We start from the raw sequence: 223,740 nt of genomic DNA on the forward strand, positions 1-223,740 counted from the left end.
TCGAGCGTGAGCCGGGCGACTACGGGCCGGGTGATGAGCCGAGTCTCACTAACGATTCGGCTTCTGGCCTGCCCGGCGATGAGCCGGAGTTCGAGCGTGAGCCGGGCGACTACGGGCCGGGTGATGAGCCGAGTCTCACTAACGATTCGGCTTCTGGCCTGCCCGGCGATGAGCCGGAGTTCGAGCATGAGCCGGGCGACTACGGGCCCGGTGATGAGCCGAGTCTCACCGGCGAATCGGCTTACTATTCACCTCGCGATGAGTCGGATTCGCGGATGAATCGACCTACTCCCCGGCTCGCTGACAAGCCGGGGTTCGCGGATGAACCGGCCTACTATCCACCCGACGACGAATACCCGCCCGACGATTTCGCGGGGGACTTCGAGGTCGGTTCCATCGAATACGCCGATCCCTACGCGGATATCGAGCCCTATTTCGGTTCGGCGCCGGACCCGGTGGAGGAGTATCTGTCCGCCGACGAACCGGCATTCGCCGCGACCGGCTTCGCTCCGCCCCCGCCGGAGGACATGTACCGCCCGCACGACGCCCGCCTTGCGCCGGATCCCGCCGATCCGGAAGGCTGGGCCGCCGACGTCGACGCCTTGCTCGCCGAACACCACGCGGCCGCGGCCGCCGACGAAGAGGTGGAACTACCTGGACAGATCGCGGCGACCGCCCTGGTCGAACTCCGGGCCGACCCGGCGAAGCTCGCCGCCCGCCTGCGTCGTCCGTTGCCCTACCCGCCGAATCCACTGGCCCGCCGGGGTACCGCGTTCCACGCCTGGGTGCAGCGGTGGTTCGGCTCCACCCGCCTGCTCGGTCTGGACGAACTGCCGGGCGCGGCCGACGGCGGCGCGGCCGACGCGGGCCTGGACGCCGAGCTGAGCGCGATGCAGGAGGCGTTCCTGAACTCGCGCTGGGCCGATCGCAGTCCGATCGAAGTCGAGATCCCGTTCGAAACCTCGATCGCGGGCACCGTGATCCGCGGCCGGATGGACGCGGTATTCGCCGAACCCGGCGGCGGCTGGATCGTGGTCGACTGGAAGACCGGCGCCGAGCCGAGCGCGGCCGAGGAACCGGCGGTCGCCATGCAGCTGGCCGTCTACCGCCTGGCCTGGGCGCGGTTGATGGCCGCCCGCGAGGGACGGCCCGAGCACGAGATGCTGCCCCGGATCGGCGCCGCATTCCACTACGTGCGCACCGGCCGCACCATCGCGCCCCCGAACCTGGCCGGTCCGGACGAACTGGCCGAGCTGATCAGGAACGCCGCGCCCGCCGGCTCACCGCCAGCGACTGGGTGACGAGCGGGATCTGCAGCGGCAGCCGCAGCGCCGAGCCGATCTTCACCAGCCGCGGCGCCTTCTCGCTGGCGAGCATGTCCGCGGCGAACTGCACGTTAGCCGGGAACACCGCGATGAACAGCAGCGCCGCCAGCCGTCCGCCGAAGCCGCGGGTGCGCGGGACCGCGAGGGCGGCGGCGACACCGATCTCGGCCGCGCCGGAGGCGTAGGTGTAGTCGCGGGCGCGTCCGGGCAGGAAGCGCGGCACGATCGAATCGAAGGGCTTCGGCCGGACGAAATGCAGCACCCCGGAGCCGAACAGCAGGGCGGCCAGGGCCAGCGCGGGCCGCCGCCCACCGTCGGACACGGACGTCAGCGTATTTTCTGCCATGCAGGCACCCTTACATCTACCCCGCTCCGCGTCGACCCCGGGCCGCTCAGGACGGTCCCCACCCGACGTACTCCGAGCCCCGCAACCGGGCAAGCGTCGTCCGCGCGGATACGGGCCGAAGCGCCCGCGAACACCTACTGCCCGACCGCGAAACCGACTCGCTCGCGTTCGAGCGGCCATCCCCGCCCACGACGCAGCTGCCAGCGGCGATCACTCGGACACGACGCCCGAGGGTGAGCCACTTCTCCGTATCCGACGGCATCGCCTCGACCATCGATTCCGAGGCGAAGCCCAAGAATCTGCCGTAGCGGTCCGGCGCGCTCGGCATGGTCGGCGCTCCCGAGGCGAACAGCGAGTGCCGGTGGGCTCGGGGCAGCCCTACAAGCCCCGGAACCGAGACCTGATGCGACCGGGCCGGCCACGGCCCGAGCGAAAGGGTCGGCTAGGTGACGACCGCGGTTCGTCTCGAGTCCACTCGGTCGCCGCGTACACGGCGGTAACGTGATTCGGCCCACTTGCAGGTCGGTCGCCTGCAGCTGTGCGCACTGATCTCGAGTTCGAATACCAGTGCACCCAGCTCACCTCGACCACGTCTTTCGAGCGAAGCGAGACCGAGCATGCCGCGAACACCCAGCGCCGAAGGCGCTGGAAAAACAAACACAGTAGGCTCCCCGGTGTGCCGGAGGGACAAGGATTACCGGGTATGACCGACACGAGCGACGAAACGACGGGTGTGCCCGGTGTTCGGTGACCGAGCGCGCAGCCTGGGCTTGGCCAGCAGGCCCGATTTCGCCCTGGTCGGACTGCTGCGCATCCCGGAAGTGCAGACCAGCCCGTGGATTTCGCTGACCAGACGGGTGCTGTTCGCGACGGGGCTGCTGTTCCTGGCCGCGCTGGTGGTCTACCTCGGACGCGACGGGTACCACGACAACTCGGGCAACGAACTGTCGTTCCTGGACGCGTTCTATTACGCGACGGTGTCGCTGTCGACCACCGGATACGGCGACATCCACCCGGTGACGCCCGAGGCGCGGCTGGCGAACATCGTCATCATCACCCCACTGCGCATCCTGTTCCTGATCGTCCTGGTCGGAACCACGCTGGGCGTGCTGACCGAACGTTCCCGGCAGGCTTTCAAGATTCAGCGATGGAGGCACACCGTGCGCAATCACACCGTGGTCGTCGGATACGGCACGAAGGGGCGGACCGCGATCGACGCCATGCTCGGCGACGGGGTGCAGCCCGCCGACATCGTCGTTGTCGACACCGACGTGGTCGCCTTGGAGGCGGCCGCGAACGCCGGGCTGGTCACGGTGCACGGCTCGGCGAGCCAGTCCGACGTGCTGCGGCTGGCCGGTGTGCAGCACGCCGACTCGGTGGTGGTCGCCACCAATCGCGACGACACCGCCGTGCTGGTCACCCTCACCGCCCGGGAGCTGAACAAGGCCGCCAAGATCGTGGTTTCGATCCGGGAGGCGGAGAACACCCACTTGGTCCGCCAGTCCGGCGCGAACTCGGTGGTGGTGTCCTCGGAGACGGCGGGCCGGTTGCTCGGCATCGCGACCACCACGCCCACGGTCGTGGAGATGATGGAAGACCTGCTCACCCCGGAGGAGGGCTTCGCCGTCGCCGAACGCGAGGTGGAGCCGTCCGAGATCGGCGGCTCGCCACGGCATCTGAGCGATATCGTCCTCGGCGTGGTGCGCAACGGGGTGCTCTACCGCGTGGGCGAGCCGGAAGTCGACGCGGTCGAGGCGGGCGACAAGCTGTTGTACATCCGTCGAGCGGGCAAGTGACCCCGGCGCGAACCGGCCGCACAGCTTCGGCGATAGTCTCGAACCGTGTCGGCATTTCAGCTCAATAGCGTTCCGTTGCTCTCCCGTTCTGTCGTCGACAGGGCCGAGCACATCCGAGGTGATGCCCAGGCCCTGAAGGAGGGCTGGGCCGAGGCCAGGCTCCTGCGGATCAACCGCCGCGGGCAGGTGCGCCTCGACGAAAGCGCCCTGATCCTGGACCCGGCCGTGGAGTTCTCCGCCGAGCCGAGCCCGGACGCGGTGTTCCTCGGTGTAGAGGAGGGCGTCCATCTGTGGGCGGTGCGTGATCCGGAGCTGGAGGGCGCGCTGACCGACCTGCGCGCGCTGGCCGGCGGCGCCGTCGACGACCGCACCGCCGCGTTGCTCTCGACCGCGATCGCGTTGCTGAACTGGCACGACAAGGCCGGGTTCCACGGCGCGGACGGCACCGTCACCATGTCGGCCAAGGCGGGCTGGTCGCGCGTCACCGAGAGCGGTTACGAGGAGTTCCCGCGCATCGATCCGGCGGTGATCTGCCTGATCCACGACGGCGGGGAGCGGGTGCTGCTCGCCCGCCAGGCCAGCTGGCCGAAGTCGCTGTTCTCGCTGCTGGCCGGGTTCGTCGAGGCGGGCGAGTCGCTGGAGCGCTGCGTGGAGCGCGAGATGCGCGAGGAAGTCGGCCTCGACGTGCGCGAGATCACCTACCTGGGCAGCCAGCCGTGGCCGTTCCCGCGCTCGCTGATGCTCGGGTTCGCCGCGGTGGCCGATCCCACACAGCCGCTGACCTTCACCGATGGTGAGATCGCCGAGGCCGACTGGTTCACCCGCGCACAGGTGCGCGAAACGTTGGCGGTGGGCGACTGGTCGAATCGGGACGGGGGCGCCCGGTTGCTGCTGCCCGGCTCGATCTCCATCGCGCGCACGATCATCGAATCCTGGGCCGCGATCGACTAGCGCGCGCGGGCCGATGCGACCCGCGCGCGGCGGCTGATCAGGACAGACCGGCGAGGACCTGCTTGACCGCCGCCAGCGACGGGTTCGTCGCGGTGGAACCGTCGGCGAACTTCACGGTGGGCACGACGTGGTTGCCCCCGTTCACGCTGCCGACGAATTCGGCCGACGCCGGGTCTTGCTCGATATCGATCTCGACGTAGCCGATGCCCGCCTCGTCCAGCTGCTTCTTGAGCCTGCGGCAGTAGCCGCACCAGGTGGTCGAGTACATCGTCAGGGTGGGGTTCGCGTCAGTCACGGACACTGCAACGCCGGACGTCCGCGCACTGTTCCAACTCGAACCATATCCCGACTTGCGCGGCATTTAGTATGCGCGCATACTAAATCCATGACGATCATCGCCACCGCGCACGCCACCTCCAGTGCGCCGCCGACCGCCTTCTTCGCCCGCTGGGCCGACATGGCCACCTGGCCGGAGTGGAACACCGACACCGAGTGGGTGCGCTTGGACGGACCGTTCGCCGAGGGCGCCACCGGGACGTTGCGGCCGAAAGGCGGCCCGAAGATCCGGTTCGTCGTCGCGCGTCTGACCGATCGCGAGTTCGTCGACGTCTCGAAACTGTTCGGCGCGCGGCTCACCTTCGCCCACGAGGTCGCCGTCGCGGAAAACCGCACCACGGTCACCGTCACGGTCTCGATCGACGGACCGCTGCGCTTGTTGTGGACCAAGATCCTGGGCGCCGACCTGGCGAAATCCGTGCAGCCCGACCTGGACGCACTGGTGGCCGTCGCCGAGGGGGTCCCGGCATGAGTGCTACCGGTTCGAGCGCGAAGTACTGGCTGGCCGTCGTGTCCAGGGAACATGTCCGGCGCGGTGTCGAGCTGGGCATCGCCCAGGCGAACCACGGCAAGCGCGCTGCGGTGGAACGCATGCGGCCGGGCGACGGATTGGTGTACTACTCGCCGCGCGAGGGCATGCGGGCCGGAGCGCCGGTGCGCTCGTTCACCGCGATCGGCACCATCGACGACCACCCGGCCTGGCAGGCCGACCCGCAGGACGGCGGTTGCTTCCGGCCGTGGCGCCGTTCGGTCAGCTACCGAGCCGAAGCGCGGGAGGCGCCGATCGATACGCTGCGTGACGAACTGGACCTCACCAGCGTGCCGAACTGGGGGATGATCCTGCGTCGTGGCCTGATAGAACTCAGCCCGCACGACTACGCGCTGATCGCGCGGGAGATGACCGACGAGTGAGGGAGGCCGATGCACGAGGCGGGGGACGGCGGACTGCGTTCCAGATTTCGCGCGGCAGAGGAAAGTCCCGGACTGTTGCTGTGGCAAGTGACCAACCGCTGGCAGGCGGCACAGCGGGCGGCGCTCGCTCCCTTCGACCTGACCCACGTGCAATTCGTGCTGCTGGCTTCGCTCACCTACCTCGCCGCCGGCCGCGAGGATCCGGTCCGGCAGCGTGACCTGGCGGAATACGCCGCCACCGATCCGATGATGACCTCTCAGGTGTTGCGCGCCCTGGCGCAGAAGGGCCTGATCGAACGCCGCGACCACCCCAGCGACCGCCGGGCGAAGGCCCTGGTCGCCACCGAAGCGGGCGTGGCGCTGGTGAACCGGGCCATCGTCGCGGTGGAGGAATGCGACGCGGAGTTCTTCGCGCCGCTCGGCTCGCAAGACAGCGCCCCCTTCGCTCGTTCCCTGCGGTTGCTGAGCGACCGCTGAACGCCACGCGCCCGGCCGCCCGAAGCGGCGACGAGGCGTACAACGGGCGGTCGCGTGCGGCGCACGGCTACCGCGCCGATGCCGTCTCTTGCCTCAGCGCCGGTCTGCTCGCGAGCGGCTGCTCCCGACCGCGGCCGGTTGTGTGTCGGTGGGCGCTGTCATGATGGATCGCGTGCCCGCTCTCGACCTCGCAGACCTCGATCCCGAGCAGGCCGCCGCCGTGCGAGCACCGCGCGGCCCGGTGTGCGTGCTCGCGGGCGCGGGCACCGGAAAGACCAGGACCATCACCTATCGCATCGCGCATCAGATCGCGCAGGGGCACGTCAAAGCCGATCAGGTGCTCGCGGTGACGTTCACCGCTCGGGCCGCTGGGGAACTGCGGACCCGGCTGCGGGCCCTCGGTCTCGGCGGGGAAGCGACCCAGGTGCAGGCGCGGACGTTCCACGCGGCGGCGTTGCGGCAGCTGAAGTACTTCTGGCCGCAGATCGTCGGTGACGTGCCGTGGCGGCTGATCGATGCGAAGTTCCCGATCGTCGCGCAGGCGGCGCACCAGGCCGGGCTGTCCACGGCCACTGACAGCGTGCGCGACCTGCTGAGCGAAATCGAGTGGGCGAAAGCCTCGCTCATCGCTCCGGAGGATTACACGGCGGCGGTCGCGAAGCAGCGGCGCGAGACGCCCTACGAGGCACTGCGTGTCGCGGACGTCTACGCGGGTTACGAGAAGCTCAAGGCGACGCCGGACGGGCTGCTGCTGGATTTCGACGACCTGCTGCTGCATACGGCCGCAGCGCTGGAGGACTATCCGGCGGTGGCCGACGAATTCCGCGGCCGCTACCGCAGTTTCGTCGTCGACGAGTACCAGGACGTCACCCCGCTGCAACAGCGCGTGCTCGACGCTTGGCTCGGCGACCGCGACGACCTGACCGTCGTCGGCGACGCCAACCAGACCATCTATTCGTTCACCGGCGCCACGCCGAGCTACCTGCTGGACTTCTCCCGGCGCTTCCCCGACGCCACCGTGGTCCGGCTGGAACGCGACTATCGGTCGACTCCGCAGGTGGTGTCGCTGGCCAATCGGGTGATCGGAGCGGCGCGCGGGCGCATCGCGGGTACCAGGCTGCAACTGATCGGCCAGCGCGCCGACGGGCCCGAGCCGGTGTTCGCCGAATACGACGACGCGCCTGCGGAGGCCGCGGCGGTGGCCGAGGCGATCGGCCGGCTCGTCGCGGCGGGCACACCGACCGCCGAGATCGCCGTGCTCTATCGGATCAACGCCCACTCGGAGAGCTACGAGCAGGCGCTCACCGAGCGCGGTATCCCCTACCAGGTGCGCGGCGGCGAGGGCTTCTTCGCGCGCGCCGAGGTCAGGCAGGCCGTGCAGGCACTGCGGCAAGCCGCCGCCCGCGACGACCTGCCCGACCAGGCGCGCAGCGGCAACTCCCTGGTCTCGCTGGTCCGCGCGGTGCTCGCGCCGCTCGGCCTGACCGCCACGGAACCCGCGGGCGCCCAGGCGCGTGAACGTTGGACCTCGCTGGTAGCGCTGGTGCGGCTGACCGAGGAACTCGTCGGCCACGACGACCGGCTCGACCTCACCGGGCTGCTGCGCGAGCTCGCGACTCGCGCCGAGGCCAGGCATCCACCCACGGTGCAGGGCGTCACGCTGGCCTCCCTGCACGCCGCCAAGGGGTTGGAGTGGGACGCCGTGTTCCTCGTCGGGCTGTCGGACGGAACCATGCCGATCGCGCACGTCCTCGCCGACGACGGCTCCGTCGCCGACGAGGCGGCGCTCGAGGAGGAACGGCGGCTGCTCTACGTCGGGGTCACCAGGGCGCGCGAACATCTGCGGCTGTCCTGGGCGCTGGCCAGGAACGAGGGCGGCAGGCGCAGCAGGCGGCGTTCGCGCTTCCTCAACGGTCTCGTGCCGGATGATTCGCCCGCCTCGCGGATCGCGGCACCGCCGTCGGCCCCGAACGGTGTCCGCCCGACCTGCCGGGTCTGCGCGAAACCGCTGATCGGCACCTACGCGACCATGCTCGGCCGCTGCCGCCGTTGCCCGGCCGAGCTGGACGCGGAATTGCTTGCGGCACTGCGGGACTGGCGTGCGGAGAAGGCGGAGGCGCTGCGGGTGCGCGAATTCGTCGTGTTCACCGACACCACGCTCACCGCGATCGCCGAACAACAGCCCGCCGACGACGCCGCGCTGGCCGCGATCGCGGGCATCGGTGCGAAGAAGATCGACCAGTTCGGCGCAGATGTGCTCGCGATCGTGGCGTCCCGGCTTCGATCCACATCACAAAACCGCAGGTAGAAAATAGGTTGTCCCGCTCGACGATCTTGCCTATGGTGGATTTCACGCACCGGGAGGGCATCTCGGCGCGCACAGTTACCGACACACAACGAGTACAGGAGGGAGGCAGAGCAATGGACAACATCATGAACTTCGGCGCCAGTGGCGTTGCGGTCTATGCGCCCATGGCGGCCTCCCGGGGGATCCTCGCCTTGCAGGGGATCGGTCTGTCCGGAATCGGTGCGTTCGGCATGTCCGGCACGCAAGTGAATTGCCTTGCCATGCATGCGTCGAACCGCACCCAGATTCAGGGCAAGCCCAGCGCGGGCTGGCACCCGACGGCTGTCGAGGCAGCAGTCGGTGTCTTCGCGGATGAAGTCGGCTTCGAGCCGGCGGATCCGCGGGCAGCACGCCTCCGCACCGCACACCCAGCGACCGTGAACAGGACTCGACACAGATGTCGACCTAGGTAGGGAACTCCTCCCCGACCTCCTGGCCACGGATCGCAAGACAGCGAAACCGTGGCCAGTATTCTCCGGCCCTTCAGCCGACCGGCACCGGTTTCGCCACAACAAACGAACCGCTGCAAACGAGCTGAAGGAGAACGACGTGTTCACCGCACAGAGTTGGCCGCAGGCCACTACTGACGTGACATGCCGAACCGTGGCGTCGCCTACTCGGACCCAGGAGATCACCAAGGTCCTGCCCTGCCGTGCTGGAGACCCGGACCTCTGGTTCGCCGAGAGCCCGGTCCAGTTGGAGCAGGCCAAGGCGCTGTGCGCGACCTGCCCGATCCGCAAGGGCTGCCTGAGCGCCGCCATGGATCGTGGTGAGCCATGGGGTGTTTGGGGTGGTGAGATCTTCGACCAGGGTGTCGTGATCGCCCGCAAGCGTCCCCGTGGTCGTCCGCGCAAGGTCGCGGTCCCGGCATGAGCCGGGGAGTAACTTCCCTCCCTCCGGTCGATGTGCTCGATTCGGTCGGTCCCGGCACGGGCCGAGCCAACGAACGAGAAAGCAGACCAGCCGCCCACCGTTGTCTGGTGGGCGGCTGGTCTGCTTTGCAGCGCCTGCGGCGCTGCGAACGGCGCTCGTAAGACTCGCACCCGACGGGGCCGGGGGGTGGCGTGAGCTATCGCTTCGACCAAGTTCGAGGGGGTTCTGCTCAGGAGGCGGTGCGTTCCTCGGTGAAGCCGGGCATCCAGGTGCGGACCAATTGCATGAACGGCAGTTCGGCGTCGAGTTGCGCCAGGATGCCGACGGAGCCGCCGAGTACCCGGAAGATCATCACGTACTGCGCCGGAAGTTGCAGTGCGCGTGCGGTTTTCATCTCCGGGCTGGAAATCTCCGAAGCCTTGCCCGCGACCCGCTGCATCCACCTGCGGGTGAAGTGGAACGAGTCGGCCTGGATCGGGTCGGTGAACGGCCGCAGGTAGTCGGCGATCTCCTGGTGGGTGACCACTCGGCCGGGGATCACCCAGCCGTGGTCGTACAGCAGTTCGGTGAGTTCGGCGAAGCGCTCCTCGACCGCGAGGGCCAGCATTCGGCCAAGCACCGGGGGGAAACCGTCCGGCATCGGTGCGCAGGCTCCGAAATCGATCACCGCCAACTTGCCGTCGGGCAGCATCATGAAATTGCCAGGGTGCGGGTCGGCGTGCAGGAGTCCGACCACCTCCGGTGAGGAGAAGTGGAACCGGCCCATCAGCCCCGCGACGCGATTGCGCAGCGCACGGGTGCCCTCCGGATCCTCGGCGCCCTGCTTGATGATCGTGGAGACGGGGACGCCGTCCAGCCATTCGGTGACGATCACCTTCGGCGCGCTCGCCACCACCTTCGGCACCACGATCTCGGCGTGCCCGTCGAAGCCCTTGGCGAATGCGCGCTGGTTGGCGGCTTCGTTGCGGTAGTCCAGCTCCTCTTCGGTGCGCTCGGTGATCTCGGCGAGAATCGGCTTCACGTCCGCGCCGGGGATCACGGAAGCGACCAGACCGGACATGCGAGACAGGGTCTTGAGATCGGCGCGCAGCGCCTCGTCGGCGCCGGGGTACTGCACCTTCACCGCGACGGTGCGCCCATCCGACCACACCGCCCGGTGCACCTGCCCGATGCTGGCCGACGCGGCCGGGGCGTCGTCGAACTCACGGAAGCGGGTCCGCCACTGGGTGCCGAGCTGCTGGTCGAGCACGCGGTGGACGGTCGCGGCCGGCATCGGCGGCGCGGCGGCCTGCAGCTTGGTGAGCGCCTCGCGATAGTGCTCGCCGAACTCCTCGGGGACCGCGGCCTCCATCACGCTGAGCGCCTGCCCGAACTTCATCGCGCCGCCCTTGAGCTCGCCGAGCACCGTGAACAGCTGCTCCGCGGCCTTCTGATTGAGCTGCGCGTTGATCTCCGACTTGTCGCCTCCGGCGAGCTTCTTGCCGAACCCCACGGCCGCCCGCCCGGCTATGCCGAGTGGAATCTTGGCCAACTTGGCGTTGCGGGACGAGCGACGGCGCACGATCTCAGACACGTACCCATCATGGCGGACGGACCGGCCGGTCGGCCACGGCAATCTTGATCACCATCGACTTCAGTGCCCATGACCTGCGGAAACGAGTGCGCACATGCATGCGGGGTACCGGTCCCGTCCGCGCCGACCGAGGGTGTGAATCCGAATTCAGTTCGAGAGTCGCGTTCGGGATGGCGGGGCTCATCCAGGGCAGATCAGCTTCAGCGAGGTATCCGGCCGCCAGTCCAGCGCGGCGAAGGTGATCTTGTCCCGCGCCCGCCACGCCCACGGTGCGGAGTCAGTGACCGACGTCGCCGTCGGTGGGATGGACCGATGCGGTTCGTGCTCGCGGTCGACAGATGAGTTCCTGGGTGGAGGCATCACGGCGGTATTCCGACGCCGTGCGCTGCGGAAAGGTGCACGCACCCGCAGTCGGGATGGCGGTCCCATCGGCGGCGATCGAGGGTGTGGGAGTCCAGGTCCAGTTCCAGCGTCGCGTTCAAGGTGGCGGGGGTTCGTCGGGGCGAGCAGTCGATGATCGTTTCGAGTTCGGCGAGGGCGATTGCCGTGGTGGCGGCGATTCCGGCGGGGGAGGCGTGGCCGATGCGGCCGAGTAGTTGGGCCGCCAGGTGTGGCCAGTCGGTGTCGTTCCGTGCGCGGATCAGGTCCGCGCAGCGCAGGCAGCTGGTGACGCCCGGCAACACCAAGGGACCGATGACGCCCTTGCTGTCGCGGATGCGCAGTGAAAGATGCGGGATCTGGTGCAGCACTAGATCACTCACCAGTCGGGGGTCGGGCATCAGCGTGTCGGCGAGCACCACGAGGTCCACTCCCCAGGACCGCGCCGTCGCCGTACCGGTGGGGTAGTCCCGGGAACGGCTCGGCCGCATACCGAGCGCCCGCAAGCCGGCCGACACCGCGTCCGACAGCGGCCCGAGGCCGTGTACTCGCACTGTTCGCACGTGACCGGCCCGGTCCTCCGGGTGGTCCAGCAGTCCGGCTTCGTCGACCAGCGTGAGCAATGCCACGGCGCGTTCGGCATCGATACCGCATTCTCCGGCGCGCCAGATGATCTGCGGCTTGGTGCGCAGGCCGTCGAGCAGGCGGAGGAAGGTGACGACGGTCTCCGCGTCCATGCCTTCCGGATCGAGCACCACGGCGGTTTCTGGATCGCACCCGAGTTGGACGACGCCGGTCGGGCGGACCAGGACGGTAACCCGCGGACGCAATCGAGGACCACGACACATCGTTGTCATGTCATCAGTATGCGAACCCCGCGGGGTGCGGCCCGTGGCGAAATCCTTGGTTATCCACAGGATTTCGCGTCATCCACAGCCTGGATCAGGAGGCTTCGCCGCCTTCTTTGCCCAGGTCAGGGCCGGTGTTGTCGTCGTCCTTTTGCTCGCGTGCTGCTCGCTCACGAGCCTCGGTTTCGGCCAATTGCGCCAGCGGGTCGTCGAAGACGGTGGCGCCGCCGCCGATGACCGAGTCGATGAAACCTGCGGGGGAGTCCAGGTCGTCGGAATCCGGCAGCAGGTCCGGGTGCGCCCACACGCGGTCGCGGGCGGTCATGCCCGCGTCGCTGGTGAGCCTGCGCCACAGCGCCGCCGCCTCGCGCAGCTTGCGCGGACGCAACTCCAGCCCGACCAGCGTGGCGAAGGTCTGTTCCGCGGGACCGCCGGTGGCGCGCCGCCTGCGCAGCGTCTCCGCCAGCGCGCCCGCGCCGGGCAAGCGGTCGCCCACGGCGTCGGCGACGACCACCTGCACCCAGCCCTCGATGAGCGCCAGCAGCGTTTCCAGCCGTTCCAGCGCCTGCTTCTGCTCGGGCGTGGTCTGCGGCTCGAACGTGCCCTGGGCCAAGATCTCCTCGAGCTTCGACGGATCGGTCAGCGACATCGGGTCGATGTTCTGCGCGGCCTGCTCCATCGCGGAGAAGTCCATCCGGATGCCGCGCGCGTAGTCCTCGACCGCGCCGAGCACCTGCTGACGCAGCCACGGCACGTGCGCGAACAGCCGCTGGTGGGCGGCCTCACGCGCGGCGAGGAACACCAGGATCTCGCTTTCCGGCTGCTCCAGTCCGGCACTGAACTCCGAGATCGCCGCGGGCAGCAGCGCCGCGGTGCCGGTAGGGCCGAGCGGAAGGCCGATGTCGGTGGAGGTCAGTACCTCTTTGGCGAGCTGGCCGAGCGCTTGGCCGAGCTGCGATCCGAAGGCCAGGCCGCCCATCTGGCCAAGCATGCCGACCATCGGCGCGGCGAACTGCCTGGCCTCTTCCGGCAGCGCCGCGGTCCACATGCCCGAAATCTGCTCGGCGACCGGGTCGCACAGCCGCTGCCAGGTGGGCAGGGTCTGCTCGATCCAGTCGTTGGCGGTCCACGCGACCGTCTTGGCGGCGCCCGCGGGCAGGGTGGTCGCGCCGTCGAGCCAGAGTTCGGCGAGGTGCGCGGCGTCGGTCACCGCGCCCGCGGCGCCCGAGCTCACCGGGGCGACGGTCGGGCCGAGCTGCTGGCGGGCCAGCCGCTTGGCGACGTCGTAGTTCACCGGCCCGGCCTGCGCCGAGCCCGGTTGTCCCATGCCGCTGAGCATCTGGCCGAGCGAGGTCAGCATCTGGCCGAGTTGCGCCGGGTCGAACCCGCCCGCGCCGGACCCACCGATACCGAAACCGAACGGGTCGTTCGGGCCGGGACCGCTCGGCTCGTCACCGCGCTTGCGATCGTCGTCGTCGCGGTTCGAGAATCCGAAGGGGAGGTCGTTCATGCTCTTCACGTTACGCGTGTAGCACAGCGTCCCTGTGTTCGCGCGGCGCGAAACCGGAGGCGGCGCGCCCGGGCGAAATGACCGCCTCCGCCCACTCACGCCGCGGGCTGTCATTACTGTGGTCCAGGTGAATCGTCGGATCCTCACCCTGGTGGCCGCACTGATCCCGGTGCTCGTGCTCGGTGTCGTCGGCAGCGTACTGACTGTGCCGTTCGTCGCACTCGGGCCCGGCCCCACCTTCAACACCCTCGGCACGGTGGACGGCAAGGACGTCGTCGATGTGCGGGGCACCGAGATCGATCCGACCACGGGTCATCTCAACATGACCACGGTGTCGGTGCGCGACGGGCTGAGCATCTTCGAGGCGTTCGGCTTCTGGGCCAGCGGCAAGCACGGCCTGGTGCCGCGCTCGGAGGTCTACCCGCCCGGCGTGTCGCGCGAGGAGATCGACAAGTCCAACCAAGAGGACTTCAAGGACTCGGAGGGCAACGCGGAGGTCGCCGCCCTGCACTACCTGAACCTGCCCACGGTCGTGCTGCTGCGCAAGGTGTCCGACGACGGGCCCGCCCACGACGCGCTGCGCGCGGGTGACGAGCTGATCAGCATCAACGGCACGCCGATGACGACACCCAAGGATGTCGTGACCGCGGTCTCGTCCCAGGCGCCCGGCAGCACGCTCACCGTGGTTTTCCGGCGCGACAACGCCGAGCAGACCGCGTCGATCGTGCTCGGCGCCCGCCCCGGCGACCCGGCCAAGGGCTACCTCGGCGTGACGCCGGGCGAGGGCGCCCGGCCGCCGCTCGAGGTCGCGTTCAATCTCGCCGACATCGGAGGCCCCTCGGCGGGTCTGATGTTCAGCCTGGCCCTGATCGACAAGCTCACCCCCGGCGAACTGGACGGCGGCAAGTTCGTCGCGGGCACCGGAACCATCGATCAGGACGGCAAGGTGGGGCCGATCGGCGGCATCCAGTACAAGATGATGGCCGCGCGGGACGCGGGCGCGGAGACCTTCATGGTCCCCGCCGCCAACTGCGACGAGGCCAAACAGCGGACTCCCGACGGCCTGCGGCTGGTGCGCGTCGAGACCCTCACCGGCGCGGTGCAGTCGCTCAACGAGATCAACACCGGCAAGGAACCGGTCGGCTGCGGGTGAGCCGGATCGTTCGGCCGGTCGACAACCCGCGACGGAAGCCGCGCGACTCGCCCGGACCGCGCAGCGGCTGGTGATCCCGACCGAAGAACGCCGCGCGCCCGGCCGTTGAACCGCGATCGGGCCGCGCAGCGCCGCACCGGAGCGTCAGCGCTTCACTCCAGGGTGTGATGCAGCGCTTCGACGAGGTTCGGCGCCAGATTGGGGTAGGTGCGCAGGTCGAGGTCGCCGAAATCGTCCGCGTCGTCCGCGGGGCGCAGCTGCAACAGGCACAGCGACGCGCCGTCGCGCAGCACCGCGGCGAACAACCGGGCCTCCCGGCGCTCCGGGTGCGCCTCGGCGGCGGCGCGCGCGGCCGCGTCGGCGGCATCGTGGTCGGCCAGCAGCGGGGCGAGCGCGTCGTCGAGCGTCGATTCGGCGTCCGGAGGGAGCACCACGATCTCCTGCACCAGCACACAACCGCGGACGGCGGGGGGCCAGCTGGTGGTGGCCAGGAATTCGTCCAGGGCGATCGAGCCGCCGGTGATGTCGTCCGGGAAAGCTTCCTGGGCCACCGGCGTCAGCTCGTCGCCCTCGTCGAGCTGATCCTCCAGTTCCGGCTGCGCCGCGACCAGATCCGCGGTCGGCACCAGGGCGAACATCTGCGGGGGACGGCCCCACCCCTCGGCATCGACGAATTCCGCCACCTCCCGGACGGATCGGGCAAGGACGAGTTCGGCGTGCAGGTCTGGGGTCACGCGAACATCCAATCAAACCGCAGGCGCGGACAGCCGGAAACCCGGGCGATCGGTTCCCGGCGCGGCAAGCGCAACCCTGCCAGCTGCATGGTGTCCGATTTCCGTAGAGTGGGCCGAGACGGTCCGGAAGGACCACCCGCAACATCGGACTGCGGCGCATCGGCCGAGCGTATCGGTGCGAGCGTCGCCGGACCTTGGAGAGTGGCATCGTGGGCATGCGGCCCCCCACCGGCTTACCTTCGCTGTCCCGACGCAGCCGTGTGCTGCTGGTGGCGGCCATCGTCCTAGCGGCGTTACTGCTGCTCGGGCCGCGGTTGACGGACACCTACACGAATTGGCTGTGGTTCGGCGAGGTCGGCTTCCGCAACGTGTATCTCACCGTGCTGCGGACCAGGGTGCTGCTGTTCCTCGTCGTGGCGGCCTTCGTCGGCCTGGTGGTCTGGCTGGCGCTGCTGCTGGCCTACCGCACCAGGCCGGTGTTCGTGCCGGTGGCGGGCCCGAACGATCCGATCGCGCGCTACCGCACCACCGTGATGAGCAGGCTGCGGCTGTTCGGCGTCGGCATCCCGGTGCTGCTGGGCCTGCTGTCGGGTCTGGTGGCGCAGTCGAACTGGGTGACGGTGCAGCTGTTCCTCCACGGCGGATCGTTCGGCGAGAAGGATCCGGAGTTCGGCCTCGACGTCGGCTTCTACGCCTTCGACCTGCCCTTCTACCGGATGGTGCTGAACTGGCTGTTCGTCGCGGTGGTGATCGCGTTCTTCGCCAGCCTGGTCACCCACTACGTCTTCGGCGGCCTGCGGCTGACCGGCCGCGAGGGCACGCTCACCCGCCCCGCGCGCATCCAGCTCGCCGTACTGGCCGGGATCTTCGTCCTGCTCAAGGCGATCGCCTACTGGTTCGACCGCTACGAACTGCTTTCCAGCAGCCGCAAGGAACCCACTTTCACCGGCGGTTCGTACACCGACATCAACGCGGTGCTGCCCGCCAAGCTGATCCTGCTGTCCATCGCGGTGATCTGCGCGCTGGCCTTCTTCGCGGGCATCGTGCTGCGCGATCTGCGGGTGCCCGCGATGGCCGCCGCGCTGCTGGTGCTGTCCTCGATCCTGGTCGGCGCGGTGTGGCCGCTGGTGGTCGAACAGTTCTCGGTGCGGCCGAACGCCGCGGACAAGGAGAGCGAGTACATCGAACGCAACATCGCCGCCACCAGGCAGGCGTTCGGCATCACCGACGACAGGATCGATTACAAGGACTACAAGGGCGAGAGCAGCAAGAGCCCGCTCGAGGTGCCGGTCGACGCCGCGACCGTCGGCAACGCCAGGCTGCTCGACCCGAACATCCTCTCGCCCACCTTCACGCAGCTGCGCCAGCTGAAGAACTTCTACGGCTTCCCGGAGTCGCTGGACATCGACCGCTACAACCTCGACGGTGACGTCCAGGACTACATCGTCGCCGCCAGGGAGCTCTCGCCCGCGGCGCTGAGCGGCAACCAGACCGACTGGATCAACCGCCACACCGTGTACACCCACGGCAACGGCTTCGTCGCCGCCCCGGCCAACCGGGTGAACAAGCCGCCGTCGGACGATCCGAATGCCGCGGGGGGCAGCGGCGACGGCGGTTATCCGATCTTCATGGTCAGCGATCTGTTCACGCCGGCGGACAAGCAGCGGATCAAGGTGGACCAGCCGCGCGTCTACTTCGGCGAGCTGATCTCGCAGGCGAACCCGGACTACGCGATCGTCGGCGCGATGGACGGCCAGCGTCCGCGCGAGTACGACTCCGACACCGCCCAGTACACCTACACCGGCAAGGGCGGCGTGCCGATCGGCAACTGGTTCAACCGCCTGGCCTTCGCGGCCAAATACGCCGAGCGCAACATCCTGTTCTCCTCGGCCATCGGCGACGACTCGAAGATCATCTTCAACCGCAGCCCGCGCGAGCGGGTGCAGAAGGTCGCGCCCTGGCTGACCACCGACGGCAACGCCTACCCCGCGGTTGTCGGCGGACGGATCGTCTGGATCGTGGACGCCTACACCACGCTGGACAACTACCCGTACGCGCAGACCACCTCGCTGGAGGGCGCGCTGGAGGACAGCATCGACAAGAAGACCGGGCGGCTGCTGCCGCGTAAGGCGGTCAGCTACATCCGCAACTCGGTGAAGGCGACGGTCGACGCGTACGACGGCAGCGTCACGCTCTACGAGGTGGACTCCTCGGACCCGGTGCTGAAGGCATGGCGCGGAGTGTTCCCGGGCGCGGTGAAGCCGGAGAGCGAGATCTCGCCGGAACTGCGGGCGCACTTCCGCTACCCGGAGGATCTGTTCAAGGTGCAGCGCGAGATGCTGTCGAAGTATCACGTGGACGATCCCCGAGAATTCTTCACCAACAACGCTTTCTGGTCGGTTCCCGCCGACCCGACCACCGAGGGCGGGACCACCGCCAACCAGCCGCCGTATTACGTGCTGCTGGGCGACCCGAAAACGAACAAGCCGACGTTCAATTTGACCAGTGCGATGACCGGCTACAACCGGCCTTATCTCGCGGCCTATATCTCGGTGCGTTCCGACCCGGACGGCTACGGGAAATTCACGATTCTTCGATTGCCAACGGACACACAGACATTGGGTCCGCAGCAGACGCAGAACCGGATGACGACCTCGCCTGAGGTGTCCCGCGAGAAAACGCTGCTGTCCAATTCGAACAAGATCAAATATGGCAATCTGCTGACCCTGCCGGTCGCGGACGGCGGAATCCTCTATGTGGAGCCGTTCTACAACGAACGCAACACCGGGCCGAACACGGCGACCTTCCCGCAGCTGCTGCGGGTGCTGGTGAGCTATCGCGACGAGGCGGGCAACGTCAAGGTCGGCTACGCCTCGACTTTGGCGGACGCGCTGAACCAAGTGATCCCCGGCGCGGGCGCGCTGGCGACGCCGTTCGGCGGTGACTCGGGCACCAGGCCCAAGCCGGGCACCACTCCGGTCCCCGCCGAGAACGGCAACAACGGGACCAGTAACGCCTCGACACCGCCGCCCGCTTCGGTCCCGCCACCGGCGACGGGATCGTCCGCCGCCAAGGACGCCGCGGCGGCCGAGCTCAACCGCAAGATCGAGAACGTGCGCAACGCCATGCGCAGCGGGAACTTCCAGGACTTCGGCCGTGCGCTGGACGAGCTGGACGCCGCGGTCAAGGCGTATCAGGACGCCGGTCGCTGAGTAGTGCCGCCGGATAGGACCGGCACGAAGAAAGACGCCGCCATCATCGCGATGGCGGCGTCTTTCTTTCGGCGCGGGATGGGTCAGCGACCGAGGGAGTCGATCAGCGCGCTGTTCTGGCTCAAGATCTGCTCGAACTGTCCCTTCAGGCCGTACTGCTCGGCCAGCTCGTCCGCGGCGGACTTGGCCTTCTCGACCGCGGACTGCGCCGCGCTCACGGTGGGCTGGGCGGGCTCGGGCACGGCGGGAAGTTCCTCCGCCGGGGCCAGCGTCTCGGGCTCGGAGGTGCCCTGGCGCAGGTACCGGCCGCACACCGGCCACGCGCCGGGGCCCTGGGTGGCGAGCACGTTCTCCGCCACGCGAATCTGCTCCGCCTTGCTGGCGGTGTGGGCCGAGCCCTTGCCGCCGTTGGCGGCCCAGGTGCTCTGCGAGAACTGCAGGCCACCGTAGTAGCCGTTTCCGGTGTTGATCCCCCAGTTGCCACCGCTCTCGCACTGCGCGACGCCGTCCCAGTCGTGGGTGGCCGCGGAGGCGGAAGCGGTGGAGAATGCGAACGGGACGGCAACAAGAGCGCCGGTGATGGCGGCGAAGCCGATGGCGCGGGTGCTGATCTTCCGGTTCTCAGTCATGGTCGTTTCCCTCCCTGCGCCCGCCGGCACGGCGATCGTGCTTACTGCCGTGTCCCTGTCCCCAGGTCGTCGGGGATCCTCGAGCCGCGGGACAGGGTCACCGGTGTTCGGCGGTTCGAGTTCGAGCCCGTCTCGGATGATCCGGGCCGTGGAGTGACGGTAACGAAGAATTCTCAGCAGATCACATCTTGATAACGCCGGAATTGCATGATTCGAATAACTCGAATATGCGAGTTTTACCAGGTGGGAAACGTCGTCAACACGCTGATTCCATGCGAAGTTATCGCATCGTTATGTGAGTGAGATCACCCTGAAATGGTGAAGTAGGTCACGTTTGAAGTGGGTTTTCGGTGGTGAATCTTGAGGGCGCGGTGTGGAAATGTGCGGCATCGCGATTGCTGCGGGATGGTTCCCGAGTTCGGTGGCGGGCGGATGTTCCTGTCGTGCGGTCTGTTCACCTCGTCGAAACCGCCTCTGAGCTGGCGATTTGCAGACTCTGCGAACCCATGTGTAATGTTGTGTTCACCGACGCGGGGTGGAGCAGCTCGGTAGCTCGCTGGGCTCATAACCCAGAGGTCGCAGGTTCAAATCCTGTCCCCGCTACTAGGGAAACGGCTCCGGAACAATAGTTCCGGGGCCGTTTTCGTCGTTCTGGCAGCACCCCGGCATCGGTGGCGTTACTGCCGAGTGGCGTGTCGGACGCGCGTCTACCGCACGCTGGCGGCGGGCTGCGCCTTCCCGGGGCCGCGTCGTCGGCCGGAGCGGGCGATTCGTTCCGGCACCGCCGTGTCGGCGTTCACGCCGATGAGGCCGAACCGCACCAGCTGGCCGACCATGCCAAGCGGCACACCGTCCGCCAACGGTTCGCGTCCGATGGATCGGCGCAGTTCCTCGTTCGGCAGGGTGCCGGTGGCCACTCCCTTGCCGACCCGCCACACGCCCGGCAGCAGTTCGCGCACCACGTCGGTGCGCATGGCCGAATCGCGACACGTCGGCGCGCTGCGGCGGCCGGCGGGAGTGCCGGTCCTGGTCTCTGGTCGAGCCGCGCGTTCGGGCCGGAGACCGAAGACAGCGAGGGGAGACGGGATCAGACTGGCAGCGACGACGGTGTGAAGGAGGAAGACCTGTGTGTGCGCCACAGCTGATCGATGGTGGGGACTCGTCGGAGGTTTCGGGTGGGGACGTTGTCGGGACCGGTGTGAAACTCATCCGCGAGCGGGGTTTCGGCAGGGTGGTGGATCTGACGCATACGCTGACCCCGGACTTCCCGGTGTGGGAGCTGGTCAGCAAGCGGCCCGAGTTCGGGCGGGTGGCCTGCATGGCCGACAACCAGTACAACGCCGGGCGGCTCGACATCTACGAACATGTGGGCACTCATATCGACGCGCCGCTGCACTTCGACGACGCGGGTCTCTCGGTCGACGCCATCCCGGCGGAGAACCTGGTCGCGCCGCTCGCGGTCATCCGCATCGCGGAGCGCGCCGCCCGCGACGCCACGGCGGCCGTGACGGTGCGCGACATCCGGGACTGGGAGCGCGCGCACGGCCCGCTGCCGCAGGGCGCGGTCGTCGTCATGGAATCCGGCTGGGCGCAGCGGGTGCCGATCCCGGGCGCGTTCCTGAATCACGACGAGCGGACCGACACCTATCGGTGGCCCGGCTTCAGCGCCGAGGCCGCCGACTTCCTGATCCATCAGCGGGAGGTCGTCGGCATCGGCGTGGACTCCACGGGCCTGGACCGGGGGAGCGACCGCGCGATCCCGGTCCATCGGACGTTCCTGCCGTCGGGCCGCTACGGACTCGAGGCGCTCAACGGCCTTCCGGACGTGCCCGACGCCGGCGCGACGCTTGTGGTCGGGGCCTCGAAGCACCGGGGCGGAACCGGCGGTCCCGCTAGGATTTTCGCGCTCTACTGAGCTCCGCTACCACTTGTTCCAATGGACGACATTGTCCAGATCGGTGCGCACGCCCGGGCGGAACGACGTGCCGATCGTGTACGCGACGGGGATGAGCGCGGTCTGCAGCACCGATTCGTACGGGATTCCGAGAACCTGGGCGGCCTCGTATTCGTACTGCAGATGCAGGGTGGTCCAGACGGTGCCGAGGCCGCGCTCCCTGGCCGCCAGCATGAAGCTCCACGTGGCGGGCAGGATCGACCCGTAGCTGTTGGCCATGTCGACGACGCCGGGGTCAGGGCGGCGCACCACGTGCACGCACGGGATCAGCATCACCGGCACCTCGTGCAGATGCTCGTACAGATGCGGGCCCGTGGCGTACATGCGCTGGGTGCGCACCGGATCGTCGCGCCAGTCCACGCCGTCCCGCGGCACGTATTCGGTCGGCATGTTGCGGCCTTTGCGGTACAGATCCGCCAGCGCGGCCCGCTGCTGCGGATCGGTCACCACGACGAAGGCCCACCGCTGCCGGTTCTGCCCGGTGGGCGCCTGGGTGGCGATGGTCAGGCACTCCTCGATGACCTCGCGTTCCACCGGGCGCGTGAAATCCAGCCGTCTGCGGACCGAGCGGGTGGTGGTGAGCACTTCATCGGCCGTCAGGTTGAGCCGCATCACGCCTCTGCTTCCATAGTTCGACGTTTTGACAGATTTCGAATTCATGCTATAGTGACACAAGGTATTTCGAGGTGTCAACGAGGGAACGAACGATGAACGGACTGCTCGACGCCATTCTCGCGGAGGACGCCACCGCAGCGGATTTCGCGAACCTGACTGTGCCGCAGAGTTATCGGGCGATCACCTTGCACCGCGACGAAATCGGCATGTTCGAGGGGCTGCACCCGGCCGAGCGCGATCCGCGCAAGTCGATCCATCTCGACGAGGTCGCGGTCCCCGAGGTCGGCCCGGGCGAGGCGCTGGTGGCGGTCATGGCCTCATCGATCAACTACAACACGGTGTGGAGCGCGATCTTCGAACCGGTCCCCACCTTTGCCTTCCTCCAACGGTACGGGCGTACTTCGGATCTCGCCGCCCGGCACGACCTGCCTTACCACGTCATCGGCTCCGATCTGGCGGGTGTCGTGCTGCGCACGGGCGCCGGGGTCACCGCCTGGCGGCCGGGGGATCGGGTCGTGGCGCACTGCCTGCACGTCGAACTGGAGGGGCCGGACGGGCACAACGACACCATGCTGGATCCGGCCCAGCGCATCTGGGGATACGAGACCAATTTCGGCGGTCTCGCCGAACTCGCGCTGGTGCGCGCCAATCAGCTGATGCCCAAGCCGCGGCATCTGACCTGGGAGGAGGCGGCCTCGCCGGGTTTGGTGAACTCCACCGCGTACCGACAACTGTTGTCGCGCAACGGCGCCGATATGAAAGCGGGCGACAACGTGCTCATCTGGGGCGCGGCAGGCGGCCTCGGTTCCTACGCGACCCAATTGGTTCTGGCCGGCGGCGGCTTCCCGGTCTGCGTGGTGTCCTCGGCCGAGAAGGCCGAGCTGTGCCGGGCGATGGGCGCGCGGGCGGTCATCGACCGGTCGGCGGAGGGGTATCGGTTCTGGCGCGACGGCGTCCAGGACCAAGGCGAATCGAAGAGATTCGGAAAACGGATCCGCGAACTGACCGGCGGCGAGGACGTCGACATCGTCTTCGAACATCCCGGACGGGAAACGTTCGGCACCTCGGTGCTGGTCGCCCGTAAGGGCGGGGTGGTGGTCACGTGCGCGTCGACGAGCGGCTATGTGCACGAATTCGACAACCGCTATCTGTGGATGAATCTCAAGCGCATCATCGGCTCGCATTTCGCGAACTACCGCGAGGCGTGGGAGGCCAACCGGCTCATCGCCAAGGGCTTGATCCACCCCACGGTCTCGAAGACCTATCCCCTCGCCGAGGCCGCCCAAGGGGTCTACGAGGTGCACGACAACCTGCATCAAGGCAAGGTCGCGGTGTTGGGGCTGGCGCCCGCCGAGGGGCTGGGCGTGGAAGATTCGCAGAAACGCGAACAGCACCTGCCCGCGGTCAACCGGTTCCGCGTCCTCGACTCGCTATGAGCCGAGGACGCGGTGCAAGGCGGTGAGAATCCGCCCTACCGGGGCATACAGCCCATGCGACCGGTGTAACTCGTTGGGCACGAAAGAGATCGATGCGGCGTGCGACGGCCACGCCGCGTGCACACCGCCTCCGGAGCCGTCGTGCCCGAACGCGGCCGGATGCGGGCCGAGGTGACCGAGTTCGGTCTGCAGTTGCAGGCCAACGCCGTAACGCATGGGCCGCTTGAACACCGCGTCGAAGCCACCGGACAGCGGTGTGGTGCCCAGGGCCAGCGTGGCCGGTGACAACGGCGTCTCGCCGCTGAGCAACGCCCCGAACAGCCGAGCCATGGAGCGCGCGGTGCCGATCGCGTTGGAGGAGGGGATCTCCACCCGGTGCCAGGCGGGGCGGTTCCACGGAATGTCGTGCTCCGGGAAGATGAGTGGATTCGCCCAGACGGAATCCGCGAGGTTCAACCGCGCCGATCCCGCCGGTGCCGGGGCGCGGCCGCGCCACCCGGGCCCGTAGCGCACCTGCCCGACACGCGGTTCGAGATCCGCGGGCAGTCCCAGCCAGATGTCCAGGCCCAGCGGCACGGCGAATTCCTCGTGGAAGAGCGCGCCCACGGTGCGGCCGTCGACGCGGCGTATCAATTCACCGCACAACCAGCCGAAAGTGATTCCGTGATAGGCGAGTTCGAGCGCCGGGTCGTCCTCTCGAGGTTGCTCGGCCAGCAGCTTCGCGGCCAGGGCGCCGTCCGGCGCGGGATCGCTCGGGAAGGGCGTGCGCACGCCCGGCAGGCGGGCGCGGTGGGAGACGAGTTCGGCGACGGTGACGTCCCCCTTCCCGGCGGCCGCGAACTCCGGCCAATACGCGGCGATCGGCGCGTCGAGCCGCAGCTCCCCCCGTTCGAGCAGTAGCAGCAGGCACACGGCGATCAGTACCTTGCTGCCGGAGAACAGGATCTGCAGCGTGTCGGCTTCCCATGGCCGGTCGCCGTCGTCACGGCTGCCGCCCCACAGGTCGACCACCGCGACGCCGTCGACCGTCGCGGAGAACGCTGCGCCGCCGCGCGTCTCGGCGAGATATTCCGCGAAGGCCTCCGCGACGGTCTCGTACCCCGGCTCCACCCGGCCGCGGACCCTCACGCCCACAGCAGCCCGCCGTTGACCTCAAGGACGTGGCCGTTGACGTAGGAGGAGTCGGCGCTCGCGAGGAAGACCGCCCCCGCCGCGGCCTCGGCGACCCGGCCGACCCGCTTGGCGATCAGGCGGTCCCGGTACAGCTCCCACGCCTTCGGGTTCTGGGCGAGGTCGTCGGCGATGCCGCCGTCCAGAATTCCGGGGGCGAGGCAGTTGACCGTGATGTTCCGCGAGCCCAGTTCCGCGGCGGACACTTTCGTGAACATCTCCACCGCGGCCTTGGACGCGCAGTAGGCGGCCGCCCCCACCGCGACGCGGGTGGCCATGCTCGAGGAGACGTTGATGATCGTCCCCCCGGTCTTCTCCAGATGCGGTATCGCCGACCGAGTCGTGTGGAAGACGCCGTTGACGTTCACCGCCATCGTCGTGGCCCAGTCCGCGGCGGTCGTGCGATGCACGCGGCCGTCGATGCTGACCCCCGCGTTGGCGACGACGATATCGATCCCGCCCAGGGTGTCGGCGGCCCGGCTCATCATCTCTTCGACCGAGTCGGCGTCGGTGACATCCACCGGCAGATAGGTGAATTCGCGCGGCCAGTCCGGGTGGCCCGCCGGATCCGTGCGTCCCGCGCACACGACGTGCGCGCCCTCGGCCGCGAAGGCGTCGGCGATGGCGCGGCCGAGCCCGCGCGTGCCCCCGGTGACGACCGCTCGCTTCCCACTCAGACGATCGTTCACCCGTGGCTCCCACCCGTCCGGTGCCAGCGCAGCACCGCGGCGCCGCCGGTCAGCCCGCCCCCGACGCCGGCGAGCAGGATGTTCTCGCCGTGCGCGATCGGCCGCTCGCGATGCGAGTGGGCCAGCGTCACCGGAACAGACGCGGCCCCGGTGTTGCCGAACCGGTCGACGGTGACCGGGACGCGGTCGGGATCCGCGCCGATCTTGACGGCGAGCTCTTCCACCAGGCGCAGATTCGCCTGATGGAAGACGAAACGATCGATGTCGCCGACGCCGAGATCCGATTCCCGCAGCACGTCGTCGACCAGGGCGGGGAGCGTGTTGAGCGCGTAATCCCGTGCGCCGCGGCCGTTCATCTTGAAATAGTGGTCGCCCTGTTCCAGCGCCCGCGCGTCGATCGGCTGCCGCGAACCGCCCGCGGGAACCTTCACGGTGTCGTGCAGCGCGCCGTGCGCCACCAACTGCTGGGCCAGCAGACCCGAGCCATCGGGCACCGGCCCGACGAGGGCCGCCGCGGCGCCGTCGCCGAAGAGGGCGACGGTTCTGCGGTCGCTCCGGTCCATGATCGTCGAGTACTTGTCGGCCGCGATCACCAGCACCGGCCGCCGCCGCGGATCGTCACGGACCAGTGCCGATGCCAGCCGCAGCGCGTAGAGGAAGCCGGTGCAGACCGCGTTCACGTCGAAGGCCGGAATATCCCGGAATCCCAATATTCCCTGCACGATCGCCGCGGTGGCGGGCAGGGGATGGTCCGGGGTCGAAGTCGCGACGATGATCGCGGACGGATCCGCCTGGTGCCGGTCCAGCAGTCTGCGGGCCGCCGCCACGGCGAGCGTCGAGGTGGGATCGGTGGTGTGGGCGTAACGCCGGGTCCGGATGCCCGTGCGATCGACGATCCATTCCGGTGTGGTGTCCGCCCAGGCGCTGATCGTGTCGTTGGACACCTCGGTGGGCGGGACGTGGTAATCGATGTCCAGAATTCCGACTGTCATGAGGGAACCTCGGTATTCCTGAGGGGTGGACCGCACGGCGTCACAGCCGCACGGCGACGCGGTATTCGCGCAGCCAGGTGTTCAACTGCAGCGCGCGCGGCAGCCACGGCGGTGGGGTGAAGGTGCCGTTGTGCCAGCGATCGCTGTCGGCCAACTCGCGCAGCGCGGTCGTGTTCAGCAGCGCCAGAGCCGGCGACGACGGGTCCGCCAGCATCTCGCGGGTCGCCGCGCGGACCGCCGCGAGATATTCGGGGCTCTGACCGAACGGAAAGCCGCTCTTGGGGCGCTTGGCGACCTGCGGCGGCAGCCACGGCTCGGCGACCGTGCGCAGGATGCCCTTTTCCTGTCCGCCGTGCCGCTTCAGGTCCCAGGGCAGATTCCACAGGTACTCGACGAGCCGATGGTCGCAGAAGGGCAGCCGGACCAGCAGACCGGTGCGCGCGCTCATCCGGTCCTTGCGGTCGAGCAGGAACGGCAGGAAGCGGGTGATCTCGAGGTGGAACACCTCTCGAACGCGTTGTGCCGCCGCGTCCTCGCCGTCCAGCCGCGACACCTCGGCGACCGCCTCGTCGTGCCGCTCGGCTACGGCCGCGTCCAGATCGAGGTGCTCACGCAGTTCCGCCGAGAGCATGCCGTTGCGGTCGGTGTTGCCCGCGCCCCAGGGGAAGCCACCCGTGGGATTCGCGGCCTCGGCCACGAACCACGGATAGCCGCCGAAGATGTCGTCGGCGCCCTCGCCGGACAACACCACGGAGGTGTACTTGCGGACCTCGCGGAACAGCAGGTACAGCGAAACGTCCAGATCGCCGACGCCGGGGATATCGCGGGCGCGCAACGTTTCGGTCATCTCGTCCAGCAGCGCGGGTGCGTCCAGGATCACCTCGGTGTGATCGGTGCCGACGTGGTCGACCACCGCGCGCACGAACGGCGCGTCCCGGCTCGAATGCAGCGCGTCGGGAGTGAAATCGTCGTCGCCACCCGCGAAGTCCACCGAGTACGTGGACAGTTTCGCGCCAGTGGCCGCGGTGACCGAACGCGCGGCGAGCGCGGTGATGACGCTGGAATCCAGCCCGCCCGAGAGCAATCCGGCCGGTGCGGCCGTGCGGGTCTGGCGTCCGATGATGTCGGTCAGCAGCGCGTCGAGCGTGTCCACGGTGGTGGGCAGATCGTCGGGGTGCGGCGCGGATTCCAGTCGCCAGTACCGGGTGTGGTGCAGGCCGTTGTGATCGACTCGCACGGTCCAGCCGGGGCGGACCTCGCGCAGGCCGCGGTACACCGCGTCGCCGGGTCGCCGCATCGCGACGGTGAAGATGTCGATCAGCCCGTGCGCGTCCACCTCGGGTACGAACAGGTCGTTGGCCAGCAGGGCCTTCGGCTCCGAACCGAAGAGCAGCCCGCTCGGGTGCTCGGCGAGATACAGCGGCTCGATACCCAATCGGTCCCGCGCCAAGAACAACTCGGACCGGCGCACATCCCATACCGCGAACGCGAAGGCGCCGTTGAGCCGCCGGACCGCATCGCCGCCCCATTCGAGGTAGGCATGCGCAACGACCTCGGCGTCCTCGTCGGTGTCACCGGCGAAGACGTGGCCGCGCCCGTTCAATTCGGCGCGCAGTTCGCCGGTGTTGTAGATCTCGCCCGACAGCGTGAGCACCGCCAGCGGGCGGCCCGCGTCGGCGACGACCGCCGGTTGCCCGCCGGGCCGCGTGTCGGCCACCGTCGCCGCGCGGTGGCCGAGGGCCACGTGCCGGTCGATCCAGGCCCCGCCGTGGTCGGGTCCGCGGTGGGTGAGGGCATCGGACATGGCGCGAACGGCGGCCTCGTGCTCGCGCAGATCGCGCTGCCGATCCAGCCAGCCGGTGATTCCGGACATCGACAGCCTCCTCAGGAGTTGGGCGATAGTTCCGACAGGGTCTGGCGCACCACCGCGTCGATCGGCGCGGGTAGCCGGGCCCAGTTCTGCTCTTCGTCGAGATCGAGGACGCGCGACAGCTTCCAGCCCAGGTACTGGCCCAGCGACGCGAGCGGCGGCAGCTTCTCCACCGGCCGTACGGTCACCTCGAGGCCGCCGAACAGGGCGCGCAGCCGGTCGGTGAGCACCGCGGTCCACGGACCCGCCGGATCGCCGTCGTAGGTGACCAGGAAGACGATCTGCCGCCCGCGCACCACGACCATGTAGTTGAACACCGTCGCGCCGGGCAGCGGCTCCTCCCAGACCGCCTGTTCGAGGTCGTTCTGACGAATTCCGGTGCGGTCCAGCACGATCAGGTCCTGCGACCGGCCCTGGGTGCGCAGGACGGCGGTGTGCAGACCGCATCCGCACGGCGTGCCGTCGATATCCACCAAGTCGCCGGTGCGGTAGCGCAGCAGCGGGCGAGCGGGCAGGTCGAGAGTGGTGATCACCAGCTCGCCGCGGTCGGATCGGCCGTCCACCCGCCGGATGCCGGTCTCGTCGACCAGCTCGAGCAGGAAACTCTGTGGTTGCAGATGCAGCTGTCCGCGCTCGCAGGTGACGGCGGGGGTGCCGGTCTCCGAAGAGCCGTAGGAGGAGACGAACGACGTCGCTCCGGTCAGCCTCTCGAGGTGACGGCGGAAACTGGGGCCGGTCTGCTCGGCCATCAGCAGCAGGCGGTCGAATTTCGGCGCGGGCAGCTCGGCGCGATGAGCGAATTGCACCATCTCGAGCAGCCGCGACGGCGGCCCGATGAAGACGTTGACTCCCAGCTGATCGATCAGCCGCAGCACCCGGGTGTAGTCGCCGGTGATGTTGTCCACCCAGGGGCGCAGCGACATCACCTGCAGATACTCCAGCGCCTTCTCGAACTGGTAGGCGGCAGGGGCGAAGGGGGCGTTGATCAGGATCAGCGCGATGTCCTTCGGCTGCAGCAGCCGCGCCCACATCTCGCCGATGTTCACGGTGTTGATCAGCAGATCGTCCAGCGCCTTCGGCGCGGCGGCGGGGTCGCCCGTGGTGCCCGAGGATTCGTAGTAGTGCAGGAACTCGTCCAGCGGACGGGTGAAGGCGGACTGCCCGAAGCGGCCGAGTTCCTTCTTGCCCAGGAACGGCAGCGACGGCAGGATCTCGGTCAGCACGCGCTCGGTCGGTATGGGCGCGCCGGTGTCCAGCTCCTCGAGCAGCCCGGCCGGGACCGAATCCTCGTACATCTTCGAACGACCCGCGGCGCGCACGGTCTCCAGCAGTTTCGCCGCGTGCACCCGATCGAGGTCGGCGGTGCCCGCGTATACCGACCGGACCAGCGCGGTGTGCTCGGCCAGCAGTCGCTGATTCTTCGCACGCGTATCGTCGTCGCGTAACAACAGCATCGGTCTCTCCTAGCGATCGGTGGGGAAGAGGGGGTCGGCGACGTCGGCGGCGGCGCGCACCGAGCCGTCGGCGATGAGCCGTTCGACCTGGTGGATGTCGTGGTCCATCCGCCGATCGCGGTCGGTGAACGGCACGTGGTCGCGGATCAGCTCGTGGACGCGGCGGATCGCGGGGGCGGCGCGGTGCACGCCGCGGATCTCCACGGCCTGGGCCAGCGCCAGCAGATGGATCGCGGTGACCTGCCGGGTCAGCTCGATGATGGTGCGGGCGTCGCGGGCCGCGATCGTGCCCATACTGACCTTGTCCTGGTTGTGCGACTCGGTGGAGCGGGAGAACGCCGTCGCCGGGCCGCTGTGCTTGAGCGCCTCCGCGGTGACCGCCGAGGCGGCGATCTGCATGCCCTTGAAGCCGTGGTGCAGCCCGGACTCGTAGTCCTCCGCGTCGCGGGGGGCGATCAGGTTGGGCGTGAGCCCGGCGTTGAACTTCTCGTCCACCACCAGTTCCAGCTGCCGGTCGAGCAGGTCGGCGAGGCTGGCGACGGCGACCTTCAGCGAATCCATCGCCTGTCCGACGTGTCCGGCGTAGAAATTGCCGCCGTGATGCAATTCGCCTGTCTCCCAGGCGAACAGCGGATTGTCGGTCGAGGAGTTGATCTCGGTGTCGATCCAGCGCCCCACCCACTCCAGGCTGTCGCGCAGCACGCCGTTGACGTGCGGCGCGCAGCGCACCGAGTACTTGTCCTGGATGCGGTGTTCGAGGGTGCGGAAGCCCCGGCCCTCCAGCCCCGACCGGCGCACGAGGATCTCCTCGTAGCTGGTGGTGAGGTCGGATCCGTCGAGCAGACCGCGGATCAACTCGGCGCTCGCGCCCTGTCCGGGATGCGGCTTGTTGGCGTGCACGAAGGGATGGAAGTGGGAGCCGTTGCCCAGCAGGGCCTCGCAGGTCATGGCGGTCGCGACGTCGGCGGCGTAGGCCAGCTCGGCGGCATCGGCGACCGCGAGCGCGGCGAAGGCCGAGGTGAAGGCGGTGCCGTTGATCAGTGCCAGGCCCTCCTTCGGCTCCAGCACCACCGGTTCGATGCCCTCGGCGCGCAGCGCCTCCGCGGTGGGGCGCACCTCGCCCCGGTACCGCACCTCGCCCTCCCCGAGCAGCGCTGCGGCGACGTAGCACAGCGGGACCAGATCCCCGCTCGCACCGAGCGATCCGCGCTCGGGGATCAGCGGCAAGATATCGGCGTCGAGGTGCCGCAGCAGGGTCGAGACCACTTCGGGGCGGATCGCGGACGGGCCGCGGGTGAGGCAGTTGGCGCGGATCAGCAGAGTCGCCCGGGTCACGTCCGGCGCCGTCACCGGGCCGACCCCGTTGAGGTGGTAGACGATCAGATTGCGTTGCAGGTCGGCGGCCTTCGCCGGAGAGATCTGGCGGTTGACGCTGTCACCGAACCCGGTGGTGACGCCGTAGATCGGGATCCCGGTGTCGATCAGTTCGCGTTTGAGCAGCACGGATTCGTGCATGGCCGTCAGCGCGGCAGGGGCGATGCCGAGGTTCACCGGTACGGTGCGGCGTGCCACGGCGGCGACCTCGGCCACGCGTAACGCGGTGCCGTCCAGGAATAGTTCGGTGCCGGTCGTCGTCATGCCAGCTCCACCAGCTCGGGTTCGGCAGCGACCCGGCCGCGTCCGAGTGCCTCGCCGATTGCCCGTAAATTCGTTGCCAGTCGCGCGAATTCGGGCAGATCGAGGGACTGGTCGCCGTCGGAGAGCGCCTGGGCGGGGCGCGGGTGCACTTCGACGATCACCCCGTCGGCGCCCGCCGCGAGGGCGGCCGCGGACATCGGCGGCACATAGCGCGTGGCGCCGGTGCCGTGACTCGGATCGACCAGGATCGGCAGGTGCGACAGGTGTTTGACCACCGGAACCGCGTTGAGGTCGAGGGTGTTGCGCGTCGCGCGCTCGAAGGTCCTGATGCCGCGCTCACAGAGAATGACGTGGTCGTTGCCGTGTGCGAGCAGGTACTCCGCGGCATTGAGCCATTCGTGCACGGTCGCCGACAGGCCGCGTTTGAGCAGCACCGGCCTGCCCGTCAGGGCAAGCTCGGTGAGCAGGGTGAAGTTCTGCATGTTGCGCGCCCCGACCTGTAACAGGTCGGCGGCATCGGCGACGCGATCGATGTCGCGCACGTCGAGGATCTCGGTGACGATCGGCAGACCGGTCTCCGCGCGCGCGTCCCGCAGCATCGCCAGTCCGTCCGGGCCCAGACCGTGGAAGCTGTAGGGCGATGTGCGAGGTTTGAACACGCCGACGCGCAACATGTCCGCGCCGGCGGCCCGGACCGCCCGCGCGGTCTCGAGCAGCACCTCCGGCGTCTCGGCCGAGCACGGACCGGCGATGATCACCGGGCGGCCGTCGCCGACCGGCACCGCGCCGACCCGCACGACCGAACCCTCCGGACGGTACTCGCGGGCGGCGAGCGGGAAAGAGCTGCTCTCGGGCAGAACTCGTACCAGATGCTCGCTGCGGGCGAGCTCGGCCTCGAGCAGCGGGCCGGTTTCGGCCCACGTGACGATCAAGAATCCGGTGCGGGTGCGGCGGGTGGTCGCCTTCGCCGGAACCTGGCGGAGCCGGGTGAGGATGTCCTGCAGTTGCGTATCGGTGATGTCGTCGCGCGTCTGCGCCACATACACAGCCATCTAGTGGGCCTCCTGATCGGGCCGGCGGAATGAAAACGGTCGAATGGAGATGAGGTCCAGTCTGTTTCGAAAACAAGTTCCGGTCTTCCGGCTGTGGTCGCTATTGAATTCACGTCCCAGGCCCGGTTCCTATCGATATACGACTGGACCGGGGACTGGTCGCGACCTGGACCGGCGGCGGGGAAGGCATTGCGGTGCAGGGCTTTTACTTACCGGAAATCCGTGCATCACAGGATGCGAAGCAATGTCAATGCTTTGAATCCACCGCGTCGGAAAATATGGGCGGGCGCCATACGCGGGGGTTCACTCCTTGCACCGTATTCTGTGCTACCCCATCCGTCGGAAAGAATGTGTGATGCGAAAATGGAATCTGCCGATGGTCCGGTCGGCGGCTGTGCTCGCGACGCTCGCCGTCGCGTGCACCGCGTGCTCGACCGGCGGATCCGGTCCTGTCCGGGACGCCGGACCGCCCCGGCCCGGCGGCACGCTGACCTATGGTGTGCATCGCGAGGCGACATGTATCGACCCGCATGTCAGCGCAGGCGATATCGTCGGTGAATTGCAGCGAAATGTATTCGACTCGCTGGTCGCACAGAAAACCGACGGCACCTTCGCGCCGTGGCTCGCGACCGCCTGGCAGATCTCCGACGACAGCCGGGAATACACTTTCACGCTGCGCCGCGACGTGCGATTCTTCGACGGTCGGCCGTTCGACGCCGCCGCCGTTCAGGCGAACTTCGAGCATATTGTCTCGCCGAAAACCAAATCTCAGTATGCGGCCAGTTTGCTGGGCCCTTATGCGGGGACGGACGTCCTCGACGAATACACGGTGCGCGTCCGGTTCAAATCGCCGAATGTCCCGTTCCTGCAGGCGGCGAGCACGGCTTATCTCGGCTTCTATTCACCCGCGGTGCTTGCCGAGCATCCCGACGACCTGTGCGCGGGAGGCCGGTTCGCGGTGGGCTCGGGACCGTTCCGCGAGGTCGAGGTCCGCCGCGGGCAGGGCATAGATTTCGTCCGCAACGACGAGTACCGCTGGCCCCCGGCGAACGCGGGGCACACCGGACCGGCCTATCTGGAACGGCTCACCGTGCGCGTCCTGATCGAGGACGCCGTGCGCACCGGATCGCTACGCGGCGGCCAGGTCGACGTCATCTCCGACACTCCGCCGACGGAGATCGCGGATCTGCGCCGCGACGGGGATTTCCAGCTCGTCAACCGGAATTCGCCCGGCGTGCCGTACACCTACTTCTTCAATGTCTCCAAGGAGCCGTTCTCCGATATCCGGGCCCGGCGGGCGGTGGGCGCGGCCGTCGACCTCGACGGCATCGTGAAGAGCGTCTACTTCGGCGAATACCCGCGGGCCTACGCACCGCTCTCGCCCACCACGCCCGGCTACGACCGCGCCGCGGAGGGGCGCGCCGGCTACGACGTCGCCACCGCGAACCGGTTGCTCGACGAACTCGGCTACACCGGGCGCGACGCGCAGGGCTACCGCACCCGCGATGGGCACCGCTTCAGCATAGGGCTGCCCTACGCGTCCAATCTGATTCGCGAGTCCCGGGACGTGGTGGCCCAGGCGGTGCAGCAGGAACTGAAGAAGGTCGGCATCGAATTGCGTTTGGAACCGGTCGATTACGGCACCTACACCAATCTGCTCAAGCGCAACGATTACGAGATGACCGGCGGCAGCTGGGGCCGGTCCGATCCGGACGTGCTGGCCACGCTGTACCAGTCCGATCGCGATGCCCGCAAAGGCGGTTCGAACACCGGTCAGGTGCACGACGCCGGAGTCGACGCACTGCTGGCGCAGGGCCGGGCCGGCACCGATCCGGCGCGGCGCTACGGGTTCTATCAGCAGGCGCAGCAACTGATCCTGGATGAAGCCTATGGGCTGCCGGTCTACGTCTACAACAGCAACTATGCCGCCGCGTCGCGGGTACACGACTTCACCTTGGATGCCAACGGTTGGAGCAAGTTCTACGACACCTGGGTGGAGTCCAAGTGAGACACAGACTCTTTCGAATCATCGCGCACCGGGTGTGGACCGGGGTGCTGGTGCTGCTCGGGGCGCAGACGGTGACGTTCTTCGCCCTGCGGCTGACGCCCGGCGACCCGGTGGACACTTTGCTGGGCGCGCAGACCAGCGCTTCGCCGCAAGTGCGCGCACAGATCGCCGCGGATCTCGGCTTGGACGAGCCGCTGTGGCGGCAGTACCTGCACACGGTGCTGCGGCCGCTGACCGGGAATCTGGGTCACTCCTATCAGCTGAGCGAGGATGTGCGTACCGCGCTGCAGAGCCAGCTGTGGCCCACCGTGCAACTGGCGGCGGGGGCCATCTTGGTGGCCCTGGTGATCGCGGTGCCCGCGGCGCTGTCGACCGCCGGGCGCGGCAGGTTCGTGCGCGCGGCGGTATCCGGTTCGGAACTGCTCGCGGTTTCGCTGCCCGCGTTCTGGATCGGACTGATCCTGTTGACGCTGTTCTCGTTCCAGCTGCACCTGTTCCCGCCCGCGGGCGGTGGCGGCCTGGCGAGTCTCGTGCTGCCGGTACTGTGCCTGGCCATCCCGATGGCGGGTGAGCTGGGGCAGGTGCTGCGCGAGACGCTCGACCGGTCTCTCGAGCAGCCGTTCGTGCTGACCCTGCGGGCGCGCGGGCTGACCGAACCCGCGCTGCGGCTGCGGCATGTGCTGCGCCACGGTTCGCTGTCGACGGTCACCATGACGGGCTGGATGCTCGGCGTCCTGCTCACCGGCGCCATGCTCACCGAAACCCTGTTCGCGCGGCCGGGTATCGGGAAGATGACCGTCTCCGCGGTGATGACCAAGGACTTCTCCGTGGTGAACGCGGTCGTCCTGCTCGCCGCGCTGTTGTTCGTCGTGATCAATCTCGTGGTGGACCTGCTGTATCTGGTCCTGGATCCCCGGCTGCGGAGGTGAGGAAATGACCGTCGTCCCGAACATCAGGACCGTGTCGCCCGTCCGGTTCCGATCGGTGCCGTGGCCGGTATGGCCCGCGGCCGTCGTCCTGCTGTTCATCGTGGTGGCCGCGGTGGCGCCGCATCTGCTCACCGGTGTGGACCCCGCCGTGAACGACTGGCGGGTCGCGCTGTATCCGCCGAGCCCGTCCCATCCGTTCGGCACCGACCGGCTCGGCCGCGACGTGTACTCCCGGACCATCTACGCCGCTCGCACCTCTCTCGGTATCGGCGTCGCCGCGACCGCGATCGCGGTCGCGCTGGGATCGGTCGTGGGTCTGCTGGCCTCGGGGCCGTCGAAGCTGATCGACGCGGTGCTGATGCGGCTGACCGAGATTCTGCTCGCCTTTCCCGGGCTGCTATCGGCGCTCGTGCTGATCGCGGTTTCCGGGCCCGGCGCGCGCAACTCCGCACTGGCGATCGGGCTGGCGGCGACGCCGTACTACGCCCGCCTGGTCCGCTCGCAGGGCCTGGTGGTGCGGATCAGCGGTTACGTGGAGGCGGCGCGCACCCTCGGCCAGAGCCGATGGCGCATCACGGTGCGCCACATCCTGCCCAACGCGCTGGCGCCGCTGCTGGTGCTCGCGCCGCTGGGCGTCGGCACCGGCATCATCGCGGGGGCGGGCCTGAGCTTCCTCGGGCTCGGCGCCGTGCCGCCCACGCCCGAATGGGGTTCGATGCTGGCCGAGTCCCGCAATCTGCTCAGCCGCGCCTGGTGGCTCGGCGTCTTCCCGGGTCTGTTCGTGGTCGCCGCGGTGGTGTCGATCACGGTCCTGGCCCGTTTCTGGCAAGGACTCTCGGAGGGCAGGGTGGCGCGATGACAGCATTGGAAATCACCGATTTGACAGCGGGTTTCGGTCGCACCGAGGTGGTGCACGGGATCTCGTTGACGATCGAGCCCGGGGAATGCGTGGCCTTGGTGGGCGAATCCGGTTCGGGCAAGAGCGTCGCCGCGCGAGCGCTGATCGGGCTGACCCAACGAGACGGCTGGGTGCGGGCGGAGCGGTTGCGGATCGCCGGGCAGGACGGCCGTGGCTGGTCGCAGCGCCGGTGGCGCCGGGTTCGCGGCGCCACGGTCGGTTACGTGGCGCAGAACGCGCTGGGATCCCTGGACCCGCTGCGGCGCATCGATCAGGAACTGCGCGAGGCGCTGCGGATCCACCGCACGGTGGCGGCGGCGGAGGTCACGAACCGTTCGGAGCAGTTGCTCACCCGCGTCGGGATTCCGGACGCGCGCAGCCGCTTGCGGCAGTATCCGCACGAACTCTCCGGTGGGCTGCGGCAACGGGCGCTGATCGCGACCGCGCTGGCAGCCGAGCCGCAGTTCCTGATCGCCGACGAACCCACCACCGCCCTCGACGCCTCGGTGCAGCGCCGGATCCTCGCCCTGCTGCGCGAGATCCGCGACGCGGGCACCGGACTGCTGCTCATCAGCCACGACCTGGCGGCCGTAGCCGAGGTCGCCGATCGGATCGCGCTGATGCGCGACGGCCGCATCGTCGAACAGGGGCCGACAGCCGAGGTGCTCACCAACCCCTCACACGACTACACCCGCCTGCTGCTGGCCGCGGTGCCGTCGGCGCACACCCGCGGCGCACGCCTGTCGCCGGCCGAATTCGATCTGGCGGCACAGCTTCCCGCGCCGCGCACGCCCCGGCCCAAGGGCGCGCTGGCGCGCGTGCTGGACGCTCGCCGCGTGTTCCGCGATCCCGACGGTGCGCCGTTCGCGGCGCTGGACGGGGTCGACCTCTCGGTCGCGCGCGGCCAAGTCGTCGGCGTGGTGGGCGAATCCGGTTCGGGCAAGAGCACTCTCGCGCGGGCGCTGCTCGGCCTGGAAAAGCTGGACGGCGGTACGGTCACCCTTACCCCGGGGGTGCGCCTGCAGGCCATCTTCCAAGATGCGCTGGGCTCGTTCGACCCGCGGTTCACCGTTCGCCGGGTGCTGGACGAGGCGCTGGAGGCGGGAAAGGTCCGGCGCGCCGACCGGCAGGGCCGGGCCCGCCACCTGCTGGCCGCGGTGGGATTACCCGATTCGGTCCTTTCGCGCCGCCCCCTGGACCTGTCCGGCGGTCAGCAGCAGCGTGTCGCCATCGCGCGGGCGCTGGCGCCGGGCCCGGATCTGATCGTCTGCGACGAACCGGTCTCGGCGCTGGACGTCTCGATTCAGGCGCAGATCCTGGACCTGCTCTTGCGGGTGCGCCGCGAACTGGGTGTCGCGCTGATCTTCATCTCGCACGATCTGGGCGTGGTGCACCACCTGAGCGACGAGATCGTGGTGATGCGCGCGGGCCGAGTGGTCGAATCGGGTCCGGCCGACGAGTTGTTCACGACGCCGCGCGAGGAGTACACCCGCGAACTCCTCGCGGCCGTGCCCGTGCTGCCGGATTACACGGGGCCGCGGGCATGAACCGGCGCAGGCCCTACGGTCCCCGGTCCCGCCCCGATCCTGGGCCGCGGGCCGAAGACAGCGACTCGCGGACTCGAAAGACTGGACCTCCAACGACTTCCAGGAGGCATCGTGACGCCCCCGAACCCGCGGCCGTCGCCGCTCTTGCTACCCGTCGTGCTCGCGGCGACGTTCATGTCCGGATTCGACACGAACGTGGTCAACATCGCGCTGCCCGCGATCCGCGGCGAGCTGCACGCGGGACCGGCGGCGCTCGAACTCGTCGTCAGCGGATACATCTTCGCCTATGCCGCCGGTCTGATCACCGGGGGCAGACTCGGCGACCTCTACACCTACCGCAGGCTGTTCCTGATCGGCATGGCAGGCTTCACCGTCGCTTCGATGCTGTGCGGGCTCGCGCAGTCGCCGGTGGAACTGGTCGGCGCCCGGATCCTGCAGGGCCTCACGGCGGCGGCCATGGTCCCGCAGGTGCTGGCCACCATCATGGCAAATTTCGACGCGGGGGACCGGACCCGGGCGCTGGCCTGGTTCGGCGTGACCGCGGGGGCCAGCGGGGTGGTCGGGCAGGTGCTCGGTGGACTGCTCATCTCGGCGGATGTCGCCGGATGGGGTTGGCGCACCGTGTTCTTCCTCAATCTGCCGGTGGGAGCGGTGATGCTGGCCGTCGCCGTGCGGGTGCTTCCCGCGCGCACTCTCGATCGCAGGCCCGGGCTGGATCCGGTGGGCCTGATCGGAATCACGGCCGCCCTGGCGCTCGCGCTGGCGCCGCTGTCGTTCGGGCGCGAACAGGGCTGGCCGCTGTGGACCTGGGTCTGCCTGGTCGCGGCCGTGCCGTGCCTGCTCGCGGTGCTGGCCTACGAGCGCCGCCTGGCGGCCGCGGGCGGCGACCCGCTCATCGACCTCGATTTCTTCCGGCGGCGGTCGACCGTGTTCGGCATCCTGATCAACGTCGCGTTCATGGCAACGTTCACCAGCGGCATCTTCGCGGTGACACTGCTGCTGCAGGAAGGCTTCGGGCTCAGCGCCTTACATGCCGGGCTGGCGTTCGCCGCCCGCGGGGCTCTGGTCGTGCCTGCGCCGATGGTCGGCAGGCGGGTGATCGCCGCGCACGGGCAGGCTCGCGCGATCGTGCTCGGCTGCGGCATCGACATCGTGACACTGATCGCGCTCGGCGTGGCATTGCACGGGTTCGGCGGGCACATCTGGCTCGGCTGGGTCGTCATCGGCAACGCGCTGCTCGGCTTCGGCAATATGCTCATCCTGCCCGCCGCGCTCGGCGTCACGGTGGCGACCGTCGAGCCGCACCAAGCGGGCAGCGCCTCCGGAGTCGTGAACACCACCCAGCAGTTCTCGGGCGCGGTCGGACTCGCCGTGCTCGGGACGCTGTTCTTCGCCGTGGCGGGTAGCGAACCCGGGCGCGGCGAGTACGCCACGGCCGTCGAGGCGGTCCTCTGGGTGCATCTGGTCCTGATCGTGGGCGCCGCCGCGCTCGCGCTGCGGCTGGATCGCGCCAGGACGCCCACTGTGGTGGTGGCACAGCCGGATTCGGCGCAATCGGCGCAGGCCGCGGCCGATCGATGACCGCACGCCGCGCGGTCTGGCTTTTGATCTAGATTTCGATAACAATCGAAGTCATGACCGAGCGAACGACAGCATACATACCCACCGGCTGGGACGGCGTCGTCGATGTGACCGAATCCGATGGCTGGCGCCAGCCTTGGCGGCTGCCGCCGCGCCGGCTGGCCACGGCGTTCTCGCCGGAACTGACCGAACACGCCGTGGTTCCGACCGGGGTGCGCATCGGCGTCGTGACCGACGCGCCCGAACTGTCGTTGAGCCTGCGCTCCACGCCGGTGTGGACGCCGCGCCCGCGCGCCGTGGACGTTTTCGTGAACGGGGAACTGTCGCAAAGCCTTCCGGTCGGCGTCGGCGCCGAGGAACTGATCGCCCGGCTGCCGGGAGAGCGGTCGGAGGTGCAGTTGTGGCTTCCGCATCGCGGCGCGATCACCCAGGTCGGCCCGATCTCGGTCGCCGCATCGGCCACCCTCGAGCCCGCGCCCGCGACCGGCCCGCGCTGGATCACCTACGGCAGCTCGATCACCCAATGCCTGGTCACCGCCTCGCCCAGCGAGACCTGGCCCGCCCGCATCGCGCGGCGCTACGGCTGGCGGCTGCTGAATCTCGGATTCGCCGCGCAGGCCTATCTGGACCCGTTCGTGGCGCGGACGATCGCGAGCAGGCCCGCCGACCTGATCTCGGTCGAACTCGGACCCAACCTGTACATCCGCGGCCCGTTCACCGAACGCTCGCTCGGCGGGCTGGCGGCCGGTTTCCTGGAGACCATCCGCGACGCCCACCCCGACGTGCCGGTGGTCGTCTTCTCCCCGCCGGTGTGGGTGGAGCGAGAACACGAGCCGAATCCGCACGAGCTCACGCTGTCCGGCGTGCGCGAACTCGTGGAGAACGTGGTCCGGGTCCTACAGGGCCTCGGTGACAACAACCTGCATCTTGTTCCCGGCGACGAGCTGTTCGGGGCCGCCGACGCCGGGCTCACGATCGACGGCCTGCACCCCGACGCCGCGGGCGATGCCCTGCTGGCCGAGCGCTTCGGTCCCCGGCTGGCGGCCGTGCTGGCCGGGTCCGCGGTCCAGGTATCCGCCGGAGGACCGGCCGGGAGACCGGCATCCGAACCGGTCCGTTGACCGAAGACGTCCGGTATGCCCTCTTCGGACACTGAACGGGTCTTCTTTCCGCTCGGTCTGCTCAGGAGGGTTCCCGTGACCGAAGCGCCGATAGCGCCCCGATCCACCCGTTTGCACACGCTCACCGGAATGCGGTTCGCCGCGGCACTTCTGGTGTTCTTCACGCATATCTCGCTGGAAGGATTCTTCACCGATCCCGACGCCCAGCATGCCGCGTCGTTTCTGCTGAAACGCGAGGGCTGGACCGGCGTCGGGTTCTTCTTCGTCCTCAGCGGCTTCGTCCTGACCTGGTCCGCGCGGCCGGGCGACACCAAGCGCGCGTTCTGGCGGCGGCGGTTGGTGAAGATCTATCCCAACCACGTCCTCACCTGGGCCATCGCCTTCGGGCTGCTGATCTGGGCAGGCAAGTCGGTCACCGCCGGGGTGGCGATTCCGAACCTGCTGCTGGTGCACACCTGGGTGCCGGTCGTGCAGAACTTCGCCAGCATGAACACCGTCGCCTGGTCGCTGTGCTGCGAGGCGCTGTTCTACCTGCTGTTCCCCTGGCTGCTCGCCGCGGTCGAGCGGATCCGCCCGGAACGGCTGTGGGCGGCGACGATCGGCGTGCTCGCGACCATCGTGCTGCTGCCGTTCTTCGCGCTGTTGCTGCCGGATCAGCCGCGGGTGCCGTTCGCCACCGATGTCCCGGTGTACCAGTTCTGGTTCCTCTACCTCTTCCCGCCGGTGCGCGTGCTGGACTTCCTGCTGGGCATCCTGCTGGCGAAGCTGCTGCTGTCGGGGCGCCGCGCGCCGCTGACGCTCGCCCCGGCCTCGCTGCTGGTCGTCGCGGGGCTCGTGGTCCAGCTCTGGGCGCCGTACATGTGGGCGCTGGTCGCGGTCGGGGTTATCCCGACGGCGCTGCTCATCCTGGCCGCCGCGACCGCCGACGTGCGCGGCACCTTCTCGCCGTGGCGGTGGCGCTTCGTGGTGTGGCTCGGGGACATCTCGTTCGCGTTCTACATGATCCACGAGCTCGTCCTGCACTATCGCCATCAGTTGTTCGGCATCCAGCAGGCCTGGGCGACACCAGCGGCGATCCTGGTCATCCTCGGATTCCTGGTGCTGGACACCCTGATCGCCTGGGGGCTGTACTCCGGCTTCGAGAATGCGATCGTGCGGCGTTGGAGCCGCCCCCGCCGCCGTGTCGCTGCCGCGGTGGTGATCCCCGCACCGGCGGCGAAACCGGCTGCCTCGCAATCGGATACCCCGCGCCCATCGAGCGCCGGGCTGACCGCCGCTCCGGCGGCCGCCGCCACGGAAGGAGCCGAGCTGTGAGGACGTTCGTCCTGACGGCCGCCGCGGTCACCACGGTGGCCGCCGCGACCGCCCTGTGGCCCGCGTCGCCCGCGCGGGCCACTACCACCCATATCGCCTGTGCGGGAACGAGTACGGTGAGCTACTCGCCGGGCATCACCGACACGCCTCGGCCGGTGCGGATCGTCACCGACGCGGTGTTCGGCTCGTGCGTCTCCAGCGATCCGACCATCACCGGAGGCACCACCCACGCGGGCGGGCCCGCGACGATCGGGTGCGGACCTGCCGCCGGGACCGGCACCTCGCGGATCGACTGGAACAACGGACAGCACAGCACCTTCGAGTTCCGGACCGTCTACGTCAACCGGCCCGCCGGGCAGACCCTGATCGTCATCTCCGGCACCGTGACCGACGGTGAATTCCTCGGCGACCAGGTCGACGGCGCGGGCCTGTACCTCACCGCCGATATCGCCGGCTGCGGCTCCGCCGCCGGGGTCACCTCGACCTTCGGCCCGGTCACCCGGACCTTCAGCTCGTAGCCGGGACGAGAGCGGGGGCGTTGTGCAGAATCGAGCTGAGCACTCCCGGGAAGCGGGCCTCGACCTCGTCGTAACGCAATTCGTTGCGACGGTAGCTGCCCTCCTGGATCACCCGCAGCAGACCGGCCATCCGGAGCACCTTGAGATGGTGCGAGAGCGTGGACATGCTCACGGGGACGTCGAATCCGCCGCAGGTGATCGCCTCCTCCTGCCGCAGCCTTGCCACGATCTCCAGCCGCACCGGGTCGGACAGGGCATGCAGCAAGGTGGGCAGGCTCACCGATTCGATGGAGGGATGCTGGAGTGCGCGCACCGGGCCGATTCTACCTTTCGCCGCGACCGCCGAGGCGGCTCACGCCACCGCCTCGGCGGCCTGCTCGTGGACCAGGCCCAGCACGATTGGGAAGACCAGCAGGCAGGAGACGGCGCAGGTGATGCCGAGCCAGACGAAGCTGTGCGTACCCGACAGCACCGCCACCGAGGCGGAGGTACCGACCGTCGACCCGGCGTACAACGCGGAGGAGTTCAGGCCGAGCGCGGTACCGCGCGCCGCCGGCGCCAACTCGCTGACCAGCGTGGTGATCGAGGATGCGCCGATATTGAACGCCAGCACCCACAGCGCCGCGACGATGACCGGCACGACCAGCGCACCGTCGAGGCTGGAGAAGGCGATCAGCGCCACCGCCACCCCCAGGCCCGCGGCCGCGATCACCACACGCTTGCCGAACCGGTCGGTGAGCCGCCCGCCGAGGAAGTTCCCGCAGACGCCAACGGCGCTGATCACCAGCAGCACCAATCCGATCGCCGTGGTGGACAGGTCGAAATTGGTTGTGAAGTAGACGCCGACATTGGCCCACATGCCCTGGTTTCCCGCGGTCCAGAAGAACGTCGACAGCAGCACGAACAACACGGACGGATTACTGAACGCGGCGCGGAACTTGTCCACGTACGCGCGCAGCGGATGCACCGCGGCCTGGGTCGCGGCGACCGGGATGCGCGGCAGGGTCAGCGGCACGACGGCCAATGCCAGCGCGGCCAGCACGGCGATGGCCCAGAAGGACACCCGCCAGCTGAAGGCGTCCGCGGCGAAGGATCCGACGGGCACGCCGATCAGCGACGAGCCGGTGAGCGCGCCCATGATGATGCCGATGGCGCGCCCACGCCGCTCCGGCGCGACGACATCGGCGACCGCGGCGAAGATGCTTGGCACCATCATCGCCGCGCCGAGCCCGGCCAGGCCGCGAAACACCAGCAGCACGGCGAAATTCGAGCCTATGCCGGTCAACGCGGTGCCGATGCTGAAGATCGTGAGCCCGGTGAGGATGACGTTGCGCCGTCCCCACCGGTCCGACACCGGGCCGAACAAGGGCCCGGTCACCGCGTAGACCAGGGCGTAGGTGGTGACGAGCAGTCCCGCCGAATCCACCGAGGCGTGCGTGTCCCTGGTGATGGTCGGCGCCAGCGGCGCGACGATCAGCGCGTCGAGCCCGACGAGGGCCGCGCAGATCGATCCCACGATCAGCAGCCGACGGCTGCCGACATCGGATTCGTCGCGGGCAGCGGTGGTCGAGGAAACCATGAGGCACCTGCCTTGAGTAGTAGTACTAGATTTCGAATATTATCGAAATCATGACCACATGGTGACAGGCGGCATGCCGCTCGTCAACGGAAGAGCCGGTGCCGGTGCGGCTTTCGGGAGATCAGGCCCGCGCGGGGACCGGCGCGGCGGCGCTGCGCACCACCGTGTCGAGCAGGCCGGGGAAGCGGGCGTCGAGATCGGCGGCGCGCAGCGAGACCATGCGGCGCACGCCGTCGACGCGGGTCGCGGTGAGCCCGGCCTCGCGCAGGACCTTCAGGTGATGTGACAGGGTGGACTTCGTCAGGTCGGGGTTCAGTTCGCTGCACGACATCTCGTCGATCCGCGCGGCCAGCTCGCAGACCATCGCCAGCCGGGCCGGATCACTCAGCGCGTGGAAGATGGCGGTGAGTTCCAGGTCGTCGCGAGCCGGCTGGTTCACTACTCGCGCCATGATGGCCGCCTTCCGCTGCGTTCGTGCCCGATCGGGATTTCGATCATAGTCGTTTTCTCGTCCGATACCGGTCCAAGGTCCAGGTCCGCCGACCGGACCGAGGGCTGATGCCTCGTGCGGGATACCGGGCCCGCGGCCGAAGACAGTTCGCCGCGCTCCGAGCAGCATTGGGCGGAACGCTCGCGCAGCAACGGAAGTGGTCGCATGAACAAGCCAGCAGCCGCGGCGGGACGCCGATCGCGACCGGCGCCCCGCTCGCGATCGGCGCTAGTCGACCACCGCGGCGTGCACGAGCTGGCGCAGCCGCGAATACAGCGGCAGCGCCTTGGACGGGAACAGCTGCGGGAACGCCATCGCGGTGATGCGCTTGACCGGATCGACGAAGAAATAGGTACTCGTGGCGGAATACCAGGAGAATTCGCCGGGCGTCGCGATGACCTTGGTGGCGGCCGGATTCTCGGCGGTCAGGAAGCCGAAGCCGAAGCCGAGGCCGTCCAGGGTGGTGAGCGCGGGCAGCACCGGGCGACCGATCGCGCCCAGGTCCGCGCCCCCCGGGAGCTGGTTGGTGGTCATGTATCTCACCGTCTGCGGCGACAGCACGCGGCCGCCGTTCCATGCGCCGTTGTGCAACAGCATTTGCAGGAAGTGATGGAAATCCGCGGCGGAGGTGATCAGGCCCGCGCTGCCGGACAGCCAGCTCGGCCGCTGCGTCGGATCGCCGCCCGCGAGCACGTCGTTGCGCACCGCACGCCCCGTCGCCGGATCGGCCATGTAGATCGCCGCCAGCCGGTCGACCTCCTCGGGCTCGATCCAGAACTTGGTGTCGTGCAGGCCGAGCGGATCCAGCACCCGCTCGGCGAACACGCGGTCGAGCGACTGTCCCGACACCACCTCGAGGAGTCGGCCCAGGACGTCGGTGCTCACCCCGTAATTCCATGCGGTGCCCGGCTCGAACAGCAGCGGCAGCGTGGCCCAGGTGTCCACGGCGGTGGCCAGATCGATGCCGGGCGGAGCGCTCCACTCGAAGCCGCGCTGGACGTACAGCTCGTCCACCGGATGGGAGTGGTGGAAACCGTAGGTGAATCCCGCGGTGTGGGTGAGCAGATGCCAGATGCGGATGGGTTCGCGGGCCGGCTCGGTCTCCAGGTTGCCGCCGCCGAGTCGTTTGTAGACGCGGACGCCGGCGAGCGAGGGGATGTAGTCGCTGACGGGGTCGTTGAGCCCGAACGCGCCCTCCTCGTACAGCGCCATCGCCGCGACCGAGGTGAACGGCTTGGTAAGCGACCACGCCCGGAACAGCGAATCGGTCGCCATCGGCAGTTCGGCCTCGGCGTCGCGATGTCCACCGGTGCCGACGTGCACGACCTTGCCGTCGCGGGCGATGATCCCGACCCAGCCCGCCATGCGGCCCGCGTCGACGAGCCGGTCGAGGTAGTCGTCGAAGCGCCGCAGCCGCGCGGGATCGAACCCGGCCTCGGTCGCATCGATTTCGATTTTGATTTCCGACATGAGGTGATTCCTGCCTTTATCGCGTACCGGGAATCCGGAATGATCCGGCCCGGTACTTGCCAAGCCGACATCGAGAATAGTAGCTTTAGTTCGATAGATGTACAACTATCGAACTTGATTGCGGGCCAACGCATTACAACAGCGCGGTGCCCGGATAGCGCCCCGATGACAATGATGTGGGAGGTTGGTTTCTCATGCCCCGATACGGAATCACGCTGCCGTTGCCGCTGGTTTCGCTGCCCGACCATCGCGTGATCTTGGAGCAATTGGCCGACCTCGGTTACACCGACGCGTGGACCGGCGAGTTCGCCGGCGTGGACGCCTTCACCCCGCTGGTGCTGGCCGCGGCCTGGGGGTCGCCGAGCCTTCGGCTGGGGACGGCGGTGGTGCCGGTCTACACGCGCGGTCCCGCTGTGATCGCCCAAACCGCTTCGGCGCTGGCCGATCTCGCGCCCGGCCGGGTGGTCATCGGCGTCGGCTCCTCGGGCCCGCAGTTGGTCACCGGAATGAACGGTGTCCCCATGGCCGAGCCCTACCGCCGGGTGCGCGACACGGTCCGCTTCCTGCGGCAGGTCTTCACCCACGGCGTCGTGACGGGTCCGTTCGACACCATCGACTTCGAGGGCTTCCAACTGGGCTATCCGGCCGCGGAACCGCCGCGGATCATGGTCGGCGCGCTGCGCACGCGGATGCTGCGGCTCGGCTTCCGCGAGGGGGCCGGATCGATCACGAATTTTCTCGCGGCCGAGGACATTCCGACCGTCGTGCGAGCACTGGGCGAGGACCGGGGCCGCGGTGAACTGGTGGCACGCATCTTCGTGTGCCCGACCGAGGACGTCGAATACGCCCGCGCGGCCGGGCGCCGGATGCTCGCGCACCTGTTCACCCGCCCGTCCTACCGCGCCTTCCACGAATGGCTCGGCCGCGCCGAAGTGGTTGCCCTGGTGAACAAGTACGTCGACAGCGGCGATCCGCTGCGGGCCGCGGCGGCGATCCCGGACCAGGTCGTGGACGGTATTCTCATCCACGGCAATACGGCGCGGTGCCGCGAGCAGATTGAGCGCTACGTCGACGCCGGCGTCGACACGCCGGTCGTAATGCTCCAGTCGTCACCGGAGTTGCTGGCCGGTGGGCCGGCCGCGGTGTGGCGCACGGTGCGCGAGCTGGCCCCGCGATGAGGCGGGCGGCGGTTGTGGGACGATCGTCGAATCCTCGAACAAGATTAATATTCTCGGAGATCATTAATAGCGACGGAATTTTTAGTAGAAGTGCGCACCTGTTGCCGCACACGTGGGCCTGTGTTAGTTTGACAGATATCGATCTTGCCGGTAGCCATCTTTTGATTTCGCGTTATCGGGAAGATCGTCGGATTCTCAACAATCGGGACCCACCTATAACTACAGAAGCTTGCGGGGCGCAGATGAAGTTGTTAGGCGCAAATCACGAGACCGGCGAATTCGGCGAAGATGCCGGACGGAACACGGCGGCGGCTCGAGTAGTGGTGGTCTGCGGGGAGCAGATCATGCGCAGCGGACTGGTTTCTATTCTGCGTGGCATGCCCGACCTCGGCTGGGTCGGGCCTGCGACCAACAGCCAGGCGGCGTTGAACATGGTCGCGGCGGGCAAGGCGGATGTGGTCGTGCTCGACCACTGTGCCAACCCGGGCTGGGACGGGCCCGCGCTGGCCGCCCGGTTCACCGGCATCCGTCCCGACCGCGGTGTCGGTGTGGTGGTGGTGTCGGACGGCACCGACAGCGAACTGCTGCTGCGATATCTGCAGGCCGGCGCCCGTGGCCTGGTCTCACGGCGTTCCAGTGCCGTCGATCTGGTGAACGCGGTGGACAGCGTGATCCGCGGTGAGGCGCTGCTGTCGCCCTCGATCACCCGGCTCGTGCTCGAGGCGACGGTGCCCTATCTGCCCGCGGCCTCGACCCGGTCGGTCACCGCTCTGGACACGTTGACCCAGCGCGAGCTGGAAATCCTGATCCTGGTGGCCGACGGATTGTCCAACAGCGAAATCGCTCAAGTTCTGCACGTCAGCTACAAGACCGTGAAATTCCACGTGTCGAATATCTTGCGCAAGTTATCGGTGCGCACTCGAGCGCAGGCGATCGTCTATCTGCGGCCGAGTGTGGCCATCACCTCACAAGCGGGCTGACGACCGCGGCGCCGAGTTTCCGTCTTGTTGGCGGGGGCCTCGGCTGCTATCGTTTAGTTCGAGAGTTTTGAAACTGTCGAATCGTGTCCGATTCGGTTTCCCTCACCCTCCTTCGGCTCTGGAAGGAAATATCCCGATGACTGAAATCGTCGAAGAAGATCTCGACTCCTATCCCTTTCCGCTCGGCCCACTCGGCGAGCCGCCGGAACGCTTCTCCGAGCTCCGCGCGCAGTGCCCGGTCGTGCGGGTCCGCATGCCCAGTGGCGACACCGCCTGGGCGGTCACTGGATACGACGAAGTCGTTGCGGCGCTGTCGGATTCGCGACTGTCCCGCGCGGCCCTGCGGGAGCCGGGAGCCCCGCGCGTGATCAAGGGCCCCGACTTCGGAGACAATCCCTTCAATCTGCTCAGCCAGGACGGCGCCGACCACCGGCGGCTGCGGCGGCTGATCTCGCCGGCCTTCACACCCAAACGCGCCGAACAGAAGCGGCCGCGGATCCAGGAGATCGCCGACGAACTCGTCGACGCTCTCGAAGCGGGACCGCGTCCGGCCGATCTGCACCACGACTTCGCGGCCCTGCTGCCGATCTGGGTGATCACCGATCTGCTCGGCGCGTCGCGGGAGCGCCGGGCCGACATCCAGCGCTGGACCGATCATCTGGTCAGCATCACCGCCCACACGGCCGACGAGCGGCTGCGGGCCAGGGACGAGTCCGCGGCCTATGTCGTCTCGCTACTGGCCGAGCGCCGCAGCGCGCCCGGCGAGGACCTGCTGTCGGACCTCATCACCGCGCGCGACGACGGGGACCGCCTCTCGGAGCAGGAATTGGTTTGGCTGACAGTGAATCTGCTGGTCGCAGGGCACGACACCACGGTGAGCGCGCTCAGTCGCGCGACGTATCAAATACTGCGGCACCAGGATCAGTGGGCCTCTCTGGTCGCGCACGTCGATGACCGGGAGGTGGTGCGGCACGCGGTGGACGAACTGCTGCGCTACGCGCCGCCCTCGGAGATCGGCTTCCTGCGCATCGCCACCGATGATCTCGAGGTGGGCGGCGTCGCGGTGCGCAAGGGCGAGGGCGTCATCCCGATCATGCATGCCGCGGGGCGCGACACCCGCCACGTTCACGATCCGGACCGGCTCGATCTGTTCCGCGAGGATGTCAAACATGTGGCGTTCGGGCACGGCAGCCACTTCTGCCCGGGTGCGGGCCTGGCACGGCTCGAACTCGAGATCGGGCTGGCGACCCTCGCGCGGCGGCTGCCGGAATTACAGCTGGCCGTGCCGCCGGATGACGTCGAATGGTCCAGTGGACTGCTGACCCTGCGACCGAAGACGCTGCCGGCCCGGTGGTGACCTCGGCGGCCGGCTCCCGGGCCCGCGCCGTCCCGCAATGGCGTTGGCTGACCGTGCTGGCCACCTGCGCCTGTCTCGTCGGGCTGGACGCACTGGTCGTCTCCCCGCTCGCACCGCGGATCACCCACGAGGTGGGCGCGCCGCCGCGGGTGGGCGGGCTGCTGGTCACCGCGTACGCCCTGGCCTATCTGGTGGCGGGTCCGGTCTTCGGGCCGCTGTCGGATCGGTGGGGCCGGACGCGGCTGATGACGCTCGGGCTGGCCGTCTTCGCGGCCGGCACGGCGGCGACCGGATTCGGCACGAATTTCATTGTATTGCTGGGCTTTCGAGTGCTCTCGGGCGTCGGCGCGGCGATGCTGGTGCCCGCGATCCTGGCCCATGTCTCGGGGCAGGTGCAGCCGCGGCGGCGCGGCGCCGCGATCGGCGTGATCGTGGGCGCGATGATGGGCGCGTCGGTGGCCGGCGTGCCCGCGGGTGCGTTCCTCGCCGGCGCGGTGTCGTGGCACTGGACGTTCTGGGGCATCGGCATCGCCGCCGCGGCGCTGCTCGTACCGCTCACGAGGCTGGTGCCAGGTGGTGCGCCCCCGGTGGCGGCCGGTGACGCGCCGATCCGCGCGGCGCTGGGCGATGCGGCGGTGGTGTACACCCTGCTGTGCACGTTCCTGTGGACCGCGGGCCTGCAGGGGATGTTCGCCAATGCCGGGCTCTTCTACGCCGACAACTTCGGATTGTCCACGGGCGCAGTCGGTCTGGCGCTGGCGGGCGGCGGCGCGATGAGCGTCGCCGGGAATGTCTGCGGCGGGCGGCTGGCCGATGCCGTCGGCGGCCGCCGGGTCGTCGCGGTGGCCACGCTGGTGGCGGCCGCCTCGGTCCTCGCGTTCTCGCTGTCCACCGGGTCGCTGGTGGCGGCCGTCGCGGTCCAAGTGGTCTGGGGCGGCGCGGTGGGACTTGGCCAGTCGGCGCTGACGACGCTGGCGGGCACCCTGCGGCCGCAGGCCCGCGGCACGGTGCTGGCGCTGAATTCCTCGCTGCAGTACGGCGGGATGATGGCGGGCACCGCGGCGGCAGCCGCACTGCTGCAGGCCGATTCGCCCTTCTGGGCGGTCGGAGCGCTGTGCTCGGTGTGCAGCGCCCTCGTTTTTCCGGTGGTCACCGTGCTGCTGCCCGTGACCACCGATTCGGACCCCTCGTAAGTCAATTCACTCCGAACAAGGATCGAAATGAAGAAGATACTTGTGTCGACGGCGCTTGCCGTCGCCGCGACCACGACCGCCGTGAATCTCGCCCAGGCGGCTCCCGCAGCGGGCGACGAGGCGGTGAACTACACCGCCGCCACCACCCCGCAGGCGGTCACCGTCACCACCGACGGCGGTTCGCTCACCGCCGACGACGGCGTATTCAAGATCACCGCGGCCGACGGCACGGTGCTCGCTGGCACCGAGTTGTCTTTCCGGGTAGACGATTTCATCTTTCCGATCACCGCGGACATCGCCGGTCACACCGCCACCCTGACGCCGCGATTCGACCTCGGCCACGCCGTCTACCGACCGGTGGCACTGCCTTACGAGGACTCCGCTCCCTGGAAGACCCCGTACGACCGCGAGGTCGCGGCCTGGAGCCGGATGACATCCACCATCGCCGCGGGCGCCACGATCGGCACCCTCGTCGGCGGCCTCACCGGCGGAGCCGTCGGCTGTGTCCTGGGCGGCATCGCGGGCGCGACGGTGGCCTCGGCCGCGATCGTCGGCCTGTTCGGCGCGTTCCTGCCTGCCGCGGCGGTGGGTTGCGTGGGCGGCATTCTCGCCATCGGAGCGCTGGGGACCTTGGTCGGGCAGCTGCTGGTGACCGCGCCCGTAGCGATCCTGGCGGCCTCGCAGTACTTCACCACGATCAACCAGCCGTTCAACCCGGCGCCGACGAAGTAGGAAGACGCCGACGGCTCGCAGCCCACGGGCTGGTTCCGAGGGGCGCTACTGCCGGTGGAATCGCTCCCGGACGGCGTCCATGCGGGCGCGTAATTCGTCCGGGCTGATCACGCCGCGATCCATCAGGGTGTGCGCCGTGACGACGACCGAGCGGGTGCGTACCGGGAAGTCGCGATAGATCGTCTCGCCCAGTGTGTCCTCGGCGTGGCGGCGTTCCAGGTTGTCGAACGCGCCGCGCCACGAGAGGCATTCGCACGTGGCCTGCATGCTGGACTCCCACGGGTCGGGTTTGCCGTCGAGCTCGGGCAGCGAGGTCTCCCGGTGCGACGCGGGGTCCAAGGTCTCCAGCAGGACTTCGTACGGACCGCTCGTCACGGGCGCCCCTCCTTCTCGGCGGCGGCTTCGACTCGGTTCGGTGGCTGCTGTGCGGTCCAGTCGGCCTGGGGCAGCGCCACGCCGATCATCGTGTCCCGGGTGACGATGGCGGCCAGCTGTTCCTCGGTCCAGCCCTCGGTGCCCTCGGGGCGCATCGGCATCACCATGAACCGCGACTTCTGGTTGGAGTCGTGCACGCGGATCTCGACGTCGGGCGGGAAGTGCAAGCCGAATTCGGCGAGCACTTCCCGGGGCCAGCGCACCAGGCGGCGACGGTAGTTGGGCGTGCGATACCAGTCCGGGGACATCCCGAGCACCGGTCGCGGATAGCATGAGCACAGCGTGCACACGATGACGTTGTGCACCTCGGGCGTGTTCTCCAGCACGTAGAAGTAGGTGTAGTCGCTCGGCGTCCCCGATCCGGTCGGATCGCGCCAGTCGATGCCGATCTCCTTGCACGTCTCGGTGCCGTCGGCGAGCAGGCGGGCTTTGAACTCGGGGTCGGTCCACGCCTTGGCGACCAGCTTCGATCCGCCGTGCGGACCCACCGATTCGGCCCACTCCGCGAACCTGCGGTGGTCTTCCTGGGAGAAGAGCCCCTTCTCGATGGCGAGTTCCCGCACCGCCGTCTCGAGCACCTCGAATTCGCTGATCTCCTCGCTGGTCCGGATCGGCGCGTGCGCGTCGTGATCGTGGGTCCGGCTCACTGGGCATCCTCCTCCGCGGGCTCGAGCCAGCGCTCGGAGACCTCCGTCTCCAAGGTGTCGACGTCGAAGCCGGTGTATTTGGGCCATAAATCCTTCTGGCGGAATCGCACGACGTAGAACGGCTCGACGCGACCGTCGTCCCGTCCCCATGCCTCGTCCTCCGGGATGATCCACTCCGGCCGGTACTCGACGACGACACCGATGTGCCCGCGGGTGTAGGCCTGGGTGCGGGTGTGGAACATCGACGTGGCGTCGCGGACGCGCACACGGTCGCCGATCCGGTATCTCCTGCTCATGTGCGCGCCTCCATTCGTGCGCGTACTTCGTCCAGCTTGGCCGACAGTTCGTCGGGGGTGATCAATCCCTTGGCGACCAATGTCTTCGCCGCGACGGTCGCCCAGCGCGCGTAGTAGGGGAGACCGAAGTACAGCGTCGCGCCGAGGTCGTTCTCCGCTCGCCTGCGTTCCTCGGAGTTCCATACGCCGCGCCAGCCGAGGCATTCGCAGGTGACGTACGTGCTCATCTCCCAGGCCTCTTCCTCCTTCTCCCGGTACTCGACCGGAGTGTCCGGCTGGCCGCCCACGTCGTGCAGAACGTGTCGGAGGGCGGCGAACAACGCGTTCGAGATCTCGTAGGGCGAGTCCAGCGGCTCGCGAAAGACCGGTGCGAGGTCCGCGACGCGATGCTGCAACTCGTCGAATCGGTTCGGTGCGCTCATCATGTCTCCGAAGTGACGGATCCGGGGTCCACGGCGGGGCGGTTGCGGCAGGTGTGCTCGCGCACGCCTTCCCTCGTAGGAACTGGAGGGGGAACGAGCGCCATGGAAACTCCAACGGGACGGCCCGCCCAGCAGGCGGGTGCAGTCGGACGACGGGTGTGACCCCAGTCACAATCGCATGGTTCGGATACCGAGCGTACACGTCGAGATCGATTTGCTGAAGGATGCCTGTGGCGCGGCGAAGACGGGCGCGCCCGGCTCGGAGATTTGCGCTGCCGACCCTCTTGACTAGCGGAAAATGTGGAGGAAACTAGTCATTACACCGGAGCACCGGTAGGTGAGCGCACTGTCAGCTGAGACGTCGGTAGGCAGTGAAGACACCGACCCAGGATCCGGCTAGGCCCCCGGCAAGCCAGTCGCAAAACCGGAGACTCAGCGACGACTGAGGATCACGGAAACGACGAGACTACCGGGGACTGATCTGTGTAGGGGGTCTTTCGCCTGGTCTCAGGCTCGCGAACAGGACCGGAGTGTCGGCTGAATCGGCCCACTCCAACGGAATGCTGATGGTTGACTAGCCGTGTGCCGGCTGTCTCGGCCGCACATTCGGCAACCCGTATCAGGAGGCACCCGCAATGCCCACTCATGACGGAAGCTGGCCGCAGGGAACACCGTGCTGGGTCGACTGCCAGGTCGACGACCCGGCGCGCGCCCGCGAATTCTACGGCGCACTCTTCGGCTGGGAGATCCAGGACAGCCCGCCCGAGGCGGGGGGATACCTGATGGCGATGCGCAACGGCCGCGCGGCCGCGGGCATCGGACCCAAGCCGGAAGGCATGCCGATGCCGTCGGTGTGGACCACCTACCTCGCCGCCGACAGCGCCGACGCCATCGCGGAGAAGGTGAACGCCGCGGGCGGTTCGCTGATGATGCAACCGTTCGACGTACTCGATGTCGGCCGCATGGTCGTCGGCGCCGACCCCACCGGCGCGGTCTTCGGGATCTGGGAGGCCAAGGCCCACAGCGGCGCGGGGGTATACAACGAGCACGGCGCCTACTGCTGGAACGAGCTGCACACCAGCGACTACAAGAAGGCCCAGGAGTTCTACGCCGATGTGTTCGGCTGGCAGTACTCCGAAATCGGCGACGGCGAGAATTTCGTCTACTCCACCTTCAGCTTGCCGCAGGGCGGGGACGCCGTCGGCGGCATCAACGACTCGACGAAGATGCCGGGCGACAACCCGTCGTATTGGCTGGCCTGGTTCCAGGTCGGCAACACCGATGACGCGCTCGCCAAGGCGCGCGATCTCGGCGCCACCGTCATGTCCGGACCCGACGACAGTCCCTTCGGCCGCATGGGCCTCGTCCAGGGGCCGCAGGGTGAGGTCTTCGGCCTCATCGACCCGACGACGACAGTCGGGGAGCCGCCGACCGGCGCGTGAGTCGTCCGGCGGCGACAACCGAGCCGCTGCGCTCGGTTGTCGCCGCCGGAGCAATCGTGGTTTCGGCGGGGGTGTCGACGGACTCCGCGGCTCGCGGCGCGGGAGCGTAGGGCCCGGTCGACACGGTTCATGAACGACGCTCGTGCCGAAGGGTGCGACGATTCGTCGAGGTCCAGGCCACGGTCGGTATACCGGGTCAGTCGGAGCGCGCCGATTCCGGTGACACCAGACCGTGCTGATGGGCGTAGACAACGGCGTGGATGCGATCGCGGACACCGAGTTTGGCCAGGATGCGGGAGACGTGGGTCTTCACCGTCTCCTCGCCGACGCCGAGCTGCGCGGCTATCTCGGCATTGCTGCGCGCGTCGGCGAGCAACAGCAGCACCTCCAGTTCGCGGGCGGTGAGCTGATCGACCTCCGGTGGGGTGCGCGGCGGTGCGAGCGTGGTCGCGAAGCGGGAGACCAGACGGCGGGTCATCGACGGATCGATCAGCGCGTCTCCGCGCGCCGCGATCCGGATGGCCGTGACCAGTTCTTCCGGCGGCAGGCTCTTCAGCAGGAACCCGCTGGCGCCCGCCTGCAGTGCGCGATACAGGTTGGCTTCGCTGTCGTAGGTGGTGAGTACCAGGACGTGCGTGCCGCCCGCGGCCACGATCGCGGCGGTGGCGGCGAGCCCGTCCAGTTTCGGCATCCGGACGTCGAGGATCGCGACATCCGGTCGTACCCGGGCGGTCTCGCTGATCGCGGCGCGGCCGTCGCTCACCTCGGCGACGCAATCCAGATCCGGCTGACTGTCGACGACGGCGCGCAGGCCGGAACGGAACACGCTGTGGTCGTCGGCGATCAGGACGCGGATGGGCAGGTTCACGATCCTCCGATCGGCACCGACACCGTGGTGTGCCAGTGCGTGGCGTCGCGGCCGTAGTCCAGGTCGCCGTCGAACAGCTCGGCGCGGCGGCGGATTCCGTTGAGGCCACGCGGTACCGAGGTGTCCGCGGTGACCGGTTCGGGGGCGAGGGGATTGGTCGCGCGCAGCACCACCCGCTTGGGCAGGTACTCCACCTCCAGTCGCGCGTGCGTACCGTCTCCGTGCCGCAGCGCGTTGGTCAGCATCTCCTGCACGATGCGGTACAGCGTGATGTTCAGCGAGTCCGGCAGTTCCACCGCCTCGCCGCGCACGCTTGTCTCGACGTCCAGCCCGGCCGCGCGGACGTGCTCGATCAGCCCGTCGATGTCGGCCAGTCCCGGCTGGCGCTGCCCCTCGTCCTCGTGGCCGTGCAGCAGGTCGAGCTGGCGGCGCAGATCGACCATCGCGGCCCGGCTGCTGGACTCCACCGCGGACAGCGACCGGGCGGCGGCCTCGCTCGCCGTGCCGCCGAGGGCCAGCCGCGCCGCGCCCGCGTGGATGCCGATCGCGCTGACGTGATGCGAGATCACGTCGTGCAGGTCGCGGGCGATGGCGGCCCGCTCATCGGTGACCGCGCGCTCCACGGCCGTCCGGTGCTCCTGCTGCCGCAATCGGGCGCGCTGCTCCAGATCGGCGATGTAGGCGCCGCGCGCCGCCGTGTAGCGGCCGACCAGCCACGGTACGCAGCCCGCGGAGACGGTCGCGGCGAGCAACAGCCGCCAGTCGTGCGCCGCGGCGCTGTCGGTGAACAGGTGCGCTCCCGCGACTCCCGCGCACAGCAGCAGCATGGTGAGCACGGAGGTCGGCCCGGCGAGCCATGCCCCCGCGCGATATCCCGCCACCAGGAACCCGACGTCGGCGAATCGCACCGGGAATCCGTGCCGGTACAGCAGCAGCGCGGCCAGGAGCCGGACGAGCACTTGCACCGCCGCGACCACGCCCGCCGTCCGGGGCGGCGCGGCCAGGGCGAGATCGGCGGCGACGATCGCCGTCACGGCGGCGACCGTCTGCCACGGCGCCACCGCGAACACGCCGCACAGACCGAGCACCACCGCGTCGATTGCGGCGGCCACCACGGCGACCACCACCGACTGGCGAGCCAGCGACCTGCTCACGTCCACCAGTTCGTCACCGCCTCCATTCGGTTCCGGTGCCGAGCCCTGAAGGTGATCCTAATGATCGGGCCCCGTCCGGAGACGCCGCACGGACGACAACTCTGCCCGGGTGCGGACGCGCCCGCGTCCCCCGTGCGGGGGACGTGAAGTCCCTCGTCGGCGCGATGTCTTCCCAGGCCCGAGCCCGTAGCGTCGGGGATCGACGGCAGACGAAGAAGGAGTACCCATGGGCCGTGTGGAGTTCGAGTTGCTGACCTACGCCATCCCAGCATTCGCGGCGCTCATGCTGGTCGAGTGGATCGCCTACCGCCGTGATCCCGACCGATCCGGCAACGGCGGATCGGCCCGCGATACCGCATCCAACGTGACGACGTTCACGCTGGGCAGGCTGGTCAAGCCGCTGATGCAGCATCTGGTGCCGTTCTCGGCGGTCGTCGTCGCCGCGGCGATCACGCCGCTGCACCTGTCGCCGCGATCGTGGTGGGTCTGGGTGCTCGGCTTGATCGTGACGGATCTCTGCTACTACTGGGCGCACCGCGCCGATCACCGGGTCCGGCTGATGTGGACCGCGCACAACGTGCACCACTCCAGCGAGCACTTCAACCTCTCCACCGCGCTGCGCCTCTCCTGGCTGCATCCGATCCCCAACATCCTGCGTGGACTGGCGTGGGTGCCCGCGGCGCTGCTGGGCTTCCCGGCCTGGATGATCTTCCTGTTGCAGGGCATCGGGCTGCTCTACCAGTTCCCGATCCACACCCAGCGGGTCCAGACGCTGCCGCGCCCGATCGAATTCCTGTTCAACACCCCGTCGCACCACCGCGTGCATCACGGGTCGAACAAGCCCTACATCGACAAGAATTACGGTGGCATCCTCATCATCTGGGATCGCATGTTCGGCAGCTTCGCCGCCGAGTCCGAACCGGTCCGCTACGGCCTCACCAAGAACATCGGCACCGACAATCCGCTGAAGGTCAACTACCACGAACTGGCGGCGCTGATCCGCGACGTGCGCGGCGCGAGCACCTGGCGCGGGCGGCTCGGGTACGTCTTCGGCCCGCCCGGCTGGACCGAGCACCCCGCACCACCTGCCTCGATCGAGCCGCCGGTCCGCGCCGAGGAGCACGTCCCAGCCGTGCGACTCGCGTCCTGATCGACTGGTGACGGGTAGCCGGGCGGCACCGGCCGTCCGGCTACCGGCGGCATTGGTGCCGTTCGAAACCGGCGGATGACGTGAGCCCGGATCAGACGGAATCGAGATAGAACCGCAGACTCGTGATGCCGTCGCCATCGGTCGCGAACTCCACGACCGCGACTCCCGGTATCGCGCCGAGCCGCACACTCGCCGTGACGGTGCGTCCGGCGGCGATCACCTTGCTCCAGCGCATGTTGCGCGCTCGATTCGTGAACTCCTCCACCGACACCGGTGTGCCCGCGGGCAGTTCGATGTCGACCCGCTGCCCGAGCAGCTCGCGCACGGCGCTGAGGTCGGTGCTCGCCGCGGCGGCGAAAAGCCTTGTGGTAGCCCGCTTTCCGCGACGGCCCACGCCGCCGAGCGCCCGCAGCATGCCCAGCGCCCCACCGACGCCCTGGTTGACGATCAACTGCGGTCCGAGCTTCAACGCGGCGGCGAGCCCGGGCAGCCCGGTGCGCAACAGCTGCCAGATCATGCCCGCCAACTCCCAGTGCGCGGCCAGGTAGGCGATCTTCCAGACGCCGTCCTGTTCCACCAGCCGATAGCGCAGATGCATCGGGACCGAGACGGTGGCGCCGGTCGACATCGTGGTGACGATGGTCAGGTCGCGCAGCACCGTCGGCGGATGGACCAGGTCGCGGTCGACCCGGAACGCGATGGTGTTCGGCCCGATGAAGGTGTCGTAGAAGCGTTCGATGGCGGCGCGGCCGACGTGCGGGCGCGAGCCCACCGGGTCGTTGACCTCCGCGTCCGGGGCGAACAGGCCGACCCACGCGGACTTGTCGTGCGCGGCGACCGCGAGCGGCGACGCCTCGACGGCCGTCAGCAGCGCTGCGCTCGAGTGATCCAGCGGCATGGCAGAACCTCCGTCGACGTGAGCCGGACTCGACATATGGTAGAACAAGTTCTAGTTTTGGCGTCGCGTTCCGGTGTGTCCGCGCTGGTCGTCTCCGCACGACAAGGGAACTCGATGGACTGATCCACCGGGGGGCTGCGCCGCTCGCGAATCTATCGAGCCAGATGGATTGCATCGGACCAATTTGTCGCGGGTAGTTTCCTGCGGTTTTTCGGGAAGTTTGGCTGAAACGATGCGGAAACGCTGCGTTTGGGCGATTTCGGGCTACAGTCGGGTCATGGGTATCGAGTACGCGAGCGTCATCGATCTACCCCGGTCCGAGGTTTTCGCCTGGCACGCGCGCCCCGGCGCCATGACCCGCCTGGCGCCGCCCTGGCAGCCGGTGTCGCCCCGCGCCGAATCGGACTCGCTCTGCGACGGGCGGGCGGTGCTCGGACTGCCCGGCGGCCTGCGCTGGGTGGCCCGGCACGATCCTCGTGAGTACGACCCGCCGCGCCGATTCGTCGACGCGGTGACCGTCGACGGAATCGGGTCGCTGCCCGCCGGGCTGCTGCCGTGGCGGCACACCCACGATTTCGAGGTCGTCGACGAGACGCGCACCCGGGTGGTGGACCGGGTGGACGCGCCGGTGCCCGCCGCGGTGCTGCGCCCCATGTTCGCCTACCGTCACCGGCAGCTCGCCGACGATCTCGCGGCCCACGCGCGGGCGGCGGAGGCGGGGTTCGTGTCGAAGACCGTCGCGGTGACCGGAGCATCCGGCACGGTCGGTTCGGCACTGGCCGCGTTCCTGTCCGCCGGCGGGCATCGCGTGGTGCGGCTGGTCCGGCATCCACCACGCGCCGCGGACGAAAGACAGTGGGTCACCGCGGATCCCGCGCCGGATCTGCTCGACGGCGTGGACGCGGTGGTGCATCTGGCCGGCGCTTCCATCGCGGGCCGGTTCACCGAGGGACACAAGCGAGCCATCGCCGACAGCCGGATCGGACCGACCCGCGCACTCGCCGAAATGGCGGCCCGGGCGGCGGTGCCGGTGTTCGTGAGCGCTTCCGCGATCGGCTACTACGGCGCCGACCGGGGCGACGAGGCGCTGACCGAGCAGTCGGCGCGCGGTGCGGGCTTTCTCGCCGACGTGGTCGAAGGATGGGAGGCCGCGACGGCGCACGCCGCGGAGGCGGGGGTGCGGGTGGTGCGCGTGCGCACCGGAATCGTGCAGTCCTCGCGCGGCGGCACGCTGCGGCTGTTGCGCCCGTTGTTCACGGCCGGGCTCGGCGGGCGCATCGGTGACGGTCGACAGTGGCTGTCGTGGATCGGGATCGATGACCTGATCGACGTCTACCATCGGGCGCTCTGGGATACCGGGTTGTCGGGTGCGGTCAATGCTGTTGCACCGCAGCCTGTTCGGAACGCGGAGTACACCAAGGTCCTCGCGGGTGTGTTGCATCGGCCCGCATTGTTTCCGGTGCCGGGGTTCGGTCCGGCGCTGCTACTGGGGCGCGAAGGCAACCGGGAAGTGGCTTCGGCCAGTCAGCGTGTCGTGCCCGCGCGACTGACCGAAGCCGGTCACCCGTTCCGTGCCCCGGCGCTGGAACCGGCACTGCGGCACCTGCTCGGCAGGCCCGCGGACTGACCTCGGCGACATCGAGGGAGACGCCTGAGGCGGTTCTGGATCCGGCGGGATGTCGTTCATGGGCGAGTGCGCGTCCGGTCGGTGGCCGCAGTCGACGCGAGGCGTCGCGAGGCGAGGGCTGAATCGTGTTACGGCGCATCGCTGCCGACGGGCGGCGAGAGCTGGGGCGGCGGTGGCGTGTGCTCGATCATCGCCCGTATTCCTACTGTGGCGCTGCGACAGCGATACGCCTCTCGGCCACGCATCAATTTTGCATCGATATTGGGAGCAGAATCGGTGCCTTCAGTCGTCGATCGGATCCCACATGATCTGCGCCGGAGAACGATCCGCGGCGAGTGTTCCGTTCCGGCGTATCTCGACGCCTCAGGCGAGCAGGTCGGCGGCGTCGAGCAGGCTGTCGACACGTTCCACGCCGTCGGGGAGGAAGACCGCCTCCCAGCCGGGGCCGCCGACCAGGACTCTGGCCCCCGCGCCGAGGCACGCGCGCACCGCGGAGGTCAGCGCGGTGGACTCCTGCTGCGACCACAGTAGCACGGCGGCGGGGTCTTCGAACCGGGCCAAGGTGTCGGCGAGCGCGGCGGCGGGCACGTCGGCGCCGAGCATCCGCGCCCCCACGCCGCGTTCGGCGAGGGCCGCGCGCAGCACCTCCAGCGGAAGCGAATGCGTTTCCCCGCTGGTGCAGGCGAGTACCACCGGCGTCGTGCCGACGGGCGCGGACGGCGGGTTCGTCCGGTGCAGCACCGAGATCACGCACCAGGACAGCAAGTGCTCCACATCGATGCAGCCCTCACCGCTGAGCTGACGGTCGACGATGTCGGCGAAAGCCGGTCGGCACAGCAGATCCCAGGTGTCCACCACGCCGAACGCGCGGACATGCGCTTCGATTCGATCGGAGACCGCGGTGGTGTCCAACGCGAAGGCCGCCTCCAGCAACGATTCGCGGCGCCCGAGGGTGGGCGCTGGCCCGCGCACCGCGGCGGCCGCGCCCGCCGGGCTGGCGCCCCCGCGGATCAGGGTCAGCATCCGCTCGAGCATGGCGATGTCGGCCTCGGTGTACAGGCGGTGCTTGCCAGGGCGGTGCTGCGGCGGGCCGATGTCGTAGCGGCGGTTCCAGCTGCGCAGCGTCGCGGTCGGGATACCGAGGCGTTCGGCGACCGCGCGCACCGTGTATCCGGCCGCGTCGGACACGGGGACGGGACCGGCGGGCATCGCACTATTCTGCCCGCCGCCGACGGGATTCGTTCCACCCGGCCGGTCGAGGGGTCCGCGCGGCGGCGCCACGTCATCCTCGAGCTCGGGCCGGGCGGTCGCGCGTGAGCCGACGGGCTGTCGCCGTGAGCCGGGGCGCTGTCCGCGGTGTCATCGGTCCTCCGGGAAGAGCTGGTTGCATCAATTATGCATCGTTCTATGCTAGTGTTGACCGCGTCGCCGATTTCCGAGGAGTTAGCGTGCACCGTCGCAATCTGCTGCGTACGTCCACCCGCCTGCTCGTCGCGGCGGTGTCGGCCCTGTCCGTCACGGCGCTGGCGGCGGGCGGCGCCTCGGGGGAGCCCGGCCAGGTCGCCGGGCCCGCGCCGGTGCCGCGCCTCGAACTGGAGCGATATCTGGGCACGTGGCGTCAACTCGCCGCCATCCCGCAGTACTTCAACCTCGCCTGCGCGCGGGACACGCAAGCGAACTACGCGCTCGATCCGCAGGGCAATATCGCGGTGCGCAACACCTGCACCACGTGGGCGAACACACAGAACGAGATCAACGGCACCGCGGTGGTGAACGATCGGGAGACCGGGGCGCAACTGCACGTCAGCTTCCCCAGCGTGCCGACCCAAGACGCCTTGGACGGGCCGACCAACTACATCGTCACCGCGCTCGGCCCGGACTATTCGTGGGCGGTGGTCACCGACCCGAGCCGGGCGTCCGGATTCGTCCTGGCTCGCGCGGCGTCGCTGGAGGCCGATGCGTGGCAGCAGGTCCGCGCGGCGATCACCGCTGCGGGCCAGAACACCTGCCTGTATCTGACCTCACCGACGACAGGCGGTGAGTCGCGCATCGTACCGCTCTGCGCGGGGTGATCCGGCGTGTTCGGCGCTCGCGAGGGTCGCGTCGCGCGGTATGGCTGAGCCGCCCGATGCCGTCCCGGCGCGGCCCTCATGGGCGCCGAGCACGAACCGCACCGTCCGAAGGAGGCTCGAGAATGACCATTCGCGCCGCATGTCGGGAGCGTGCGCGGTGACCGCCACGATCGCTTTGTTCACCCGCGACCTGCGGGTGCGAGACAATCCGGTGCTGACCGCCGCGCACCGGGAGGGCGCCGAGGTGGTGCCGCTGTTCGTGCTCGACGACGCCATCCTCTCCGGCCGCTTCGCCGCGCCCAACCGAGCCAGGTTCCTCGCCGCCGCCCTCGCCGAGTTGGACGACGAACTGCGCGCCATCGGCGGCGGCCTGGTCGTGCGCCGCGGTGACGTGGCCGCGGAGGTCGATCGCGTGGCGGCGCAGGTGCGCGCCGCGAGCGTGCACGTCGCCGCCGACGTCAGCGGCTACAGCCGCCGGCGGGAACGCGCGCTGCGCGAGCTTCTCTCCCGCCGCGACTGCCTGCTGCACACACATCCCGCCACCGTCACCGCCGCCGATCCGGAGACGCTGTTGCCCGCCACCGGTCGCGACCACTTCGCGGTCTTCACCCCGTATTTCCGGCGCTGGTCCGACGCGCCACAGCGCAAGCCGCTGAACAAGCCGCGCAACCTCACGGTGCCGCGAGTGTCCGGCCTGCCGCTGCCGGACGCGGCCGAGCTGTGCGCGGGCCCGACGTCGCCGCAGCTCACGGTGGGCGGTGAGACGACGGGCCGGAAGATCCTGCGCGACTGGTTGTCCGGGCCGGTGGAACACTACGCGCGCGACAACGACGACCTCGCCGCCGACGCCACCTCACGGCTGTCGCCCTACCTCCATTTCGGCTGCTTGTCGCCGGTGGAACTGGCGCACCGGGTCGACATGTCGACCGAGGGCGGCCACGCGTTCGCCAGGCAGCTGGCTTGGCGCGACTTCTACCACCAGTTGCTGGCCGCCCGCCCGTCCGCGGCCTGGTCGAACTACCGTCCCCGCTCGATCCGCTGGCGCGACGACCAGCAGGCGGTCGACGCCTGGCGGGACGGGCGCACGGGGCACCCGGTCGTGGACGCGGGCATGCGGCAGTTGCGCGCGGAAGGCTGGATGCACAACCGGGCACGCCTGATCACGGCCAGCTTCCTGACCAAGTCGCTGCTGGTCGACTGGCGGGTCGGAGCGGAGCACTTCCTGCGCTGGCTGGTGGACGGCGATCTGGCGAACAACCAGCTCAATTGGCAATGGGTCGCGGGTACGGGGACCGACACCAGGCCCAACCGGGTGCTCAATCCGCTGCGCCAGGCGCAGCGCTACGACCCGGACGGCGCGTACGTCCGGCGCTGGATTCCGGAGCTGGCGCAACTACCCGGTGCGCGCATTCACCGACCGTGGCGGGAAAACGTCGATCCGGCGGACTATCCGGCGCCGATCATCGACGTCGTCGGGATGTAGTGGGGCCGAGTCACCCGGACAGCTCGTTCGGCGGCTGCGCGACGAGCACGGCGTCGGCGACCGACTCGAAGGCTCTGATCACGTTCTCCAGTTCGTCGCCGACATCCCGCATCCCGGCGATCGCCGCCAGATCGTCGATGTCGAAGTACCACCGTGCGAACAAGCGGCGGAACGCGTCGTCGGCGTCGCCCGCGAGCCGCAGGATCTCGGCGCGATAGCGCGCCGCCGCGACCGGATCCCACGGTGCCGCGAACGATCGGGCCGTGTTCCGGCCGCATTCCTCGACGATGCCGATGATCTCGGCGAGTTCGTCCGCGAGCGCCGTCACGCGGTGCCGGTGGGCGAGCTCGGCTGTCGCCGCGAGGTGGACCACGACATCGCGCAAAGCGCGGGTGAGATCGCAGTTCGGCTCGCACGCGATGTCCTCGGCGAGTGCCGAGAGCCGAGCGTGTACCGCGTCGGGAACGACGGGGAGCATGTCGAGCATCGCCGCGGCCCGCCCGACCGTATCCGCCGCCCGCCGAGAACAGTCGTGCGAGTGTCTCCGGGCCAACGGTTGCGACGATGTCACAGGTGCTCCTGACGGTCGATCGAAAGGTTTGGCGCGCGGCGACGTTCCGCCCCGCGGTCGCGACCGGTGCCGCGACACAGATGATTCGAAGAGCGAGGACACGCGGATCAAGCCGCCTCGACCACCTGGGTTCCCGCGCGAGCTTGGCGAATCCCGTTCGCGCGCGTTTGAATTGATGTGTCGAGGATTTGCCATGTCCGAGGAAAGGGGCCTGTCATGGGCACCGTCGAAATCGCGATCACCATCGGCCGCATCGTGGACACCTTGCAGAAGGCGCTGATCCTGCTCATCCTCTGAGCGACTCGTGTTTCCCGGGCCCGCCGACGAAGGTTGCCCGGGAATCACGGAGATTCGCTGGATCGTTCTCCCGGTCGATCAGTCGCCGTGCACCGACCGGTGGAACTCCCATGCGTCGGAGACGATGTCGGCGAGGTCGGGGCGCTGTGGCTTCCAGCCGAGCCGGGTCCCCGCTTTGCCGCTCGCGGCCACGCAGACGGCCGGGTCACCCGGCCTGCGCGGGCCGTAGTGGACCGGGAAGTCGCGTCCGGTGACTTCGCGCACCGTGTCGAGCACCTGCCGGTTGGAGTACCCGCTGCCGTTGCCGAGGTTGTACACCTCGTATTCGCCGGGACGGATGGCCTCCAGCGCCAGCAGGTGCGCGGCGGCCAGATCGGCCACATGCACATAGTCGCGGATGCAGGTGCCGTCCGGCGTCGGGTAGTCGGTGCCGTAGAGGGTGAACGAATCACGTTGTCCCGCAGCGGCTTGCAGCAGGATCGGGATCAGGTGCGACTCCGGCTCGTGCCGCTCGCCCAGGTGCGTGTCACCGGTGACGACGGCGCCGGAGGCGTTGAAGTAGCGCAGCGACGCCGCGCCGAGTTCGCTCGCGCCGCACTCGCCCGCGATCATCAGGTCCACCGTCGCCTTGGTCGCCGCGTACGGGTTGGCCGGACGCACCTCGGCGCTTTCGTCGAAGGGTGTGCTGCCGTCGCCGGTGTACATCGACCCGGTGCTGGAGAAGATCAGGCGCGGGGTGCCCGCGGCGCGAACGGCGCGCAACAGGGCGAGCGAGCCTTCGATGTTGTTCCACCAGTACTTCTCCGGATTCGCGACCGATTCGGCGACCTCGATCTTGGCGGCGAAGTGCAGCACGCCGTCGAAGCCCGCCGCCGGGGTGAGCACATCGGCGACGCGGTGGACCGACAGCTCGTGGAACGTCGCGCGCGGGGGAAGGTTCGCCGGGAAGCCGGTGGACAGGTCGTCGAGAATCACCACTTCATGGCCCGCGTCGACGAGTTGATGCGCGACGACGCCGCCGATGTAGCCGGCGCCGCCGGTGACGAGAAGCTTCACGGATGTCCTCTCCTTGGGGTGGCTGGCGGAAGATCTCAGAGTAGGCCGTGACGAGGGCGCCGACGGCCGGGTCCGGGTTCCGAACCATCATCGCGTCCGAGCCCGGCCGGGGAACGCTGTCGAAGCTGTGAATTCGCTGGAGATATCGATCCGGCTGCCAGCTATTTCCCAGCGCAGTATCGGGCTCCCTCGAGATCCCGGGCCGAGGATCGTTCTCGCGGTCGAAGTCCGGCCGATGGCCCCACGGGCCGATACCAAGGAGAACGAGTATGAAGGCGTTGAAGTCCAAGGTGGCGAAGGCCGCGGCCGTCGGAGGCATCGCTCTGGCGGCGGTCGGCGTCGGCGCGGGCGTCGCGAGCGCGGATCCGGGCCACGACGATCGTGACCACGGCCGCGGCCCGGTTCCCGAGCAGCACCACCAGGACCCGCAGCCGAGCCCGCACGGATTCTGGTTCTTCAACCAGTGGGTCCCGCTGCCCTGAGTCCTTAGACACGCCGCCGATCAGGTCGATTACCTCGCTGGTAATCGACCTGATCGGCATTGTGGGCGAGGCTCGGAGCATGGTGACGAACAGCAGGCGGCGAAACCGCTCCGCACTGGCCGGTGCGCTGCGCGGCTTGGCGCTCGGGCGGGTCGCGCTGGGCTCGGCCGCGCTCGTGGCCCCGCGGACGCTGACCACGGCGCTCGGCGTGCGGCCCACGCCCGAACTCGACTACATGACCCGGATCTTCGGCGCGCGGGCGATCGCGCTCGGCCTCGGGTATCTCACCGCGCCCGCCGAGGAGCTGCCGCGCTGGCAGCGCCTGGCGTTGCTGGTGGACATCCTCGACACGACACACGGCGGGGTGCGCGTCCTGCGCGGCGACGTCCCCCGGCCGACCGCGGTCGCGCTGGTCGCCCTGACCGGCGGGTACATGCTCGTCGGCGCGACCAGGCTGGCCAGGGATCTGCTGTGAATGTCTTTGGCACACTGGTGCGATGGCGACCGTTGTGGCATTCCACGCGCACCCCGACGACGAGACGCTACTGACCGGCGGGACGCTGGCCGGACTGTCCGCCGCCGGGCACCGGACCGTCATCGTGGTGGCCACCGACGGCCATATGGCCGATCTCGACGGCCGCAAGGCGCTGCGGCTCGGTGAGTTGGAGGCGAGCGCCGCCGCCCTCGGCGTGCACCGCGTAGCGCACCTCGGCTACGCCGACAGCGGGCACGGCCCGGTGCTGTACGCCGACCCGCCGGACCGGATGCGATTCGCCCGCGCGGACCCCGAGGACGCGGCGCGTCGGCTGGCCGCGATCCTGCGCGAAGAGAACGCGGAGATCCTGCTCAGCTACGACCGCAACGGAGGGTACGGCCACCGCGACCACATCCGCGTGCACGAAGTGGGCAAACGCGCGGCCGAATTCGCCGGAGTGGCGCGCGTTCTGGACGCCACCCTGCCCCGCGATGGTTACGCACGGCTCGTGCGTGCGCTGACGCGGCTGGGACTTCCTTTCCACTACGACTTATCGGTGCTCGACTCGTTCTACAGTCCGCGTTCGGCGATCACCCACCGGATCGACGTCTCCGCCCAAGCCGCCCGCCGCAAGAGGGCTCTGGCCGCCCACCGGTCGATCATCGAGGGCTCCAGCCGCTTCGCGGCCATCGCGAAGGTGCTACTTCGCATGCCGACGCCGGTGCTCGCCAGGGTGATGCGCTGGGAGTGGTTCGCCGAAGAAGGCGCTACCTCCACCTCGGGAACTCCGCTCGACGACATCTTCCGGCCCGCGTCCCGCTGACGGTGTGCCCTCGGGTGCGCGACCCACCGCGTTGCTTGCGCGATTGCGCCGACGAGATTTCTCGACGCAAGCAGCATTCATTTCGGCGCCGGTCGTGATGCGCGGGCTGTGCCGACTCGATCCGGACGAGCGTCGCCGGGACCGCGCCGAACCCGGGCGCTCCCAGCCGGGGCGTCGATGCCGATAGAGCACGGCCGCTGGTTGCCCGCGCGTCAACGGGAAGCCGACCGGTATTCGAGGGGTGCGTCAGGTGAGCGGTGAGGTTCGGCGCGGAAGCCTCTTTCGCGGCGGCCTACTGCGGTGGCATCCGCTCACCTGTGGAGCGCGTTTCGGCGGGTTCCCGCGGCATCACCACGGTGAAGGTCGCACCGCGTCCCGGTTCGCTGTCGACCGACACGCGTCCGCCATGGGCCGTCACCAGGGCTTGGACGATGGACAGACCAAGGCCGGTGCCGCCGCTGGTGCGAGTGCGTGAGGCGTCCGCGCGGTAGAAGCGTTCGAACACCCGGGCGGCGGCCTCGGGAGAGAGGCCGGGGCCCGCGTCGATCACGTCGACCCGGACACGATCGGGGGCGGCCGTGAGCCGCACCGTGATCGGCGTTTCCCGCGGGGTGTGGGTCAGGGCGTTGCCGAGCAGGTTGCCCAGTACCTGGCGTAGGCGGGCCTCGTCGCCGATGACGTCCATGGTTCCCTCGCCGTCGCCGAGTGCCAGTGTGATCGGGCGATCCGGCGCGTCGGGCGAGGGCTTCTGGCGGGCGGCGATGGCCCTGGCGTTGTGCACGGCGTCGCCGGCGAGGGCGAGCAGATCGACGGGTTTGCGCTCCAGCGGGCGTTTCTCATCCAGTCGCGCCAGCAACAGCAGATCTTCGACCAGCAGACCCATCCGCTCGGCCTCGGCCTCGATCCGGCCGACCACCATCCCCGCGTCGCTGCTGGCGCCCTGACGGTACAGCTCGGCGAAACCGCGGATCGTGGTCAGCGGCGTGCGCAGTTCGTGGCTGGCGTCCGCGACGAAGCGGCGCATCCGCGTCTCCGAGCGGCGGGCCGCTTCCTCCGAGGCCTCGGTGGCGGCCACGCCGTGCTGGATCTGCGCGAGCATCTCGTTCAACGACCGCGCCAGATGGTCGACCTCGGTGTCGACGCCGCGCACCGGGACCCGCCGGTGCAGGTCGCCGCCTGCGATCGCCGCCGCGGTCTGCTCCACCTCGCGCAAGGGCCGCAGGCTGCGCCGGATGACCAGGTAGCCGACGGCGCCAAGGGCCAGCAGTGCCGCCGCCCCCGTGCCGATCTCGAAGAAGATCAGCCGTGAGACCGTCTCCTGGTTGTCGGTGAGCGGCAGGCCGATGGTGGTCGAGCCGTACTGGTTGGTGGTGGTCAGTACACGCCAGCGCACCGAGGAACCGTCCGCGGAACCCACCGTCTGCGGCGTGTGGGCTTTCGCGCCGCTGAGATCCGGGCTGCCCGCGGCGCTGTTGGCGCCCGGTAGGTCCTGATACACCTGCCCGTCGGCGCCGGTACGCAGTTCGAAGAACCGGCGCGGCTGCTCGCCCGCCGACCTCGGCTGCACCGGCAGGGCCGGGAGGTCGGCCGGAATCCATTGCACGCGACCGTCGCTGGTGGTCACTTGGCGCATCGGACGCGGCTCCGCCCACTGCCGTGCCGCGTCGTAGAGCTGCTCGTCGGTGCGCTGGGTGAGCGATCGGCTCAGCGCCGAGGTCACCGCCGCGCCCGACGCGAACAACGCCGCCGCCGTCAACAGCAGCAGCACGATCACCAGCCCTATCCGCAGCGGGACCGCCGATACCCGCCGCGCGAGCTGCTCCCGTACGCTCACGTGCGGCTCACCTGCGGTTCGCGCAGCACGTATCCCACGCCACGCAGCGTGCGCAGCAGCTTCGGTTCGGTGGTGTCGATCTTGCGCCGCAGGTACGACACATACGACTCGACCACGCCCGCGTCGCCGCCGAAGTCGTAGCGCCAGACGTGGTCGAGGATCCTCGGCTTGCTCAGCACCTTGCCCGCGTTGACCATGAAGTACCGCAGCAGGGTGAACTCGGTCGGCGACAGCGACACCGGCGCGCCCGCTTTCCACACCTCGTGGCTGTCGTCGTCGAGCACCAGGTCGCCGACCGCCATCCGGCTGGCGTTCTCCTGGAGAGACTGTATTCCGCTGCGGCGCAAGATGACTCGGAGCCTGGCGATGACCTCCTCCAGGCTGAACGGCTTGGTCACGTAGTCGTCCGCGCCCAGGGTGAGGCCGGTGAGCTTGTCGTCGACGTCGTCGCGCGCGGTCAGGAAGAGCACGGGGGCGTCGACCCCGTCGGCGCGCAGTCGCCGCAGCATCCCGAAACCGTCCATGCCCGGCATCATCACGTCGACGACGAGCGCGTCCGGCCGGAAGGTGCGCACGCGGTCCAGCGCCTCGGTTCCGCTGAGCGCGGTGGCCACCTCGAAGCCCTGGAACCGCAGGCTCACGGCGAGCAGTTCGATGATCATCGGTTCGTCGTCCACGATGAGGACGCGGGCTTCGGGTTCGGTGCCGGTCATGATCCCATGGTTACGCCGCAGGCACGGAGCGACCTGCGAGCAAGCTGGGTATTTCCTGGGAGCCGCGCGGGCGCGGACACGCGAACGGAGTATCGCCGCGCCGTGGGACGCGGCGATACTCCGTCGGCGCGGATCGGAATCGTCAGCTGGTGGGTGCGGTCAGGTCGTAGACCGTGACGTTGCCGACCGTCTTCGCGGTGTAGTGCGCCTTCACCCATTCGGCGATCTCGTCCGCGGCCGACTTCTCGCCCCCGGAGCCGGGCCGCATGCCCTGCCCCTGCGCGATGAACCAGTGCACCTCGCCATCGGCCACGTACTGCTGGAACCGAGCCAACGTCGGCGCGTCGTCGCCGCCGCTGAAGCCGCCGATCGCGATCACCGACGTGCCGGTGCGCAATTCCAGGCTCGACGCGGTGCCGGAGCCGATGCTCGCCGCCGACCACCGGCTGTCGGTGTTCTTCAGCAGGGCGTTCAGCTCGGCGTTGTCGGCGCTGCCGCCCGGTCCACCGCCGCCGGGAGCGCCGCCCGTGGGAGCCCCGTCACCGGTCGGCATGCCGCCGTCGGCCGCCATGTCTCCGGTGGGCAGTTCGCTGCCGGTGGGAGCCGCGTCTCCGGTCGGCCTGCTTGTGCCGGGGGGAGCCGCGCGGCCGGCACCGGACGCTCCGTCGGCGGCCTCGGCGCGGCCGTCGTCCGCTCCCGTGCCCGGACCACCGGCTCCGCCCGCACCGGGCCCGCCCATGGAACCCGCCTGCGCGGGCCCGGAGGTAGGGATGCCGCCGCTGTGCGCGTGGGTGACCGTTTCGACCGCGTAGGCCGTCGACCCGGCGAATCCGGCGAGCAACGCCGTCGCCGCGATCGCGACGGCGATCCGGCGCGACCGGTGCGCGCCGACCAGCAGCGCCACCGCGGCGATCGCCGTCGCGGCCACTACCGTCCAGCGCAGCCACGGCAGCCAGTCCGGCGTGCGGTTCAGCAACACGAAGGCCCAGGCGCCGGTGACCGCCGACAGCAGTGCCGAGGTGATCCTGGCCGCCACGTGCCCGCGCCGTCGCCATAGTTGCGTCACCGCGATCGCCGCGACACCGGCGACGCCCGGCGCCAGGGCCACCGTGTAATACGGGTGGATGATGCCGCTCATGTAGCTGAAGACCAGGCCGGTACCGAGCGACCAACCGCCCCAGAGGATCATCCCCGCCCGCAGCCGATCGGTGCGTGGCGCGCGGCCACTCAGCCAGAGCCCGGCGACCAAGCCGATCAGCGCGACCGGAAGCAGCCACGACACTTCGGTCGCCATGCTGCCGCTGAACAGCCGGGCCGGTCCGGTGTCGCCGCCGAACGCGCCGCCCATGCCCCCGCCACCGCCGGGGCCGCCGGAGCCCCCTCCACTCGGATTGCCGCTGCCGCCGAGCAACCGGCCCATGCCGTTGTAGCCGAGCGCCAGCTCCCACAGGCTGTTGTCGGTCGACCCGCCGATGTACGGGCGCGAATCCGCGGGCCACAGCTCCACCAGCAGCACGTACCAGCCGCCCGCGACCACCATGGCCGCGCACGCGGTGACCAATTTGCCGATGCGGGACCAGAATCCGCCCGCGCCCACGACCAGGAATACCGAACCCAGGGCGGGCAGGACCAGGAACGCCTGCATCATCTTGGTCAGGAACGCGAAACCGATGGCGACACCGGCCAGCGTGAGCCAGCCGGTGCTCGCCGAACGCCAGCGCGGGTCGTGCGAGTCGATCGCCCGCACCGTGCAGTAGGCCGCCGCGATCAACAGCAGGGTCAGCAGCGCGTCCGGGTTGTCGAAGCGGAACATCAACGCGGCGACGGGAGTCGCCGCCAGCGCCGCACCCGCCAGCAGGCCCGCGCCGGGCCCGCTCCACCGCCGCACCGCGGCGTACAGCAGGGCCACCGAGCCGACGCCCATCAACGCTTGCGGCGCCAGCAGCGACCACGAGCCGAATCCGAACAGCCGCCCCGACAGCCCCATCACCCACAGCGCCGCGGGCGGCTTGTCCACCGTGATCGCGTTGCCCGCGTCGTGCGCGCCGAACAGCAGTGCCTTCCAGCTCTGCGTGCCCGCCTGCGCCGCGGCGGCGTAATACTCGTTCGCCCAACCGGATATCGTCAGATTCCACAGATACAGCACCGCGGTCGCGGCGAGCAGCGCGAACAACGCCGGGCGCGCCCATCGCGGTTGGGTCGCGGGCCCGAAGAACACGCGATCCGCCCGGGACCGGCGTGCCGGTGCGCGATGGGCGCCGACGAGTCGCTCGTCGGCCGCAACGCCCGGCGGGACGCTCGTGATCAGCGCCATGATTTCGCCTTCCTTTCGTCGGAACCTCTGCTCGAAGGCTAGGAAGGCAGCCTGCCCGCAAGCTGGGGCAAACCTGGGAGTGCGCTGTGCGGCCGAGCGGCCCTCGTCACTCGCTCGGCGGGATCACACCGTGCTGACCACCTCCTCGTACGCCAGTCGCGGCGAACGCGGGAACCACGCGTTCGGGCCGGGCTTGCCGATATTGACCACGACGAGGCCGGTGTATTCGCCGCCAGGGAAGAAGTCCTCGTCCAGGCCCGCGCCGTCGAAGCCGTTCATCGGGCCCGCCGCCAGACCGGCGGCACGGACGCCGAGGATGAAGTAGCCGATCTGGATCAGGGCGTTGAAGCGCGCGGACTCCGCGCGGTAGTCGGCGTCCGCGAAGTAGTCCTTGGCCTCCGGCGCGTGCGGGAACACCGTGGGCAGGTGCTCGTGGAAATTCAGGTCGGCGGCGAGGATCGCCGACAGCGGCGCGGCGGCCGTCTTCGGCTTGTTGTTGTCGATCATGTGGGTGACCAGCCGGGCCCTGGCCTCGGCGCTGCGCACCAGAACGATCCGCAGCGGTTGCTGATTCATCGAGGTCGGTCCGTATTTGACCAGCTCGTAGATCGCGCGGATCTGCTCGTCGGTGACCGGCTCGTCGGTGAAGGCGTTCGCCGTGCGGGCCTCCCGGAACAGCAGGTCCCCGGCGTCGGCGGCGAGCGTGAGCAAGTCCGGCTGAACGGAGTTCACAGGGTTTCTCCTCGATAGTGGTCGGATCAGTCGTGGACGACGCGCCGCGACCGGGTCAGCAAGGCGCCGTCGGCGCGGACGAGCACGTCGTGCACGACGCAGCTCGGCGCGATCTCCGGCTTGCTGTTCGGGCGGATCTTCACCACCAGGCAGTAGGCGGTGGCCACGATGGTCCCGTCGTCCTGCGGCTGCAGGTTGATCATGTTGAACCAATGCCTGCGCTGCATCGGGTCGGTTTCGAAGCGCTTGTGGAACTCGACCAGGTCGGCGATGATCCCGGCCCTGGTCCGGGCCGGCGGAATGCCCGGTGTGTGCTCGAATTCCGCGTCCTCGGTGAAAGTCGCGGCGTAGCCGGGGATGTCGCGGTTGTCCAGCCGCTGCATCTGTTCGGCGTAGAACTGCTGGACCTCGGCGTACAACTCGGTGCGGCTGGCGACGGTGGTCATGGTTGCTCCTGTGGTCACGGCGGGGCTCGGCTGCACGCCAGCGTGGTCCACGCCGCTAGAGCCTCGGTTGAGCCGACCTCCGTCGTCCGCGGTTGACCGGATCTATAGGACGCGGGTCGACCCTGGTGGTCGAGAAGCCCGGCGAGTTCGGAAGTTCGACCGATGGAGGAGTCATGGCGGAAAATCGGCGCGTCGCGCTGGTCACCGGAGCGACCAGCGGAATGGGCCTGGAGATCACCAAAAGCCTGGCGGCCCAGGGGATCGCGGTGTTCCTCTGCGCTCGCGATCAGCAGCGGGTGACCGACACGGTGAAGAGTCTGCAGGACGACGGTCACGAGGTGGACGGCACCGTCTGCGACGTCGCCGACGCCGCGCAGGTCCGCGAGTACGTCGACGCGGGTGTGCGGCGCTACGGCCCGATCGACATCCTGATCAACAACGCGGGCCGCAGCGGCGGCGGCGTCACCGCGCAGGTGACCGACGAACTGTGGTTCGACGTGATCAACACCAATCTCAACAGCGTGTTCCTGATGACGAAGGCGGTGCTGAACGCGGGCGGCATGCTCGAGCGCGGCAGCGGCCGCATCGTCAACATCGCCTCCACCGGCGGTAAACAGGGCGTGGTGCACGGCGCCCCGTATTCCGCGTCCAAGCACGGCGTGGTCGGCTTCACCAAAGCGCTCGGCCTCGAACTGGCCAAGACCGGGATCACCGTGAACGCCGTGTGCCCCGGATTCGTGGAGACGCCGATGGCCGAGCGGGTGCGGGAGGTGTATTCGGGGCTGTGGGGCGTGGACACCGACGAGGTGCACGCCCGGGTCAGCGCGCGAGTGCCGATCGGCCGCTACGTGCAGCCGTTCGAGGTGGCGGCGATGGTCGACTATCTGATCGGTCCCGGAGCGGGCGCCGTCACCGCGCAGGCGCTGAACGTCTGTGGCGGCCTGGGTAATTACTGACAAGGAGTGACGGCAATGACCGCAGTGGAGGAGAACGTCCCCACCACCGGACACGAGGACTATCTGCGGGTGCTGGAGGCGATCCAGACCGGCGCGTTGCAGCTGCTCGCGGGCTTTCCGCAGCAGCCGAGCGCACTGCGCTTCCAGGTGGGGGAGGTGACCGTCGAGGCCGAGTGGGCGGCTTTGCCCGCCCCGATCGCGGCGGCCGCGGTGGAAGCCGTCGCCGCGCCGGAGGCTCCCGCGCTCGGCGCGGTCGTCCGCGCGCCAAGCGTCGGCGTGTTCTACCGATGCCCTGAGCCGGGCGCGGACCCGTTCGTCGAGGTCGGCGAACGGGTGAGCGCCGGGCAGCAGGTCGGCATCGTCGAGGCGATGAAGTTGATGATCCCGGTGACGGCGCAGGCGGGCGTGATCACCGGGATCCTCAAGGAAGACGGCGAACCGGTTCAATTCGACGAGCCCCTGTTCTCGTATTCGCCGGAATGACGGTGTGTTTCGAGCGGGCGGCCGCGACGCCAGGTGAGCACCCGGCGTTGTGTCCGCCCGCCGACCTGTGCGGTGCCGATGAGCGTCAGCACGTCGCCGTTCAGCGACATCTGCCGCACCTGCTCGGTCCGCGCCCAAGCCGGGTTGGAGCAGACGCTGATCGCGTGCACCACCTCCGTGCCGGTGCGCCGCCAGGTGCCCGCGTACCCCATGAACGGGGTGGCTCCCTTGGCTCCGTCGGTGCGCATCATGCTCACCGACATGTAACCGTGCGCGCCGTAGATCAGCAGGCCGCGTGGTGCGTCGCCGAGCGGTCCCGTGCTGGTGACGTCCTGCTCGTCGAGGTCGTAGTAGGAGACCAGTTCCCAGGTGCCGACAAGATCGGTTGCGTTCATGACACCGACGATGGCGGCCGCCGCTCTAATCACGCTGTAGCCGGTTGCCGGGCGAAGCGGTGACTGGCCCGCACCAGCTGCCAGACGACGTCCAGCTCCTCGCGATCGCGCGGCCCGTACACCATCACCAGCGTCCCGGGCAGGTATCCCCGCCGGGCCATCGGATGAGCCTCCGCCCAACCCAACCGAATCGACTGCGCCACAGTGTCTTTCGGCAGGCACATGTGCAGACTGCCGTCCCCGTGCCCGTGCAGGTGGGCGAATTCGGTGCCCGCGAGATATGCCTCGCCTGGTCCATGGGCGATCGTCGGCCGCAGGTGCAGGGCCCGGGTGTCGGGCAGGGAGACTCCACTGCGGCCGAGCAGAACGCCGTCGAGCGTGGTCATCCGCGACCACAGCTCCTCTTGCAACTCCGGCGGAGCGATCTGGTCGAGTTGCTGGTGCGGATTGTGCGCACGAGTGCGCGGCCGGTCACCGGAGCGCCGTGGCAGATCCAGTCGGCCGTCCACTGTTGTCGTCGTCATGACTGTGCTCCCTTCGATTTCGCGTATTCGCGACCCCTGGAAACACATTACTTTCCAAAGTATAGTAGTAACCAAGGGGAAAGTGACTTACCGGGAGGACGTATGACAACCGCGCCGGTCGACCCTTGTCCGATCACACCCGTCATCGACCTGGTGTTCGGCCGCTGGTCCACCCAGGTGCTCTGGGTGCTCACCCACGACGGCAAGCTGCGCTTCACCGAACTGCAACAGCGCATTCCCGGCCTGACACCCAAGGTCCTCACCCAGCGCCTGCGCCAGCTCGAACGCGACGGCCTGGTCGCGCGCACCTACCACCCCGAGGTCCCGCCGCGCGTCGAATACGAGGCGACCCCACTGGCCAGAACGCTCACCCCGGTGTTCAGCAGCATCGTGACCTGGTCGTCCGAACACCTCGGCGAGGTCCTCGCGGCCCGCGCCGCCTATGACTCGGGAGAGACCCCGGGCTGATCCGCCCTACCGAAGACACGAGTGATCCGTGGTCCAGGGCGGCCGCTGCCACTGCGCCGGCCATCGCGGACGAGCGCCGAGCGCGGTGGCGCTACGGTGCAGGCGCTGGTCGAGCGGCGAGTTCGAGCAGGCATCCGGCCAACTCGCGCGGCATCGTGATCATGCAGTCGTGCCCGGTGGGGAGTACATGGAGGCGGTCGGGAGGCAGATCGGCCGGTGGCAGGGTGCGGGGCATGGCCGCGCGCATCGCCTTGAAGTCCTCGCCGCCTTCGCCGCAGTGGACGTGCGTCACCGGAATCTTCGCCAGTGCGGCGGGATTCGTCAGTGTCATCGGCTGCTGGAAGGTCTTCAACGACTGCGGCGTCTGCATGGACGCCAGCCAGCCGAGATCGGGTTCCTCGGTGACGCCGTAGAGGCCGCCGTCGCCGGTCGGTTCGGTCTGCGGCGGCACCAGCCAGCCGTCGCCGGCGGCGGCCGCCGCGGTGGCGAAGGCATCGACCATGCCCGGCATGATGTCGGCCACCGCTTCGCCGTCGCGCGGCACGAACGTGTCGATGTAGACGAGTTCGGCGATGCGGTCCGGCACGGCGTCGGCCAGCGCGGTGACGACGATGCCGCCGTAGCTGTGACCCACCAGGACGACTTCGGTCGCGTCCTCTGCGGTGACCAGCTCGATCAGGTCCTGAACATGGGTGTCGAGCCCGACATCCGGGGTCAGCAGGTGCGCGCGGTCGCCCAGACCGACCAGCGAGGGGGCCAGCACGCGGTGACCAGCGTCTTCCAGCAGCGGAGTCACCCGCTGCCAGACCCATCCGCCGTGGAAGGCGCCGTGAATGAGCAGGTAGGTCGACACGATCAGTTCTCCCTGAGTTTGGTTAGGGTCGTGACGGTTTCGGTCGCGGTCGGCACCGGCTCCGGGCGGATGCCGAGGCCGATCACCCTGGCCACCAGCCGGGGCAGGCGCGGAAAACGGCGCAGCAGCCGCACCAGCAGCGGCTTGTCGGTCCCGGGCCGTCCCGCACTGGGGTAGAGGTCCGACAGCAAGTGCAATTGCGCGAATTGCACCACGCGCATCGGGAATTCGCGGCGGCGCTGAACGGTGCGCAGCTGCGTCGTGGACGCGGTCGCGCCCGCGGCGAAGATCGGCGCCAGCAGGCGAGCGGTCGCGATGGCATCCTGCACCGCGAGATTGATGCCCACCCCGCCCGCCGGGGACATCGCGTGCGCCGCGTCCCCGATCGCCAGCAGACCGGGACGGTACCAGCGGCGCAGCCGGTCCACCCGGACGTCGAGGGGTTTCACGTCGTCCCAGTCCAGGATCTCCGCCTCCAGACGCGGCGCGAGCACGGGATAGATGCCGGACAGATCCGCACGGAACCGCGCCAGCCCCGCCGCCCGGATCGTCGCGAAGCCGCCCTTCGGAATCATGTACGCGACCTGGAGATAGTCACCGCGATCGATGCAGACGATGAAGAATCCCTTCCCGCTGCGCACGGTGGGCAGGCGCTCGCCCTCCGGCTTGCCGACGCGGAACCAGAGCACGTCCATGGGCGCCGCGCTGGCGGCGACCTCGAGCAGCCCCGATCGGCGCACGATCGAGTGCCGCCCGTCGGCCGCGATCACCAGGTCGGCGCTGACCTCCAGCGGACCGTCAGCGGTCTCGGCGCGTACGCCCGCCACCGCACCGCCGCGCTGGATCAGCTCGGTGACCTCCGCTTCCTGCACCAACCGGAAGCCGGGGTAGCGCCCGCCCGCCTCGGCGAGGAAATTCAGCACATCCCACTGCGGCATGAACGCCACGAACGGGAAGGGCCCGGGCAGCGCGCTGAAGTCGGCGAACACCACCGTACCGGTGGCGGTCGCCATCGGCAGCTGAGGCAGCTCGACGTGCGGCAGCGCGAGGAATTCCTCGGCCAAGCCGAGTTCGTTCATCGCGAGCAGTGTCGAGGTGTGCACGGTGTCGCCCCGGAAATCCCGCAGGAAGTCCGGATGCTTCTCCAGCACCAGCACTTCCACGCCGGAACGCGCCAGCAGCAGACCGGTCATCAGTCCGGCGGGGCCGCCGCCGATCACGCAGACCCGCACGGATTCGGTGCTCACGCCAGGCATGTGGGCACCTGCCCGCCGTTGTAGAGCACCATCTCGTCGAAGATCGCCAACACGTCCAGCGGCTCGCCGAGCTCGCCGCCGGACAGTTCCGCATCGGCGCGATACAGGTTGCCGACCAACCGCTCCTGGTCGACCAGGTCGGCGAACTCACCGTGGTCGGCCTCCAGCGCGATCGCCAGCGGCGTCAGCCCGAGTGCGCGTCCCTCCGCGGCCAGGTCCTGCACCCAGCGCAGATAACGCAGCGTCTGGTCGAAGATCTCAGGTCCGGTGACGGGACCGTGTCCGGCGACGACCGTCTCGGCGCCCAGCGCGGCCAGCCGCCGGATCGCGTTGACGGAACCCCTGACCGACCCCATCAGGCAGAACGGCGCAGCGCCCGCCATCACCAGGTCTCCGGCGAACAGCACGCGCTCCTCGGGCAGCCACGCCACCACGTCGTTGGTGGTGTGCGCGGCGGTGCCGAAGTGAATGAGCTCCACCCGGCGCTCGCCCTGGTGCAAGGTCAGGTGATAGCTGAACGTGATGCTCGGCAACGTGACCCGCACGTCGCCCCATTCGACATCCGGCCACAGCTTCGTCAGCGCCAGGCCGGTCTCGATCATCTCCGGCCGGATCCGGTCGTGGCCGACGACGACGGCGGCCGGGCCGAACAGGTGGTTGCCGAAATTGTGGTCGCCATGGTGATGGGTGTTCACGATGACGCGGGCCGGGCCGGTACCCAGCCCGTCGACGAACTCGACGAGTGCCCGGGTGCGCCCTTCCGTCGCCAGCGTGTCGATCACCACCGCGCCGTCCGGCCCGGTCAGCACGCCGGCGTTGCTGACGCACCAGCCGCCGCGGCTGTGCGTGTAGGCGTGGACGCCGTCGGCGATCTCCTGTACGCGCGGCGTCGCGGTCGTCTCGGTGGCGGTCATGTCGGTGACTTCGTCGTCGCGGCAGAGCGTTCCGCGCAACGCAGCGTGTTGCGACTGTTGGCGGACAGCGCTTCGGTGAGGTACGCGCGGGCGTCGGCGAGATCGGTGTTCGCGCCGAGGATCTCGCGCGCGGCCTCGGGATTGATCGCGACCGTGTGCCGCGCGGTCACCACCGCGCCGTCCGGACCCTCGGCGAATTCCCACGCACCGCTGTGGCCGAACAGGATCGCGGGCGGCACCAACTGTTTGTAATCGATTCGTTCGCCGGGAACACACACCCGGATCGACTTCGTGGTGTGCGGGATACCGCCCGCCGTCACCGTGTCCATCTCCATCAGCTGCACGCCATCGGCATCCTCGGTGAGCTCGATGCGGCCGACGTGCGGCACCTGCTCGGGCCAGCGTTCGCTGTGGTAGACGAAGTCATACGCCTCGGAGGACGAGCATTCCAGCGTCACGGTGTCCTGGAAGGTGTGGATCACCTCGTCCACCGGGTGGCCGAGCTCGGCGACGCGGGCCAGCGCCGCGAGCTCGACCACGCTGTTGCGATCGACCGACGCGGCGACCTGCGCGGCATCGGCCCCGTCCACCACCGCGAAGTGGTGGTCCAAGGTGACCTTCGTCGCGCCGGGACCGATCTCGCGGAACGACCAGCCGCCGCCCATCGACGCGAACGGCGCCTGGCTGCGTTCCTGCTCGAACACGATGCGGCGCTGCTCGGCGTCCAGCACCCGCCGCGACGTCCAGTTCTTCACCGCGCCGCCGACGGTCGCCCACAGCCGGAAGCGCTCCTCGTCCGGCCCCTGGTGCAGGTGGCGCACCAGCACGCTCGGCTCGAAGATCACGGGCCATCTGGTCACGTCGGCGACCAGACCGTAGACGACGTCCGGGGAGGCCTGCACCACCCTGCTGTGGGACATCACTTCGCCGCTCATGCTCTGTCCTCTCCGGCACGGGCGGGGCCCTGCGTGGTCACGCTGCGCTGCCTCCTCCGGGCCTGACCGCTCATGCGGTGTGTGCTTTCGGCATGAGCGGGGCCCTGCGTGGTCACGCTGCGCTGCCTCCTCCGGGCCTGACCGCTCATGCTGCACCGCGCAGTTGGGCGTTCACGATGTCGACCAGCTCTTGCGGCGTCTTGACCTCGACGAGTTCTTCCTCCGGGATCGTCACGCCGAAATCGCGCTGGATCCGCGCCGCGGTCTCGATGAGCGCGAGCGAGTCGTAGCCCAGCTCCTCGAATTCCACGGCGGCGATGTCGCCGCCGAGTTCGGCGAGGTCCTCGCCGCCCGCGCAGTCCACCAGAATGCGGCGTAGTTCGGTGATGGTCATGGTCATGATTCGCTCCTCGGCAGATCTCGATCGGACACGGCGCGCACGACGACCGCGGAGTTGAAACCCCAGCGCCCGCGTGCCAGGACGAGCGCGCCGCCGACGGTGGCGGAGCGCGGGGCGCCGAGAACCAGATCGATCCGGTAGTCCTCGGCGAGCGTGGAGGTGCGGGCGGTCGGCGGGATCACCGAGTCGCGCATGGCCAGCAGCGCGGTGACGACGTCGAGCGGACCCGCACCGGAGAACAGGCGTCCGGTCAGCGGTTTCGACGCGGTGACCGGAACGCCGCCCGGCCCGAACAGCGCCTCGATGGCGGCGGCCTCGTCGCGGTCGCGATCGGGGATGCCGGAGGCGTCGGCGAACACCACGTCGATGCCACCGGGCGTCATCCCGGCGTCGGCCAGCGCGAGTTCGGCGGCGCGGCGCAGGCCCGACGGACGGCCGGAACCGGGCGGCGGGTCGAAGGTCGAGGCGTAGCCGGCGATCTCACCGTGCACTTTGGGCACCCCACGGGCACGCGCGGCGGTGGCGTCCTCCACGACCAGCATCGCGCCGCCTTCACCGGGCACGTAGCCGGCGGCGCGGGCGTCGAACGGCAGATAGGCGCGGTCGGGGTCGGTCGCGGCGCTCACCCCGCCGCTGGACAGATGCGAGGCCCACCCCCACGGGTCCAGCGCCGAGTCGACACCGCCGGTGACCACCAGCGGCGTCCCGCGCCGCACGGTGCGCCGCGCGTGGCCGATCGCGTCCAGTCCGCCCGCCTGCTCGGCGACCAAGGCGCTGCTCGGCCCGCGCATGCCGTGCCGGATGGAGATCTGGCCGGTGTTGACCGCGTAGAACCACGCGAAGGACTCGTACACGCTGACGTGCTCGGAGCCGAGCGACCACAGCTTGTTGAATTCGCGATGGGTGAACTCGAAACCGCCGGAAGCGTTTCCGGTCACCACGCCCATGTCGTAGTCGGTCATCGTCGCCGTGTCGACCTTCGCGTCGTCCAGCGCCCACTGCGCGGCAACCAGCGCCATCCGGGTCGAGACGTCCGTCTGTGGCAGCAGCCTGCTCGGCAGGTGCTCACCGGCGTCGAAATCGGCCACCTGTCCGGCCAGTCGCGCCGACGAACCGCTGGTGTCGAACCGGGTGAGCGGCGCGATCCCCCCGCGCCCGGCCAGCACGGCGTCCCAGAAACGCTCCACGCCCATGCCGTTCGGCGCGAGCACTCCCATTCCGGTCACGAGGATCATGCCGCCACCGCCTCCGCCTTGCGCAGCACCATCGCGCTCTGGAAGCCGCCGAACCCGCTGCCCACCGTGAGCACGGTGTCCATCCGATGGTCGCGGGCGACCAGCGGCACGTAGTCCAGATCGCATTCGGGATCGGGTTCGTGCAGGTTCGCCGTCGGCGGCACCACCTGGTATTCCAGCGCCAGCAGCGAGGCGGCGATCTCGACCGAGCCGATCGCGCCGAGCGAATGCCCGACCATCGACTTGATCGAGCTCATCGGCGTGGCGTAGGCGTGCGCGCCGAGACTGCGCTTCACCGCCGCGGTCTCGTGCCGGTCGTTCTGCCTGGTGCCGGAGCCGTGCGCGTTGATGTAGTGCACACCGGTCGGGTCGATCCTGGATTCGTCGAGCGCGACCCGGATCGCCTCGGCCATCTCGCGGCCGTCGGCCTTGAGGCCCGTCATGTGGTAGGCGTTGCACCTGGTCGCGTACCCGGATATCTCGGCGTAGATGTGCGCGCCACGCTTGCGCGCGCTCTCGTACGCCTCCAGCACGAACATCGCGGCGCCTTCGGCGAGTACGAACCCGTTGCGCGAGTTGTCGAACGGCCGTGAGGCCACCTCCGCCTCGTCGTTGCGCGGGGTGGTCGCCTTGATCGCGTCGAAGCAGGCCACCACGATCGGTGTGATGGGGGTGTCCGACGCGCCCGCAACCATGACGTCGGCGGAGCCCTCGCGGATCAGCTGCACCGCGTGGCCCACCGAGTCCAGTCCCGAGGTGCATCCGTTGGAGACCATCGCCACCGGTCCCTCGGCGCCCACGCTCCAGGCCACTTCGGCGGGCATCACGCTGGGGATCATGTAGTCGAACATGTGCGGAGAGAGATACGTCTCGTCGACCAGCCAGTTCTTCCCGGAGTCCGACAGCACCAGGTATTCGCGCTCCAGGCTGGTGGCCGCGGCGACCGCACTGCCGAGGCTCACGCCGAGCCGGTGCGGATCGACCGTCGCGAGGTCGAGCCCGCTGTCGGCCACCGCCTCCCGCGCGCAGACCACGGCGAACTGCACAGCCCGGTCCATGCGCCGAATCTCCCTGGGGGACAGCCCTTCCAACGCCGCGTCGAAGTCCGCTTCACCGGCCACCTGGGACCGGTACGGCGAGGCGTCGAAGAACGAGATCCGGCGCGTCGCCGTGCGGCCCTCGGACAGCAGCTTCCAGAACTCGTCCTTGCCCGACCCGCCGGGCGCGCGGACGCCGAGCCCGGTGACGACAACGCGGCGGCTCATCGCACACCACCGGATGCATTGGTGTTCATGGCGTTCTCCCTTCGATGGTGCGATCGAGCATCGGGGACGGTCCTCGAACCTCGCTCGAGCGAGCGAGTCGAGTTGTTCTCGAGCGGTGGGGCGCAGGCTGTCGCTGTGATCGCCCGGCCGGCGCCGCCCGGATCGATCACCTGTTCCCGAGCACAGGAGACACGCGTGATGAAGTCAGCACACGGCCAGCACGGCGCCGCGGACTGGGTGCTCTGCCCGGCATGCCTGATCCCGCTGTACGGCAAGCGGTTCGCCCGCGACCTCGGCGTCTGCGGCGAATGCGGCAGGCACACGCCGATCACCGCGCGGCAGCGCATCGAGCAGCTCGCCGACGAGGGACGCTTCGAGCCGCTGCCGATCGCCGCCACCGACGAAGACCCGCTGACCTTCACCGACACCAAGCCCTACCCGGACCGGCTGGCCGCCGCGCGCTCCCGCACCGGCATGCACGACGCGGTGCTGTGCGCGCTGGCCGCGATCGAGGGCAGGCCGGTGGTGATCGCCGCCATGGACTTCCGCTTCCTGGGCGGCAGCCTCGGCACCGCGGTCGGCGAAATGATCACTGTTGCCGCCGAAACAGCTCTGGCCCAACGTGTTCCGCTGATCATTGTCACCGCCTCCGGAGGCGCCCGGATGCAGGAGGGCCCGCTGTCGCTGATGCAGATGGCCAAGACCAGCGCGGCGCTGGAGCAACTGGACCGGGCGGGCATCCTCACCGTCACCCTGATCACCGACCCCACCTACGGCGGCGTCGCGGCTTCCTTCGCCACCCTTTCCGACGTGCTGATCGCCGAACCGGGCGCCCGGCTCGGGTTCGCCGGACGGCGAGTGATCGAGCAGACCATCCGGCAGGAATTGCCGCCGAAGTTCCAGACCGCCGAATTCCTGCTGGAACGCGGGCTCATCGACATGATCGTGCCGCGCGCGGGCCTGCGCCAGGCGCTCGGCGCACTGCTGCGGGCCGCGGGGCCGGTCGATTCCGCCGAGACCTTCGTCCCCGCCGACGCGGGCGTGATCACCGATCCGGCCCGCGTTCCCGCGACCGATCCCTGGACACAAGTGCGCCGGGCGCGGTCTCCGCAGCGGCCGACCGCGCTGGACTACTTCGCACTCGCCTTCGACGAGTTCCGCGAGCTGCGCGGCGACCGGATCTCCGGCGATTGCGCCGCGGTGGTCGGCGGAACGGCGTGGCTCGGCGGGCGGCCGGTCATGGTGATCGGCCACCAGAAAGGACACGACCCCAAGGAGCTGATGGAACGCAACTTCGGCATGCCGACTCCGGCCGGCTATCGCAAAGCGGCTCGTCTGATGCGCCTGGCCGAGAAGCTCGGGCTGCCCGTGGTCACCTTGATCGACACGCCCGGCGCGTATCCGGGCGCGACCGCCGAGGAGCAGGGGCAGGCGATCGTCATCGCGGAGAACATCCGGTTGATGTCCGCGCTGCGGGTGCCGGTGATCAGCGTGGTGATCGGCGAAGGCGGCAGCGGCGGGGCCCTGGCGCTCGGCGTCGCCAACCGGGTGCTGATGTTCGCGAACGGCACGTACTCGGTGATCAGCCCGGAAGGCTGCGCGGCGATCGTGTGGAACGATCCCGCCGCCGCACCGGAGGCCGCGGCCGCGCTGTCGCTGACCGCGCGGGACCTGCTGCGTCTCGGTGTCGTCGACGCGGTGCTGCCCGAGCCGGGCGACGACGTGGGCGCGGCCCCCGTGGCCGCGGCCGAACAGCTGCACCGGGCCCTGACCGCGACCCTCGGCGAACTGTCCGGTCGCAGCGGTGCGGAGCTGGCCGACGAGCGCCGCGCCCGGTTCCGGCGCTTCGGCGCGCGGCGGCAGGTCCTGGTCCGGTCGGTCGCGTAGGAGTGGCGCCATGTTCGAGAAGATCCTGATCGCCAACCGTGGTGAGATCGCGCTGCGCGTCGCGCGCACCTGCCGCGAACTCGGCGTGCGCACCGTCGCGGTGCACTCGGTCGCCGACGCCGAGTCGGCGGTGGTGCGTTTCGCCGACGAGGCGGTGCAGATCGGCCCGTCCGCGGCCAAGCGCAGTTATCTGAACGCCGCGGCGATCCTGGCCGCCGCCGAGCTCACCGGCGCGGACGCGATCCATCCCGGATACGGATTCCTCTCCGAGTCACCGGATTTCGCCGACGCGTGCCGGGCGGCGGGCGTCACGTTGATCGGGCCGCCCGCCGACGTGATGGCCCAGCTCGGCGACAAGCAGTCGGCGCGCACGCTGATGGCGAAGGCGGGACTGCCGCTGCTGCCGGGCAGCCTCGATCCGCTCGAACTCGACGAGGCGCACGCGCTCGCGGATTCGATCGGCTACCCGGTGATCGTCAAGGCGGCCGCGGGCGGAGGCGGGCGCGGCATGCAGGTGGTGCACGAGAGTGCGGCGTTCCCGCGCGCCTATCAGGAGACCAGGGCGACGGCGCGGATGCTGTTCGGCGACAGCCGGGTGTACCTGGAGAAGTACCTCGCCGCCGCCAGACACGTCGAGATCCAGGTGCTGTGCGATACCTACGGCAATGGCGTGCACCTGGGTGAACGCGACTGCTCGGTGCAGCGCAGGCACCAGAAATTGATCGAGGAATCGCCTGCCCCGCTGCTGCCGGACGGTCTGGCCGAGCGAATGGGCGCATCCGCCGTGCACGGTGTGCTCGAGGCAGGGTATACCGGCGCGGGAACCGTGGAATTCCTGGTCGATCGGGACGGCAATTACTATTTCATGGAAGTGAACTGCCGAATTCAGGTCGAACATCCGGTCACCGAAATGGTGACAGGTATAGATCTCATCGCCGAGCAGATTCGAGTCGCGGCGGGGCAACCGCTCGGCATCGATCAGGAAGATATCGTCCTGCGCGGCGCGGCGATCGAATGCCGGATCAATGCCGAAGACCCTGCCGCGGAATTCGCGCCCGCTCCGGGAATCCTGGCGGAATTCACGCCGCCCGGCGGCCCCTTCGTCCGGGTCGACACCCATGCGCACGCCGGATATTCGATACCTCCGCACTATGATTCGTTGCTGGCCAAACTGGTGGTGTGGGCGCCGGACCGGGACCGGGCGCTGGCCCGGATGCGGCGGGCGCTGGCGGAATTCCGGATTTCCGGCGCCCGCGTCGCGACCACCCGGGATTTCCTGTACGAGGTGCTCGACCATCCAGCCATGCGCGCCGCCACGCACACCACCGGGCTGGTGGACGAGCTCCTCGGGCGGGGATGAGCGCGCCGGAGGTTCGCCCGGCCCGCGGCGATCGCGGCCGGGCGTCAGGCGGTCTCGGCGGCGGCGCGGCGCTCGGGGGAGTACCACCCGATCAGATAACCGGCGTGGCGGCTGTTGAGCATCGCGCTCACCGAGTCGTCGGAGGCGGTCAGGATGTCCCGGTGCAACTTCTGCAGCTTCTGGCAGGGGTCGAGCCCCAGTTCGTCCTGCATGGACCGGCTGAACCGCTGGTAGGAGGCCAGGGCGCGAGCGCGCTGGCCCGACCGGCACAGGGCGAACATGTAGTACGCCTGGAGCCGCTCGTGCAGCGGATGCTGCATGGTCAGCCGCGCCAGGTCGGGACAGACCTCACGATGCCTGCCCAGTCGCAATTCCGCCTCCACGCGCAACTCGATGTTGGTCAGCCGCAGGTGATCCAGATGCGAGATCTCGGCGGCGAGCGGGATGCCACCCTCCACGTCCACCAGCGCGGGACCGCTCCACAGCGCTTCCGCGGCGCTGAACAGGTCCACCGCGCGCTCGTCGTCGCCGGTCTTGGCGGCGCATCGGGCGGCGTCGGACATGGACTGATAGTCGCGCAGGTCGAACACACAGTCCCGCACGTCGAAGGAATAGCCTTTGCTGCGCGTGCGCAGATAGCGTTCGGCCACCTCCGCCTGTCCGACTCCGAGTTGCTCCGCCATCTTCTTGCGAATGCCGAGCACATATGTTTGCACGACCGTCACCGCGCTGCGCGGCGGATCGTCGTTCCACAGTTCTTCGATCAGGGCCGTCACCGGGACAACGGTGTCGTGTCGGACCAAAAGTAATGCCAGCAACTGCCGCTGCTTCTGCGCGGTCGGCGTCGCATTGTGATTGTTCAGGGCAAGCGTCAGCGGACCTAGCACGCGAGCGCATACGGGATACTTCACTGGGAACTCTCCTACGGGCGAATTTCCCCCCGACCGACGTGAGATTCTCGATTCCCACCGCACTGTAGGCTTCGTCTACAGTAGCGAGAAATCCGTCTCGGCACCATGAATCCTGAGTAATATCGGAGTTAATTCCGTGCGCGGGCTCCGCGAATTCTCCTCGGCTGCAAGGAGATTGGCCCGTTATTTGCTCTCCCCCGTCAGTTGCGGCGAATTCGTAGGATGTTGTCTTTTCGCGTGCCCGGCGTGCCCTCGGGGCTCGCGTGTTCGCGCTCGACCTCCTCGTCCACTTCCACGTGCCATTCGGCCGGATCCAGCGCGAGACCGGCCCGTACTTCGGCGGTGGTCGGGAAATGCACGTCGGCGGGTGGTTCCAATACCCAGGAGGGCCATTGCGCGTGACCGACGATCAGCAACAGCCCGCCGGGAGCCACCGCATCGGCCGCCCGGCTCAGGATGCGCGTCCGTTCGCCGTCCTTCGCCGCCGGTGAGTGCAGATACTGCGCCGTGACGAGGTCGAAACTTCCCGCGGGGAAGGTGTGGTCCAGATCGTGCCGCTGCCAATCTATTTCGCCGTCGATTCCCTGGCGGGCCGCGTTCGTCCTGGCGCGGGCCAGCGCGGTCTCCGACACGTCGACCGCCGTGACCCGCCAGCCGCGCTCGGCCAGCCAGATCGCGTCGGCGCCCTCGGCGCAGCCCAGGTCCAGTGCGGTGCCAGGGGGGACGGCTTCGAGCTCACGCACCAGCAAGAAGTTCGGCCGTCCGGACCAGATCTGGTCGCGCTCCTGGTAGAAGGCCTCCCAGTACTCGACAGTCGTCGGCGTCGTCCGGTCGGCGTGGTGATGGGGTGTCGCACTCATGCGTCCCACCATCCATCGGGCCGACCGAAACGGCAAATATCGTTGCCGGTTCGGCAACCCGCCCCGCCGGCTGCCCGCCCGGTGTCCCCGGCCGCGACCGCCCGTGGGTCAGTAGTCCTCGAGCGGGTCGCGCAGGATCATGCCCTCGGCCGCGCGCAGGCGCGTGGTCATGGTCGTCAGCAGGTCGACGGAGTCCTCGGACAGGCCGATGGCCGTGTGCAGCAGCCTGCGCAGCCGCGGGCTGGCGAGCCGGTCGGCGAGGGTGTTGTCGTGCTCGGTGGGTTCGGCGTCGAGCTGTCGGTCGAGATTCACGGGAAGGTACTCACAATCGGTCATCGGGCCCCCAGGAAACCATGTCAATGCGACGCTCGTGCCTGGAACGACGCGTTGGCACGGGCGAGATCGTTCCGGGGCGCAGCGTACATCGCGGACGGTCGGTCGCTGGACCGGGTCGAAATGGGTGCATGTGGCCTCCGTGCCGCAGTCGGGTCGGCTCGTCCGTGCCATGGCCGTGCCCGCTCCGGCGCCGAGATCGTGCCCATTGTTCCACTCTCCCTGGACAATTCGGCGCAGCGACCCCGTCTACGCAGGTTGCGGACGTGCTGCGGCACGCAGAAGCGCACGTCGTGCCCGGCAGCGGGTGCGGCCCGGTTCCCAACTCTGGGAAATATCGCCTCGGCGACGCGGCCCCCGGAAAACCGGGAGTTCAGCTCGTTCGCCCATGACACGATGGGGGCGGCCGAAGCAGGTACCGACCGACGAAGGGCCAGTCATGGGCAACCTCGACGACCGGGTGGCGGTGATCACCGGCGGCGCCCGTGGACAGGGGCGCGCGCACGCCTTGGCGCTGGCGAACGCGGGCGCGGACATCGTGGTGTGCGATATCGCCGCACCGGTGCCCGGCCTGCCCTACGAGCTGAGCACCCCCGGCGACCTGGCCGAGACCGCCGCGCTGGTCGAGCGGACCGGCCGCCGCTGTGTCGCCGTCCGAGCCGACGTGCGGAGCCTGGAACAGATGCGGACGGTCGCCGAGCGCGCGCTCGAGGAGTTCGATCGCATCGACATCCTCGTCGCCAATGCGGGCATCGCGTCCAACTCGCCCGTCGCCGAGATGGACGAGCGGTTGTGGCGGGACATGATCGACACCAACCTGACGGGCGTGTTCCACAGCTTCCGCGCGGTCGTCCCGCACATGATCGAGCGCCGCTGGGGTCGCGTGGTGGCCACCTCCTCCATCGTGGCGAAGATGGGCGTGCGCAACGCGGCGCACTACGCCGCGAGCAAATGGGGCGTGCTCGGCTTGGTGAAGTCACTGTCGTTGGAAGTGGCGGAGTACGGCATCACGGTGAACGCGCTGCTGCCCTCCGGCGTGGACACCGACATGATCCAGAATCCGGCGACCTGGCGGCTCATGATGCCGGACAAGGAGAATCCCACCAGGGAGGACTGGATGGCGATCATCGAATCCGGGCCGCCCAACGGTGATCTGATCCAGCCCGCCGAGGTGGCCGAGGCGATGCTGCTGCTGGTCTCCGAGCACGGCCGCCACTTCAACGGCGAAGCCGTCACCATCTCCTGCGGCGGGAGCGCGAGCACCTCATAGCGCATGTCCCGTCACAACGGGCGCGCAACGGCGAGTCGCTCGAAGGCGTGCGCGGCGAAACGGATGCCCACCCGCGAAAAGTAGCGGGTGTCGCGCGACACCCGCTACCGAACGCTCATGAGGCTGAGCATGGCCCAGCAGACCAGCTTGTGCGCGACGTGTCCGTGCCGACATGACCGGCGGCCATGGACTCGGGCGCCGCATCTCGTGCAGCTCGCCGGACACGTCTTTCCTTCCGGGCCGAGAGCCCCCCGGCGAAGCGTCAGTGGCGACGTGACTCGATCGCGTCGCGGGCCGCGTGCGCGGTCTGGGCTCCACGCTCGCGCGCCAGGTGTGCCGCGTGCACACCGCGTTCCTTGGCGGCGTCGGCGAGCTCAGGTCCGCGCTCTTTCGCGATTTCCGCCCATTCGGCGCCGCGCTGCTTCGCCAGATCCGCGAGGTGAACGCTCTGCTCCTTGGCGACCTCCGCCCATTCGGCGCCGCGCTCCTTGGCGATCTCGGCCCATTCCGCGCCGCGCTCTTTCGCGATTTCCGCCCAGTCCGCGCCGCGTTCTTTGGCGATCTCCGCCCAGTCGGCACCGTGTTCTTTGGCGATCTCGGCCCACTCCTGCCCGTGCGTCTTGGCGGTCTCGGCCCAGTCGCTGCTGTGCTCTTTGGCCGATTCCGCCCACCCGGGCCGGTGCCGCTGGGCCGATTCGGCGAGTTCCGCCCCCTTGCTCGCGGCCACCGCGCCCACTGCCCGCGCCTTGTCCGCGGCCTCGTGCGCGTGCTTGCGCAGTGCCGCGCCGGTGGCGGTGTCCGAGGCCGCGCCGAACGGCAACGCCGCGGTCACCGCGGCGGCGGCATCGCGCGCGGCCCTGCGGCCACGCCAACCCAGCGAAGGCTTGCCCTCGGTGTCGGCGGCGGTGATCATCAGTCCGCCGAGCAGCCCGAGATCCTTCAGGAACGCGGTGCGCTTCGCCGACTTGCGGGCGGGATCCTGTTCGTTCCAGAAGTCCTGCTCGGTGACGGCCGCGGGCACGACGGTCGCGGCGAGCACCAAAGCGGCCAGTCGCGGTGCCTTGCCGAGGGCCAGCAGGACGCCGCCGCCCACCTGAGCGAAGGCGTTGACCTGCACGACGGTCGACGGATTCGATGGCAATTTCGCGGCGACCTCTGCGGGCAGCTGCCGTTGCCCCCGTTCCAGCAGTGCGTTCGCGGACTTCACCCGCTCGTCCGGGTGCCGCAGCGTATCGACCCCGTCGACCACGAACACGGTGGCCAGTAGCGGCCGGGCGAGTCGGCGCAACAACATGACAGAACCCCTTCCCTTAGATGGCGTCACAATTCGGATTCCCGCGCGATTCGTGACCAAACAAGCGGGTCCGCCGCCGTGTGAAAGCGGACTCATCCGGGTAACAGCTAATCGAGAGAGATCGATCCAGGGGGTAGAAGGCGCCGCCGCACCGCTCGTTCTCCCGCCCCTGCTCCGCCGGAAGGTATCTGCTGTGAACACCCATACGGCCACAACGGCTTTCGATGCCGTCGTCGCCGAGTTGCCCGCCGCGCCGAAGTGCACGTTCCGCTTCGATTCCGTGCCCTGCCGTCATCGCGCGGAATGGTTCATCCGTAAACGGTCCTGCTGCCATCCGGCGGGTGTGGATTTCCTCTGCGAGACCTGCCATACCCGCATCCACTGGATGCTGGACATGGGCATGGTGTTCGAATGCGCCGGATGCGGAGTGCACTCGGCCAGTTTCGCCGAACTGTGCCCGACCGTGGCTCCGCTCTGAGTGCGGCTCAGCGGCCTCCGGACTGCTCGCGCGCCGGGACGTCGGTCGCGGCCAGGAAGCCGGTGATGATCGAAGCGACCCGCTCCGGAGCCTCCACCATAGGAAGATGACCGCAGTCCGGTAGTTCCACCGCCGTGTGCGGGCGCAGCTTGCGGTTCAGCCGTCCGCCCGCCTTCGCCGACAGGATGCGGTTGCGCCGCCCCCAGATCGTGCAGATCGGCGGGAAACCGGCGGGCGGCTCGAAGGTGTCCAACGCGCGGTAGGACGGGAAATCCTGCACCAAGCCGTGCAGAGCTCGCAGCCTGCCCCGATCGGTCCAGTACGCCCGCACGCGCGGCTCGTGCTGGGTGCGCAGACGCCGGCCGCGGGGGCCGAGCTGATTGCCGACGATCAGCGAGACCACCGGGTCCGGCAGGCTGATCCGGCGGGCCAGCGGCCCCAGCGGCAGCCGCGCGTCCAGCCAGGCCAAGCCCGCCGACTGTCCTGAACTCACGGTGTCCAAGGTGAGCGGATTGATCAGGACGAGCGCGCGCACCCGGTCGGGATGCCCCATGGCGTAGCGCAGCGAGGTGGCGCTGCCGAGACAGTTGCCGATCAGCACCACGTCGGTGACGCGTTGGGCGTCGAGGAACGCCGTGAGCATGTCGACGTAATCGGTGAGGCGGTAGCCGGTCGCGGGCTGGTCGGACTGCCCGTAGCCGGGCAGGTCGAGCGCGAAGACCTCATGCGAGTCCCGCAGTGCCGCGACTTGGTCGTCCCAGATGCGGCGTTGCGTGCCCGCGTTGTGCAGGAACACGACCGGAGACCCGCTGCCCGTGCGGTCGAAGACCACGGACCTGCCCCGATGTTCGAATACGTCCACGCTGACTCCCTACGAACCACCGGCGAGCGAACCGCCGGGTAGCAGCGATTTTACGTGGACGAACCGGACCGAGCGGGCGGTTGGACTATCCGGTGGCGGTCGCCGCGCGCAGGAAACGGCCGGTCCGCCGGGCGCCGAGCTCCGCGGCGGGCGCGCCGCCGCCGAACACCGGCACGCCGCCGACCAAGACCGCGGTGACCGCCTCGTCGTTGCGGTTCACCATGCGCGACAGGTTGTCGAAGGGGGCGATGGGGGATTCGTGGTAGGCGTCCAGCGAATCGTCCAGGCGAGCCGGATCGAGCACGACGACGTCCGCTCGGTCGCCCACCCGCAGATGTCCGGCGTCCAGGCCGTACCAGTCCGCGAGTTCGCCGGTGAGCCGGTGCACCGCCTGTTCCATCGACAGGAACGGACGGCCCGCGTTCGCGGCGTCGCGCACCCGGCGCAGGAAGCGGAGCCCGAAGTTGTAGAACGCCATGTTGCGCAGATGCGCTCCCGCGTCGGAGAAGCCCAATTGCACGCCGGGGTCGGCGGCGAGCCGATCGAGCACTTCGGGTCGGTGGTTGGAGATCGTCGTACGCCAGCGGACCTTGCCGCCGTGTTCCACCACGAGGTCGAGGAACGCGTCCACCGGGTGCGTGCCGCCGCGCTCCGCGCCCACCTCGCCGAAGGTCTTGCCGATCACGCTCGCGTCCGGGCATTCCACGATCCGCGCATCGAAGAAATCACGGTGCCACACCCGTGGACCGAATTTCTTGTCGTAGTCCTTGCGGAAGCGGCGCCGGTACTGCTCGTCGCGCAACAGTTCCCGGCGCTTGTCCACTTGGTCGGCGAGGTGCAGCGCTTCGGCGCCGGAACCGAACTCCTCGAACACCACCAGGTCGATGCCGTCGGCGTAGACCTCGAACGGCACCGGAAGGTGTTGCCAGCGGAAATCGCCGCCCAGCGCGTTGAGCACTCGCGCGATCAGCGGGAAAAGGTACGCGATGCCGGGAATGGCCTTGAGGTCGGCGGCAGAGAGCAGGCTGACCTTCAGCGGCTTGCGGAACAGGCCGAGGCTACCGGCCGCCATCGTCACCAGGCTCTGCGGGCGGGACACGTCGGGTCCGCCCTGTAGTGCCCGCCCGCGCCGGCGCAGGATGGCGTTGAGCCTGCGCCGTTCCCGGGTGGTCGCGTAGGTGGACGGCAGGGTGCGCGATCGGCACACCGCACCGTCGAGTTTGTCGAACAGCAGCTGCTGGGAGGACATGCCGACGAACCCGGCGTCCAGCGCCTCGGTGAGCTTCGCCGCCATCCCCGCCAGTTCGGCGGCACCGGGCCGGACGTCCTTGCGGGTCGCGCGCTCCAGACCCATTTCCGCGGCGCGGATGTCCGAATGCCCGATGAACGCGGCGACATTCGGGCCCAGCGGCAGTTGTTCCAGTGCGGCCGCGTATTCGTGCGCTGAGCGCCAGGTCTTGTGCTCGCCGACCGCGGCGAGGACGTGCTTGCGCGGAATCGCCTCGACCCGTGCGAACAGGTCGCCCGCGTCGGAGGCGTCGACGTGGACGGTCGACAGCGAGCACGAGCCGAGCAGGACCGTGGTGATGCCGTGCCGCAGCGATTCGGTCAGCGCGGGATGCTGGAGCACCTCCACGTCGTAGTGGGTGTGGATGTCGAGCATGCCCGGGATCACCCATTTCCCGGTGGCGTCCACGATGTTCGGACAGTCGGGGTCCTCGATCGGGTCGGCCGAGACGGTCGCGACGCGACCGTCGCGGATGCCGAGGTGCCGGATCGCCGAGGGCGCGCCGGTGCCGTCGAACCACTGGCCGTTCGCGATGATGGTGTCGTACATGGCTTCACACCTCGAGATCGGCGCGTATGACCTTGCCGGTCGCGTTGCGCGGTAGTGCGGTGGTGGTGAGCCGCCAGCGGGCGGGCACCTTGTAGTAGGCGAGCCGCTCGGCGGCGAACGCGCGCAGCTCCTCTTCGCTGGTCGCCGTGACGCTTTCGACCACGACCACGGCGGCGACCTGCTGTCCGAGGTCGGCGTCGGGTACCCCGAGCACCGCGCACTCGCGCACCGCGGGATGCTCCTCGAGGCACTGCTCGATCTCCGTGGGATAGACGTTCTCCCCGCCGCGCAGGATGAGATCCGAACGACGCCCGGACAAGCGCAGCCTGCCGTCCTCCAGCACCCCGATATCGCCCGTGCGCAACCAGCGGTCGGCGGTGATCGCCGCGGCGGTCGCTGCCTCGTTCTGCCAGTAGCCCAGCATCACGTAAGGGCTGCGCACGCAGATCTCGCCTTCGGTGCCGTCGGGGACCACGTTGCCCGCGCTGTCGCGGATCTCCAGCGCGACCCCGACGACCGGACGACCGACGGTGTCCGGGAACGCCGCCAGCTCGGCCGGGCTCGCCAGCGTCGCGGCGGTGCTGCATTCGGTGAGGCCGTAGCTGGTCACCAGCGCGTTGCGGGCGACGGGCAGCTGATCGCGCAGCTTCTCCTGCAACGCGGCCGAGGACGGCGCGGAGTTCAGCGAGAAGGAAGCGAGCGAGGACAGGTCGTAGTCGGACAGGTCGAGTTCGAGCATCCTGGTCGCCATGGTCGGCATGGCGCCCCAGTTGGTGACCCGCTGCGCCTCGATCAGCCGCAGCACCCGGTCGGCGTCGAACGAGCCCTGGTGGATCACCGCCGCGTCACCGGTGACCAGCCGGGGAACCACCAGGTTGTGCAGGCTGGCGATGTGGAACAGCGGCGAGGTGAGCAGGAAGCGCCGCCCGCTCGGCAGTTCGTCCGCCCCGGTGAGCGCGGCGGCCAGCGCGTCGTTGAAGAGGTGATAGTCGGTGACCGCCACCAGGTTTCGGTGCGAGTGCACCGCCCCTTTGGGTCGGCCGCTGGTGCCGCTGGTGTACAGGATCACCGCGGGATCGTCTTCGTCGATCTCGGTGTCGGGCAGGTCGTCGGTGCGGTATTCGGCCAGCAGCGCGGGTATGTCGTGTTCCATGGTGAGCACCGGGACCGGGATATCCAGTTCCGCCACCAGCGCCGCGCGCTTCGCGTCGGCCACGAGGACGGAGGGGCTGGTGTGCTCGACGCCGTAGGCGATCTCGCGCGGCGCCCACCACGCGTTGTAACCCACCGCGATCGCGCCGAGCGCTTGGGCCGCCCAGAAGGTGAGCCCCCACTCGGGCGTGTTCGCGGCGAGAATGCCCACGCGGTCGCCCTTGCCGACGCCGAAGCGGTCGCGCAGGGCCGTGGCCAGTGCCGCGACCGCGGCGGCGTGCTCGGTGAACGACATCCTGCGGTCCGCGGTGACCAGATAGTCCCGGTCGCCGTGCGCGGCCCCGGCGACGAGCACTTCCCGCAGCGAGGACTTGCGATGGCGCACCACCGGCAGCGGCGCGCCGAGCACGTCCTCGACCACCATCTCGAATCGACCGCCGGGTCCGGTGAGCCTGCTCGCGGCCTGTGCCACGAACGTCTGCGGGTCGATTGCTTTTGTCATATCGGATACTTCCTCGTCACTGCGCATGGGTTGATTCGTCACGGCTCTGGGATCAGCACGGCGCGGCCGGTGATCAGCCCGCGCTCCAGCCGGTCGAGGGCCGCGCGGCCGTCGGCCAGCGGATAGCGCTCCACTTCGGCGCGCAGCTTGCCCGCCGCGGCCAACGCCACGGAGTCGATCAGGTCGGATCTGGTGCCGCCGTAGGATTTCCGGACCGTGGCGCCCCACGGCCAGCCCGTGCCGGTGGCGGGCGCCGCCGTGATCTCCGGCGCGCCACCGCCGAGGCCGACCATGCGGTAGGCCCCGTCGGGCGCCACCGATTCCACCGCTAGCCGCGCGGTGGCGTCGACGCCGACGAAGTCGAACACCGCGTCCGCGCCGCGACCTGCGGTCCGGTCGAGGATCTCCTTCGCCGTGTCGTCGCCCGCGAGAAGTCCTTCGGCCGCACCGCACCGCGCGGCGAGTTCGAGCTTGTCGGCGCTCACGTCCACGGCCAGCACCCTGGCCGCCGTGGTCGCGGCGAGGATCTGCACCGCGAGGTGGCCGAGCCCGCCGATCCCGACAACCACCGCCACCGACCCCGGCCCCAACCGATCACGAGCGCCGCGGATGGCGTGGTAGCTCGACAGCGCGGCGTCGGCCAGCGGCGCGGCCTCGGCGAAGTCGAGGTCGCCGATCGGCACGAACGAACTCGCGGGCACCCGGATGTAGTCGGCCATCCCACCGTCCGGCCCGAGTCCGGGGCACGGCGGCATGGCGGTGCGACCTGCGGCGAGGCAGACGTTCTCGTTGCCGCCGACGCACTCCCGGCAGACCCCGCACGACCAGCACAGATACACGATGCCGCGCTCGCCCGCCCGGCGGCCGCCGACCCCGGCGCCGACGGCTTCGATGGTGCCCGCGATCTCGTGGCCGAGGGTCAACGGTTCCTCGCGCATCCGGAAGGGGATGTGCAGCACGTGCAGATCCGAATGGCAGATGCCCGCCGCGCCGACCCGCAGCAGCAGATCGGTGGGACCGATCTCCGGAATCGGTACCTCGCGCAGTTCCAGCACACCGGGCTCGGTGAGCTGCAGTGCCCGCATCATCCGCGCACCGCCGCGAATGTCGCGCGCAGATAGGCATCGCCGCGGTCGGAGCCGATCAGCCCCGGCGCCATCCGGTTCATGGCGTAGGCGAAGGTGGTGCGGTGCTCGAGGTCGTTGACCACCATCGCGCCTCCGTACCCGGCCCACCAGCACACCCGGCCGTCGGGAACCTCCGGGGCGGTCTGCCGCTGCGGCAGACCGTAGCCGATGCCGAATCGCAGCGGCACCGCAAGCGCGAGATCCACGCCGTCGGACTGCTGCTGGAAGATCAGCTCGATCGTCCGCTCCGACAGCAGCCGCCGTCCGGCCAGTTCGCCGCCGCAGGACACCAGCGATTGCACCCGCGCCACCGAACGGGCGTTGCCGTGGCCGTTCACCGCGCCGATCTCGGCTTGCCGCCACCCGGCGCTCGCCGTCTCGGCGATGTCGAGCAGCGGGCTGGTGAGCGTCTTGACCAGCACGCTTTCCTGGTCGAGCGCGGCCATGTCGAATTCCGGCATGGCGGGCGGGATCAAGGTCGCGATCCGCCCGTGGTGCTCGGGCGCGGTGCCGATGTGGAAGTCCGCGCCCAGCGGCCCGGCGAGCTCATCGGCGAAGAACTCGCCCAGCGAGCGTCCGGTGACGCGGCGGATCACCGCGCCGATCAGGTGGCCGTAGGCCAGCGCGTGGTATCCGGAGGCGGTGCCGGGCTCCCACCACGGCGGCTGGCTCGCGAGACGGGCGGCGGAGGCTTCCGCGTCGTAGATATCGGCGAGCTCGATCGGCGGCTGCCACCCGGAGACGCCGGAGGTGTGCGCGAGCAGATGACGAATCTCGATGTCGCCCTTGCCGTTCGCCGCGAATTCCGGCCAGTACCTGGCCACCTTCGCGTGCACGTCCAGTTCGCCGCGCTCGACCAGCAGCAGGGCGCACAGCGCGGTCATGGTCTTGGTGATGGAGAAGACGTTGACCAAGGTGTCCTCGGTCCACGGCTGCGTGCGTTCCCGGTCGCGGTAGCCGCCCCAGAGGTCGACGACCGTTTCGCCGTCGACGGTGACGCAGATCGATGCGCCCAGCTCGTCGCCGGAGGCGAGCCGGGACTCCAGTTCCGTGCGGACCCGTGCGAATCGTTCGGCGCAGAATCCCGAGGTGGCGGTGCCCGTGGTAGTGGTCATCGCCGCCTCACACGTGTTCGGGCGTGCGGCCGGGAACCGGCAGCGCGTTTCCCGCGGCGGTGGCGCGTTTCGCGCCGCGCGCCAGCTCCCGCCGCATGTCCCGCACGTACGGTTCGAATTCGATCTGGATGGTGTGCCGGGGCGAGTCGTAGTAGCGCCCCGACCTGGCCGACTCCGCGGACCGCATGGCCGCCCGCATCTCCTCCGCGGGCGGCAGGTGGTAACGGCCGGTCAGATAGGCGGCGACAAGCTTGCTCTGCTGCTCGGCGAAGTTCACCAGCGTGGGCAGCGGCTGGGCCAGCCCGAGGAAGAACAGGTTGTCGATGCCGGGCTTCACCATCTGCTTGAACAGCGGGAAGCGATTGGCGCTGTCGGGCAGCAGTTCCGGATCGGAGAAGAACGGGAAGGAAATGCGGTAACCGGTGGCGCAGACGATCACGTCCACCTCCTCGGCGCTGCCGTCGGCGAAGCGCACCCGCGAACCTTCCAGCGCGGTGATCGCGGGCTTGAACGTGACGTCGCCGCAGCCCGCGCGGTGCAGGAACTCTTCGCTCGCCGATGGATGCGCCTCGAAGGGCAGGTGGTCGGGCTTGGGCAGGCCGTAGTCCTCCATGTTGCCGCGGAATTTGCGGACGAAACGCTGCTTGAGTTTCAGGCCCAGCTTCGGCGGCATCCACCGTGGCATCGAGCGCTTGTCGCCGACCTTGCCGTTGACGTACTTCGGCAGTACCCAGACCCCGCGCCGGGCGGAGACGTAGAGCTTCGTCGCGATGAACCGCTGCGACAGCTCGGAGGCGATGTCCAGGCCCGAGTTGCCCATGCCGACCACCACGACGCGCTTGCCGCGCATGTCGACCGGGTCGAACGGGTCGTTGTAGGCGTGGCTGTGCAGCAGCGTGCCGTCGAATTCGCCCGGGTAGTCCGGAAGGCGGGGATCCCAGTGGTGCCCGTTGCAGACGATGAGCGCGTCGTAGTCCTTGGTGCTCCCGTCGCTCGTGCTGATCAGCCAGCGGCCGTCCGTCCCGCGCTCGGCCGCGGCCACCCTGGTGTCGAACACGATCCGGTCGCGGATGCCGAAATGGTCTACGTAGTCGCGGAAGTACTGGAACAGTTGCGAATGGTGGGGAAAATCCGGCCACTCGTCGGGCGCGGGATAGTCCTCGAAGGCCAGGCGGAACTTGGACGTGTCGATGTGCAGGCTCTGGTAGCACGCCGACATGCCGTTGGGGTTCTTGAAGTACCAGTTGCCCCCGACTTCGTCGGACGCTTCGTAGCAGTCGAACGGTATGCCGTAATCGTTCAGGCGTTTGGCGGCGGTGATCCCGGAGGGACCCGCCCCGATCACGCAGACGCGGGGGAGTGCGGTTGACGTCATTCACTGTCCTCGTGCTGGAGGCCGTCGTCGGTGACGGCCGAACCGTCCGGTGCGGCTCACGCGCCGGAGTGACGTAGGCAACAAAGTAGCACTCGGTAGACATGGTGTCTAGTGAGTGACGCACTGTCCATCGCTCCCGTTCCCGCGTAGACTCGGGCGGCGTCAACCGCACGTCAGTCCCTCTTTTCACGGATACGAGGTACCTGTTCACCATGCGTACGAACGCGAGCGCGAACCTGCGGGACGAGCAGAAGCAGCAGACCAGGGTCCGGCTGATGGAGGGCGCCAAGGAGCTGTTCGCCACCCGCGGCTACGCGGCGGTGCGGGTGGACGACATCGTCGCCGCCGTCGGTTGCAGCCGCGCCACGTTCTACCTGCACTTCGCGGGGAAACAAGAGATCCTGCGCGCGATCGCCCAGCAGGGCACCCTGTCTACCGTGCTGCACTCCTATCAGGACCTCGACCGGGTGCTGGAGACCGGTTCGCGCGCCGAGTTCGCCCGTTGGATGACCCGCGCCATCGAGTGGTTCCACCAATACAAAGACCTGCTGCCCGCCTGGGACGAGGCGACCGCGCTGGAACCGGAGTTTCGCGAGATCGCCCGCGACGGCATCCTCGCATTGCCCAACGCGATGACCGCCTACCTGGCGGCGTGGCCCGCCGACCGGCGCGACGAGGCGCGGTTGCGCGTGGAATTGCTCGTGGCGCAGCTGGAGCGGTTCTTCACCCGATGGGCGATGCAGGGCACCATCGACGTCTCGGTGGAGCAAGCCGTCGAAGTGCTCACCGACATCTGGTTTCCGGCGCTGCGCGCGCCGACGGACGCGAGTTGAGCGGGCTTGTTCGGCGCAGTCGACCTTCCTGGGCGGGCCAGTCGGTGACGTCGGGTCGGTTGAGGTGCGAGAAGGCCTCCAGCACTGGTTTTCTCGCATAGGACGCCGAAGCGTTGTGGTCTGTGGGGGCTGTCCGCAGGGTGACGGCATGTGTTGCCCACTGTTCGCTGGATGCGTGAACGGTGCCGTCCGCCGCCCCTATTCGACGGTGGCCCGCGAATCTGTCGGCGTCGTGCGGCATCATCTGTGCACGCAGCCAACCACGAAATCGCTCGGAGTTACCCATGTCGTCCCCACGAACCAAGCCGCATCCCTTGTCGGACAGCGAGATTCAACAGATCGCCGCGGACATAGCCGGTGGCAGCCCGCCCATGGTGTGGTTCACCTCCGCCGCGGTCGGCGTGCCGGAGGGGCGCTCGGGCAAGGTGATCGCGCTCGGCGACCCTGCCGACGGTGACTTCCTCCAGGTCCGGCCGACCGGATCGAAGGATGTACTGTCCTTCTCTCCCACCGAGGTGACCTTGACCAAGCCGCCGCGAGGGGCGGCGGGCGCCACCGCCCAGCAGAAGTCGACAACACGGAAGGAATCCCCTGTGACGCAGTCGTCGACCACGACGAGCACCACGACCGAGCCCGCGCGGCCGAGCGCACCCGCGCCCGCGGCCACCCCGAAGCCCGCGGCGGCCGCGGAAGCGAGTCGAGCCGACAGCGCGGCCAAGCAGGCCGCGGCGCCCAAACCGGCCAAAGCGGCCGCCGCCCGCAAGGCCAAGGCGCCCGAGGTCACCGTGACGCTCACCGGCACCGCCGACGGCGAGTGGTCCATCGACGTGGTCAGCGGGAAGAAGCGCACCCTGCGCGGTCTTCCGGTGGCCGGTTCCACGGTGGCGCAGGCGGCGAAGATCCTGCATCCGGAGGTCGCCGAGGTGGTCGCGGGCGTCCTGGACGCGTTGCGCGGGGTGCAGGAGGCCAAGGTGCAGCAGTTACAGGCCGAGCTCGAGGAGGCCAAGCGCCTGCTGAACGAGCTGAGCGACTGAGTCAGACCGCGGGACTGGCGGATCGGGCAGCCGTGCGCCAGATCCGTCGCTCGGTGCCGGGAGGCGTGTGCCGCACGTCGTCGTGGAACGCGTAACCGAGCGAGTACTGCTTCGCGTGGTACATGGCCGCGTCCGCGTCCCGGAGCAGGCCGTGCACGTCGGTGTCCGAGCTGCGTGGACCGACGCACGCCACGCCGACGCTCGCGGTGATCGGTATCTCCCCGGCGCTCAGCCCGAACGGCCGGACGAACGCGCCGAGCAGCCGTTCGGCCAGCACGGCGGCCTCCGGCCGGGCGAGCCGGGCGAGCACGACGAATTCGTCGCCGCCGTAGCGGGTCACCACGTCCTCGTGGCGCGCGACTCGCCGGATCCGGCCGGCCGCCGTCGAGATGAGTTCGTCGCCGACGGCGTGCCCGTAGCTGTCGTTGACCCGCTTGAAGCCGTCGAGGTCGATGAACAGCAGCGAGATCGGTTGCTCGGCCCACTGTTCGCCGCGCTGCCGCAGCGCGCGCAGCAGTGCGGCTCGATTCAGCAATCCGGTGAGTATGTCGTGGTCGGCCTGGTACTGCGCGCGCCGCTCGCTGCGGGCGCTGCGCACGATGGCGCGCTCGCTGCGCACCAGCATGCCGATCAGCAGTAACCCGAACAGCGACGACACCACCACGCGATCGAGCGGGCGCAGGCTCGACCCGACCACCGGCACCAGTGAGGCCACGATCAGCGCGATCGCGATGAGGCTGGCGCGCTGCCTGGAGTGGTGTGGGTGGATGCGCCGTGGCGTGCCGAGCGCGGTCATGGTCGGGTGCAGCGCCGCGGCGCCCACGGTGGCGTAGGCGGCGAGCAGGGGAGCCAGCAGCACTTCACGCCCGAACACGGTCGCGCCCGCGGTCTCCAGGCTGTAGCCCAAGTCGCCGAGCAGCACCGCGACGAGTCCGGCGTGCAGCAACCACAGCGAGGTCTCCGCGCGCGTTGAGGTCGCCATGGAGTGCGCCACCAAGGTCAGCAGCAGCGCGTCGAGTACCGGGTAGGTCGCCGCCAACAGCGCGTCCAGCCCGGTCGCGGTGGATTGCAGGATCGGGGAGATGAGGAAGGTCCAGGAGGCGAGCAGCGCGCCGAGCCCGATCAGGGCCGAGTCCAGGAGCAGGTCGTAGTCGCCGTGCACTTGGCGCGGCCACAACCAGATCAGCGCCGCGAGCCCGACGCCGAGATAACCCAGCAGAGTGAACGCGTCGTCGAGCGGATGGACCGCGTGGTCGCCGATGTCGCGCAGCGTGGTGCCGGTGGCGAACAGCACCGCCGAGCCGGACAGCAGATACCACGGCAACGGGTGCGCGGGCCGGTGCGTGCGCACGCCGACCGCGATCATGGCGAGGGTCGCGCCGACGATGATCGTCATCGTCACGAACGCCGCCACCTGCGAGTCCACCGCCAGATGGACCGCGATCGCGGCCGCGCTTCCCCCCAGAAGTACCGCGTACCAGCCCGATCCGATGCCGCGCGGACGGCTGGTCTGTGGCTGTTCACTTGGTGTCATCAGCCCCCCTTGGTCGCTCCATCCCCGGTGAACCGGGCCGCGTAATAGATCTGTGAATCCTCCACCGCGACTTCGACGTTCGCCTGTTCGTCGAGCACCGCCCTGAGGCTGTCGGCGAACGAGAACCGAGTGTTGTTGTACGAGCAGATGTCCCAACCGACCGCAGCGCGCTCGGCAACCAATATCTGGACAACTGATTTGATCATGGCATGGAACGCCGCCCCTTGGCGGGCACTTGGCGCAACAAGGGTGAAACCCGCGTAGTAGATCGCGTCGCGCGCCGCGTGTTCGGGATAGCGGGCCGCGAAATAGTCCGGGCTGATCCACGGCACGGTCTCCAGATGCCTGGTCAGCGTGGTGACGCCGATCGGCTCGCCGTCGGCGTGCGCCACGTACTTCTGCACGCGGGGATCCACCATCTCCTCCCGGAACTCCTCCGGGTGCAGCACCTGCCGTGCGATGGCCTTCGCGCGCAACGGGCCGAACGCCTCCTCGTACAGGCGATGGAACATCGCGATCCGTTCCTCCGGAACCGCCGCCTCGACGGTCACGGTGATCTCGCTCATCGCGGACCCCACGGAATGGTGTGATACGCGGCGAGGACCAGCGCGCACGCCGGGTCACCGTCGGAGGTGGCGTCCACGGTGCACAACTGGACGGGGCCGAAGCCGTCGTCGCGGTGGCGGGTCATGTCCGCCAGGCTGGCGCGGATCAGGGCGTCGACTTCGTCGCTGGTGTCGGCCTCGTGCTCGACGAACAATCCCGCGCCGGAGCCGTCGTCGCGCAGCGCCCAGCCGATGCCCGCCGCGGCGGTCGCGCCGCGTTCGCAGGCGTGCCGCACCGCGTAGACGCAGTACAGCCGGTCACCCCACGGTATCGGCTTGCGCACCCGGCCGATCCGTTCGACGGTGGCGCGCGGCGGGATGACCGACGACAACCGGATCAGGTTCGCCTCACCCACGCCGAGATCGCGCAGCGCCGCGTCGAACGCCGACATGGCGGTCGGTCCCGCGCCGGTCGCCGCGCCGATCTCGATCGTCAGCGGCGCCGGGAACGTCCGCTCCAGCGGCGGCCGCAGCCGATCCGGGCGAGGCCGCGCGCGTAGGTCGCCGCGTGAGGCGTCGTGAATCATGGTGCCCTCCCGATCCGCCGCGGCCACCAGATTTCGCAGGCCGGACTTGCGTCGAATTCGACTCTGCGGCACGAACGCCGATCCCGCAGCCGACCGGGCCGAAAACGATGTCCGGGCGGCGTGTCTCGTACCCTGGCACCGACCGGGACAGCGAGGAGCGAGTGTGCGGACATGGGTGGCGCCGGGGCGGGTCAACATCATCGGTGAGCACACCGACTACAACGACGGCTACGTCCTGCCGATCGCGTTGCCGCTGGTGGCGCGGTGTACGGCGGCGCCGCACACGGACGGGCTGGTGCGGGTCGGCTCGCGGCAGCGGCCCGGCGAGCCGGTGCTCGTCGCGGTGTCCGACCTCGAAGGCGCGCGGGCGCGGGTGCCTGGTTGGTCGCGCTATCCGCTCGGCGTGGTTGCCGAGTTCACCCGGCGCGGACACCGGATCCCCGGCGTGGATCTCGACCTCGACGGCGCGGTGCCGATCGGTGCGGGCCTGTCGTCCTCGGCGGCGCTGTCCTGCGCGGTGGCCATCGCGCTGCGTGATCTGTTCGCGCCGGGCCTGACCGATCGCACGCTGATCGACATGGCCCGCGCCGCCGAGAACGACTACGTCGGCGCGCCGACCGGCTTGCTCGACCAATCGGCCGCGATGTTGTGCACCGCCGGGCACGCGCTGCTGCTGGACGTGCGGGCATTCGCCGCCGACACCGCCGCGCCGCGCGGCGTCGAGCAGATCCCTTTCGATCTCGGCGCTTTCGGGCTGGAACTCCTTGTCGTCGACACCGGCCAGCCGCACGAACTGGTCGACGGCCGCTACGCCGAGCGCCGCGCGGAATGCGCTGCGGCGGCCGAGGCGCTCGGCGTCGAGACCTTGCGCGACGTGGCGTCGGCGACGGACACCACCCGGATCGCCGACGACGTGCTGCGTCGGCGCGCCCGGCATGTGGTGACGGAGAACGCCAGAGTGGTCGCAGTTGCCGAAAAATTGCGGGAAGGGCTCGACCCGCGTGGGATCGGCCCGATGCTCACCGCCGCACACGTCTCGCTGCGCGACGACTTCGAGGTGTCCACTCCGGCCCTCGACGCGGCGGTCGACGCCGCGCTGGCGGCCGGGTCGCACGGCGCGCGGATGGTCGGCGGCGGATTCGGCGGCAGCGTCATCGCGCTCGTCGACCGGGACCGCACCGCGGCGGTGGCGGAGTCGGTGCGGCAGCGTTTCGCCGACGCGGATCTGCCCGATCCGCGCACTTTCGTGGTGGTCCCCGCCCCTGGAGCCCACCGGGTCGACTGAGCGACCGACCGGATTTGTGCGCGAATGTGCCACGCCGTTGGGCATGATCGCGCACAGTGGTGTCTGCCGACACCATTCGGCGGGCGACGAGGAGGTCGCGCGCGCCGGGCAGGACCAGCACGACGCGGCTCTCGCACGACGAACGACCTCGCTCGCCGCCCCGGTTTCACCGCCAGGAGGAACGCTGTGCCGCTCGTCGATTCGTCCGTTCTCGCCGCCGTGCCCGGCCTGCACTCGGCCGCTTCGCCACCGCACCTCGAAGCCGCCGAGACCCTCCGCCTGGACGCGCAGCCCGTCGACTACGCGCTGGTCGCCCTGTATTTCGTGTTCGTGCTCGGCATCGGCCTTCTGGCCAGGCAACGGGTGTCATCCAGCATCGACTTCTTCTTGTCCGGGCGCTCGCTACCGGCCTGGGTGACCGGCCTTGCGTTCATCTCCGCCAACCTCGGCGCGGTGGAGATCATGGGCATGTCCGCCAACGGCGCGGAGTACGGCTTCCCGACCTTCCACTACTTCTGGATCGGGGCGGTGCCCGCCATGCTGTTCCTCGGCGTGGTGATGATGCCGTTCTACTACGGCTCCAAGGTCCGCAGCGTGCCGGAATTCATGCGCCGCCGCTTCGGCACCGGAGCCCATCTGGTGAACGCGCTGAGTTTCGCCGTCGCGCAGATCCTCATCGCCGGGGTCAACCTGTACCTGCTCGGCTCGATCGTGAACGTGCTGCTGGGCTGGCCGCTGTGGGTCTCGGTGATCGTGGCCGCGGTGATCGTGCTGTCCTACATCACCCTCGGCGGTCTGTCCGCGGCGATCTACAACGAAGTGCTCCAGTTCTTCGTCATCGTCGCCGCGTTGCTGCCGCTCACCCTGGTCGGGTTGCACCGGGTCGGGGGATGGGACGGGCTGCGCGACAAAGTGACCGCCTCGCCGGGCGGCGCGGCGCAGCTGGAATCGTGGCCCGGTAACGCGCTCAGCGGATTCTCCAACGATTTCCTGTCGATCCTCGGCATCGTGTTCGGCCTCGGATTCGTGCTGTCGTTCGGGTACTGGACCACGAACTTCGTCGAGGTACAGCGCGCGATGGCGACGCACTCCATCTCCGCGGCGCGGCGCACGCCGATCATCGGCGCGTATCCGAAGATGTTCATCCCGCTGATCGTGGTGATCCCCGGCATGATCAGCGCGGTGCTGGTGCCGCAGATGGCGGAGTACAAGGCGGCGGTGACGGCGAATCCGGACTTCGAGAGCGACACCACCTACAACCAGGCGCTGCTGTACCTGATGAAGGACGTGCTGCCCAACGGCCTGCTGGGTGTGGGGCTGGCCGGCCTGCTCGCGGCGTTCATGGCGGGCATGGCGGCCAACGTCTCCGCGTTCAACACGGTGTTCAGCTACGACCTGTGGCAGCAGTACGTGCGGCGCGACCGCGCGGACGGCTACTACCTCGGCGTGGGCAGGCTGGCCACGATCGGCGCGACCGTGGCGGCGATCTTCACCGCGTTCATCGCCTCCGGGTTCAGCAACATGATGGACTACCTGCAAACCTTGTTCAGCTTCTTCAACGCGCCGCTGTTCGCCACGTTCATCCTCGGCATGTTCTGGAAACGGATGACGCCGACCGCGGGCTGGACCGGTCTGGTCTGCGGAACAGCCTCCGCCATAGTCGTTTTCATCCTGCACGAGACGAAGGTCTTCGAGCTGTCCGGCCAAGGGGCGAGTTTCGTCGCCGCCGGTGTCGCGTTCGTGGTCGACATCCTCGTCAGTGTCCTGGTCACCCAGGTGACCCAGCCGAAACCGGCGGCGGAACTGATCGGGCTGGTTTACTCGGAGACGCCGAAGGAAGTGCGCACCGACCCGGAGGCCGACACGCTGCCCTGGTACCAGCGCCCGGTCCTGCTGGCAGGCATCGCGCTCGTGCTCGTGATCGCGCTCAACATCTTCGTCGGATAAGGAATCGCCGCAATGTTTTTCGATATCCGTACCATCGTCGGCGGGTTGCTCGGCTGCTACGCGATCGTTCTCGTGGTCACCGGACTGGTGCACGACACCGCCGCCGAGCAGGCCAAGACCGGGGGGGTGAACGTGAACCTGTGGGCCGGGCTCGGCATGGGCGTGGTGGCGGTGGCCTTCGTGGCCTGGGCGCTGCTGCGCCCGGTCCAGGTGCCACCGGAAGCGCGTCCGGCGGACACCGATGAGGAGCGCGACTCCGCCTGACGCGAACGACGCCCCCTGGGAGACCCAGGGGGCGTCGTCATCGCACTGGTCAGACGCCCGGGCTACCGGTTCCGCCGGGCCACGTGCCGGGTGTGCCGGTCCCACCGACACCCGGGCTGCCGGTTCCGCCCGTTCCCGGGGTCCCGGTTCCGCCTGCGCCCGGCATGCCGGTTCCGCCGACGCCGGGCCGGGGAGCCGTGCCGCGTTCGGTCGCGGTGCCGCCGGCGTCCGGACGCGGGATGTCGCCGCGCCACGCGCCGGTCTCGCTGCCCTGATGCTCGATGAAGTGCTTGAAGCGCTCCAGGTCACCGTTCACCCGGTGCTTCAGCACACCGAGCTTGTCGGCGACGTTCTCCACGAACCCTTCCGGGTCGACGTCCATCTGCGTGGTCACCCTGGTGTGGGTGTCGTCGAGCCGATGGAACGTGACGACGCCCGCGTGCTTGGGTCCGCTGTCGGACTTCCAGGCGATGCGTTCGTCGGGATGCTGCTCGGTGATGGTCGCGTCGAACTCCCGCGTCGACGGGCCGACATGGACACGCCAGTGCATATGCCGGTCATCGATCTGCTTTACCGCTTCGACACCCTCCATGAACTGCGGAAACGACTCGAACTGCGTCCACTGGTTGTAGGCGGTGCGAACCGGAACCTCGACGTCCACCGTGGCGGCCATTGTGCTCACTTGCTACCCCTTTCCTCGCCCATCCGCACCGTTCGCGGGCGGGCGTCTCTCGGTTGACAAGCGCTCCCTTGTGGGGCGACTCGGGACATTGGTCGCTTACCCGGGTCGTTGGGGGGCAAACAGAGCGGAATCCTCGTCACACGTGCCGCCCAGCGCCGTCGGACCAGGTCTCCGGCCCGATCAGGCCTTGTTTTCTTCCCGAATCAATTCAGACGAGGACGTCGGCGGCCAATGCGTCCAGCGCGCGTACCGCTGTCGATTACGCCCATGGCGTGAGGGCGGCCGAAGGTGATCTCCGTGCGGCCGCCCCCGCCGGACTCGACACAGGCTCGTGGGCATGCACCTGTTCGCGCAGTCAGCTTGCGTGGGGGTACGCGACCAATACCTTCTTGCCTGTGGAATCGCCATGCTCCGCCGTTCCCGCCACCGGCCCAGTCCGCCCGCCCCGGGCGTCTCCGGAACCGACGTGCCGCACATCCCGAGCGTGAGAACCACCCGGAATGTGCGAGGACGGCAGGCCCGCGTGTGGTCAGGGTTGAGGACGAACAGATGCCGGATGATCGAGTGAAGGAGGGTTCGAATGAAGAAGGTCGAGATCTTCGACATGCCCACCCGCAGTGAGAGGCGCGATCCCGAGGCACTGAAGAAGCGCATTCAGGGCTCCAACGGCGGCCGGGACGATGCCTACGGCGCGTACCAGCTCGCCTGCCTGATGGCTGCCACCGAGGCGGAAGAGGACGGCAGCGACGACGAGGCGTGTCTGAGCCAATTCGAAGACGCGCTCCCCGGCTGGCTGAGCCGCCTCGGCTTGAAACTGGACGTCCATGCGTACGGCGTGTGCCACATGTCGGACAACGCGGGCATCGATCGTGGCGACGCGTCGTCGATCTATTGGACGTTGTCGGGGTTCCGCGACCGCTCCCGAATCTACGAGGCCATCGCCTTCCCGTCCGGCACACCCGCGCCCTCCGGTTCGCTGATGGAGCAATACGACGACTGGTCGCAGAACGCCGCCGCGGTAGCGGAAGAGGAATCCAGCGACTCCGCGCGCTTCTCCGCCTTCGTCGACTCGATGACGGAATACCTGAATTCCTCCGGCAAGAAGTTCCCCGGAACGTCCTTCGGCTACTTCAACAGCGCGGGCAGCGAAATCTACACCCCCAACATGGAAGAAACCGGAATGCTCTGGAGCGTGGCCCCGCTCGGCTCCTTCGACGGCCACATGTACGAATGCGTCACCGCGCTTCCCAAGTAAGTTCAAGATCAACGGCACATGACTGCGGCATTTCGCGAGTAAGCCTCTCCACCATGTGCCGTTGATCTTGAAGGGGGCCAGAATGGTGGGGTGTCGGCGGATTCGTTGGCGGGGAGAGTTCGTTCGCTGTGGGAGGGATTGGCTGCGGAACGCAGCAGGATTCCGTCCGGTCTCGGAGGGTTCGCGGAACAGGTTCAGCGGCAGCAGTTGGGGTCGAGGACGAAGCACAGTGCCGATAGGGCGTCGCGGCGGGCGCGGTGGAAGGTGTTCATGCCGCGACGTTCCGATTCCACCAGCCCGGCTTTACGCAGCTGGCCGAGGTGATGGCTGACCGTCGACTCCGACAATCCGACCGCCGCGGCGAGATCGCCGCCGTTCTCCTCGTCGGAAGTGCTGGTCAACAGCAGTGACAGCAGCTTCACCCGCGCCGGGTCGGCGATCGCTTTGAGCCGCAACGCCACCTCCAGCGCGGCGGCGTCGTCGATCGGTCCTGCCGCGACCGGCGCGCAGCAGACCGGGGCGGACATGTCGATCACGGGCAGCGTCTTGGGCATGCGGTCGACTCTACCCACTTCATTGACATATGTCGAAAAAGTGGCAGACTCGGCATCGAACCGGTTCTTCGATATATGTCACACAAGTGGAGGTAGTCATGTCCCGCATCCAACTCGCCCTCAACGTCGACGACATCGACCGGGCCGTGCGGTTCTACTCGACCCTGTTCGGCACCGAGCCCGCCAAGCGCAAGCCCGGCTACGCCAACTTCGCCGTCACCGAACCACCGCTGAAACTCGTGCTGATCGAGAACCCCGGCCACGGCGGCAGCGTCAACCACCTCGGCGTCGAGGTCGAGACCTCCGGCCAGGTGCACGCCGAGATCGCCCGCCTGTCGGAAGCCGGGTTGTTCACCGAAGAGCAGATCTCCACGACCTGCTGCTTCGCCACGCAGGACAAAGTCTGGGTGACAGCGCCGGACGCCGAACGCTGGGAGGTCTACACCGTGCTGGCCGACAGTGAAACCTTCGGTACGGCACCCGAACTCACCGGTGCGGCCACGCCTTCCGACGCCGAGGCGGTTCAGGCCTGCTGTGGCACGGCCGAGGAGGCCGCCGCCGAAGGTGCGTGCTGCGGCTCGGTCGCCAAGAAGGAGGCAATCGACTCGGGTGCCACCTGCTGCCACTGACCCCGGGCGACGTTAACCCGGTGTTCGCTTGCCTGTGGATTCGATGTACATCAATATCGATCCGTGTCGAAACAGGAGTTACCGCTCGTCGGCGTGACCGCACCATCGTGTGAGGTCACGCCGATGATCCGCCAACCGCTGACCGCCGACGCCGCCATCGAGCTGGCCTGCGTCTTCAAAGCGCTGTCGGACCCGGTCCGTTTGCGGCTGCTGTCGGTGGTCGCCGGCCATGCCGGGCGGGAGGCGTGCGTCTGCGACCTGTCGGAAGGCTTCGACGTCAGCCAGCCGACCATTTCCCATCACTTGAAAGTGTTGCGCGAAGCCGGACTGCTCAGCAGCGAGCGGCGCGGATCGTGGGTGTACTACCGCATCGAACCCGCCGCGCTGCGGCAGTTGTCCCGGCTGCTCGACATCACCGTCTCGGAAGCGGCGCGATGACCGACCTGACCCGGCGGCTACTGGCCGAATTCCTCGGCACCGCCCTGCTCGTCGCCGTCGTCGTCGGCTCCGGCATCGCTGCCCGGCAACTGTCGCCCGACGACATCGGCGTGCAGCTACTGGAGAACTCCACCGCCACCGTTCTCGGACTCGCGGTGCTGATCCTGCTCTTCGGGCCGGTATCGGGCGCGCACTTCAACCCCGTTGTCTCCGTGGTGGACTGGCTACTCGGGCGGCGCCGAGGCACCGGCCTTTCCGGCCGAGACCTCCCTGGCTACATCGCCGCCCAAACGACCGGAGCCGTCTTCGGAGCGATCCTCGCCAACATCATGTTCGATCGATCCGCGCTGCAGATCTCCACCCACCATCGCGTTACCACCGGCCATGTGATCGCGGAAGTCGTCGCCACGGCCGGACTGATCGCCGTCGTCTTCGGCCTGGCCCGCAGCGGGCGAGCGGCCCTGTCGGCGGCAGCGGTCGGCGCATACATCGGAGCGGCGTACTGGTTCACCAGTTCCACCTCGTTCGCCAACCCCGCCGTCACCATCGGCCGCGTCTTCTCCGACACCTTCGCCGGAATCGCCCCCGCGTCCGTGCCGGGCTACCTCGCCGCCCAACTCCTCGGCGCACTCATCGGCATGGCCCTCGTCGCCATCCTCTACCCGGCCACCGCCGCCGCCGACAAGGCCGTCATCCCCCGCGACACCATCGACACTCACTGAAAGGCCGCGATGCCAGCCATACCGAGCGTGCTGTTCGTCTGCGTCCACAACGCCGGACGCTCCCAAATGGCCGCCGCCCTGCTCGCCCACCTCGCTCAGGGCGAAGTCGAGGTCCGCTCCGCAGGCTCGGCCCCCGCCGACGAGATCAACCCTGTCGTCGCCGAAGTCATGAACGAGATCGGCATAGACCTCACCGACCGGAAGCCGAAGATCCTGACGCCCGAAGCTGTCGAAGCCTCCGACGTCGTCATCACCATGGGCTGCGGCGACGCATGCCCCTACTACCCCGGAAAACGCTATCTCGATTGGAAGCTCGACGATCCCGCCGGACAAGACCGCGCCACCGTCCGCGCGATCCGCACCGAGATAGAACGGCACGTCCGCGACCTGCTCGCCGAAATCGGTCTTCGGATAACGGATGAAGCGGGGCCCGGCACCGAGTGACACGCTCTCGATGCCGGGCCGGAGATCACTTCAGCGGAGCCGGCATGGGTGCGTTGATCGTGGAGAAGTACATGATCGCCGCGCCGATGGCGACGGGGGCCGTCACCAGGATCTGGCCCGCGACCGTGCCGAGGGCGCCGACGGCGACGATGCCGCCGAGGCAGCCGACGGCGGCGGCGGGAATGAACGGGCCGAACATGCCGACGATGGTGGCGGCGGCGACGGTCGCTCCGGCGATGCCGCCGAGCACGCAGCCCACCGCCGCGCCGCCGATGCCGCCGACCAGGGTGCCGATGGTGGCGCCCATGGAGATGGTGCTGGTCATCCGGGACCAGGCCGCCTGCTCACGGTCGTACTCCGTCTTCCACGGCGCCTTGTCCTCGAACGGCAGGGCGACCGGCTTGTAGACCGCGTGTGCCAGGTCGAACTGGGGGGTCAGCGTCGCGGTGCGGTCGGAAATCTCCGCAGCGATGGGGAATTCGAACTCGTCGACCAGGAAGGTCAACGGCGTGCCCGCGACGACGGTGCCGTCGGCGGCCTTCACCTTCAGCACCTGGTCCTCGACCACAAGCGAGCCGGAATCGATGCTGATGATGCTGGCGGTCTCGGTGGCGTGGGCGGTGAAACCGACGGCCTCGGCGGCCTCCGTGGATGTGGCCTCGACGGACGCGCTGTCCACCGCAGCGACCTCGGGGGCGGCGGAACTCGTGCCCGCGGCGATGCTCACGGCAGCGGTGGTGAACGCGGCGGCCAGGGCTAGTTTCGTGATCTGCATGGGAAATCCTCGGTTTCGAAGGCATGGCGAAGCGACGGCCATACCCGTGACGTTTCGGTAGGTCGTTGGGGGTGACGGGCCTTCGCCCGCGAATGTGTGGTTAAGCGGCGGCGCGCATCCGTCCGGCGAGGCCGAGCAGCACGTCGATCGCGAGGAAGGCGAGCAGGCTCAACCCGACCAGCGGGACGAACCAGCCGACCACCAGCACGGCGGTCACCAGCGGCACGACCAGCCAGAGCGAGGTCTTGCCCAACGCGCCGCGTCGCGGGGCCCGGCCCAGCACGAACCGCCCCGTATCGCGGGTCGGCCGCCTGCGCCACCACATCAGGTAGCCGCGCACGATCACGGTGATCAGGCCGATCATCGCCGCGAGCAGCAACAACTGATTGAGCAACCCGAACATCAGCCCCATGTGGAACTGGATGCCCCAGTTGGTGAGCTTGGCCATCAGCGGCCAGTCGGCGTACGGCAGACGGTCGGTGACCGCGCCGGTCGCGCCGTCGACGGCCACGGAGTCGACGGTGTAGGTGCCGGGCATCCGGCGTTCCTTCACCGCGAACGCCTTGCCCGGCGCGGCCGGTACGGCGATCTCGGCCGGTTGCGTGATGCCTTCGGCGCGGGCGGTCGCGTAGACCCGATCCAGCTGGGCGATCCGCTCGGCTGGGGCGGCGGGCGTGTGGTCGGCGTGCCCGCCGCCGTGGTGATCGGAACCCGAATCATGGCTCGAGGCAGCGGTTCCGGGCAGCGCGGTGCTGACCGCGGGTGTGGTCCAGCTGAGCTGCTCACGCAGTTCGGTGACGTTCGCACCCGCGTAGGTCGACCAGGTCATGCCGGTCGCCGACAGCAGCAGCGCCAGGGGAAGCACCCACATTCCGACCGCACCGTGCCAGTTCAGGGTGCGGCCTCGCGCGCGCTGCGACCGATCGGCCGCGAACAGCCAGCCCCAGCCGTTGCGGGCCCGTCGGCTGCGCACCCGGCGGACCCAGATGACCAGCCCGGCCAGCGCGACGATCCAGAGCCAGGACGCGGCGAGCTCGCTGTAGAGCCGGCCGGGTTCGCCGAGGTGCAGGTCCCGGTGCAACCGATCGATCCAGGTGCGCATCGGCAGCGCACCCGAGCTGCCGTATACGACGGAATCGCCCACCGGCTGCGCGGTGTACGGGTTCACGAACACCGCCCGCCGCTCGGATTCCCCCAGCGACGGGTCGCTGAACAGCACCCGGGTGGTGTCTTCGGCGCCCCCCGCCGGGGCGACGGCGACGAGCTGGAGATCCGGCCGCGTGGCGACGGCCGCGCCGACTTGCTCCGACAGCGGCTTCGGCGTTCCGGTCGCGGTGACCGTCAGCAGGTCGCGCGACCCGATCGACTCGAGCGTCGGGGATATCGCGTAGAGCGCGCCGGTGACGGCGGCGATGAGGATGAACGGCCCGACGAACACTCCCGCGTAGAAGTGCAGCCGCATGGCCAGCGCGTACAAACTGTTACGCGCGGTGGCCCGGCGTGGGCCGGAGGAATCCGACGGCTCCGATAAGTCGGCGTCGGAAATAGTTTCTGTTGTACTCACGATCATTTCGTTTCTGACGGCGGAACCCGGGTGGGACGCAACCTTTTCTGACGGCCGTGGGCACGCGACCGCCGCGGCGACCGTCCTGCGCGGACAGCCGTCGCGGAATCACCTGCGGACGCGTCCATTCGACGGAAGCGCGATCTCGGCACCGCACGGAAGGAAGGTGTGCGATTCGGTGAACGGCGTCGCGTCGGCACGCTCAGGAGTGGGCACGAGAGTGCGCGGCGACGCTGCGCTGCACGAGGAAAGACCGTGACGATGAGCGATACTCACGCCACGCGTGCACCGGGTGTGGAAAGAATTCAGAGAACGACCGCGAGCGGCGGAGCGCGTGTGCGCAGCGCCTCGGTGGCGAAAACACGCAGGACGACCCGGTCACGATGGGCCGTCCGCAAAGGAGCGCGGTCCGCGACGACGGGCGGGGTGTGCCGCACCGGCAGCACCCGGCGCAGCACCGCGGTGCCGATCCGGTAGGCGGCCTCCGCCCCCCGGATCACGATGGCCGCCGCGAATGCCGCGCACACGTGCGCGGCCAGCATGGCCGAAGTCAGCTGGGCATCACCGTGATGCAGGTGTCCCGAGCTGATCCCCATGGTGAAGTGCCCGAGCAACTGCCCGGCGACCAGCGCCGCGACCAGCCCGGACGACGTCTCGCGCAGCGGGGCCAGGCCCGCGACCAGCGCGCCGATCACGGCGGACGCGGCGGCGAGCAGGGCCAGCGCGGTGGTGTCCGGCAGCATGCCGCCGGAAGCCCAGCCGTGCGCCGCGACGGAAATGGCCCCCGAGATCGCACCGGCCGAGCCACCGCGCACCCGCGCGACGGCGCCGCGACGTCCCGCGGCAGACCGGTCGAACTCGTAACTCACCCGCTGATGATAGCGGACCGGTTGCACGCGTCCGACCGCATCAGCAGGCCCCGAAAATTACTCAGGCCTCCATGGCGGGCGGCAGGCGCAACGCCAGGAAGACCGTGGACGCGCTCCGCTCAGCTCGCGTCGACCTCCATCTCGATGAGCGGCTTGCGCAGCAGCTTGCCGGTCGCGTTGCGGGGCAACTCGTCGAGGAAGACCACCTCGCGCGGCACCTTGTAGCGGGCGAGATTCGCCTTGACGTAGTCCTTGATCTCCTGCGGATCGCGCCTGCAATCGGGACCGGGAACGACGAACGCGCGCAGCCGCTTGCCGAACTCGCGGTCCTCGACGCCGACGACCGCGGCTTCGAAGATGTCGTCGCGACCGGCGATGAGGTTCTCCACCTCGAGCGGGAAGACGTTCTCGCCGCCGGAAACGATCATGTCGTCGTCGCGGCCGTCGATGTAGAGCAGGCCGTCGGCGTCGAAGTGCCCGACATCGCCGCTGGACATCATGCCGTCGACCATCTCCTTGCCGCGACCGTCGGTGTAGCCGGTGAAGGCGAAGCCGTTGTCCACGAAGATGGTTCCGGTCACGTTCGGCTCGGTGATCGGCTTGCGCTTCTCGTCGAGCAGCACGATCCGGATGCCGACCGGAGCCTTGCCTGCGGTGGTCGGCGCCTTGCGCAGGTCCTCGGGCGTCGCGACGGTCATGACGGCGCACTCGGTGGAGCCGTAGAGGTTGTAGAGGCTGTCGCCGAAGTGGTCCAGCGTGCGGGTCACCACGTCCGGCGCGATGGCCGAGCCCGCCGCGAAGATCACCTTGATGCTGCTGACGTCGTACTTCGCCAGCACGTCCGCATCCAGGTCCAGGATGCGTTGCAGCATGGTGGGCACCACGACCAGCGAATCCGCCCGGTACTTCTCGATGTTCGCCAAGGTCTGCTCGGGATTGAAGCGGCGCTGCTGGAAGACCACCCGGTTGCCCAGCGCGAGACCGAGGGTGAACTGGGACAAGCCGGTGCCGTGGAAGATCGGCGCCGCCATGATCATGGTGCCGTTGGCGGGCAGCGGCACCCGGTCGACGAACTGAGCCGAGGCGAACGGGCTGACCCGGTCGCGCGGGGCCCCTTTCGGGGTGCCGGTGGTGCCGCTGGTCAGGATGACGATGCCGCCGGGCTTGGCCGGGGCGGGCAGCGATGCGCCGGACTGCCCGCTGATCAGCGAATCGGCGGTCGGAATCGCCGGGTCGGCGTTGTCCTTCTCGTCCACCCAGGTGAGGATGCGCGGGATCGCGGCGGGGATGGCGCTCATCAGGTCGATGAACTCGCTGTCGTGCAGCACCGCCTTGACGTTCTCGCGCTCGGCGACGTCGGCGAACTGCGGCTTGGCGAACCCGGTGTTCATCAGCACGCCGCGCACGCCGAGCTTGCCGGTGGCCAGCAGGCTCAGCACCATGCCGCGGTGGTCGCGCGCCAGGATCGCCACCACGTCACCGGGATTGATGCCTTTGCTCTGCAAGCCGCGGGCCAAGGCGTTGGACTGTTCGTTGAGACCGCCGAAAGTCAGCTCCCCACGCTCGTCGACGATCGCGACGGCGTGCGGCCTCGTCTGCGCGGCATGCATGACGACACCCGCGAACGGGCCGAACTTCAAGATATTGAACGCCGACCGAGCGGCATGGTCGGGGCGCAGCGGATTGAACAGCCGCCGCTTGACCATCACGTTCACGCCAAGGGCAAGATCGCCCGCCTTGCGGGCGGCGCCGCCCAACGCGGGGAGGGAAAGAGACATCGACGACAACCTTCCGGCGGTATCACCCGGTGATCCTCCGGGTGGTGCGGACCGCAATTTCGATACCCAGTGCTGGTGCTAACACTAGCAAGCTTGTGTAACCGGTTGTGTCATGTATCTCAGCGGACGCTACCCGCTGGTAACGGGCCGGGCGCGGTGGCCCGGCCCGCTGTTCATCAGGCCTTGACCTCGTACTCGACCAGCACGCGGCGCAGCAGTTTGCCGGTGGCGTTCCGCGGCAGGTCATCGAGGAAGACCACCTCGCGCGGCACCTTGTAGCGCGCCAGGTTGTTCTTCACGTACGCCTTGATCTCCTCGCCGTCGGGCGAGGAGCCCGGCTCGGGAACGACGAAGGCGCGCAGGCGCTTGCCGAACTCCGCGTCGTCCACGCCGACCACGGCCACGTCGAAGATGTCGGGCCGTTCCAGCAGCAGGTTCTCCACCTCCTGCGGGAAGACGTTCTCGCCGCCGGACACGATCATGTCGTCGTCGCGGCCGTCCACCATGAGCAGGCCGTTCTCGTCGAAGTGGCCGACGTCGCCGCTGGACATGTAGCCGTCGATGATCTGCTTGTGCCTGCCGTCGGTGTAGCCCTCGAACGGAGCGCCGCTGCGGATGAAGATGCGGCCGGTGGTGTTGATGGCGGTGACGCGCTGGTCGTTGTCGTCGTAGAGCCGAACCTCGCAGGTGATCGGCGCGCGACCGACGGTGCCGGGCGCGAGGGCGAGATCCTCCGGGTTGGCCACCGTAGCCACGGCGCACTCGGTGGAGCCGTAGAGGTTGTAGAGCACCGGACCGAACGCCTCGGTGGCCTTGATCGTCAGTTCCGGCGACAGCGCCGAACCGGCCAGCACGATCGACTTCAGCGAGGACGTGTCGTATTTCGCCCGGATCGCCGGATCGAGCTCGACCATCCGGTGCAGCATCGTCGGCACCGCCACCAGCATGTCGGCCTTGTGCTCGGCGACCAGAGCGAGCGTGGCCTCGGCGTCGAACCGGCGGCGCACCACGACCTTGTTGGCCAGCGCCGCGCCGACCAGCCAGGTGGCCAGTCCGGTGCTGTGGAAGATCGGCGAGACGATCACCTGAGTGCCGCGCTGCGGGAACGGGATGCGGTCGACCATCTGCGCCGTCGACAGCGGAGTGACCTTGGTGCGCGGAGCGCCCTTCGGCAGGCCGGTGGTGCCGCTGGTCAGGATGATGAAGCCACCGGGCTTGCTCGGCGCGGGCAGCGGCTCGGCGGAGTTGGCGGCCACCAGGTCGTCGAGCGTCTGCGCACCCTCGGGGAGTGTGGCGCCCTCGTCGACCCAGGTGATGTAGCGCGGCAAGTCGGCCGGCAACGCGTCGAGCAGGCCGAGGAACTCGCTGTCGTGCAGCACCGCCTTGACCTTCTCGCGGGCGCACACCTCGGCGAACTGCGGCTTCGCGAATCCGGTGTTCATCAACGCGACTCGCACGCCGAGCTTGCCCGCGGCGGCCATGGCGATGATGAGCCCGCGGTGGTCGCGCGCGAGCACGCCGATCACCTGGCCTTCGGAGATGCCCGCCGCTTGCAGGCCGCGCGCGACGGCCGTCGACCGGTCGTCGAGTTCGCGGTAGGTCAGGGCGCCCGCCTCGTCCACGATGCCCGGAGCGTCCGGCGCCACGCGCGCGGAGTGCCGGATCAGCGTGGCCTGCGGGCCGAGGATGCGCGACTCCTTCATCGTCCGCAGTGTCTCCAGCGGCTTCCGGGGATCGGTGACACCCCGGCTGCGCAGCACACCCAGCGCCTTCACGGCCTCCAGCGTGTGGGCCAAATTCATGTCGAACAACCTCCACAAAACCCTCGCGTCGGTCCTCGACCTAGCGAACCGGTACGGCGTGTGACTTGACACCGTAGCAGTGCGGAGTGTGACAGGTCACAACAGAAACGGACAAACCCGTCTCGGTTCGGTCGCGGCCACCGCAGGTGAGAGCGGTCGCCGGTCCGATTTCGGTCTTTTCGCCCGCCGTTACCGGCCGGTAGCGCTACCCTCGCAACGTCTCGAGACCGCTCGAAGGGAGACGCGGCCAATGTCCGATCCGAAGGACCGTGCACCGTTCATCGACATTCCCGGCGATCTGCCCGGCATCCGCGGCCTGTTCGCTTTCAAGCCCGAAACCGGGACGGCGCTCAGCGAATTCGCGCAGACCCTGTTGCGTGGGTCGTCCCCGCTGACGCCGGGGGAGCGCGAAACCATCGCCGCGTACGTGTCGTCGCGCAACCAGACCTACTTCTGCACCCAGTCGCACGCGGCGACCGCGGCAGCGCTGGTCGACGGCGGTCGCGAGCTGATCGACGCCGTCATCGAAGACGCGGACTCCGCCGCGATCGATCCGAAACTGCGTGCGCTGCTGCGCATCGCGGACAAGGTGCGCCGGTCGGGACTCGAGGTGACCGCGGAGGACGTCGAGAACGCGCGCGCCGCGGGCGCCAAGGACGAGGACATCCACGACGCGGTCCTCATCGCTTCGGCGTTCTGCATGTTCAACCGCTATGTGGACGGCCTGGCGACAGTCGCGCCCAAGGAGCGGGCGACCTACGAGCAGATCGGTGGGATGCTCGCCACCGCCGGATACGTGGCCGCCGGAGTGCCGCCGGAATCAGCGGCGAGCGCTGGCCAGGGCGACGAGTAAGGGCACCACCCGGGCGGTGGGCACCTCGAATCGCCCGCGCCCCGCGGTGTGCAGCCAGCCGACGGCGGCCAGTTGCCGCAAGTGCTGATAGATCTGGCCGGAGTCGCCGACGCCGTCCACTCCGGCCAGTTCGGCCGCGGTTCGCCGCCCGCCCATGATCTCGCGCAGCAGCCGCAGCCGCACCGGGCTGCCCAGCGCCGCAAGGCATTCCGCCGTCTCGGCCCAGTCGTCCTCGATGAGGTCGCCGGTGGTGAACCGGGCCTGCCACTCGCGCTGCTGGTCGTTGGGCAGACGGACCGACCCGGCGAAGACCACGCCGCCGTCGGGCTCGTCGGCCGCGGCGAACTCGTCCCGCAGACGAGCCACCGCCCACTGCTCGGCGCCCGGCGGGAGATCTTCGGGGCGAATTCTTTCTTCCAGCGCGCTGAGCCGCCGTTCCAACTCGGCGACTCGGTCTTCCAGGCTCACGAACCCAAAAGCTACGGAATTCCATAACTTCCGACAAACCGATGGCCCCGGCTCCCGTGGCGGCGGGAGCCGGGGCCTTTCGTACTCAGTTGTAGACGGCGCCGAACGACGGAACCGAGATGGTGCCCAACCGGTAGGCGTACCCATCCGGGTTCATGTCGCTGACGGGCACCGACCAACGATGCCACAGCGATCCGTACACCGCGGCGACCACCGGGCCCGCGCCGGTGTCCAGGGCGCGGCTGCGAATGGTGGTGTCCACCGGAACGTCGTTGTGTTCGTAGAGCAGTTCGGTGCCGCTGCGCCCGTTGGCCAGGTTGATCCACAGCGCCTCGAGCTTCGCGCCGCCCTGGTTCGGCGAGATGGTGCCGGGGCCGCCGAAGAACCCGATGCGGAATCCGTCCATCCCGAGGGCGATTCCCGATCCGTACACGCCCGGACCCTCACCGCGTCCGATATCCGACTGCGCCGGAAACTGGAACGGTTGCGCGGGCAAGGCGATCTGACCTGCCTTCGCGAGCTGTCCGGAGGCGATCAGCCGATCCACCGCCTCCTCCGCCGCCGGATTACCGGCCGCGGCGGTCCGCAGTTGCTGCGCGGCGGCGGACCAATCGACCGCGGCGGGTCGGGCGGCGGCGTGTCCGGCGAAGGGCGCTGTCAACAATGCCGAGGCGGCCAAAGCGGTGGCGAGGCGACGCGTGAAACTCAGTCGTTGCATAACCAGTTCTCCTTGAAGTTTGCTGGTACTGCTCGAGTGAAGATACGTCCGCTGATTCGTCGATCCAGCGACTCAGGGCGATAGGCTGCCTCGGCCGGGGCGCGTCTGTCCAGGGATGAACGTGGATTGGCGTGATCGTGTCATTGACACATCGATGCAGCCCCCTGCCCGTCGACCGCAGCCGCGGTGGTTGTCCTCGTCGTCGGACATCGCGAAGGGAACCGGTCGGCGGTCGTCGCCATTACCGCGGGTCTCTTCCAAGGAGCGGTTCGGCGCACTTCCGATAAAACCATTCCGTTTGATCTGCGCAGGCGTAGTGTGGAGTTCTCGAGGTGACCGCCGAATTCGCGGCGGCGGCGATCGTGTCTTCGCGGTACGCCACCCAGTCGGGTGCCATCGATCGCGAGTGAGCGGAGAACCCCGGAATGTATCGAAGTAACCGACCCTCATCTGACCTGTTCAGCCATCGGAGCGAGCCGGTCGATACCAGCGCGCCGATGCCGGGCGCGGTCGATCTGCCCGTATTCAGCGACGCTGTCGCCGCAACTCCTGCCATGGCGACCGACGAAACGACGCAGGCCGCAGGCGGGTGACCGATGGATCCGGCGGCCAGGGCATGGGATCTCGGTTACGCCGCGGGTTGGCGGCTGGTGCGCGCCCTGCCGGAACCACTGGCCGTCCGCCTCTTCGATGTGGGAGCCGAACGCGCGGCTCAGAACGGCGGACCGAACCAATTGCGCCGGAACCTTTCTCGGGTCCTGGGCACCGCGCCGGAGGAGGTGCCGCAGCCGCTGGTCCTGGCGAGCCTGCGCTCCTATGCCCGGTACTGGCGCGAAGCCTTCCGGCTGCCGTCGATGGACCCGCTGAGCCTGGCCGACGCCATCGAATCCTCGGCGACCGGACTCGAACACATCCACCGGGCGGTCGAACGCGGCACCGGAGCCGTGCTCGCCCTGCCGCACAGCGGTAATTGGGACCTGGCGGGGGTCTGGCTGGTGCAGCGCGTCGGCTCGCCGACCGTGGTCGCGGAGCGGCTCGCGCCGGAATCGTTGTTCCGGCGCTTCGTTCGTTTCCGTGAACGCTTGGGCTTCGAGATCATCCCCCTCACCGGCACCGCGACGCCGCCGTTCCCGCAGTTGCTCGCCCGGATCCGGCAGGGGCGGATAGTCGGGTTACTCGGGGAACGCGACTTGTCCGGTACGGGCGTACCGGTCACTTTCTTCGGTGAGCAGGCTCGGCTGCCGGCCGGTCCGGCTCGGCTGGCCATCGACACCGGCGCGCCACTTCTCCCCGTGCACTGCTGGTACACCCCCGACGGCTGGGGATTCCGCGTGGATCCACCTATCGACACCAGCCGTGGAGTGCGTGAGACCACCCAGGCGCTGGCCGATCGATTCGCGGCGGGCATCACCGCCCACCCCGCCGACTGGCACATGCTCCAGCCCCTCTGGACAGCCGACGTCACCGCCGCCCGGCTCGCTCGCCGAAACCCGGACTGAAACGCTCGGCGGTGCCCAGGTCGGCGAGCGAACGCGCTGATACGAGGGGGCGTCTCAGTCGCCGGGCAGCCCCCACGCGAATCCAGCGGCTATCACGAAACAACTGACGATCGAAATGAGAACGATGCTCCACATGGGGGCGAAGAGTACGGAACCCGCGGGGCGAAATCCATAGCTACGCATCACTGAAAGTGTTCGGGGACACGTCATTCGCCTACCGGCGGCGGAGAGAACGAAAAATCCGGTGCGAGTCCGAGAAGCTCGCACCGGATTTCGTTGTCGACCGTCTAGCGCGGCGTCACTTCAGCTCGGCGCTGGTCTTGCCCAGCACCCGGCGGGCGACGATGAGCTGCTGGATCTGCTGGGTGCCTTCGAAGATGTCCAGGATCTTCGAGTCGCGGCCCCACTTCTCCAACAGCGTGCGCTGCGAGTAGCCGATGGCGCCGGCCAGTTCGACGGCTTTGAGGGTGACGTCGGTGCCGGTGCGGCCCGCCTTCGCCTTGGACATGGACGCCTCGAGCGAGTTGGGCTTCTTGTTGTCGGCCATCCACGCGGCGCGCAGGGCGAGCAGGTAGGCGGACTCGTAATCGGCTTCCATCCGCAGGAACTCGGCCGCTGCGGCGTGCTGGTTGTTCACGGGGGTGTCGTAGGAGATCTCCACACCCGCCGCGGTCAGGATCGAGCGCAGTTCTTCCAGCGCGGCGCGGGCCACGCCGATCGCCATCGCGGCGACGAGCGGGCGGGTGTTGTCGAAGGTCTGCATGACCCCGGCGAAACCCTTCTCCACGTTGACTTCCGGGCTGCCGAGGATGTTGTCCTTCGGGATCCGGCAGTCCTGCAACAGCAGCACGGCGGTGTCGGAGGCCTTGATGCCGAGCTTGTGCTCGAGCCGCGCCACCGACAGGCCGGGAGCGTCACGCGGCACGACGAACGACTTGATCGCCGCGCGGCCGAGGCTCTTGTCCACCGTCGCCCACACCACGATGTGGGTCGAGCGCTGACCCGCGGTGACGAAGATCTTCTCGCCGTTGAGCACCCACTCGTCGCCGTCGAGCACGGCGGTGGTGGACACGGCGGCGGAATCGGAGCCGAAGGACGGCTCGGTGATCGCCATCGAGGCCCACACCTTGCCGAAGCGCTTCAGCTGCTCGTCGGTGGCGACAGCGGCGATGGCCGCGTTGCCCAGGCCCTGGTAAGGGATCGACAGCATGAGGCCGACGTCGCCCCACGAGGTCTCCAGCGCGTTCAACAGCGCGGACATGTTGCCGCCGTTGGTGTTACCGAGCAGCTCGGTGGCGTGGCGGTCGCCCTCGCTGTCATCCGAGCGGCCACCGGCGGCGCCGCCGATCTTCTGGGTGCCGGAGTCGGCCAAGCCCTCGACCATGGCGGCCATGGTGTCCAGCTCGACCGGGTAGTCGTGCTCGGCGAGGTCGTACTTGCGCGAGATCGGGCGGAAGATCTCCTGCGCGACCTGGTGCGCCTGGTTCGCGCTGGCCCGCAGCTTCTTGGGGAGTTCGAGGTTGATCATGTTGTGAGGTCTCCTGGAAAACGGAACGGGCCGGTCAGATGAGCACGACGCCTTCGGCGACGCCGATGGCACGCAGATCGCGGTACCAGCGCTCGACCGGGTGTTCCTTGGTGAAGCCGTGGCCGCCGAGCAGCTGCACGCCGTCGAGGCCGATCTGCATGCCCTTGTCGGTGGCGAGCTTGCGGGCCAGCGCCGCCTCGCGGCCGAAGGACAGGCCCTGCTCCGCGCGGGACGCGCCGCGCAGGGTGACCAACCGGAGGCCGTCGAGTTCGATCGCGATGTTGGCGACCATGAAGGCCACCGCCTGCCGGTGCGAGATCGGCTCGCCGAACGCTTCGCGCTCGTTGACATACGGGATCACGTAGTCCAGCACGGCCCGGCCGGTGCCCGCGGCGAGCGAAGCCCAGCCGAGGCGGGCCAGGCGCACGGCGTCGGCGTACTCCTCGGCGCGGGTCGCGGCGTCACCGTCACCCAGGATGGCGTCGGCGCCGCCCGCGACGTTGTCCAGGATCAGCCGGCCCAGGCCCGCGGCGCGCAGACCCATGCTCGGATCGGCCTCGACCACCAGACCGGGCGCGTCCGATTCGACGATGAACAGCGCGGGACGGCCGTCGAGTTCGGCGGCGATCAGGAACAGTTCGGCGTCGGCCGCGGCGGGCACCAGGCTCTTCACGCCCGAGATGCGGTAGCCGCTCGGCGAGCGCACGGCCTTGGTGTCCAGGGCGAACGGGTCGAACAGGGCGCGGGGCTCGCTGATCACCACCGAAGCCTGCGGCACGTTCTCGCCGGTGAAGGAGGGCAGGTAGGTCTTCTGCTGCGCGTCGCTGCCCCACTGCGCGAGCGCGACCGCGACGCCGCTGGGAGCGAGGATCGGCAGGGCCAAGCCCATGTCGCCGTGCGCCAGCGCCTCGGCGACCAGCGAGTTGGTCACCGCGCCGCGCTCGGAGGCCGCACCCTCGAGTTCCTCGGGGACGTTGATCAGGGTGATGCCGAGCTCGGCGGCGCGCTCGAGCAGGTCGCGCGGCGCCTTGGCGGCGTTGTCGGCCTCGTAGGCGGCCGGGCGCAGGATCTCGGCGGCGAACTCCCGCACCGTCTCGACGATCATCTGCTGCTCGTCGCTGGGCGTCAGGTCGAAGAAGTCCTTGTTCTTCGCCTCGTTGGTGGCCAGGCGCTTCGGCGCACCGCCGCCCGCGACCTTGGCGAAGGCGCGAGTCGCCGCGCCGAGCGTGCGGAAGCCGGTCTTGGTGCCCTCGTAGGTGACGCGCTCGATCGGCTTGCGCAGGTTGTATTTCTCGGCCAGTTCCGACCCGGTAATGCTCGTCATGACCCGCATCGCCGCGCCCATCCAATCCCGCTTGGGATGGTTCAGGCCGACCGCGGACGTGTCTGGACGTCGCTTCGTTGCGCTGTCTCGAGTGCTCATCATCACCTGTTTTCTCGGATGGGTTGGTGCGGTCTTTCCCAGCTATCTTACTCCAGAGTAAGGCTATCTTACTGCTGAGTAAGAAGTGCGTCGAGGTGCAGCATACGCGGTGAATCCGCGCCTTGCTGGACAAGTGCCCGAAGTTGCGTCCCGGGGTCGGCCGTCGCCCCCTGCGCGCGTCGTGCTAGGCCACGCAGCGCGATGAGCTGCGGCTTCGGAACACACGCGAACACTCCGAGCGGGATAGCCGGATCGACCGCCGCCGGTTCGCCGCGATCCAAGGCCATAGCGGCGATCGATGCTGATTCGTTATTTCGTCGACAGGGGACATGCGTGTGGGCCCGTCCGGACAATGTGCAGCCGGAGCCGATCACGGTCGACATCTGGCGCGAGCTTCCGGAAGAGTTCTGCCGCTTGGTCGAGGTGGTGAACGGGGACGCGGTCCGTTGCGAATCACCGAGTAGGGCGCATCAGAAAGCCGCCCACCAGCTACTGGCAATGCTGGAATCGGCGGCTCGCGAATACATGGCCGAAGATCCGTCAGCATGTCTGGACGCCAACCACGACTTCGACGTGGTGCTGTGGGAAGTGCCCCGAGCGGCGATTCGGCGTCCCGACGTCGCACTCTTCGACTCCGTACCGGCGGATGTGCGACCGATGCCTGCGCCAGCGTGTCGGACACCGAGGTGACCGCGATCGAGACCTACGGCCTGGACCACAGCGTCGGTCACTACCGGCTCGCCCGCGTGTTGAAGCCGCAGACCGCGTTCGCCGTCGATCTGCCGATCCGCATCCAGCTCGACTGGGACCAGCTCACCGATCTCGTGCTGTAAGAGGGGACGGAGCCGACTCGTACGCGGTCCGAGCGGGCCGGTGGCGCTGCGGCCACCGGCCCGAAGGATCACTCGCGCACGTAGTACCGCAGCGTCGCGTAGGCCGTGATCCCCGCGAAGACGATGCCGACCGGGGCGATGACGAGCGCGGTCATCGCGATGTCGTCGCCGGTGATGCGGGGGAAGACCTTGCTGGCGAACAGGTCGCCGAGGGCGCGGTCGATCACCAGCGGTCGGGCGATGAGCAGGCCGAACATGGCGAGCAGGGAGCCGGCCAGCGCGGCGACCACGGCCTCGAGCAGGAAGGGCAGCTGGGTGTACCAGCGGGTCGCGCCGACCAATCGCATGATGCCGACCTCGGTGCGCCGGGTGAACGCGGCGATCTGCACCATGTTCGCGATCAGCATCACCGCGGCCAGCGCTTGCAGCACGGCCAGGCCGAACGCCGCGTTGCGCAACCCGTCGAACAGGCTGACCAGCCGGTCCACGATGTCCTTGTCGTTGCGCACCATGCCGACGCCGGGGCGGTCGTAGAACTTCTCGTAGATCGTCGGATAGAGCTCCGCGTTGTCCATCTTGACTCGCAGCGACGCGGGCAACGGCGTCTCGCTGACGTACTTGGCCAGCTCGGGCTGGTCCTTGAACGTCTTCTCCTTGGCCTCGCGGACCGCCTCTTCCCGGTTGAGGAACTGGACCGACTCCACGCCGCTGGTCGCCTTCAGATCCGCCATGAGCGAGCGGCACGGGTCCAGCGAGCAGTCCGGGTCGTTGGCCGACACGTCTTCGGTCAGGTACAGCCGCACCTCGAGCCGGTCCAGGAAGTACTGCTCGGTCTTGTCCGCGATGCGCACCGCCAGCAGACCGCCACCGAGCATGGTGAGCGAGACCGCGGTGGTCAGGATCATCGCGATGGTCATCGTGACATTGCGGCGCAGGCCCGCGAAGACCTCGCCGAACAGGAAGCTCGCGCGCATTACCGGCCCACCCCGTACACGCCCGTCGCCTCGTCCCGCACCAGGCGTCCGTGGTCGAGTTCGACCACCCGCCTGCGCATCGCGTCGACGATGTGGTTGTCATGGGTGGCCATCACCACCGTGGTGCCGATGCGGTTGATCCGCTCCAGCAGCATCATGATGTCGGCGCTGGTGTCGGGATCGAGGTTGCCGGTCGGTTCGTCGGCCAGCAGCACCAGCGGCCGGTTCACGAAGGCGCGCGCGATCGCGACGCGCTGCTGTTCACCGCCGGACAGCTCGGTCGGCAGCCGGTCGGCCTTGCCGCCGAGGCCGACCATGTCGAGCACCTCGGGGACCGTGCGGTCGATGACCTGGCGTCGCTTGCCGATGACCTCCAGCGCGAAGGCGACGTTCTGGTACACGGTCTTCTGCTGCAGCAGCCGGAAATCCTGGAAGACGCACCCGATCCGCTGGCGCAACTTGGGCACCTTGCGGCCGGGTAAGCGGTCGACCCGGAAATCGGCCACTCTGATCTCGCCCGCCGTCGGAGTCTCCTCCTTCAACAGCAAGCGCATGAAGGTCGACTTTCCCGAGCCGGACGGTCCGATGATGAAGACGAACTCGCCCTTGCCCACATCGACGGTGATGTTGTCCAGCGCGGGTCGCGTCGAGGTCTTGTACGACTTGGTCACGTTCCGCATGGTGATCACGGGGAGCCAGTGTAACCAGCAACCGTTCGCGGCCTGCGTTGTCAACCGTGGGAGACAGTGCGGCGGGGGTCGGTCCCACTCGGCTCAGTGGCCCGGCTGTTCGTTGAACACCGCTGCCGGAACAGCGTTGACCAGGGTGGCCGGAGCGGTGGTGGTCTCCTCGGGTTTGACGAATACGTACAGCACGAACGTGGCGACCCAAGTTGCCATCAGGATCGCCGTGGATCTACGTGGTCTCACTGATTCCCTCCCGGCGCAGCGCCGCGGCGACTCGTACCCGCAGCTCGCGTCCGACGTCGAACTGTTTACCCGGCAACGTCCGGGCAACCATTCGGATGTTCATCTGGTCGACGGTCAGGTCTTCCACACCCATGACGGTGGGCTCGTCCAGCAGCAACGGCTTCAGGCGAGCGTCCTCGTACGCCTTCGCGCCCACCTCGTGCAGGATCTCGTTGACCCTGGTGATGTCGGCGCTGGCGGATACCGGAACGTCGATCGCGGCGCGCGCCCAATCCTTCGACAGGTTCGTGACCTTCACGATCTGGCCGTTGGGCACGGTGATCACTTCACCGTCGGCGTTGCGCAATGTGGTGATCCGCAGCGTGACGTCCTCGACCGTACCTTCGGCCTGCTCCGCGGCTCCGGTCACGGCGATGCGGACCACATCGCCGAACCCGTACTGCCGCTCCGTGATCAGGAAGAATCCGGCGAGGATGTCCTGCACGATGCGCTGCGCGCCGAAACCCAGCGCGGCGCCGAGCACCGCGGCGGGCGCGACCAACCCGGTGACGGCGAAGCCGAGCCGCCGCAGCACCTCCATGGTGATCAGCACGTAGACGATGGTCAGCACCACCCAGGTGATCACCTGGGCGAGCGCGTGCCGATGCTTGGCCGCCTCGGTGCGCACCAGCGCGTCGCTGCTGCGGAATCCCGCGTCGATCCTGCGGGTGACCCGGTCCCGCAGGTAGGTGGCGAGCCGGCTGAACAGGATGGCGCCGAGGATGAGCAGCACGATCTCCAGGCCCGAACCGCGTAGCCACGTGGTGAAACCGGTGGAAGCGATAGCCTGGATGCCCGCGACATTCATCTAGCTCGCCTGCTCTCGCATTCGCCAGCGGATCCCCGACTCGATGAACCCGTCGATGTCGCCGTCGAGCACCGCCGACGGGTTGTTCACCTCGTAGTTCGTCCGCAGGTCCTTGACCATCTGGTACGGGTGCAGCACGTAGGAGCGCATCTGATTGCCCCAGGACGCGCCCTCGTTGGTCTTCAGCGCGTCCATCTCGGCGCGCTCTTCCTGCCGCTTGCGTTCCAGCAGCTTGGCCTGCAGCACCCGCATGGCCGAGATCTTGTTCTGCAGCTGCGATTTCTCGTTCTGACAGGTGACCACGATGCCGGTGGGCAAGTGGGTGATCCGGACCGCGGAGTCGGTGGTGTTGACGCTCTGGCCGCCGGGGCCCGACGAGCGGTACACGTCGACGCGGATCTCCGTCTCCGGCACCTCGATGTGGTCGGTGGTCTCCACCACGGGAAGCACCTCGACCTCGGCGAAGGAGGTCTGGCGGCGGCCCTGGTTGTCGAACGGGCTGATCCGCACCAGCCGGTGCGTGCCCATCTCGACCGAGAGCGTGCCGTAGGCGTAGGGCGTCTTCACCGCGAAGGTGGCGCTCTTGATGCCCGCTTCTTCGGCATACGAGGTGTCGTAGACCTCGACCCCGTACTTGTGCCGGTCGGCCCAGCGGATGTACATGCGCATGAGCATCTCGGCCCAGTCGGCGGCGTCCACGCCACCGGCGCCGGAGCGGATGTTCACCAGCGCGTCGCGCTTGTCGTACTCGCCGGACAGCAGCGTGCGGACCTCCATGGCCTCCACGTCGCTGTGCAGCGCGGCGCGCTCGGCGTCGGCCTCGGCGAGCGCGTTGGTCTTGGCCTCGCCCTCTTCCTCTTCGGCCAGTTCGTAGAGCACCGGCAGATCGTCGAGCCGCTGACGCAGCTCCTCCACCCGGCGCAACTCGCCTTGGGCGTGCGACAGCTCACTGGTGACCCGCTGCGCGTGGTCCTGGTCGTTCCACAGCTCGGGGTCGGCGGCCTGATGCTCGAGCTCGTCGATACGACGACGCAGCTCGTCGATGTCGAGGACCGATTCGACCGTCTTGAGAGTGGCGTCGAGTTCGGCGAGATCAGCGGAAACGTCAGGATGCACGATCGTCAAGCCTAGCTGCCCCTCTTCGGCCGCAGCACACGAGTGCGCGCGGTGTGACGGGGGACGGCGCCTGCGCGGGTTGCTCGCGCCCGGCGCGGGCCGAGCGGGCGGATCGCCGGGACGTCGCGCGCTCGCTCGACAGCCCGCGCCGGGCGGGTGAGCTGTGACGGACGCCTCATGGGTTTCTACCCTAAACGGCGACCGCGCTTGGCGCAGTTGGTGTTTGGAATTCGCGGCGCGGGCGCTCGTCCCGGCCACGCGACGGTACGCCGGTCGGGCCTGATCAGTCGTCCTGCCGGGCGGCCGGATTCCGGGCGAGGAGGGCGGTGTGGCGAACTCCACTCGTGCGGCCGCGGATCGCCGCCGATCGGAGCTAACGCAACCGCTCGGAGACTCTCGGCCGAGGCGATTCCGGCCGAAGCGGCGATCGGCGTGCTCGGCAGCCGAAACCCGTGGCCGAGGACGGTTCGCCAGGGAGACCTTGCACACACGGCAGAGCGTTTCGCCGTTCAGGCTGGTCACCGCCGGTATCGGAGGTGCGGTCACCGGGACCGACGGCGAGCGCAGGGTTGCGGAAGCACCGCGCCGCGACCGGTTTCCTCACCCCACGGGGTCAGCGATCGACATGCCTGGTCGACTCCGGCTGTGCCGCGCGCGGGCGTACTCGATTTGCCTGCGATCGGTTCTGCTCGCGCCGCGAGTGCCGATCAGCCGGAGACGGCCCGCAGTCCGCCCGGGCGGCGGCCCGCGAGTGCGTCGAGGGCCGCGGCGGTGGCGTCGTCGGCCGGTAGATAGACGATCACCCGCTGGTCGTCGTCGGCGGAGAGCTCCAGGAACTCGTAGGCCAGGCGCAGCGATCCGGCTTCGGGATGGGCGAGGCGGGTGATGCCGGTGGCGGCGGCCAAACTCGGCACGGTGTCGACCCGGTCGGCGAACGCCGGGCCCACGGTGACGGTGAGCTCGTCGGCGAGCGCGGCGATATGCGAGTCGGCGCGGAACGGGCCCTGCTTCAACGTCGCGACCGTCTCGTCGGCGACGTGCTCCCAGTCCGCGTATACGTCCCGGGATCCAGGGACGCAGAAGACGAAACGTGCCAGGTTGGGCGGGGTATGCGGCCCGTCGAAGAGTCCGGTCGGCGCCATCAGCCGGTGGTAGGCGCCGGTGTAGGCGAGAACCTCGGTGAGGCGATTGACCACGACGGCTGGCGTCGGCTCGAGCCGGTCCAGGATCGCGCGCACCGTCGGCCGCACCTCGCGCAGCGGCTGCGCGTCCCCCATGCAGGTGAAGCCGCTGTCCACCGACTTGGTCAACCGGTGCAGGTGCACGCGTTCGGCGGGGCTCAAACGCAACGCGTCCGCCAGCGCGGAAAGCACCGGAGGGGAGGGACGCCGGTCGCGCCCCTGCTCCAGGCGCGTGACGTACTCCACGCTCACACCGGCCAAGGTGGCCAGCTCGGCGCGGCGCAGTCCGGGGGTGCGCCGCCGCGCGCCGGTGGGCAGGCCGACTTGGGCGGGCGTCACCGCCTCGCGGCGGGTGCGCAGGAACAGCCCCAGCTCGTTGTCGCTCACCTGTCGAACCTAACAAGGCGAAACGCTCGGAGGGTGTCCCTGCCACTACCACTCTTACGGCGGTCTCCCTGTTCCACGTGCCCGGCAGCAGATTGAGTGGGCGGCCCGGCCGGGCCGTTCTGTGATCCGAGGAGGAAACAGCATGTCCAACGCCCCACTGAAGCTCGCGGTGATCATCGGCAGCGTCCGCGAGGGACGTTTCGGGCCGGTCGTGGCGACATGGTTCACCGAGCAGGCGCGGCGGCACGGTTCGTTCGAGGTGGACGTCATCGACTTGGCCGAGGCGGACATCCCCTGGGAACTGCCCGCGGTGCCGCCTGCGATGGATCCGGACCCGCAGCGACCCGAAGGGATGACCGACCTCACGCGCAGGCTCACGGCGGCCGACGCCTTCGTCATCGTCACGCCCGACTACAACCGCAGCATCCCCGCGTCCCTGAAGGCCGTCATCGACTGGCACTTCACCCAGTGGAACGCGAAAGCGATCGGTTTCGTCGGCTACAGCGGAGCGTCCGGCGGCCTGCTCGCCATCGAGCACCTGCGGCAGATCTTCAACGAGCTCAACGCGCACACTGTGCGCAACTACGTGTCGTTCCCGCGCTACTACCTGCTCTTCGACGACGAGGGCAAGCCGAGGGAGCCGCAGGAGCCCGCGGCCGCCGCGACGGCGATGCTGGATCAGTTGCACTGGTGGGCGAGCGCGTTGACGGCGGCGCGATCCCTGGAACCCGTGGGGTGAGCGCCGGGCCGATAGGGTGCGGGGCGTGGCTGTGTACTCCTCCGACCTCGAACTCGCCCTGCGGCTGGCCGATACCGCCGACGAGATCACGCGGGCTCGCTTCGGTGCGCTCGATTTGAAGGTCGACGCGAAGCCGGACCTGACGCCGGTGTCGGATGCCGATCTGGCCGTCGAGCAGGCGATCCGGCAGGTGTTGTCCGAGGCGCGGCCGGACGACGCGGTGCTGGGTGAGGAATTCGGTGGCGCCGCCGAATTCAGCGGGAGGCAATGGGTGGTCGACCCGATCGACGGCACGAAGAACTTCGTGCGCGGAGTGCCCATCTGGGCGACGCTGATCGCCCTGCTGGAAGACGGTGAACCGGTCGTGGGCGTGGTGAGCGCGCCCGCTCTGGCACGGCGCTGGTGGGCAGCGGCGGGATCGGGGGCATGGTCTAGTTTCGAAGGGCGTGCCGCGCGAGCGATCTCGGTCTCCGCCGTGGGTGAGCTGGGTTCGGCCAGCCTGGCATTGTCCAGTCTTTCCGGCTGGCGCGACCGCGGCCTGCGCGAGCAGTTCATCACTCTGACCGACGATGTGTGGCGTGTGCGCGGCTACGGCGATTTCTTCAATTACTGCCTGCTCGCCGAGGGCGCAGTCGACATCGCCACCGAACCGGAGGTCTCCCTGTGGGACCTGGCCGCGCTGGACATCCTCGTCCGCGAAGCGGGCGGGCGTTTCTCCTCGCTGAACGGTGCACCCGGCCCGCACGGTGGCGACGCCATCGCCACCAACGGCCTGCTGCACGATGAGGTCCTCGACCGCCTGCGCGGCTGACCGCACTCGCGATGTTCGGAGCTAACCGGCCCGCCACGGGGTCGCCGGCGTGAGGTCGATCCCCGCCGGAGGACGCAGGCGGCGCAGCGTGCCGTCCATGCTGGTGACGAACAGCGCCCAGGAGTCCCCGTCACGGTCGATGCGCACCGACGTGGCGCCGTCCGGTGGGTTGCGCACCGGAGCGGGTTTGATCAGGCCCGTGATGATCGCGCACGTTGCGCCGGTCGCCGTATCCACCCGATAGACGGCGCCGAGTATGTGATCGGCCACGAACAGCGACCCCGCCTTGGTGGCTTCCATATCGTCGGGCAGAGCTACCAGGTCCGGGATACCGGAGACGGTGGTGGAATGAGCCGGATCGTCCAGCCGGACGCGGAGGATCTGCAACGTCATGGTGTCGACGTAGACCGATTCGCCGTCCGCGGCCAGCGCGAGGCCGTTGGCGGGCGGCAGCACCGACCAATCCCGTTCGTACTCGCTGGTCGCCGGCCAGTAGCGGGAGATTCCGTTCGACCCGCCGAGGCCGATCGTGGTGAACAGCAGGCTGCCATCGGGCAGCAACAGCAGGCCGTTGGGCCCGTTCAGCCCGGTGAGCAGAACCTGCACGGCGCCGGTCTCGGTGTCGTAGCGCTGGAGTGTGCCCGGCGGTTCGCTGAGCCCGTCTCCGGTGAGGAAGTAGACGTAGCGTCCGGCGACGCGCACGCCCGCCGGGCGGTACAGGTCCGTGACCAGCTTCTCCAATCGTCCGGCCCGGTCGACGTGCGCCAAGTAGCCGTCCATCAGACCGGTGACGTAGAAGCCGCCCCGCCCGTCGGAATCGAGATTCTCCAGATTGCCGACCCCTTCGACCACCGTCGTGGTCTCCCAGCCGTCCGAGCACCTGGCGGGGAATGTCTCCGCCCGCGCCGTCGGTATCGCCGCGGTGACTCCGGCAGTCACCGCGACGGCGCTCAGCACCGCGGCGCACGCCCGAATCCCTATCCGTTTTGCCATGAGCGACAACATAACAGCGCCGGATCCCGCGAGCAGGCCGGCGAACTTCGCTCGAGTGGAGAAAACGCGAGGTCGGCGCGCTGTGACGGAAAGCGAGGGTCTCGGTTGTCCACATGTGGACAACTCGGCGGCCCAACAGGGCGAACGCCGAACGGTGCGGGTACCGCCCCGCCCGTGCGCTCGTAGGATGGGCCGGGTGACTCCCCCCGATGATTTCGCTGCGGTAGCGACCGAAGCCGCGTCCGGATCGGACGCTGGATCCGTTGCGGCGCAAGAGGTTCTACGCCGAGTCTTCGGTTACGACAGCTTCCGCGGTGAGCAGCAGACGATCGTGCAGCGCGTGATCGACGGCGGCGACGCGCTCGTGCTCATGCCGACCGGCGGCGGCAAGTCGCTCTGCTATCAGATCCCCGCGCTGGTGCGTCCCGGCGTCGGTGTGGTGATCTCCCCGCTGATCGCCCTCATGCAGGACCAGGTGGACGCGCTCAGTGCGCTCGGCGTGCGCGCGGGCTTCCTCAACTCCACCCAGTACCCCGACGAGCGCCGGGCCGTCGAAGCGCAATTCGTCGCCGGCGAACTCGATCTGCTGTACCTGGCCCCGGAACGGTTGCGCCTCGACTCCACCGCGCAGCTGCTCGATCGCGGCAAGGTCGCGCTGTTCGCCATCGACGAGGCGCACTGCGTCTCCCAGTGGGGTCACGACTTCCGGCCCGACTACCTGGGCCTTTCGCTGCTGCACGAGCGCTGGCCGGACGTACCGCGGATCGCGCTGACCGCGACCGCCACCGAGAAGACCCGTGACGAGATCATCCAGCGCCTCGACCTCGGCGCCGCCCGCAGGTTCGTGTCCAGCTTCGACCGCCCCAATATCCAGTACCGGATCGAGCCGAAGAATCGTCCCGAGCGTCAGCTGCTGGAATTCATCCGCACCGAGCATGCCGGGGACGCGGGGATCGTCTACTGCCTGTCGCGCAACTCGGTGGAGAAGACAGCGGCGTTCCTCACCGAGAACGGCGTCACCGCCGTGCCCTACCACGCGGGCTTGGACAACCGCACCCGCGCGGAGAACCAGGCGCGTTTCCTGCGCGAAGACGGGTTGGTCGTCGTGGCGACCATCGCCTTCGGTATGGGCATCGACAAGCCCGACGTGCGCTTCGTCGCCCATCTCGACCTGCCGAAGTCGGTCGAGGGCTACTACCAGGAGACCGGGCGCGCGGGCCGCGACGGGCTGCCCTCTACCGCGTGGATGGTCTACGGCCTCAGCGACGTGGTGCAGCAGCGCAAATTGATCGACTCCTCCGAGGGCGACGCCGCCCACCGGCGCCAGCTCCAATTGCACCTGGACGCGATGCTCGCGCTGTGCGAGACGGTCGCCTGCCGGCGCACGCAGCTGCTCGCCTACTTCGGCGAGCCCGGTCTGCCGTGCGGCAACTGCGACACCTGCCTGTCGCCACCACAATCCTGGGACGGCACCGTGGCCGCGCAGAAGTTGCTGTCCACCGTGCTGCGGCTGAAGCGGGAACGCGGCCAGAGCTTCGGCGCGGGGCACATCGTGGACATCCTGCTCGGTAAGAAGAGTCCCAAAGTCCTGCAATACGACCACCACGAGCTGAAGGTCTTCGGGGTCGGCACCGACCTGCGTGACGTGGAGTGGCGTGGCGTGGTGCGGCAACTGCTCGCGCACGGGCTGCTGGCCGTTCACGGCGACTACGGCGTGCTGACGCTCACCGAGGCCAGCAGTGAGGTGCTGTTCGACGGACGACAGGTAGCGCTGCGCCGCGAGCCCGAACGCCAGGCCAAGCCCGCCCGGACCGCGAAGGCCGCCAAGGCGGCCTCCGTCGACCTGACGCCCACCGACCTGCCGCTGTTCGAGAAGTTGCGCGAATGGCGCGCGGCCACCGCGAAGGAACACGGCGTTCCCGCCTACGTCGTCTTCCACGACGCCACGCTGCGCGAGATCGCGGCGCGCAAGCCCGCGAGCCTCGCCCAGCTCGGCGGCGTCAGCGGTGTCGGCGAGAACAAACTGGCGAAATACGGCGAACAGGTGCTCGAGGTGCTAGCCACCGGATGAACCGCTACCGTCACGCGGGTCACCGATGAGCGGGGACGGTTGCCGGGCAAGGCCGCCGAAAACTATGGAGGACAGCGTGATCCGGAGCGACACGATCGGGCGCAGGGCGTTTCTGGCCGGTGCGGCCACCCTCGCGGCCGGGACCACGTTGGTCGGGCGCACGCCGGCTCATGCGGTACCCGTCGCCGAGGGTGTCACCAAGTTCCCCTTCCCGGACGAGCGCCGGGTGCGGGTGCTGGTGACCGGCGACGCGGGCACCGGCACCCGCGCTCAGTGGGCGGTCGCCGACGCCATGCGCGCGCTGCACGGCCGCGAACCGGTCTCGCTGGCATTGGGTCTCGGCGACAACATCTACGAGCACGGGCCCGACGGCGCGGCCGACGTCCAGTTCGCCGACAAGTTCGAAAATCCCAATGCCGGACTGGATTTCCCCTGGTTGATGGTGCTGGGCAACCACGACAACAGCTCGGTTCTCGGCGGTGACGGCGGCTGGCTGCTGCGCGGCAACGCCGAGGTGGAGTACCACGCGAACTCCCGGCGCTGGTGGATGCCGAGCCGCTACTACTCGGTGCGGATTCCGGAGCGCAACCCCGTCGTCGAGTTCTTCGTCCTCGACGTCAACCCGCTGGCGGCCTACGTGCCGCCGGTCTTCTCGCCGTACTGGGCGGTCGAGGGCCAGTTCATGAACGAGCAGCGCGACTGGCTCGATCGCGCCCTCGCCGACTCGCCCGCCACGTGGAAGATCGCCTGCACCCACCACCCGTATCTGAACAACGGCCCGCACGGGGACGCGGGCCGCTACGAGGGTCTGTCGCTGGAGCCGATCAACGGCGTGCACGTGAAACGCTTCTTCGAAGACCACGTGATCGGACGGTGCCAGTTCATCCTGTCCGGGCACGACCACTCGCTGCAGGTGCTCGAACCCACGGCGGCGTCGAAGGGAACCAGGCAGGTCGTGTCCGGCGCGGCCGCGAAGACGGTCGGCGCGGAGCCGCGGCTCGCCGCGAGCGCGGGCCACGGTGCGCTGTACGAGAACTACCAGGAGCTGGGCTTCATGGTTCTCGAGCTCACCGAGGGCGGAGTCGACCTGGGCGTGCACACGGCCGACCTGGCGACCGGCGCGTCCGTCGAGGTGTTCCGGCGGCGTCTGGCCTGAGTTCCAACTATGTTGCGGCGTGCGAGAATTGCGGCGCGCCGCTCTCTCGGCGGCTACCGTTCTGGCTATGGCACCGGGTGATGGTTCCAGTGACGCGGGCGATGACATTTCCATCAGCTCGGTGGGGGGTGAGACGCCGGACACGCCGCCGTATGTGCGCGGCCGGACCGATCCGGCGGTCGAGAACGTATGGTTGCGCCGCAGTCCGCCGCCGCCGCGCCCTGGCGTACCGCGGATGTCGACGGTGGCGCTGCTCGTCGCGTTCCTCGCCGTGCTCACGCTCTACGTGGTGCTGCATCAGGGCGGTTAGCGCGTCCGCGACCTGCGGGAATAATCCAGTTGCCGGGTCACTTAGAGTGGACCGTTATGAAGGAGAAGGGGCGCAAGGTCATCGCGACCAACCGCCGGGCGCGGCACAACTACACGATCCTGGACGTCTACGAGGCCGGGATCGCGCTGGTCGGCACCGAGGTGAAGAGCCTGCGTGAGGGCAAGGCTTCACTGGTGGACGCCTTCGCGACGGTGGACAACGGCGAGGTGTGGCTGCGTGGGCTGCACATCCCCGAGTTCAGCCACGGCACCTGGACGAACCACGCGCCGCGCCGGGTGCGCAAGCTGCTGCTGCACAAGCGGGAGATCGAGCGGCTGGTCGGTAAGTCGCGGGAGGGCAACCAGACGCTGGTGCCGCTGTCGATGTATTTCTCCGACGGCAAGGTGAAGGTCGAGCTGGCGCTGGCCAAGGGCAAGCAGGACTACGACAAGCGGCAGGACCTGGCCCGGCGCACCGCCGAGCGAGAGGTCACCCGTGAACTCGGACGGCGGGTCAAAGGCATGAGGTGACCGCCGTCCTGCTCGCGCTGGCGGCCGCGGTGGGCTACGGCGTGAGCGATTTCTACGGCGGTGTGGCGTCGCGGCGGGTGACCGCGCTGCGTGTGGTCATCTATTCCTATCCGTTCTCGGTGCTGCTGGTCCTCGTGGCGCTCCCGCTCGTGCCCGGGAGCCCGGACGCGGCGTCGTTGTGGTGGGGCGCGGCGGCGGGCCTGGCGAGCGGCGTCGCGGTGTGGTGGTTCTATGCCGCGCTGGCCAGCGGTCCGATGGCGGTCGTGTCACCGCTGACGGCGGTGCTGGTCGCGGGCATTCCGGTACTCGCCGGTCTGGCGACCGGTGAGCGTCCCGGCCCGCTCGCCTTCGCCGGCATCGTATTCGCCCTGGTAGCCGTGCTCTTGGTGAGCCGGGAGTCGCCGGATGACGTGACGGAGGAGATCACCGGCGGCCGCGAACTGCGGTTCACCCGCAAGGTCGCCGCGCTGACCATCGGGTCCGGCGCCGCGTACGGTCTTGCCTTTGTGTTCTTCCACGAGACCTCCGCGGACTCCGGACTGTGGCCCCTGCTCATGCAGCGGATCGCCGCCACCGCGGTGGTCTGGCTGACCGCGCTTGCCGCCAGGGACTTCGGGCGGTTGCGCGGCGAACCGCTGCGGCTGGCCTGCTATATCAGCGCGCTGGACGTGATCAGCAACGCGGCGCTGCTGTACGCCTTCCACGGATCGCTGTTGTCGCTGGTGAGCGTGATCGGCTCGCTGTATCCGGCGGTGACCGTGCTGCTGGCGATGGTTCTGCTCGGCGAGCGGGTGCACCGGCAGCAGCTGATCGGTTTGATCCTCGCGCTGGCCGCGGTCGCGCTCATCGCCGCGGCCTGAAGGTCACGCGTCCGCTCCGACGCGGTGCGGGCCGGGCACTCGGTGACGGGTCCGCCGCCCGAGTGCCGAAAACGCGGTCCGGGTCCGCGCGTACCCGGACCGACGCGTCATCGACGCACGCCGATCGCGCGGATCACCGCGTGCACGGTTCGTGCATCGAGATCCGCTTCAGCGTGGGACTGCGATAGTCGGCCACCACGGTGCGCGACCCCAGCGCAGTGGACGGGTCGGGCACGTTGACCACCGCGCGCTGCGCCGCGACATCGGGTTCGTCACGCCCGTAGATCTGCGGCGCCGCCATTCCCTCGGAGTCGACCGTGAGCCCGGCAAGGGCCTTGCGCAGTGTCGGCCGGTCCATGCCGCCGGTCTCGGCTGCCTTGGTGAGCAGCGCCTTCAGCGGATACGAGATCGCCCAGCCCAGGTTGTAGCCGAAGTTCGTCGGTTCGCTCGGCGCGGCGTTCCTGGCGCGCTGGGCTCCGGTGCTCGCGCCGTCCCAGCCGTCGAACGGAGAGGTGTAGTTGTACAGCGCCGTGAGCGCGGGTGCGGCCGGTGTCTTGAGCAGCGCGCTGTTCCAGGTCGGGGTGGACCCGAGGAATCGGCCCGTGTAACCGGATTTCGCCAGCTTGCCGACGATTTCGGCGGTTTCGGCCGGGCCGGTGGCCAAGAGGACCACATCCGGCGGGTCGGCCAACAGCTCGGCGACCGGGTAGTCCTGTGTGCCGACTTCGGTGTTGGGTCCAGTGTCGATCCGCTCGGTGATCGTCGCGCCGTTGTCCAATGCCCACTTCAGCGCCCCGCTGGCGTAGTCGCCGCCGTAGTTGCCGCGGTAGGCGACCACGCCGAGCGTGCGTGGCTGATAGAAGTTCTGCGCGAACCAATCCAGGCCGAGCACGGCTTCCGTGCAGTACGAGAAACCGTCGTCGAGCACCAGATCGCGGTCGGTGCCGCGGTACTGCCAACCCGACCAGAGTGTGCCTGCCCCGGTCACCAGGTCCGCCTCGTCCATCTCGTGCAGCACGGCGAGCGTCTGCGCGGTCCCGAAACTCATCGCGAGCGCCAGCACATGCGGCGCTATGTTCTCGAATTCCCTGACGTGCCTGCGCGGATCGTAGGCCGTGTCGCGCGTGTAGGTGGTGATGTCGATCTCGTAGCCGCCGATGCCGCCTTGCTTGTTCACCTCGTTCCAGAACGCGACTTGACCGTCCTGCAAGGACTTTCCTAGCGGAGCGAAGGGGCCGTTGTTCAGGTCCGACAGAACGCCGAGATAGATACAGCCCTTGTCACGCTGGATCGCGTGGGGGCAGGCTTCGCGGGTGACGCCGGGTGCGGCGGCGGGCGACGAGGCCGAACAGCCGCCGGTCAGGACGAGCCCGAGCGTGAGGGGAGCGGCCACGAGACGAAGTAGCCGACGAAAAGTATGAGGAAAAGGCATTTCTTGCTCGCTTACGGCTGCACGCAGGGCTCGTTGAGGGTGATGCGGTCCTGAGTCGGGCCGTGATAGTCGGTCGCCAGCGTCCTCGCGCCCAGCGGCGCGGTCTGATCAGGCACTTCGATCACGGCGCGCTGCCGGGTGAGGTCCGGCTTGACCGCGCCGTAGGTGTGTTCCGGAATCGCGCCCTCGTAGTCGACGCGCAGGCCGTGCACTGCTTGACGGACACCCTTGCGGGTCAGCTTGCCTTCGTTGACCGCCCGGGTGAGCAGCGCCTTCATCGGATAGGAGAACATCCAGCCCGCGCTGTAACCCCAGGTGGAGGGTTCTCGAGTCGCCGAGGCCCTGGCCCTCTTGGCGCCCGCGCTGGTTCCGTCCCAGCCGTCCAGCGGTGAGGTCATGTTGTAGCGAGCGGTGATCGCCGAGGCCGCAGGACTTTTCAGCAGGCCGCCGTTCCACGTCGGGCCGGAGCCGAGGAACCTGCCAGGGAAACCGGCCAGTGCCGCCTTGCCCATGATCTCGCCCGCTTCCGCGGGCCCTGTGGCAAGGAGCACGAGATCCGCTCTGGTATTGAGGATCTTCGCGACCGCCGCGTCTTGGTTGCCGATCTGGGTGTTCGGCTCGGTGTCTATCTGCGCCACCAGGTCGACCCGATTGGCCGACGCCCATTTCTTGGCGCCGGTGGCGTAGTCGCCGCCGTAGTCGCCCTGGTAGCTGACGGTGGCGATCGAACTCGGCTTGGCTTCGTGCTCGGCGATCCAGTCCAGGGCGATGATCGCCTCGGAGCAGTAGGAGTAGCCGGACTCCAGCAGCAGACCCTTGTCGCTGTTCTCGAATTGCCAACCCGACCACAGGGTTCCGGCAATGGCGACCATGTTCGCCGCGTCCATCTCGGGAAGTACCTTCTGCGTCTGCACCGTGCCCAAACTCATCGAGAGCGCGAGGACATGCGGCTCGATCCGCCGGTAGGCCTCGGCATGTTTCTGCAGATCGTAGTTCGTATCCTCGGTGTACGTGGCGATGTCCACCTCGTACTTGCCGCCGATCCCGCCCGCTTCGTTCACCGCCTTCCAGAACGCCAACTGGCCGTTGTTGATGTCCTTGCCCAGCGCGGCGAACGGCCCACTCGTCAGATCGGACAGCACGCCCAGATAGATACACCCTTTGCGGGAGTCGACCGCGTTCGGACACGGGTCGGCGGTGACTCCGGGTTCGATGGCTCCGGTCGGCTCGCCACGCAGGACGGAACATCCGGTCAGGACGAGCCCGGCGATGACGGTGAGGGCGGACAGGCGCAGCAACCTGTCCCGAATGGTGCGAACTGCCAAAGTGTTTCCTTAGTCTGAAATCGAGATCCGCTGCTCAGAGCCGATCGTACGGCTCGTGCAGTGTAAGTCGGGTTCGTCGTCGGACCTCGAGAATCGACTACCAGCATCCGGGAAGGGGGAGGCGAGGTGCTCGCCGGAGCCGGTGACTCGAGATTCGGTCGCGGGGCGCTCGGCGCATGTGCTCGCGGCGCGCCCTCGTGGGTCGGCGTCCACCTCCGGGCCGCGTCCGTAGATCGCCTTCGGGTGTGGCGACCGCCACCGCCGGATATCGGGATGATCCGCGCTTTCCCCGGTGTTAACATGAACAGCCCGGCAAGGTGCTGGGGCGTACGGGGCTGAACGGTTTCGACTGCGTACGTAGATTTAGGGGAAGCGTGTCGGTGCAGGCAAGAGACCACCGTAAGCGTCGTTGCAACCAATTAAGCGCCGATTCCAATCAGCGCGAGTACGCTCTCGCTGCCTGATCAGCAGAGCGTCTCTGTCGGCCCGGGGCATGCCCTCGGCTCCGGTGCCGGCATCAGCTAGAGGGCTAACCGTCCTACTCGGTCGCGGAGTAGGGCGGGACATCGAACAGCGGCTGGGATCGTCATCCGGGCTTGTTCGCGGGACCCGGAGATCCGAGTAGAGACACAGCGAACTGCACACGGAGAAGCCCTGAAGACGCGGCGGAGGACCCGGGTTCGATTCCCGGCAGCTCCACGAGGCCCCCGACCTGATACCAGCAGGTCGGGGGCTTTTTTCATGCCCCGACTACCCGGAGGTCGGGCCGCGTGGGCACATTTTGGGCACATCTCGCCGCGGCATCGCGGAATCCGGCGCCCATCCGATCGGCCACGCCGTCGAGATCGTCGTCGAAAAGGTGCCCGTAGTTGTCGAGCGTCATCGTCGCTGACTTGTGACCGAGTTGGCGTTGGATCGTCTTCACATGTGCGCCGCTGGCGATCATGAGCGACGCCGCGGTGTGGCGCAGCTGGTGAGCCGTCACGCGCGGGAACGTCGCCGGGCCGTCCGGCTGGCCGTCGTCGTCAAGCGGCACGGACGCCGCGATGCACCGGCCCACCGCCTTGGTGAACCAGTGGGTTGTGGTCGGCGGCCGGATCGGCCCGCCGTCGGACGGGCGCGACCACAGCAGGCCCACAGGGTCACGCTGCGCGGCAACGACCGGCGCCAGGAGGTCGGCAACCTCCGCGGGCACCGCGACCGATCGCAGTTCCCACGTCTTCGGTGTGGTGATCACCGTCCGCGAGTTCACCTTGGACGCCGAGCGCACGACATGGATCCGCCGCCGTCGGAGGTCCACGTCACGCGGGCGCAGCGCGGCCATTTCACCCCACCGCAGGCCCGAGTACGCGAGCAGCATCACAATCTCATGGTTCCTACTGCACTCGGCAGCGAGACGGGCCACCTGGTCGTGGGTGAGGTAGACGTGATCGACCGGCACCCGGCGGGGGAGCGGTACACCGGCGGCCGGGTTCGCCGGTATCCGCCGCTCGTCGACCGCCTCACTGAGGATCGAGGACAGCACCCCGTGAATGTCGGCGACCGTCGACGGCGCCCGGTCGATTCCAGCGATCCAATCGCGAATCTCAGGCCGCGTAATTGATGCGAGTTGCCTTGTGCCCCAATGCGGCTCGATGTGCACTCGCCAAATCGACTCGACGCGCTCAGACCACGATTCCTTGGTGTGGACCTGGCGCGCGATCCACGCCGCGCCCATCTCGGCGACCGTAAGCCGACCCATCGACGGCGCGATGTAGTCGCCGGTCATCTTCTTGACCTCGACCGTGGCGGCGAAGCTCTCGGCGTCGACTTTGCGCCGGAACCCGCGCTTTTTCGTCTGCTTCCCATCGGGTTTGCGGTAGCGGACCATGTGGCGCTGGTGCTCTCGCTTCGTGCAGTCAGCGGGGCACTCTGGCTTGCACAGCTTGTACGGCTCAATCGTCGCCACGTCTCACTCCTCGATGTCCTGCGGGACGACGACGATATTTGGCTGATCTGTCCAGTTCTGCACCGCGGGGTCGGTGCTGTTCTCGAAGTCGGCCTGCGCGTAGGTGTGGCGGTTCTCCGCCGGGACAGTTGGCGGGATCTCGGAGAGTGCCCGCGGAAGATATCGCTCCCCCCGTGCCCAAGACCATGCGTCTGCGGCGGTCAGGTCGCGCGACCCGGTGATCTCCACCAGGTGAAGGGAGCTGTCGGTCGGCGGGAGGAGTAGCGCGTTCGGATTGGCGCCCAACGCAACGGCCAGCGCTACGAGGTCATCGGCATCTACCCGGCGCTTCATGGCTTCGATGTGCCGTAAGCCGAGCGTTGGTATCGGCCGGGCCACGTCATCCTCGACGCTCACGCACTGAGTGACCGCATCGTCAACGGCGAGACAGGACAGCTCGGACGCGCGGCACAGAACCTTGTGCACCACATCAAGCAGGACCCGAACGCCACGGTGCTCGCCATCGCACGCGGACAGCACAACGGGTTCCGCATCCACGTGCCCCGCAGTCTCACCGAGACGCGAGCACGCTACAAGCAGTGGCAGGACATCAGCCGCACCATCCGCGACACCGACAACAGGCCGAGCGACCGGCGCAAGAAAGTCACGCTGCTCTGACCCAGGGGGGCGCCCCTCCCCGGGGCGCGCGAGCTCGCACGGGAGGCATAGCGCCTGTGGCTGGCTGCACTGCGACGGGAATTACCGGAAGGAGGTAGGTGGTGGCCCGTTTGAAGAACCACGGATATTCCGCGGCGGCCGTCCGGGAGTTCACCCCGGCCGAACTGGAGCGGATCGCGCAGCTGATCGTGACTCGGCCGAAGGGGCATCCCTCACCGGTCCGCCTCGAGCTCGAGGCGATCCACCGGGCCGCCGGTCGGGTCCGTGGGCTGAAGCTGTGGGCGCTCGACCCCGTCCCTGCTCCGGGCTCCCCGGAGTTCCATCGAGCTTTCCGCGAGGAGATCAGCGACCGGAGGTACTGGTGAGCATGGGCAAGGTGAAGCCGTCGGAGGAGCTGCGCAGGCGCATGGACGCCGCGCTGGCACCGGGGCATGAGTGGACCGAGCAGGAGCAGGAGTACCTGACACTCGCCGGGCAGGCTGCCGACCGTGCGGTGGTGATCCAGGCACAGCTGGACGCGGAACTTGCCCGCGAGGACCCGCGACCGAATTCGGTGGTGCGGCTTTCGGCTGAGTTGCGTGCGCTCGAGCGCGCCCAGGGCGATTACGTGGCGCGGCTGAATCCGACTGTCGACCCGCCGAAGTCGGAGCGTCATCGACGGGCCGCCTTGTCGCGGTGGGACCGGGAACGCCGTCGCGGCTAGGTGGTTGGCGGGATCTCCCCGCCCCCCTCGGTCGAACGCCACGGGTAGGCGCCAGCGGGTTTGCTCTCTACGGTTCCCGGACGCCGGTGTTCAGCCGAACATTCCGATGATGATTCCTACTGCGGTTGTGCCGATGCCGATCAGTGCGACAGTGAGGTCCGCCGTGGCGAGCACGTCGAGTTCCAGCTTGAAGTCCGACAGCGCGTCCGCAACAGCGTTGTCGACGTCATCGCGGCCCAGCTTCGGCGCATCGCGCAGTCCATCGACTCGCGCGTTGGTGTTGCGAAGGTCTATGCGAGCCGCCCGGATTTGTTCGCCGAGGCTCTGAATCTGTTCGGGGACCGACTTACTGGTGTCGACCGCTGGCCCCGGCTCGACAACCGCCGCGGCATCGGCCACCGCGATCACGTCAGTTCCTTGCGCTTGTACCGTTTCCTGGCGACGACCGCGCAGGACCCGTCTAAGGTCGGCCTGCCAGTCGTTGAACGCGCGAACGATGCGACTGAGGCGGCCGGATGCCTTGTGCCAGGCATAGAACAGACCCGCGGCCGTGATCAGCGTTCCGATCAGCTCTACAACGTCCCCAACGGTTTTCGCGTCCACGCGGCCACCGTATCGCCTGGAGACTGGACTGACTGCCGATCGCTCCCGCAACGAAAAACCGGGGCACTCGATGATGAGTACCCCGGTCCGTCGCTCCGCTACGACCCCGGCTCGCGTCACGTGACGTAACCGGTGTCCGAGCCTACCCCTTGCTCGGTGTGCTGCCTCCGTCGAGCTCCCGGAGAAACCGCTCCGCGGACACCTTGCGCGGGCACGGCGGTGTGCAGCTCGCGTGGATCTTCAGCAAGCCACGCGCGTGCTTCTCGTCGGCGGGCATGTTGCCGTCCTCGCAGTAGTCCTGCACCCAGGAGCGCCGAGTCGTCACCGCTTGTCCTCGCTGTCGATGCGGTCCATGACCTCACGGAACGGCACCCGCTCGTCGGGTTCGCCGCCGAGCTCGAGTAGCCACGGCAGGACCCAGAACACGAGGATCAGCAGACCGCCCACGGCGGCCATGACGATGAGAACGGTTGCAAGCTCTGTGGTCATACGGTGACCCTTCGGCGCAGTGTGGTGTGGTTGGGTACACCCGGCACCGAGGACTACCGCTTCGGGGGGCGGCGTCGACCCGGTGCCGGGTGCTGATCTCAGTTTCAGCCGGTTCACCTGGTTGTGACCCCATTGCCGTGTTGACACCTGTTTTCCATCGCTACCGTGGGGAGATGGACCAGGGGGCGCTACTGCGCACAGCGCGCAAATCGGCAGGGGTGTCGCTGCGCTCGATGGCACAGATGACGAACTACAGCCCCGCCTACCTGAGCCTCATCGAGTCCGGGAAACGGCCTGCGACACATGAGGTTGTGTGCGCCTACGAACGGACGCTGGGTACGGATCTTGAACGGCTGTCGGCAGTCTCGGACTCTCCCGGGAAGGTCGATTCGAGCAGCCTGGACGACGTCGCGGTCATGCTGTCGGCAACGCGACGCATCGAGGACGCAGCTGGACCGGCTGCGGTTGTTGCGGTGGTGCAAGGCATGTCGGCAATGGCCGAGCAGTTCGCGGACCAGGCTCGCGCGCGGCATGCCTCCCGGGCCGCGGCGCTGGCGAGCGAGGTCACCCAGTACCGCGGTTGGCTTGAGCATGCGACGGGCGCCGGTAAAGCCTCCCTGCGCAGCCTGGACCGGTCCATTGCTCTCGCCGAACATGCCGGCGGGAGCGACCAGCTCGCGCACGGGCTCAGCTTCGGCGCGTACGTTCGCCTCGAGCGTGGACGGCTCGACGAAGCGGCACAGATGGTCGACGCTGTGCTGTCCGTGCCTCGTTTGCACCCCCTGATTCGCGTGTACGAGCGCTATCAGCACGCTCGCGTGCTCGCGGTGGCGGGCGATCGGCACGGCGCTGAGCGTGCCCTCCTGCTCGCCGATTCCGAAGCAGACGCGGCCGCAGATGAGCCACCGCCGGACGCCGGGTATTGGTACACGCCGGGGTTCTTCGGCCTGCAACGCGCCCGGGTACTTCGCACTCTCGGTAATGCCGAACGCAGCCGCGAAGTCGTGGCACAGTCGCTCGAATCGATGCCGGAGGACCACGCCAAGGCCGAATGGGCGGCGAAGTGGCGCCGAGCAGCGACCGGAGACGACGACGTACCGCACTGATGTGGGCACATTTTGGGCACAACCCGCCGAGAAAACCCGTGATTGAGCGTGACTCGCCGTGATGTGTTTTTGCAGGTAGATCCCAAATCGACACCCCTGCCAGGACCCTAATCCGGGTTCGATTCCCGGCAGCTCCACGAGTGCAAAGCCGCAGGTCGACGACCTGCGGCTTTGTCATATGGCAGTCCCTACTCGAACCAGTTCCAGTAGTTACGGACGCCAATGAAGATACATATCACACAATATCTTCTACACGGCGATTACGAGGGCGCGTGAGCGGCGCCAGATCTTTTGGACGCAGAAACCGAGGACGCGGTTCTCCGTAGCCTGCAGCGGAACGTCAATAAGAAAGATGTGACGCTGCTGTCGAAGCGTCGTGGGCTGACCCCGCTGTGACAACATTTATGTCCTGCTGGAACCTCGCGGATATTGAAATCTTCCCGCCATGTCCACTTCAAAAGGCCCGGTCCATCAGGACCGGGCCTTTGCCGTTTCGATCGGTGTGCAATCGACGTCCGTCAAGGATGACTTGGGGTTTGCGTCTGTTCGGCTCGGTGGTCGATTAGGCAGTCATCGACGGAGCCGTCGTAGTCCGGTTTGGTATTCCTATAACGCAATGACTGGCGGGTGGAACGAGCAATCGAGTCGTACGACCAGATTTGTAGGCCATTGCTGTACTGGAGATCTCGGACTCGTTGTAGTCCGGCGAGATCCTGGAGCTTGTCTCCGCTCCGTCCGATTAGAACTATCCCGCGGAAGTCAGGCGACAGTGCTGGATAACCTTCGGACGTTGCAACCGCTGTACCCCATCGGGTGAGCAGCCCTCTCCATCGCGATACTTGATCGATGCCTTCCCGTAATTGGGATCCTGGCTGGTTGTTCGCCAAGAACAGTCCGCCGCGAGGGCTCTGCAGCTCGATCAGGGTCCATTCCAAGCCGCTGCTGTTCATACGGGCAACCATGAAGTCTGGAACGTACTGCGCACCCAATCGCGGCTGAGCCTTGACCCAGCGGCAGCCGTGGGCTAAATGAGTGTTGACCAGCAGATGCGGTCGCTCGGCTAGGAAAGTTTGGAGCGGGTGCTCGTTGGACGCGGAGTCCAGGACTTCCTCGAAGCTCGTTACATCCGAGGCGGTGAGCGATCGACGGTAGTTACATATACGGGTGAATCCATGTCGCCGCAACTGATTGTCGTAGGCGAGGACTTCACGTCGATAATGTGCTTGGTAGTTTTCGTCATCCATGATGGCGATAATTTCTCCTGCTCACGCAGCGTATGTCACTTAGTTACCCCTGCATCATGGTGCAGCGCACTGACTGATCGCAGTCAGCGCCAGGTCTCGCCGAGGCGACGTCACGTTCAGGCTGCGTCAGTATGGTGGCTGGTGAAGTTGACTCGGGTGTCGTCGGCGTCGAGTGCGATGTTGAGGGTGGCGTCGAGGGCGTCGGCGAGTTTGGCGAGTAGGGGGAGGGTTGGGACGGTGTCGGAGCCTTCGATGCGTGAGATTTTGGCTTGGGTCAGGCCGGCGCGTTCGGCGAGGTCGGTTTGGGTGAGTCCGAGTTCGGTGCGGCGGTCGTAGACGGCTTTGGCCAGTGCCATGGAGAGTTGGATTTCGCGGCGGGCCTCGGTGACATCGTCGGGTTCGGTGTAGCTCTCAGCGAGTTTGCGTTCCCGGAGGGCCTTCCAGCGTGCGTGGCTCATCGGTCCAGTTCTCCCTTCTCGATTGTGCGGATGAATTCTTGGTGGGCGGGCTCGTGTTCGGCCTGGCAGGTCTGTTGTGCGAGTTTCGCGCGTTTGACCTCGGCGTCTTCTCGCATTCGAGTCTTGCGGAACACCGTCAGCAGGATGGCTCGTCGTCCAGGTGCGAGCCAGTAGGTGATGCGGATGGCTGCGCCATCCAGTGTTGGGCGCAGTTCGCGGACCCCGTCGCCAAGATATCGGGCGTAGGGTTCGCCCAGCGACTCTGCTTGTGCGGCGAGCAGGCCGACGTATTCGTCGATCTTGAGGAAGTGTCTGGCTGGTAGGGCTTCCAGCCAGTCCCGCACCTCGGGCTCGATCTCGATGGCGAACAGTTCGCTCACGCCATCGACAGTATATGTCGTCGACGACATGCAGCAAGAGGGTGGCTAGGCTGGTGTTCGACGCCAGTCGTCCATCTGCCGGATCGTGGTTGCGGTAATCCGTACCCTCAGCGGTACTGCCCCCCTCGGCCGAATCGTCACTCCGGCCTCCCGCAATGCCTTGGCCACAGTTCGCTTGGCCATGTGGTGCTCGACCCTCAGCTGGACAATGGAAGCACCCGCCTCATACTTGGCTGCGATCGCCGCAGTCTCTTCTGGAGTCAGTTGCTTCTTCCGGCGGCCAGACGTGCCTCTGTTGGATCGTGTTGACCGATGTGGTCCGCTTTCCCCGATACGTTGTCGCAGTTCAGTGAAGTCTTCGAGCATATTGGTCCGTTTCGAGTATCTTCCCGCCATGTCCACGAGTGCGAGGCCCATGCTCATGGAGAGCATGGGCCTCGCTCGTTCCGCTGGGTGTCTTGTGGGGGTGCAACCCCCACACCCCGCCCGGCGGGCTTCGCCCCCGGACCCCCACCTCGGTGGTTGCGTTGGGTGGGTCCGCACATGGGTTGTGACCCCAGGTCGGTGGTTGCGTCAGGTGGGTCCGCACATGGGTTGTGACCCCACCTCGGTGGTTGCGTTCGGGATGGGTCCGCGCGGGTTCTGCTGTCTTCCGACCTCTGAGTTGGTTCGCTCGGGTCGGTGTCCGGCGGTGCCGCTCCGTGCTCGCTGGAGGTCGCGCGTTCGGTGTCGCTCCTTGTGATTGTTTCGCCTCTGTGCGGCGCGTTCTCGCCTCCGCTGCTTCGCGGTGCTCGCGCATCGCTTCACCTTCCGGCGTAAGTCGCGGCAGTTGGGCGGCGGCATCGTGCTGCGGGGGCCCGGGGACCGTTTCCGGTGCATGGGCGGGATGTGGGAGCTGCCGAACGGGGTAATTCGGGCGAATCGGTCGGATTCTGTTTGGTTGCTGAGCGTGGTGGAATCTCTCGGGTAATGTCCATTGACCAGGGAAAATGGGGTGTTTGCCCCCCGGTATCTGGATGGCTGCCATGAGGCTCGAGAGCGAGATGCGGTGCTACTCCCCCCGGGGCGGTTGCGGGGGGTCGACATGACCGCGGATGTCGCGGGCAACGGCATGCGGTCGATTCTGCGTGCCGCCTGTGTGAGCGTCGGTATCGATGCGAGCGATGCCGAGCCCGTGGGCGCGCAGGGGGTCTATCGGTTGCGCGACGGAATCGTCGTGCGGATCGGCGGGCGGGAACAGAAGCTGGCGACTTCGCGGGAAGTCGCCGTGTCTCGATGGCTGGAGACCTGTGGAGTGTCGGCGACGCGGGTCGTCCCGGATATCCCGCAGCCGGTCGTGGTCGACGGCCGACCGGTGACCTTTTGGCAGGAGTTGCCGCCGCATCACTCCGGCACGCCCGGCGAGGTCGGCAAGGCGCTGGGAGAGTTGCATCGGCTGCCGCTGCCCGGTTTCGAGCTGCGCCGGATGGCGCCCCTGGCTCGGGTGGAGGAGGACATCGCCGCCGCCCAGACGGTGACCGAGGACGACCGGCGCTGGTTGGGCAAACATCTGGACGAGTTGCGCGGCCGCTGGAAAGCGCTGCCGCGGGGTCTGCCGTGGTCGGTGGTGCAGGGCGCGGGCTCGGGCGACGGCGTGGTGGTCGGCGACGACGGCGACGCGATCCTGGTCGGATTGGACCGGGCTGTGATCGGCCCGCCGGAGTGGGACCTGGTGCACATGGCGATCGAGTGCTGGACCGCCAAAAAGATCACCGCCTCGGAGTACGCCGAGTTCTGTACCGGATACGGCCGGGATGTGATGCGGTGGGACGGCTTCTACCTGCTGCGCGACATCCAGGAGTTCCGGATGGCCTTGCAGTCGTTGCGGGCCGCCGCCGTCGACCCGAGCCATCAGCGGTTGGCGCTGCGCCGCCTCGCTTACATCCGCGGTGACGAGGGCATGCGCCCGTGGCCCGAGTGGGCGGACACCGACTAGTCTGCCGCGACATCCCGGTGCGCCTGCCGGGTACGACAGTGCGTCGTCCGCAGCAATCGCGAGGCGGTCAGGGCAGCTTCGTATAGCGGTGGGCGGGAACCAGGACCGGATCGGTGGGGCCAGGAGCCGCGTGGGTGAAGACGCCTTCGCCGGTCCAGCCCTGGTTCGTAGGGAAGGCGGCGGGCGCGGGTGTCGCCGACGCGCTCGGCCGCGGACTCGAACGAGTCGCGCGGACGCACGGCCGGGATGTCGGGGACGTCGCCCCGATGCGCGTCGCGCCAGCCGAGGTATCCCATCCCGGCGGCCACCGAGGCGTCCTCGGGCCTGGCGCGGCGCCGGGGCAGTGTCGGTCATCCGCCAGGGTGGTAGCGGCGAACGCGTCGGCGATCAGCCCTGCTGGGTCGGGACGACGACGATCTCGGCGATGTTGACGTGCCGGGGTACGTCGACGGCGTAGGCGATCGCGTCCGCGATATCGCCGGGTTCCAGGATCTCGATCGCCGTGCGCCACTGCGCCAGGCCGGAGCGCTGTTGCTCGTCCTGCATCCCGTCGCCGAGTTCGGTGCCGACGAAGCCCGGTTCGATGTTCTTGATCCGGACGCCGCGCGGCCCGAACTCGGCGCGCAGGTTGCGGGTCAGGTGCGCGACCGCCGCCTTGGTGGCGGTGTAGACGGCGTAGTTGGGGAAGACCGTGTGCCCGCCGATCGAGCCGACCAGCACCAGATCGGCGCGCTTGCCGTCGGTCGCGGCCGCGAGCAGGTCATCGATGAACGCTCGTCCGGTGTAGAGCAGCCCGGTGACGTTGGTGCCGACCATCTGGTCCCACTCGTCGGTGAGCGCGGACTCGAACGGCGCGGCGAGCATGACGCCCGCGTTCGCGACGACGAGGTCCACGGGCCCGAACGCCGCACGCACCGTGGCGGCGGCATCGCGCACGGACTGCTGATCGCCGACGTCGGCGACGACCGCGAGGGCGTCCGCGCCGAGTTCGGCGGCGAGTTCTTCGATGCGATCCTTGCGCCTGCCCAGCAGGGCGACCTTGGCGCCGCTCCGCGCGAGCCGCCGTGCGGTGGCGGCGCCGATTCCACTCGATGCTCCGGTGACGACCGCGACGCGGCCGGTGAGGTTGTCGTTCGTCATGTCCACTACTTTCCGGCCCTTCGCGTGCGCCTGACAGGCTGCGGACTTCCTGGTAGTCGCGGGGCCACCCAGGAGCGGCGCCCCTGACCTACGCTCGGGTCATGGACTCCGACAATCGACTGGGCGCCTTCCTGCGCGCGCGCCGCGAATTGGTGCGACCGGAGGATTTCGGGTTGCCGGGCGGCGGCCAGCGGCGGGTCGCCGGTCTGCGCCGGGAGGAGATCGCCCTGCTCGCCGGGGTGAGCGCCGACTATTACGTGCGACTGGAGCAAGGGCGCGACCGGCATCCTTCCGAACAGGTCATCGCGTCGCTCGCGCGGGTGTTCGCGCTGGACGAGGAGGGCACGGCGCACCTGCGGGAACTGGCCAGGCCGACGGCCAGACGGCCGAGAGCGCCGCGGCGGCCCGAACGTGTGGCGCCCGGCTTGCTGCGCCTGATGAACGCGTGGCCGCACACGCCGGCGCTGGTGCTGGGCAGGTACCTGGACGTCCTGGCGGCGAATCCCTTGGCCGCGGCCGTCAACTCGTGTTCGGTGCCGGGAGTGAATCAGGTGCGCATGGTCTTCCTCGATCCGGAGGCGCGCGACGTCTACCTGGATTGGCCGACCATCGCGGCCGACACCGTCGCCAGCCTGCGGGCGACCGCGGGCGCGGACCTGGACGACCCGCGATTGACCGAGCTGGTCGGCGAGTTGTCGCTGAAGAGCGAGGAGTTCCGGCAGCTGTGGGCCCGCCATGACGTCCGGGCGAAGACCGGGGGCGTCAAGGAATTTCGCAACCCCATGGTCGGGGACCTGACCTTGTCCTACGAGACGTTCAGCGTGAACGGCGCGCCGGGCCAGATACTCATCGCCTACCACGCGGAGCCGGGATCGCCCTCGGAGCGATCTCTGGCACTGCTCGGCAGTTTGATCGCCGACAACCCGGGGGCGGCAGAGGATGCGCAGCGTCCCGCCGGTCAGCCGGACGTGACGCGGCAAACGCGCTGAGCGGCCGGAGCCGTCAATCCTTCGCTTCGGTCCGCGTCGCCCCCGCCGACGCAGCCACCACACACGCGACGCCCGCCCACTGTCCGAGATTCATGATCTGACCGAGGACGACCAAACCCGCGATCGCCGCGACCGCTGGCTCCAGACTCATCAGCACACCGAAGACGCGGGGCGGGATCCGCCGCAGCGCTTCCAGCTCCACCGAATACGGAAGCACCGACGACAGCAACGCCACCGCGAATCCGGCGGCGAGCACGCCGGGCTGCAACAGCGCGGCGCCCGCGTCGATGACGCCGACCGGCAGCATGACCAGTCCGCCGAACGCCATGGCCAATGCCAGACCGCCGCCGCCGCTGGTCTGTTCGCCGAGTGCGGCGCTCAGCAGGATGTAGCCTGCCCAGCACGCTGCCGCGGCCAGCGCGAACAGCACTCCGGCCCAGTTCACGTCGCCGTCGGCCCGGGTCAGCAGCAGCACTCCCGCCCCGGCGAGCATCGCCCACAGCGGGTCGATCCAGCGCCGCGATCCGGCCAGCGCGACGCTCAGCGGTCCGAGGAACTCGATGGTCACCGCCATGCCGAGCGGAATCCTATCGATCGCTTCGTAGAACGAGAGGTTCATCAGCGCGAGCACCGCGCCATAGCCGAGGACGACCGGCAGCGCGCCGCGTGCCACCCGCAGCGACGAGCGCCAGATCACCAGCAGGACGATCCCGGCGAAGACCAGCCGCAGCGTGACCGCACCGGCCGCTCCGGTCGCCGCGAACAGTTGCTTCGCTACCGCCGCGCCCACTTGTACGCTGACGATGCCCGCCAGCACCAGCGCCGTCGGCGGTACGCCACCGAGCCCCTGAGCGGCGACCGAACGCCGGACCGAGACCGGCCTCGCCCCGCGCGCCCTCCGCTCGAAGTCGATCGCCACCACGCCGCACCTCCGTTGTCTCGGGAAGACCTCCGGACACCCAACCACGCCGGGGCGACACGACCGTCAGGCGGTGCGGGCCCCACCGAGATTCCGCGGTTTGCCCCCGTCGAAGCCGTGGGGGAGTGAGTATCTAGTTATCGCGCCGGTGCGCGGCCGGCGTCCGTTCGACGAAGAGCGACTCACGACCGATAGGACCACTCCGCATGCGAAAAGGAGTTGCCGCGATAGCGGCGGCGATCGGAACCGGCGCGGCAGTCGCGCTGGCTTGCCCACCCCTGGCCGGAGCCACGGTGACCCAGGTGGGGATGTATCCCGGCATCAATTTCGGCTTGGCCACGAACTACGGAACAGGCTGCACCTACACCGCGCGAGCGACGGTGACCGACATCGTCACACCGGTGACGTTCTACGACAACGGCATCCCGTTCGGCGTGGTCCGCCCGTCGGGCGGTGTCGCACTGATCGACTGGGTGCCCGCGACACCGGGGCCGCACACCGTCAGCGCGGTACAAGAGCCGTACGCACCGTATGTGGCGGGAATCGACCTGCGGGTCGGTGAAGGCGTCCACCTGGGGTACGCGTGCGTCGTCCTCGGCGGTTGACGGGTCCGCCGCGCCGGTAGTGTCGAAATCGGCGGTGCTGAGCTCGATCTTTTCGTCGGAAAGGAAGTGAGCATGCGAAGCAACGGGCCGATCGTGGTCGGTGTGGACGGGTCCGCCGGATCGGCGGCGGCGGTCGCGTGGGGAGCGCAGGCGGCCGCGCAGCATCGGGCGCCACTGTGTCTGGTGCACGTGCTGGATCCGGTCGCCGACTACGGGCCCGGCGTCACCGAACCGCTCACCAGCACCGACTACGCCCGATTGGAGGGGCACGGTCGCTGGGTGCTGGACACCGCGACCGAGGAGGCGCTCATCGCGGTCCGGGCGTTGCACGACATCGAGATCACCACCGAGTTGGTGTACGAGCCGGTCGGTCCGGCGCTGCTGGACCGTACCCGCGGAGCGCGGATGATGGTGGTCGGAACCCGGGAACGCGGGACCGTCCGGCGCGCTCTGCTCGGGTCGGTGAGCGCGACGCTGGCCCGCCGGGCGCGCTGCCCGCTGGTCGTGGTCCGGGAGGGCGCGCCGCTCAGCCCGGAGGCCAGGAAGCAGCTGATCGTGGTCGGGGTGGACGGTACGGAGGTCAGTGAACCCGCCATCGAAGCGGCACTGCACGAGGCCTCGGCGCGGGATGTGCCGCTGCTGGCACTGCACGTGTGGACCGGCGTCGAATTGCCGTCGGCGAGGGCGGAGCTCGCGGGTGACACCGAAAAGCAGATCGTGCTCGCGGAGAGCCTCGCCGGATGGCAGGAGCGCTTTCCGGACGTCGAGATCCGGCGCGAGATCGTGACCGATCGGCCCGAGCGCTGTCTGCTCGAACGCTCCGAGCGAGCCCAGTTGCTCGTGGTCGGTAGCCGTGGCCGAGGTGGGTTCGCAGGCATGCTGCTCGGCTCGACCAGTCAGGCGCTGCTGCTGTCGGTGGCGTGCCCGATCATGATCGTCCGCGACCTGTCGATGGTGGTCCGCCACCTGCCCGACTGAGCGTTACGCTCCGGTCGTCGAACCCGGCCGGACGATCATCAGAACGGTGACCGCCGCCCACAGCAGGTTGAACACCCCGGTGTCCATGGCGAGACGGCGGATCAGCGTCGGTGTCGTCCCGGTGAGGTCGGCCAGGATCTTCTGCTGTCCCGGCAGCACGAGCAGTGCGAGCACACCTGCCGCGGCGGCCGTCAACCCGATCGACACCATCAGCCATGCGTCGCTGAGCACGCCGAGACTCAGCGCGGTGAGCAGACCGAAGGCCGGGACGAGCACGCCGAGCAGAGCGTAGACCCGGCAGATGCGATGCAACGTGCCGAGGACGGCGGGGCTGTGCTCGGCTCCGGATGGGGCGAGGGCGCGGCGGGTGGTGGCGGGAAACATGCTGGCAGCCACCGTCACGGGTCCGACGGCGATGATCACGGCGAGCACGTGGACCGAGAGCAGGAACTTCGTCACGGCGGTCGACACTAGTAAGCGTGGCGCGTACGAGAAATTGGCGAAAGTGCCATATAGCGATTGATTCTCGCCAATAGCCTTGAACTGCCCACTCCTCCCAGAGCGCACTAGATCGGCATTGGCTGAAATCGACCGGATAACTACGCTATTGCCATGCACACCGTGGTCGTACTCGCGCTGGACGGAGTGATCTCGTTCGATCTGGCCACGCCGGTGGAGGTGTTCGGGCGAACCTGCCTGCCCGACGGACGCCCCGCCTATCGCGTGGTGGTCTGCGCGCCCGCGCCGAGGGTCGACGCGGGCGTGTTCACGCTGTGTGCGTCCCGGGGGCTCGATGCGCTGGCCGAGGCCGACACGATCGTGCTGCCCGGCTGCGCCGATCCGGGCCTGCCGGTGCCGGACGAGGTGATCGACGCGCTACGCCGGGCCGCCGCCGCGGGCACCCGTATCGCGTCGATCTGTTCCGGCGCCTTCATCTTGGCGGCGACCGGATTGCTGAACGGCCATCGCGCGACCACGCACTGGCTCGCTACCGCGGAACTAGCGGCCCGCTACCCGGAGATAGAGGTGGACCCCGGCGTGCTGTACGTGGACAACGGTTCGTTGCTCACCTCGGCGGGCGCCGCGGCCGGGATCGATCTGTGCCTGCACATGGTCCGCCGCGACTACGGCTCGGCGGTGGCGGCGGACGCGGCCAGGAAATCCGTCGTGCCGCTGGAGCGGGAAGGGGGACAGGCGCAGTTCATCGTGCACGACCAGCCACCGACGCCGCGCGGCTCGGTGCTGGAGCCGGTGCTGCGGTGGATCCAGGACAACTCCGCGCGCGACCTCTCCCTCGACGAGATCGCCGTACAAGCCGGAATGAGCACCCGCACGCTCAACCGGCGGTTTCGCGAGCACACCGGAACGACGCCCCTGCAATGGCTGTTGCGTGCGCGCATCCGGCAGGCGCAGCATCTGCTCGAAGTCACCAGTCACCCGGTGGACCGGATCGCGGGCCAGGTCGGTTTCGGGTCGCCGACCGCGTTCCGCGACCGCTTCAAGCGAGTGGTCGGGACGAGCCCGCACAACTACCGGGCAGCCTTTCACGCCGACCGATGAGTTCTCGCGCGTCACCCCGTCGGATCAAGCGACCGAGTTCGCAACACCGATCCAGGAGCAACGCGCATGAGGAAAATCACCGCAGGCCTGTTCATCGCCCTCGACGGCGTCATCGAAGATCCGCAGGACTGGCACTTCCCGTATTTCGACGACGCCATGGGGGCGGCTGTCGACGCCCAACTCGGCGCCGCCGACACCCTGTTGCTCGGCCGCAGGACCTACGAGAGCTTCGCGGGCGCGTGGCCGGAGCGCGAAGCGGCGGGCGGCCCGGACGCGGCGTTCGCGAAGAAACTGGGCGATGCGCGCAAACTCGTGGTGACGCGGCAGAACCTCGAATTCACCTGGCGCAACTCCGAAGTGATCGGCGGCGACCTGATCGAGGCGGTGACGGCATTGAAGGGCGAGCCGGGCGGGGACATCGGCATGAGCGGCTCGGTCTCGGTCGTCCGTCAGTTGCTGGCCGCCGGGCTGCTGGACGAACTGCACCTGCTGGTGCATCCGATCGCGGTCGGCAAAGGCGAGCGCCTGTTCCAGGACGGCGCAACCACTGTTCCGCTGCGCCTGCTGTCCTCGGAGACCTTCGACACCGGGGTGCTGCACCTGGTCTACACCCGCGACGAGGCCGCGCTCGCCGGAACGTACGAAGACGCGAAAGTGCATCTGTCCCAGAGCGTTCGGTAAGCGTCGGCTCCGGATCGCGCAGGGGGTTGCCGCTGAGTTTCGGTCCAGCGCTCGCCATTTCGGAACTCGAACAGTGCCAGTGCGAACTATAGGAAGTGTCCGAGCGCTTTCGTGACGATGCCGCCGGTGACCGATTTGACGAGGTAGCTCGTGGAGTCGTGCGGTGACGCGCCGTTGTCGAAGTGCGGTTCGGTGACCGGAGCGACGGTGCCGCCGGGATACGGCGGAAAGAACGCGGTGAGATCGAGGTGCGCCGCGACGAGATCGTCCTCGTCCACCAGGTTGTGCCAGTTCGTCACCGCCTTCGGCACGGTGCTCGGCTGCGGGCGCAGCCGGTCGTACACGACCGTGCGCAGGCCCAGTGGCGAGCCCATGGTCAGCAGGGACACCGGGTGGTCGGTGCGGTGCAGCGCCTCGTAGGCCACCACGCTGCCGAGCGAGTGCGCGATCACCAGGCGCGTTTCGGGGCCGATCTGGTCGAGCACCTGCCGCTGGGCGTACTCCCGCACCTCGTCGTCGGTGAAGTACCGGGCGACTTGGGACAGTGCCGCTATGACGAACTTCTGGGCCAGCCCGAACCCGAACGGCGCGAACCAGCGCAAGCGCGTCAGCGCGTTCAAAGCGGGCCGCAGCCTCGCGTTCGCTCCCTGCGCCACCGCGTCCGGCGGCGGGGGAGTGCCGAGTCGGCGGGCCGTCGCCCGATCGCGCTGGTCACCGGCGTGCTCCACGGCTGTCGCGAGCCACGTGGCCGCGAGTTGCTCCATCAGGTCGAGTTGCTCGTCGTCGAGTTCGGTCCCCGCACCCTGGGCGCCCTCGACCAGGAACCGATTGCCGTAGAACGCCATGCGGGTCGACAAGTCGCCGGGAGTACCGTTGCGCCACAATCGGTCCGCCAATTCGGGTGCGCCGTAGTTGCGTACGCCTCCGGCGAGTCCGGGCAACCAGCGCGCCTCCAGCGTGTCGGCCGATTCCTGTTCCTGCGCGATGCCGTGCACGAGGACGATCGTCGCCAACGTCCCACCCCTTTCGATCCCCGGTGTCGGGAACAGTGTCCCTCATCGGAGGCGGGATCGGCAGCGTGGCTCATCGTCCGGAACGGTTCCGTGCGCGAATCGCTTTGCCCAGTGGGGCAATCGAATTGGCGAGGCCGAACAGCACCCGCTCGGCGATCGAGTGCTGCGGGGGCAGGACGGCGAGTTGGCGGGCGAGTTCCAGCCCGTTGACGATCGCCGTGTTCGACTCGATCAGCCCCTCGCGCACGACGAACACGTCGGTGCCCAGCAGATCGAGGTGTCTTCCGTTGGGGGCCAACCCGATCAGCGGCGCGGTGCCGTCGAACCGGCCGTGCATGCGCCAGTGCACCACGGCACGCTCGTCTTGCGCCGTGACCGAGAGGATCTCCACCGTCAGGTCGGGGACCGCGGCGTGCACGTCACGGAAGAAGGCCACGACCTCGCCCGGAGCGCGCAGATCGGCGACGCCGACGAACACGTCGATCGCACCCGGCCGCCAGCAGTCGGAGACGGTTTGCCAGTCCTGCTCGCCGATGGCCTCGACGTAACGACGCGCCACCGACCCCGGGTCGCCTGAGTTCGTCAACGGTAATCCTTTCGTCATCGCGATAGTGACCTATTCGGGGATGACCGCGCTCCACGCCCACGCCCGACATCCTGCTCGTCCCGACGGGCCCGGCCCGGCGGCGGCCGCGGTCGACGACGCGCTGCCGGCCTGGCTGCGGCGAGCGCACCGGAGCCCCACCCGGTGGACGAGCTCGGTGTGCACGGGTTCGCTGGTACTGGCCGCGGCTGCTGGACGGACGGCCTGCCACGACGCATCGGCCGGCGCAGTCGGCATTGCGCGCACTCGGCGCGGACGTTCGCCCGGAGGAACGAGTGGTGCGCGACGGGAGAACAGCCACGGCCGCAGGAGTCTCCGCAGGCATCGATCTGGCGCTGGGGCTGGTCGGGGACGTCTTCGGCGCGGAGCAGGCACAGATCGCTCAGTTGATCATCGAGTACGACCCGCAGCCGCCGTACGACGCCGGTCATGTCGGCAAGGCCTCGCGCGCCGTGCGGCGGGCCGCCACCGCCCAGCAGGCCAGGACCGTGGTGGACCCGGGCAACCTCGGGGGAATTCGCCAGGTTGTCGGCCGCCGTGCCGCAGCTGGCGTGGCGCAGCGCGATCCGTCGCGTGCGCGAACGAGGGAAGCTCTTCAGGCGTCCCGCCATTTGATCGAGCAACCCATGCTCGGCCGGTGTGGTTCGGGCGCGGGCTCGCCCGCGAGCACGGCCTCGACGGCCGTGCGCAAGTCGTCCCCGGTCAGCGGTTTGCCGTTCCCGGGCGTCGATTCGTCGAATGCGCCGCGGTAGGCGAGTCGGAGGTCGGCGTCGTAGAGGAAGAAATCGGGAGTGCATGCGGCGCGGAAGGCCCGCCCCACGTGCTGCTCCTCGTCGACGAGATAGGGAAACGTCCAGCCCGCGCGGATCGCTTGGTCGCGCAGCCGCAGCGGGGCGTCGTCCGGGTAGGCGGTCGCGTCGTTGGTGCAGATGGCCACGGTCGGCATGGACGGCAGCGAGTCGACCAGTTCGCCGAGCGCGGCCTCGATGTGCTTGACGTAGGGGCAGTGATTGCACGCGAAGACGACCAGCAGACCGGGTCCGTCCGCGAAGTCGTCGCGGGAGTAGATCCGCTGGTCGAGATCGGGTAGAGCGAAGTCGGGTAGCGGTGTGCCGATGGGAACCATGTGTGAGGTATGCGCCATGGTGTGCCTTCCGTCGGGATCGCAGAGGACAGCGGGAGCCTAACCCCGTGTCGTCCGATTCGTCGGAAATACGCCGATGAACGGTCAGTCGGCGTGGCGGGCTTCTCAGCAGGTCAGATCGGCCGGATCGGTGTTCGCTCCGCACAGCACCACGCACACCCGCTCGCCGGGCCTGGGCCGGAACGCCGGCTCCGCGCCGCGTATCGCCGCCAAGGCGGTCGCCGCGGCATGCTCGACGGCGAGGCGGCGCTGCGCCCACAGCTCGCGGCGCGCCGCCACGATCGCGTGGTCGTCGACCAGCACCGAGGCCACGTCGTAGCGCTGTGCGGCCGTCAGCGCCAGCTGCGAGGCGCGCCGGGCGCCGAGCGAGTCGGCGGCGATCGAGTCGACCTCCACGTCCACGACCTGTTCGGCCTCGATAGCGGCGTGCAGCGCGCGGCAATGAACCGGTTCGACGGCGACGGTCCGGACGCCGTAGTGATCGGCGGCGGTGGCCACACCCGCGAACAGCCCGCCGCCGCCGACGGCGACCACGACGGCGCCGAGATCGGGAATGCGCTCGTGGATCTCGGTCATGAGCGTGCCCGCACCGGCGGCGATCAGCGGGTTGTCGTAGGCGTGGGAGAGCAGGGCGCCGGTGGCGTCGGCGAATTCGCGACTGGCCGCGAGCGCGTCGGCGTATTGCGTCCCCACCAGGCGGACGTCGGCGCCATAGGAGGTCAACCGGTCCACTTTGACCCGCGGCGCGGTGGTCGGCAGGAACACCGTGGCGGGAATTCCCTGGCTGCGCGCTGCCCACGCGCACGCGAGTCCGGCGTTGCCGCCCGAGGCGATCGTCACGCCTACCCGGGGTAGCGTCTCGTTCTCGCGATGCGTGAGCAAGAAGTTCAGCGCACCCCGGGCTTTGAAGCTGCCGGTGTGCTGCAGGAACTCCAATGCGAACCACAGCTCGCCCGTGTGGTCGGCCTGCGCCACGGCCACCGGTCTGACCAGCCCGGCCACCCGTTCGGCAGCGGCCTTCACGTCGCTGTGCGTCAGTTCCATCGAACTCCTCGGTACCGTGCCGCTCAGTACTCGCGGCGGTGCGGGGCGAACTCCAGGGTGAGCAGGGCGGCGGCGGCGATGACCACTTCGCGCCAGCGGATCAAGGCGTAGCGCTGATCCGACAGCGCGTGGAATTTCCGCAGGAAGCGGTAGAGCGATTCCAGCCGGATCAGTGGATCGGCGAGGTGCACCAGCACGTAGAGCAGCGTGGCCGTGCGCGATTTGTCCTTCTCGGCGAACAGTTCCGGGAAGGGGGCGAAAGCCAGCGAGATACGGTGGATATCGTGCGCGGCGGCGTAGTCGACCAGATCGACGATCATGCGTTCGTCCAGGCCGTTGGGTGCGTCCTTGCGCCGCCACGGCACGTCGAGGCTCAGTTCCCGGCCGCGGTCCGAGATGCCGTAGCGCTGGAAGCCAACGGGATTGCCGTCGGCGTCGCTGGCGATGACCACCAGCATGTTGGGATTCCGTCCGTCGAGCAGGTGGTCCAGGATCATCGAGAAGCCACGGGTCTGCCTGCCGCGCCGCCATTCGTCGACGATGGCCAGCAGTTCCTCGCGTCGTTGTTCGGTGAGGGCCGACTCGTACACCACCTCGGTGGTGACGCCGAAATTCTTGGTCCGGCTCACGGCTTGGCGCAGGTTGCGGAACTTGCGGCCGACGAGGTCGAACTCGTCCACGTCGAGCACCACGTCGCGGCCGATCGGTACCGCGTGCAGCCCGCGATGCTCCAGCGCCCACACCTGCCACAGGTCCGCTAGTTCCGGGCTCGCGCCCAGCACGGCGACGCGCCAGCCCTGGTTGACCGCGAAGTCGGAGAAGGCGGCGACCAGTTCGGGGAAGGCCGCGCGATCACCGATCGGGTCGCCCGCCACGGCGGCGATGCCGAAGCGAGCGCGATAGCCGATCGCGGCGGTCGACGACGCGTTGAAGAAGTAGGTCTTCGACGAGTGCAAGGCGAACGGCGCCAGCGCATCGCCCTCGGTGCGGCCGACCAGTTCGGCCACTCGGTACAGCTGGTCGGGCTGCGGTTTGCTGGCTATCGGCAGCACCAGAACGAAGCCGGTGGCGGCCAGCAGCACGAATCCGGCGCCGGGATGCTCGGCGCGGTAGGCCAGATGCGCGACGGCCAGCACCAGCACCGCGGCGGTGAGGTGCGGAAGCGTGATCGGCCTGCGCAGGTGCAGCCCTCGCGCGACGAAGACGCCGGACAGCGCGATTGCGACGAACCAGCCGTGGTCGACGGTCTCGTTCGAGGTGGCGTTGGCCTCGTAGGCCAGGATCACCGCGATCAGCAGCGCCAGGGTGATCAGCATGGCGCGCGCGGCGGGCGTGGTGGTGAAAGCGGCTTCCCGGTAGCCGCTGAGGGTGGTGGCGCGCAGTGTGCGCGAGCTGGAGGTTCCCTGACCGTCAGGCACGAGCGGGCTCCGCTCTGCCCGCGCGCTTCGCTACCCACGACAGTTTCGCCATGGTGGCCCTCCAGATGATCGCCTACCGAACACACTATGCGCACCCGACGGTCCAGGGGAAATGCCTTTCCGAACCGTCGGGTAGCCCGGGGGCACGAACCGAGCCGGACGCAGGGCACGTGCTGCCCCCAGGGGCAAACATCGGATGAATCCCGTTTTATTCCTTCGCCAGGGCCGCTTCCAGTCGTGCGATCTGATCGGGTGGCATGGACCGTCCTGATCGGCGTGAGCGACCAGCAGTTCCGCCGTGATGCCCGCCGCGTGGTGGCGCGGGCTGTCCGGGCGGGCCGCGATCCGATCGCCGAAGGTCGCCGCCGACGTCACGTGCGAAATCATCGGGGCTCCGAGGTCGGATTCCGGCGGTCAACCGGTGCGATGCCGGCCGCGCGATGTGCGCCCGCGCGACGACATAGGAGAATCCTCGGCTTCAGACCGATTGCCCGAATGTGCGCGGAGCATGGTCGAAGCAAATCGACAATTCAACCCTATTTCTTTCTCTTGGGGGCTGATTCGGTCGATTGCAGCCCGATTGCTGATTCCTCGGCGTGTATCCGCGATTTTCCGCTGTCCCGTTGTCATGCTCAGTGCCTGGCTGATCCGAACCAACCGCCTGAGGAGTGGGCGCGACGAGAGGTCCGACTGTGAAACTGAGCTGGATGGCGATTGCCGCGCTGGTAGTCGCTGCTGTGTCCGGGTGTTCCGACGATCCTTCGGAGGGGGCGGCGGCGACCTCGACGACCGTCGGTGCCGCCTCGAGCGCTCCGGCCACGACGACCGGAGCGCGCGACGACGAGGCGGCGGACGGCGGGCTCCGGATTTTGCTGGGTGAAGTAAAGAAAGTTCCGGTGCCCGCCGATGCGGTGCTCGATATCCGGGCTCCCGCCGGTTGGGGTCAAGCCGTCGGTGGTATTCGCTGCACAGTCACCGATAGTTCCGGCCGGAATGAAGATCTGCGCTCGTCGGACGCGAAGAAGACCGAGACGTTCGGCGGGACGGAATGGGTGACGGTGTGGACGTTCTCTTCCGCCCCGAACAGCGACGTCACCGTGGGTTGCCGGGACGCGGAGTCGAAGATCGCTGCCGCTCATCGTGATCCGTATCTGCGCGTCGTGCCGCGCGAGATCGTCCCGATCGCGCCGCCGCAGCGCTGATCGCACCGGCGCTGTGCCCGGCTGTTCAGGCGGCGGCGCGCACCTCGACCGGCCGGTAGACGCGAGACGCGAGGGACTGCAACACCATCAGGCGAGTCAGTTGGTTGCGCAACCAGATGCGGCCGCCGGTGGCCGGAATCAGCATGGAACTGCTCGCCCGCACCGAACGCTGGGCCCGCAGCACGGTCGGACGCAGGGCTTGCTCATAGCGGCGGAAGGCGATCCGATGGTCACCGCCCGCTGCGGCCAGCTCGGTCGCGAGCAGATGTGCGCCCTCGATGGCCAGCGCCGCGCCCGCGCCCGACAGCAGCGTCGCGCAGTAACCGGCGTCGCCGACCAGCGCGACCCGCCCCTTCGACCAGGCCGGTATGCGGACCTGGCTCACCGCGTCGAAATAGAAGCCGTCGTCGGCGGCGGCCTGGTCGAGCAGGGTGGGCACCTGCCATGCCTGGTCGTCGAAATACCCGCGCAGCAGGGCTTTCTGGGCATCCTGGTCGCGGTGGTCGACCTCGAGCACGCGGTCCTCGCGGAAGGCGAAGAACGCCGTCGCGGTGTCGTGGGCCCCCGAGCGGTAGACGCCGGCCACCTTCCCCGGCGTGTTGTAGAGCGTCACCGAGTGCGGACGTCCGAGCTCGGTGTCGATACGCGCGGTGGCGAAGTACACACCGAGGTGGTGCAGCGCGTCCGCCTCGGGTGTCACGGCGAGATTCCTTGTCCGCGAATGCAATCCGTCGGCTCCGAGAACCAAGTCGAATTCGGCCTGCTTGCCGCTGTCGAAGGTCACCTCGACGCCGCCCTCGTGCTGGTCGATCGCGGCGATCGAATCGCCGAAGGTGAACTCGACGTCGTCGGCGGTCGCCTCGTACAGCACCTGGGCCAGGTCGCCGCGCATGATCTCGAGGTCGCCGTCCCCATTGAAGGTGCGGGTGCTCATGCCCGCGACGCGGCGGTCGGCGGCGTCGACGAAGGTCAGCTCGCGGATGTCGGTGGCTCGTTCACGCAGCCGCGGCAGCACCCCCATGCGCTCCGCGATCCGCACCGAATTGGCGCGGATGTCGACGCCGTTGCCGCCCGGGCGCAGTGCGGGGCTGCGCTCGACCACCGTGGGCCGGAAGCCGTTGCGCACCAGCCAGTACGCGAGCGTCGGTCCGGCGATGCTCGCGCCGGAGATGAGAATGCGGGGTTCGTGGGCCATGAGTGCCTCCTTCATCGACTGACCGTTGGTCAGTCATGAATGTAAGACACTGACCATCGGTCAGTCAACAGGTAGGATCTGTACCGTGAGCGACGAGACGACCACCCGCGCGCGCATCCTCGAGGTGGCCATGGACCTGTTCGGGACGCATGGTTACCACCGCACCTCGGTACGCGCGATCGCCGAGCAGCTGGGCATCTCCAAGGCGGGCGTGCTGTACCACTACCCGAGCAAGTACGACATCCTCGCCGGTTTGGCCGAACCGTTGCTCCTCACCATGGAACGTGTCGTCGCCGAGGCGGCCGACCCGGATCCCTGCGAGGCGCGCCGTCGCCTGATCGAAGGGTTGCTCGACGTGTTCCTCACGCATCGCTATCTGCTCCGGCTCAATGTCCGCGACCTGGCATTGGCCGCTCCAGGAACCATTTTCGAGCGGTTCAGCAAGGCCATGATGCAGGCGAACATCCTGGTGGCGGGCCCGGACGCCACCTTCGCGGAGCGCGTTCGGGCCATCCAGGCGGTGGCCGGGCTCAGTGACCCGGTGGTGTTGTACGCCGAGGCTCCGGTCGAACAGTTGCGTGCTGAGGTGCTGGAAGGAGTGCGCCTGCTGTTGGCGCCCGCAGACCGGACGCCGCCCGCGTCGGCGTCCAGGGGAAGGCCCGCGGCGATGACCGAGGAGCGGATCGAACTCGCCCGGCGGATGCGTGACACGGAGCGCCGCAGCGTCCCGGACATCGCCCGGGAGTTGGGTGTCTCCCGGGCGACGCTGTACCGCTATCTCAAATAAATCGTCTTATTGAGACGATATTTTTGAGACAAGCCGTTCGTGTTCGTCGGCGGCCCGGGGTAGCGTCGGCGGCATGGACGATGCCGCCTACCGCGAGCGGCCGTCGAGGTACGCGGGCGCCGTGTTGTGGACCAAGACCGTCGACGGCAGTGGCTCCGCGCTGCCGGTGCTGCCCGACGGCTGCATGGATCTGATCTGGATGAACGACCGGTTGGTCGTCGCGGGACCGGACACCCGTGCCCACCATCCCGGTGGAACGTCCGGCGATCGGTATGTCGGCGTCCGGTTCTTCCCGGGAACCGCGCCCGCGTTGCTCGGCGTCCCGGCGTGCGAGTTGCGTGACCGGCGAGTCGATCTGGCTCAGCTGTGGCCGTCGGCGATGGTCCGGCCGCTGGTCGACCGGATCGCGGGTGCCGGAGATCAGGCGGCAGCGCTGGAACACCTCGTGCGCCGGCGCGCGGCCGAGACCGAACCGGCAGATCCGCTCCTGCGGAAGCTGGTCGGCGCGCTCGACGCCGGGTGGCCGGTGGCGGCGGTCGCCGACACGGCCGGGCTCGGCGAGCGGACCCTGCGCCGCCGCTGCCTGGATGCCTTCGGTTACGGCCCGAAAACCCTTGCGCGGGTGCTGCGCTTGCAACGCGCGCTGGGGACGGCACGCCAGGGCGTACCGCTCGCCGAAACCGCGACGCGAGCCGGTTTCGCCGACCAGGCGCACCTGTCGCGCGAGGTGCGCGCGCTGGCCGGGATCCCGCTGGGAAAGCTCCTCGCCCAGTCCTAGAGAGCGCCGTACAGGTCGACGCCGTTGCCGTCCGGGTCCTGCACCACCGCGTAGCGCTGCCCCCAGAAGGCGTCCCACGGCTTCAGTTCGCCGTGGTATCCGGCGTCCACGAGTTCGGCGTAGACGGCGTCGACTTCAGCGGGATCGTCGCAGCGAAAGGCGATTCCGAGTCGGCCCGCTCCGGTCGACGGCGTCCAGTCGGGGTGGAAGGAGCGGATGACGGTTTCGGTGTCCAGCGTGAGCCGCAGGCCGTTGGGCAGAGCCGCCTCGGCATGCCCCTCGTGTTCCGAGCCGTCCGGGAAGTCGAGACCGAGGCGGCGGTAGAAGGTCACCGCGGCGGCCATATCGCGGACGACGATGCCGATCACATCCAGTTGTGGTGTCATGCCGGCAGCGTAGGCAGTGCCGCGCGGGCGCGTCTTGAACGAATCGGACAGCGCCTACCGCGCGGGTGCGGGGACCAGTTCGGCGATGAGATTCTCCACCAGGATGCGAATGTGGTCGCGGATCGTGCGCACCACATCGATGGTCTGGTCGGCGGGATCCGGCAGCATCCAGTCGCGGTAGCTGATGCCGGGGAAGAACGGGCAGGCGTCGCCCGCGCCCATGGTGACCACCACGTCGGAGATGCCGATCGCGTCCATCGTGAGCGGCTTGGGGGTGTGTCCTGAGATATCGATGCCGATCTCGGCCATGGCGTCCACCACCGTGGCGTTCAGGGTGTCGGCCGGTGCGCTGCCCGCCGACCGCACATCGAACCGGTCGCCCGCGAGGGCGGTGAGGAACCCGGCGGCCATTTGCGAACGGCCCGCGTTGTGTTCGCAGACGAACAGCACACTGGGCTTGTGGGACATGGGAACGCCTTTCGATGTGCAAGGTGGAGCATAAGTGTGCTGGCTGGCGGACCGGCCGCCCGGCTGGGTGAGCCGAAACGCTTTCGGAGCGTATGAGATACGTATACCAGCGAGCCGTGAATCGTTACGGCGCGCCGTGCCTTCGTGTGCGCGCGCGTACGGTGATCGCAGGTCAGAGCCCGAATCCGAGATCGCGCCGCCGCCGCGTACTCGCATGCCGGAGGGGACTGGACGGTAGCGCAGGAGTGTTCGCCCGAAGGGGCGCACCGGAAGGCACGAGGAAGGCCGCGGCATCCAGAGACGTTGCGGTTCGCGAGGTTTCGGCAGCGCGGGACGACACGCGATTCGATCCGGCGAGCGCACAGGCTCAGGACGTGCGGGCATCACCCGGTAGCCGCTGTTATGCGGATCACTACGCAACGCGCGACATCACATCGCCGAACGCGCTTCGGTCTCTTGCACCGCCGGCACGTGTACCCCGGTCGATGCGAGGTCGACCGGGGTACACGCGCGAATCAGCGGAATGTCATGGCCGCGGGGATCGAATCGTCTCGCCCGCCGCGCATGCCCACCGGAGAAGGGATTATTTCCCGAAGGCGGATCAGATCGGACGCAGGTCGATCATCTTGCGCAGCCGCTGACGATCGCGTTCGAGGCGGCGGGCTTCATAGGCGATCGGGAAGTAGCGCAACCGCTCCGGCAGCAGCGGCACCAGTCGCGCGATCAGCCGGCCGAGCATCCGGAGCTTGCGCTCGTCGGCCGCGGTCCAGGTCAGGCCGAGCTTCTGGCGCGCAACCTCGGGCGTGGTGCCGACCGTCACGAAGTACTGCAGCCAGCCGATCGGCGCGGCCGCCGCTTTCCAGGCCGGACGCAGCACGCGCGGCAGTTGCTTCGGCGGCGCGACGGAGCGGATCACCCGCAGGTAATCGCGCGCGGTGTCGGTGGCGACCAGATGGTTCGCGACGGTGTCGTCGAAGAACTTCTCGAATTCGGTGTAGTTCGCCGGGATCTCCTTGGGCGCCACCGAGAAATTGCGCAACAGCTGCAGCGTCTCCTGGAAGTACGCTTCCTTGTCCGCCGCGGTGAGCGGGCGCTCGGCGAAGTACTTGGCGCTTTCGGTGAAGGCGAACGTCCCGGTGTGCAGCACCCAGGCCCACGGGGCGCTGGACAGCGCGGTGTGGCGCACGCCGTTGGCGTCGGTGGTGTTCAGTGACGCGTGCAGCTCCCGCAGGCGGTCGGCCTCGGCGAGCGCCTCGTCGCCGCCGTAGACCCACATCATCACCGAAGCCAGGCTGCGCGTGGCACGTCCCATCGGATCGGTGCGGAAGGTGGAGTACTCGTCCACCACCGCGGAGATGGTCGGTTCCATCGTTTGCAACAGGAAGGCCGAGCCCGCGGTGAGGGAGAACGTGATCAGACCGGTCTGTTCCCACATGCGGGTTCCCGGTTCGATCGGGCGGCGGGGCGGCAGCGTACGCGCGCCGGTGGATTCGCGTGCGACGGACGCGGTCATCGTGATCTCCCTTGATCGGCCGAACCAATACAATGAGATGATAACACTAACAATCTCTCATCGTCTATCCGTGTCCGATCTCGTCGCTGCCCCTAGGCTGTGCAGATATGACGACCGAGTGGCGCAGTCGTACCGGCCGGATCGGAGTACTCACGGGCGCGGGCATCTCCACCGATTCCGGCATCCCGGATTTCCGCGGCCCGCGCGGGGTGTGGACGAAGGATCCGATCGCCGAATTGCTGTCGACCTATCAGAACTACGTGGCCGACGGAGGCTTGCGGGAACGCGCCTGGCTCGCGCGGCGGGACAATCCGGCTTGGCAGGCCGTCCCGAACGCCGCGCACAACGCGCTCGCCGACTTGGAGCGGGCCGGGCGAGCGGTCACCATCATCACCCAGAACATCGATCGCCTCCATCAGCGGGCGGGGTCATCGCCGGATCGGGTGATCGAGATCCACGGCAACATGTTCGAGGTGGTCTGCATCGAATGCGATTACCAGACCTCGATGTCCGCCACCTTGGAGCGAGTGGCCGCGGGAGAGCCCGACCCGCCGTGTCCGGACTGCGGTGGCATCCTCAAGTCCGCCACCGTGATGTTCGGCCAGCAGATGGACCGCCGCACCATGACCAAGGCCGCGCTCACCGCGGAGACGAGCGACATCTTCCTGGCCATCGGAACGTCGTTGCAGGTCGAGCCCGCCGCGTCGATGTGCTCCATCGCCGTGCGCAGCGGCGCGGATCTGGTGATCGTGAACGCCGAGCCGACGCCGTACGACGCCATGGCCACCGAGATCATCCGCGAACCCATCGGCACGGCCGTGCCCCGTCTGGTCGCGGAGCTCCTCGCCGATCCACCGGAGTGAAGCCTGCGGTGCGCCGGGTTCAGCCGACCGGGCCGAGTACCCGGTCGAGATAGGGATTGGCGAAACGCCCTTTCGGGTCGAAGCGGCGGCGCACCTCGGCGAACCGATCCCAGTCGGGATAGCGGCCGCGCAGCGTCGCGGCGGTCTGGAAGTGGCGTTTACCCCAGTGTGGGCGGCCCTGGAAGCGGTCGAAAATCGCTTCGCAGGCGCGGAAGTATGGCTCGAAGTCCATGCCCCGGTACTGGTGCACCGCGATGTAGCAGGTGTCGCGGCCGGCCGCCGGGGACAGGAACGCGTCGTCGGGCGCGACCCACCGCACCTCGATGGGCATCGGGGTGTCGAATCGAGTGGACAGTTCCTTGATCTCGCGGATCGCGTCGACGGAGTGCTCGCGCGGGATCGCGTACTCCATCTCGGTGAAGCGGATCAGGCGCGGCGACGCGAACACCCGGTAGGAGCGGTCCACCTGACGCCGGTAGCTGCCCGCGTAGGCGGCGCTGCGCTGGATCAACGGGAGCAGGCGCGGCTGCCTGCGGCTCAGTCCGCACAGCGCGTCGAACAGGTAGTTGGACAACAAGATGTCGGTGAACCAGTCCACCGCTCTGGGGCGCGGCTGTTCGGGCAGGAGCACGCGGTTGTTGCGCTTGGTCATGGCCAGCGGGCTGTGCGCGAACATGTAGAACTCGAAATGCTCGTTGCCGTCGACGAACGAATCCAGGTCGGCGAGCACGTCCTCCACCGGGATCGGTCGCTCGATGCCCTCCAGCACGAAGGATGGCGCCATCCGCAGCGTCAGGGCGGTGACGACGCCCAGTGCGCCGATGCCGACGCGCGCCGCGCGCCAACCGTCGGGATCGGTCTGCTCGTTCAGTTCCGCCAGGGTTCCGTCGGCCTGCATCAGTTCCACCGAATGCACCGCGGCGGAGAGGTTCTGCAAAGTCGCGCCGGTGCCGTGGGTAGCGGTGGCGATGGCGCCCGCGACGGTCTGCACGTCGACGTCGCCCAGATTCGGGAAGGCGAGGCCGTGCTCGTGCAGGGCGGTGCTGGCGGCGTTCAGGCTGATGCCCGCCTCCACCCGGACCAGGCCGCTCGCCCGGTCGACGTCGAGCACGCGGTTCAGGTTCGCCAGGCTCAGCAAGGTGCCGTCGGTCAGGACGGCGTCGGTGAACGAATGCCCGCTGCCCGCGACGCGCACGGTCCGGTCGTCGGCTTCGGCGTCGGCGAGCAGGCCGGCCAGTTCGTCGACGGAGCGCGGCGTGGCGAGGAGTGCGGGTGCGCAGCGTTGATCGCCGGCCCAGTTCACCCACGAATTGGTCATGCGTCCAACTCTACGGGAGTGTGTGTGACCCGCGCTACTTACGGTTCGTTTTCGCTACCTCTTGCGCCAGCTGCAGGTCAGCTGTTGCTTGGCGTGCTCGACCTCGTCGTCGCTCAGCGGGGGGACGACGAGATGCTGACGCGGCGTCTTGTCGCCGCGCACGCCGTTCAACATGATGGCCATATACCGCTGCCAGACATCGGGATTGACCGGCCTGGCGAACTCGGCGAGACCGTCGACCATGTGCACCAGCGCGAAGAAATCCGAGGGCTCGATGCCGTCGGCGAGCACGCCCGCGTCGCGGGCGCGTGCGCAGATGGCGTGCACCTTCGGCTTGATGCGATCGCGCACGACCGCGAATCGGTCGGTCTCGTCGTCTTCGAGTTCCAGCATGACTTCGCTGAATCCGCGATTCGTGGCCATGTGCCGACACGCGTATTCGAAGAACTCGACGAGTCCGAACCAGGGATCGGGATGCCGGTAGGCGGCGTCGGCCGCGTCGGCGAAATCGTTCAGGTTCTGGTCGAAGACTTCGACGATCAGTTCCTTCTTGTTCGCGAAGCGGCGGTACACCGTGCCGACACCCACACCGGCGCGCTCGGCCACGTCGTCGAGAGTGATCTCGAGTCCGTGATCGGCGAACAGTTCCCGTGCCGCGGCGATGATCCGCTGCTGATTGCGCGCGGCATCGGCCCGCAGGCGCCGGGGTGGAGAGGCGACCGTGGCGTGATTCACACCGCCATTCTATCAACATCGGGGACTAACCGGAGGTGTTGTCTCCGTTATCGTGATAGCTTCTTCGAGTAAGCGGAGGAGCATCCTCCGGATCAATGCTCGAGACAAAGGGTACACATGACTACCGCGATCGACCGCGGGGCCCCGGCCCCGGAGCGAACGGGAAGTGGGCGGCGCGGCTCGCACGCCCTGCGCTGGTGGGTGCTGGCCGTCCTCGGCGTCGCTCAGCTCATGGTGGTGCTGGACGCGACCGTGGTGAACATCGCCCTGCCCGCTGCCCAGCAGGACCTCGGCTTCAGTGACGGCGACCGCTCCTGGGTGGTCACCGGCTACGCACTGGCGTTCGGCAGCCTACTGCTGCTCGGCGGACGCCTCAGCGACCTGTTCGGCAGGCGCACCACCTTCATCATCGGTCTGGTCGGCTTCGCGGTCGCCTCCGCCGTCGGTGGCGCGGCCACCAGTTTCGAGATGCTCGTCGCGGCTCGTGTCGGACAGGGTGTCTTCGGCGCGCTGCTGGCGCCCGCCGCGCTCTCGCTGCTCACCGTGACCTTCACCGAACCGTCCGAGCGGGCGAAGGCGTTCGGCATCTTCGGCGCCGTCGCCGGCACCGGCGGCGCGATCGGGCTGCTGCTCGGCGGCGCACTGACCGAATGGGCCTCGTGGCGCTGGGTGATGTTCGTGAACCTCGCCTTCGCCGCCGTCGCCCTGGTGGGGGCCGTGCTGTTGCTGGCCAAGCACACCAGCACCGAGCGGCCCAAGCTCGACATCCCCGGCACGGTGGTGGTCACCGCGGGCTTGTTCGGCATCGTCTACGGGTTCTCGCACGCGGAATCGGACGGGTGGGCCAACGGCGTCACCCTGGCGTTCCTGCTCGGCGGTGCGGCGCTGATCGCGGTGTTCGCCTGGTTGGAGACCCGGGTCGCGCACCCGCTGCTTCCGGTGCGGATCGTGCTCGACCGGATGCGCGGCACCTCCTACCTGACGGTCTTCGTCATGGGCATCGGGATGTTCGCGATCTTCCTCTTCCTCACCTACTACATGCAGCTGACCCTGGGCTACTCGCCGATCATGACCGGCGTGGCGTTCCTGCCGATGGTCGCCGCCATGGTGGCCTCCTCGACCACCGGCCCGTCGCTGCTGCTGCCGAAACTCGGCCCGAAGGTCGTGGTCAGCGGTGGCTTCCTGATCGCGGCGGCGGGCATGGCGTGGCTGACCCGGATCGGTTTGGACACCGGCTACGTCACCCACATCCTGCCCGCGCTGATCCTGCTCGGGCTCGGCCTCGGCGGTTCGATGTCGATCGCCTTCCAGGGTGCCACCTCGGGCGTCCAGCACGAGGACGCCGGCGTGGCCTCGGCCATGATCAACACCAGCCAGCAGGTCGGTGGATCGATCGGCACCGCGCTGCTGAGCACCATCGCGGCGTCCGCGGCCACGGACTACCTGTCCGCCCGCACCCCGGACCCGCTCACCATCGCCCAGTCCGCGATCGAGAGCTACACCACGAGTTTCTGGTGGGCCACGGCGATCTTCGTGGTGGGCGGCATCCTCACCGCGGTGCTCATGCCGAGCACGGCGCCGGTGCCCGCCGAGGGAGAGCCGGTGCTCGCCCACTGAACCGAGTGCGGCACCGCCGATCCGGTTTCCGGCACAGCGGCCGCCGTCCCCGCGATTCCGTCGCGGGGACGGCGGCCGTCGTCGCTGTCCGAGCCGGGTGATCGGGTTCGTCCGCGAGCGCGGCGGTGCCATCGCGAGGAGGGGAGGCGGGACTGTGCTCTGCGATTGCCCGATCGGCCACTCCTGGCGGTCTACTCCGGTGTGGGGACGAATCTTCCGCCATGGGCCGCGGCAATGATCCGGATCGCGGAGCGCGTCGCCGAGCATCGCGCACGACACGCGGTGCTCGTCCGCCGCACACGGCAAAGCGCTCCCGAATCACCATTATTGGTGCAAAATACGAGGTAAGTAGATGTGGCGGGCTTTGCTGAACGCCATCGGCATTGTGCTCGATCCGGTCTCGTGCAGAGGTGGGCGGTCCTCTACCCGGCGTACGCGGTAAATGTCATGGGATGCTTTGCAATCGGAAACCCGATGATTCCGACCGCTTCGGTGTGGGTAGCCAAGGGGCTGCTGTGCACCCTTCTCGGTATCGGCGCACCCGGCGGTCGCACCACCTTCTCCACCCCACCCGCGAGGTTCGTAGACTCCTCGGACCGGGCGCGGCACTTCCCGCGCTCGTCCGCCTCGGGGGTGGCGGTGGCGTAGCCGGGGCGTCGGAGCCCGGCGCGGGCATGGCACGGTGAGTACCTGGTTCGGCTCGGCGATCGACGGGAACGGCACGACGGAAGGGGGCAGGCATGAGTGGTTCGCAAGCGGATGCCGCCGCGGCGGGACGGTGGCGGCCCGCGGCACGGCTCACCGTGCTGCTCGACGAGGACGACAAATGGCGGCACACGCCCCTGTATCACGAGATCGTGCGCCGGGCCAGAGACAGCGGCCTGGCGGGCGCCAGCGTGTGGCGCGGCATCGAGGGATACGGCGCGTCCTCGCATGTGCACACCACCCGGATCCTGGATATCGCCGACCACCTCCCGCTGATGCTGGTGCTGGTCGATGATTCCGAACGCCTGCGCGCCTTCGTCGAGCGGAACGCCGAACTGTTCACCTCGGTCAACGTCACATTGGCACCGGTGGACCAGTGGCAGGAAGGTGAGCGATGACCAGACCCCGCGGCAAGCCCGATGCCCCGGCCGGTTCTCCCGTAGCCCTCGCGGCACCAGCGGATTTCGCCTCGCCGATGCCGCCGGGCACGTCGGCCGTTACCATTGTCGGTTCGGCGCGGCTCGGCGATCTGAGCGGCGCGCCGGCGGGTGACCGACCGCTCGCCGCCGCGGAAGCGGGCTTCCGCACCGTGCCGACCGCGTTCAGCATGGAGGGCTGCGAGTCGTTCCGGCCGGCGGCCGACATGAACGACGTGGCCGTGGGGTCGGCGGTGACCGGGCGGTCGTGGACATGATCCTGATGACGAGCCGGGCGCAGCCGATACGGAAGGGAGACCCGAGCATGGCCCACGATCGAGCCGGGCGTGCCGCACGTCCCACCGATCTGGAAGACATCGCACACCTGGTGACGGCGTACTACAGCCGTGTTCCGGATACGGACGATCCGGCCCAGCGGGTGACGTTCGGCACATCGGGACATCGCGGCTCCAGCCTGGACGGCGCCTTCAACGAGGCGCACATCCTCGCGATCACCCAGTCGATCGTGGAGTATCGCGCCACCCGCGGCATCACCGGGCCGGTCTACCTGGCCAGGGACACACACGCGCTGTCCGAGCCCGCCTGGACCACAGCGCTGGAGGTGCTCGCCGCCAACGACGTCACCGCGGTGATCGACGCGCGCGACCGCTACACCCCCACGCCGGCGCTGAGTCACGCTGTGCTGCGCCACAATCGGGGCGGCGCCAAGCATCAGGCCGACGGCATCGTGGTCACCCCGTCGCACAACCCGCCCCGCGACGGCGGCTTCAAATACAACCCGCCGCACGGGGGCCCGGCCGACAACACGGCCACCGACGCCATCGCCGCACGCGCGAACGAACTGCTGCGCGACGGGCTCACCGGGGTCAAGCGCACCACGCTGGAGCGCGCGCTGGCCACCGGCGTGGAACGCTACGACTACCTCGACCACTACATCGACGACCTGCCCAACGTGCTGAACCTGGACGCGATCCGCGGCGCGGGCATCCGCCTCGGCGCCGACCCGATGGGCGGCGCCAGCGTCGACTACTGGGAGGAGATCGGCCAGCGCTACGACCTCGAGCTCGAAGTGGTCAATCCCTTCGTGGACCCCACCTGGCGGTTCATGACGCTCGACAGCGACGGCAAGATCCGGATGGACCCGTCCTCCCGTTACGCGATGGCCTCGCTGATCGCGATCAAGGACGACTACGACATCTCCACCGGCAACGACGCCGACGCCGACCGCCACGGCATCGTCACGCCCGACGGCGGGTTGATGAATCCGAACCACTTCCTCGCGGTGGCCATCGAATACCTGGTCGCCAACCGGATGGGGTGGGACGCGCTGACCAAGATCGGCAAGACCGCGGTGACGTCGTCGATGATCGACCGGGTGGTCTCCGTGCTCGGGCGCGACGTGCACGAGGTACCCGTGGGGTTCAAGTTCTTCGTTCCCGGATTGTTCAGCGGCAGCCTGGCCTTCGGCGGCGAGGAGAGCGCGGGCGCGTCGTTCCTGCGGATGGACGGCACGGTCTGGACCACCGACAAGGACGGCATCCTGCTCGCCCTGCTCGCGGGCGAGATCGCCGCGGTCACCGGGCAGAGCCCGTCGGCGCGCTACGTCGAACTCGAACGCCGCTACGGCAGCCCCGCCTACGCGCGGATCGACGCACCGGCCACCGCGGAACAGAAAGAGCTGCTCGCGAAGTTGACTCCGGACATGATCACCACGAAGGAGGTCGCCGGGGAGCCGGTCACCGCCGTGCTCACCAGGGCGCGGGGCAACGGAGCGCCGCTGGGCGGTCTCAAGGTGACCACCGAGAACGCGTGGTTCGCCGCTCGCCCGTCCGGCACCGAGGACAAGTACAAGATCTACGCGGAATCGTTCCACGGCCCGGAGCACCTCGCCGAGGTGCAGACGGCCGCGGAGGAATTGGTGGGGCAGGCGCTGTCCGGTGACCGTTAGATCCAAGCCCCTGCCCACCGAGATCTGGGTGCTGGTCGGGGGCGCGTTCGTCATCGCCATCGGGTTCGGTCTGGTCGCCCCGGTGCTGCCGCAGTTCGCGCGCGGCTTCGGCGTCGGCGTGGCGGCCGCCTCGGCGATCGTGTCCGCGTTCGCGCTGATGCGGTTGCTGTTCGCGCCGCTCAGCGGACGGCTGGTGCAGCGGCTTGGGGAGCGCTCGGTCTATCTCGGCGGGCTGCTGATCGTCGCGGTGTCCACCGGCGCCAGCGCGTTGGCGCAGAGCTATTGGCAGCTCATGCTGTTGCGGTCGCTCGGCGGCATCGGATCGACCATGTTCACCGTGTCGTCGCTGGCGCTCGTCATCCGCATCTCCCCGCCCGAGCAGCGCGGCCGGGTCTCCGGGTTGTGGTCCACCAGCTTTCTGGTCGGCTCGGTGAGCGGGCCGCTGGTCGGTGGCGGGTTGTCCGGACTCGGGCTGCGCTGGCCGTTCGTCATCTACGCCGTCGCGTTGCTCGCCGTGAGCGTGGTGGTGTACCTGAGCTTGCGGCATTCGGAACTGGCCGCGCCGGAGCCCGTCGGCGGTGTTCGCATGATGTCCTTCCGCGAGGGGTTGGCGCGGCCGGAGTACCGGGCGGTGTTGCTGTCGAATTTCGCCAATGGGGCCGCCGTGTTCGGTGTCCGGATGGCGTTGGTGCCGCTGCTCGTCGTCGAGGTGCTGCACCAGGCGCCGGGTATGGCCGGTGTCGCGTTGACGGTGTTCGCCGCGGGGAACGTCACGGTGCTGTTCGCCTCGGGGCGACTGTCCGACCGGTGGGGGCGCAAACCGTTCGTGATCGTCGGCTCGCTGGTGTGTGCGGCGGGAACGGCGGGGCTCGGCCTGGCGACCGACCTCCCGTGGCTGCTCGCCACCTCGTTCCTGGCCGGGCTCGGGTCCGGTATGTTCACGCCGACCCAGCAGGCGGCCGTCGCCGACATCATCGGCCCCAAGGCGCGCGGCGGCCCGGTGCTCGCCGGTTTCCAGATGGCCGCCGACCTCGGCACCGTCATCGGCCCGGTCGCCGTGGGCGCCCTGGCGCAGCAGGTGTCCTACGAACTCGCGCTCGGTGTGACCGGCGCTTTGCTCGCTGTCGCCGCGCTCGTCTGGGCTGTGGTGCCCGAGCCGTTGCGGCGGGGAAGTTCGGTTCCCTCGGAGATCCCGTCCGAACGTTCCGACGGAGCGGACGACACCGAGCGGCGCGCTGCTCGTATCGAGCGTGCGCTGAACGAGGTGTCCGGCGCGCCGGTCGCCGACAGCCCGGTGCCGGCGGTGGCCGAGTCCGCCGAGCTTCCGGGTGATCGCGCAGCGGGCGTCAAAGACGCCCGTGCGGTGGCTGGTCGTCGCCGATCGACGGCGAATGGCTTCGGGACGGCTGCTGAATCCGATGTAACGGGGAGCCCTCCGTCGGTTGTGAGCGGTGATCGTCGTGGTACGGCGGCCGATACCGGACCGTCGCGGACCGCGCCGGGTACGGCGGTCGTCAACTCGGACGCAACCCCGTACCCGAGCACCCCGGGGCGACCGATGTCCCGTGGCAAACGTCCGCGGCCGGTGCGGCGAACCCGCCGCAGGCGCTGAAGCCGTCACCTGCGGCACGGCGCCTGTCGAGGCGGGACCGCTTCGCGTCGCCAGGCACTGAGAGGCGAGCGTCCGGTCGTGACATGCGGTCACCAGCGCAGTCGCGTGCAGGGCGCCCAGCTCTCACCCGCGCAGCGGCCGATGCCATCGGCGAACCCGCCACGGTCGGGACGTAGACCAAGCTCGCAGGTCGCGACGAGTGCCGCGCCGCTGAGCACCGAAGCCCGGCCGCCGGAACCATCGCTGCCGAGCCGGTACGGGGTCGGCGACGACGGTCGCATTCCATCCGCTGTCGAGCGATCGAAGTGCGAAGCTCATGCGAGGACAGAACCGAACGCGTGGCCGTGCCGTTTGCCGCTGGCCATGTCCGGCGCGCACGGGTGGTCAGCGGAGATCGGATCGGTGGCCCGGCGGCGGGGATGACGGTTCGTTGCGGCAAAGTGTCAATGTGAGCGAATCGCGTTCGAAGTACACACCCCGGCCGATGTCCAGTGCGACCACCTATGCGCTCGGTGCGGTCGCTCTCGTATTGATCGTGGTGATCGTCATCGCGGCGATCCGCTGGGGGCGAGACGACGCGGCCGTCCGCAACGACGGCTACGGTTCGGTGCGGAACGAGGCGGTGCACTCGGTGCTCGAGCAGAACGGTTCGATCCTGCTCGGCCGCCCGGACGCGAAGAAGACCATCGACATTTTCGAGGACCCGCTGTGCCCCGGCTGCGGCAGCTTGGAGCGCATCTACGGTCAAGAGATCGCGCAGAAGATCGATGAGGGCGCGCTGGCGGTCCGCTATCGCCTGGTGAACTTCCTCGACGCCCGCTCGCGGAGCAAGGACTACTCCACCCGCGCCGTCGCCGCGAACCAGTGTGTGGCCGAGGCGGGTTCGGGCCCGCTCTACTCCAAGTTCCACACCGAACTGTTCACTACCAAGCGCCCCAGCGAAGGCGGCGCCGACCTGAGCAACGAGGAACTCGCCGCTATTGCGGGCGACGCCGGGGCCGCCGAGTCCGTGCGGCAATGCATCGCCACCGGCGCCAAGGTCGAGTCCGCCCGCAGCAGCGCCATGGCACAGACGGCGGCGCTCGGCGCGGCACTGGGCGGCTCCGCGGCCACACCCGCGGTCTTCGACGGCACGACCAAGGTCGACACCAACGACGAGAACTGGGTGGTCTCGCTCACCCGTTGAGCAGCGGACGCCTGCGCTGTTCCCGGGAGAGCGGGCTCCGGTGATTTCCCATGAAGCGCCGATCCGCAACGGACTCGGCAAGGCGAAGCGGTCTCGCGGCGAACGGAAGGGCCGGAACGCCGACTCCACCAAATCGACGCCCCGGCCCACTCGACGGCGCGACCCGACATCCCCAGCCCCCGAGATCGCCATCGCCGAGCTTTCAGTTGGCCTGGGGCCGGGCAACGGCTCCACCTGCCGCCACCCGGCCCGCGCACTCGACAGCGCGATCCGGCCCCCTGTCCTGGACCGCGCCTCGAGATGTCTCCATGTCCAGTGACGAGACCGGCTGTACCGCTGGCTGTTTCGGCATTCGTCCCGACCCGCGAACGTGCCGACCGATCGGCACATCCCTGTCCGGCACTGCAACCGCCCGCACCCTCACGTACATCCGACTCGCACCAGACGACCGCTGGACACTCGGGAACGAACAAACCAGCAACCCCATCTGCTCTGCCCAACCCGAGCGTCCAACCGCCTACCTCCCCACACCCCGCACGATCGAAATCACTTCGAACACATGTTCGATACTAACCTCAACCGCCGCCTCCTGTCACCCCCGAATCGAGGCGATTTGGTTGCCGACACACCGTTGGTGTAACTTCATTCAAGCGCGGCGGGGACACCCGGAGCGCGACAACCAGGGGCTATGGCGCAGCTGGTAGCGCACCACACTGGCAGTGTGGGGGTCAGGGGTTCGAGTCCCCTTAGCTCCACAGAAATAGCAGGTCAGGCCCGGTCTGAGACCGGGCCTGACCTGCGTGTCGGCTGTTGCCTCCGTCTCGCTAGTCGAGGAAGTAGGCGTCGACCTTTTCATCGGAATCCAGGATCTCGTCCGAAGCCACGCCGAGCTCCATCGCTAGCTCGACTGATCCGACGAGCGCGACCTGCGCGTCAGGCGAGAAGGCTCGTTGGAGCAGCCCGAGATAGGCCGACATGCTCTGGTCCAGCTTTTCCAGTATGGCCTGGTATTCCGCGGCGAGTTGCTCGTCGAGCGTGCGCTGCTCGTCGAGGTAACGCTGGATCAGCGCCGCCTCTCGCTTCGTCAACGACGATGCGACGGCTTTGTACATCACAGTGCCGACCGTGGTGCCGATGACGGCGCCGAGGACCGGGATGGGGATGGTCGCCTGGCCGACGCAAGAGGCCAGCGCGCGTACTGCGGCCTGCAAGGCGATGAGCTCGGAATTCTCGATGAACTCTAGTTCGTCGATCTGGCCCCGGTGCAGCTTGTTCGCTTGTTCTGCGATGCTGAAAGATGTGGTGACGATCGAGCTGGCCACGGCTGCGGAGGTCGCGGTGAAATTTGTGAGCGCGTAGATGCTCAGTCCTCGGACGCCGCCCTTGCCGAAACCTGAGCCGGTCTCGCCTGCGAGGTCGATCCAGTCACGCTCGCTGAACTCACTGAGCCGCTTGCCTTCCCGACGCTTGGCGATGACGGCTAGTACGAACGCGGTCGCGCCCGCAGCCGCGGCGGCGGTGAGTGCGGCGGTGCCTCCTTCTCGCAACGTCGGACCGCTGCGCTGGTAGGCATCGTCGCGCAGGGACTGGTCTGTGGCGTGGAGCGAGCCCTTTTCGGCGGCCATGGTCGAGGTGTAGACATCGCGCTGCACTTCGTTGTACTCGAGCGCCGAGGGCTCGAGCGATTCGAAGCCGACCGATCTGTCTTGAAAGAACGCCTGGACCCGCTGCCAATCTCTGAGGGAGGGTCCGTCGCCGCTGCGTGACAGTAGCTTGCTCGCTTCCTCGGGCGACAAGACATACAGCCGCTGGATCACCGCGAAGTGATCACGGGGGATCTGGTATTTCCCACCGTTGCGCACGTATTCGGGATACTTCTGGAGGTGCTCGATGATCGCGCCCAGTGAGAAGCGGCCACCCGCTGCGACGAATTTCTGCTGGATCTGGACACTTCCGCGCATCAGGTCGACGGGCCCGTTGTCGTTGACCCACTGGTAGTCGGCCTCGTGGCCGAGGATCTGCTTTCGGGCGTTGCCGATCCCGACCTCGGCGATCTCGGCGATGAAGCCGTGCATGCCATGCTGTCCGCCGCGGTTGGCGGCGACCACCTCGAGGTCGATCTTCTTGATGGCTTCATCGACGCTGGTGAGCGCGTCCCGAAGGTGCTCGTCCTGCTGGCTGAGCGCGCTCAGAAGGTTGTCTATGCGGAGCTGGTTGAGGTAGCTCACCCAGGAAGCAACGGCCTGCTCTTGGGTGCCCGTGACGAACTCGGCAGCGTCACTCACTATCGGGCATCCTGTTCGATGCGCATGCTCAGCATGGTCGCGCACGACTTCGTGTTGTTCACCAACGTAGCGAGTGTCGACCGCTCGGCAGGAGCGAGCGCGTGGAAATCGGCGCGGAAGTGCACCAAGGCTTCGCCGTAACTCTTCACCAGCCCTTCGCGCAGCAAGGTCGTCCGCTGGAGGAGGTCGTCGATCTGAGCATCCATGCCTTCGAGGAGGGCGGTGTTGTGCTTTATCGCAGTCAGCGCTTCGTGCTTCGCCTCTCGATTCTCGAACTTCTTCTTCGCGAACAGGGCGATCGACGCGAGTAGGGTTGCGCCCGCGATTGTCCAGCCGATCGGGCCGGCAAGCGCGAGCAGTGTGGTGCCTGCCGCGGTGCCGCCGCCACCGGCGGCCAGCGCGCCGCCACCGAGCCATGCCGGTGCTGCCTGGCTGGCTGCCGCCCCGGAAAGGGTCGAGATCGCGGTGCCGGTCGACGCTGTCCCGAAGGTGGTGGCGACCCACATCGCCGCCGACGGTGCCAGGCCCGCTACCGCGGTGCCCGCCGCGAACCCGGCGCCTGCGCCTGCAGCCGACAACCGCGCCGCTTCCAGCTCTTTGCGAGCGAAATCCTCCGCGCTCGAGAACCGTGTCCGATGTATCTCGATCTCGTCGAAGTCGGTCTCGAATGATTTCGGGGTGTTGGCGATGCTGTTCACCAACTGCTCGACCAGCTCGATCAGGTCGGTCGAACGTTCGCGCTGACGCAACAGAGACAGGCCCCTGTCGGCCATCGCCGTGAAGACGCCGTTGTATTCCGCTACGGCCACTTCGTAAGGGTCCGGCCCTTTCGCAGTCAGCTTCTCGACCCTGCCCCTGGCAGCGTCCTTGACGTTGCCGACCTGCCCGGCGAACTGCGATGAAGCGGTTCGCGCCGCCTTGCCGATACCGTCGACGGTCCTGCCGATGCCCTCCTTGGCGTTGCCTACGTTGAGCTTGGCGCTGCTTACGTCGAGCTGTCCCACCATCGCACCCCTCCAACACCATTACGGCTCAACAACATAACGGAGAATATCGACCACACGTGACAGATTGGACGGGATGCACACTCCGATCCCCCAGGGCGGCGCCCCCGGGTTGACTCACCGAGTGCCTTTGCGGTCCGCTCCACGGCTCGCCCTCGCAGGGCCAGCCCAGCCGGGCATTCCCTACGAACGAATCGAGATACCCACCGCCGCAACAACAGAACCGCGACCCACAAGCCCGGCCCCTGAGCTGTCGATACTTTCAGCAGCGAACCGAGCCACATCAACCGTCGGGCAGGCTCTGTGCTCCGCAGACAGGGCTGAGGATCGCGGAGGCGAGGGTGTTGACGCTGTCGAGTTCGGCGGCACCGGCACGGGCGTCCTCGCTGTCCAGCCTGAACCGTCCGGAAGCAGTGCCGACGCTCGCGTCTAGCGAGAAGCTGGACTCGCTCCCGGGAGGCCGTCGCGAGAGTTCTGCCGACCAGGAAACTCCGGCCGCAGGTTCGTGACCCCAGGAATCGAACCCGCAACACCCCACCTGTGGTTTTGCAGCCAGCGGCGGCCTCGCGCGGGAGTGTGTTTCCCCGGAACGTGCTGACCTGCGGCAATCATTGTCGCAGGTTGGTGCCCTCGGCAGGACACGCACAACATGGGCAACTGTAAAACGCCTGGTCATCGCGGGGACGTACGCAGTCTGAGGATTGCGGTTCGTTCCTATGGATTGGTTCCGGTTCCCATGTTCGATGTGACCAGGGCGGGGCGTGTCGAACATGGGAACGGGGATGACCTGCGGTTTTCGGGCGGGCGGCTGGTGATCGAAGCGGATTACCAGCTGTAGGTGGGCTGTTCGCTGCCTTGTGGGCCAGCAATCGAGCAGCCGATTTCGGGCATGCCTGATTCGCAATGTCCGTCGCTACGACGAGAAGCGCGTCGGCGACGTAGTGATCACGTCCGGTCTTGTCGTGCCGTCGTGTCACAGTGTGGATATGAAGGTGATCGACGCATCGGGTCGACTGCTCGATGCCGAGTATTCGGTGGAACCCGACGGTGGTCGGCTGGCATTGATCCTGGAGAGTTCCAGCGGCCGCGGCAAGGGGCAGCCGAGACGAAACGGCGAGTATGGACCAGCACTCCAGTTGCTGCTCGATAGGCTCAAACAGCAAGGGGCGGTGCTGTTCTCGGCTCTGGTGGATTCCCAGAACACCCTGTCGTTGCCAGCGGCGGCCCGTCGCCTGATCTACAGTCCTGTCGAGTTGGCCGGTGTGGCTGATATACCCGCTTTCTGCAAGATGCTGCGCGAAGCCCAGCGGCCGATCGGGCAGAAGTCGCCAGCAACGAAGCGCGGCAACAACGTCAAGCGCATGCGACTGCTCTTGAGCGTGCCCGGCTACGGCCCTCAGGACCACGATCTCCTCGCAACGGATCTCGCGACGGCCGACGAGATGCCCGCCGAGGAAGCCATCCAGCTCGTCGACGCCATGATCGCCACCGATCCGGCGGCGGACAGTGGCACTGCCTATCGGCGCTGCCTCGAACTGGTCGAACGCCGCGCGGCAGGCACTCCGGGTGGGCGGCATGCAGTGACAACGTCGAGACCGGTTCGGCTCCAGGCCGCCCGTCGAGCGGTGCTGATCCGTAGTGGCGGCAGATGTGAGAATCCCGACTGCGGCCAGGTAGCTCCGGACGTCACAGACAGGGGACTGCCTGTCCTCGATGTCGACCATGTGGAGGACATCGCGAAGGGAGGCCGCGATCACCCCGAGCAGATGATCGCGCTCTGCCCCAACTGTCATGCCGTCAAGACACGCGGCAAGACGCGCCACGTCATGTACCCGAAGCTGCTCGCGGCAGCCGCGCGGCGCCACAATGATCAGACCGCGACGGCAGGGGATGACCACGAGACCTCGTCCCAGGTCGCCTGAAGGACTATCTCGGCCGCCAATCGGTAGGTCTGTCGCGGTGGGCGGCGCGCCACATGGTCGCGAACCGACCATCTGTCAGCGGCCAGCACGAATTGGTTCTGGCGCACTTTCGGTGATCGCTGTGGTTGATGCCGCTTTGCCCAACGCCGACACGTGAATCCCGAACCTGCACGGCATCGCTGGGAGGGCTCACCGATGATTCGTGTGGTCGCCGAACGCGGTCAGAAATTGTTCATCGACGCAGTTGTCCCAGTCGTCGAGCGACCACCAGCCCCAGGGTGCTTCGGGCTCCGTTACCAACCTTGTCGGCCGACCGGTCGCCATGTGTTCGATCCGCTCGGCGGCCGCTACTGGTCGACCCTTCCAAGTCAGCTCCACTCCACTGAGTTGGGGCTCCGCGTCGGCAAGTGCGTCGATCAACCGGCTCGGCAACTTTGTGGTGGATCGCCAGTCGTCCAGCCACTCCTCGCTGGGGAGCCCCCAGTATGCGATTTCGGGAGTACTGGGGGTTTCGCGTGAGGCGGTGGTGTCGTCGGCGAACCACGATTTGCGCTCGTTCTGTCCATACCGCCAACCGGCGATCGGAGCCTGCCACCAACCATGGCTCACCTGCCACTTCAAATCCGTCAGCGCGTCGGGGATCCGGTCCTCTGCGCTGGGAAGCAGCCGGACGCGAATGCTGTCGTAGCCGAATCGGCACCAGCGCGGCTGCCCGAGATCCTCGGTCGCAGTCCGATGAGTGCGGTGCTCGATAACATCAGGGTCGTCGCTGCCGTCTTCGCCGTGGCGCACCCATGCGGAGTCCAGCTGCTCCCCGAATGACTCCCATACCAAGTCCAGCACGCGCGTTCCAGTCCAGCGTGTACCGAGCTGGAGGTCCAACAGCGACCCCGTTCGGCAGTGCCAGAAAGGAATGTTGTAGGTCCCTCTCCGCCATGTAGCGGCATCAAGGATGTCCTCCGCGGTAACCACAGTGCCCGACTGTTGGTCGACGCGGACGAACACGGTCGCGATATTGGCCACGACGCAGTGTGACGTGCAGGATCGGCCAGCGCAATTTCTTTGCGGTCAGAATCTCGGCACGGGCCGAGTACGTCCCGAGTCGTCACCGAAGCCTTCAGCAGATCGAATTGGAAGTGTTGCTCTGCCGAACGTTTGGTAATCGGCGTGGTCAATCGGCGAGCAGGACGCGGCGACGGAGCAGGTCGAAGTTGGCGCGACCGTACATGGTTCTTTTGATCATTTTGATGCGGTTGACGTGGCCTTCGACGGCGCCGCTGCTGTGTTCGGGGGTGAGGCCGTTGCGGACCGCGTCGTAGTCCTTGAGCAGTCCCTCGGCGAAACCCGCGATCGCCGGGGATAGATGCGGGTTGGGCGATCCAGGTGTCGAGGTGCCGACCTTATCGGTGGCGGGTCATGCCGGCGAAGTCGCTGACGAGCTGGTCGACCTGACGCAGGGTGGCGCAGCGGTCGAGAACACGGCGTAGTTCGGTCTTGTCCTCGTCGGTGAGCTTGTCGTCCGGACGCATGATCCAGCCGGTGACCTGCCGCCACCGAGAGCAAAGCCGATCCCGGTCAACAGCCTGGTCAGCATCGAGCTGCGGCGCTGATAGCGTTCGGTCAGGCCGGGGACCTGTTCGGCGAAAATCCTGCGCAAGCATTCCGGGTTGGTGCATCGGAACCGGCGGACCTGCAGTCGGATCTCCACGGCGCGACCGCCCACGGCATGGTCGGTCAGCCGCCGCCGATAGCGACTATGAACCCGCATCGAGGCCACATCACACAGCGGGCAGACCGCTATCGGCGAGGCTGCGGCCACCTCGAACCGAACCGTCATCCGCGACGCGGTCACACCGCTGACGCGGACCTGCGACCAAATGGGGAACAGCAACCGAAGCAGAGCATCTGCGGCACCATCGACAACCACGGACAGGATCTATAGCCCAATCCATTGTTCCCCAACACTATCGGTGAGCCCAAGATCATCGAAAGTGCGCCAGAGCCCACGAATTCCCAAGGACGGCCAGTACGGTCAAGCGGCTCCCCGCCCGCGGCCGGATAACTGCGTTAGTAATGAATTAGCGAACAGTGCGCCTGTGGATCGGCGACCCTGCCTTGGTTCCCGAGCCTGGCATCCGAGGGGCGCGTGAGCAGGCGGAGACGCGCGCGTCGCGGTATTTCAGTGTGTTCGGATCGGTGCGGGTGTTGGGTGCCGTCGGATCGGAAGCGGATTCAGTTACTGGCACTGGTGGCGTTCCTCTGAACCGTGTAGCCAGTCGGCGGAGTATCGCTACCGAATTTCAGCCCTGCAAGGTGGCGATGGCCTTCTCGATGCGCCGTTGACGCGTCTCGGGTTTCTTCGCGCTCTCGATGGCGTGCACGTGCTCGCGCTTGCGGCTGTAGGCAAGGTCGTCGTACGCGGCGCGGGCGACGGGGTCGGCGTCCAGAGCTTCGGCGAAGTCCGGTGGTTCGACGACGACACGAGGCTCGGTGTCGAGTTCGACCTCGACCTCGATTTCCTCGCCGATCTCGACACCCGCGGCCTGCCGGTTGGCGTTGCTGAGGCCGAGCAGGTAGCGGCCGCGCATGAGGGCGACCCGGCTCTTCCAGGAATGCCCGTTGATCGTGATCGTCACTGGTGGCCGTGCGCCCTCGCCGAGCGCGGCTACCACCTCGGGCGGAACTTCCAGACCACGCATGGGCTCGGGCGGTTCGACGTGGGTCCGGAACTTCATGAGCCTTCTCCTGTTGTTCTGCCGATGGTCAACTTGTGGGCTCAGGCCGTGGCTTCCCACATGAACCCGTCCGGGTCGGTGAACGAACCAATGCCGCTGTCCATCACGATGCGGTGCGATCCGCTGCCTTCCGGCGACATCCCGGCGTCCTTGGCGGCGGCCTTGCGCGGATACATCGCCAGGGTCACCGGCGAACCCGGGTTGGCGAACTCGGCGTACTTGCCGCCGAGACTCTTCGCGACCGTGAACCCGCGATCGACGTAGAACTGCTTGCTGGCCTTGACATCTGCCACGCCGAGCAGCAATACGAGGTTGTCGATCTCGCGAGTGAACGGTCCGACGTCCTTCTTGTTGGAGGTGTCGACCTTCCAGATCGTGCCTTCGGGTGCTTGCAGGACCGCGCCGTATCCCCAGAGGCTCTTCTTGGCCGGTTTGACGATGGTGAACCCGGCTGTGAGGGCGGTGATGACGAGGCTGTCGACCGCGGAGGGCTGGGAGACGACCAGCGACAGCAGGAATCCGCGGAATCCGGTGCTGGGTGTCTGCGAGGCGCGGAACCCGATCCGGTCACCGAGCCCGAAGGCGGACTCGTAGATCGCGGCGGCGGCTCGGGGGTCGGCCACTTCGAGTTCGATGGTGATGTCGGTGCTGGTCTTCGTGGTGATTTCCATGTCCATAACGATAGGAAGCGGCCACCCCGGTGCCATCCGTGCCGACCACGGAACCCACCACGGAGAATCCAGTAGGTGGTTCGTTGGTGGACCGCGGCGGCCCTGTCCCCATGACCGAGCAGAAGACGTTCGGGGTGTGCGCATGGAAATGACGTCGCTGTGGGAATCGGATCTGCGAGGCCGCGATCTCACGGGTGCCGTGCTGACCCATACGTAGATCGCAAGCGCTCGCGTGAACGCTGCCACCAGAGCAGTCGACGGAGATCGCGATCTACCCTGGCCCAGGTCGTGCGCGGTCCTCGGCTACTGCTCAATTGGAATGACTATATCCGCAGCCTGGAAGGGAACTGCCCGAGCGGTGTTCAACCCAGCCGCGAATCGTTAGCTGAGAAAACCGTTTACGGACAGATGCTCCTCCGGTAACTGGCCGCCAGTGGGGAGTTTTAACTGGCCCCTTAACTCTATCTCGCTAACGGCTCCTCTCTGTGTCAAGCCTCGATGAGCAGAGAGGTACCGTTAGATCCACAGTCCCTCTCGAACTTCGACCGGGCTGTGTCAGGCAGCGAGGCCGAGGGTGGTGAAGTCGACCTCGGTGAGCGCTGGGTCGAATGGGTCGGGTTGGTGGGTGAGTTCGTCGGTGGCGTAGGCGCCGAAGCGACTGATGTGGGCACGCACGTACGGCGACAGGGCGGCGAGCTGGTCGGCGGTGAAGGCCCAGCCCTCGGCGACCAGCTCGCGGACAACGTCCATGATGTCCAGGGCCTTGTGGAAGATGACCAGATCGGCCAGCAGGGTGTTGAACTTGATCAGCTTCTCCTGCTCTTCGGAGTCGTTGTCGGCGAGCACGCCGTTATTGCATCGGCTGCCGACCCGTAGTCGGGGAGGCTTTCGGTGGTTTTGGGGACATGATGAGACATTCGTGAGGCAGGGTTCAGGGGTGCGTCGCACCCCTGATGCCGTCCAGTAGCAGATCGACGACGCGCCCCACTGCGACGGTGCGGTCTTCGGTGGGCCGTGTGTAGATCTGCACGGTCATCAGCCGGGCGATATCGGCGGTGTCGACGTCGGAGCGGAGTGTGCCGTCGTCGTGGGCTCGCGTCACGAGTCGAGCGATGGAGTCGGTGACCGTCGCGCGCACCCGAGTCGATACGGGATCGGCCTGTATGCGCGTGTGCAGGGCGGGTTCCACCGAGGAGGCGAACGCGCCGACGTCGGCGAGGGCGCATTCGCGCAGGAAACGGCCCAGCGCCGACCAGGCGTCGCGCTCCTCGCGGGCCGCTGCGGCGCAACGATCGGCGAGATCGGTCAGGTAGGCGTGCGCGGCGGCGGAGATGAGTGCGTCGCGGTCGGGGAAGCGGCGGTAGAGCGTGCCGACGCCGACACCGGCATGGTCGGCGACCTCTTTCATCGACACGTCAATACCCTTGTCGCGGAACAGGATCAACGCCGCCGCGACGATCTGGTCGCGGTTGCTGCGGGCATCGGCCCGCAAGGTCTCGGCCGCCATGCGCGCCTCCCGGTGATAACTGGACGAATATCTTCCGCTTATGCTACCTTCTGGAAGTGGACGAAAATCGTCCAGTTATTCGAAGGGTGTGCGACATGAACAAGAAGGTGCTGATCTCCGGCGCAGGCGTCGGCGGCGCGACGGCTGCATACTGGCTGGCCCACAAGGGATTCGACGTGACGGTTGTCGAGCGGGCCGCAACGGAGCGCTCCAGTGGCAATCCCGTCGACGTGAAGGGGCCGGCGGTCGAGGTGGTCGAGAAGATGGGCGTGATGCCACGGCTGCGGGAGGTCGCCTCCGCGGTGGACCGGATGACGTTCGTCGATGCGGCAGGCCGGCGGGTGGCCGGTGTTCCGCTGCGCATGTTCCAGGGCGGCGCCGGCGAGCGGGAGGTCGAGGTGCCGCGCGCCGACCTCGCCTCGATCCTGCTCGACGCCGCCCGCGACCGCGTCGAATTCCTCTGGGGCGACACGATCACCGACCTGTCCCAGGATGCGGGTGGCGTCGATGTCGGCTTCGCTGCCGCTCCACCCGCACGGTTCGATGCGGTGATCGGCGCCGACGGTCTGCACTCGGCCGTGCGGCGGCTGGCCTTCGGGCCGGAACAGCAGTTCGTGCGCCATGCCGGAATGTATGTGGCGACGCTGCCGATCGGCGTACCGTTCGGTGACGACACCGAAGTCATCATCTACAACACACCCGGCCGGGCGGTCTCGATACACCCGACCAAGGGACATGCGATCGCGACGTTCATGTTCCGCGCTGACGCGGTGCCCGGCTACGACCACCGCGACCTGGCTCAGCACAAGAACCTCGTCGCCGAAGCATTCCCCGACGCCTCATGGCGACTGCCGGAACTGCTGGACCAGGTACACACCGCCGAGGATCTGTACTTCGACTCCGTGAGCCGGGTCCGGGCGCCGCACTGGTCCACCGGGCGCATCGGACTGGTCGGGGATGCGGCCGCCGCGGTGTCGTTGTTCGGCGACGGCTCGACCCTGGCCATCGCCGGCGCCTACCGGCTCGCCGAGGAATTGAGCCAATCACCGACCGACATAGCCGACGCGCTGGGCCGCTACGAAACCGGCCACCGACCCCTGGTCGATTCCAAACAACAGGGATTCCGCGCCGCACGCGCCATGCTGCTACCCGGCACCCGGACCGGCATCGCGTTGCGCAACACCGCCGCCCGGCTCGCACCCGCACTCGCCGGGATCAGGCGAACGCGTACCGCGTAATTCCAGGCCCGCCGCGAGAAACCAGCGAGAATACTAGTGCCGTGTCCGGGAAGGTTGACGCTGTAACCCGCGGCCCGGGGTGGCGGGTTGATCATCGGCGGGTGACCGGTGATTGCTGCCGGTGGAGGTGATGACCTGTTTTGTTCGGCCCGACCCCACGGAAACGCACGGTTTGCATTCTGGTTTGTATCGGATGGCCGGTGGGTGTGGTGATCCTGGGCCGATACCATTGGCGACTCGCCGCCGGGCGAGGTGACGTTCGCCCGGATCGAAGTAGCGCCTTTCAGCCCGAGGAGTTCGGTACTACCTATCGCGCGGTGAACCGGCCGATGCCTGCCGGAGGCCATCGAATCGCGGGGGTGGGCGTGTGCATGCGGTACTCGGGAATGGAAGTGGTAAGGGTGACACCGGGCCGATATCCTGTGCATATTGTGGGGAGGTCGACCATGGACGATGCTCTGCAAATACCGCATCTGAGAGCCACCGCAGACTTGGAACTCCGCCCGTGGTCGTTGTCCGCGGCAGACCTCGAGCTTGTGAGGGAAGCTTCTGCCGACGACCTGATCCCTATAACCACGGTGCCTGCGACCTTCTCGCTCGAGGCCGCAACGAGGTTTGTCGAACGCCAGCGGCAACCAGCGACCGATCGAACCGGATACCCGATGGTGATCGTCCGGCGACCGGACAACACACCACTGGGAAGCATCGGCCTGTGGTTGAAGGACATCGACGAAGGCCGCGCATCGCTCAGCTACTGGGTGGTCCGCTCTGCCCGGGGCCATGGCGTCGCCGCGCATGCTCTGGCGGCAATGGCTACCTGGGCGCTGGAAGAGCTGCATATCCCACGACTACAGCTCTATGTGGAACCTTGGAACCGCGCTTCGATCCGCACTGCGGAGAGAGCCGGTTTCGAATGCGAAGGGCTCCTCAGATCGTGGCAGAAGGTCGGCGATCGACGCCGCGACATGTTCATGTACGCGCGCGTGGCAGCGGGAGCCCTCGCCGAGGCGGATGGAGTTCACATCGGTTAGACCTCGATGGCCGGTTGCCCGGCCGTCGCGGGTGATCGTGAACCGATATCACTGCCGGCACAGTGTTCGATAGGCCCGGTGGTGCCGGGTACTCACCTCATGGTCGACCCCCACGGCCTCGCTTGCGAAATTACTCGAGACTATGCTTGATCTGCGTTTGTACGCACCGCCAGTGGATAAATCCGCTCGAAAAAATCTGATGAATCGCTCACCCTCTCTATGAGAGGACCGTCCGATGGGTTTTGCAGAGATGCGCCGGTTCCGGCGTGATCCGTTGGGTTTCCTCGAGAATCTGCGCCGGACCAGCCCGGTAGAGGTGTTCGGGCTGCCGTGGGGCGGGTGGTGTGTCGGCGATACGGGTCTGGCGCTGACGGTGCTGAGTGACCGCGCTTTCAATGCGGAGAAGTCCGGGTTCTTCGGTTCTATGCTGCCTTCGCGGTCTGCTCAGGTCGATTTCGGCCGTGCGGTGCGCGCGATTCTGCGGACGCATACGCCCAAGTATCGCGAGTCCCTGGCGGCGGCGGTGATCGAAATGCCCTCCGTCACCCGCTGGCCCGCAGCGGGGGTCGAGCTGGTGTATCGGTGCACCGCGGACCTGTTGCTGCACCCCGATGGTTCTCCCGAGTTGCGGCATTCACTGGAGCGAAACGCACGCGTGGGCGCGCTTCGCCCAGCCCGAATGGCGCAGCGGGCGCGGGCGCAGCTGTTGCGCGTCAAGCTGTCCACCGCGCTGAACGAGCAGATCCGGGACCGGCGCAGCGCCACCGGCCGCAGTGCGGAAGCCGAACCACGGGATCTGCTCGATGCCGTGATCGGTGCCTGTCCCGACGGCGTCGCCGATACAACGGTGGCGCAGCTGTATGTGCTGATGTTCCGGTCCATTGTGGGACCACTGGGCTACTCGCTCGCGTGGTCGGTGCTGCTGGGCAGTCTCCACTCTCCCGGCGCACCATGGCCTTGGCCCGTCGACTGGGTGGTACGTGAGGCCCTGCGGCACCGGCCGGTCTCCTGGATGGTCAGCCGTCCCGTCCCCTATCCCGCCGAGTTCGGGGGGATCGCCTTCCAGACCGGCGACCTGCTGTCCGTCAGCCCCTATCTGCTCCATCACGACGACAACCACTGGACCAGACCAGGAGCATTTCAACCCGACCGCTGGATTCGACCGAGCGAGCACGGCCCATTTGTGCCCTTCAGTTCCGGCCCCTTCACCTGCGCCGGCGCCGCGGTCGCCCACGATCTGGTCACCGATGCAGCCACCGCCCTCATCGAGAACACCGCTATGCGCGTCATCAGCGGCGGTGATACCCGCCCGATCGTGACCAATGCCGCGACCCCCAGGCCGTTCACCCTGCTGCGTACCCCCACAAGCCCTGGCCACGCCCGACCGAGCCCCAGGAAGGAGGTGACATCATGATCAAGGCATTGCTGTTCATCATCACCAACAAGCCGACCCGTACCTGGGACCCCGCTCAATACGGATGATTCTGCTACCGGCTGGATGGCTCGACCAACGCCAGGAGTGGATGAAACGTCCCGAGATCACAGCCGCAGCAGGATCGGCGGTGTGAGTCGACAGACGATCGCGCTGGTGACCGGCGCGAACAAAGGAATCAGATACGAGGTCCGCCAGCCGGGACGCGCTCGGCCGGCGGATCGGTGTGGGCGCGCGCTCGGCACCCCAGTCGCGTTCACCGATCGGCGTCCAGCACTGCTGCGAGGCCTTCTTGTAGGTCCTTGACGAAATACTCGGGAACCTCGAGTGAGGGGAAATGTCCCCCGGCTTCGGGCGAGTTCCATCGGACGATCTGTCGGTACCGCTCCTGTGCCCAGGGGCGCGGGCACTTCTCGATGTCGCGGGGATACACGGTGATCGCCGACGGGACGTCGACCCGAAGTTCGGGGTCGAGCGAGTCGTGGCTCTCGTAGTAGATGCGGGCCGCCGATGCGCCGGTCCGCGTCAGCCAATACAGGGTGACGTCGTCGAGAATGCGGTCTCTGGAGATCGTCTCGAACGGGCTGTCTTCGGTATCTGTCCACTCGGCGAACTTGTCGAGGATCCAGGCGAGAAGCCCGACCGGTGAGTCGACGAGCGAGTAGCCGATGGTCTGAGGTCGGGTCGCCTGCTGCTTCGCGTACGCCGCGTGGTGGCGCCAGAAATCGCGGGTTTGCTCCGTCCATTCGCGTTCGGTCGCCGTCAGTCCTTCCGTTGTCAGCCCGGGCGGTGCCTGCGCGGTCGTTGTGTGGATGCCGAGAACGTGCGCCGGGAACCTGCCGCCGAGGACCGTGGTGATCACACCTCCCCAGTCGCCGCCGTGGGCTGCGAACTTGCTGTAGCCGAGCCTTTCCATGAGTTGCACCCATGCGGCCGCGATCTTTTCGGTTCCCCATCCGGTGGTGGCCGGCTTGTCGCTGTAACCAAAGCCTGGTAGCGACGGGGCCACGACGTGGAACGCCGGCGTGTCCGCGTCTTTCGGATCTGCCAGCTCGTCTACTACATCGATGAATTCGGCAATGCTGCCCGGCCAGCCGTGCGTCAAGATCAGGGGAGTGGCATCTGCGCGCTCGGATCGGCGGTGCAGGAAGTGGATTCCCAGGTCGTCGATGGTCGTGCGGAACTGGCCGATCCGGTTGAGGCGCGCTTCGAACGACCGCCAGTCGTACCCGGTGCGCCAGTAGTTCACGACGTCGACGAGGTCGGCGAGCGGAACGCCCTGTTCCCATCTGCGAGGGTCGGGGGCGGCGCGATAGACCGTCTCGGCCTCCGGTAGCCGCGCTGTGGCCAGTCGCGCGCGTAGATCGTCGAGGACGGCGTCGGTCGCGTGGGCTTCGAATGCTTGCACGTCGACGGGGTCGGGGGTGAAGACCGGATCGAGGTGGCCAAGTGCAGGCATGAGACCTCCTGTTCATCGCGGAACCGGCTTCGGCCTATCGAGAACCGGCTAAGACGGTTCTAGCATGGCTCCGCATCGGCCGGCAACCAGCTAAGGTGGTTCCATGCCTGCTGGGCTCCCTGACTTTCGCCTCGGTAACGTGCTAGCGACCAGCTTCACGGGGACTCTGTCCGAGCGCCATGGCGACCGTGTGGAACGCATTCCCACGCCGCAGCGACTCGTCGACTGGCTGGTCGTGTACGGCCTGGCCGTGGACTCCTGCACTACCGCCCAGCTGGAACTCGCCTGGGAACTGCGGGAATCGATTCACGCCGTCGCGACAGCGGCCGCGCTCGGAGACGCTCTTCCCGCATCTGCTGTCCAAGTCATCAATGACAGCAGCATTCGGGGTCGGGCGGCGGCCGTTCTGACATCCGAGGGCAGTCGTCAATGGCGACTCGGCTCCGCTTCCTGCGTAGAAGATGCCCTAGGCGTGATCGCCGCCGATGCGATCAGCATCGTCGCAGGCGAACGGAACGGAAGACTGGCCTTGTGTGCCTCGCCAACCTGCCGAGCGGCCTTCTTCGACACCAGCCAAAGCCGCACCCGCAAATGGTGTGACATGAACACGTGCGGGAATCGTCAGAAGAAGGCGCGTTTCAATGCCAATCAGCGCAAGGACATCCAAGGCTGACTATGGTCGGCCGCGCCCGGCATTCCCACCACTGGAGCCAGTCGTTGCGGTGGCGATGAGACACTCTGACGGTGAGCGAGAAACCCGTCGGCGAGATGTCCGGCAGCACATTCGATTACGACGACGAATTGCCGCGACTCCCCATTCCGACGCTGGAGGAAACGTGCGAGCGGTTTCTCCAGCGGTGTTCGCCGTTGCTGACCGACGAGGAACTGATGGTCACGACAGCGGCCGTGGATCAATTCCTTGCGTTGGACAGTCCGGCCCGGACGTGGCAGGCCGAGATCGAGCGATTCGATCGGACGCCGGGCGTCCACAGTTGGCTCGACGCCTTTTGGACATCTCGCCATCTCGGCTACCGCGACAGTATCGCGCTCAGTGCGAATTCCTTCTTCTTGCTCACGGACTCAGAGCACGGTCAACTCGAACGCGCCGCCGAACTGATCGCGCGCGCCACCGCGTACAAACTGGAACTCGACGCCGAGATGATTTCGCCGGTGATTCTTCGCGGCCGCCCGGTGTCCATGCACCAGAACAGGTGTCTGTTCTCCACCACCAGAATCCCCGGCATCGAATTCGACGCCGTGCGCTCCGCTCACAGTGCCGGAGAACCAGGCTCGTCAACGGTCCGGCACATCGTCGTCCATTTCCGTCGTCAGGCGTTCCGAATGGATGTCCTTGCAGCGGACGGTACCCCACATCGCATCGAGGATCTGATCGCCGGGCTGGATGCGATCAGGGGAGCCGATCCGGCCGCGGAGCCGTCGCCGGGAGCGCTGACAACACAACCGCGCGCGGCATGGGCGAGGGCCCGCCAGGCTCTCCTCGAAGATCCGGACAACGCCGCCGCGCTCGAGACGATCGAGACGGCACTGTTCTGCGTCGCGCTCGAGGACTTCGCGCCCCGAGACGAACGCTCCGCCTGCAACGCGCTCCTGCATGGTGACGGCGAGAACCGCTGGTACGACAAGGCGTTGACATTCATCGTGTTCGCCGATGGTCGCGCGGGCGTCAACATCGAGGAGTCCGGCCTGGACGGAACCACGGTTGCCGGCTTCTGCGACGCGATTCTGGCGAATGCGACAGCCATCTCGGCGGACCGGCCCGGCCGAGCGCCCGAGATATCGCCCATCGAATTCCGTTTCGATGAGGACCTGCGGCACGAGATCCGGCAAGCCGCCGCCGACTTCGGCAAACAGGCGGGCGAAATCGCCACAGAGGTGGTGACATTCGACGACTTCGGCTCGGACACGGCCAAACGTCTCGGAATATCGCCGGATGCGTTGGTGCAAGTGGCTTACCAACTGGCTCATCAACGGTCCAGGGGATTCCTCGGCAGCACCTACGAATCCGTAGCCGTGCGGCATTACCGCCACGGCCGCACCGAGGCGCTCCGGGCGGTCACCCCCGAAGTCGTTCGTTTCGTGGCATTGATGAACGACTCGACCGCTACGCACACCGCTCGCGCCGAAGCGCTACGTGCCGCGGCGGGGGCACACGTCGCCAACACCAGAGAATGCCAGGCGGGGCGCGCTCCCGAACGGCATCTCGTGGAGCTACAGCGAATTCAGCGTCAGCACGGCGAAAAGCCGCTCGCGATCTACGAATCTCCCGGCTGGCGGATTCTGCGTGACGACTATCTCAGTACCAGTGCTGTGTCGTCGGTCAATGTTCGGTTCTTCGGTTTCGGGCCGCCGACCGCCGATTGCATCGGGATCGGCTATATCCTGCAGCCCGGCAGCTTCGGCGTACATCTGAGCGGTTCCAAGGGCATCGAACAACACATGCTCGAATTCGCACACGCCATCTCTGTCGCCATCCCGGAGTTGTGCGCCCTGCTCGAGACGACATCCGTCGGCTAGCGTTGCGTATCGATGACTGCTCGTCCGATCGCCAGGAGTAGATATTCCACCCGAAAGTGAGTGGGAGTGAAAGCCTACCGAGAGCTTCTGGCAAATCGGACAGTATGCAATATGGTGCTGATCAGTCTGCTGTTCCGGACTGTTCTCAACTCCCAATCCCTACTGTTGGTAATGCATGTGCGGCACACGTTGCACCTTTCCTACGGTGCTGCGGGTTTGTTGAGCACTGTGGTCTACCTGTGCATGGCCGGAACCGAGCTGCGGCGCGGCCCGCGTCTCGATCGATTGGGCTTGCGCCCCACCATGGCTCCATCGATCCTGGTAAACGGGATCTGCTGGCTCATCGCGCCATTCGCTCCGTTTCCCGTGTTGCTGTTGCTCGCGGCGTTGGCGGGATGGTTCGAAATACCGGTCATCAATGTCGCGAAACAGGCCATTACGGTCGCAACGACCGAACGCGAGCGGAGGCCGGCGCTCGCCGCGTACGAGGTGACCGCGGACGTGTCGCTGTTGGTCGGGCCGCCGCTGGGCGTCGCGGTGATGAATATCTGGGACACGGCGATGGTGCTGCTCGTGGTCCGGTTGGTGGCCGTGGGTTGCGGTGTCCTGTTGCTGAGACAGAACCCACCGCTGCGAACCGAGACGAGCGAAGTGTCACGGCGGGTCCCACGGCGATCCTGGTTGCAGACCGGCTTCGTGACGGCATGTGTCGGATACGCCGCGGCCGCCGCCGTCCTGTGTGCGGAGGAACTGAGTGTCATCACGGCCATGCACGACTTCCATGCCAAGCATGCGATCGGACTGGTGCTGGCCATCGGCGCAGCCGGTGCGGTGGCCGGTGGGTACGGGTACGGCGCGATCTCCAGAACCATCTCGCCGTACGTTCTGCTGGTCGGACTCGGAATCGGCGTGTCGCTCTGCGCCCTCGCGGTCGGGCCGGTTTCGCTGGCCATAGCCGTTTTCGCGGTCGGCGTGCTGGCCGGTGCCGTTTTCCCGGCCTGTACCGATCGGATGAGTGCTGCTGCTTCTGAGGACGCACTCGGAGAGGCCCTCGGCTTTCATTTCAGTCTGATGTGGGTCGGCGTAGCCATGGGAAGTATCGGGGCGAGTCAGTCCGTCGACTTCGCCGGTTCGTCAGGAGGCATCCTGGCCGCAGCCACGATCGGTATCGGCGCCGGAATCGGGCTGGGCCGAATCGCGGCTCGCGCCGGCCCCATTCCCGGGGCGTCCGGCCCAGTGAATCGAGCATTCATCGTCACCGCGACCAGGCGGATACTGGATATCGCGCAGATCACCCTTGCTCGAAATACCGATGGTTCACTCGACGTCCGACTCGGCGGAATTTACGCCTTCGAGAAGAAGGTGAAGCAGCCGGTTACCGGACAGCGCAACGGAACCGAATCCTCAGCCGTATCGTCAATAGATTCCGAGGCTGCCGACCCGGGTCGAACCGGAATGCGACAATTCCCGACGCCTTGGACCGAAACTCCTTCATCTCCTCAGCGAAAAGGTTCACCGTGGAGCCGGCCACCCGCTTGAACTCCGCGGTTTCGTCAACTGCTGTGGCTGCCCGGCTATCGCATCAGCATGCAACTAGTATTTCGGAGGTCGACCAACCGTGACACTTATCCGTACGCACAGTTCGAATCATCCGAATCCGCTCGGGCGCACAACCAGCACCACCTACGAGAGGCGTAGTCTCGATCGCGCCGTAAACCTATCGGATGCGCATTGCCGTCAACCGCTGACGCCCTCCCAGATCGAAATTGTCGAACGATTTCCAGATCTCTTCCACGAGGCGCGAGATCAATCGCAGTCCGAGCTGGAAGAGGCGTTCCTCACCGCCTTTCTGCGCCTGGCGGGCGAGCCGATGCATCAGGATGCATCCAGATATATGCTGTCGTATTCCGCATCATCCGCGATAACAATGGTGGTGAGTTACTGCGCTCGCGCGGGAAAGCGAGTCGCCTTGATCGAGCCGGTGTTCGACAATATCTCCTCGATCTTGCGCCGAGAGAATGTCGAGCTCGTGCCGCTGCTGGAACAGGATTGCACCGTCGAAGACCTGCCTGCGGCGATGGCTCGGCTCGATCCTGCGGTGGTCTGGCTGGTCTCGCCGAACAACCCCACCGGATGGACGCTGTCCGAACCGGGGTTCAGAACGTTGGTGCAGTGTTGCGTCGACCGTCGTTGCACCCTGGTTCTGGACTCGTCTTTTCGATTCTTCTCACCTCTGCCGAGCGGGTGGTCGCAGTACGAGGTCCTGGAGGAATCAGGAGTCTCCTATATTGTGCTCGAAGACACGGGCAAGACCTGGTCCACCAGCGAGATGAAAGTCGGATTGACGGTATGCAGTCCGGATATGTACGCAGATATGTACCGACTGCACGACGATCTGTTGCAGAGTGTCTCTCCTTTCCATCTCCGGGTGCTGACGGAATTCATCGAGGACAGTTCGAAGCATGGCATCGAACACAGCATCCTTCCTTCCGTGCTGGAAAATCGGGCTATCCTCCGCTCGATTCTCGCGGACGGGGGATTGGAATTCGTCACCGAATCGCGATCGCCCGTCTCGGTGGACTGGCTCCGGCTCCCCGAGGGACTCGAGTGTGAGAATTTCGTCCATGAGGCGATCTGGGAGGGAGTGCACGTGCTACCCGGAACGAACTTCTTCTGGAATCAGCCGGAGCGCGGGAGAAAGTTCGTCCGCGTCGCCTTGGCTCGCGATCCGCAACTGATGTCGGAGGGTGCGCAGTTGCTGCGAGACACCGCAGTCCGGCTCGCCGCGAAGGGTGCATGACCGTGCGCGGTCGATCGAGCCGTTATCGCGCCTTGCTCACCGGGGCTGAATTGAAGGCAGCCGAGATCGAATGGCTTCGTCAGCGGAATATCGAGGTAGAAGTCTGCCGTCACGACCTGTCCGAAGTCGAATTGGCGCGCGCTCTGCTGGGCAAGGACGCATACATTCTCGGTGGTGTAGAGCGTGCGACCGCTGTCGCGTTGTCCACTGCCGACGACCTCAAAGTCATAGCGTTCATGGGTGTCGGATATCACGCCTACATCGATACCGCGGCAGCGACCGCGGCGGGGATCGCGGTGACCAACGCGCCCGGAGCCAACGCACGCGCGGTCGCGGAATTCACGATCGGTCTCATGCTCGATGCCTGGCGCGGCATCACAGACCTGACGATGGAAACGAAGGCCGGTCGATGGCCCGAGACCCGGGCACGCGACCTTTATGGGAAGACGCTGGGCATTGTGGGAATGGGGACCATCGGCACCATCGTTGCCCGGATAGCGGTCGGCGGGTTCGGGATGCGAGTGGTCTACGTGAGTCGAACAGCCAAACGGGAACTGGAAGGAGACATCGCCGCTCGCCGGGTCGAGCTACCCGAGCTGCTCGCCGAGTCCGATGTCATCAGTCTCCATGCTCCATACGGCCCGCAGACAGCCCGGATGATCGGCGCAGCACAACTCGCTGCCGTCAAGCCCGGCGCGATTCTGATCAACACTTCCGAAGCGCAGCTCGTAGATCCGGCGCCGTTGCGAACCGCGTTGCTCGACGGTCGCCTCGCGGCCGCTGCCATGGACGGCTACTACGTCGTGCCCGCGCCCTCCGACCAGAACGATCCCTTCGGGCTGATCGCGTTGGGCAATGACAAGCTTCTCGTCACGCCGCACGCGGCCGGCGCTACCGAGGAGTCCTACCGCGCGATGCTCGCGGCTAATGCCGAGTCGGTCAAGAACATCCTCGAAACAGGAGAAGACCCACGAGTCGTGAACCCTGGCTTCCGCGATCATGCCCGTTGGCTGCCGGTGCGCCACCGCCGCTAGAGCGTGTCTCGAAGTAGCGCCGCAGGTGCGAGACTATTTGGCGGGCCGGAGACCTCGGGAGCACCCTAGCGGTGACCGCGCGAGCGGATCTGACCGATGCCCAATGGGCACGGCTGGAACCGCTGCTACCCACCACGAAACGACCTGGCAGGCCCTCGAGATGGACCCGACGCCGCCTGCTCGACGGGATCCGCTGGGGGATCCGGGTCGGCTGCCCGTGGCGTGACATCCCGCCGCAGTACGGATCCTGGCAGGCGATCTATGCACTGTTCCGCCGCTGGACCCGTGCCGGGGTGTGGGCAGCAGTGCTGCGACAACTCCAGGCGATCGCCGACGCCGCCGCGCAACTCGGCTGGCTGGTGAGCGGGGATTCCACGATCATGCGTGCGCATCCACACGCCGCCGGTGCCCACCGCCAAGGCGACCACCAGGTCGAACCGCCCGGCGGGCACCGCGCCGAACCCGCTGATTACGCTCTCGAGCATTCCGATCGCCGATCAGTTCCTGAACCGGATATTGCTGTGGTGCCTATTCGGACCGGCGTTGTATCGGTGCACCTGGACGCCCGCTGTCATCGAGTTGGCGCAGCTCCCAGCCCTCGGCTGTCTTGTCGCGATGTCCGTGTACATGCTCGGTCTCGCTCGATTCTGGGATGGCGGGTTCGGGTGCGCGCTAATTTGACCTTGAACGGCCGCGATCCGAGTTTTGCTTCGGGCCCGATCAGTAGATGAGGCCTCGGCGGGCGCGGGTCGGCTGAGGCTGCTCGACTCGCGCAATGCGCGCACGCCTCGCCGCGCGGTATCTTTAGTTCTCGTCGGTCGCTGGTTAGCCGACCCTCGGTCGGCCGGAGACGGTTACAGAGTCAGCGTCCCCTGTGATGCCGTATCGATGCGTCTGGCAGCGCTGGGTAGTAGTTCGAGTGCGTTACGCCATATTTTTTCCCGATGCTGCTCGGTAAGAAGCGGGCTTTGCGCGAGGTGTTGTCGAGTGGCTGACATCGTTGTTTCGCTTGTACAAGGCGCGCCCCAGTCGGAGCCATAGACGAGGTGGTCCGGAGTTGTCATCTCGAGGGCCGCCGCAAGAGAATTCGGCATGCCGCTTGCTGCTGTATCCACATACAGTCCGGCGAGTTGCAGGCGCATCTCGTCCGACCGTAGGTGATTGGGATTGGGAACCCATTCTTCGGACCCGAGGGTGAGCAGCCTCCCTGCCAGTGCAGGCAATGCGCCGCCACAGTGAGCAAGAATAAATCGCACATTCGTATGTTTGCGCAAGACGCCGGCATAGAGGAGATCGGTCACAGCTCGGGCCGTCTCGAAAGCAACATCGATGAGCGCGCTTGGACGCCCGAGCGTAGGCGGCGCAAATGGATTGGGATGAACAAAAACCGTCGCGCCGCGTCTGTCCAGTTCTGACCAAACAGGAGCCAAGCGTCCGTCGCCGAGCCAGACGCCATTGTATTCGCCGGACACGGCAAATCCATCGGCACCCAGTTCTCCGTACGCCCGGTCGATCTCGGCAAGGCAGGCATCGGGATCATCTGTGGGGAGTGCTGCGAGCAGCCCGAAACGAGCTGGGTATTGGGCAACCAGCGAGGCTCCATAGTCGTTGAAGGATCTGATCGCCTCGCGAGACCTTGGGATATTACTCAGCAACTGCATCGAAACACCCGTTCGATCCATGATGTCGAGCGTGCCTTCGACTGTCCAATGGAAGGGGCTCGGCGACAGAAAACAGCCCTGTTCACGCATCGTTTTCCAGAGGCCTTCGCGTTGCTCGGCTGTCGTTGGAGGGAAGAAGTGGGCGTGGATGTCAACTAGTCCGTCGGTCATGGCGGTGCCTTTCGCGGTCGAGATAACCCACACCCTAACGGGTCTGTCATAGACTGACAAGTCTGTCAGTTGGTGACAGTCAAGACGGCCGGTTCGCCATCCGCGCCCTCGGGCGCGCGACCGGTGTGCGGACCGCCGCGAGTGCGGTATCGAGCAGTGCCACGATGTCAGTGGTGCCGCCGGATTCCGCCCAGGTCCGAATCGCGATGTCCAAGCAAGCGAGTGCGGAGGCGGTGATTGCTGCTGCGCGAAGCTGTCGGGTGTTGATCGGTCCGGGCAGCCGCGCCTGCACGCCCGGTATCAAAAGTTCCAGCCATTGTGCTTGCTTCTGCCGTCGCGCGGATTGCAGAGACGGCGTGGAGTCGAGTAGGTGCGCGCGCGACAGAGCCTCTGGCTGGTTGTCGGCGTAAGTCGCCAGCAGCGTGTGGAACGATTGCCGCAACGCCTCCCAAGGCTCCTGGTCCTCCGGCCTCGCTTCCAGGGCTTCCCTGAGCGTCTCGCCGATCTCGTACATGTTGCCGACGACCATGTCTTCCTTGGACTCGAAGTAGCGGAACACGCTACGAGCGGAAACGCCGGCTCGATTCGCGATCTGCTCGACAGTGGTCTGCTCGAATCCTTGCTCGATGAACAGTGTCATCGCCGTATCCGCGATATTCGCGCGAATGGCTGCGCGGCCGACAGTGCGCAGGTTATTCGTGGTCTTTGACACGTTGGAGGAGCTCATGTCCTGACCTTATCGCCGTGCTGCGTTCCCCCTTCGCGTGTCAGCGACTGGTCGGCTGTGTTGCTGCGGGTGTGGCGCACCCGAGGAGTCGGTCCACGCTCGGCGGGAGTCGGCCGAGCAACAGATTGCGGATGCTATTGATGGGACCGTGAGTCGTCAGCGGGTGCGGTGTTGAGTTTGCGCGAGGTGCCGACGGGCGCGAAAGGTGTGCAGTGAGCTGGACCGGCTGCGGAAGGGAGTGTTCCGGCCGCCGTCGAAAGCGCATACTGTTCGCGCCGGATCGGGTCGCCTACTCGGCGGTGATGGGTTCGGTGGCCAGGGGATGGTCTATGGGCCGTGTCGACTCTGGCATGCCGCCTGACGCGCCTAACGTAATCTGGGCCGCGGCCAAAGCGCGCGCCTCATGCGGCCGGCCGGGGGTCGGCGGCATTATGCGTGGGCGTCGCTCCGCGATCACCACCGAGCGGTTGTTCACTATCGGTCGAGATCAATGCGAACAGTGAGCAAGTTGGTTCCGAGCATGCGCACATTCCAGCTGTTGAAGCGTGGAAGTCGGCGCAGGCGCGCGTGCGCGTCGTCATGGGGCAGTAAGTGTGCGGTGCCCGCGTACCAGCGCGAGCGGATCTGTAGCCGCACGCGGGGATTCGCCTCGATATTACGGACATAAGCCGAAGTGAACCCGTGGTTGCTGACCATCCAAAACGAGCCATCGACAACGCGACCTCCTACCGGCGTCCGCCGCGGCAGGCCGGTGCGGCGTCCTGTTGTCTCCAGTAACGCCTGACCGGGTAGGTGTCCCACCACACGGCGCATCAAGGGGTTGGCGATATGCCGGTGATACCAGTTCACCTGGCGCTGCTTCGAGGTCGTCGAGGTCATCTACTTGCCCGCCTTTATAGGTACCAATGGTCTCGACAATCCTGGTCCCTCGTTGTCAGTTCTGTCAACGCTAGGCTGATTTCGTGACGAAACCACGCCCGCACACCGGGCGCCGCCGGAATGATGCCGCGCGTCGCGCCATCCTCGATGCGGCGGCTGACCTGCTGGCTCGCTCCGGTGGCACTGCGGTGAGCGTCGCTGATATCGCGTTGCGGGCAGGGGTGAGCAAGCAGACGATTTACCGGTGGTGGCCGTCCAAGGGTGCGGTACTGCTGGAGGCGATGAGGGAGTGGGCCAACAACAGTGCGCCGGATCCTGACACCGGCACGTTGCGCGGGGACCTGCTGGTTTTCCTAACCGCCACCTTCATCGGTGTGGCGACGCCGTCGACGACCGCTCTGCTGCGCACCGTGCTCGCCGAAGCTCAAACCGACCCGACAACGACTGCACTGCTCGCGGATTTCGCCGATGACCGCCGCGCTGTGCTGTCTTGCATTCTCAACAGAGGTGTCGCCCGGGGCGAACTACCCTCGGACGCCGACCTGGAATTACTCACCGATCAGATATACGGTGTGCTGTGGTACCGGCTGGCGGTGACCCGAACCCCGCTGGACAAAGAAATCGCTGCGCGCCTGATCGACTCGTTGCGCCTCGACTCCTCTCACGCGATGTCCTGCCGTTCTCGTCTCTCCAGCGAAACGACGTCCGCTATCGACCTGTGACGAGTTTGTGCTGTGGTCCGCGATGGATTCTCGTTCGCGGCGCCGTGGTCTTGGCTCGATCCGCGTGGGAACGCAGGCAGCGCGGCTCTCGGCGGCCCACCATTCGGACTCGCTCATGACGGGAAACCTTGTTGTGCCCGAGCGAGGGGCGACCCGGATCGCGGTCGGCGAATATTCGCTGGCCGTGGCCCGCCCGGACGCGGGATACTTGCTCACCTGCGTCGCTCGTTCGATTCCAGACGAGGGGGAGCATGAGTTCACGTGCGACGGCGGTCGAGCTGGTCCTGCGTTTCTATGGGCGGGAGATGGCCTCGCGCAAGGCCATGACGATTCCGGCGCTGTTGGCGCCTGCGCTCGGCAATGTCTGCAATCTGTATGTCGCACCGCTGATCGTCGCCATGGTGGTCGGTCGGGTCGCGGTCACCGGGGATGCGAGTTTCGGGTCTCTGGCCTGGTACATTCTCGCCTTCGGCGGCACCCTGCTGCTCGCGGAACTACTGTGGCGCATCGGGATCCACTATCTGAACCGAGTGGATGCCTACGGCATCGAGCGCCTGTACGTGCTCGCCATGGACGAGTTGCTCGCCAAGGATGCGGCGTTCTTCCACAACAACTTCGCCGGTTCGCTGACGAAGCGCTCACTCAGCTTCGCGTCTCGATTCGAGCAGTTCGTGGACACCCTCGCCTTCGAGATCCTGGCGGCACTGGTGCCGCTGATGTTCGCCTCGGTGGTGTTGTGGCGCTACAACCCGGTGCTGGTCGTTGTGCTGGTGGGGATGATCGTGGTGACCGCGCTGGTGATCATGCCCTTGATCCGGCGCCGCCAGAAGCTTGTCGACGACCGGGAGGCCGCCATCGCGCAGGTTTCCGGGCATGTGGCCGACAGCCTGGCCAATATGCAGGTGGTGCGCGCCTTCGCCGCCGAACCGCAGGAGGCGGCCGAGCATCGGCGGCGAGTCGCCTCGTCGCGGCGAAAGTCGTTGCGCTCCTGGGATTACGCCAACCTGCGGATAGATACGCTGGTGGCGCCGCTGTTGGTGCTCACCAATGTGACGGGCCTGTTGATCGCGCTGCGCCTCAGCGGCGCGAACGCGGGGGTGGAGGCCATCGTGGTGGCATTCACCTACTACTTCAACGCCACCGGCATCATGTTCCGGTTCAACCAGATCTACCGGCGGTTGGAGACCGTGCTCACCGAGGCGGCGCAATTCACCGAACTGCTGCTCGACGAGCCGAAGGTGCTCGATGCCGAACACCCGGAACCACTGCGGCCCGCGGGCTTCGACGTGCGCTTCGAAGCGGTGGACTTCACGCACGAGGGTGCTCGGCAGCTGTTCCGCGGATTGGATCTGCACGTACCCAGCGGCGCCAAGGTGGGCCTGGTCGGACGATCCGGCGGTGGAAAGACCACCATCACCCAACTGCTGCTGCGGTTGATGGATGTCCAATCCGGAACGATACGTATCGGCGGGCAGGACATCGCCCGGCTGCGGCAGGCGGATCTACGCAGTCTGATCGCCTATGTGCCGCAGGATCCGGCCATGTTCCACCGCACCATGAGCGAGAACATCCGGTTCGCGCGCCCGGAGGCCACGGACGAGGAGATCCTTCGGGCCGCCGAGGCCGCGCACGTCACCGAGTTCGCGGACATGCTGCCGCAGGGTATGGAAACGCTGATCGGCGAGCGCGGCGTGAAACTGTCCGGCGGCCAGCGCCAGCGGGTCGCACTGGCGCGCGCCATCCTGCGGGACGCGCCCATCCTGCTCCTGGACGAGGCCACCAGCGCCCTCGACTCGGAGAGCGAATTACTTGTGCAGCAAGCGCTCTGGAGGTTGATGGAGGGGCGAACGGCGCTGGTCGTGGCGCATCGGCTGAGCACGGTGGCCGGGATGGATCGGCTGGTGGTGCTCGACCACGGGCGAGTCGTCGAGGAGGGGACGCACGAGGAGCTGTTGTGCGCGCGAGGAACCTACGCTCAGCTGTGGCGGCACCAGTCGGGTGGATTCCTCGGCGAGGACGTGGTCGCCCGCTGATTGGAGTTCTGCACTCGACGACATCATTCGTTGTGCACCGAGGCGACGGTGTAGAGGACCTGATCGAAGGTGGCGATCGCGGCGGCGGCCTTCATGTGGTGCTGGCATTCGGGGTCGGCGAGCAACGCCTCGACGCTCTGCCACTGGGCGTAATCGGCGATGCGGGCGCCACCGATCCCGGCGTGGATATTGGCCGCGATGATCCCAGGGCTGGCGCATCACCTCCTCGGTGGCCCGGACGAGCAACTCGATCAGTTCGCGCTGGCGAGCCGGTTCGACGGTGAAGGTGTTGAACCCCTGAGGGCCGGGCGCGGCTGCGCGCGGCGGAGGAGGTGGTCACGGCGGTCGAACTGCAGATGCTGGGTAGCCTGGGCGCCGCGGCCGAACGAACACTGAGCACGTTGCTCGCCACGTGCGCGGAAAACCTCTCCGCGGAGTTCTGAGCGGCGCCTACCGGGTCTGCGGGACCGGTGGCACCGAATCGAACGAGGGTGCCCGAGGTGTGCGCGAGCCAACCGGCCTTACGGGAGACGGCGGAGACGGATAGGTGCTTTCTCGACCTACTTGGGTATCCGGTCGGTGTCCTGCGGCGGTTTTCGTCGTGGTATCTGGACGGAGGAGCAGCATGACCCACACCGGTCTTTCCGGCACCGCCGGTCGTATCGCCCAGAACAGCGTGTTCGCGCGGTTCGCCCGCGCGGGCTACGTCATGTCCGGTCTTGTGCATCTGCTGATCGGCTACATCGCCATCCGGCTGGCGTTCGGCGGCGGGGGGAACGCCGACCAATCCGGGGCGATGGCCGAACTGGCCGATAAACCGGGCGGTGGGCTCACCCTCTGGGCGGCTGCGGCCGCGTTCGTGGTCATGGCGCTGTGGCGGCTGGCGGAGTCGGTCTTCGGCAGCGCGTCCGAGCAGGGGGCCGGCGGCGATCAGCCAGGAGTGTTCGACCGTGTCAAAGCCTTCTCCCTGTTCGCGGTCTACCTTGGACTGGCCGTCACCGCGTTCCGATTCGCCCGCGGCAGCGGGAAGTCGACCAGCAGTCAGAGTGTGGGGCTCACGGCACGCCTGATGCAGCACACTGCGGGAACGATCGCGCTCGTCGTGGGTGGGCTGGTCATCATCGCGGTCGGCGGTTACCACGTGTACAAAGGCGCCACCCAGAGCTTTCTCGACGACCTGCGCGGGACTCCGAGCGCATTCGTGCGGCGACTCGGCACGGTGGGTTACATCGCGAAGGGGCTGGCCGTCGCCGCGGTCGGGTTGCTGGTGATCCTCGCCGCGACCGAATCCGACCCGAACAAGTCCGCAGGACTGGACGGAGCCATCAAGACGCTCGGCGCGCAGCCCTTCGGTGTGGTTCTGCTCCTGATCGCCGGCCTCGGCATCATCACCTACGGGCTCTACAGCTTCGTCATGGCCCGCAGCGCCAAGATGTAGCGCCTACCGCACGGCGGTCAGAAGCCTTGGTTGCCGCCACAGCTCGTCGAGCTCCTCGGGCAGATCCGGGACCGATCGCCCGTAGGACGCGGCGAGTTCGCTCGGACTCTCGCTGCGCACCGACCAGCCGTGTCCGGCCAGCCACCGGGCGGGATCGGCTCGCTCGTCGTCGTAGAACAACTCGGCCGGGTCGATGTCGCCGAACGGGTTGCAGCGGTCGAAATACTTCTTCTCGATGTTCGCGAAGCGTTTGACGTCGGTTCCCGCCACGAAGCTCTCCACGGCCAGCTCGCTGCCAGGGGCGGACCAGCCGCCGATGTGCTCGAAGAGCTTGTCCTGCGCGGCCCCGGGTAGATAGGGCAGCAGGCCCTCGGCGGACCACGAGGTCGGTTCGCCGGGTTCGAAACCCGCGCTGCGCAGCGCGGCAGGCCAGTCGTCGCGCAGGTCGACGGCGACCGGGCGCCGATCCGCCTTCGGTCGCGCCCCGTTCTCGGTGAGGACTTTCTCCTTGAATTCCAGAACTTTGGGCTGGTCGATCTCGAACACCGTGGTACCCGCGGGCCAGTCGAGGCGGTATGCCCGCGCGTCCAATCCGGCGGCGACGATGACGGCTTGCCGAACGCCCCGCGCCGCGGCCGACGAGAAGAAGTCGTCGAAGAACTTCGTGCGGAAGCCCATGAACCCGGGTACCAGCGGGATGTCGTCCAGTTGGGAAGGGTCCGCCAACAGTCCGTTGAAATGTCGATGGCCCGAGGCCGCGACGAACAGGGGCGCGTAATCGTCCCGGATCAACGGATCGGGAGCGGATGTCTCCAGCGCCCGGAACGTCGCGACGCCCAATGCGGTGAGTCCGACACTGCTGACGATGTCCCATACGTCTCCCTCGGTGCGCATAGGTCAGCCCACCACGGCGGTCTCGTGCTCCAGCACTTCGCTGGCCGCGCGTTCGCCCGAGCGAATGGCCCCGTCGATCCAGCCGCACATGACCGCCGAACTCTCGGTGCCAGCCCAGTGGACGCGGCCACACGGCTCGCGCAGAGCGTGGCCGAATTGGGTGAGCACACCGGTGGGCGCGTGGCTGAGCATCCCGCCGCCGGAATAGCGCTCGGCGCTCCAGTCCTGCTCGATGTAGTCGACGGGTGAGCCGGCCTGCCGGCCGAATCGCTCGACGAGTGCGTCGAGGATCGCGCTGCGGCGCTCCGCGTCGTCGAGTCGGGCCAGCTGCCGCGCGATCGGTCCCTCGGTGATGACGCACAGGACTCCGGGCCGCCCGGTGTCCGTGCACGCATCGATGGTGATCGTCGCGGGCGAACCCGGCGCGGCGGACTGTCCCGACAGCCCGTCACCGCGCCAGAACGGCTCGTCGTACACCACGGAGACCTTGATGATCGAACCGCTCGGCATCCGCTGATGCAGGAACATGCGATCGGCGGGCAGCAACGGCCGGTACGAGATCTGGCCGGCGATCGCGAGGGGAACGGTGACGATCGCCCGGCGCGCGCGCAGCCGGAGGTCGGTCGCGCGGACGGTCACCCCCGAGTCGTCCTGATGGATGCAGCGGACCGGCTGCGAGAGGTGGATCGCATCGCCGAGCTCGGCCGCCATCGGACGGTAGATCGCGCCCATGCCGCCGACCGGCCGCGCGTCCTGCGCCGCGTCTTTGACGCCGAGGACGAAGCTCGGCCCGCCACCCGAGGCCATCTGGTACAGGACGAACAGCAACGAGACCTCCGAAGCCGCCGAGGTGTAGCAGCCCGCGATGGCGGTCTCGAGCAGATCGTGCGCGGGCTTGGAAAGGACATTGGCTTCCAGCCAGTGCGCCAGGCTTACCTGATCCCATTTGTCGGCTTTCTTCGCCGCCCACGGCGCTTCCAGCGGAACCGACTTGCACATATGTCCCAGCTCGAGGAATACCGCGCCGAGGTTCATCGACGCCCACGGGCTCATCGTCCACGGGATCGTGCCTGTGTAGCGGTGCTGCTTGCCGTCGACGACCATCATGGCCTCGCCGTCGGTGTACTGCTTGTAGCTCGGTACGCCGAACTCGGTCATCAGCGCTTGGATGCGGTCCTGTCCCGGCCCGATCCAGGCGCCGCCGCGATCGATCCACGACCCGTCGTCGCGTACCTGGGTGAAGGTGCGGCCGCCGAGCCGGTCCCTGGCTTCCAGCAGCGCCACCGACCGACCCATCTGTTTCAGCCGCAGCGCGGCCGTCAATCCCGCGAATCCCCCGCCGATTACGCAAAAGTCGACGTCTGTCATGGCGTGCCGTCCTCGGGTTGCAGTTTCGCGCACGGCCGCCGTGCTACTGCGCTCGACCGGCGCACTCGACACAGCGGGTGCGATTCGCCTTCGATCAGGTCAACGCGTCGAATATCGGGGCAATTCTATAGCAACTTGCAGTGAGGGGTCATCTCGAGTCGTTTCCGGTGCGGAGGGCGCGCGAGCTGCTTAGGCTCACGAATCTTGCTGCCCGATCGCCTGGAGCCTCCTCGATGACGACGTCCCCGCCCTCCGCACACAGCCGCGCACCGCACGGTTCGCCGATCGACACCGACGGCCCGCGGATTCCTTTGTTCGCCGCGGAATTCGCCGCGGACCCGCACAGCGCCTATCGCGAGATGCGGGAGCGTTACGGATCGCTGGCGCCGGTGGAATTGGCCCCGGGTGTGCCTGCCACCTTGGTGCTCGGGTATCACACCGCCGTGCGGATCTTGAACGATCCGGAGCACTTTCCGGCCGACCCCCGCACGTGGCAGCAGGACATCGCCGCCGACTGCCCGGTGCTGCCGATGATGCAGTGGCGGCCGAACGCGTTGCGCAACGCCGGAGCCGAGCATGCCCGCTATCGGCAGGCCAACGTCGCGGGTCTGGCCAAGGTCGACCTGTACGGCTTGCACGACACCGTGGCGCAGCTGGCGACACCGTTGATCAACTCGTTCTGCGCGGACGGGTCAGCGGATATCGTGCGCCAGTACGCTTTTCCGCTCGCTTTCGCGGTGCTGAACGCCATGCTGGGTTGCCCGGCCGAGATCGCGCAGCGCGCCGCGACCGGTATGGCCGCGATCTTCGAGGGCATCGACGCGGAACGCGGGAACAAGATGCTGACCGATTCGCTGGCCGAGTTGACGGTACTGAAGCGGGCCGATCCAGGCGACGACATCACCACGCGCATGCTTCGGCACCCATCCGGGCTGAACGACACCGAGATGGTCCACCAGCTGGGCACGCTCTACGGCGCGGGCATCGAGCCGCAGCAGAATCTGATCGTCAACACCCTGCTGCTGATTCTCACCGACGAGCGGTTCGGCGGCAGCGTGCTCGGTGGCAGTCTGTCGACCCGGGACGCGCTCGACGAGGTGCTGTTCAACGACCCGCCGATGGCGAATTTCTGCTTCAGCTTCCCGAAGCAGCCGATCCTGATCGACGACGTCTGGTTGCCTGCCCATCAGCCGGTCGTGATCAGCATGGCCGCCTGCAACACCGATCCGGCGATCCGCGCCGAACGCTACGCGGGCAACCGCGCCCATCTCGCGTTCGGCGGCGGGCCGCACGCGTGTCCGGCGAACTCGCTGGCTTATCTGATCGCTCAGGACGCGATCGATCAACTGCTGGACGCGCTGCCGGAGCTACGTCTCGCGGTGCCGGTCGACGAGCTGACCTGGCGTCCCGGACCGTTCCATCGAGCGCTGACCGCCTTGCCGGTCGTCTTCCCTGAGTCGCAGGCGCTGCCGCTGCCGTAGTACCCGGGCCGGGTCGGAAAACGCGAAAGCCGGATCGCTGACCATCTCGGTGACGTGCACGGTGGGCCGGTGTCCGAGCTACCACCTGGACACCGCGCCGGGAGGCATGGTCGCCGCGGTCGGCGGGCTGGTCTGCCAGGCCGGGGTATCTGTTCGCGCCGAGGCTTACGCGGGCGACGGGTGTGCTTCGGTGCGCGGTCGGAGTTACCCGGCATCCGCGAGCAGCCGGTAACGGATCTCCAGCCCGTCCAACAGGGATTCCAGACCGACTTCGAAGGCGTCCCGATCGATTCTCTGCTGCCGCTCGGCCAGCAGGTGCGCCTCGTTCAGGTGCGGATAGGCGTCGGCGTATACCGCGACGTCGGAGGGGAAGCCCGCGGCGAACGATCCAAGCGATGCTCCGGTGAGGAAGTAGCGCATGGTCGTGCCGACCGTGGTGGCCTCGCGGCGCGGCCAGCCCGCCGCGACGAGGCCGCCGAAGACCGCGTCGGCCATGCGCAACGCGTTGGGGCGATGACCGGGACCGCTCGCCAAGGCGGGAACGATGTGCGGGTGTGCCGCCATGGCGGTGCGGTAGGAACGGGCCCAATCGCGCAGTGCCGAGCGCCAGTCCCGATCCTCGGCCGACAATCCCTCGAACATCGCGATGTCGACTTCGCCGAGGACGGCGTCCACGACGGCATCGATCAGGTCGTCCTTGGTGCGGACGTGGTTGTACAGCGAGGGGCCCTGCACACCCAGCTCGGTGGCCAGGCGCCGCGTGGAGACAGCGGCCAGACCCTCGGCGTCGACCAGGGTGAGGGCGGTGTCGATGATGCGATCGCGGGTCAGCAGCGGTCGACGTGGTCGTGCCATGGGCTCTCCTTTCGGTCCTCGCATTCTCGCAGGCGCGGAACACGATACTTGCGCCGCTAGTTTCGGTGCCCTACGGTGAGCGGAAAACTTGCGCTGCTAGTTTTGGAGAGTGATGTCGAGATTCACCAGGCGGTCGGCATGAACGCGACACTGTCGGTAGCCAGCATTCCGGCCGAGCAGGCAGACGGCGCCCTGACCGGGTCGCCCTGATCGACGGGGCGCGGCGGATCACTTTCGCCGAGTTGTGGCTTCGGGCGCGGGCCCAGGCCGCGGCCTTGATCGGGCTCGGTGTGCGGCCTGGTGACCGGGTGGCACTCATGTGCCCGAATGTCGTCGACTTCCCGGTCGCCTACTACGGAATCCTCGCCGCGAGAGCAGTGGTGGTGCCGGTGCACCCGTTGTCCACGTCCGCCGAGGCCGAATACATGCTGCGCGACAGCGCGGCGCGGCTTCTGCTGTGCCATCCGGTTTTCGCCGAAGCGGGCCATCCGGCGGCCGCCGCCGTCGGACACATCTCCGGGGCCGGACGCGACCGTGCACAACATCACCCTGCAGGACGGCTGCGCCCAGGATCTGTCCGATCATCTGACGATCATGTACTCCCCGCGTGCGGCCTCGATCGCACTGCGTGCGCTCGACCCGGAGGCGAACTCGCCGCTGGATTGCGCGTTCAATCCATGGATGATCGGCGGAGCGGATCACTGATCAGCCATGCGCAATGATGGTGTCTCGTGGCGGATTACATGGCGGTCTTCGATCGGGTCAGGGGTTCTCTGCTGGGCGGGGCGGTGGGTGACGCGCTCGGCTGGCCGGTCGAATTCCTACGGCTGGAACAGATTCGGCAGCGGTACAGCGACGAAGGCGTGACGGGCTTCTTACCCCAGCACGCCCAGGACGCGCCGCAACAGATCACCGACGACACTCAGATGACACTGTTCACCGCGGAGGGACTGTTGCGCTCGGGGCCCGGCGCCGATCCGGTGCCGGCCTTGCGCCGAGCCTATCTGCGCTGGTTGCAGACTCAGCGGCAGGAGGCGCCCGCGCCACACGTCGACGGGTGGCTGGCGAGTCTGCCCTTCCTCTACGCGGTGCGGGCGCCCGGGAACGCGTGCATGTCCGGTCTGGGACAGCAGTCCCGGGGATATCTCGCACCGGTCGCGTTCGGTGCGAGCGGGCCGGTGAATCCGCATTCGAAGGGGTGCGGCACGGTCATGCGGTCGGCGCCCTTCGGATTGTCCGGAATGGGGCCCGATCTCGCGTTCACCACCGCCGCCCGGGCCGCGCAGCTGACCCACGGGCACCCCACGGGATATCTCGCCGCGGGGGCGTTCGCGGCACTGGTCGATCGGGTCGTGAGCGGAACCGAACTGCCGATCGCATTGCGGAAGACGATCACCCAGCTCGCCGCCGTCCCTTCGAGTGCGGAGACGGTGGCGGCGCTGACTCGAGCCGCGGAATTGTCCGAGCACCCGGTCTCCGCCGAACAGGTCGAGCACGTGGGGGAGGGGTGGGTAGCCGAGGAATGCCTGGCCATCGCGGTGTACTGCGCCTTGTACGCGGCCAGGACCGGAGATGCCCGCGGCGCGCTGCTGCTGGCGGTGAACCACTCCGGCGATTCCGATTCCACGGGCGCGGTGGCGGGAAACCTGGTCGGCGCCGTCCACGGTGTCTCCGGACTGCCGATGGAGTGGGCGGCGGCGGTCGAGGGACGCGACGTGCTGGTGCAGGTCGCCGACGACCTCGTCATGAATTTCGGGCTCGGCGACCGGTCCGGACTCGCCGCCCGCTATCCCGTCGACGAAGGCCTGTGAGCACCCCGCGTACCTGACCGCGAGGACGCGGCGCTCACTCGTCCTTCACGGTCCGGCCGACCGCGCGCACGCATCGAGCACGCGGCCGCGCAGCCATCGATGAGCCGGGTCCGCGTCGAGCCGGACGTGCCACAACAACGACACGGTCACCTCCGGAGCGCGGAACGGCAGATCGAACGAGTGCATGCCCTGCCGCAGGATCACGGTGTGCTGCTGCGGGACCGTCGCGACCAGGTCCGAGGCCCTCGCCAGCGCCAAGGCCGCGCCGAAGCCGTCCACGACGGTGACGACGTCGCGCCGGTGGCCGGTCGGGTGTAGCGCCTGGTCCACCAGTCCCTCGCCCATGCCGCGCCGGGAGACGTGCACGTGCCGTGCGGCGGCGTATCGGGCCGCGGTGATCTTCCCCGCACGGAGCGGATGTTCGGCACGCACCACCCCGATGAAGCGGTCGGTGAACAGCGGTCGACTCACGATGTCGGGCGGCAGCGCGCGCTCGATGACTCCCGTCTCCAGGTCGATGGTGCCGTCTCGCAAGGGATCGGTGTCCTTCTTCGTCTTCCGCACGAACCGCAGTCGCACCTCCGGCGCCGCGTGGCCGATCTCCGCCACCAGTTCGGGTCCGAACCGCTCCACGAACCCGTCGCTGCTGCGCACGGTGAACGTTCTCGAAAGCTCGGCCGGGTCGAGGTGATCGGCGGGCCGCAACACTTCTTCGGCCTCCCGGACCAGGCCGCGCACGCGGTCGCGCAGCTCCACGGCGCGTGGCGTGGGCACCAGCCCCCGGCCCGCCCGTACCAGCAGCGGATCGCCGGTGGCCCGGCGCAATCGCGCGAGCTGACGGCTCATCGCCGAAGGGCTGAGCGCGAGCCGCTCGCCTGCTCGCGTCACGCTGCCCTCCTCGAGCAGAACGTCCAAGGTGAGCAGCAGATTCAGATCGGGCCGCGCCATGGGCACACGATCTCACAGTGCTCCTGGGATATGGCGTTCAGTGCACAGATGAGTTTCCATCTTTGCGTCTTCCGCCAGGTGACAGCGGGGCCTAGCGTCCAGAGCGTCATCCATATCGAAGAGGTCGTCTTGAAATCAGCAGAACCCCGTCTACGGACGTCGTACGCCCGTCGTCCCACCTTGCCTCGGACGCTGCTCGCGCTGTCGTTGTCCATGCTGTTGCCCTCGCTGAGCATCAGCATCGCGAATGTCGCCCTACCGACCATGGCGGTGGCGTTCGACGCCTCCTTCCACCAGGTGCAGTGGGTCGTGATCGCCTACCTGCTGGCCACCACGACACTGGTCGTCGGCGCGGGCCGTCTCGGCGACGTCGCAGGCCGGCGCCGCCTGCTGCTCGGCGGTATCGGGGTGTTCACGGTCGCGACCATGTTGTGCGGTCTGGCTCCGGATCTCGTCTTCCTGGCCGCTGCCCGCGCGCTGCAAGGAGCGGGCGCCGCGTGCATGATGGCGCTGACGATGGCCTTCGTCGGCGAGACCGTGCCGAAGGACCGCACCGGCAGCGTCATGGGACTGCTCGGGACGATGTCGGCGGTCGGGACCGCGCTGGGTCCCTCGCTCGGTGGAGTGCTCATCGCGGCCTGCGGCTGGCGTGCGATCTTCGTCGCCGTCGCGCCGCTCGGGTTGCTCACCCTGGTCCTGGCCAGGCGCCTGCCGACCGGCGCCGCACCGGAAACCGGAAGCGCGCGTTCGCGTTTCGACATCCCGGGTACAGCGCTGCTGGCGCTCGCGCTCGGCGCCTACGCCCTGGCCATGACGATCGAAGGAAACGCGGTCGGCCCGCTCGGTATCGGATTGCTGCTCGTCGCCGGAACGTGCCTCGCGTTGTTCGTCCGCACCGAAACCCGCGTTTCCGCGCCGCTGCTCAGGCTCGGGATGCTCCGCGATCCGCTCCTGACCGCGGGCCTGACGACCAGTGCGCTGGTCTCGACCGTCATGATGACCACGCTCGTCGTGGGTCCCTTCCACCTCGCCCGCGCTCTGCACCTCGATCCGGCCGCGGTCGGTCTGGTGATGTCGGCCGGTCCCGCGGTGTCGGCCCTCACCGGCGTGCCCGCGGGACGCGCTACGGATCGCTTCGGAGCGAGGACCATGGTGAGCGTCGGGCTGGGCGGTGTCATCGGCGGCACCGCCGCGCTCGCGCTGCTGCCCGCGAGCGCCGGGGTCATCGGCTACGTGCTGCCACTCGTGGTCACCACCCTGGGCTACGCCCTGTTCCAAGCGGCCAACAACACCGCGGTCATGCGAGACGTCGACCCGGGACAGCGGGGCCTCGTCTCGGGCATGCTGAACCTTTCTCGCAATCTGGGTCTCGTCACCGGTGCGTCGGTCATGGGCGCGGTCTTCGCTCTCGCGGCGGGAGCCGGCGACGTCATCGGCGCCGCGCCGGAGCAGGTGGCCAGGGGAACGCACGCGACCTTCGCCGTCGCCGCGCTGCTCGCCACTGCCGGTCTGGCGATCGTGACAGGCCTTGGACTCACCCGCTCGAAAGCGTGAATTCCGGCGCGCGTGACGAAGAGGCGTGCACCCCGGCACGGAGGCGCCCGCCGCGGTCACGGAGGCGGCCTCCGGCGGCCGAATCCTCACGCGGCGAGAGCGTGCGCCAGGTGCGGCCACGACTCGTGGAGGTCGGTCTCGAACAACCCCCAGGTGTGCGAGCCTTCCGCGCGATTCACGTGGACAGCGGGCAGCCCGAGCTCGTCGAGACGATCGGCGAAGGCCGCCGTGCAGGAGCTGGCGATCGCCTCGATGGGGGGAAAGGGCAGGCCGCCTCGATCGATGGCACCGGGAGTGCCGGAGGCGGCGGACAAGTAGATGGTCTTCCCGGCCAGAGCGGGCGCGTTGGCGAAAGCGTCGTGCGCTCGCCAGATCACGTCGCCCGGAGCGCCCCACATGTTCGCCGGATTGCCCCCGCCACGGATGACCTGGGCGCTCACCATGGCCGCGCCGACGGCGTCCGCGGCCCATGGGCATCCGCTGTAGGCCGCCACCGCGTCGTACACGTCGGGCGCCTGGATCGCGAGGTCGACCGCGGATCCGGCGCTCATCGACACCCCCGCGATCGCGTTGCGCCCGGTCGTGCCGAGTTCGGCGTCGAGCGTCGCCGGAAGCTCACGCGTGAGATAGGTCTGCCATCGGTTGCGCCCGACCGCCGGATCATCGGCGCGCCAGTCGGTGTACATGCTGTAGGCGCCGCCGACCGGCATCACCACGTTGATGTGCTTGTCCGCGAAGAACTCCCGGACGTCCGTATCGTCCCACCAGGAGATTCCGTCGACGCCGCCGCCGATACCGGTGAGCAGGTACAACGTCGGCGCGGGTGCGCCGCCCGCCGCCCGGATCACCCGGTTGGTGACCACTTTGTCCATCGACGGCGAGTAGACATCGATCTGGGACACCGATCCGCCGAGCGGGGCCTCCCCCACCACGCGCGCCCGCGCGGACTCGGCTTCGGCGGGACGAGCGGAGAAGGAGGACACCGCGACAACTGTCGCCAGCGCGCTGACGAGCGCGCCCAAATACCTAGAAGCACTCACGATTCCGTTGTACCCGGGCGCGCGTGGATCATTCGGCGAAATCGGTCCATTTGGAAGGTTCGCCTGCGCGAAAGCCGCGCTCGAGCAGCATGTTTCGTTCCGGTACTGCTGTCGGGCGGTCGAACGACCTATCGCGCGTGGCGATTTCGGGAAGGCGTGTACCGGACCTGGAGCCCATGTCATGGCGGTCAGGGCCGGTTCATCTCCGCGCGATCGCGTTCAAGGCGGAGCGCGCGGGCCGTGAGGATCACGGTAAGGGCTGGAGCCGGCAAGCGCACTTCGATCGCGGGCGTTCCTCTGACCGGCCTGTCGATGGTCGTCATGCCGCTCACTGTTTCGAAATCACCGCGGTATGGGCGATTCGGTCACCGGTCGCTCGTCGCGGGAAGCGCAGCATCCCGGCGGCCCACAAGGCGACGCCGATGTACAGCGCCTGCTCCGGAACGCGCTCCCACAGTGGCGGTGCGGGTGCGTCGTTGAACGGGATGCCGGAGAACGCCACGTAGATGTTGGCGGGCAGCATCACGACGAACAGGGCGGTCAGCCCGAGACCGGCGGCGCGGCGAGTGCGGGCGAGGAAGAGGCCCGCCGCGCCGAGTAGTTCCATTACGCCGGTGAGGTAGACCATCGCGCCGGGGAACGGGACGAACGGCGGCACCATCGGGAGCAGATCGGCGTGGGTCGGAACGGGGGTGTCCGCGAACGCCTCCGGCAGGAAATGCGTTGTGCCGGTCATGATCAGCATCACGCCCAGCGCATAGGCGGCGCAGGTGGGCCATGCGGCGAACCGCCGCGCGCCGAGGGCACCCGCAACGCGCAGCGACAAAAGGGTGGTGAGCAGGACGATGAGGGTTTCCATCATGCCTCCATGGGGACGGTCCGGCCGGGCGCCGGTGTCGTGGTGAATCGGATCAGCAGGTAGAGCAGCACGCCGATCGGCGCGAACAGGATGGTGAGGACGAGCAGGGGGCTGATCAGCAGCGGCGTGTGGCCGCGCGCGCGACTGTCCAGGTAGATCCAGCGCCCGAGGAACAGGTCGAAGGCCACGAAGTGCGCCCATGCCGCCGCGGCCCCCGACCCCTGGCCCAGTATTTCTCGCAGCCCGGCGAGTTCCGGATCGACGAGCGCCGCTGCGAACGAGCCGAACTCGGGCACGACCAGCGCCGCGTAGACGAGCAGCGGAGGCAGGCAGATGAGCGGTGAGGCGACGATCGTGCTGGTTCGTCGCCATCCCGGGGCCAGGATCATCAGTGCCCAGAAGGGGGCCGCGAACCAAAAAGTGATGTCGAACAGCAGCTCCGTCATAGTCCCGCTCCTATCGGGACGCGTTGCACGACAACCTTTTTCGTCCGCAGCGCGACAGCGGCCGACAGGGCGGCTCCGAGGGCGATGGCGGCGAGAGCCAGCAGGGTGGCGACGTCGGGATGGACCACCGATTGTCCACGCAGCGCCTGCCAGGTCAGCACCGCGAGCAGTGCCGCGTAGGCCGCCGCGGCGATCACGACGAGCGTTCGCCTGGTGGCCGCCGAGCGCATGGCCGGAATCCGGCGCGACCCGTACTCCACGGCGAGCAGAACCAGCGGAAACACCTGCAACGCATGCATTCCGAGGAAATGCGGGACACGCAGATCGCCTCCGGCCGTGCTCCAGCCGAGGATGGGCAAGCCGGGTCCGCCGTCGGCGAGCCCGACGGTGTGGGCGCCCCTGATCGCGCTGCCCGCCGCCCGCTGTTCGGCCGTCGGCGGCACCATCAGCATCCCCAGCGCGGCGCCCGCGAGCGAGAGCGCGGCGCCGTAACGGATCGCCGCGTTGCGGGCGGGGTCAGCCGTCGGATCGGCGAACAATGCCGCCGAGACGACCAAGGTGGCGATCCAGACCACCACGATGGACGACCCCATGATCTCCCACAGTGCCGCGTTGAGCGGCGTCGTGAAATTGAAGTGGCTGGTGGTGCCGCGCACGATCTGCGTGGTGATGACGATGAGCTCCACCGCGAGGCCCAGCGCCGCCACCGTCCCCGCCCACCAGGCGACGCGCTGCCATCTGGTGAGCTGGGCGAGCAGCCACGCCCAGGTCAGGGCATAGATCAGCACCGAAAACGCGAACTTGGCGGACTTGGCCCAGATCGGCAACCCGGTCGAGGTGCGGTCGTCGATGATCATGCCCCCGATCGACCAGGCGACCAGGAGCGCCATGGCGACGGCGAGAAGCATCAGTGGTCGATGCCAGGAGAGTGCGGGGAATCGCTGGGAGAAGGCGGTCACGGGAGGCTGACCTTTCGGGAACTCGAAGTATCGATAGTTGTACTATCAGCAGTAATTATGGATAGCTGTACTATCGACTGTCAATACGTCGACCGAGCCGAGGAGTCCGATGCGGATCGCCGAACTCAGCCGCGCCAGCGGCGTTGCTCCCGCGACGATCAAGTACTACGTGCGCGAGGGGCTTCTGCCCTCCGGCGTGCGGACCCATCGCAATCAGGCCGAATACAGCGATGCCCACGTCAGCAGACTGCGGCTGATCCGGGCGCTGGTGGATATCGGCGGCGTGTCCATCGAAGCGGCGAAGGAACTGCTCGCGGCGCTCGACAGCGGCAGCTTGTCCGCGCGGGACGCGCTGGGCCACGTCCAGTACGCCCTGGGCGGCCGGAGGTCGCAGGTCGGTGACGAGCAGCGGGAAGCCGCCGCCGAGGATGTCGCGGCACTGCTGGACCGGCGCGGCTGGCGGATCGATGACGACAGCCCGGCCCGCGACACCCTCATCGATGTCTGCGCCGCGCTGCGTCTGCTCGGCCACGGTGACGTGGTCGCCGCGATGGACGACTACGCGGGCGCCAGCGAGGCCATCGCCGCCACCGACATCGCCCTGGTCCGCAACGAACCGGTCCTCGAGCGGATGACCGAAACCGCCATTGTCGGAACGATTCTGGGCGACACGCTGCTCGCCGCGCTGCGCAGGCTGGCGCAGGAGCATCTGTCCAGCACGCTGCTGTCGGCGGACGACGCCGCGGATCGCGCCTCCGGCGAGGTTTAGCCCGCCCCTCGCGCGGCATGCCGGAAACAGGACCATCCCGAGGCGAAAGGAGAGCGGCTCATGACCGATCAACTGGATGGGACGCGCGTGCTGATCATCACCTCGAATACGGGAGTGGAGCGGGACGAACTGCTGGTGCCGCGCGACGAACTCCGCAAGCGCGGGGCGCGCGTCACCCATGCCGCACCGAAGCGCGAGGACGTGCAGACCTACCTGCACGACACGGAGAAAGACACCGTCGTGCAACCGGATGCGTCGGTGCACGAGGTCTCTGTCGACGACTTCGACGTGCTGGTCGTCCCCGGCGGAACGGTGAACGCGGACAAGCTGCGGGTCACCGACCGGGCGATCGAACTGGCCAAGGAGTTCGCAGGCGCGGGCAAGCCGATCGCCGCGATCTGCCATGGCCCCTGGCTGCTCGTGAACGCCGAACTGGTCCGCGGCAAGACGCTGACCTCCTACTTCTCGCTGCGGACCGACATCGTCAACGCGGGCGGCGAGTGGGTCGACGAAGCGGCGGTCCGCTCCGTCGAGGGCGGGTGGACCTTGCTCACTTCGCGCAACCCGGGTGACCTGTCCGATTTCGTGCACGCGATCACGCGCGAAGTGGTCCCTGCATCGCGCTGACCCCTGTCGGGCTCGATTCAGCTGCCAGGCAATGATTTTCGCGGATCGAGCGTAATGCCCAGATCGCGCAGCCGGTTGTCGATGAGCAGCCAGCACTCGGTGGTCAGGCGGTTCACCAGGGCGGCCTCGGTGGTGTCGTGGTGTTCCAGCCACCACCGCACCGAGGCATCCACCAAGCCGAGCAGGGCGACCACCACCCGGTCAGCGGCCAGCGGGTCGGCCCCGAATTCCGGCAGGTAGCGGGTCGCGGCGGCGGAGATCTCGGCGGCGAACGCGCTGCCGCCGACGCGCGGTTCGTTGCGGCCGCGCCGGTAGTCGCGTCCGACCAGGAAGCGATAGAGATTGGGATGCTCGGCGGCCCACCGCACGTGCTGGGTCAAGGGTGCGCGGATGATGTCCAGCGGCGTGCCGTCCACCGCCAGGCGCGCGCGAATCCGTTCGGTCAGATCGTGGTGCGCGTGCCG

General features: G+C 68.1%; 220 protein-coding genes, 2 tRNA genes, 1 other RNA gene and 7 pseudogenes (1 of these 230 only partly in view). 106 read left to right on the forward strand and 124 right to left on the reverse strand.

The genetic code is table 11. The features are described from left to right. A partial coding sequence (locus tag ABZ824_RS00365) for a PD-(D/E)XK nuclease family protein (protein ID WP_356960784.1) occupies positions 1 to 1,301 on the forward strand: 1,301 nt, incomplete at its 5' end. Here the strand turns inward: ABZ824_RS00365 and ABZ824_RS00370 are convergent. After that, positions 1,258 to 1,671, reverse strand: coding sequence for a hypothetical protein (locus tag ABZ824_RS00370; RefSeq protein WP_355079710.1), 414 nt, complete (start codon positions 1,669 to 1,671; stop codon positions 1,258 to 1,260). The genes ABZ824_RS00365 and ABZ824_RS00370 overlap by 44 nt on opposite strands. Before the next feature lie 740 nt (positions 1,672 to 2,411). Here ABZ824_RS00370 and ABZ824_RS00375 point away from each other — a divergent pair. Both ABZ824_RS00375 and nudC read left to right on the forward strand, forming a co-directional pair. After that, positions 2,412 to 3,467, forward strand: coding sequence for an NAD-binding protein (locus ABZ824_RS00375; protein ID WP_355079967.1), 1,056 nt, complete (start codon positions 2,412 to 2,414; stop codon positions 3,465 to 3,467). A 45-nt stretch (positions 3,468 to 3,512) separates the two neighbouring features. Next, positions 3,513 to 4,418 (forward strand): NAD(+) diphosphatase, encoded by a 906-nt coding sequence (gene nudC / locus ABZ824_RS00380; RefSeq protein ID WP_356960786.1) that lies wholly within the window; start codon positions 3,513 to 3,515, stop codon positions 4,416 to 4,418. A gap of 37 nt (positions 4,419 to 4,455) precedes the next feature. Here the strand turns inward: nudC and ABZ824_RS00385 are convergent, their stop codons facing one another. After that, positions 4,456 to 4,719 (reverse strand): mycoredoxin, encoded by a 264-nt coding sequence (locus tag ABZ824_RS00385; protein ID WP_355079963.1) that lies wholly within the window; start codon positions 4,717 to 4,719, stop codon positions 4,456 to 4,458. A gap of 84 nt (positions 4,720 to 4,803) precedes the next feature. Between ABZ824_RS00385 and ABZ824_RS00390 the strand changes: the two genes are divergently transcribed. The 6 genes from ABZ824_RS00390 to ABZ824_RS00415 all read left to right on the forward strand — a co-directional run bounded on the left by ABZ824_RS00390 (position 4,804) and on the right by ABZ824_RS00415 (position 9,363). Continuing rightward, entirely contained in the window at positions 4,804 to 5,226 is a 423-nt protein-coding gene (locus ABZ824_RS00390; protein WP_356960788.1) for an SRPBCC family protein, read from the forward strand. Further along, positions 5,223 to 5,666, forward strand: coding sequence for an EVE domain-containing protein (locus ABZ824_RS00395; RefSeq protein WP_356960789.1), 444 nt, complete (start codon positions 5,223 to 5,225; stop codon positions 5,664 to 5,666). The genes ABZ824_RS00390 and ABZ824_RS00395 overlap by 4 nt, the downstream gene beginning before the upstream one ends. 9 nt (positions 5,667 to 5,675) lie before the next feature. Further along, entirely contained in the window at positions 5,676 to 6,143 is a 468-nt protein-coding gene (locus ABZ824_RS00400) for a MarR family transcriptional regulator (RefSeq protein ID WP_355079957.1), read from the forward strand. A gap of 160 nt (positions 6,144 to 6,303) precedes the next feature. After that, positions 6,304 to 8,451 (forward strand): ATP-dependent DNA helicase UvrD2, encoded by a 2,148-nt coding sequence (locus ABZ824_RS00405; RefSeq protein WP_356960790.1) that lies wholly within the window; start codon positions 6,304 to 6,306, stop codon positions 8,449 to 8,451. Positions 8,452 to 8,564: 113 nt separating this feature from the next. Continuing rightward, on the forward strand, positions 8,565 to 8,903 hold the full coding sequence (locus ABZ824_RS00410) for a hypothetical protein (protein WP_355079953.1): 339 nt from the start codon (positions 8,565 to 8,567) through the stop codon (positions 8,901 to 8,903). A gap of 175 nt (positions 8,904 to 9,078) precedes the next feature. Continuing rightward, positions 9,079 to 9,363: a WhiB family transcriptional regulator gene (locus ABZ824_RS00415; RefSeq protein WP_355079970.1), complete on the forward strand. Its 285-nt coding sequence runs from the start codon at positions 9,079 to 9,081 to the stop codon at positions 9,361 to 9,363. A gap of 229 nt (positions 9,364 to 9,592) precedes the next feature. On the opposite strand, the gene ABZ824_RS00420 is transcribed toward ABZ824_RS00415, so the two are convergent. The 4 genes from ABZ824_RS00420 to ABZ824_RS00435 all read right to left on the reverse strand — a co-directional run bounded on the left by ABZ824_RS00420 (position 9,593) and on the right by ABZ824_RS00435 (position 13,672). Beyond that, positions 9,593 to 10,936: an AarF/UbiB family protein gene (locus tag ABZ824_RS00420; protein WP_355079951.1), complete on the reverse strand. Its 1,344-nt coding sequence runs from the start codon at positions 10,934 to 10,936 to the stop codon at positions 9,593 to 9,595. A gap of 180 nt (positions 10,937 to 11,116) precedes the next feature. Next, on the reverse strand, positions 11,117 to 11,296 hold the full coding sequence (locus tag ABZ824_RS00425) for a hypothetical protein (RefSeq protein ID WP_356960792.1): 180 nt from the start codon (positions 11,294 to 11,296) through the stop codon (positions 11,117 to 11,119). Continuing rightward, positions 11,296 to 12,171 (reverse strand): hypothetical protein, encoded by an 876-nt coding sequence (locus tag ABZ824_RS00430; protein ID WP_356960793.1) that lies wholly within the window; start codon positions 12,169 to 12,171, stop codon positions 11,296 to 11,298. Before ABZ824_RS00430 ends, ABZ824_RS00425 begins: the two co-directional genes overlap by 1 nt. An 85-nt stretch (positions 12,172 to 12,256) precedes the next feature. Continuing rightward, positions 12,257 to 13,672, reverse strand: coding sequence for a zinc-dependent metalloprotease (locus ABZ824_RS00435; protein ID WP_356960795.1), 1,416 nt, complete (start codon positions 13,670 to 13,672; stop codon positions 12,257 to 12,259). Between the two features lie 127 nt (positions 13,673 to 13,799). On the opposite strand from ABZ824_RS00435, the gene ABZ824_RS00440 reads away from it, so the two are divergent. Beyond that, a complete protein-coding gene (locus ABZ824_RS00440) occupies positions 13,800 to 14,825 on the forward strand; it encodes a PDZ domain-containing protein (RefSeq protein WP_356960796.1) in 1,026 nt (341 codons plus the stop codon). Between the two features lie 152 nt (positions 14,826 to 14,977). On the opposite strand, the gene ABZ824_RS00445 is transcribed toward ABZ824_RS00440, so the two are convergent. After that, positions 14,978 to 15,559, reverse strand: coding sequence for a PPA1309 family protein (locus ABZ824_RS00445; protein ID WP_355079943.1), 582 nt, complete (start codon positions 15,557 to 15,559; stop codon positions 14,978 to 14,980). Positions 15,560 to 15,768: 209 nt separating this feature from the next. Between ABZ824_RS00445 and ABZ824_RS00450 the strand changes: the two genes are divergently transcribed. Then, entirely contained in the window at positions 15,769 to 18,771 is a 3,003-nt protein-coding gene (locus tag ABZ824_RS00450) for a UPF0182 family protein (protein WP_356960798.1), read from the forward strand. 83 nt (positions 18,772 to 18,854) lie between these two features. Here the strand turns inward: ABZ824_RS00450 and ABZ824_RS00455 are convergent, their stop codons facing one another. Beyond that, positions 18,855 to 19,400, reverse strand: coding sequence for a transglycosylase family protein (locus ABZ824_RS00455; RefSeq protein ID WP_356960799.1), 546 nt, complete (start codon positions 19,398 to 19,400; stop codon positions 18,855 to 18,857). Between the two features lie 529 nt (positions 19,401 to 19,929). On the opposite strand from ABZ824_RS00455, the gene ABZ824_RS00460 reads away from it, so the two are divergent. Continuing rightward, positions 19,930 to 20,003: transfer RNA gene (locus ABZ824_RS00460), tRNA-Met, on the forward strand. 194 nt (positions 20,004 to 20,197) lie between these two features. Here the strand turns inward: ABZ824_RS00460 and ABZ824_RS00465 are convergent. Next, positions 20,198 to 20,365, reverse strand: a pseudogene (locus ABZ824_RS00465) (glycosyltransferase family 2 protein); the annotation flags it as partial. Between the two features lie 161 nt (positions 20,366 to 20,526). On the opposite strand from ABZ824_RS00465, the gene ABZ824_RS00470 reads away from it, so the two are divergent. After that, positions 20,527 to 21,315: a cyclase family protein gene (locus ABZ824_RS00470; protein WP_356960801.1), complete on the forward strand. Its 789-nt coding sequence runs from the start codon at positions 20,527 to 20,529 to the stop codon at positions 21,313 to 21,315. Positions 21,316 to 21,321: 6 nt separating this feature from the next. On the opposite strand, the gene ABZ824_RS00475 is transcribed toward ABZ824_RS00470, so the two are convergent. Beyond that, positions 21,322 to 21,966 carry a nitroreductase family protein gene (locus tag ABZ824_RS00475; RefSeq protein ID WP_355079935.1) on the reverse strand — a complete coding sequence of 215 codons (645 nt, stop codon included), beginning with the start codon at positions 21,964 to 21,966 and terminating at the stop codon, positions 21,322 to 21,324. Between the two features lie 95 nt (positions 21,967 to 22,061). On the opposite strand from ABZ824_RS00475, the gene ccrA reads away from it, so the two are divergent. Then, a complete protein-coding gene (ccrA, locus tag ABZ824_RS00480) occupies positions 22,062 to 23,405 on the forward strand; it encodes a crotonyl-CoA carboxylase/reductase (protein ID WP_355079933.1) in 1,344 nt (447 codons plus the stop codon). On the opposite strand, the gene ABZ824_RS00485 is transcribed toward ccrA, so the two are convergent. The 7 genes from ABZ824_RS00485 to aroF are packed head-to-tail and all read right to left on the reverse strand — an operon-like array spanning position 23,400 to position 32,270. Continuing rightward, complete coding sequence (locus ABZ824_RS00485; RefSeq protein WP_356960803.1) at positions 23,400 to 24,539, reverse strand: serine hydrolase domain-containing protein; 1,140 nt, start codon at positions 24,537 to 24,539, stop codon at positions 23,400 to 23,402. The two genes, ccrA and ABZ824_RS00485, sit on opposite strands and share 6 nt — an antisense overlap. Beyond that, positions 24,530 to 25,264: an SDR family oxidoreductase gene (locus ABZ824_RS00490; protein WP_355079929.1), complete on the reverse strand. Its 735-nt coding sequence runs from the start codon at positions 25,262 to 25,264 to the stop codon at positions 24,530 to 24,532. The genes ABZ824_RS00485 and ABZ824_RS00490 overlap by 10 nt, the downstream gene beginning before the upstream one ends. Beyond that, positions 25,261 to 26,256 (reverse strand): ketoacyl-ACP synthase III, encoded by a 996-nt coding sequence (locus tag ABZ824_RS00495; protein WP_356960804.1) that lies wholly within the window; start codon positions 26,254 to 26,256, stop codon positions 25,261 to 25,263. The genes ABZ824_RS00490 and ABZ824_RS00495 overlap by 4 nt, the downstream gene beginning before the upstream one ends. A gap of 40 nt (positions 26,257 to 26,296) precedes the next feature. Further along, a complete protein-coding gene (gene asnB / locus ABZ824_RS00500; RefSeq protein WP_356960805.1) occupies positions 26,297 to 28,129 on the reverse strand; it encodes an asparagine synthase (glutamine-hydrolyzing) in 1,833 nt (610 codons plus the stop codon). Between the two features lie 11 nt (positions 28,130 to 28,140). Next, the gene (locus ABZ824_RS00505; RefSeq protein WP_356960807.1) at positions 28,141 to 29,580 is read right to left on the reverse strand and encodes an AMP-binding protein; all 1,440 of its coding nucleotides are present in this window, start codon (positions 29,578 to 29,580) and stop codon (positions 28,141 to 28,143) included. A gap of 9 nt (positions 29,581 to 29,589) precedes the next feature. Further along, entirely contained in the window at positions 29,590 to 31,218 is a 1,629-nt protein-coding gene (locus tag ABZ824_RS00510; protein WP_356960808.1) for an aromatic amino acid ammonia-lyase, read from the reverse strand. After that, complete coding sequence (gene aroF, locus ABZ824_RS00515) at positions 31,215 to 32,270, reverse strand: 3-deoxy-7-phosphoheptulonate synthase (protein ID WP_355079919.1); 1,056 nt, start codon at positions 32,268 to 32,270, stop codon at positions 31,215 to 31,217. The genes ABZ824_RS00510 and aroF overlap by 4 nt, the downstream gene beginning before the upstream one ends. Positions 32,271 to 32,625: 355 nt before the next feature. Between aroF and ABZ824_RS00520 the strand changes: the two genes are divergently transcribed. The 8 genes from ABZ824_RS00520 to ABZ824_RS00555 all read left to right on the forward strand — a co-directional run bounded on the left by ABZ824_RS00520 (position 32,626) and on the right by ABZ824_RS00555 (position 42,186). After that, on the forward strand, positions 32,626 to 34,278 hold the full coding sequence (locus ABZ824_RS00520) for an ABC transporter substrate-binding protein (RefSeq protein ID WP_356960809.1): 1,653 nt from the start codon (positions 32,626 to 32,628) through the stop codon (positions 34,276 to 34,278). Then, positions 34,275 to 35,207 (forward strand): ABC transporter permease, encoded by a 933-nt coding sequence (locus ABZ824_RS00525; RefSeq protein WP_356960811.1) that lies wholly within the window; start codon positions 34,275 to 34,277, stop codon positions 35,205 to 35,207. Before ABZ824_RS00520 ends, ABZ824_RS00525 begins: the two co-directional genes overlap by 4 nt. Positions 35,208 to 35,211: 4 nt before the next feature. Further along, positions 35,212 to 36,066, forward strand: coding sequence for an ABC transporter permease (locus ABZ824_RS00530; protein WP_356960812.1), 855 nt, complete (start codon positions 35,212 to 35,214; stop codon positions 36,064 to 36,066). Further along, on the forward strand, positions 36,063 to 37,652 hold the full coding sequence (locus ABZ824_RS00535; RefSeq protein WP_356960813.1) for an ABC transporter ATP-binding protein: 1,590 nt from the start codon (positions 36,063 to 36,065) through the stop codon (positions 37,650 to 37,652). The genes ABZ824_RS00530 and ABZ824_RS00535 overlap by 4 nt, the downstream gene beginning before the upstream one ends. A gap of 111 nt (positions 37,653 to 37,763) precedes the next feature. Next, positions 37,764 to 39,233 carry an MFS transporter gene (locus ABZ824_RS00540; RefSeq protein ID WP_356960814.1) on the forward strand — a complete coding sequence of 490 codons (1,470 nt, stop codon included), beginning with the start codon at positions 37,764 to 37,766 and terminating at the stop codon, positions 39,231 to 39,233. 53 nt (positions 39,234 to 39,286) lie between these two features. Continuing rightward, entirely contained in the window at positions 39,287 to 40,354 is a 1,068-nt protein-coding gene (locus ABZ824_RS00545; RefSeq protein ID WP_356960815.1) for an SGNH/GDSL hydrolase family protein, read from the forward strand. 75 nt (positions 40,355 to 40,429) lie between these two features. Beyond that, positions 40,430 to 41,668 carry an acyltransferase gene (locus tag ABZ824_RS00550; RefSeq protein ID WP_356960817.1) on the forward strand — a complete coding sequence of 413 codons (1,239 nt, stop codon included), beginning with the start codon at positions 40,430 to 40,432 and terminating at the stop codon, positions 41,666 to 41,668. Further along, the gene (locus ABZ824_RS00555) at positions 41,665 to 42,186 is read left to right on the forward strand and encodes a hypothetical protein (RefSeq protein ID WP_356960818.1); all 522 of its coding nucleotides are present in this window, start codon (positions 41,665 to 41,667) and stop codon (positions 42,184 to 42,186) included. The genes ABZ824_RS00550 and ABZ824_RS00555 overlap by 4 nt, the downstream gene beginning before the upstream one ends. Here the strand turns inward: ABZ824_RS00555 and ABZ824_RS00560 are convergent. From ABZ824_RS00560 to ABZ824_RS00575, 4 genes are all read right to left on the reverse strand, one after another. Then, positions 42,176 to 42,499: a metalloregulator ArsR/SmtB family transcription factor gene (locus ABZ824_RS00560; RefSeq protein ID WP_355079902.1), complete on the reverse strand. Its 324-nt coding sequence runs from the start codon at positions 42,497 to 42,499 to the stop codon at positions 42,176 to 42,178. The two genes, ABZ824_RS00555 and ABZ824_RS00560, sit on opposite strands and share 11 nt — an antisense overlap. A gap of 39 nt (positions 42,500 to 42,538) precedes the next feature. Then, positions 42,539 to 43,765 carry an MFS transporter gene (locus ABZ824_RS00565; protein ID WP_356960819.1) on the reverse strand — a complete coding sequence of 409 codons (1,227 nt, stop codon included), beginning with the start codon at positions 43,763 to 43,765 and terminating at the stop codon, positions 42,539 to 42,541. Positions 43,766 to 43,886: 121 nt separating this feature from the next. Further along, positions 43,887 to 44,216 (reverse strand): metalloregulator ArsR/SmtB family transcription factor, encoded by a 330-nt coding sequence (locus ABZ824_RS00570; RefSeq protein WP_355079898.1) that lies wholly within the window; start codon positions 44,214 to 44,216, stop codon positions 43,887 to 43,889. Between the two features lie 267 nt (positions 44,217 to 44,483). Then, complete coding sequence (locus ABZ824_RS00575; protein WP_355079896.1) at positions 44,484 to 45,725, reverse strand: serine hydrolase domain-containing protein; 1,242 nt, start codon at positions 45,723 to 45,725, stop codon at positions 44,484 to 44,486. A gap of 194 nt (positions 45,726 to 45,919) precedes the next feature. Between ABZ824_RS00575 and ABZ824_RS00580 the strand changes: the two genes are divergently transcribed. The 5 genes from ABZ824_RS00580 (at position 45,920) to ABZ824_RS00600 (ending at position 51,165) form a co-directional block, all read left to right on the forward strand. Continuing rightward, complete coding sequence (locus tag ABZ824_RS00580) at positions 45,920 to 46,903, forward strand: LLM class F420-dependent oxidoreductase (protein ID WP_356960821.1); 984 nt, start codon at positions 45,920 to 45,922, stop codon at positions 46,901 to 46,903. A gap of 128 nt (positions 46,904 to 47,031) precedes the next feature. Then, positions 47,032 to 47,883 carry a response regulator transcription factor gene (locus ABZ824_RS00585; protein ID WP_356960822.1) on the forward strand — a complete coding sequence of 284 codons (852 nt, stop codon included), beginning with the start codon at positions 47,032 to 47,034 and terminating at the stop codon, positions 47,881 to 47,883. Between the two features lie 136 nt (positions 47,884 to 48,019). Beyond that, positions 48,020 to 49,240 (forward strand): cytochrome P450, encoded by a 1,221-nt coding sequence (locus ABZ824_RS00590; RefSeq protein ID WP_356960823.1) that lies wholly within the window; start codon positions 48,020 to 48,022, stop codon positions 49,238 to 49,240. Next, entirely contained in the window at positions 49,234 to 50,433 is a 1,200-nt protein-coding gene (locus tag ABZ824_RS00595; protein WP_356960824.1) for an MFS transporter, read from the forward strand. Before ABZ824_RS00590 ends, ABZ824_RS00595 begins: the two co-directional genes overlap by 7 nt. Positions 50,434 to 50,454: 21 nt before the next feature. Next, entirely contained in the window at positions 50,455 to 51,165 is a 711-nt protein-coding gene (locus ABZ824_RS00600; protein ID WP_356962403.1) for a hypothetical protein, read from the forward strand. A 45-nt stretch (positions 51,166 to 51,210) separates the two neighbouring features. On the opposite strand, the gene ABZ824_RS00605 is transcribed toward ABZ824_RS00600, so the two are convergent. Genes ABZ824_RS00605 through ABZ824_RS00620 form a run of 4 tightly spaced genes read right to left on the reverse strand, consistent with a single transcriptional unit; the run spans position 51,211 to position 52,965 of the window. After that, complete coding sequence (locus ABZ824_RS00605) at positions 51,211 to 51,540, reverse strand: ScnB (protein ID WP_356960826.1); 330 nt, start codon at positions 51,538 to 51,540, stop codon at positions 51,211 to 51,213. Next, entirely contained in the window at positions 51,537 to 52,247 is a 711-nt protein-coding gene (gene scnC, locus ABZ824_RS00610) for a thiocyanate hydrolase subunit gamma (protein WP_355079885.1), read from the reverse strand. The genes ABZ824_RS00605 and scnC overlap by 4 nt, the downstream gene beginning before the upstream one ends. After that, complete coding sequence (locus ABZ824_RS00615; protein WP_356960827.1) at positions 52,244 to 52,543, reverse strand: SH3-like domain-containing protein; 300 nt, start codon at positions 52,541 to 52,543, stop codon at positions 52,244 to 52,246. The genes scnC and ABZ824_RS00615 overlap by 4 nt, the downstream gene beginning before the upstream one ends. Further along, positions 52,540 to 52,965 carry a hypothetical protein gene (locus ABZ824_RS00620; RefSeq protein ID WP_355079882.1) on the reverse strand — a complete coding sequence of 142 codons (426 nt, stop codon included), beginning with the start codon at positions 52,963 to 52,965 and terminating at the stop codon, positions 52,540 to 52,542. Before ABZ824_RS00620 ends, ABZ824_RS00615 begins: the two co-directional genes overlap by 4 nt. Positions 52,966 to 53,600: 635 nt before the next feature. On the opposite strand from ABZ824_RS00620, the gene ABZ824_RS00625 reads away from it, so the two are divergent. After that, positions 53,601 to 54,407 carry a VOC family protein gene (locus ABZ824_RS00625; protein WP_355079880.1) on the forward strand — a complete coding sequence of 269 codons (807 nt, stop codon included), beginning with the start codon at positions 53,601 to 53,603 and terminating at the stop codon, positions 54,405 to 54,407. Between the two features lie 196 nt (positions 54,408 to 54,603). On the opposite strand, the gene ABZ824_RS00630 is transcribed toward ABZ824_RS00625, so the two are convergent. Both ABZ824_RS00630 and ABZ824_RS00635 read right to left on the reverse strand, forming a co-directional pair. After that, positions 54,604 to 55,275 (reverse strand): response regulator transcription factor, encoded by a 672-nt coding sequence (locus tag ABZ824_RS00630; RefSeq protein WP_355079878.1) that lies wholly within the window; start codon positions 55,273 to 55,275, stop codon positions 54,604 to 54,606. Beyond that, positions 55,272 to 56,435 carry a histidine kinase gene (locus ABZ824_RS00635; protein ID WP_356960830.1) on the reverse strand — a complete coding sequence of 388 codons (1,164 nt, stop codon included), beginning with the start codon at positions 56,433 to 56,435 and terminating at the stop codon, positions 55,272 to 55,274. The genes ABZ824_RS00630 and ABZ824_RS00635 overlap by 4 nt, the downstream gene beginning before the upstream one ends. Before the next feature lie 220 nt (positions 56,436 to 56,655). Here ABZ824_RS00635 and ABZ824_RS00640 point away from each other — a divergent pair, with 220 nt between their 5' ends. Beyond that, a complete protein-coding gene (locus tag ABZ824_RS00640) occupies positions 56,656 to 57,579 on the forward strand; it encodes a sterol desaturase family protein (protein ID WP_356960831.1) in 924 nt (307 codons plus the stop codon). A 91-nt stretch (positions 57,580 to 57,670) separates the two neighbouring features. On the opposite strand, the gene ABZ824_RS00645 is transcribed toward ABZ824_RS00640, so the two are convergent. Next, the gene (locus ABZ824_RS00645; RefSeq protein WP_356960833.1) at positions 57,671 to 58,477 is read right to left on the reverse strand and encodes a nuclear transport factor 2 family protein; all 807 of its coding nucleotides are present in this window, start codon (positions 58,475 to 58,477) and stop codon (positions 57,671 to 57,673) included. Positions 58,478 to 58,754: 277 nt separating this feature from the next. Here ABZ824_RS00645 and ABZ824_RS00650 point away from each other — a divergent pair, with 277 nt between their 5' ends. Next, on the forward strand, positions 58,755 to 60,104 hold the full coding sequence (locus ABZ824_RS00650) for a TIGR01777 family oxidoreductase (protein ID WP_356960834.1): 1,350 nt from the start codon (positions 58,755 to 58,757) through the stop codon (positions 60,102 to 60,104). A 363-nt stretch (positions 60,105 to 60,467) separates the two neighbouring features. Here the strand turns inward: ABZ824_RS00650 and ABZ824_RS00655 are convergent, their stop codons facing one another. Then, the gene (locus ABZ824_RS00655; protein WP_356960836.1) at positions 60,468 to 61,313 is read right to left on the reverse strand and encodes a MerR family transcriptional regulator; all 846 of its coding nucleotides are present in this window, start codon (positions 61,311 to 61,313) and stop codon (positions 60,468 to 60,470) included. A 239-nt stretch (positions 61,314 to 61,552) separates the two neighbouring features. Between ABZ824_RS00655 and ABZ824_RS00660 the strand changes: the two genes are divergently transcribed. Further along, a complete protein-coding gene (locus tag ABZ824_RS00660) occupies positions 61,553 to 62,176 on the forward strand; it encodes a lipocalin family protein (RefSeq protein WP_356960837.1) in 624 nt (207 codons plus the stop codon). A gap of 157 nt (positions 62,177 to 62,333) precedes the next feature. After that, on the forward strand, positions 62,334 to 63,659 hold the full coding sequence (locus tag ABZ824_RS00665) for a deoxyribodipyrimidine photo-lyase (RefSeq protein WP_356960839.1): 1,326 nt from the start codon (positions 62,334 to 62,336) through the stop codon (positions 63,657 to 63,659). A 10-nt stretch (positions 63,660 to 63,669) separates the two neighbouring features. On the opposite strand, the gene ABZ824_RS00670 is transcribed toward ABZ824_RS00665, so the two are convergent. Both ABZ824_RS00670 and galE read right to left on the reverse strand, forming a co-directional pair. Next, a complete protein-coding gene (locus ABZ824_RS00670; RefSeq protein WP_356960840.1) occupies positions 63,670 to 64,230 on the reverse strand; it encodes a hypothetical protein in 561 nt (186 codons plus the stop codon). 375 nt (positions 64,231 to 64,605) lie between these two features. Beyond that, complete coding sequence (gene galE / locus ABZ824_RS00675) at positions 64,606 to 65,583, reverse strand: UDP-glucose 4-epimerase GalE (RefSeq protein ID WP_356960841.1); 978 nt, start codon at positions 65,581 to 65,583, stop codon at positions 64,606 to 64,608. A gap of 269 nt (positions 65,584 to 65,852) precedes the next feature. Here galE and ABZ824_RS00680 point away from each other — a divergent pair, with 269 nt between their 5' ends. From ABZ824_RS00680 to ABZ824_RS00690, 3 genes are all read left to right on the forward strand, one after another. Further along, a complete protein-coding gene (locus tag ABZ824_RS00680; RefSeq protein ID WP_355079860.1) occupies positions 65,853 to 66,065 on the forward strand; it encodes a hypothetical protein in 213 nt (70 codons plus the stop codon). Positions 66,066 to 66,144: 79 nt separating this feature from the next. Further along, a complete protein-coding gene (locus tag ABZ824_RS00685) occupies positions 66,145 to 66,540 on the forward strand; it encodes a hypothetical protein (RefSeq protein ID WP_356960842.1) in 396 nt (131 codons plus the stop codon). 22 nt (positions 66,541 to 66,562) lie between these two features. Continuing rightward, entirely contained in the window at positions 66,563 to 67,363 is an 801-nt protein-coding gene (locus ABZ824_RS00690; RefSeq protein ID WP_356960844.1) for a PIG-L family deacetylase, read from the forward strand. A gap of 292 nt (positions 67,364 to 67,655) precedes the next feature. Here ABZ824_RS00690 and ABZ824_RS00695 read toward each other — a convergent pair whose 3' ends face one another. From ABZ824_RS00695 to ABZ824_RS00715, 5 genes are all read right to left on the reverse strand, one after another. Further along, positions 67,656 to 69,197 (reverse strand): HAMP domain-containing sensor histidine kinase, encoded by a 1,542-nt coding sequence (locus ABZ824_RS00695; RefSeq protein WP_356960845.1) that lies wholly within the window; start codon positions 69,195 to 69,197, stop codon positions 67,656 to 67,658. Continuing rightward, a complete protein-coding gene (locus ABZ824_RS00700) occupies positions 69,194 to 69,910 on the reverse strand; it encodes a response regulator transcription factor (RefSeq protein ID WP_356960847.1) in 717 nt (238 codons plus the stop codon). The genes ABZ824_RS00695 and ABZ824_RS00700 overlap by 4 nt, the downstream gene beginning before the upstream one ends. A gap of 142 nt (positions 69,911 to 70,052) precedes the next feature. Next, a complete protein-coding gene (locus ABZ824_RS00705; protein WP_356960849.1) occupies positions 70,053 to 72,224 on the reverse strand; it encodes a glycosyltransferase family 39 protein in 2,172 nt (723 codons plus the stop codon). Between the two features lie 123 nt (positions 72,225 to 72,347). Then, positions 72,348 to 72,956 (reverse strand): malonic semialdehyde reductase, encoded by a 609-nt coding sequence (locus tag ABZ824_RS00710; RefSeq protein WP_356960851.1) that lies wholly within the window; start codon positions 72,954 to 72,956, stop codon positions 72,348 to 72,350. A gap of 26 nt (positions 72,957 to 72,982) precedes the next feature. Then, a complete protein-coding gene (locus ABZ824_RS00715) occupies positions 72,983 to 73,402 on the reverse strand; it encodes a nuclear transport factor 2 family protein (RefSeq protein WP_356960853.1) in 420 nt (139 codons plus the stop codon). 173 nt (positions 73,403 to 73,575) lie between these two features. Here ABZ824_RS00715 and ABZ824_RS00720 point away from each other — a divergent pair, with 173 nt between their 5' ends. Beyond that, complete coding sequence (locus tag ABZ824_RS00720; RefSeq protein WP_355077920.1) at positions 73,576 to 74,358, forward strand: SDR family NAD(P)-dependent oxidoreductase; 783 nt, start codon at positions 73,576 to 73,578, stop codon at positions 74,356 to 74,358. Between the two features lie 15 nt (positions 74,359 to 74,373). Continuing rightward, positions 74,374 to 74,841 (forward strand): biotin/lipoyl-containing protein, encoded by a 468-nt coding sequence (locus tag ABZ824_RS00725; protein WP_355077919.1) that lies wholly within the window; start codon positions 74,374 to 74,376, stop codon positions 74,839 to 74,841. Here the strand turns inward: ABZ824_RS00725 and ABZ824_RS00730 are convergent. Beyond that, positions 74,802 to 75,236, reverse strand: a complete 435-nt coding sequence (locus ABZ824_RS00730) for a lipocalin-like domain-containing protein (RefSeq protein ID WP_356960855.1) — start codon at positions 75,234 to 75,236, stop codon at positions 74,802 to 74,804. The two genes, ABZ824_RS00725 and ABZ824_RS00730, sit on opposite strands and share 40 nt — an antisense overlap. A gap of 29 nt (positions 75,237 to 75,265) precedes the next feature. After that, positions 75,266 to 75,760 carry a luciferase family protein gene (locus ABZ824_RS00735; protein WP_355077917.1) on the reverse strand — a complete coding sequence of 165 codons (495 nt, stop codon included), beginning with the start codon at positions 75,758 to 75,760 and terminating at the stop codon, positions 75,266 to 75,268. Between the two features lie 102 nt (positions 75,761 to 75,862). Here ABZ824_RS00735 and ABZ824_RS00740 point away from each other — a divergent pair, with 102 nt between their 5' ends. Continuing rightward, positions 75,863 to 76,228 carry a helix-turn-helix domain-containing protein gene (locus tag ABZ824_RS00740; protein WP_355077916.1) on the forward strand — a complete coding sequence of 122 codons (366 nt, stop codon included), beginning with the start codon at positions 75,863 to 75,865 and terminating at the stop codon, positions 76,226 to 76,228. Between the two features lie 91 nt (positions 76,229 to 76,319). Here ABZ824_RS00740 and ABZ824_RS00745 read toward each other — a convergent pair whose 3' ends face one another. The 7 genes from ABZ824_RS00745 to ABZ824_RS00775 form a co-directional block, all read right to left on the reverse strand. After that, positions 76,320 to 77,081 (reverse strand): alpha/beta hydrolase, encoded by a 762-nt coding sequence (locus tag ABZ824_RS00745; RefSeq protein WP_356960857.1) that lies wholly within the window; start codon positions 77,079 to 77,081, stop codon positions 76,320 to 76,322. A gap of 2 nt (positions 77,082 to 77,083) precedes the next feature. Then, positions 77,084 to 78,328: an FAD-dependent oxidoreductase gene (locus ABZ824_RS00750; RefSeq protein WP_356960859.1), complete on the reverse strand. Its 1,245-nt coding sequence runs from the start codon at positions 78,326 to 78,328 to the stop codon at positions 77,084 to 77,086. Then, positions 78,325 to 79,251, reverse strand: coding sequence for an MBL fold metallo-hydrolase (locus tag ABZ824_RS00755; protein ID WP_356960860.1), 927 nt, complete (start codon positions 79,249 to 79,251; stop codon positions 78,325 to 78,327). The genes ABZ824_RS00750 and ABZ824_RS00755 overlap by 4 nt, the downstream gene beginning before the upstream one ends. Next, positions 79,248 to 80,186 carry an aromatase/cyclase gene (locus ABZ824_RS00760; protein WP_356960862.1) on the reverse strand — a complete coding sequence of 313 codons (939 nt, stop codon included), beginning with the start codon at positions 80,184 to 80,186 and terminating at the stop codon, positions 79,248 to 79,250. The genes ABZ824_RS00755 and ABZ824_RS00760 overlap by 4 nt, the downstream gene beginning before the upstream one ends. Before the next feature lie 145 nt (positions 80,187 to 80,331). Then, positions 80,332 to 80,586, reverse strand: coding sequence for a phosphopantetheine-binding protein (locus ABZ824_RS00765; RefSeq protein ID WP_355077911.1), 255 nt, complete (start codon positions 80,584 to 80,586; stop codon positions 80,332 to 80,334). Then, positions 80,583 to 81,821 (reverse strand): ketosynthase chain-length factor, encoded by a 1,239-nt coding sequence (locus tag ABZ824_RS00770; protein WP_356960864.1) that lies wholly within the window; start codon positions 81,819 to 81,821, stop codon positions 80,583 to 80,585. The genes ABZ824_RS00765 and ABZ824_RS00770 overlap by 4 nt, the downstream gene beginning before the upstream one ends. Further along, on the reverse strand, positions 81,818 to 83,086 hold the full coding sequence (locus tag ABZ824_RS00775; RefSeq protein ID WP_356960866.1) for a beta-ketoacyl-[acyl-carrier-protein] synthase family protein: 1,269 nt from the start codon (positions 83,084 to 83,086) through the stop codon (positions 81,818 to 81,820). Before ABZ824_RS00775 ends, ABZ824_RS00770 begins: the two co-directional genes overlap by 4 nt. 198 nt (positions 83,087 to 83,284) lie before the next feature. Between ABZ824_RS00775 and accA the strand changes: the two genes are divergently transcribed. Both accA and ABZ824_RS00785 read left to right on the forward strand, forming a co-directional pair. After that, positions 83,285 to 84,973, forward strand: coding sequence for an acetyl-CoA carboxylase carboxyl transferase subunit alpha (gene accA, locus ABZ824_RS00780; protein WP_356962404.1), 1,689 nt, complete (start codon positions 83,285 to 83,287; stop codon positions 84,971 to 84,973). Between the two features lie 10 nt (positions 84,974 to 84,983). After that, positions 84,984 to 86,333, forward strand: coding sequence for an acetyl-CoA carboxylase biotin carboxylase subunit (locus tag ABZ824_RS00785; RefSeq protein ID WP_356960867.1), 1,350 nt, complete (start codon positions 84,984 to 84,986; stop codon positions 86,331 to 86,333). Between the two features lie 44 nt (positions 86,334 to 86,377). On the opposite strand, the gene ABZ824_RS00790 is transcribed toward ABZ824_RS00785, so the two are convergent. The 3 genes from ABZ824_RS00790 to ABZ824_RS00800 all read right to left on the reverse strand — a co-directional run bounded on the left by ABZ824_RS00790 (position 86,378) and on the right by ABZ824_RS00800 (position 88,440). After that, a complete protein-coding gene (locus tag ABZ824_RS00790; protein WP_355077907.1) occupies positions 86,378 to 87,244 on the reverse strand; it encodes an AfsR/SARP family transcriptional regulator in 867 nt (288 codons plus the stop codon). 200 nt (positions 87,245 to 87,444) lie between these two features. Beyond that, on the reverse strand, positions 87,445 to 88,104 hold the full coding sequence (locus ABZ824_RS00795) for a class I SAM-dependent methyltransferase (protein WP_356960869.1): 660 nt from the start codon (positions 88,102 to 88,104) through the stop codon (positions 87,445 to 87,447). Between the two features lie 108 nt (positions 88,105 to 88,212). Next, entirely contained in the window at positions 88,213 to 88,440 is a 228-nt protein-coding gene (locus ABZ824_RS00800) for a hypothetical protein (RefSeq protein WP_356960870.1), read from the reverse strand. A 436-nt stretch (positions 88,441 to 88,876) separates the two neighbouring features. Between ABZ824_RS00800 and ABZ824_RS00805 the strand changes: the two genes are divergently transcribed. Then, complete coding sequence (locus ABZ824_RS00805) at positions 88,877 to 89,707, forward strand: mycofactocin-coupled SDR family oxidoreductase (RefSeq protein ID WP_355077904.1); 831 nt, start codon at positions 88,877 to 88,879, stop codon at positions 89,705 to 89,707. Positions 89,708 to 89,969: 262 nt separating this feature from the next. Here the strand turns inward: ABZ824_RS00805 and ABZ824_RS00810 are convergent, their stop codons facing one another. Then, positions 89,970 to 91,001, reverse strand: a complete 1,032-nt coding sequence (locus ABZ824_RS00810; RefSeq protein WP_355077903.1) for a DoxX family membrane protein — start codon at positions 90,999 to 91,001, stop codon at positions 89,970 to 89,972. Positions 91,002 to 91,194: 193 nt separating this feature from the next. On the opposite strand from ABZ824_RS00810, the gene ABZ824_RS00815 reads away from it, so the two are divergent. Beyond that, on the forward strand, positions 91,195 to 91,479 hold the full coding sequence (locus tag ABZ824_RS00815; protein WP_355077902.1) for a hypothetical protein: 285 nt from the start codon (positions 91,195 to 91,197) through the stop codon (positions 91,477 to 91,479). A 7-nt stretch (positions 91,480 to 91,486) separates the two neighbouring features. Here ABZ824_RS00815 and ABZ824_RS00820 read toward each other — a convergent pair whose 3' ends face one another. From ABZ824_RS00820 to ABZ824_RS00845, 6 genes are all read right to left on the reverse strand, one after another. Then, positions 91,487 to 92,341, reverse strand: coding sequence for an alpha/beta hydrolase (locus tag ABZ824_RS00820; protein WP_356960872.1), 855 nt, complete (start codon positions 92,339 to 92,341; stop codon positions 91,487 to 91,489). Between the two features lie 85 nt (positions 92,342 to 92,426). Beyond that, a complete protein-coding gene (locus ABZ824_RS00825; RefSeq protein ID WP_356960873.1) occupies positions 92,427 to 94,178 on the reverse strand; it encodes an amidohydrolase family protein in 1,752 nt (583 codons plus the stop codon). A 4-nt stretch (positions 94,179 to 94,182) separates the two neighbouring features. Next, positions 94,183 to 95,832 (reverse strand): class I adenylate-forming enzyme family protein, encoded by a 1,650-nt coding sequence (locus ABZ824_RS00830; RefSeq protein WP_356960875.1) that lies wholly within the window; start codon positions 95,830 to 95,832, stop codon positions 94,183 to 94,185. 38 nt (positions 95,833 to 95,870) lie between these two features. Next, the gene (locus tag ABZ824_RS00835) at positions 95,871 to 96,917 is read right to left on the reverse strand and encodes an NAD(P)-dependent alcohol dehydrogenase (RefSeq protein WP_356962406.1); all 1,047 of its coding nucleotides are present in this window, start codon (positions 96,915 to 96,917) and stop codon (positions 95,871 to 95,873) included. Beyond that, on the reverse strand, positions 96,917 to 98,074 hold the full coding sequence (locus tag ABZ824_RS00840; protein WP_356960876.1) for a serine hydrolase domain-containing protein: 1,158 nt from the start codon (positions 98,072 to 98,074) through the stop codon (positions 96,917 to 96,919). Before ABZ824_RS00840 ends, ABZ824_RS00835 begins: the two co-directional genes overlap by 1 nt. 7 nt (positions 98,075 to 98,081) lie before the next feature. Continuing rightward, on the reverse strand, positions 98,082 to 99,449 hold the full coding sequence (locus ABZ824_RS00845) for an NAD(P)-binding domain-containing protein (protein WP_356960877.1): 1,368 nt from the start codon (positions 99,447 to 99,449) through the stop codon (positions 98,082 to 98,084). A gap of 212 nt (positions 99,450 to 99,661) precedes the next feature. Here ABZ824_RS00845 and ABZ824_RS00850 point away from each other — a divergent pair, with 212 nt between their 5' ends. Together ABZ824_RS00850 and ABZ824_RS00855 are read left to right on the forward strand one after the other, a co-directional pair. Next, complete coding sequence (locus tag ABZ824_RS00850; protein WP_355077896.1) at positions 99,662 to 100,282, forward strand: helix-turn-helix domain-containing protein; 621 nt, start codon at positions 99,662 to 99,664, stop codon at positions 100,280 to 100,282. Positions 100,283 to 100,566: 284 nt separating this feature from the next. Continuing rightward, the gene (locus ABZ824_RS00855; protein WP_356960878.1) at positions 100,567 to 101,316 is read left to right on the forward strand and encodes a DUF6319 family protein; all 750 of its coding nucleotides are present in this window, start codon (positions 100,567 to 100,569) and stop codon (positions 101,314 to 101,316) included. Position 101,317: 1 nt separating this feature from the next. On the opposite strand, the gene ABZ824_RS00860 is transcribed toward ABZ824_RS00855, so the two are convergent. The 3 genes from ABZ824_RS00860 to ABZ824_RS00870 are packed head-to-tail and all read right to left on the reverse strand — an operon-like array spanning position 101,318 to position 104,054. Next, positions 101,318 to 102,850, reverse strand: a complete 1,533-nt coding sequence (locus tag ABZ824_RS00860) for a GGDEF domain-containing protein (RefSeq protein WP_356960879.1) — start codon at positions 102,848 to 102,850, stop codon at positions 101,318 to 101,320. Then, positions 102,850 to 103,416: a hypothetical protein gene (locus ABZ824_RS00865; protein WP_356960880.1), complete on the reverse strand. Its 567-nt coding sequence runs from the start codon at positions 103,414 to 103,416 to the stop codon at positions 102,850 to 102,852. Before ABZ824_RS00865 ends, ABZ824_RS00860 begins: the two co-directional genes overlap by 1 nt. Continuing rightward, on the reverse strand, positions 103,413 to 104,054 hold the full coding sequence (locus tag ABZ824_RS00870) for a pyruvoyl-dependent arginine decarboxylase (RefSeq protein ID WP_356960881.1): 642 nt from the start codon (positions 104,052 to 104,054) through the stop codon (positions 103,413 to 103,415). Before ABZ824_RS00870 ends, ABZ824_RS00865 begins: the two co-directional genes overlap by 4 nt. 91 nt (positions 104,055 to 104,145) lie before the next feature. Here ABZ824_RS00870 and galK point away from each other — a divergent pair, with 91 nt between their 5' ends. From galK to ABZ824_RS00885, 3 genes are all read left to right on the forward strand, one after another. Next, positions 104,146 to 105,267: a galactokinase gene (gene galK, locus ABZ824_RS00875; protein ID WP_356960882.1), complete on the forward strand. Its 1,122-nt coding sequence runs from the start codon at positions 104,146 to 104,148 to the stop codon at positions 105,265 to 105,267. A 228-nt stretch (positions 105,268 to 105,495) separates the two neighbouring features. After that, positions 105,496 to 107,214 carry a sodium:solute symporter family protein gene (locus tag ABZ824_RS00880; protein WP_355077926.1) on the forward strand — a complete coding sequence of 573 codons (1,719 nt, stop codon included), beginning with the start codon at positions 105,496 to 105,498 and terminating at the stop codon, positions 107,212 to 107,214. A gap of 12 nt (positions 107,215 to 107,226) precedes the next feature. Further along, positions 107,227 to 107,478, forward strand: coding sequence for a hypothetical protein (locus ABZ824_RS00885; RefSeq protein WP_355077890.1), 252 nt, complete (start codon positions 107,227 to 107,229; stop codon positions 107,476 to 107,478). Positions 107,479 to 107,704: 226 nt separating this feature from the next. Here ABZ824_RS00885 and ABZ824_RS00890 read toward each other — a convergent pair. Continuing rightward, a pseudogene (locus ABZ824_RS00890) lies at positions 107,705 to 108,160 on the reverse strand (SRPBCC family protein); the annotation flags it as partial. 580 nt (positions 108,161 to 108,740) lie between these two features. Between ABZ824_RS00890 and ABZ824_RS00895 the strand changes: the two are divergent. Further along, on the forward strand, positions 108,741 to 109,415 hold the full coding sequence (locus ABZ824_RS00895; protein ID WP_356960883.1) for a hypothetical protein: 675 nt from the start codon (positions 108,741 to 108,743) through the stop codon (positions 109,413 to 109,415). A gap of 194 nt (positions 109,416 to 109,609) precedes the next feature. On the opposite strand, the gene ABZ824_RS00900 is transcribed toward ABZ824_RS00895, so the two are convergent. Continuing rightward, positions 109,610 to 109,969, reverse strand: a complete 360-nt coding sequence (locus tag ABZ824_RS00900) for an Rv2640c family ArsR-like transcriptional regulator (protein WP_356960885.1) — start codon at positions 109,967 to 109,969, stop codon at positions 109,610 to 109,612. A 98-nt stretch (positions 109,970 to 110,067) separates the two neighbouring features. On the opposite strand from ABZ824_RS00900, the gene ABZ824_RS00905 reads away from it, so the two are divergent. The 4 genes from ABZ824_RS00905 to ABZ824_RS00920 all read left to right on the forward strand — a co-directional run bounded on the left by ABZ824_RS00905 (position 110,068) and on the right by ABZ824_RS00920 (position 112,202). Beyond that, positions 110,068 to 110,598 (forward strand): ArsI/CadI family heavy metal resistance metalloenzyme, encoded by a 531-nt coding sequence (locus ABZ824_RS00905; protein WP_356960886.1) that lies wholly within the window; start codon positions 110,068 to 110,070, stop codon positions 110,596 to 110,598. Positions 110,599 to 110,721: 123 nt separating this feature from the next. Further along, positions 110,722 to 111,036 (forward strand): metalloregulator ArsR/SmtB family transcription factor, encoded by a 315-nt coding sequence (locus tag ABZ824_RS00910; RefSeq protein WP_355077925.1) that lies wholly within the window; start codon positions 110,722 to 110,724, stop codon positions 111,034 to 111,036. Beyond that, a complete protein-coding gene (locus ABZ824_RS00915) occupies positions 111,033 to 111,758 on the forward strand; it encodes an MIP/aquaporin family protein (RefSeq protein WP_356960887.1) in 726 nt (241 codons plus the stop codon). Before ABZ824_RS00910 ends, ABZ824_RS00915 begins: the two co-directional genes overlap by 4 nt. A gap of 9 nt (positions 111,759 to 111,767) precedes the next feature. After that, on the forward strand, positions 111,768 to 112,202 hold the full coding sequence (locus tag ABZ824_RS00920) for an arsenate reductase ArsC (RefSeq protein ID WP_355077884.1): 435 nt from the start codon (positions 111,768 to 111,770) through the stop codon (positions 112,200 to 112,202). A gap of 25 nt (positions 112,203 to 112,227) precedes the next feature. Here ABZ824_RS00920 and ABZ824_RS00925 read toward each other — a convergent pair whose 3' ends face one another. From ABZ824_RS00925 to ABZ824_RS00945, 5 genes are all read right to left on the reverse strand, one after another. Continuing rightward, the gene (locus tag ABZ824_RS00925; RefSeq protein ID WP_355077883.1) at positions 112,228 to 112,977 is read right to left on the reverse strand and encodes a hypothetical protein; all 750 of its coding nucleotides are present in this window, start codon (positions 112,975 to 112,977) and stop codon (positions 112,228 to 112,230) included. Between the two features lie 100 nt (positions 112,978 to 113,077). Next, entirely contained in the window at positions 113,078 to 114,541 is a 1,464-nt protein-coding gene (locus tag ABZ824_RS00930; protein ID WP_356960889.1) for a PepSY-associated TM helix domain-containing protein, read from the reverse strand. 305 nt (positions 114,542 to 114,846) lie between these two features. Next, a complete protein-coding gene (locus ABZ824_RS00935) occupies positions 114,847 to 115,410 on the reverse strand; it encodes a hypothetical protein (protein ID WP_356960891.1) in 564 nt (187 codons plus the stop codon). Between the two features lie 119 nt (positions 115,411 to 115,529). Then, positions 115,530 to 117,188: an acyl-CoA synthetase gene (locus ABZ824_RS00940; RefSeq protein ID WP_356960893.1), complete on the reverse strand. Its 1,659-nt coding sequence runs from the start codon at positions 117,186 to 117,188 to the stop codon at positions 115,530 to 115,532. A gap of 176 nt (positions 117,189 to 117,364) precedes the next feature. Next, positions 117,365 to 118,990 carry an acyl-CoA synthetase gene (locus ABZ824_RS00945; protein ID WP_356960894.1) on the reverse strand — a complete coding sequence of 542 codons (1,626 nt, stop codon included), beginning with the start codon at positions 118,988 to 118,990 and terminating at the stop codon, positions 117,365 to 117,367. 250 nt (positions 118,991 to 119,240) lie between these two features. On the opposite strand from ABZ824_RS00945, the gene ABZ824_RS00950 reads away from it, so the two are divergent. Then, complete coding sequence (locus ABZ824_RS00950) at positions 119,241 to 119,843, forward strand: carboxymuconolactone decarboxylase family protein (protein WP_355077878.1); 603 nt, start codon at positions 119,241 to 119,243, stop codon at positions 119,841 to 119,843. Here the strand turns inward: ABZ824_RS00950 and ABZ824_RS00955 are convergent. Beyond that, positions 119,811 to 120,311 carry a winged helix-turn-helix domain-containing protein gene (locus tag ABZ824_RS00955; RefSeq protein ID WP_355077877.1) on the reverse strand — a complete coding sequence of 167 codons (501 nt, stop codon included), beginning with the start codon at positions 120,309 to 120,311 and terminating at the stop codon, positions 119,811 to 119,813. The two genes, ABZ824_RS00950 and ABZ824_RS00955, sit on opposite strands and share 33 nt — an antisense overlap. A gap of 85 nt (positions 120,312 to 120,396) precedes the next feature. Next, positions 120,397 to 121,029 carry a hypothetical protein gene (locus ABZ824_RS00960; protein WP_356960896.1) on the reverse strand — a complete coding sequence of 211 codons (633 nt, stop codon included), beginning with the start codon at positions 121,027 to 121,029 and terminating at the stop codon, positions 120,397 to 120,399. Between the two features lie 596 nt (positions 121,030 to 121,625). Here ABZ824_RS00960 and ABZ824_RS00965 point away from each other — a divergent pair. After that, positions 121,626 to 122,528 (forward strand): phosphatidylinositol mannoside acyltransferase, encoded by a 903-nt coding sequence (locus ABZ824_RS00965; RefSeq protein ID WP_355077875.1) that lies wholly within the window; start codon positions 121,626 to 121,628, stop codon positions 122,526 to 122,528. A gap of 298 nt (positions 122,529 to 122,826) precedes the next feature. Here the strand turns inward: ABZ824_RS00965 and ABZ824_RS00970 are convergent, their stop codons facing one another. Together ABZ824_RS00970 and ABZ824_RS00975 are read right to left on the reverse strand one after the other, a co-directional pair. Next, positions 122,827 to 124,056 (reverse strand): acyl-CoA dehydrogenase family protein, encoded by a 1,230-nt coding sequence (locus ABZ824_RS00970; protein ID WP_356960898.1) that lies wholly within the window; start codon positions 124,054 to 124,056, stop codon positions 122,827 to 122,829. A gap of 34 nt (positions 124,057 to 124,090) precedes the next feature. Beyond that, positions 124,091 to 125,482: an acyl-CoA dehydrogenase family protein gene (locus ABZ824_RS00975; protein ID WP_356960900.1), complete on the reverse strand. Its 1,392-nt coding sequence runs from the start codon at positions 125,480 to 125,482 to the stop codon at positions 124,091 to 124,093. A gap of 668 nt (positions 125,483 to 126,150) precedes the next feature. Between ABZ824_RS00975 and ABZ824_RS00980 the strand changes: the two genes are divergently transcribed. Then, a complete protein-coding gene (locus tag ABZ824_RS00980; protein WP_356960902.1) occupies positions 126,151 to 126,312 on the forward strand; it encodes a hypothetical protein in 162 nt (53 codons plus the stop codon). A 68-nt stretch (positions 126,313 to 126,380) separates the two neighbouring features. On the opposite strand, the gene ftsX is transcribed toward ABZ824_RS00980, so the two are convergent. The 6 genes from ftsX to ABZ824_RS01010 form a co-directional block, all read right to left on the reverse strand. Beyond that, on the reverse strand, positions 126,381 to 127,286 hold the full coding sequence (ftsX, locus tag ABZ824_RS00985) for a permease-like cell division protein FtsX (protein ID WP_355077872.1): 906 nt from the start codon (positions 127,284 to 127,286) through the stop codon (positions 126,381 to 126,383). Next, entirely contained in the window at positions 127,286 to 127,975 is a 690-nt protein-coding gene (gene ftsE, locus ABZ824_RS00990) for a cell division ATP-binding protein FtsE (RefSeq protein ID WP_039800068.1), read from the reverse strand. Before ftsE ends, ftsX begins: the two co-directional genes overlap by 1 nt. 84 nt (positions 127,976 to 128,059) lie before the next feature. Continuing rightward, positions 128,060 to 128,185, reverse strand: coding sequence for a hypothetical protein (locus tag ABZ824_RS00995; protein WP_355077871.1), 126 nt, complete (start codon positions 128,183 to 128,185; stop codon positions 128,060 to 128,062). A gap of 16 nt (positions 128,186 to 128,201) precedes the next feature. After that, on the reverse strand, positions 128,202 to 129,062 hold the full coding sequence (locus ABZ824_RS01000; protein WP_355077870.1) for a mechanosensitive ion channel family protein: 861 nt from the start codon (positions 129,060 to 129,062) through the stop codon (positions 128,202 to 128,204). Continuing rightward, positions 129,063 to 130,178, reverse strand: a complete 1,116-nt coding sequence (prfB, locus tag ABZ824_RS01005; protein WP_355077869.1) for a peptide chain release factor 2 — start codon at positions 130,176 to 130,178, stop codon at positions 129,063 to 129,065. A 707-nt stretch (positions 130,179 to 130,885) separates the two neighbouring features. Beyond that, complete coding sequence (locus ABZ824_RS01010) at positions 130,886 to 131,746, reverse strand: helix-turn-helix transcriptional regulator (RefSeq protein WP_355077868.1); 861 nt, start codon at positions 131,744 to 131,746, stop codon at positions 130,886 to 130,888. Positions 131,747 to 131,888: 142 nt separating this feature from the next. On the opposite strand from ABZ824_RS01010, the gene ABZ824_RS01015 reads away from it, so the two are divergent. Together ABZ824_RS01015 and hisN are read left to right on the forward strand one after the other, a co-directional pair. Next, positions 131,889 to 132,485: an NAD(P)H-dependent oxidoreductase gene (locus ABZ824_RS01015; RefSeq protein WP_355077867.1), complete on the forward strand. Its 597-nt coding sequence runs from the start codon at positions 131,889 to 131,891 to the stop codon at positions 132,483 to 132,485. Between the two features lie 25 nt (positions 132,486 to 132,510). Next, positions 132,511 to 133,296 (forward strand): histidinol-phosphatase, encoded by a 786-nt coding sequence (gene hisN, locus ABZ824_RS01020; RefSeq protein WP_355077866.1) that lies wholly within the window; start codon positions 132,511 to 132,513, stop codon positions 133,294 to 133,296. Positions 133,297 to 133,317: 21 nt separating this feature from the next. On the opposite strand, the gene ABZ824_RS01025 is transcribed toward hisN, so the two are convergent. Then, positions 133,318 to 134,289 (reverse strand): hypothetical protein, encoded by a 972-nt coding sequence (locus tag ABZ824_RS01025; protein WP_356960905.1) that lies wholly within the window; start codon positions 134,287 to 134,289, stop codon positions 133,318 to 133,320. A gap of 196 nt (positions 134,290 to 134,485) precedes the next feature. Here ABZ824_RS01025 and recQ point away from each other — a divergent pair, with 196 nt between their 5' ends. The 5 genes from recQ to ABZ824_RS01050 all read left to right on the forward strand — a co-directional run bounded on the left by recQ (position 134,486) and on the right by ABZ824_RS01050 (position 139,216). Further along, positions 134,486 to 136,360, forward strand: coding sequence for a DNA helicase RecQ (recQ, locus tag ABZ824_RS01030; protein ID WP_356960906.1), 1,875 nt, complete (start codon positions 134,486 to 134,488; stop codon positions 136,358 to 136,360). Between the two features lie 76 nt (positions 136,361 to 136,436). Beyond that, entirely contained in the window at positions 136,437 to 137,516 is a 1,080-nt protein-coding gene (locus ABZ824_RS01035) for a metallophosphoesterase (RefSeq protein WP_356960907.1), read from the forward strand. Between the two features lie 67 nt (positions 137,517 to 137,583). Further along, positions 137,584 to 137,826 carry a hypothetical protein gene (locus ABZ824_RS01040; RefSeq protein ID WP_356960909.1) on the forward strand — a complete coding sequence of 81 codons (243 nt, stop codon included), beginning with the start codon at positions 137,584 to 137,586 and terminating at the stop codon, positions 137,824 to 137,826. A 56-nt stretch (positions 137,827 to 137,882) separates the two neighbouring features. After that, a complete protein-coding gene (gene smpB, locus ABZ824_RS01045; RefSeq protein ID WP_174186417.1) occupies positions 137,883 to 138,356 on the forward strand; it encodes an SsrA-binding protein SmpB in 474 nt (157 codons plus the stop codon). Further along, positions 138,353 to 139,216 (forward strand): DMT family transporter, encoded by an 864-nt coding sequence (locus tag ABZ824_RS01050; protein ID WP_356960911.1) that lies wholly within the window; start codon positions 138,353 to 138,355, stop codon positions 139,214 to 139,216. The genes smpB and ABZ824_RS01050 overlap by 4 nt, the downstream gene beginning before the upstream one ends. Before the next feature lie 133 nt (positions 139,217 to 139,349). Here ABZ824_RS01050 and ABZ824_RS01055 read toward each other — a convergent pair whose 3' ends face one another. Then, positions 139,350 to 140,609, reverse strand: a complete 1,260-nt coding sequence (locus ABZ824_RS01055) for an ABC transporter substrate-binding protein (RefSeq protein ID WP_356960913.1) — start codon at positions 140,607 to 140,609, stop codon at positions 139,350 to 139,352. A 50-nt stretch (positions 140,610 to 140,659) separates the two neighbouring features. Further along, positions 140,660 to 141,973, reverse strand: a complete 1,314-nt coding sequence (locus tag ABZ824_RS01060; RefSeq protein WP_356960915.1) for an ABC transporter substrate-binding protein — start codon at positions 141,971 to 141,973, stop codon at positions 140,660 to 140,662. Between the two features lie 331 nt (positions 141,974 to 142,304). On the opposite strand from ABZ824_RS01060, the gene ssrA reads away from it, so the two are divergent. Further along, positions 142,305 to 142,675, forward strand: a transfer-messenger RNA (tmRNA) gene (gene ssrA, locus ABZ824_RS01065). Between the two features lie 37 nt (positions 142,676 to 142,712). Here ssrA and ABZ824_RS01070 read toward each other — a convergent pair. Further along, the gene (locus tag ABZ824_RS01070; RefSeq protein WP_356960917.1) at positions 142,713 to 143,921 is read right to left on the reverse strand and encodes a tyrosine-type recombinase/integrase; all 1,209 of its coding nucleotides are present in this window, start codon (positions 143,919 to 143,921) and stop codon (positions 142,713 to 142,715) included. Between the two features lie 3 nt (positions 143,922 to 143,924). Continuing rightward, positions 143,925 to 144,317, reverse strand: a complete 393-nt coding sequence (locus ABZ824_RS01075; RefSeq protein ID WP_356960919.1) for a hypothetical protein — start codon at positions 144,315 to 144,317, stop codon at positions 143,925 to 143,927. 63 nt (positions 144,318 to 144,380) lie between these two features. On the opposite strand from ABZ824_RS01075, the gene ABZ824_RS01080 reads away from it, so the two are divergent. The 3 genes from ABZ824_RS01080 (at position 144,381) to ABZ824_RS01090 (ending at position 145,281) form a co-directional block, all read left to right on the forward strand. Further along, positions 144,381 to 144,578: a hypothetical protein gene (locus tag ABZ824_RS01080; RefSeq protein ID WP_356960921.1), complete on the forward strand. Its 198-nt coding sequence runs from the start codon at positions 144,381 to 144,383 to the stop codon at positions 144,576 to 144,578. Between the two features lie 101 nt (positions 144,579 to 144,679). Beyond that, on the forward strand, positions 144,680 to 144,943 hold the full coding sequence (locus ABZ824_RS01085) for a hypothetical protein (RefSeq protein WP_356960922.1): 264 nt from the start codon (positions 144,680 to 144,682) through the stop codon (positions 144,941 to 144,943). 2 nt (positions 144,944 to 144,945) lie between these two features. Beyond that, positions 144,946 to 145,281 carry a hypothetical protein gene (locus tag ABZ824_RS01090; protein ID WP_356960923.1) on the forward strand — a complete coding sequence of 112 codons (336 nt, stop codon included), beginning with the start codon at positions 144,946 to 144,948 and terminating at the stop codon, positions 145,279 to 145,281. A 90-nt stretch (positions 145,282 to 145,371) separates the two neighbouring features. On the opposite strand, the gene ABZ824_RS01095 is transcribed toward ABZ824_RS01090, so the two are convergent. The 3 genes from ABZ824_RS01095 to ABZ824_RS01105 all read right to left on the reverse strand — a co-directional run bounded on the left by ABZ824_RS01095 (position 145,372) and on the right by ABZ824_RS01105 (position 146,373). Next, positions 145,372 to 145,884 carry a hypothetical protein gene (locus tag ABZ824_RS01095; RefSeq protein ID WP_356960924.1) on the reverse strand — a complete coding sequence of 171 codons (513 nt, stop codon included), beginning with the start codon at positions 145,882 to 145,884 and terminating at the stop codon, positions 145,372 to 145,374. 142 nt (positions 145,885 to 146,026) lie between these two features. Then, positions 146,027 to 146,209 carry a hypothetical protein gene (locus ABZ824_RS01100; RefSeq protein WP_356960925.1) on the reverse strand — a complete coding sequence of 61 codons (183 nt, stop codon included), beginning with the start codon at positions 146,207 to 146,209 and terminating at the stop codon, positions 146,027 to 146,029. After that, positions 146,206 to 146,373 (reverse strand): hypothetical protein, encoded by a 168-nt coding sequence (locus ABZ824_RS01105; protein ID WP_356960927.1) that lies wholly within the window; start codon positions 146,371 to 146,373, stop codon positions 146,206 to 146,208. Before ABZ824_RS01105 ends, ABZ824_RS01100 begins: the two co-directional genes overlap by 4 nt. Before the next feature lie 173 nt (positions 146,374 to 146,546). On the opposite strand from ABZ824_RS01105, the gene ABZ824_RS01110 reads away from it, so the two are divergent. Beyond that, positions 146,547 to 147,479: a helix-turn-helix transcriptional regulator gene (locus ABZ824_RS01110; RefSeq protein ID WP_356960929.1), complete on the forward strand. Its 933-nt coding sequence runs from the start codon at positions 146,547 to 146,549 to the stop codon at positions 147,477 to 147,479. Between the two features lie 518 nt (positions 147,480 to 147,997). Here ABZ824_RS01110 and ABZ824_RS01115 read toward each other — a convergent pair. From ABZ824_RS01115 to ABZ824_RS01125, 3 genes are all read right to left on the reverse strand, one after another. Further along, the gene (locus ABZ824_RS01115; RefSeq protein WP_356960930.1) at positions 147,998 to 148,723 is read right to left on the reverse strand and encodes a Shedu anti-phage system protein SduA domain-containing protein; all 726 of its coding nucleotides are present in this window, start codon (positions 148,721 to 148,723) and stop codon (positions 147,998 to 148,000) included. A 116-nt stretch (positions 148,724 to 148,839) separates the two neighbouring features. Next, on the reverse strand, positions 148,840 to 149,181 hold the full coding sequence (locus tag ABZ824_RS01120; protein ID WP_356960931.1) for a helix-turn-helix domain-containing protein: 342 nt from the start codon (positions 149,179 to 149,181) through the stop codon (positions 148,840 to 148,842). Further along, on the reverse strand, positions 149,178 to 149,561 hold the full coding sequence (locus ABZ824_RS01125; protein ID WP_356960933.1) for a type II toxin-antitoxin system RelE/ParE family toxin: 384 nt from the start codon (positions 149,559 to 149,561) through the stop codon (positions 149,178 to 149,180). Before ABZ824_RS01125 ends, ABZ824_RS01120 begins: the two co-directional genes overlap by 4 nt. 1,084 nt (positions 149,562 to 150,645) lie before the next feature. Between ABZ824_RS01125 and ABZ824_RS01130 the strand changes: the two genes are divergently transcribed. Then, on the forward strand, positions 150,646 to 151,536 hold the full coding sequence (locus ABZ824_RS01130; protein ID WP_356960934.1) for a phosphotransferase: 891 nt from the start codon (positions 150,646 to 150,648) through the stop codon (positions 151,534 to 151,536). A gap of 387 nt (positions 151,537 to 151,923) precedes the next feature. Here the strand turns inward: ABZ824_RS01130 and ABZ824_RS01135 are convergent, their stop codons facing one another. Beyond that, the gene (locus ABZ824_RS01135) at positions 151,924 to 152,676 is read right to left on the reverse strand and encodes an SDR family oxidoreductase (RefSeq protein WP_355077857.1); all 753 of its coding nucleotides are present in this window, start codon (positions 152,674 to 152,676) and stop codon (positions 151,924 to 151,926) included. A gap of 101 nt (positions 152,677 to 152,777) precedes the next feature. Here ABZ824_RS01135 and ABZ824_RS01140 point away from each other — a divergent pair, with 101 nt between their 5' ends. Continuing rightward, positions 152,778 to 153,665 carry a helix-turn-helix transcriptional regulator gene (locus tag ABZ824_RS01140; protein WP_356960936.1) on the forward strand — a complete coding sequence of 296 codons (888 nt, stop codon included), beginning with the start codon at positions 152,778 to 152,780 and terminating at the stop codon, positions 153,663 to 153,665. A gap of 13 nt (positions 153,666 to 153,678) precedes the next feature. On the opposite strand, the gene ABZ824_RS01145 is transcribed toward ABZ824_RS01140, so the two are convergent. Continuing rightward, on the reverse strand, positions 153,679 to 154,584 hold the full coding sequence (locus tag ABZ824_RS01145) for an EamA family transporter (RefSeq protein WP_356960938.1): 906 nt from the start codon (positions 154,582 to 154,584) through the stop codon (positions 153,679 to 153,681). A gap of 206 nt (positions 154,585 to 154,790) precedes the next feature. Here ABZ824_RS01145 and ABZ824_RS01150 point away from each other — a divergent pair, with 206 nt between their 5' ends. Beyond that, positions 154,791 to 155,189: a hypothetical protein gene (locus ABZ824_RS01150; RefSeq protein ID WP_355077854.1), complete on the forward strand. Its 399-nt coding sequence runs from the start codon at positions 154,791 to 154,793 to the stop codon at positions 155,187 to 155,189. A gap of 72 nt (positions 155,190 to 155,261) precedes the next feature. Next, a complete protein-coding gene (locus tag ABZ824_RS01155) occupies positions 155,262 to 156,167 on the forward strand; it encodes a universal stress protein (protein WP_356960940.1) in 906 nt (301 codons plus the stop codon). 3 nt (positions 156,168 to 156,170) lie between these two features. Here ABZ824_RS01155 and ABZ824_RS01160 read toward each other — a convergent pair whose 3' ends face one another. Continuing rightward, a complete protein-coding gene (locus ABZ824_RS01160) occupies positions 156,171 to 156,626 on the reverse strand; it encodes a hypothetical protein (protein WP_356960941.1) in 456 nt (151 codons plus the stop codon). A 153-nt stretch (positions 156,627 to 156,779) separates the two neighbouring features. Here ABZ824_RS01160 and ABZ824_RS01165 point away from each other — a divergent pair, with 153 nt between their 5' ends. Continuing rightward, a complete protein-coding gene (locus ABZ824_RS01165; protein ID WP_356960943.1) occupies positions 156,780 to 157,727 on the forward strand; it encodes a helix-turn-helix domain-containing protein in 948 nt (315 codons plus the stop codon). A gap of 66 nt (positions 157,728 to 157,793) precedes the next feature. After that, on the forward strand, positions 157,794 to 158,408 hold the full coding sequence (locus tag ABZ824_RS01170) for a dihydrofolate reductase family protein (protein WP_356960944.1): 615 nt from the start codon (positions 157,794 to 157,796) through the stop codon (positions 158,406 to 158,408). 86 nt (positions 158,409 to 158,494) lie between these two features. On the opposite strand, the gene ABZ824_RS01175 is transcribed toward ABZ824_RS01170, so the two are convergent. The 5 genes from ABZ824_RS01175 to ABZ824_RS01195 all read right to left on the reverse strand — a co-directional run bounded on the left by ABZ824_RS01175 (position 158,495) and on the right by ABZ824_RS01195 (position 163,631). After that, positions 158,495 to 159,421 (reverse strand): hypothetical protein, encoded by a 927-nt coding sequence (locus ABZ824_RS01175; protein ID WP_356960945.1) that lies wholly within the window; start codon positions 159,419 to 159,421, stop codon positions 158,495 to 158,497. Positions 159,422 to 159,491: 70 nt separating this feature from the next. Next, positions 159,492 to 160,007, reverse strand: coding sequence for an ester cyclase (locus ABZ824_RS01180; protein ID WP_355077848.1), 516 nt, complete (start codon positions 160,005 to 160,007; stop codon positions 159,492 to 159,494). 613 nt (positions 160,008 to 160,620) lie between these two features. After that, complete coding sequence (locus ABZ824_RS01185) at positions 160,621 to 161,169, reverse strand: thioredoxin family protein (RefSeq protein WP_355077846.1); 549 nt, start codon at positions 161,167 to 161,169, stop codon at positions 160,621 to 160,623. A 105-nt stretch (positions 161,170 to 161,274) separates the two neighbouring features. Further along, complete coding sequence (locus tag ABZ824_RS01190; RefSeq protein ID WP_356960947.1) at positions 161,275 to 162,213, reverse strand: threonine/serine dehydratase; 939 nt, start codon at positions 162,211 to 162,213, stop codon at positions 161,275 to 161,277. A 23-nt stretch (positions 162,214 to 162,236) separates the two neighbouring features. Beyond that, the gene (locus tag ABZ824_RS01195; protein WP_356960948.1) at positions 162,237 to 163,631 is read right to left on the reverse strand and encodes a phosphatidylglycerol lysyltransferase domain-containing protein; all 1,395 of its coding nucleotides are present in this window, start codon (positions 163,629 to 163,631) and stop codon (positions 162,237 to 162,239) included. 707 nt (positions 163,632 to 164,338) lie between these two features. Here ABZ824_RS01195 and ABZ824_RS01200 point away from each other — a divergent pair. Then, a complete protein-coding gene (locus tag ABZ824_RS01200) occupies positions 164,339 to 164,833 on the forward strand; it encodes a hypothetical protein (RefSeq protein ID WP_356960950.1) in 495 nt (164 codons plus the stop codon). A 25-nt stretch (positions 164,834 to 164,858) separates the two neighbouring features. Here ABZ824_RS01200 and ABZ824_RS01205 read toward each other — a convergent pair whose 3' ends face one another. Then, a complete protein-coding gene (locus tag ABZ824_RS01205) occupies positions 164,859 to 166,028 on the reverse strand; it encodes an FAD-dependent monooxygenase (RefSeq protein ID WP_356960952.1) in 1,170 nt (389 codons plus the stop codon). Between the two features lie 85 nt (positions 166,029 to 166,113). Between ABZ824_RS01205 and ABZ824_RS01210 the strand changes: the two genes are divergently transcribed. Both ABZ824_RS01210 and ABZ824_RS01215 read left to right on the forward strand, forming a co-directional pair. Next, entirely contained in the window at positions 166,114 to 166,815 is a 702-nt protein-coding gene (locus ABZ824_RS01210) for a TetR family transcriptional regulator (RefSeq protein ID WP_356960954.1), read from the forward strand. Between the two features lie 73 nt (positions 166,816 to 166,888). Next, positions 166,889 to 167,593 (forward strand): helix-turn-helix transcriptional regulator, encoded by a 705-nt coding sequence (locus ABZ824_RS01215; RefSeq protein ID WP_356960956.1) that lies wholly within the window; start codon positions 166,889 to 166,891, stop codon positions 167,591 to 167,593. Here the strand turns inward: ABZ824_RS01215 and ABZ824_RS01220 are convergent. From ABZ824_RS01220 to ABZ824_RS01230, 3 genes are all read right to left on the reverse strand, one after another. Next, the gene (locus tag ABZ824_RS01220; RefSeq protein ID WP_356960958.1) at positions 167,590 to 167,979 is read right to left on the reverse strand and encodes a VOC family protein; all 390 of its coding nucleotides are present in this window, start codon (positions 167,977 to 167,979) and stop codon (positions 167,590 to 167,592) included. The two genes, ABZ824_RS01215 and ABZ824_RS01220, sit on opposite strands and share 4 nt — an antisense overlap. A 54-nt stretch (positions 167,980 to 168,033) precedes the next feature. Continuing rightward, complete coding sequence (locus ABZ824_RS01225; protein ID WP_355077838.1) at positions 168,034 to 168,447, reverse strand: arsenate reductase ArsC; 414 nt, start codon at positions 168,445 to 168,447, stop codon at positions 168,034 to 168,036. A gap of 601 nt (positions 168,448 to 169,048) precedes the next feature. Beyond that, positions 169,049 to 169,960 (reverse strand): oxygenase MpaB family protein, encoded by a 912-nt coding sequence (locus tag ABZ824_RS01230; protein ID WP_356960960.1) that lies wholly within the window; start codon positions 169,958 to 169,960, stop codon positions 169,049 to 169,051. Between the two features lie 107 nt (positions 169,961 to 170,067). Here ABZ824_RS01230 and ABZ824_RS01235 point away from each other — a divergent pair, with 107 nt between their 5' ends. Continuing rightward, positions 170,068 to 170,823: a Sir2 family NAD-dependent protein deacetylase gene (locus ABZ824_RS01235; RefSeq protein WP_356960962.1), complete on the forward strand. Its 756-nt coding sequence runs from the start codon at positions 170,068 to 170,070 to the stop codon at positions 170,821 to 170,823. 19 nt (positions 170,824 to 170,842) lie between these two features. On the opposite strand, the gene ABZ824_RS01240 is transcribed toward ABZ824_RS01235, so the two are convergent. Further along, the gene (locus tag ABZ824_RS01240; RefSeq protein WP_356960963.1) at positions 170,843 to 172,141 is read right to left on the reverse strand and encodes a D-arabinono-1,4-lactone oxidase; all 1,299 of its coding nucleotides are present in this window, start codon (positions 172,139 to 172,141) and stop codon (positions 170,843 to 170,845) included. Positions 172,142 to 172,195: 54 nt separating this feature from the next. Then, positions 172,196 to 172,876: a TetR/AcrR family transcriptional regulator gene (locus ABZ824_RS01245; RefSeq protein WP_355077834.1), complete on the reverse strand. Its 681-nt coding sequence runs from the start codon at positions 172,874 to 172,876 to the stop codon at positions 172,196 to 172,198. Positions 172,877 to 172,993: 117 nt separating this feature from the next. Here ABZ824_RS01245 and ABZ824_RS01250 point away from each other — a divergent pair, with 117 nt between their 5' ends. The 8 genes and pseudogenes from ABZ824_RS01250 to ABZ824_RS01285 all read left to right on the forward strand — a co-directional run bounded on the left by ABZ824_RS01250 (position 172,994) and on the right by ABZ824_RS01285 (position 181,136). Continuing rightward, a complete protein-coding gene (locus ABZ824_RS01250; RefSeq protein ID WP_356960965.1) occupies positions 172,994 to 174,493 on the forward strand; it encodes an MFS transporter in 1,500 nt (499 codons plus the stop codon). Between the two features lie 474 nt (positions 174,494 to 174,967). Next, positions 174,968 to 175,141, forward strand: a complete 174-nt coding sequence (locus ABZ824_RS01255; protein WP_356960966.1) for a hypothetical protein — start codon at positions 174,968 to 174,970, stop codon at positions 175,139 to 175,141. Positions 175,142 to 175,233: 92 nt separating this feature from the next. Next, entirely contained in the window at positions 175,234 to 175,596 is a 363-nt protein-coding gene (locus tag ABZ824_RS01260) for a DUF190 domain-containing protein (protein WP_356960968.1), read from the forward strand. Continuing rightward, positions 175,593 to 175,892, forward strand: coding sequence for a hypothetical protein (locus ABZ824_RS01265; protein ID WP_356960969.1), 300 nt, complete (start codon positions 175,593 to 175,595; stop codon positions 175,890 to 175,892). Before ABZ824_RS01260 ends, ABZ824_RS01265 begins: the two co-directional genes overlap by 4 nt. A gap of 47 nt (positions 175,893 to 175,939) precedes the next feature. Beyond that, a complete protein-coding gene (gene pgm, locus ABZ824_RS01270) occupies positions 175,940 to 177,583 on the forward strand; it encodes a phosphoglucomutase (alpha-D-glucose-1,6-bisphosphate-dependent) (protein WP_355077830.1) in 1,644 nt (547 codons plus the stop codon). Continuing rightward, positions 177,573 to 178,760: pseudogene (locus ABZ824_RS01275) on the forward strand (MFS transporter); the annotation flags it as partial. The gene pgm and the pseudogene ABZ824_RS01275, both read left to right, overlap by 11 nt. A gap of 919 nt (positions 178,761 to 179,679) precedes the next feature. Then, on the forward strand, positions 179,680 to 180,381 hold the full coding sequence (locus ABZ824_RS01280; RefSeq protein ID WP_356962409.1) for a thioredoxin domain-containing protein: 702 nt from the start codon (positions 179,680 to 179,682) through the stop codon (positions 180,379 to 180,381). 682 nt (positions 180,382 to 181,063) lie between these two features. After that, a tRNA-Ala gene (locus ABZ824_RS01285) sits at positions 181,064 to 181,136 on the forward strand. A gap of 69 nt (positions 181,137 to 181,205) precedes the next feature. Here the strand turns inward: ABZ824_RS01285 and ABZ824_RS01290 are convergent. Beyond that, positions 181,206 to 182,711 carry a hypothetical protein gene (locus tag ABZ824_RS01290; RefSeq protein ID WP_356960971.1) on the reverse strand — a complete coding sequence of 502 codons (1,506 nt, stop codon included), beginning with the start codon at positions 182,709 to 182,711 and terminating at the stop codon, positions 181,206 to 181,208. Continuing rightward, complete coding sequence (locus ABZ824_RS01295; protein ID WP_356960973.1) at positions 182,666 to 183,673, reverse strand: hypothetical protein; 1,008 nt, start codon at positions 183,671 to 183,673, stop codon at positions 182,666 to 182,668. The genes ABZ824_RS01290 and ABZ824_RS01295 overlap by 46 nt, the downstream gene beginning before the upstream one ends. A gap of 983 nt (positions 183,674 to 184,656) precedes the next feature. Between ABZ824_RS01295 and ABZ824_RS01300 the strand changes: the two genes are divergently transcribed. Continuing rightward, positions 184,657 to 185,592 (forward strand): HNH endonuclease signature motif containing protein, encoded by a 936-nt coding sequence (locus tag ABZ824_RS01300; protein ID WP_356960974.1) that lies wholly within the window; start codon positions 184,657 to 184,659, stop codon positions 185,590 to 185,592. Between the two features lie 189 nt (positions 185,593 to 185,781). On the opposite strand, the gene ABZ824_RS01305 is transcribed toward ABZ824_RS01300, so the two are convergent. The 8 genes and pseudogenes from ABZ824_RS01305 to ABZ824_RS01340 form a co-directional block, all read right to left on the reverse strand. After that, positions 185,782 to 186,435, reverse strand: coding sequence for a hypothetical protein (locus tag ABZ824_RS01305; protein ID WP_356960976.1), 654 nt, complete (start codon positions 186,433 to 186,435; stop codon positions 185,782 to 185,784). Between the two features lie 328 nt (positions 186,436 to 186,763). Beyond that, positions 186,764 to 186,934 (reverse strand): annotated as a pseudogene (locus tag ABZ824_RS01310) (transposase); the annotation flags it as partial. A gap of 58 nt (positions 186,935 to 186,992) precedes the next feature. Beyond that, positions 186,993 to 187,121, reverse strand: coding sequence for a hypothetical protein (locus ABZ824_RS01315; RefSeq protein WP_356962499.1), 129 nt, complete (start codon positions 187,119 to 187,121; stop codon positions 186,993 to 186,995). Between the two features lie 98 nt (positions 187,122 to 187,219). Then, positions 187,220 to 187,390 (reverse strand): annotated as a pseudogene (locus ABZ824_RS01320) (transposase family protein); the annotation flags it as partial. Positions 187,391 to 187,892: 502 nt separating this feature from the next. Next, positions 187,893 to 188,327, reverse strand: a complete 435-nt coding sequence (locus ABZ824_RS01325) for a YdeI/OmpD-associated family protein (protein WP_356960977.1) — start codon at positions 188,325 to 188,327, stop codon at positions 187,893 to 187,895. A 41-nt stretch (positions 188,328 to 188,368) separates the two neighbouring features. Then, entirely contained in the window at positions 188,369 to 188,998 is a 630-nt protein-coding gene (locus ABZ824_RS01330) for a glyoxalase (RefSeq protein WP_356960978.1), read from the reverse strand. Positions 188,999 to 189,553: 555 nt separating this feature from the next. Further along, positions 189,554 to 189,844, reverse strand: a complete 291-nt coding sequence (locus ABZ824_RS01335) for a Tn3 family transposase (protein WP_356960979.1) — start codon at positions 189,842 to 189,844, stop codon at positions 189,554 to 189,556. 85 nt (positions 189,845 to 189,929) lie between these two features. Further along, positions 189,930 to 190,505: a helix-turn-helix domain-containing protein gene (locus ABZ824_RS01340; RefSeq protein ID WP_356960980.1), complete on the reverse strand. Its 576-nt coding sequence runs from the start codon at positions 190,503 to 190,505 to the stop codon at positions 189,930 to 189,932. 95 nt (positions 190,506 to 190,600) lie between these two features. Between ABZ824_RS01340 and ABZ824_RS01345 the strand changes: the two genes are divergently transcribed. The 3 genes from ABZ824_RS01345 (at position 190,601) to ABZ824_RS01355 (ending at position 194,188) form a co-directional block, all read left to right on the forward strand. Continuing rightward, on the forward strand, positions 190,601 to 191,743 hold the full coding sequence (locus ABZ824_RS01345) for an FAD-dependent monooxygenase (RefSeq protein ID WP_356960982.1): 1,143 nt from the start codon (positions 190,601 to 190,603) through the stop codon (positions 191,741 to 191,743). A 446-nt stretch (positions 191,744 to 192,189) separates the two neighbouring features. Then, positions 192,190 to 192,774: a GNAT family N-acetyltransferase gene (locus tag ABZ824_RS01350; RefSeq protein WP_356960983.1), complete on the forward strand. Its 585-nt coding sequence runs from the start codon at positions 192,190 to 192,192 to the stop codon at positions 192,772 to 192,774. A gap of 235 nt (positions 192,775 to 193,009) precedes the next feature. After that, positions 193,010 to 194,188, forward strand: a complete 1,179-nt coding sequence (locus tag ABZ824_RS01355; protein WP_356960984.1) for a cytochrome P450 — start codon at positions 193,010 to 193,012, stop codon at positions 194,186 to 194,188. Between the two features lie 274 nt (positions 194,189 to 194,462). On the opposite strand, the gene ABZ824_RS01360 is transcribed toward ABZ824_RS01355, so the two are convergent. After that, positions 194,463 to 195,665 (reverse strand): epoxide hydrolase family protein, encoded by a 1,203-nt coding sequence (locus tag ABZ824_RS01360; RefSeq protein WP_356960986.1) that lies wholly within the window; start codon positions 195,663 to 195,665, stop codon positions 194,463 to 194,465. Between the two features lie 103 nt (positions 195,666 to 195,768). Between ABZ824_RS01360 and ABZ824_RS01365 the strand changes: the two genes are divergently transcribed. The 6 genes from ABZ824_RS01365 (at position 195,769) to ABZ824_RS01390 (ending at position 202,765) form a co-directional block, all read left to right on the forward strand. After that, on the forward strand, positions 195,769 to 196,338 hold the full coding sequence (locus ABZ824_RS01365) for a CGNR zinc finger domain-containing protein (RefSeq protein ID WP_356960988.1): 570 nt from the start codon (positions 195,769 to 195,771) through the stop codon (positions 196,336 to 196,338). A 71-nt stretch (positions 196,339 to 196,409) separates the two neighbouring features. Continuing rightward, the gene (locus ABZ824_RS01370) at positions 196,410 to 198,200 is read left to right on the forward strand and encodes a choline/carnitine O-acyltransferase (protein WP_356960990.1); all 1,791 of its coding nucleotides are present in this window, start codon (positions 196,410 to 196,412) and stop codon (positions 198,198 to 198,200) included. A gap of 111 nt (positions 198,201 to 198,311) precedes the next feature. After that, the gene (locus tag ABZ824_RS01375; protein WP_356960991.1) at positions 198,312 to 199,739 is read left to right on the forward strand and encodes an MFS transporter; all 1,428 of its coding nucleotides are present in this window, start codon (positions 198,312 to 198,314) and stop codon (positions 199,737 to 199,739) included. Positions 199,740 to 199,818: 79 nt separating this feature from the next. Further along, positions 199,819 to 201,000 (forward strand): pyridoxal phosphate-dependent aminotransferase, encoded by a 1,182-nt coding sequence (locus tag ABZ824_RS01380; RefSeq protein WP_356960993.1) that lies wholly within the window; start codon positions 199,819 to 199,821, stop codon positions 200,998 to 201,000. Then, positions 200,997 to 202,034, forward strand: a complete 1,038-nt coding sequence (locus ABZ824_RS01385) for an NAD(P)-dependent oxidoreductase (protein ID WP_356960994.1) — start codon at positions 200,997 to 200,999, stop codon at positions 202,032 to 202,034. Before ABZ824_RS01380 ends, ABZ824_RS01385 begins: the two co-directional genes overlap by 4 nt. Positions 202,035 to 202,105: 71 nt before the next feature. Then, entirely contained in the window at positions 202,106 to 202,765 is a 660-nt protein-coding gene (locus ABZ824_RS01390; protein WP_356960995.1) for an IS5 family transposase, read from the forward strand. 123 nt (positions 202,766 to 202,888) lie between these two features. On the opposite strand, the gene ABZ824_RS01395 is transcribed toward ABZ824_RS01390, so the two are convergent. The 3 genes from ABZ824_RS01395 to ABZ824_RS01405 all read right to left on the reverse strand — a co-directional run bounded on the left by ABZ824_RS01395 (position 202,889) and on the right by ABZ824_RS01405 (position 205,472). Then, positions 202,889 to 203,866, reverse strand: a complete 978-nt coding sequence (locus ABZ824_RS01395; RefSeq protein WP_356960997.1) for an amidohydrolase family protein — start codon at positions 203,864 to 203,866, stop codon at positions 202,889 to 202,891. A gap of 79 nt (positions 203,867 to 203,945) precedes the next feature. Next, positions 203,946 to 204,593 (reverse strand): TetR family transcriptional regulator, encoded by a 648-nt coding sequence (locus ABZ824_RS01400; RefSeq protein ID WP_356960998.1) that lies wholly within the window; start codon positions 204,591 to 204,593, stop codon positions 203,946 to 203,948. A 474-nt stretch (positions 204,594 to 205,067) separates the two neighbouring features. Beyond that, the gene (locus ABZ824_RS01405; RefSeq protein ID WP_356961000.1) at positions 205,068 to 205,472 is read right to left on the reverse strand and encodes a nitroreductase/quinone reductase family protein; all 405 of its coding nucleotides are present in this window, start codon (positions 205,470 to 205,472) and stop codon (positions 205,068 to 205,070) included. Between the two features lie 83 nt (positions 205,473 to 205,555). On the opposite strand from ABZ824_RS01405, the gene ABZ824_RS01410 reads away from it, so the two are divergent. The 3 genes from ABZ824_RS01410 to ABZ824_RS01420 all read left to right on the forward strand — a co-directional run bounded on the left by ABZ824_RS01410 (position 205,556) and on the right by ABZ824_RS01420 (position 209,665). After that, the gene (locus ABZ824_RS01410; protein ID WP_356961002.1) at positions 205,556 to 206,194 is read left to right on the forward strand and encodes a TetR/AcrR family transcriptional regulator; all 639 of its coding nucleotides are present in this window, start codon (positions 205,556 to 205,558) and stop codon (positions 206,192 to 206,194) included. Positions 206,195 to 206,445: 251 nt separating this feature from the next. Continuing rightward, complete coding sequence (locus ABZ824_RS01415; protein WP_356961003.1) at positions 206,446 to 208,227, forward strand: ABC transporter ATP-binding protein; 1,782 nt, start codon at positions 206,446 to 206,448, stop codon at positions 208,225 to 208,227. Between the two features lie 625 nt (positions 208,228 to 208,852). Then, a complete protein-coding gene (locus ABZ824_RS01420; RefSeq protein WP_356961005.1) occupies positions 208,853 to 209,665 on the forward strand; it encodes a DUF1206 domain-containing protein in 813 nt (270 codons plus the stop codon). Between the two features lie 3 nt (positions 209,666 to 209,668). On the opposite strand, the gene ABZ824_RS01425 is transcribed toward ABZ824_RS01420, so the two are convergent. After that, complete coding sequence (locus tag ABZ824_RS01425; protein WP_356961007.1) at positions 209,669 to 210,559, reverse strand: class I SAM-dependent methyltransferase; 891 nt, start codon at positions 210,557 to 210,559, stop codon at positions 209,669 to 209,671. Positions 210,560 to 210,562: 3 nt separating this feature from the next. Next, positions 210,563 to 211,927, reverse strand: coding sequence for an FAD-dependent oxidoreductase (locus ABZ824_RS01430; RefSeq protein ID WP_356961008.1), 1,365 nt, complete (start codon positions 211,925 to 211,927; stop codon positions 210,563 to 210,565). Between the two features lie 233 nt (positions 211,928 to 212,160). On the opposite strand from ABZ824_RS01430, the gene ABZ824_RS01435 reads away from it, so the two are divergent. After that, the gene (locus ABZ824_RS01435; protein WP_356961010.1) at positions 212,161 to 213,408 is read left to right on the forward strand and encodes a cytochrome P450; all 1,248 of its coding nucleotides are present in this window, start codon (positions 212,161 to 212,163) and stop codon (positions 213,406 to 213,408) included. Between the two features lie 204 nt (positions 213,409 to 213,612). Here ABZ824_RS01435 and ABZ824_RS01440 read toward each other — a convergent pair whose 3' ends face one another. Further along, the gene (locus ABZ824_RS01440; RefSeq protein ID WP_355077793.1) at positions 213,613 to 214,263 is read right to left on the reverse strand and encodes a TetR/AcrR family transcriptional regulator C-terminal domain-containing protein; all 651 of its coding nucleotides are present in this window, start codon (positions 214,261 to 214,263) and stop codon (positions 213,613 to 213,615) included. Between the two features lie 75 nt (positions 214,264 to 214,338). Here ABZ824_RS01440 and ABZ824_RS01445 point away from each other — a divergent pair, with 75 nt between their 5' ends. From ABZ824_RS01445 to ABZ824_RS01460, 4 genes and pseudogenes are all read left to right on the forward strand, one after another. Then, complete coding sequence (locus tag ABZ824_RS01445; protein ID WP_356961012.1) at positions 214,339 to 214,473, forward strand: hypothetical protein; 135 nt, start codon at positions 214,339 to 214,341, stop codon at positions 214,471 to 214,473. A 17-nt stretch (positions 214,474 to 214,490) separates the two neighbouring features. Continuing rightward, positions 214,491 to 214,682, forward strand: a pseudogene (locus tag ABZ824_RS01450) (AMP-binding protein); the annotation flags it as partial. 97 nt (positions 214,683 to 214,779) lie between these two features. Further along, positions 214,780 to 214,968 (forward strand): annotated as a pseudogene (locus ABZ824_RS01455) (lipase); the annotation flags it as partial. 26 nt (positions 214,969 to 214,994) lie between these two features. Then, positions 214,995 to 216,074, forward strand: a complete 1,080-nt coding sequence (locus ABZ824_RS01460; RefSeq protein ID WP_356961014.1) for an ADP-ribosylglycohydrolase family protein — start codon at positions 214,995 to 214,997, stop codon at positions 216,072 to 216,074. Positions 216,075 to 216,119: 45 nt separating this feature from the next. On the opposite strand, the gene ABZ824_RS01465 is transcribed toward ABZ824_RS01460, so the two are convergent. Beyond that, a complete protein-coding gene (locus tag ABZ824_RS01465; protein WP_356961016.1) occupies positions 216,120 to 217,022 on the reverse strand; it encodes a LysR family transcriptional regulator in 903 nt (300 codons plus the stop codon). A 48-nt stretch (positions 217,023 to 217,070) separates the two neighbouring features. Between ABZ824_RS01465 and ABZ824_RS01470 the strand changes: the two genes are divergently transcribed. Next, the gene (locus ABZ824_RS01470; RefSeq protein WP_356961017.1) at positions 217,071 to 218,576 is read left to right on the forward strand and encodes an MFS transporter; all 1,506 of its coding nucleotides are present in this window, start codon (positions 217,071 to 217,073) and stop codon (positions 218,574 to 218,576) included. An 86-nt stretch (positions 218,577 to 218,662) separates the two neighbouring features. Here ABZ824_RS01470 and ABZ824_RS01475 read toward each other — a convergent pair whose 3' ends face one another. The 5 genes from ABZ824_RS01475 to ABZ824_RS01495 all read right to left on the reverse strand — a co-directional run bounded on the left by ABZ824_RS01475 (position 218,663) and on the right by ABZ824_RS01495 (position 221,880). Beyond that, entirely contained in the window at positions 218,663 to 219,616 is a 954-nt protein-coding gene (locus ABZ824_RS01475) for an alpha/beta hydrolase family protein (protein WP_355077783.1), read from the reverse strand. A gap of 188 nt (positions 219,617 to 219,804) precedes the next feature. Further along, on the reverse strand, positions 219,805 to 219,939 hold the full coding sequence (locus tag ABZ824_RS01480) for a hypothetical protein (RefSeq protein WP_356961019.1): 135 nt from the start codon (positions 219,937 to 219,939) through the stop codon (positions 219,805 to 219,807). A gap of 5 nt (positions 219,940 to 219,944) precedes the next feature. Next, on the reverse strand, positions 219,945 to 220,478 hold the full coding sequence (locus tag ABZ824_RS01485) for a hypothetical protein (RefSeq protein ID WP_356961021.1): 534 nt from the start codon (positions 220,476 to 220,478) through the stop codon (positions 219,945 to 219,947). Next, complete coding sequence (locus ABZ824_RS01490; protein ID WP_356961023.1) at positions 220,475 to 220,921, reverse strand: ABA4-like family protein; 447 nt, start codon at positions 220,919 to 220,921, stop codon at positions 220,475 to 220,477. The genes ABZ824_RS01485 and ABZ824_RS01490 overlap by 4 nt, the downstream gene beginning before the upstream one ends. Further along, entirely contained in the window at positions 220,918 to 221,880 is a 963-nt protein-coding gene (locus tag ABZ824_RS01495; protein WP_356961024.1) for a hypothetical protein, read from the reverse strand. Before ABZ824_RS01495 ends, ABZ824_RS01490 begins: the two co-directional genes overlap by 4 nt. Before the next feature lie 109 nt (positions 221,881 to 221,989). On the opposite strand from ABZ824_RS01495, the gene ABZ824_RS01500 reads away from it, so the two are divergent. Together ABZ824_RS01500 and ABZ824_RS01505 are read left to right on the forward strand one after the other, a co-directional pair. Continuing rightward, positions 221,990 to 222,649, forward strand: coding sequence for a MerR family transcriptional regulator (locus ABZ824_RS01500; RefSeq protein ID WP_356961026.1), 660 nt, complete (start codon positions 221,990 to 221,992; stop codon positions 222,647 to 222,649). Between the two features lie 60 nt (positions 222,650 to 222,709). Further along, positions 222,710 to 223,276, forward strand: coding sequence for a type 1 glutamine amidotransferase domain-containing protein (locus ABZ824_RS01505; RefSeq protein ID WP_356961028.1), 567 nt, complete (start codon positions 222,710 to 222,712; stop codon positions 223,274 to 223,276). A 17-nt stretch (positions 223,277 to 223,293) separates the two neighbouring features. Here the strand turns inward: ABZ824_RS01505 and ABZ824_RS01510 are convergent, their stop codons facing one another. Then, a protein-coding gene (locus tag ABZ824_RS01510) for a TetR/AcrR family transcriptional regulator (protein ID WP_356961030.1) crosses the window boundary here: on the reverse strand, positions 223,294 to 223,740 show its 3' portion. It continues 225 nt past the right edge of the window; 447 of the gene's 672 nt are visible here — the last part of the coding sequence; the start codon falls outside the window, past its right edge — the gene reads right to left on this strand; the stop codon is at positions 223,294 to 223,296.

Source organism: Nocardia sp. NPDC047038, assembly GCF_040644075.1.
Classification (GTDB): domain Bacteria; phylum Actinomycetota; class Actinomycetes; order Mycobacteriales; family Mycobacteriaceae; genus Nocardia; species Nocardia sichangensis.

What these genes read in the sequence shown, in the direction of transcription:
- ABZ824_RS00370 (WP_355079710.1), bottom strand. Translation starts at nt 1,671, where the DNA reads ATGGCAGAAAATACGCTGACGTCCGTGTCCGACGGTGGGCGGCGGCCC.
- ABZ824_RS00390 (WP_356960788.1), top strand. Translation starts at nt 4,804, where the DNA reads ATGACGATCATCGCCACCGCGCACGCCACCTCCAGTGCGCCGCCGACC.
- ABZ824_RS00395 (WP_356960789.1), top strand. Translation starts at nt 5,223, where the DNA reads ATGAGTGCTACCGGTTCGAGCGCGAAGTACTGGCTGGCCGTCGTGTCC.
- ABZ824_RS00400 (WP_355079957.1), top strand. Translation starts at nt 5,676, where the DNA reads ATGCACGAGGCGGGGGACGGCGGACTGCGTTCCAGATTTCGCGCGGCA.
- ABZ824_RS00405 (WP_356960790.1), top strand. Translation starts at nt 6,304, where the DNA reads ATGATGGATCGCGTGCCCGCTCTCGACCTCGCAGACCTCGATCCCGAG.
- ABZ824_RS00410 (WP_355079953.1), top strand. Translation starts at nt 8,565, where the DNA reads ATGGACAACATCATGAACTTCGGCGCCAGTGGCGTTGCGGTCTATGCG.
- ABZ824_RS00425 (WP_356960792.1), bottom strand. Translation starts at nt 11,296, where the DNA reads ATGCCTCCACCCAGGAACTCATCTGTCGACCGCGAGCACGAACCGCAT.
- ABZ824_RS00430 (WP_356960793.1), bottom strand. Translation starts at nt 12,171, where the DNA reads ATGACAACGATGTGTCGTGGTCCTCGATTGCGTCCGCGGGTTACCGTC.
- ABZ824_RS00435 (WP_356960795.1), bottom strand. Translation starts at nt 13,672, where the DNA reads ATGAACGACCTCCCCTTCGGATTCTCGAACCGCGACGACGACGATCGC.
- ABZ824_RS00455 (WP_356960799.1), bottom strand. Translation starts at nt 19,400, where the DNA reads ATGACTGAGAACCGGAAGATCAGCACCCGCGCCATCGGCTTCGCCGCC.
- ABZ824_RS00475 (WP_355079935.1), bottom strand. Translation starts at nt 21,966, where the DNA reads ATGCGGCTCAACCTGACGGCCGATGAAGTGCTCACCACCACCCGCTCG.
- ccrA (WP_355079933.1), top strand. Translation starts at nt 22,062, where the DNA reads ATGAACGGACTGCTCGACGCCATTCTCGCGGAGGACGCCACCGCAGCG.
- ABZ824_RS00495 (WP_356960804.1), bottom strand. Translation starts at nt 26,256, where the DNA reads ATGACAGTCGGAATTCTGGACATCGATTACCACGTCCCGCCCACCGAG.
- asnB (WP_356960805.1), bottom strand. Translation starts at nt 28,129, where the DNA reads ATGTCCGGAATCACCGGCTGGCTGGATCGGCAGCGCGATCTGCGCGAG.
- ABZ824_RS00505 (WP_356960807.1), bottom strand. Translation starts at nt 29,580, where the DNA reads ATGCTGTTGTTACGCGACGACGATACGCGTGCGAAGAATCAGCGACTG.
- ABZ824_RS00510 (WP_356960808.1), bottom strand. Translation starts at nt 31,218, where the DNA reads ATGACGACGACCGGCACCGAACTATTCCTGGACGGCACCGCGTTACGC.
- aroF (WP_355079919.1), bottom strand. Translation starts at nt 32,270, where the DNA reads ATGGCTGTGTATGTGGCGCAGACGCGCGACGACATCACCGATACGCAA.
- ABZ824_RS00520 (WP_356960809.1), top strand. Translation starts at nt 32,626, where the DNA reads ATGCGAAAATGGAATCTGCCGATGGTCCGGTCGGCGGCTGTGCTCGCG.
- ABZ824_RS00530 (WP_356960812.1), top strand. Translation starts at nt 35,212, where the DNA reads ATGACCGTCGTCCCGAACATCAGGACCGTGTCGCCCGTCCGGTTCCGA.
- ABZ824_RS00535 (WP_356960813.1), top strand. Translation starts at nt 36,063, where the DNA reads ATGACAGCATTGGAAATCACCGATTTGACAGCGGGTTTCGGTCGCACC.
- ABZ824_RS00545 (WP_356960815.1), top strand. Translation starts at nt 39,287, where the DNA reads ATGACCGAGCGAACGACAGCATACATACCCACCGGCTGGGACGGCGTC.
- ABZ824_RS00565 (WP_356960819.1), bottom strand. Translation starts at nt 43,765, where the DNA reads ATGGTTTCCTCGACCACCGCTGCCCGCGACGAATCCGATGTCGGCAGC.
- ABZ824_RS00570 (WP_355079898.1), bottom strand. Translation starts at nt 44,216, where the DNA reads ATGGCGCGAGTAGTGAACCAGCCGGCTCGCGACGACCTGGAACTCACC.
- ABZ824_RS00575 (WP_355079896.1), bottom strand. Translation starts at nt 45,725, where the DNA reads ATGTCGGAAATCAAAATCGAAATCGATGCGACCGAGGCCGGGTTCGAT.
- ABZ824_RS00580 (WP_356960821.1), top strand. Translation starts at nt 45,920, where the DNA reads ATGCCCCGATACGGAATCACGCTGCCGTTGCCGCTGGTTTCGCTGCCC.
- ABZ824_RS00590 (WP_356960823.1), top strand. Translation starts at nt 48,020, where the DNA reads ATGACTGAAATCGTCGAAGAAGATCTCGACTCCTATCCCTTTCCGCTC.
- ABZ824_RS00615 (WP_356960827.1), bottom strand. Translation starts at nt 52,543, where the DNA reads ATGAGCAGGAGATACCGGATCGGCGACCGTGTGCGCGTCCGCGACGCC.
- ABZ824_RS00620 (WP_355079882.1), bottom strand. Translation starts at nt 52,965, where the DNA reads ATGAGCGCACCGAACCGATTCGACGAGTTGCAGCATCGCGTCGCGGAC.
- ABZ824_RS00625 (WP_355079880.1), top strand. Translation starts at nt 53,601, where the DNA reads ATGCCCACTCATGACGGAAGCTGGCCGCAGGGAACACCGTGCTGGGTC.
- ABZ824_RS00640 (WP_356960831.1), top strand. Translation starts at nt 56,656, where the DNA reads ATGGGCCGTGTGGAGTTCGAGTTGCTGACCTACGCCATCCCAGCATTC.
- ABZ824_RS00645 (WP_356960833.1), bottom strand. Translation starts at nt 58,477, where the DNA reads ATGCCGCTGGATCACTCGAGCGCAGCGCTGCTGACGGCCGTCGAGGCG.
- ABZ824_RS00650 (WP_356960834.1), top strand. Translation starts at nt 58,755, where the DNA reads ATGGGTATCGAGTACGCGAGCGTCATCGATCTACCCCGGTCCGAGGTT.
- ABZ824_RS00655 (WP_356960836.1), bottom strand. Translation starts at nt 61,313, where the DNA reads ATGCCCGCCGGTCCCGTCCCCGTGTCCGACGCGGCCGGATACACGGTG.
- ABZ824_RS00680 (WP_355079860.1), top strand. Translation starts at nt 65,853, where the DNA reads ATGAAGGCGTTGAAGTCCAAGGTGGCGAAGGCCGCGGCCGTCGGAGGC.
- ABZ824_RS00685 (WP_356960842.1), top strand. Translation starts at nt 66,145, where the DNA reads ATGGTGACGAACAGCAGGCGGCGAAACCGCTCCGCACTGGCCGGTGCG.
- ABZ824_RS00690 (WP_356960844.1), top strand. Translation starts at nt 66,563, where the DNA reads ATGGCGACCGTTGTGGCATTCCACGCGCACCCCGACGACGAGACGCTA.
- ABZ824_RS00700 (WP_356960847.1), bottom strand. Translation starts at nt 69,910, where the DNA reads ATGACCGGCACCGAACCCGAAGCCCGCGTCCTCATCGTGGACGACGAA.
- ABZ824_RS00705 (WP_356960849.1), bottom strand. Translation starts at nt 72,224, where the DNA reads ATGGCGCTGATCACGAGCGTCCCGCCGGGCGTTGCGGCCGACGAGCGA.
- ABZ824_RS00715 (WP_356960853.1), bottom strand. Translation starts at nt 73,402, where the DNA reads ATGACCACCGTCGCCAGCCGCACCGAGTTGTACGCCGAGGTCCAGCAG.
- ABZ824_RS00720 (WP_355077920.1), top strand. Translation starts at nt 73,576, where the DNA reads ATGGCGGAAAATCGGCGCGTCGCGCTGGTCACCGGAGCGACCAGCGGA.
- ABZ824_RS00725 (WP_355077919.1), top strand. Translation starts at nt 74,374, where the DNA reads ATGACCGCAGTGGAGGAGAACGTCCCCACCACCGGACACGAGGACTAT.
- ABZ824_RS00730 (WP_356960855.1), bottom strand. Translation starts at nt 75,236, where the DNA reads ATGAACGCAACCGATCTTGTCGGCACCTGGGAACTGGTCTCCTACTAC.
- ABZ824_RS00735 (WP_355077917.1), bottom strand. Translation starts at nt 75,760, where the DNA reads ATGACGACGACAACAGTGGACGGCCGACTGGATCTGCCACGGCGCTCC.
- ABZ824_RS00740 (WP_355077916.1), top strand. Translation starts at nt 75,863, where the DNA reads ATGACAACCGCGCCGGTCGACCCTTGTCCGATCACACCCGTCATCGAC.
- ABZ824_RS00755 (WP_356960860.1), bottom strand. Translation starts at nt 79,251, where the DNA reads ATGACCGCCACCGAGACGACCGCGACGCCGCGCGTACAGGAGATCGCC.
- ABZ824_RS00760 (WP_356960862.1), bottom strand. Translation starts at nt 80,186, where the DNA reads ATGAGCGGCGAAGTGATGTCCCACAGCAGGGTGGTGCAGGCCTCCCCG.
- ABZ824_RS00765 (WP_355077911.1), bottom strand. Translation starts at nt 80,586, where the DNA reads ATGACCATGACCATCACCGAACTACGCCGCATTCTGGTGGACTGCGCG.
- ABZ824_RS00770 (WP_356960864.1), bottom strand. Translation starts at nt 81,821, where the DNA reads ATGATCCTCGTGACCGGAATGGGAGTGCTCGCGCCGAACGGCATGGGC.
- ABZ824_RS00775 (WP_356960866.1), bottom strand. Translation starts at nt 83,086, where the DNA reads ATGAGCCGCCGCGTTGTCGTCACCGGGCTCGGCGTCCGCGCGCCCGGC.
- accA (WP_356962404.1), top strand. Translation starts at nt 83,285, where the DNA reads ATGAAGTCAGCACACGGCCAGCACGGCGCCGCGGACTGGGTGCTCTGC.
- ABZ824_RS00785 (WP_356960867.1), top strand. Translation starts at nt 84,984, where the DNA reads ATGTTCGAGAAGATCCTGATCGCCAACCGTGGTGAGATCGCGCTGCGC.
- ABZ824_RS00795 (WP_356960869.1), bottom strand. Translation starts at nt 88,104, where the DNA reads ATGAGTGCGACACCCCATCACCACGCCGACCGGACGACGCCGACGACT.
- ABZ824_RS00800 (WP_356960870.1), bottom strand. Translation starts at nt 88,440, where the DNA reads ATGACCGATTGTGAGTACCTTCCCGTGAATCTCGACCGACAGCTCGAC.
- ABZ824_RS00805 (WP_355077904.1), top strand. Translation starts at nt 88,877, where the DNA reads ATGGGCAACCTCGACGACCGGGTGGCGGTGATCACCGGCGGCGCCCGT.
- ABZ824_RS00810 (WP_355077903.1), bottom strand. Translation starts at nt 91,001, where the DNA reads ATGTTGTTGCGCCGACTCGCCCGGCCGCTACTGGCCACCGTGTTCGTG.
- ABZ824_RS00825 (WP_356960873.1), bottom strand. Translation starts at nt 94,178, where the DNA reads ATGTACGACACCATCATCGCGAACGGCCAGTGGTTCGACGGCACCGGC.
- ABZ824_RS00830 (WP_356960875.1), bottom strand. Translation starts at nt 95,832, where the DNA reads ATGACAAAAGCAATCGACCCGCAGACGTTCGTGGCACAGGCCGCGAGC.
- ABZ824_RS00835 (WP_356962406.1), bottom strand. Translation starts at nt 96,917, where the DNA reads ATGCGGGCACTGCAGCTCACCGAGCCCGGTGTGCTGGAACTGCGCGAG.
- ABZ824_RS00840 (WP_356960876.1), bottom strand. Translation starts at nt 98,074, where the DNA reads ATGACCACTACCACGGGCACCGCCACCTCGGGATTCTGCGCCGAACGA.
- ABZ824_RS00845 (WP_356960877.1), bottom strand. Translation starts at nt 99,449, where the DNA reads ATGACGTCAACCGCACTCCCCCGCGTCTGCGTGATCGGGGCGGGTCCC.
- ABZ824_RS00850 (WP_355077896.1), top strand. Translation starts at nt 99,662, where the DNA reads ATGCGTACGAACGCGAGCGCGAACCTGCGGGACGAGCAGAAGCAGCAG.
- ABZ824_RS00855 (WP_356960878.1), top strand. Translation starts at nt 100,567, where the DNA reads ATGTCGTCCCCACGAACCAAGCCGCATCCCTTGTCGGACAGCGAGATT.
- ABZ824_RS00860 (WP_356960879.1), bottom strand. Translation starts at nt 102,850, where the DNA reads ATGACACCAAGTGAACAGCCACAGACCAGCCGTCCGCGCGGCATCGGA.
- ABZ824_RS00865 (WP_356960880.1), bottom strand. Translation starts at nt 103,416, where the DNA reads ATGAGCGAGATCACCGTGACCGTCGAGGCGGCGGTTCCGGAGGAACGG.
- ABZ824_RS00885 (WP_355077890.1), top strand. Translation starts at nt 107,227, where the DNA reads ATGTTTTTCGATATCCGTACCATCGTCGGCGGGTTGCTCGGCTGCTAC.
- ABZ824_RS00895 (WP_356960883.1), top strand. Translation starts at nt 108,741, where the DNA reads ATGAAGAAGGTCGAGATCTTCGACATGCCCACCCGCAGTGAGAGGCGC.
- ABZ824_RS00900 (WP_356960885.1), bottom strand. Translation starts at nt 109,969, where the DNA reads ATGCCCAAGACGCTGCCCGTGATCGACATGTCCGCCCCGGTCTGCTGC.
- ABZ824_RS00905 (WP_356960886.1), top strand. Translation starts at nt 110,068, where the DNA reads ATGTCCCGCATCCAACTCGCCCTCAACGTCGACGACATCGACCGGGCC.
- ABZ824_RS00910 (WP_355077925.1), top strand. Translation starts at nt 110,722, where the DNA reads ATGATCCGCCAACCGCTGACCGCCGACGCCGCCATCGAGCTGGCCTGC.
- ABZ824_RS00915 (WP_356960887.1), top strand. Translation starts at nt 111,033, where the DNA reads ATGACCGACCTGACCCGGCGGCTACTGGCCGAATTCCTCGGCACCGCC.
- ABZ824_RS00920 (WP_355077884.1), top strand. Translation starts at nt 111,768, where the DNA reads ATGCCAGCCATACCGAGCGTGCTGTTCGTCTGCGTCCACAACGCCGGA.
- ABZ824_RS00925 (WP_355077883.1), bottom strand. Translation starts at nt 112,977, where the DNA reads ATGCAGATCACGAAACTAGCCCTGGCCGCCGCGTTCACCACCGCTGCC.
- ABZ824_RS00940 (WP_356960893.1), bottom strand. Translation starts at nt 117,188, where the DNA reads ATGTCTCTTTCCCTCCCCGCGTTGGGCGGCGCCGCCCGCAAGGCGGGC.
- ABZ824_RS00945 (WP_356960894.1), bottom strand. Translation starts at nt 118,990, where the DNA reads ATGAATTTGGCCCACACGCTGGAGGCCGTGAAGGCGCTGGGTGTGCTG.
- ABZ824_RS00950 (WP_355077878.1), top strand. Translation starts at nt 119,241, where the DNA reads ATGTCCGATCCGAAGGACCGTGCACCGTTCATCGACATTCCCGGCGAT.
- ABZ824_RS00960 (WP_356960896.1), bottom strand. Translation starts at nt 121,029, where the DNA reads ATGCAACGACTGAGTTTCACGCGTCGCCTCGCCACCGCTTTGGCCGCC.
- ABZ824_RS00965 (WP_355077875.1), top strand. Translation starts at nt 121,626, where the DNA reads ATGGATCCGGCGGCCAGGGCATGGGATCTCGGTTACGCCGCGGGTTGG.
- ABZ824_RS00970 (WP_356960898.1), bottom strand. Translation starts at nt 124,056, where the DNA reads ATGATCAACCTCGAACTCCCCAAGAAGCTGCGGGCCAGCGCGAACCAG.
- ABZ824_RS00975 (WP_356960900.1), bottom strand. Translation starts at nt 125,482, where the DNA reads ATGATGAGCACTCGAGACAGCGCAACGAAGCGACGTCCAGACACGTCC.
- ftsX (WP_355077872.1), bottom strand. Translation starts at nt 127,286, where the DNA reads ATGCGCGCGAGCTTCCTGTTCGGCGAGGTCTTCGCGGGCCTGCGCCGC.
- ABZ824_RS00995 (WP_355077871.1), bottom strand. Translation starts at nt 128,185, where the DNA reads ATGGCAACTTGGGTCGCCACGTTCGTGCTGTACGTATTCGTCAAACCC.
- ABZ824_RS01000 (WP_355077870.1), bottom strand. Translation starts at nt 129,062, where the DNA reads ATGAATGTCGCGGGCATCCAGGCTATCGCTTCCACCGGTTTCACCACG.
- ABZ824_RS01015 (WP_355077867.1), top strand. Translation starts at nt 131,889, where the DNA reads ATGTCCAACGCCCCACTGAAGCTCGCGGTGATCATCGGCAGCGTCCGC.
- ABZ824_RS01025 (WP_356960905.1), bottom strand. Translation starts at nt 134,289, where the DNA reads ATGGCAAAACGGATAGGGATTCGGGCGTGCGCCGCGGTGCTGAGCGCC.
- ABZ824_RS01040 (WP_356960909.1), top strand. Translation starts at nt 137,584, where the DNA reads ATGGCACCGGGTGATGGTTCCAGTGACGCGGGCGATGACATTTCCATC.
- smpB (WP_174186417.1), top strand. Translation starts at nt 137,883, where the DNA reads ATGAAGGAGAAGGGGCGCAAGGTCATCGCGACCAACCGCCGGGCGCGG.
- ABZ824_RS01090 (WP_356960923.1), top strand. Translation starts at nt 144,946, where the DNA reads ATGGGCAAGGTGAAGCCGTCGGAGGAGCTGCGCAGGCGCATGGACGCC.
- ABZ824_RS01105 (WP_356960927.1), bottom strand. Translation starts at nt 146,373, where the DNA reads ATGACCACAGAGCTTGCAACCGTTCTCATCGTCATGGCCGCCGTGGGC.
- ABZ824_RS01110 (WP_356960929.1), top strand. Translation starts at nt 146,547, where the DNA reads ATGGACCAGGGGGCGCTACTGCGCACAGCGCGCAAATCGGCAGGGGTG.
- ABZ824_RS01115 (WP_356960930.1), bottom strand. Translation starts at nt 148,723, where the DNA reads ATGGATGACGAAAACTACCAAGCACATTATCGACGTGAAGTCCTCGCC.
- ABZ824_RS01120 (WP_356960931.1), bottom strand. Translation starts at nt 149,181, where the DNA reads ATGAGCCACGCACGCTGGAAGGCCCTCCGGGAACGCAAACTCGCTGAG.
- ABZ824_RS01130 (WP_356960934.1), top strand. Translation starts at nt 150,646, where the DNA reads ATGACCGCGGATGTCGCGGGCAACGGCATGCGGTCGATTCTGCGTGCC.
- ABZ824_RS01135 (WP_355077857.1), bottom strand. Translation starts at nt 152,676, where the DNA reads ATGACGAACGACAACCTCACCGGCCGCGTCGCGGTCGTCACCGGAGCA.
- ABZ824_RS01140 (WP_356960936.1), top strand. Translation starts at nt 152,778, where the DNA reads ATGGACTCCGACAATCGACTGGGCGCCTTCCTGCGCGCGCGCCGCGAA.
- ABZ824_RS01150 (WP_355077854.1), top strand. Translation starts at nt 154,791, where the DNA reads ATGCGAAAAGGAGTTGCCGCGATAGCGGCGGCGATCGGAACCGGCGCG.
- ABZ824_RS01155 (WP_356960940.1), top strand. Translation starts at nt 155,262, where the DNA reads ATGCGAAGCAACGGGCCGATCGTGGTCGGTGTGGACGGGTCCGCCGGA.
- ABZ824_RS01165 (WP_356960943.1), top strand. Translation starts at nt 156,780, where the DNA reads ATGCACACCGTGGTCGTACTCGCGCTGGACGGAGTGATCTCGTTCGAT.
- ABZ824_RS01170 (WP_356960944.1), top strand. Translation starts at nt 157,794, where the DNA reads ATGAGGAAAATCACCGCAGGCCTGTTCATCGCCCTCGACGGCGTCATC.
- ABZ824_RS01185 (WP_355077846.1), bottom strand. Translation starts at nt 161,169, where the DNA reads ATGGCGCATACCTCACACATGGTTCCCATCGGCACACCGCTACCCGAC.
- ABZ824_RS01190 (WP_356960947.1), bottom strand. Translation starts at nt 162,213, where the DNA reads ATGGAACTGACGCACAGCGACGTGAAGGCCGCTGCCGAACGGGTGGCC.
- ABZ824_RS01200 (WP_356960950.1), top strand. Translation starts at nt 164,339, where the DNA reads ATGGCGATTGCCGCGCTGGTAGTCGCTGCTGTGTCCGGGTGTTCCGAC.
- ABZ824_RS01205 (WP_356960952.1), bottom strand. Translation starts at nt 166,028, where the DNA reads ATGGCCCACGAACCCCGCATTCTCATCTCCGGCGCGAGCATCGCCGGA.
- ABZ824_RS01215 (WP_356960956.1), top strand. Translation starts at nt 166,889, where the DNA reads ATGGACGATGCCGCCTACCGCGAGCGGCCGTCGAGGTACGCGGGCGCC.
- ABZ824_RS01220 (WP_356960958.1), bottom strand. Translation starts at nt 167,979, where the DNA reads ATGACACCACAACTGGATGTGATCGGCATCGTCGTCCGCGATATGGCC.
- ABZ824_RS01225 (WP_355077838.1), bottom strand. Translation starts at nt 168,447, where the DNA reads ATGTCCCACAAGCCCAGTGTGCTGTTCGTCTGCGAACACAACGCGGGC.
- ABZ824_RS01230 (WP_356960960.1), bottom strand. Translation starts at nt 169,960, where the DNA reads ATGACCGCGTCCGTCGCACGCGAATCCACCGGCGCGCGTACGCTGCCG.
- ABZ824_RS01235 (WP_356960962.1), top strand. Translation starts at nt 170,068, where the DNA reads ATGACGACCGAGTGGCGCAGTCGTACCGGCCGGATCGGAGTACTCACG.
- ABZ824_RS01240 (WP_356960963.1), bottom strand. Translation starts at nt 172,141, where the DNA reads ATGACCAATTCGTGGGTGAACTGGGCCGGCGATCAACGCTGCGCACCC.
- ABZ824_RS01250 (WP_356960965.1), top strand. Translation starts at nt 172,994, where the DNA reads ATGACTACCGCGATCGACCGCGGGGCCCCGGCCCCGGAGCGAACGGGA.
- ABZ824_RS01255 (WP_356960966.1), top strand. Translation starts at nt 174,968, where the DNA reads ATGATTCCGACCGCTTCGGTGTGGGTAGCCAAGGGGCTGCTGTGCACC.
- ABZ824_RS01260 (WP_356960968.1), top strand. Translation starts at nt 175,234, where the DNA reads ATGAGTGGTTCGCAAGCGGATGCCGCCGCGGCGGGACGGTGGCGGCCC.
- ABZ824_RS01265 (WP_356960969.1), top strand. Translation starts at nt 175,593, where the DNA reads ATGACCAGACCCCGCGGCAAGCCCGATGCCCCGGCCGGTTCTCCCGTA.
- pgm (WP_355077830.1), top strand. Translation starts at nt 175,940, where the DNA reads ATGGCCCACGATCGAGCCGGGCGTGCCGCACGTCCCACCGATCTGGAA.
- ABZ824_RS01280 (WP_356962409.1), top strand. Translation starts at nt 179,680, where the DNA reads ATGTCCAGTGCGACCACCTATGCGCTCGGTGCGGTCGCTCTCGTATTG.
- ABZ824_RS01295 (WP_356960973.1), bottom strand. Translation starts at nt 183,673, where the DNA reads ATGGTGGGACAGCTCGACGTAAGCAGCGCCAAGCTCAACGTAGGCAAC.
- ABZ824_RS01300 (WP_356960974.1), top strand. Translation starts at nt 184,657, where the DNA reads ATGAAGGTGATCGACGCATCGGGTCGACTGCTCGATGCCGAGTATTCG.
- ABZ824_RS01315 (WP_356962499.1), bottom strand. Translation starts at nt 187,121, where the DNA reads ATGCGTCCGGACGACAAGCTCACCGACGAGGACAAGACCGAACTACGC.
- ABZ824_RS01325 (WP_356960977.1), bottom strand. Translation starts at nt 188,327, where the DNA reads ATGAAGTTCCGGACCCACGTCGAACCGCCCGAGCCCATGCGTGGTCTG.
- ABZ824_RS01330 (WP_356960978.1), bottom strand. Translation starts at nt 188,998, where the DNA reads ATGGAAATCACCACGAAGACCAGCACCGACATCACCATCGAACTCGAA.
- ABZ824_RS01340 (WP_356960980.1), bottom strand. Translation starts at nt 190,505, where the DNA reads ATGGCGGCCGAGACCTTGCGGGCCGATGCCCGCAGCAACCGCGACCAG.
- ABZ824_RS01345 (WP_356960982.1), top strand. Translation starts at nt 190,601, where the DNA reads ATGAACAAGAAGGTGCTGATCTCCGGCGCAGGCGTCGGCGGCGCGACG.
- ABZ824_RS01350 (WP_356960983.1), top strand. Translation starts at nt 192,190, where the DNA reads ATGGACGATGCTCTGCAAATACCGCATCTGAGAGCCACCGCAGACTTG.
- ABZ824_RS01355 (WP_356960984.1), top strand. Translation starts at nt 193,010, where the DNA reads ATGGGTTTTGCAGAGATGCGCCGGTTCCGGCGTGATCCGTTGGGTTTC.
- ABZ824_RS01360 (WP_356960986.1), bottom strand. Translation starts at nt 195,665, where the DNA reads ATGCCTGCACTTGGCCACCTCGATCCGGTCTTCACCCCCGACCCCGTC.
- ABZ824_RS01365 (WP_356960988.1), top strand. Translation starts at nt 195,769, where the DNA reads ATGCCTGCTGGGCTCCCTGACTTTCGCCTCGGTAACGTGCTAGCGACC.
- ABZ824_RS01375 (WP_356960991.1), top strand. Translation starts at nt 198,312, where the DNA reads ATGGTGCTGATCAGTCTGCTGTTCCGGACTGTTCTCAACTCCCAATCC.
- ABZ824_RS01385 (WP_356960994.1), top strand. Translation starts at nt 200,997, where the DNA reads ATGACCGTGCGCGGTCGATCGAGCCGTTATCGCGCCTTGCTCACCGGG.
- ABZ824_RS01395 (WP_356960997.1), bottom strand. Translation starts at nt 203,866, where the DNA reads ATGACCGACGGACTAGTTGACATCCACGCCCACTTCTTCCCTCCAACG.
- ABZ824_RS01400 (WP_356960998.1), bottom strand. Translation starts at nt 204,593, where the DNA reads ATGAGCTCCTCCAACGTGTCAAAGACCACGAATAACCTGCGCACTGTC.
- ABZ824_RS01405 (WP_356961000.1), bottom strand. Translation starts at nt 205,472, where the DNA reads ATGACCTCGACGACCTCGAAGCAGCGCCAGGTGAACTGGTATCACCGG.
- ABZ824_RS01415 (WP_356961003.1), top strand. Translation starts at nt 206,446, where the DNA reads ATGAGTTCACGTGCGACGGCGGTCGAGCTGGTCCTGCGTTTCTATGGG.
- ABZ824_RS01420 (WP_356961005.1), top strand. Translation starts at nt 208,853, where the DNA reads ATGACCCACACCGGTCTTTCCGGCACCGCCGGTCGTATCGCCCAGAAC.
- ABZ824_RS01425 (WP_356961007.1), bottom strand. Translation starts at nt 210,559, where the DNA reads ATGCGCACCGAGGGAGACGTATGGGACATCGTCAGCAGTGTCGGACTC.
- ABZ824_RS01430 (WP_356961008.1), bottom strand. Translation starts at nt 211,927, where the DNA reads ATGACAGACGTCGACTTTTGCGTAATCGGCGGGGGATTCGCGGGATTG.
- ABZ824_RS01435 (WP_356961010.1), top strand. Translation starts at nt 212,161, where the DNA reads ATGACGACGTCCCCGCCCTCCGCACACAGCCGCGCACCGCACGGTTCG.
- ABZ824_RS01440 (WP_355077793.1), bottom strand. Translation starts at nt 214,263, where the DNA reads ATGGCACGACCACGTCGACCGCTGCTGACCCGCGATCGCATCATCGAC.
- ABZ824_RS01465 (WP_356961016.1), bottom strand. Translation starts at nt 217,022, where the DNA reads ATGGCGCGGCCCGATCTGAATCTGCTGCTCACCTTGGACGTTCTGCTC.
- ABZ824_RS01470 (WP_356961017.1), top strand. Translation starts at nt 217,071, where the DNA reads ATGAGTTTCCATCTTTGCGTCTTCCGCCAGGTGACAGCGGGGCCTAGC.
- ABZ824_RS01480 (WP_356961019.1), bottom strand. Translation starts at nt 219,939, where the DNA reads ATGACGACCATCGACAGGCCGGTCAGAGGAACGCCCGCGATCGAAGTG.
- ABZ824_RS01485 (WP_356961021.1), bottom strand. Translation starts at nt 220,478, where the DNA reads ATGATGGAAACCCTCATCGTCCTGCTCACCACCCTTTTGTCGCTGCGC.
- ABZ824_RS01490 (WP_356961023.1), bottom strand. Translation starts at nt 220,921, where the DNA reads ATGACGGAGCTGCTGTTCGACATCACTTTTTGGTTCGCGGCCCCCTTC.
- ABZ824_RS01500 (WP_356961026.1), top strand. Translation starts at nt 221,990, where the DNA reads ATGCGGATCGCCGAACTCAGCCGCGCCAGCGGCGTTGCTCCCGCGACG.
- ABZ824_RS01505 (WP_356961028.1), top strand. Translation starts at nt 222,710, where the DNA reads ATGACCGATCAACTGGATGGGACGCGCGTGCTGATCATCACCTCGAAT.